202 protein-coding genes and 5 pseudogenes (2 of these 207 cut by a window edge) are annotated in these 226,311 nt (G+C 65.2%); 138 read left to right on the top strand and 69 right to left on the bottom strand.

The window, feature by feature from the left end:
* The 14 genes from hscA to LPB260_RS25425 all read left to right on the top strand — a co-directional run.
* A protein-coding gene (hscA, locus tag LPB260_RS25360; RefSeq protein WP_208708648.1) for a Fe-S protein assembly chaperone HscA crosses the window boundary here: on the top strand, positions 1-1,484 show its 3' portion. The gene continues 382 nt to the left of window position 1, outside the view; only the last 1,484 of its 1,866 coding nucleotides appear in the window; its start codon lies beyond the left edge, outside the window; it ends in the stop codon at positions 1,482-1,484.
* Positions 1,485-1,486: 2 nt separating this feature from the next.
* Positions 1,487-1,825: an ISC system 2Fe-2S type ferredoxin gene (gene fdx / locus LPB260_RS25365; RefSeq protein ID WP_208708649.1), complete on the top strand. Its 339-nt coding sequence runs from the start codon at positions 1,487-1,489 to the stop codon at positions 1,823-1,825.
* A 23-nt stretch (positions 1,826-1,848) separates the two neighbouring features.
* Positions 1,849-2,049, top strand: coding sequence for a Fe-S cluster assembly protein IscX (gene iscX / locus LPB260_RS25370; protein WP_208708650.1), 201 nt, complete (start codon positions 1,849-1,851; stop codon positions 2,047-2,049).
* Between the two features lie 100 nt (positions 2,050-2,149).
* Complete coding sequence (ndk, locus tag LPB260_RS25375; protein ID WP_208708651.1) at positions 2,150-2,581, top strand: nucleoside-diphosphate kinase; 432 nt, start codon at positions 2,150-2,152, stop codon at positions 2,579-2,581.
* A gap of 24 nt (positions 2,582-2,605) precedes the next feature.
* The gene (gene rlmN / locus LPB260_RS25380) at positions 2,606-3,754 is read left to right on the top strand and encodes a 23S rRNA (adenine(2503)-C(2))-methyltransferase RlmN (RefSeq protein WP_208708652.1); all 1,149 of its coding nucleotides are present in this window, start codon (positions 2,606-2,608) and stop codon (positions 3,752-3,754) included.
* 13 nt (positions 3,755-3,767) lie between these two features.
* Positions 3,768-4,529, top strand: coding sequence for a type IV pilus biogenesis/stability protein PilW (gene pilW, locus LPB260_RS25385; protein ID WP_208708653.1), 762 nt, complete (start codon positions 3,768-3,770; stop codon positions 4,527-4,529).
* Positions 4,526-5,533: a RodZ family helix-turn-helix domain-containing protein gene (locus LPB260_RS25390; RefSeq protein WP_208708654.1), complete on the top strand. Its 1,008-nt coding sequence runs from the start codon at positions 4,526-4,528 to the stop codon at positions 5,531-5,533. The genes pilW and LPB260_RS25390 overlap by 4 nt, the downstream gene beginning before the upstream one ends.
* Position 5,534: 1 nt before the next feature.
* Positions 5,535-6,647 (top strand): flavodoxin-dependent (E)-4-hydroxy-3-methylbut-2-enyl-diphosphate synthase, encoded by a 1,113-nt coding sequence (ispG, locus tag LPB260_RS25395; RefSeq protein WP_208708655.1) that lies wholly within the window; start codon positions 5,535-5,537, stop codon positions 6,645-6,647.
* Positions 6,648-6,681: 34 nt separating this feature from the next.
* Entirely contained in the window at positions 6,682-7,971 is a 1,290-nt protein-coding gene (gene hisS, locus LPB260_RS25400) for a histidine--tRNA ligase (protein ID WP_208708656.1), read from the top strand.
* 41 nt (positions 7,972-8,012) lie between these two features.
* Positions 8,013-8,657 (top strand): tetratricopeptide repeat protein, encoded by a 645-nt coding sequence (locus LPB260_RS25405; protein ID WP_208708657.1) that lies wholly within the window; start codon positions 8,013-8,015, stop codon positions 8,655-8,657.
* A complete protein-coding gene (gene bamB / locus LPB260_RS25410; protein ID WP_208708658.1) occupies positions 8,650-9,801 on the top strand; it encodes an outer membrane protein assembly factor BamB in 1,152 nt (383 codons plus the stop codon). Before LPB260_RS25405 ends, bamB begins: the two co-directional genes overlap by 8 nt.
* Positions 9,802-9,928: 127 nt before the next feature.
* Positions 9,929-11,404: a ribosome biogenesis GTPase Der gene (der, locus tag LPB260_RS25415; RefSeq protein ID WP_208708659.1), complete on the top strand. Its 1,476-nt coding sequence runs from the start codon at positions 9,929-9,931 to the stop codon at positions 11,402-11,404.
* Between the two features lie 118 nt (positions 11,405-11,522).
* The gene (locus LPB260_RS25420; RefSeq protein ID WP_208708660.1) at positions 11,523-12,671 is read left to right on the top strand and encodes a pyridoxal phosphate-dependent aminotransferase; all 1,149 of its coding nucleotides are present in this window, start codon (positions 11,523-11,525) and stop codon (positions 12,669-12,671) included.
* Positions 12,659-13,453 (top strand): amidohydrolase, encoded by a 795-nt coding sequence (locus tag LPB260_RS25425; protein ID WP_208708662.1) that lies wholly within the window; start codon positions 12,659-12,661, stop codon positions 13,451-13,453. The genes LPB260_RS25420 and LPB260_RS25425 overlap by 13 nt, the downstream gene beginning before the upstream one ends.
* A 163-nt stretch (positions 13,454-13,616) precedes the next feature.
* Here LPB260_RS25425 and leuA read toward each other — a convergent pair.
* From leuA to xseA, 4 genes and pseudogenes are all read right to left on the bottom strand, one after another.
* A pseudogene (gene leuA, locus LPB260_RS25430) lies at positions 13,617-15,286 on the bottom strand (2-isopropylmalate synthase).
* Positions 15,287-15,620: 334 nt separating this feature from the next.
* Positions 15,621-16,880, bottom strand: a complete 1,260-nt coding sequence (locus tag LPB260_RS25435) for a mechanosensitive ion channel family protein (protein ID WP_208708666.1) — start codon at positions 16,878-16,880, stop codon at positions 15,621-15,623.
* A 154-nt stretch (positions 16,881-17,034) separates the two neighbouring features.
* Entirely contained in the window at positions 17,035-17,856 is an 822-nt protein-coding gene (locus LPB260_RS25440; RefSeq protein ID WP_208708667.1) for a peptidoglycan DD-metalloendopeptidase family protein, read from the bottom strand.
* A 54-nt stretch (positions 17,857-17,910) separates the two neighbouring features.
* Positions 17,911-19,290: an exodeoxyribonuclease VII large subunit gene (gene xseA / locus LPB260_RS25445; protein WP_208710161.1), complete on the bottom strand. Its 1,380-nt coding sequence runs from the start codon at positions 19,288-19,290 to the stop codon at positions 17,911-17,913.
* A gap of 105 nt (positions 19,291-19,395) precedes the next feature.
* Between xseA and LPB260_RS25450 the strand changes: the two genes are divergently transcribed.
* From LPB260_RS25450 to tadA, 5 genes are all read left to right on the top strand, one after another.
* Positions 19,396-19,947, top strand: coding sequence for a sugar ABC transporter ATPase (locus LPB260_RS25450; RefSeq protein ID WP_208708668.1), 552 nt, complete (start codon positions 19,396-19,398; stop codon positions 19,945-19,947).
* Between the two features lie 133 nt (positions 19,948-20,080).
* Positions 20,081-21,550, top strand: coding sequence for an IMP dehydrogenase (gene guaB / locus LPB260_RS25455; RefSeq protein ID WP_208708670.1), 1,470 nt, complete (start codon positions 20,081-20,083; stop codon positions 21,548-21,550).
* An 80-nt stretch (positions 21,551-21,630) separates the two neighbouring features.
* Positions 21,631-23,211, top strand: coding sequence for a glutamine-hydrolyzing GMP synthase (gene guaA, locus LPB260_RS25460; protein WP_208708672.1), 1,581 nt, complete (start codon positions 21,631-21,633; stop codon positions 23,209-23,211).
* A 175-nt stretch (positions 23,212-23,386) separates the two neighbouring features.
* Positions 23,387-24,754, top strand: a complete 1,368-nt coding sequence (locus tag LPB260_RS25465) for a multicopper oxidase family protein (RefSeq protein ID WP_208708673.1) — start codon at positions 23,387-23,389, stop codon at positions 24,752-24,754.
* Positions 24,754-25,236, top strand: coding sequence for a tRNA adenosine(34) deaminase TadA (tadA, locus tag LPB260_RS25470; RefSeq protein WP_208708674.1), 483 nt, complete (start codon positions 24,754-24,756; stop codon positions 25,234-25,236). The genes LPB260_RS25465 and tadA overlap by 1 nt, the downstream gene beginning before the upstream one ends.
* 3 nt (positions 25,237-25,239) lie before the next feature.
* Here tadA and mltF read toward each other — a convergent pair whose 3' ends face one another.
* The gene (mltF, locus tag LPB260_RS25475; RefSeq protein ID WP_208708675.1) at positions 25,240-26,700 is read right to left on the bottom strand and encodes a membrane-bound lytic murein transglycosylase MltF; all 1,461 of its coding nucleotides are present in this window, start codon (positions 26,698-26,700) and stop codon (positions 25,240-25,242) included.
* A 166-nt stretch (positions 26,701-26,866) separates the two neighbouring features.
* Between mltF and purL the strand changes: the two genes are divergently transcribed.
* The gene (gene purL / locus LPB260_RS25480) at positions 26,867-30,763 is read left to right on the top strand and encodes a phosphoribosylformylglycinamidine synthase (protein ID WP_208708676.1); all 3,897 of its coding nucleotides are present in this window, start codon (positions 26,867-26,869) and stop codon (positions 30,761-30,763) included.
* Positions 30,764-31,009: 246 nt separating this feature from the next.
* Positions 31,010-31,327: a YqfO family protein gene (locus tag LPB260_RS25485; protein WP_208708677.1), complete on the top strand. Its 318-nt coding sequence runs from the start codon at positions 31,010-31,012 to the stop codon at positions 31,325-31,327.
* Between the two features lie 66 nt (positions 31,328-31,393).
* Here LPB260_RS25485 and LPB260_RS25490 read toward each other — a convergent pair whose 3' ends face one another.
* Together LPB260_RS25490 and LPB260_RS25495 are read right to left on the bottom strand one after the other, a co-directional pair.
* Positions 31,394-31,897, bottom strand: a complete 504-nt coding sequence (locus tag LPB260_RS25490; protein ID WP_208708678.1) for a murein L,D-transpeptidase family protein — start codon at positions 31,895-31,897, stop codon at positions 31,394-31,396.
* Positions 31,898-31,912: 15 nt separating this feature from the next.
* Positions 31,913-32,470, bottom strand: coding sequence for an NUDIX hydrolase (locus tag LPB260_RS25495; RefSeq protein WP_208708679.1), 558 nt, complete (start codon positions 32,468-32,470; stop codon positions 31,913-31,915).
* Positions 32,471-32,640: 170 nt separating this feature from the next.
* Here LPB260_RS25495 and LPB260_RS25500 point away from each other — a divergent pair, with 170 nt between their 5' ends.
* From LPB260_RS25500 to LPB260_RS25520, 5 genes are all read left to right on the top strand, one after another.
* Positions 32,641-33,243 carry a CoA pyrophosphatase gene (locus LPB260_RS25500; protein WP_208708680.1) on the top strand — a complete coding sequence of 201 codons (603 nt, stop codon included), beginning with the start codon at positions 32,641-32,643 and terminating at the stop codon, positions 33,241-33,243.
* 22 nt (positions 33,244-33,265) lie between these two features.
* Complete coding sequence (locus tag LPB260_RS25505; RefSeq protein ID WP_208708681.1) at positions 33,266-33,790, top strand: gamma carbonic anhydrase family protein; 525 nt, start codon at positions 33,266-33,268, stop codon at positions 33,788-33,790.
* On the top strand, positions 33,787-33,978 hold the full coding sequence (locus tag LPB260_RS25510) for a DUF1289 domain-containing protein (protein WP_208708682.1): 192 nt from the start codon (positions 33,787-33,789) through the stop codon (positions 33,976-33,978). Before LPB260_RS25505 ends, LPB260_RS25510 begins: the two co-directional genes overlap by 4 nt.
* A gap of 67 nt (positions 33,979-34,045) precedes the next feature.
* Positions 34,046-35,227 carry a formate-dependent phosphoribosylglycinamide formyltransferase gene (gene purT, locus LPB260_RS25515; RefSeq protein WP_208708683.1) on the top strand — a complete coding sequence of 394 codons (1,182 nt, stop codon included), beginning with the start codon at positions 34,046-34,048 and terminating at the stop codon, positions 35,225-35,227.
* On the top strand, positions 35,224-35,967 hold the full coding sequence (locus LPB260_RS25520) for an SGNH/GDSL hydrolase family protein (protein ID WP_256625599.1): 744 nt from the start codon (positions 35,224-35,226) through the stop codon (positions 35,965-35,967). Before purT ends, LPB260_RS25520 begins: the two co-directional genes overlap by 4 nt.
* On the opposite strand, the gene LPB260_RS25525 is transcribed toward LPB260_RS25520, so the two are convergent.
* Together LPB260_RS25525 and LPB260_RS25530 are read right to left on the bottom strand one after the other, a co-directional pair.
* Positions 35,936-37,222, bottom strand: a complete 1,287-nt coding sequence (locus LPB260_RS25525; RefSeq protein ID WP_208708684.1) for an HlyC/CorC family transporter — start codon at positions 37,220-37,222, stop codon at positions 35,936-35,938. The genes LPB260_RS25520 and LPB260_RS25525 overlap by 32 nt on opposite strands.
* A gap of 10 nt (positions 37,223-37,232) precedes the next feature.
* Positions 37,233-38,033 (bottom strand): inner membrane protein YpjD, encoded by an 801-nt coding sequence (locus LPB260_RS25530; protein ID WP_208708685.1) that lies wholly within the window; start codon positions 38,031-38,033, stop codon positions 37,233-37,235.
* Between the two features lie 157 nt (positions 38,034-38,190).
* Between LPB260_RS25530 and ffh the strand changes: the two genes are divergently transcribed.
* From ffh to rplS, 5 genes are all read left to right on the top strand, one after another.
* Positions 38,191-39,567, top strand: coding sequence for a signal recognition particle protein (gene ffh / locus LPB260_RS25535; RefSeq protein ID WP_208708686.1), 1,377 nt, complete (start codon positions 38,191-38,193; stop codon positions 39,565-39,567).
* A gap of 195 nt (positions 39,568-39,762) precedes the next feature.
* Positions 39,763-40,014 carry a 30S ribosomal protein S16 gene (gene rpsP / locus LPB260_RS25540; RefSeq protein WP_208708687.1) on the top strand — a complete coding sequence of 84 codons (252 nt, stop codon included), beginning with the start codon at positions 39,763-39,765 and terminating at the stop codon, positions 40,012-40,014.
* A gap of 18 nt (positions 40,015-40,032) precedes the next feature.
* Positions 40,033-40,560: a ribosome maturation factor RimM gene (gene rimM, locus LPB260_RS25545; protein WP_208710165.1), complete on the top strand. Its 528-nt coding sequence runs from the start codon at positions 40,033-40,035 to the stop codon at positions 40,558-40,560.
* 5 nt (positions 40,561-40,565) lie between these two features.
* The gene (gene trmD, locus LPB260_RS25550) at positions 40,566-41,318 is read left to right on the top strand and encodes a tRNA (guanosine(37)-N1)-methyltransferase TrmD (RefSeq protein WP_208708688.1); all 753 of its coding nucleotides are present in this window, start codon (positions 40,566-40,568) and stop codon (positions 41,316-41,318) included.
* Positions 41,319-41,360: 42 nt separating this feature from the next.
* Complete coding sequence (gene rplS, locus LPB260_RS25555) at positions 41,361-41,711, top strand: 50S ribosomal protein L19 (RefSeq protein WP_208708689.1); 351 nt, start codon at positions 41,361-41,363, stop codon at positions 41,709-41,711.
* A 382-nt stretch (positions 41,712-42,093) separates the two neighbouring features.
* Here the strand turns inward: rplS and LPB260_RS25560 are convergent, their stop codons facing one another.
* Complete coding sequence (locus LPB260_RS25560) at positions 42,094-43,935, bottom strand: sodium:proton antiporter (RefSeq protein WP_208708690.1); 1,842 nt, start codon at positions 43,933-43,935, stop codon at positions 42,094-42,096.
* Between the two features lie 86 nt (positions 43,936-44,021).
* Here LPB260_RS25560 and xerD point away from each other — a divergent pair, with 86 nt between their 5' ends.
* From xerD to LPB260_RS25585, 5 genes are all read left to right on the top strand, one after another.
* A complete protein-coding gene (gene xerD, locus LPB260_RS25565; protein WP_208708691.1) occupies positions 44,022-44,918 on the top strand; it encodes a site-specific tyrosine recombinase XerD in 897 nt (298 codons plus the stop codon).
* A gap of 91 nt (positions 44,919-45,009) precedes the next feature.
* Positions 45,010-45,735, top strand: a complete 726-nt coding sequence (locus tag LPB260_RS25570; protein ID WP_208708692.1) for a thioredoxin fold domain-containing protein — start codon at positions 45,010-45,012, stop codon at positions 45,733-45,735.
* A gap of 113 nt (positions 45,736-45,848) precedes the next feature.
* The gene (locus LPB260_RS25575; RefSeq protein WP_208708693.1) at positions 45,849-47,153 is read left to right on the top strand and encodes a homoserine dehydrogenase; all 1,305 of its coding nucleotides are present in this window, start codon (positions 45,849-45,851) and stop codon (positions 47,151-47,153) included.
* A gap of 11 nt (positions 47,154-47,164) precedes the next feature.
* Positions 47,165-48,574 (top strand): threonine synthase, encoded by a 1,410-nt coding sequence (gene thrC, locus LPB260_RS25580; RefSeq protein ID WP_208708694.1) that lies wholly within the window; start codon positions 47,165-47,167, stop codon positions 48,572-48,574.
* Between the two features lie 132 nt (positions 48,575-48,706).
* Positions 48,707-48,970 carry a 50S ribosomal protein L7/L12 gene (locus LPB260_RS25585; protein ID WP_208708695.1) on the top strand — a complete coding sequence of 88 codons (264 nt, stop codon included), beginning with the start codon at positions 48,707-48,709 and terminating at the stop codon, positions 48,968-48,970.
* A 17-nt stretch (positions 48,971-48,987) separates the two neighbouring features.
* On the opposite strand, the gene LPB260_RS25590 is transcribed toward LPB260_RS25585, so the two are convergent.
* Positions 48,988-49,251, bottom strand: coding sequence for a hypothetical protein (locus LPB260_RS25590; protein ID WP_208708696.1), 264 nt, complete (start codon positions 49,249-49,251; stop codon positions 48,988-48,990).
* A gap of 20 nt (positions 49,252-49,271) precedes the next feature.
* Positions 49,272-50,468, bottom strand: coding sequence for a CaiB/BaiF CoA-transferase family protein (locus tag LPB260_RS25595; RefSeq protein ID WP_208708697.1), 1,197 nt, complete (start codon positions 50,466-50,468; stop codon positions 49,272-49,274).
* Between the two features lie 351 nt (positions 50,469-50,819).
* On the opposite strand from LPB260_RS25595, the gene LPB260_RS25600 reads away from it, so the two are divergent.
* The 13 genes from LPB260_RS25600 (at position 50,820) to recJ (ending at position 68,736) form a co-directional block, all read left to right on the top strand.
* A complete protein-coding gene (locus tag LPB260_RS25600; protein ID WP_208708698.1) occupies positions 50,820-51,440 on the top strand; it encodes a YjfI family protein in 621 nt (206 codons plus the stop codon).
* 24 nt (positions 51,441-51,464) lie between these two features.
* A complete protein-coding gene (locus LPB260_RS25605) occupies positions 51,465-52,160 on the top strand; it encodes a PspA/IM30 family protein (protein ID WP_208708699.1) in 696 nt (231 codons plus the stop codon).
* Positions 52,161-52,225: 65 nt separating this feature from the next.
* Positions 52,226-52,864, top strand: coding sequence for an OB-fold-containig protein (locus LPB260_RS25610; protein WP_208708700.1), 639 nt, complete (start codon positions 52,226-52,228; stop codon positions 52,862-52,864).
* Between the two features lie 38 nt (positions 52,865-52,902).
* The gene (locus LPB260_RS25615) at positions 52,903-54,948 is read left to right on the top strand and encodes a flotillin family protein (RefSeq protein WP_208708701.1); all 2,046 of its coding nucleotides are present in this window, start codon (positions 52,903-52,905) and stop codon (positions 54,946-54,948) included.
* A gap of 157 nt (positions 54,949-55,105) precedes the next feature.
* On the top strand, positions 55,106-55,318 hold the full coding sequence (locus tag LPB260_RS25620) for a hypothetical protein (RefSeq protein WP_256625601.1): 213 nt from the start codon (positions 55,106-55,108) through the stop codon (positions 55,316-55,318).
* 118 nt (positions 55,319-55,436) lie between these two features.
* Positions 55,437-60,695: a DNA repair ATPase gene (locus LPB260_RS25625; protein WP_208708703.1), complete on the top strand. Its 5,259-nt coding sequence runs from the start codon at positions 55,437-55,439 to the stop codon at positions 60,693-60,695.
* Complete coding sequence (locus LPB260_RS25630) at positions 60,692-61,243, top strand: rhomboid family intramembrane serine protease (RefSeq protein WP_208708704.1); 552 nt, start codon at positions 60,692-60,694, stop codon at positions 61,241-61,243. The genes LPB260_RS25625 and LPB260_RS25630 overlap by 4 nt, the downstream gene beginning before the upstream one ends.
* 15 nt (positions 61,244-61,258) lie before the next feature.
* Positions 61,259-61,948, top strand: coding sequence for a phospholipase D-like domain-containing protein (locus LPB260_RS25635; protein WP_208708705.1), 690 nt, complete (start codon positions 61,259-61,261; stop codon positions 61,946-61,948).
* On the top strand, positions 61,948-63,774 hold the full coding sequence (locus tag LPB260_RS25640) for an AAA domain-containing protein (RefSeq protein ID WP_256625602.1): 1,827 nt from the start codon (positions 61,948-61,950) through the stop codon (positions 63,772-63,774). The genes LPB260_RS25635 and LPB260_RS25640 overlap by 1 nt, the downstream gene beginning before the upstream one ends.
* Entirely contained in the window at positions 63,747-64,673 is a 927-nt protein-coding gene (locus tag LPB260_RS29140; RefSeq protein ID WP_256625603.1) for a C-terminal helicase domain-containing protein, read from the top strand. The genes LPB260_RS25640 and LPB260_RS29140 overlap by 28 nt, the downstream gene beginning before the upstream one ends.
* Before the next feature lie 130 nt (positions 64,674-64,803).
* Positions 64,804-66,246 carry a sucrose phosphorylase gene (gene gtfA / locus LPB260_RS25645; protein ID WP_208708707.1) on the top strand — a complete coding sequence of 481 codons (1,443 nt, stop codon included), beginning with the start codon at positions 64,804-64,806 and terminating at the stop codon, positions 66,244-66,246.
* Positions 66,247-66,355: 109 nt separating this feature from the next.
* Positions 66,356-66,895: a YaeQ family protein gene (locus tag LPB260_RS25650; protein ID WP_208708708.1), complete on the top strand. Its 540-nt coding sequence runs from the start codon at positions 66,356-66,358 to the stop codon at positions 66,893-66,895.
* A gap of 110 nt (positions 66,896-67,005) precedes the next feature.
* The gene (recJ, locus tag LPB260_RS25655; protein WP_208708709.1) at positions 67,006-68,736 is read left to right on the top strand and encodes a single-stranded-DNA-specific exonuclease RecJ; all 1,731 of its coding nucleotides are present in this window, start codon (positions 67,006-67,008) and stop codon (positions 68,734-68,736) included.
* A 24-nt stretch (positions 68,737-68,760) separates the two neighbouring features.
* On the opposite strand, the gene LPB260_RS25660 is transcribed toward recJ, so the two are convergent.
* Positions 68,761-70,455: a diguanylate cyclase domain-containing protein gene (locus LPB260_RS25660; protein ID WP_208708710.1), complete on the bottom strand. Its 1,695-nt coding sequence runs from the start codon at positions 70,453-70,455 to the stop codon at positions 68,761-68,763.
* 186 nt (positions 70,456-70,641) lie between these two features.
* On the opposite strand from LPB260_RS25660, the gene prfB reads away from it, so the two are divergent.
* From prfB to LPB260_RS25700, 8 genes are all read left to right on the top strand, one after another.
* Positions 70,642-71,737, top strand: a protein-coding gene (prfB, locus tag LPB260_RS25665) for a peptide chain release factor 2 (RefSeq protein WP_208708711.1) whose coding sequence is annotated in 2 segments (ribosomal slippage) — positions 70,642-70,713 and positions 70,715-71,737 — 1,095 coding nt in all. Because the reading frame shifts where the segments join, the coding sequence is not laid out codon by codon here.
* A gap of 138 nt (positions 71,738-71,875) precedes the next feature.
* Positions 71,876-73,387 carry a lysine--tRNA ligase gene (gene lysS, locus LPB260_RS25670; RefSeq protein WP_208708712.1) on the top strand — a complete coding sequence of 504 codons (1,512 nt, stop codon included), beginning with the start codon at positions 71,876-71,878 and terminating at the stop codon, positions 73,385-73,387.
* 115 nt (positions 73,388-73,502) lie between these two features.
* Positions 73,503-74,213 carry a TetR/AcrR family transcriptional regulator gene (locus LPB260_RS25675; RefSeq protein ID WP_208710167.1) on the top strand — a complete coding sequence of 237 codons (711 nt, stop codon included), beginning with the start codon at positions 73,503-73,505 and terminating at the stop codon, positions 74,211-74,213.
* Positions 74,214-74,386: 173 nt separating this feature from the next.
* Positions 74,387-74,938: a hypothetical protein gene (locus tag LPB260_RS25680; protein ID WP_208708713.1), complete on the top strand. Its 552-nt coding sequence runs from the start codon at positions 74,387-74,389 to the stop codon at positions 74,936-74,938.
* Positions 74,939-74,979: 41 nt separating this feature from the next.
* Positions 74,980-76,275, top strand: coding sequence for a flavohemoglobin expression-modulating QEGLA motif protein (locus LPB260_RS25685; protein WP_208708714.1), 1,296 nt, complete (start codon positions 74,980-74,982; stop codon positions 76,273-76,275).
* Between the two features lie 195 nt (positions 76,276-76,470).
* Entirely contained in the window at positions 76,471-77,217 is a 747-nt protein-coding gene (locus tag LPB260_RS25690) for a TIGR00266 family protein (protein WP_208708715.1), read from the top strand.
* A complete protein-coding gene (locus LPB260_RS25695) occupies positions 77,214-78,098 on the top strand; it encodes an alpha/beta hydrolase (RefSeq protein ID WP_208708716.1) in 885 nt (294 codons plus the stop codon). Before LPB260_RS25690 ends, LPB260_RS25695 begins: the two co-directional genes overlap by 4 nt.
* Positions 78,095-78,418 carry a hypothetical protein gene (locus LPB260_RS25700; RefSeq protein WP_208708717.1) on the top strand — a complete coding sequence of 108 codons (324 nt, stop codon included), beginning with the start codon at positions 78,095-78,097 and terminating at the stop codon, positions 78,416-78,418. The genes LPB260_RS25695 and LPB260_RS25700 overlap by 4 nt, the downstream gene beginning before the upstream one ends.
* 12 nt (positions 78,419-78,430) lie before the next feature.
* Here the strand turns inward: LPB260_RS25700 and LPB260_RS25705 are convergent, their stop codons facing one another.
* Positions 78,431-78,775 carry a pilin assembly protein gene (locus tag LPB260_RS25705; RefSeq protein WP_208708718.1) on the bottom strand — a complete coding sequence of 115 codons (345 nt, stop codon included), beginning with the start codon at positions 78,773-78,775 and terminating at the stop codon, positions 78,431-78,433.
* Between the two features lie 184 nt (positions 78,776-78,959).
* Between LPB260_RS25705 and ppc the strand changes: the two genes are divergently transcribed.
* The 6 genes from ppc to LPB260_RS25735 all read left to right on the top strand — a co-directional run bounded on the left by ppc (position 78,960) and on the right by LPB260_RS25735 (position 85,606).
* Complete coding sequence (gene ppc / locus LPB260_RS25710) at positions 78,960-81,596, top strand: phosphoenolpyruvate carboxylase (RefSeq protein ID WP_208708719.1); 2,637 nt, start codon at positions 78,960-78,962, stop codon at positions 81,594-81,596.
* A gap of 248 nt (positions 81,597-81,844) precedes the next feature.
* Positions 81,845-82,492, top strand: coding sequence for an adenylate kinase (adk, locus tag LPB260_RS25715; RefSeq protein WP_208708720.1), 648 nt, complete (start codon positions 81,845-81,847; stop codon positions 82,490-82,492).
* Between the two features lie 192 nt (positions 82,493-82,684).
* A complete protein-coding gene (locus LPB260_RS25720) occupies positions 82,685-83,470 on the top strand; it encodes a 5'-nucleotidase, lipoprotein e(P4) family (protein ID WP_208708721.1) in 786 nt (261 codons plus the stop codon).
* 138 nt (positions 83,471-83,608) lie between these two features.
* Positions 83,609-84,289 carry a tRNA (adenosine(37)-N6)-threonylcarbamoyltransferase complex dimerization subunit type 1 TsaB gene (gene tsaB / locus LPB260_RS25725; protein WP_208708722.1) on the top strand — a complete coding sequence of 227 codons (681 nt, stop codon included), beginning with the start codon at positions 83,609-83,611 and terminating at the stop codon, positions 84,287-84,289.
* A gap of 115 nt (positions 84,290-84,404) precedes the next feature.
* Positions 84,405-84,746: a hypothetical protein gene (locus LPB260_RS25730; RefSeq protein ID WP_208708723.1), complete on the top strand. Its 342-nt coding sequence runs from the start codon at positions 84,405-84,407 to the stop codon at positions 84,744-84,746.
* Entirely contained in the window at positions 84,746-85,606 is an 861-nt protein-coding gene (locus LPB260_RS25735) for a DUF72 domain-containing protein (protein WP_208708724.1), read from the top strand. Before LPB260_RS25730 ends, LPB260_RS25735 begins: the two co-directional genes overlap by 1 nt.
* A gap of 12 nt (positions 85,607-85,618) precedes the next feature.
* On the opposite strand, the gene LPB260_RS25740 is transcribed toward LPB260_RS25735, so the two are convergent.
* The 5 genes from LPB260_RS25740 to LPB260_RS25760 all read right to left on the bottom strand — a co-directional run bounded on the left by LPB260_RS25740 (position 85,619) and on the right by LPB260_RS25760 (position 91,820).
* On the bottom strand, positions 85,619-86,722 hold the full coding sequence (locus tag LPB260_RS25740) for a hybrid-cluster NAD(P)-dependent oxidoreductase (RefSeq protein WP_208708725.1): 1,104 nt from the start codon (positions 86,720-86,722) through the stop codon (positions 85,619-85,621).
* Positions 86,723-86,828: 106 nt separating this feature from the next.
* The gene (locus tag LPB260_RS25745; protein WP_208708726.1) at positions 86,829-88,331 is read right to left on the bottom strand and encodes an aldehyde dehydrogenase; all 1,503 of its coding nucleotides are present in this window, start codon (positions 88,329-88,331) and stop codon (positions 86,829-86,831) included.
* A 28-nt stretch (positions 88,332-88,359) separates the two neighbouring features.
* Positions 88,360-89,688 carry an FAD-binding oxidoreductase gene (locus LPB260_RS25750; RefSeq protein WP_208708727.1) on the bottom strand — a complete coding sequence of 443 codons (1,329 nt, stop codon included), beginning with the start codon at positions 89,686-89,688 and terminating at the stop codon, positions 88,360-88,362.
* Positions 89,689-89,713: 25 nt separating this feature from the next.
* Positions 89,714-90,604: a dihydrodipicolinate synthase family protein gene (locus tag LPB260_RS25755; RefSeq protein WP_208708728.1), complete on the bottom strand. Its 891-nt coding sequence runs from the start codon at positions 90,602-90,604 to the stop codon at positions 89,714-89,716.
* Positions 90,605-90,869: 265 nt separating this feature from the next.
* Positions 90,870-91,820 (bottom strand): LysR substrate-binding domain-containing protein, encoded by a 951-nt coding sequence (locus LPB260_RS25760; protein WP_208708729.1) that lies wholly within the window; start codon positions 91,818-91,820, stop codon positions 90,870-90,872.
* A 166-nt stretch (positions 91,821-91,986) separates the two neighbouring features.
* On the opposite strand from LPB260_RS25760, the gene LPB260_RS25765 reads away from it, so the two are divergent.
* The 3 genes from LPB260_RS25765 (at position 91,987) to LPB260_RS25775 (ending at position 95,596) form a co-directional block, all read left to right on the top strand.
* On the top strand, positions 91,987-93,198 hold the full coding sequence (locus LPB260_RS25765) for an aromatic ring-hydroxylating dioxygenase subunit alpha (protein WP_208708730.1): 1,212 nt from the start codon (positions 91,987-91,989) through the stop codon (positions 93,196-93,198).
* A gap of 100 nt (positions 93,199-93,298) precedes the next feature.
* Entirely contained in the window at positions 93,299-94,243 is a 945-nt protein-coding gene (locus LPB260_RS25770; protein WP_208708731.1) for a DMT family transporter, read from the top strand.
* A 465-nt stretch (positions 94,244-94,708) separates the two neighbouring features.
* The gene (locus LPB260_RS25775; protein WP_208708732.1) at positions 94,709-95,596 is read left to right on the top strand and encodes a LysR substrate-binding domain-containing protein; all 888 of its coding nucleotides are present in this window, start codon (positions 94,709-94,711) and stop codon (positions 95,594-95,596) included.
* A gap of 151 nt (positions 95,597-95,747) precedes the next feature.
* Here the strand turns inward: LPB260_RS25775 and LPB260_RS25780 are convergent, their stop codons facing one another.
* The 3 genes from LPB260_RS25780 to LPB260_RS25790 form a co-directional block, all read right to left on the bottom strand.
* On the bottom strand, positions 95,748-96,935 hold the full coding sequence (locus tag LPB260_RS25780; protein WP_208708733.1) for an SRPBCC family protein: 1,188 nt from the start codon (positions 96,933-96,935) through the stop codon (positions 95,748-95,750).
* Positions 96,936-97,747: 812 nt separating this feature from the next.
* Positions 97,748-98,143, bottom strand: coding sequence for a lysozyme inhibitor LprI family protein (locus LPB260_RS29520; protein ID WP_208708734.1), 396 nt, complete (start codon positions 98,141-98,143; stop codon positions 97,748-97,750).
* A 483-nt stretch (positions 98,144-98,626) separates the two neighbouring features.
* On the bottom strand, positions 98,627-99,040 hold the full coding sequence (locus LPB260_RS25790) for an ankyrin repeat domain-containing protein (protein WP_208708735.1): 414 nt from the start codon (positions 99,038-99,040) through the stop codon (positions 98,627-98,629).
* Positions 99,041-99,179: 139 nt separating this feature from the next.
* Between LPB260_RS25790 and LPB260_RS25795 the strand changes: the two are divergent.
* Positions 99,180-100,223 (top strand): annotated as a pseudogene (locus tag LPB260_RS25795) (IS110 family transposase).
* A 341-nt stretch (positions 100,224-100,564) separates the two neighbouring features.
* Here the strand turns inward: LPB260_RS25795 and LPB260_RS25800 are convergent.
* Positions 100,565-100,891 (bottom strand): hypothetical protein, encoded by a 327-nt coding sequence (locus tag LPB260_RS25800; RefSeq protein ID WP_208708736.1) that lies wholly within the window; start codon positions 100,889-100,891, stop codon positions 100,565-100,567.
* 153 nt (positions 100,892-101,044) lie between these two features.
* Between LPB260_RS25800 and LPB260_RS25805 the strand changes: the two are divergent.
* Positions 101,045-102,088: pseudogene (locus tag LPB260_RS25805) on the top strand (IS110 family transposase).
* 270 nt (positions 102,089-102,358) lie between these two features.
* Here the strand turns inward: LPB260_RS25805 and LPB260_RS25810 are convergent.
* From LPB260_RS25810 to LPB260_RS25835, 6 genes are all read right to left on the bottom strand, one after another.
* The gene (locus LPB260_RS25810) at positions 102,359-102,682 is read right to left on the bottom strand and encodes a contact-dependent growth inhibition system immunity protein (RefSeq protein ID WP_208708737.1); all 324 of its coding nucleotides are present in this window, start codon (positions 102,680-102,682) and stop codon (positions 102,359-102,361) included.
* A 92-nt stretch (positions 102,683-102,774) separates the two neighbouring features.
* On the bottom strand, positions 102,775-103,182 hold the full coding sequence (locus LPB260_RS25815) for a GNAT family N-acetyltransferase (protein WP_208708738.1): 408 nt from the start codon (positions 103,180-103,182) through the stop codon (positions 102,775-102,777).
* Positions 103,183-103,273: 91 nt separating this feature from the next.
* Positions 103,274-103,642, bottom strand: a complete 369-nt coding sequence (locus LPB260_RS25820; RefSeq protein WP_208708739.1) for an Imm8 family immunity protein — start codon at positions 103,640-103,642, stop codon at positions 103,274-103,276.
* Positions 103,643-103,725: 83 nt separating this feature from the next.
* A complete protein-coding gene (locus tag LPB260_RS25825) occupies positions 103,726-104,367 on the bottom strand; it encodes a hypothetical protein (RefSeq protein ID WP_208708740.1) in 642 nt (213 codons plus the stop codon).
* 95 nt (positions 104,368-104,462) lie between these two features.
* Positions 104,463-104,906, bottom strand: a complete 444-nt coding sequence (locus tag LPB260_RS25830) for a hypothetical protein (protein WP_208708741.1) — start codon at positions 104,904-104,906, stop codon at positions 104,463-104,465.
* Between the two features lie 929 nt (positions 104,907-105,835).
* Positions 105,836-107,872: an NADH:flavin oxidoreductase gene (locus LPB260_RS25835; RefSeq protein ID WP_208708742.1), complete on the bottom strand. Its 2,037-nt coding sequence runs from the start codon at positions 107,870-107,872 to the stop codon at positions 105,836-105,838.
* A 300-nt stretch (positions 107,873-108,172) separates the two neighbouring features.
* On the opposite strand from LPB260_RS25835, the gene LPB260_RS25840 reads away from it, so the two are divergent.
* From LPB260_RS25840 to LPB260_RS25915, 16 genes are all read left to right on the top strand, one after another.
* Positions 108,173-108,853, top strand: coding sequence for a TetR/AcrR family transcriptional regulator (locus LPB260_RS25840; protein ID WP_208708743.1), 681 nt, complete (start codon positions 108,173-108,175; stop codon positions 108,851-108,853).
* Positions 108,854-109,153: 300 nt separating this feature from the next.
* Positions 109,154-109,972, top strand: coding sequence for a pyrroline-5-carboxylate reductase (locus tag LPB260_RS25845; protein WP_208708744.1), 819 nt, complete (start codon positions 109,154-109,156; stop codon positions 109,970-109,972).
* Positions 109,973-110,409: 437 nt separating this feature from the next.
* Positions 110,410-111,267 carry an N-acyl homoserine lactonase family protein gene (locus LPB260_RS25850; protein WP_208708745.1) on the top strand — a complete coding sequence of 286 codons (858 nt, stop codon included), beginning with the start codon at positions 110,410-110,412 and terminating at the stop codon, positions 111,265-111,267.
* 10 nt (positions 111,268-111,277) lie between these two features.
* Positions 111,278-111,640, top strand: a complete 363-nt coding sequence (locus tag LPB260_RS25855) for a hypothetical protein (protein WP_208708746.1) — start codon at positions 111,278-111,280, stop codon at positions 111,638-111,640.
* Between the two features lie 223 nt (positions 111,641-111,863).
* On the top strand, positions 111,864-112,946 hold the full coding sequence (locus LPB260_RS25860) for a zinc-binding dehydrogenase (RefSeq protein WP_208708747.1): 1,083 nt from the start codon (positions 111,864-111,866) through the stop codon (positions 112,944-112,946).
* Positions 112,947-113,142: 196 nt separating this feature from the next.
* On the top strand, positions 113,143-114,483 hold the full coding sequence (locus LPB260_RS25865) for an adenylosuccinate lyase family protein (RefSeq protein ID WP_208708748.1): 1,341 nt from the start codon (positions 113,143-113,145) through the stop codon (positions 114,481-114,483).
* 690 nt (positions 114,484-115,173) lie between these two features.
* Complete coding sequence (locus LPB260_RS25870; RefSeq protein ID WP_208708749.1) at positions 115,174-116,733, top strand: BCCT family transporter; 1,560 nt, start codon at positions 115,174-115,176, stop codon at positions 116,731-116,733.
* Between the two features lie 143 nt (positions 116,734-116,876).
* Positions 116,877-117,749, top strand: a complete 873-nt coding sequence (locus LPB260_RS25875) for a LysR family transcriptional regulator (RefSeq protein ID WP_208708750.1) — start codon at positions 116,877-116,879, stop codon at positions 117,747-117,749.
* A 125-nt stretch (positions 117,750-117,874) separates the two neighbouring features.
* Complete coding sequence (locus tag LPB260_RS25880) at positions 117,875-119,299, top strand: NAD-dependent succinate-semialdehyde dehydrogenase (protein WP_208708751.1); 1,425 nt, start codon at positions 117,875-117,877, stop codon at positions 119,297-119,299.
* Between the two features lie 532 nt (positions 119,300-119,831).
* Positions 119,832-121,004, top strand: coding sequence for a glycine betaine/L-proline ABC transporter ATP-binding protein (locus LPB260_RS25885; RefSeq protein ID WP_208708752.1), 1,173 nt, complete (start codon positions 119,832-119,834; stop codon positions 121,002-121,004).
* Positions 121,005-121,058: 54 nt separating this feature from the next.
* Entirely contained in the window at positions 121,059-122,006 is a 948-nt protein-coding gene (gene proW / locus LPB260_RS25890; RefSeq protein ID WP_208708753.1) for a glycine betaine/L-proline ABC transporter permease ProW, read from the top strand.
* A gap of 62 nt (positions 122,007-122,068) precedes the next feature.
* The gene (proX, locus tag LPB260_RS25895) at positions 122,069-123,094 is read left to right on the top strand and encodes a glycine betaine/L-proline ABC transporter substrate-binding protein ProX (protein ID WP_208708754.1); all 1,026 of its coding nucleotides are present in this window, start codon (positions 122,069-122,071) and stop codon (positions 123,092-123,094) included.
* Positions 123,095-123,186: 92 nt separating this feature from the next.
* A complete protein-coding gene (locus tag LPB260_RS25900) occupies positions 123,187-124,572 on the top strand; it encodes an MmgE/PrpD family protein (protein ID WP_208708755.1) in 1,386 nt (461 codons plus the stop codon).
* Entirely contained in the window at positions 124,569-125,336 is a 768-nt protein-coding gene (locus tag LPB260_RS25905) for an SDR family NAD(P)-dependent oxidoreductase (RefSeq protein ID WP_208708756.1), read from the top strand. The genes LPB260_RS25900 and LPB260_RS25905 overlap by 4 nt, the downstream gene beginning before the upstream one ends.
* Before the next feature lie 10 nt (positions 125,337-125,346).
* The gene (locus LPB260_RS25910; RefSeq protein ID WP_208708757.1) at positions 125,347-126,105 is read left to right on the top strand and encodes an SDR family NAD(P)-dependent oxidoreductase; all 759 of its coding nucleotides are present in this window, start codon (positions 125,347-125,349) and stop codon (positions 126,103-126,105) included.
* Positions 126,106-126,571: 466 nt separating this feature from the next.
* Complete coding sequence (locus LPB260_RS25915; RefSeq protein ID WP_208708758.1) at positions 126,572-127,288, top strand: response regulator transcription factor; 717 nt, start codon at positions 126,572-126,574, stop codon at positions 127,286-127,288.
* A gap of 191 nt (positions 127,289-127,479) precedes the next feature.
* Here LPB260_RS25915 and LPB260_RS25920 read toward each other — a convergent pair whose 3' ends face one another.
* Entirely contained in the window at positions 127,480-130,203 is a 2,724-nt protein-coding gene (locus tag LPB260_RS25920) for a hypothetical protein (RefSeq protein ID WP_208708759.1), read from the bottom strand.
* A gap of 538 nt (positions 130,204-130,741) precedes the next feature.
* Between LPB260_RS25920 and LPB260_RS25925 the strand changes: the two genes are divergently transcribed.
* Positions 130,742-131,779, top strand: coding sequence for a GlxA family transcriptional regulator (locus LPB260_RS25925; protein WP_208708760.1), 1,038 nt, complete (start codon positions 130,742-130,744; stop codon positions 131,777-131,779).
* A gap of 27 nt (positions 131,780-131,806) precedes the next feature.
* Here LPB260_RS25925 and LPB260_RS25930 read toward each other — a convergent pair whose 3' ends face one another.
* Positions 131,807-132,193: a hypothetical protein gene (locus tag LPB260_RS25930; RefSeq protein ID WP_208708761.1), complete on the bottom strand. Its 387-nt coding sequence runs from the start codon at positions 132,191-132,193 to the stop codon at positions 131,807-131,809.
* A gap of 110 nt (positions 132,194-132,303) precedes the next feature.
* On the opposite strand from LPB260_RS25930, the pseudogene LPB260_RS25935 reads away from it, so the two are divergent.
* Positions 132,304-133,082: pseudogene (locus LPB260_RS25935) on the top strand (class I SAM-dependent methyltransferase).
* Here LPB260_RS25935 and LPB260_RS25940 read toward each other — a convergent pair.
* Complete coding sequence (locus LPB260_RS25940) at positions 133,083-133,721, bottom strand: TetR/AcrR family transcriptional regulator (protein ID WP_208708763.1); 639 nt, start codon at positions 133,719-133,721, stop codon at positions 133,083-133,085. It abuts the pseudogene before it with no gap.
* Positions 133,722-133,812: 91 nt separating this feature from the next.
* Here LPB260_RS25940 and LPB260_RS25945 point away from each other — a divergent pair, with 91 nt between their 5' ends.
* A complete protein-coding gene (locus tag LPB260_RS25945; RefSeq protein WP_208708764.1) occupies positions 133,813-134,916 on the top strand; it encodes an efflux RND transporter periplasmic adaptor subunit in 1,104 nt (367 codons plus the stop codon).
* Between the two features lie 5 nt (positions 134,917-134,921).
* Entirely contained in the window at positions 134,922-137,993 is a 3,072-nt protein-coding gene (locus LPB260_RS25950) for an efflux RND transporter permease subunit (RefSeq protein ID WP_208708765.1), read from the top strand.
* Between the two features lie 72 nt (positions 137,994-138,065).
* Here LPB260_RS25950 and dsdA read toward each other — a convergent pair whose 3' ends face one another.
* The 3 genes from dsdA to LPB260_RS25965 all read right to left on the bottom strand — a co-directional run bounded on the left by dsdA (position 138,066) and on the right by LPB260_RS25965 (position 140,780).
* On the bottom strand, positions 138,066-139,424 hold the full coding sequence (gene dsdA / locus LPB260_RS25955; RefSeq protein WP_208708766.1) for a D-serine ammonia-lyase: 1,359 nt from the start codon (positions 139,422-139,424) through the stop codon (positions 138,066-138,068).
* 129 nt (positions 139,425-139,553) lie between these two features.
* Positions 139,554-139,907, bottom strand: coding sequence for a RidA family protein (locus LPB260_RS25960; RefSeq protein WP_208708767.1), 354 nt, complete (start codon positions 139,905-139,907; stop codon positions 139,554-139,556).
* 195 nt (positions 139,908-140,102) lie between these two features.
* Positions 140,103-140,780 carry a DUF4197 domain-containing protein gene (locus LPB260_RS25965; RefSeq protein WP_208708768.1) on the bottom strand — a complete coding sequence of 226 codons (678 nt, stop codon included), beginning with the start codon at positions 140,778-140,780 and terminating at the stop codon, positions 140,103-140,105.
* 194 nt (positions 140,781-140,974) lie between these two features.
* Here LPB260_RS25965 and LPB260_RS25970 point away from each other — a divergent pair, with 194 nt between their 5' ends.
* From LPB260_RS25970 to LPB260_RS25980, 3 genes are all read left to right on the top strand, one after another.
* Positions 140,975-141,964, top strand: coding sequence for an amidoligase family protein (locus tag LPB260_RS25970; protein ID WP_208708769.1), 990 nt, complete (start codon positions 140,975-140,977; stop codon positions 141,962-141,964).
* A complete protein-coding gene (locus LPB260_RS25975; protein ID WP_208708770.1) occupies positions 141,937-142,602 on the top strand; it encodes a gamma-glutamyl-gamma-aminobutyrate hydrolase family protein in 666 nt (221 codons plus the stop codon). Before LPB260_RS25970 ends, LPB260_RS25975 begins: the two co-directional genes overlap by 28 nt.
* A gap of 156 nt (positions 142,603-142,758) precedes the next feature.
* Positions 142,759-144,465 carry a phosphoethanolamine transferase gene (locus tag LPB260_RS25980; protein WP_256625605.1) on the top strand — a complete coding sequence of 569 codons (1,707 nt, stop codon included), beginning with the start codon at positions 142,759-142,761 and terminating at the stop codon, positions 144,463-144,465.
* A 30-nt stretch (positions 144,466-144,495) separates the two neighbouring features.
* Here the strand turns inward: LPB260_RS25980 and plsB are convergent, their stop codons facing one another.
* A complete protein-coding gene (gene plsB / locus LPB260_RS25985) occupies positions 144,496-146,979 on the bottom strand; it encodes a glycerol-3-phosphate 1-O-acyltransferase PlsB (RefSeq protein WP_208708772.1) in 2,484 nt (827 codons plus the stop codon).
* A 239-nt stretch (positions 146,980-147,218) separates the two neighbouring features.
* Here plsB and LPB260_RS25990 point away from each other — a divergent pair, with 239 nt between their 5' ends.
* The 4 genes from LPB260_RS25990 to LPB260_RS26005 all read left to right on the top strand — a co-directional run bounded on the left by LPB260_RS25990 (position 147,219) and on the right by LPB260_RS26005 (position 151,236).
* Positions 147,219-148,142 (top strand): ABC transporter ATP-binding protein, encoded by a 924-nt coding sequence (locus tag LPB260_RS25990; RefSeq protein WP_208708773.1) that lies wholly within the window; start codon positions 147,219-147,221, stop codon positions 148,140-148,142.
* On the top strand, positions 148,139-148,873 hold the full coding sequence (locus LPB260_RS25995) for an ABC transporter permease subunit (RefSeq protein ID WP_208708774.1): 735 nt from the start codon (positions 148,139-148,141) through the stop codon (positions 148,871-148,873). Before LPB260_RS25990 ends, LPB260_RS25995 begins: the two co-directional genes overlap by 4 nt.
* 10 nt (positions 148,874-148,883) lie before the next feature.
* Positions 148,884-150,719 carry a Gldg family protein gene (locus LPB260_RS26000; protein ID WP_208708775.1) on the top strand — a complete coding sequence of 612 codons (1,836 nt, stop codon included), beginning with the start codon at positions 148,884-148,886 and terminating at the stop codon, positions 150,717-150,719.
* A gap of 307 nt (positions 150,720-151,026) precedes the next feature.
* A complete protein-coding gene (locus LPB260_RS26005; RefSeq protein ID WP_208708776.1) occupies positions 151,027-151,236 on the top strand; it encodes a cold-shock protein in 210 nt (69 codons plus the stop codon).
* A gap of 70 nt (positions 151,237-151,306) precedes the next feature.
* Here LPB260_RS26005 and LPB260_RS26010 read toward each other — a convergent pair whose 3' ends face one another.
* Genes LPB260_RS26010 through dapE form a run of 3 tightly spaced genes read right to left on the bottom strand, consistent with a single transcriptional unit; the run spans position 151,307 to position 153,647 of the window.
* Positions 151,307-151,678 carry a hypothetical protein gene (locus LPB260_RS26010; RefSeq protein ID WP_208708777.1) on the bottom strand — a complete coding sequence of 124 codons (372 nt, stop codon included), beginning with the start codon at positions 151,676-151,678 and terminating at the stop codon, positions 151,307-151,309.
* An 11-nt stretch (positions 151,679-151,689) separates the two neighbouring features.
* Complete coding sequence (locus tag LPB260_RS26015) at positions 151,690-152,493, bottom strand: putative RNA methyltransferase (protein ID WP_208708778.1); 804 nt, start codon at positions 152,491-152,493, stop codon at positions 151,690-151,692.
* Complete coding sequence (gene dapE / locus LPB260_RS26020) at positions 152,493-153,647, bottom strand: succinyl-diaminopimelate desuccinylase (RefSeq protein ID WP_208708779.1); 1,155 nt, start codon at positions 153,645-153,647, stop codon at positions 152,493-152,495. The genes LPB260_RS26015 and dapE overlap by 1 nt, the downstream gene beginning before the upstream one ends.
* 186 nt (positions 153,648-153,833) lie before the next feature.
* Here dapE and tcdA point away from each other — a divergent pair, with 186 nt between their 5' ends.
* Positions 153,834-154,646, top strand: a complete 813-nt coding sequence (gene tcdA, locus LPB260_RS26025) for a tRNA cyclic N6-threonylcarbamoyladenosine(37) synthase TcdA (protein ID WP_208708780.1) — start codon at positions 153,834-153,836, stop codon at positions 154,644-154,646.
* Here the strand turns inward: tcdA and LPB260_RS26030 are convergent.
* The 8 genes from LPB260_RS26030 to map form a co-directional block, all read right to left on the bottom strand.
* Entirely contained in the window at positions 154,643-155,062 is a 420-nt protein-coding gene (locus tag LPB260_RS26030) for a SufE family protein (protein ID WP_208708781.1), read from the bottom strand. The two genes, tcdA and LPB260_RS26030, sit on opposite strands and share 4 nt — an antisense overlap.
* Positions 155,059-156,264 (bottom strand): aminotransferase class V-fold PLP-dependent enzyme, encoded by a 1,206-nt coding sequence (locus tag LPB260_RS26035; RefSeq protein ID WP_208708782.1) that lies wholly within the window; start codon positions 156,262-156,264, stop codon positions 155,059-155,061. Before LPB260_RS26035 ends, LPB260_RS26030 begins: the two co-directional genes overlap by 4 nt.
* Before the next feature lie 114 nt (positions 156,265-156,378).
* Positions 156,379-157,413 (bottom strand): 2,3,4,5-tetrahydropyridine-2,6-dicarboxylate N-succinyltransferase, encoded by a 1,035-nt coding sequence (gene dapD, locus LPB260_RS26040; RefSeq protein ID WP_208708783.1) that lies wholly within the window; start codon positions 157,411-157,413, stop codon positions 156,379-156,381.
* Positions 157,414-157,442: 29 nt separating this feature from the next.
* Positions 157,443-158,066 (bottom strand): LysE family translocator, encoded by a 624-nt coding sequence (locus LPB260_RS26045; RefSeq protein WP_208708784.1) that lies wholly within the window; start codon positions 158,064-158,066, stop codon positions 157,443-157,445.
* Between the two features lie 16 nt (positions 158,067-158,082).
* Positions 158,083-158,430, bottom strand: coding sequence for an ArsC family reductase (locus LPB260_RS26050; RefSeq protein WP_208708785.1), 348 nt, complete (start codon positions 158,428-158,430; stop codon positions 158,083-158,085).
* Complete coding sequence (dapC, locus tag LPB260_RS26055; RefSeq protein ID WP_208708786.1) at positions 158,427-159,629, bottom strand: succinyldiaminopimelate transaminase; 1,203 nt, start codon at positions 159,627-159,629, stop codon at positions 158,427-158,429. Before dapC ends, LPB260_RS26050 begins: the two co-directional genes overlap by 4 nt.
* A 71-nt stretch (positions 159,630-159,700) precedes the next feature.
* A complete protein-coding gene (locus LPB260_RS26060; protein WP_208708787.1) occupies positions 159,701-162,403 on the bottom strand; it encodes a [protein-PII] uridylyltransferase in 2,703 nt (900 codons plus the stop codon).
* Positions 162,404-162,431: 28 nt separating this feature from the next.
* Entirely contained in the window at positions 162,432-163,214 is a 783-nt protein-coding gene (map, locus tag LPB260_RS26065; RefSeq protein ID WP_208708788.1) for a type I methionyl aminopeptidase, read from the bottom strand.
* Positions 163,215-163,515: 301 nt separating this feature from the next.
* Here map and rpsB point away from each other — a divergent pair, with 301 nt between their 5' ends.
* From rpsB to ispD, 23 genes are all read left to right on the top strand, one after another.
* A complete protein-coding gene (rpsB, locus tag LPB260_RS26070) occupies positions 163,516-164,259 on the top strand; it encodes a 30S ribosomal protein S2 (protein ID WP_208708789.1) in 744 nt (247 codons plus the stop codon).
* Between the two features lie 125 nt (positions 164,260-164,384).
* Positions 164,385-165,248: a translation elongation factor Ts gene (gene tsf / locus LPB260_RS26075; protein WP_208708790.1), complete on the top strand. Its 864-nt coding sequence runs from the start codon at positions 164,385-164,387 to the stop codon at positions 165,246-165,248.
* A 205-nt stretch (positions 165,249-165,453) separates the two neighbouring features.
* Complete coding sequence (gene pyrH / locus LPB260_RS26080; protein WP_208708791.1) at positions 165,454-166,197, top strand: UMP kinase; 744 nt, start codon at positions 165,454-165,456, stop codon at positions 166,195-166,197.
* Complete coding sequence (gene frr, locus LPB260_RS26085; RefSeq protein WP_208708792.1) at positions 166,194-166,751, top strand: ribosome recycling factor; 558 nt, start codon at positions 166,194-166,196, stop codon at positions 166,749-166,751. The genes pyrH and frr overlap by 4 nt, the downstream gene beginning before the upstream one ends.
* A 16-nt stretch (positions 166,752-166,767) precedes the next feature.
* Complete coding sequence (uppS, locus tag LPB260_RS26090; RefSeq protein ID WP_208708793.1) at positions 166,768-167,523, top strand: polyprenyl diphosphate synthase; 756 nt, start codon at positions 166,768-166,770, stop codon at positions 167,521-167,523.
* Positions 167,523-168,338: a phosphatidate cytidylyltransferase gene (locus tag LPB260_RS26095; RefSeq protein ID WP_208708794.1), complete on the top strand. Its 816-nt coding sequence runs from the start codon at positions 167,523-167,525 to the stop codon at positions 168,336-168,338. The genes uppS and LPB260_RS26095 overlap by 1 nt, the downstream gene beginning before the upstream one ends.
* A complete protein-coding gene (gene ispC, locus LPB260_RS26100) occupies positions 168,335-169,522 on the top strand; it encodes a 1-deoxy-D-xylulose-5-phosphate reductoisomerase (RefSeq protein ID WP_208708795.1) in 1,188 nt (395 codons plus the stop codon). Before LPB260_RS26095 ends, ispC begins: the two co-directional genes overlap by 4 nt.
* Positions 169,523-169,540: 18 nt before the next feature.
* The gene (gene rseP, locus LPB260_RS26105; RefSeq protein WP_208708796.1) at positions 169,541-170,893 is read left to right on the top strand and encodes a sigma E protease regulator RseP; all 1,353 of its coding nucleotides are present in this window, start codon (positions 169,541-169,543) and stop codon (positions 170,891-170,893) included.
* Positions 170,894-170,966: 73 nt separating this feature from the next.
* The gene (gene bamA, locus LPB260_RS26110; RefSeq protein WP_208708797.1) at positions 170,967-173,318 is read left to right on the top strand and encodes an outer membrane protein assembly factor BamA; all 2,352 of its coding nucleotides are present in this window, start codon (positions 170,967-170,969) and stop codon (positions 173,316-173,318) included.
* Positions 173,319-173,363: 45 nt separating this feature from the next.
* A complete protein-coding gene (locus LPB260_RS26115; RefSeq protein ID WP_208708798.1) occupies positions 173,364-173,867 on the top strand; it encodes an OmpH family outer membrane protein in 504 nt (167 codons plus the stop codon).
* Between the two features lie 2 nt (positions 173,868-173,869).
* The gene (gene lpxD, locus LPB260_RS26120; protein ID WP_208708799.1) at positions 173,870-174,928 is read left to right on the top strand and encodes a UDP-3-O-(3-hydroxymyristoyl)glucosamine N-acyltransferase; all 1,059 of its coding nucleotides are present in this window, start codon (positions 173,870-173,872) and stop codon (positions 174,926-174,928) included.
* A gap of 48 nt (positions 174,929-174,976) precedes the next feature.
* On the top strand, positions 174,977-175,417 hold the full coding sequence (fabZ, locus tag LPB260_RS26125) for a 3-hydroxyacyl-ACP dehydratase FabZ (protein WP_208708800.1): 441 nt from the start codon (positions 174,977-174,979) through the stop codon (positions 175,415-175,417).
* Positions 175,414-176,190 carry an acyl-ACP--UDP-N-acetylglucosamine O-acyltransferase gene (lpxA, locus tag LPB260_RS26130; protein ID WP_208708801.1) on the top strand — a complete coding sequence of 259 codons (777 nt, stop codon included), beginning with the start codon at positions 175,414-175,416 and terminating at the stop codon, positions 176,188-176,190. Before fabZ ends, lpxA begins: the two co-directional genes overlap by 4 nt.
* A gap of 3 nt (positions 176,191-176,193) precedes the next feature.
* Positions 176,194-177,327: a lipid-A-disaccharide synthase gene (gene lpxB, locus LPB260_RS26135; protein WP_208708802.1), complete on the top strand. Its 1,134-nt coding sequence runs from the start codon at positions 176,194-176,196 to the stop codon at positions 177,325-177,327.
* Positions 177,327-177,923, top strand: a complete 597-nt coding sequence (gene rnhB / locus LPB260_RS26140) for a ribonuclease HII (protein WP_208708803.1) — start codon at positions 177,327-177,329, stop codon at positions 177,921-177,923. The genes lpxB and rnhB overlap by 1 nt, the downstream gene beginning before the upstream one ends.
* Before the next feature lie 129 nt (positions 177,924-178,052).
* Positions 178,053-181,571, top strand: a complete 3,519-nt coding sequence (gene dnaE / locus LPB260_RS26145; protein ID WP_208708804.1) for a DNA polymerase III subunit alpha — start codon at positions 178,053-178,055, stop codon at positions 181,569-181,571.
* Positions 181,572-181,706: 135 nt separating this feature from the next.
* Positions 181,707-182,657, top strand: coding sequence for an acetyl-CoA carboxylase carboxyl transferase subunit alpha (accA, locus tag LPB260_RS26150; protein WP_208708805.1), 951 nt, complete (start codon positions 181,707-181,709; stop codon positions 182,655-182,657).
* A complete protein-coding gene (gene tilS, locus LPB260_RS26155) occupies positions 182,658-183,974 on the top strand; it encodes a tRNA lysidine(34) synthetase TilS (protein WP_208708806.1) in 1,317 nt (438 codons plus the stop codon).
* 181 nt (positions 183,975-184,155) lie between these two features.
* A complete protein-coding gene (locus LPB260_RS26160; RefSeq protein WP_208708807.1) occupies positions 184,156-185,787 on the top strand; it encodes a CTP synthase in 1,632 nt (543 codons plus the stop codon).
* Positions 185,788-185,791: 4 nt separating this feature from the next.
* A complete protein-coding gene (kdsA, locus tag LPB260_RS26165; RefSeq protein WP_208708808.1) occupies positions 185,792-186,637 on the top strand; it encodes a 3-deoxy-8-phosphooctulonate synthase in 846 nt (281 codons plus the stop codon).
* 143 nt (positions 186,638-186,780) lie between these two features.
* Positions 186,781-188,070, top strand: a complete 1,290-nt coding sequence (eno, locus tag LPB260_RS26170; RefSeq protein ID WP_208708809.1) for a phosphopyruvate hydratase — start codon at positions 186,781-186,783, stop codon at positions 188,068-188,070.
* Between the two features lie 65 nt (positions 188,071-188,135).
* A complete protein-coding gene (gene ftsB, locus LPB260_RS26175; RefSeq protein ID WP_208708810.1) occupies positions 188,136-188,414 on the top strand; it encodes a cell division protein FtsB in 279 nt (92 codons plus the stop codon).
* Positions 188,411-189,118: a 2-C-methyl-D-erythritol 4-phosphate cytidylyltransferase gene (ispD, locus tag LPB260_RS26180; protein ID WP_208708811.1), complete on the top strand. Its 708-nt coding sequence runs from the start codon at positions 188,411-188,413 to the stop codon at positions 189,116-189,118. The genes ftsB and ispD overlap by 4 nt, the downstream gene beginning before the upstream one ends.
* A gap of 32 nt (positions 189,119-189,150) precedes the next feature.
* On the opposite strand, the gene LPB260_RS26185 is transcribed toward ispD, so the two are convergent.
* On the bottom strand, positions 189,151-190,047 hold the full coding sequence (locus LPB260_RS26185) for a LysR substrate-binding domain-containing protein (protein WP_208708812.1): 897 nt from the start codon (positions 190,045-190,047) through the stop codon (positions 189,151-189,153).
* Positions 190,048-190,204: 157 nt separating this feature from the next.
* Here LPB260_RS26185 and LPB260_RS26190 point away from each other — a divergent pair, with 157 nt between their 5' ends.
* The 9 genes from LPB260_RS26190 (at position 190,205) to rpoS (ending at position 198,277) form a co-directional block, all read left to right on the top strand.
* On the top strand, positions 190,205-191,317 hold the full coding sequence (locus LPB260_RS26190) for an S-(hydroxymethyl)glutathione dehydrogenase/class III alcohol dehydrogenase (protein ID WP_208708813.1): 1,113 nt from the start codon (positions 190,205-190,207) through the stop codon (positions 191,315-191,317).
* A gap of 108 nt (positions 191,318-191,425) precedes the next feature.
* Positions 191,426-192,271, top strand: coding sequence for an S-formylglutathione hydrolase (fghA, locus tag LPB260_RS26195; protein WP_371926138.1), 846 nt, complete (start codon positions 191,426-191,428; stop codon positions 192,269-192,271).
* A gap of 63 nt (positions 192,272-192,334) precedes the next feature.
* A complete protein-coding gene (ispF, locus tag LPB260_RS26200) occupies positions 192,335-192,808 on the top strand; it encodes a 2-C-methyl-D-erythritol 2,4-cyclodiphosphate synthase (RefSeq protein WP_208708814.1) in 474 nt (157 codons plus the stop codon).
* Positions 192,805-193,863 carry a tRNA pseudouridine(13) synthase TruD gene (gene truD / locus LPB260_RS26205; protein ID WP_208708815.1) on the top strand — a complete coding sequence of 353 codons (1,059 nt, stop codon included), beginning with the start codon at positions 192,805-192,807 and terminating at the stop codon, positions 193,861-193,863. Before ispF ends, truD begins: the two co-directional genes overlap by 4 nt.
* Positions 193,851-194,600 (top strand): 5'/3'-nucleotidase SurE, encoded by a 750-nt coding sequence (gene surE, locus LPB260_RS26210; RefSeq protein WP_208708816.1) that lies wholly within the window; start codon positions 193,851-193,853, stop codon positions 194,598-194,600. The genes truD and surE overlap by 13 nt, the downstream gene beginning before the upstream one ends.
* Positions 194,601-194,641: 41 nt before the next feature.
* The gene (locus tag LPB260_RS26215; protein WP_208710171.1) at positions 194,642-195,277 is read left to right on the top strand and encodes a protein-L-isoaspartate(D-aspartate) O-methyltransferase; all 636 of its coding nucleotides are present in this window, start codon (positions 194,642-194,644) and stop codon (positions 195,275-195,277) included.
* A gap of 24 nt (positions 195,278-195,301) precedes the next feature.
* Complete coding sequence (locus LPB260_RS26220; RefSeq protein WP_208708817.1) at positions 195,302-196,240, top strand: DUF368 domain-containing protein; 939 nt, start codon at positions 195,302-195,304, stop codon at positions 196,238-196,240.
* 57 nt (positions 196,241-196,297) lie between these two features.
* Positions 196,298-197,164, top strand: coding sequence for a peptidoglycan DD-metalloendopeptidase family protein (locus tag LPB260_RS26225; protein ID WP_208708818.1), 867 nt, complete (start codon positions 196,298-196,300; stop codon positions 197,162-197,164).
* A gap of 105 nt (positions 197,165-197,269) precedes the next feature.
* Positions 197,270-198,277: an RNA polymerase sigma factor RpoS gene (rpoS, locus tag LPB260_RS26230; protein ID WP_208708819.1), complete on the top strand. Its 1,008-nt coding sequence runs from the start codon at positions 197,270-197,272 to the stop codon at positions 198,275-198,277.
* Between the two features lie 439 nt (positions 198,278-198,716).
* Here rpoS and fdxA read toward each other — a convergent pair whose 3' ends face one another.
* On the bottom strand, positions 198,717-199,040 hold the full coding sequence (gene fdxA, locus LPB260_RS26235) for a ferredoxin FdxA (protein ID WP_208708820.1): 324 nt from the start codon (positions 199,038-199,040) through the stop codon (positions 198,717-198,719).
* A 138-nt stretch (positions 199,041-199,178) separates the two neighbouring features.
* On the bottom strand, positions 199,179-201,752 hold the full coding sequence (mutS, locus tag LPB260_RS26240) for a DNA mismatch repair protein MutS (RefSeq protein ID WP_208708821.1): 2,574 nt from the start codon (positions 201,750-201,752) through the stop codon (positions 199,179-199,181).
* Between the two features lie 84 nt (positions 201,753-201,836).
* On the opposite strand from mutS, the gene LPB260_RS26245 reads away from it, so the two are divergent.
* The 3 genes from LPB260_RS26245 (at position 201,837) to recX (ending at position 203,968) form a co-directional block, all read left to right on the top strand.
* Positions 201,837-202,343, top strand: coding sequence for a CinA family protein (locus tag LPB260_RS26245; protein ID WP_208708822.1), 507 nt, complete (start codon positions 201,837-201,839; stop codon positions 202,341-202,343).
* A gap of 83 nt (positions 202,344-202,426) precedes the next feature.
* Positions 202,427-203,470, top strand: a complete 1,044-nt coding sequence (gene recA, locus LPB260_RS26250; protein WP_208708823.1) for a recombinase RecA — start codon at positions 202,427-202,429, stop codon at positions 203,468-203,470.
* Positions 203,471-203,506: 36 nt separating this feature from the next.
* Positions 203,507-203,968, top strand: coding sequence for a recombination regulator RecX (gene recX / locus LPB260_RS26255; RefSeq protein WP_208708824.1), 462 nt, complete (start codon positions 203,507-203,509; stop codon positions 203,966-203,968).
* 167 nt (positions 203,969-204,135) lie between these two features.
* On the opposite strand, the pseudogene LPB260_RS26260 reads toward recX, so the two are convergent.
* The 3 genes and pseudogenes from LPB260_RS26260 to LPB260_RS26270 all read right to left on the bottom strand — a co-directional run bounded on the left by LPB260_RS26260 (position 204,136) and on the right by LPB260_RS26270 (position 207,430).
* A pseudogene (locus LPB260_RS26260) lies at positions 204,136-205,214 on the bottom strand (LOG family protein).
* A 144-nt stretch (positions 205,215-205,358) separates the two neighbouring features.
* Complete coding sequence (locus LPB260_RS26265) at positions 205,359-206,762, bottom strand: MBL fold metallo-hydrolase RNA specificity domain-containing protein (RefSeq protein ID WP_208708826.1); 1,404 nt, start codon at positions 206,760-206,762, stop codon at positions 205,359-205,361.
* A 266-nt stretch (positions 206,763-207,028) separates the two neighbouring features.
* Complete coding sequence (locus LPB260_RS26270; RefSeq protein ID WP_208708827.1) at positions 207,029-207,430, bottom strand: quorum-sensing-regulated virulence factor family protein; 402 nt, start codon at positions 207,428-207,430, stop codon at positions 207,029-207,031.
* A gap of 173 nt (positions 207,431-207,603) precedes the next feature.
* On the opposite strand from LPB260_RS26270, the gene LPB260_RS26275 reads away from it, so the two are divergent.
* A complete protein-coding gene (locus LPB260_RS26275) occupies positions 207,604-208,314 on the top strand; it encodes a tRNA-uridine aminocarboxypropyltransferase (protein ID WP_208708828.1) in 711 nt (236 codons plus the stop codon).
* On the opposite strand, the gene LPB260_RS26280 is transcribed toward LPB260_RS26275, so the two are convergent.
* Entirely contained in the window at positions 208,229-209,227 is a 999-nt protein-coding gene (locus tag LPB260_RS26280; protein ID WP_208708829.1) for a DMT family transporter, read from the bottom strand. The two genes, LPB260_RS26275 and LPB260_RS26280, sit on opposite strands and share 86 nt — an antisense overlap.
* 215 nt (positions 209,228-209,442) lie before the next feature.
* Here LPB260_RS26280 and erdR point away from each other — a divergent pair, with 215 nt between their 5' ends.
* Positions 209,443-210,093: a response regulator transcription factor ErdR gene (gene erdR / locus LPB260_RS26285; RefSeq protein ID WP_208708830.1), complete on the top strand. Its 651-nt coding sequence runs from the start codon at positions 209,443-209,445 to the stop codon at positions 210,091-210,093.
* Between the two features lie 8 nt (positions 210,094-210,101).
* Here the strand turns inward: erdR and LPB260_RS26290 are convergent, their stop codons facing one another.
* Positions 210,102-211,037: a LysR family transcriptional regulator gene (locus LPB260_RS26290; protein ID WP_208708831.1), complete on the bottom strand. Its 936-nt coding sequence runs from the start codon at positions 211,035-211,037 to the stop codon at positions 210,102-210,104.
* A 114-nt stretch (positions 211,038-211,151) separates the two neighbouring features.
* Between LPB260_RS26290 and fpr the strand changes: the two genes are divergently transcribed.
* Positions 211,152-211,931, top strand: coding sequence for a ferredoxin--NADP reductase (gene fpr / locus LPB260_RS26295; RefSeq protein ID WP_208708832.1), 780 nt, complete (start codon positions 211,152-211,154; stop codon positions 211,929-211,931).
* A gap of 28 nt (positions 211,932-211,959) precedes the next feature.
* Here the strand turns inward: fpr and tsaA are convergent, their stop codons facing one another.
* The 10 genes from tsaA to LPB260_RS26345 form a co-directional block, all read right to left on the bottom strand.
* Positions 211,960-212,670 carry a tRNA (N6-threonylcarbamoyladenosine(37)-N6)-methyltransferase TrmO gene (gene tsaA, locus LPB260_RS26300; protein WP_208708833.1) on the bottom strand — a complete coding sequence of 237 codons (711 nt, stop codon included), beginning with the start codon at positions 212,668-212,670 and terminating at the stop codon, positions 211,960-211,962.
* A 65-nt stretch (positions 212,671-212,735) separates the two neighbouring features.
* Positions 212,736-213,383 carry a DUF2182 domain-containing protein gene (locus LPB260_RS26305; RefSeq protein ID WP_256625608.1) on the bottom strand — a complete coding sequence of 216 codons (648 nt, stop codon included), beginning with the start codon at positions 213,381-213,383 and terminating at the stop codon, positions 212,736-212,738.
* 143 nt (positions 213,384-213,526) lie between these two features.
* Positions 213,527-214,162, bottom strand: coding sequence for a DUF1326 domain-containing protein (locus tag LPB260_RS26310; protein ID WP_208708834.1), 636 nt, complete (start codon positions 214,160-214,162; stop codon positions 213,527-213,529).
* Between the two features lie 165 nt (positions 214,163-214,327).
* Positions 214,328-214,789, bottom strand: coding sequence for a DUF1456 family protein (locus LPB260_RS26315; RefSeq protein ID WP_208708835.1), 462 nt, complete (start codon positions 214,787-214,789; stop codon positions 214,328-214,330).
* Between the two features lie 59 nt (positions 214,790-214,848).
* Positions 214,849-215,559 carry an rRNA pseudouridine synthase gene (locus LPB260_RS26320; protein ID WP_208708836.1) on the bottom strand — a complete coding sequence of 237 codons (711 nt, stop codon included), beginning with the start codon at positions 215,557-215,559 and terminating at the stop codon, positions 214,849-214,851.
* Positions 215,560-215,664: 105 nt separating this feature from the next.
* Positions 215,665-216,366 (bottom strand): ABC transporter ATP-binding protein, encoded by a 702-nt coding sequence (locus LPB260_RS26325; RefSeq protein ID WP_208708837.1) that lies wholly within the window; start codon positions 216,364-216,366, stop codon positions 215,665-215,667.
* Positions 216,367-216,369: 3 nt separating this feature from the next.
* The gene (gene livG, locus LPB260_RS26330) at positions 216,370-217,137 is read right to left on the bottom strand and encodes a high-affinity branched-chain amino acid ABC transporter ATP-binding protein LivG (RefSeq protein ID WP_208708838.1); all 768 of its coding nucleotides are present in this window, start codon (positions 217,135-217,137) and stop codon (positions 216,370-216,372) included.
* Entirely contained in the window at positions 217,134-218,402 is a 1,269-nt protein-coding gene (locus LPB260_RS26335; RefSeq protein ID WP_208708839.1) for a high-affinity branched-chain amino acid ABC transporter permease LivM, read from the bottom strand. The genes livG and LPB260_RS26335 overlap by 4 nt, the downstream gene beginning before the upstream one ends.
* Positions 218,399-219,322: a high-affinity branched-chain amino acid ABC transporter permease LivH gene (livH, locus tag LPB260_RS26340; protein WP_208708840.1), complete on the bottom strand. Its 924-nt coding sequence runs from the start codon at positions 219,320-219,322 to the stop codon at positions 218,399-218,401. Before livH ends, LPB260_RS26335 begins: the two co-directional genes overlap by 4 nt.
* Before the next feature lie 124 nt (positions 219,323-219,446).
* On the bottom strand, positions 219,447-220,574 hold the full coding sequence (locus LPB260_RS26345) for a branched-chain amino acid ABC transporter substrate-binding protein (protein WP_208708841.1): 1,128 nt from the start codon (positions 220,572-220,574) through the stop codon (positions 219,447-219,449).
* Positions 220,575-220,871: 297 nt separating this feature from the next.
* On the opposite strand from LPB260_RS26345, the gene LPB260_RS26350 reads away from it, so the two are divergent.
* Both LPB260_RS26350 and LPB260_RS26355 read left to right on the top strand, forming a co-directional pair.
* Entirely contained in the window at positions 220,872-221,183 is a 312-nt protein-coding gene (locus tag LPB260_RS26350; RefSeq protein ID WP_208708842.1) for a DUF2288 domain-containing protein, read from the top strand.
* An 81-nt stretch (positions 221,184-221,264) separates the two neighbouring features.
* Positions 221,265-221,633: a DUF5064 family protein gene (locus LPB260_RS26355; RefSeq protein ID WP_208708843.1), complete on the top strand. Its 369-nt coding sequence runs from the start codon at positions 221,265-221,267 to the stop codon at positions 221,631-221,633.
* A gap of 3 nt (positions 221,634-221,636) precedes the next feature.
* Here LPB260_RS26355 and phnE read toward each other — a convergent pair whose 3' ends face one another.
* From phnE to LPB260_RS26375, 4 genes are read right to left on the bottom strand one after another with little or no spacing between them, the layout of a single operon-like run.
* Positions 221,637-222,407 (bottom strand): phosphonate ABC transporter, permease protein PhnE, encoded by a 771-nt coding sequence (gene phnE, locus LPB260_RS26360; RefSeq protein ID WP_208708844.1) that lies wholly within the window; start codon positions 222,405-222,407, stop codon positions 221,637-221,639.
* On the bottom strand, positions 222,404-223,231 hold the full coding sequence (locus tag LPB260_RS26365; protein ID WP_208708845.1) for an ABC transporter permease: 828 nt from the start codon (positions 223,229-223,231) through the stop codon (positions 222,404-222,406). Before LPB260_RS26365 ends, phnE begins: the two co-directional genes overlap by 4 nt.
* Entirely contained in the window at positions 223,225-224,028 is an 804-nt protein-coding gene (locus LPB260_RS26370; RefSeq protein WP_208708846.1) for a phosphonate ABC transporter ATP-binding protein, read from the bottom strand. Before LPB260_RS26370 ends, LPB260_RS26365 begins: the two co-directional genes overlap by 7 nt.
* A complete protein-coding gene (locus tag LPB260_RS26375) occupies positions 224,025-224,879 on the bottom strand; it encodes a putative selenate ABC transporter substrate-binding protein (protein ID WP_208708847.1) in 855 nt (284 codons plus the stop codon). Before LPB260_RS26375 ends, LPB260_RS26370 begins: the two co-directional genes overlap by 4 nt.
* Positions 224,880-225,005: 126 nt before the next feature.
* Between LPB260_RS26375 and LPB260_RS26380 the strand changes: the two genes are divergently transcribed.
* Positions 225,006-225,896 carry an NAD(P)-dependent oxidoreductase gene (locus LPB260_RS26380; RefSeq protein ID WP_208708848.1) on the top strand — a complete coding sequence of 297 codons (891 nt, stop codon included), beginning with the start codon at positions 225,006-225,008 and terminating at the stop codon, positions 225,894-225,896.
* Positions 225,893-226,311, top strand: the 5' portion of a protein-coding gene (locus LPB260_RS26385) for a hydroxypyruvate isomerase family protein (RefSeq protein WP_208708849.1). 367 nt of this gene lie beyond the right edge of the window; only the first 419 of its 786 coding nucleotides appear in the window; the start codon lies at positions 225,893-225,895; its stop codon lies off the right edge, out of view. Before LPB260_RS26380 ends, LPB260_RS26385 begins: the two co-directional genes overlap by 4 nt.

A 226,311-nucleotide genomic window follows, 5' to 3' on the forward strand; every position in this document is an offset into this window, starting at 1 on the left:
AGGTGTCCGCCGATATTCTCAAGGTGTTGCGTCAGCGCGCCGAAGAGGCCTTGGGTGGCGAGCTGGTTGGCGCGGTGATCACGGTGCCGGCCTACTTCGACGAGGCCCAGCGCCAGGCGACCAAGGATGCCGCGCGCCTCGCCGGGTTGAATGTGCTGCGTCTGCTCAACGAGCCGACCGCGGCCGCCGTGGCCTATGGCCTGGACCAGCAGGCCGAGGGGGTCGTGGCGATCTACGATCTGGGTGGCGGTACCTTCGATATCTCCATCCTGCGCCTGACCCGCGGGGTGTTCGAGGTGCTGGCGACCGGCGGCGACAGCGCCCTGGGTGGCGACGACTTCGACCACGCCATCGCTGGCTGGATAGTCGAGCAGGCCGGCTTGTCCGCCGACCTCGACCCCGGTGCCCAGCGCAGCCTGCTCAGCACCGCCTGTACGGCGAAAGAGGCGCTGAGCGCCAACGCCGAGGTGGAGCTGAGTCATGGTGATTGGCGTGGCGTGCTCAGTCGTGAGCAGTTCGATGCGCTGATCGAGCCCATGGTGGCGCGCAGCCTCAAGGCCTGTCGGCGCGCCGTGCGCGATGCCGGCATCGAGCTGGAGCAGGTCGAGGCGGTGGTCATGGTCGGTGGCTCGACTCGAGTGCCACGGGTGCGTCAGGCCGTCAGCGAAATGTTCGGCCGCGAGCCCTTGACCGATATCGACCCGGACCAGGTGGTCGCCATCGGCGCGGCGATCCAGGCCGACACCCTGGCTGGCAATCAGCGCGGCGAGGGTGAAGAGCTGCTGCTGCTGGATGTGATTCCGCTGTCCCTTGGTCTGGAGACCATGGGCGGCCTGATGGAAAAGGTGATCCCGCGCAACACCACCATTCCAGTGGCGCGCGCCCAGGAATTCACCACCTACAAGGATGGCCAGACGGCCATGATGATCCATGTGCTGCAGGGCGAGCGCGAGCTGATCGGCGATTGCCGCTCCCTGGCGCGCTTCGAGCTGCGTGGTATTCCGCCCATGGTGGCCGGCGCGGCGAAGATCCGCGTGACCTTCCAGGTCGATGCCGACGGCCTGCTCGGGGTGTCGGCTCGCGAGCTGGCGTCCGGGGTGGAGGCGAGCATCCAGGTCAAGCCGTCCTATGGCCTGACCGATGGCGAGATCGCGCGCATGCTGCAGGACTCCTTCCAGCATGCCAGCGACGACAAGGTGGCCCGGGTTCTGCGTGAGCAGCAGGTCGATGCCCAGCGCCTGCTCGAGGCCGTGCAGGCGGCCCTGGAGGCCGATGGCGAGCGCCTGTTGAGCGCCGACGAGCGCCTGGCGATCGAGGCGCAGATGGACGAGTTGCGTGAGCTGATGGCGGGCAACGATGGCCTGGCCATCGAGCAGCAGACCAAGCGCCTGACCCAGTTGACCGACGCTTTCGCCGCGCGTCGCCTGGATGCCACGGTCAAGGCCGCGTTGGCCGGCCGTAGTCTTAACGAGATTGAGGAATAAGCATGCCGCAGTTGATTTTTCTGCCCCACGCCGAGCACTGCCCCGAGGGTGCGGTCATCGAGGTGGAATCGGGCGAGACGGTGCTCAATGCCGCCCTGGCCCATGGCATCGATATCGAGCATGCCTGCGAGAAGTCCTGTGCCTGCACCACCTGTCACGTGGTGATCCGCGAGGGCTTCAACTCCCTGGAACCGTCCGACGAGCTGGAGGACGACATGCTCGACAAGGCCTGGGGTCTGGAGCCCAATTCGCGGCTGTCTTGCCAGGCGGTGGTGGCGGATCAGGATCTGGTGGTGGAGATTCCCAAGTACACCATTAACCAGGTTTCCGAAGGTCACTGAACCCTTTAGTGAAGGAGCAGGTCATGAGTCTGAAATGGACCGATGTGCTGGAGATCGCCATCCAGCTGGCGGAAGCCAAGCCCGAAGTCGATCCGCGCTACGTGAACTTCGTCGATCTGCACCGCTGGGTGCTGGACTTGCCGGAGTTCTCCGACGATCCGCAGCGCGGCGGCGAGAAGGTCCTCGAGGCGATCCAGGCCGCCTGGCTCGAAGAGATCGACTGAGCCGGGCGCCGAGCCGGCGCCGCCCTACGCATTTAACCGGAACCCGCGTATAATTCGCGGGTTTAATTTTTCGCTTTAATCCCTGTTTCTGGAGTTTTTCATGGCTGTTCAACGTACCTTCTCCATCATCAAGCCCGACGCCGTTGCCAAGAACGTCATCGGTGAGATCACCACCCGTTTCGAGAAAGCCGGCCTGCGTGTCGTCGCTTCGAAGATGGTCCAGCTGTCCGAGCGCGAAGCCGCCGGCTTCTACGCCGAGCACAGCGAGCGCGGCTTCTTCAAGGACCTGGTTGCCTTCATGACCTCCGGTCCGGTCATCGTCCAGGTGCTGGAAGGTGAAGACGCCATCGCCAAGAACCGCGAGCTGATGGGCGCCACCAACCCGAAGGAAGCTGCCGCCGGTACCATCCGCGCCGACTTCGCCGTGTCCATCGACGAGAACGCCGTGCACGGCTCCGACTCCGAGGCTTCCGCCGCTCGCGAGATCGCCTACTTCTTCGCTTCCACCGAAGTGTGCGCACGCATTCGCTAAGGCGAACCATGCGAGGGTGAAGCCATGACTGAAGCTACCGGCAAGATCAACCTGCTGGGTCTGACCCAGCCAGAAATGGAGCAGTTCTTCGAGAACATCGGGGAGAAGCGCTTCCGTGCCGGCCAGGTGATGAAATGGATTCACCACTTTGGCGTCGATGACTTCGATGCCATGAGCAATGTGGGCAAGGCCTTGCGCGAGAAGCTCAAGGCCTGTGCCGAGATTCGCGGTCCGGAAGTGGTCAGCGAAGACATTTCCACCGACGGCACTCGCAAGTGGGTCGTGCGGGTGGCGTCCGGCAGTTGCGTCGAGACCGTGTACATTCCCCAGGGCGGGCGTGGCACCCTGTGCGTCTCCTCCCAGGCTGGCTGTGCCCTGGACTGCAGCTTCTGCTCCACCGGCAAACAAGGTTTCAACAGCGATCTGTCTGCCGCCGAAGTGATCGGCCAGGTGTGGATCGCCAACAAGTCTTTCGGCTCCGTGCCGGCGAAGATCGATCGCGCCATCACCAACGTGGTGATGATGGGCATGGGCGAGCCGTTGCTGAATTTCGACAACGTGGTCGCCGCCATGAAGATCATGATGGACGACCTCGGTTATGGCATCTCCAAGCGCAAGGTGACCCTGTCCACCTCCGGCGTGGTGCCGATGATCGACAAGCTGGGCGAGGTCATCGACGTGTCGCTGGCCCTGTCGCTGCACGCGCCGAACGATGAACTGCGCAACCAGCTGGTGCCGATCAACAAGAAGTACCCCCTGGACATGTTGCTGGCAGCCTGCAAGCGCTACGTGTCGCGTCTCGGCGAGAAGCGCGTGCTGACCATCGAGTACACCCTGCTCAAGGATGTCAACGATCAGCCGGCTCATGCTGAGGAAATGATCGCACTTCTCAAGGATGTGCCTTGCAAGATCAACCTGATTCCGTTTAATCCCTTTCCCCACTCTGGGTACGAACGGCCGAGCAATAATGCCATCCGCCGTTTCCAGGACCTGCTGCACAAGGCCGGGCACAACGTCACGGTGCGCACCACCCGTGGCGAGGATATCGACGCCGCCTGTGGTCAGCTGGTCGGTCAGGTCATGGATCGTACCCGCCGCAGTGCGCGTTATATCGCCGTGCGCGAATTGAGCAGCGAGGCGGATGCTTCGCCATCCGCCGCCGATCGAACCTGAAGAGAGGAAACCCATGACCCTGCGCCCAGCGCTGTTCTTGTTGTTCGCCGGCCTGCTGGCCGGATGCGTATCGACTGGCGATGTCGACCCGATGAGAACCGATAAGGGGCGCGACGAGGCGCGTGATGCCTATGTGCAGCTGGGTCTCGGCTATCTCCAGCAAGGCGCCAGCGGGCGTGCCAAGGTGCCGCTGAAGAAGGCCCTGGCCCTCGATCCTTCGAGTGCCGACGCCCACGCGGCCTTGGCCCTGGTGTTTCAGATCGAGATGGAACCCAAGCTGGCCGATGAGCACTATCGCAAGGCGCTGTCGCAGCGCGGCGATGACGCCCGTCTGCTGAACAACTACGGCAGCTTCCTGTTCGAGCAGAAACGCTACGAGGAAGCGCTGCAGCGCTACCAGGAGGCGGCTCGCGACAATCTCTATCCGGAGCGTTCGCGGGTGTTCGAGAACCTCGGTCTGACCGCCATGATGCTCAAACAGCGCGAGCAGGCGAAAACCTATTTCGAGCGTTCGCTGCGGCTCGACAGTCGCCAACCGCGGGCGCTGCTGGAGATGGCGCAGTTGCACTTCGAGGATCGGCAGTACGTGCCGGCGCGCCGCTACTACGAGAGCTACAGCGCACTGGCCGAGCAGAGTGCTCGCAGCCTGTTGCTGGGGGCCCGCCTGGCGGCGATCTTCGAGGACCGCGACCAGGCGGCCAGCCTCGGCCTGCAGTTGAAACGTCTTTATCCGGGGACCCCGGAATATCAGCAATACCTGTCGGAGCAAAGATGAAAGCGGCGCATTCCGAAGAAGCAGTGGCCCAGCAGGTCAATCCCGGCGAATCCTTACGCATCACCCGCGAAAGCAAGGGCTGGAGCATCGCCGAGGTGGCCGCGCAGCTCAACCTGACGCCCCAGCGCCTGGGGCAGATCGAAGACGGTGCCTTCGACAAGTTGCCGGGGCACACCTTCGCCCGCGGTTACATCCGCGCTTATGGCAAGTTGCTGGGCATGGACCAGGCGCGCCTGGTGCTGGAGTTCGATCAGTTCACCGGCAGCAACGCGGCGGGCAGCAGCGTGCACAGCCTCGGCCGCATCGAACAACCATTGAGCCACTCGCAGCACATCCTGCGTTTCGCCGTGCTGGCCGTGCTGGTGGTCCTGGCCGGGGCCGGCCTGTACTGGTGGCAGGAGCAGGCCCAGCGGGCGGCTGAGGAGCCGGCGAGCAGCTTCGAACATGTCGAAGTGGAAGGCGCCGACGGTACCACCCAGATCCATGTGCTGGACGAACCCGAAGACCAGGCGGTAGCCGAGGCCCAGCAGCCCAGCGAGCTCAATCTGTCCGCTACCGCGCTCGAGCCGGCACCGCAGACCGATGAGTCGGCGGCCGAGTCGAACGGCGATGCGGGCTTGGCCGAGCCGGTTGTGGCGGCGCCAGTCGCGCCGGCGCCGAGTCCAGCCGAACCTGCGCCGCAGGCGGCGGTGGCACCGACCCCCGGCGAGCCGGTCGCGCCGGCATCCGCCGCCGAGCAGCCGCCCGTGGCGGCGGCCGGCGAAGGCGTCGTCGAGCTGAGCTTTTCCGCCGATTGCTGGACCCAGCTGACCGATGCCAATGGCAAGATCCTGGTCAGCTCACTCAAGCGTGCCGGCGACAGCCTGCGGCTGGTTGGCAAGGCGCCGCTCGAACTGCGCCTGGGGTTTGCCCGTGGCGCCCAAGTCACCTACAACGGCCAGGCGGTCGATGTGGCGCCCTTCACAACCGGCGAAACCGCGCGCCTGAAACTGGGTGGGCAATAACATGCATTGCGAATCACCGATCAAGCGGCGTCAGTCGCGCAAGATCTGGGTCGGCTCGGTACCGGTGGGCGGCGATTCGCCCATCTCGGTGCAGAGCATGACCAACACCGATACCAATGATGTCGCCGCGACGGTCGCACAGATCCGCCGCCTGGAAGAGGCGGGTGCCGATATCGTGCGCGTCTCGGTGCCGGACATGGACGCCGCCGAGGCCTTCGGCAAGATCAAGCAGCAGGTCGCCCTGCCGCTGGTCGCCGACATCCACTTCGACTACCAGATCGCCCTGCGCGTGGCTGAGCTGGGGGTCGACTGCCTGCGCATCAACCCCGGCAATATCGGCCGCGAGGATCGCGTCCGTGCCGTGGTCGAGGCCGCGCGGGACAAGGGCATTCCGATCCGCATCGGGGTCAATGCCGGCTCCCTGGAAAAAGACCTGCAGAAGAAATACGGCGAGCCGACGCCCCAGGCCCTGGTCGAGTCGGCGCTGCGCCATGTCGAACACCTGGACCGCCTGAACTTCCCGGACTTCAAGGTCAGCGTCAAGGCCTCCGACGTGTTCATGGCGGTGGAGGCCTATCGCCTGCTGGCCAAGCAGATCGAGCAACCGCTGCACCTGGGCATCACCGAGGCCGGCGGCCTGCGCTCCGGCACGGTGAAGTCGGCGGTGGGCCTGGGCATGCTGCTGGCCGAGGGCATCGGCGATACCATCCGCATCTCCCTGGCCGCCGACCCGGTGGAGGAGATCAAGGTCGGCTTCGACATCCTCAAGTCGTTGCGGCTGCGTTCGCGCGGGATCAACTTCATCGCCTGCCCGAGTTGCTCGCGGCAGAACTTCGATGTGGTCAAGACCATGAACGAACTGGAATCGCGCGTCGAAGACCTGCTGGTGCCGCTGGACGTGGCGGTGATCGGTTGCGTGGTCAACGGCCCGGGCGAGGCCAAGGAAGCACATGTCGGCCTGACCGGCGGCACGCCGAACAACCTGGTGTATATCGACGGCAAACCGGCACAGAAACTGACCAACGACAATCTGGTGGATGAGCTGGAGCGGCTGATCCGCCAGAAGGCGGCCGAGAAGGTCGCCGCAGACGCCGCCTTGATCGTGCGCAGCTGAGCCTTCGCGCACCCGTAACAGCTAAGGAATAGAATTGAGCAAGTCCCTGCAAGCCATTCGTGGCATGAACGACATCCTGCCCGAGCAGACCCCCCTCTGGCGTTATTTCGAGGACAAGGTGGCGCGTCTGTTGGATGGCTACGGCTATCGGCAGATCCGCATGCCGATCGTCGAGTTCACCGAGCTGTTCAAGCGCTCCATCGGCGAGGTCACCGACATCGTCGAGAAGGAGATGTACACCTTCGATGATCGCAACGGCGACTCCCTGACCCTGCGTCCGGAAGGCACCGCGGCCTGCGTGCGGGCGGTGCTCGAGCACGGCCTGGCTGGTGGCGGGCAGACCCAGAAGCTCTGGTACATCGGCCCGATGTTCCGTCACGAGCGCCCGCAGAAGGGCCGCTATCGCCAGTTCCATCAGATCGGCGTGGAAGTGTTCAACATCGACGGTCCGGACATCGACGCCGAGCTGATCGTGCTGACCTGGCGCCTGTGGGGCCTGCTGGGGATCCGCGATGCGGTGACCCTGGAGCTGAACAGCCTGGGTACCAGCGAAGCCCGCGCGGTCTACCGCGAGGCGCTGGTCGACTACCTGTCGGCGCGCGCCGATCAGCTCGACGAAGACAGTCGCCGCCGCCTGACCAGCAATCCGCTGCGCGTACTCGACAGCAAGGTGCCGGAAACCCAGGCGCTGCTGGCCGATGCGCCCAAGCTGGCGGACTATCTGGACGAGGACTCGCGCACCCACTTCGAGGGCCTGAAGGCGCGCCTGGATGCTGCCGGCATTCCTTATGTGATCAATCCCAAGCTGGTGCGCGGCCTGGATTACTACAGCAAGACCGTGTTCGAGTGGGTCACCGCCAGCCTCGGTGCCCAGGGCACGGTCTGTGCCGGTGGCCGTTACGACGGCCTGGTCGAGCAGATGGGCGGCAAGCCGACGCCGGGCGTGGGCTTCGCCATGGGCATCGAGCGCCTGGTGCTGCTGATCGAGACGCTGGGCAAGGTACCAGCGGAGATCGCCCGTCAGGTCGATGTCTACCTGTGCGCCTTTGGCGAGCCGGCCGAGCTGGCCGGTCTGGCCCTGGCCGAGCGCCTGCGCGACCAGCTGCCGGGCTTGCGCCTGCAGGTCAACGCCGGCGGCGGCAGCTTCAAGAGCCAGCTGAAGAAGGCCGACAAGAGCGGCGCGCTCTATGCGTTGGTCCTGGGTGAAGACGAACTGGCCCAGCGAGTGGTAGGTTGCAAGCCGCTGCGCGACCAGGGCGAGCAGCAGACTATTGCCTGGGATGCTCTGGTCGAGCGCCTGGCACCCTGCCTCGAGCAGGCTTAAAGCATCAAGCACACGCCGATTTAGCGAACAGGAGTATTGGGGTGGAATCGCGTACCGAAGAAGAACAGCTGGCGTTGATCAAGGAATGGTGGCAGCGCAACGGCATGCCGTTGCTCACCGGCGCGCTATTGGCCCTGGTGGCGGTATTCGGCTGGCAGGGCTGGGAGCGATACCAGAGTAGCCAGGCGCAGAACGCCTCGATGCTTTACCAGCAGCTGCTGGAAACCGCACTCAATCCGAGTGGCGAGCCCGACGCGGCCAAGGTCGTCGAGCTGGGCAATCAGCTCAAGAGTGAATTCGGCGGCAGCCAGTACGCCCAGTACGGCAGCTTGTTCGTCGCCAAGGTCGCGGTCGAGTCCGGCAAGCTGGACGACGCGGCGAACGAGTTGCAGGCGATCGTCGATCAGCCGGCGGACAAGACCCTGGAAGAGCTGGCCCGTCAGCGTCTGGCCAGCGTGCTCGCCGCGCAGGACAAGACCGAAGATGCGCTGGCGCTGCTCGAGGGTGACGCCGCTGCGGCCTATCTGGCCAGCCGCGAGGAGCTCAAGGGCGACCTGCTGGCCAAGCTCGGGCGCGACGATGAGGCCCATGCCGCCTACCTGAAGGCCAAGGCCGCATTGGCGGAGGACGCCGCCGTGGGCGGTTTACAGATGAAGCTCGACGACCTGGCAAAAGGGGATGCGTGACGTGATGCGCTGGAAGAATGCCGCACTGCTGGCCCTGGCCGTTCTGGCCGTAGGTTGCAGCAGCAACAGTAAAAAGGAATTGCCGCCGGCCGAACTCACCGACTTCGAGGAAGAGGTGGTGCTGCAGGAGGAGTGGAGTCGCTCGATTGGCGAAGGCCAGGGTGACACCTTCAACATGCTGGTTCCGGCCGTCGACGGCGAGCGCATCTTTGCCGCCGACGTCGAAGGCCTGGTCATGGCGCTCGACCGCCTGAGCGGCAAGGTGCTCTGGAAGCAAGAACTCGACGCCCCGGTTTCCGGCGCGGTCGGCGCCGGCTATGGCCTGGTCCTGCTGGGTACGCTGAAGGGCGAGGTGATTGCCCTGGACGCGTCCAGCGGCGATGAGAAATGGCGCTCGCGGGTGACTAGCGAAGTGCTGGCGGCGCCGGCTGTCAACGGCGACGTGGTGCTGGTGCAGACCCAGGACGATCGCCTGATCGCCCTCGATGCCGACACCGGCAATCAGCGCTGGATCTTCGAGAACACCCCGGCGGTGCTGACCCTGCGCGGCACCGGTAGCCCGGTGCTGACCAACCGTCTGGCGATTGCCGGGCTGTCCAGTGGCAAGGTCATCGCCATCGACACCCAGCGCGGCCTGCCGGTCTGGGAGCAGCGCGTGGCGATTCCCCAGGGGCGCTCGGAGCTTGATCGGGTGGTAGACATCGACGGTGGCCTGCTGCTGTCCGGCGGCACGCTCTATGTCGTGAGCTACCAGGGCCGCGTGGCGGCGCTGGAGCTGGAGAGCGGCCGCGTGCTCTGGCAGCGCGAGGCGTCCAGCTCGGTCGGCGTGGCCCAGGGCTTCGGCAACGTCTACGTCAGCCTAGCCAACGGCAGCGTCGAAGGCATCGACGAGCGCAGCACCTCGGCGCTGTGGAACAACGATGCATTGGCCCGTCGCCAACTGTCGGCGCCGGAAGTGTTCTCCAGCTATGTCGCCTTCGGGGACCTGGAGGGTTACCTGCACCTGATCAGCCAGGTCGATGGTCGCTTCGTCGGCCGCAAGCGGATCGACAGCGACGGCCTGCGCGCTCGCCCGCTGGTGGTCGGCAACTGGCTGTACGCCTATGGCAACGGTGGCAAACTGGTCGCGCTGACCATCAAGTGACCGAGCGCTAGAGGGCTTGGCTATGCTGCATGGCGACGCCGTGCAGCGGGGCGGCCCCAGTTGTGAATTCGGCCGCTGCCCTGGCAGCGGCCTTTGTATTTTCTGAAATAACGTAGTGGAGAGCCTAATGGTTCCCGTAATTGCCCTGGTGGGTCGTCCGAACGTCGGCAAGTCCACCCTCTTCAACCGCTTGACCAGGACCCGCGACGCCATCGTCGGTGACCTCTCCGGCCTGACCCGCGATCGCCAGTACGGCGAAGCCAAGTGGCAGGGGCGCACCTATATCGTCATCGACACCGGGGGCATCTCCGGTGACGAGGAGGGGATCGACGCGAAGATGGCCGAGCAGTCGCTGCAGGCCATCGAAGAGGCCGATGCCGTGCTGTTCCTGGTCGACGCCCGGGCCGGGCTGTCGGCCTCCGACCAGATGATCGGCGAGCACCTGCGCAAGCGTAACAAGCACAGCTTCCTGGTGATCAACAAGGTCGACAACCTCGACCCCGACCTGGCTCGCGCCGAGTTCAGCCCCCTGGGCATGGGCGAGGCCCTGGCCATTGCCGGCGCCCACGGCCGCGGCATCAGCCAGATGCTCGAGGCGGTGCTCGGCGGTTTCCCCAAGGACGAGGGCGAGCCGCAGGAAGGCGAGGAACTCGAAGTGGTCGCCGAGGGCGAGGAAGCCAAGCGCATTCCCGGACCGAGCGAGAAGGACGGCATCAAGCTGGCGATCATCGGCCGGCCCAACGTCGGCAAGTCGACCCTGGTCAACCGCATGCTCGGCGAAGACCGGGTGATCGTCTATGACCAGGCCGGCACCACCCGCGACAGCATCTACATCCCCTTCGAGCGCGACGACGAGAAGTACACCCTGATCGACACCGCCGGCGTACGCCGTCGCGGCAAGATCTTCGAGGCGGTGGAAAAGTTCTCGGTGGTCAAGACCCTGCAGGCGATCCAGGACTCCAACGTGGTGGTGTTCGTCATGGACGCCCGCGAAGGGGTGGTCGACCACGACCTCAATCTGCTCGGTTTCGTGCTGGAAAGCGGCCGCGCCCTGGTCATCGCCCTGAACAAGTGGGACGGCATGGAGCCGAGCGAGCGCGACTACGTGAAGACCGAGCTGCAGCGCCGGTTGTTCTTCGTCGACTTCGCCGACATCCACTTCATCTCGGCGCTGCACGGCACCGGCGTCGGCCACCTGTACAAGTCGGTGCAGGCCTCGTTCCAGTCGGCCATCACCCGCTGGCCCACCAGCCGCCTGACCCAGATCCTCGAGGACGCGGTGCGCGAGCACCAGCCGCCGCTGGTCAATGGCCGGCGCATCAAGCTGCGCTACGCCCACCTCGGCGGCGCCAACCCGCCGCTGATCGTGATCCACGGCAACCAGGTCGAGTCGGTGCCGCGCGCCTACTCGCGTTACCTGGAGAACACCTACCGGCGCGTGCTCAAGCTGGTCGGCACGCCGATCCGCATCGAGTACAAGGGCGGCGAGAACCCCTACGAGGACAAGAAGAACACTCTGACCGACCGTCAGGTCAACAAGAAGCGCCGGCTGATGAGCCACCACAAGAAGGCCGAGAAGAAGCGCAAGGACAAGAAGCGCTGATTCTGCCCGTCCGGCTCGAACGGAAGGCGCCTGCGGGCGCCTTTTTCGTGTCCGGTCGATCGGCTATCCTGGCTCATCGGCACCGCCAGCCGTTCGCGGTGATCAGCAGGAAGACCTCATGTTCAACAGCAAGCTGCCGACTGTCGGCACCACCATCTTCACCCGCATGTCCCAGCTCGCCGCCGAGACCGGCGCCCTCAACCTGTCCCAGGGCTTCCCCGATTTCGACGGCCCCCAGGCGCTGCGCGACGCGGTCGGCCGGCACATTGCCGCCGGCCACAACCAGTATGCACCGCTGGCCGGGCTGCCGGCGCTGCGCGAGCAGGTGGCGGCGAAGATCGCCCGCAGCTATGGCCGCACGGTCGACATGGACAGCGAGGTGACCATCACCCCGGGCGCCACCCAGGCGATCTTCTGCGCCATCCAGACGCTGATCCACCCGGGCGACGAGGTCATCGTCTTCGACCCCTGCTACGACAGCTATGAGCCCTCGGTGGAGCTGGCCGGCGGCCGCTGCGTGCACGTGCCCCTGGCGCTACCGGATTTCGCCATCGACTGGCAGCGCCTGGCCGACGCGCTGAGCCCCAGGACCCGGCTGATCATCCTCAACAGCCCGCACAACCCCAGCGGCGCGCTGATTTCCCGCGCCGACCTGGACCGCCTGGCCGCGCTGATCCGCGACCGCGACATCTACCTGGTCAGCGACGAGGTCTACGAACACCTGGTGTTCGACGGCGCCCGGCACGCCAGCGTGCTGGCCCACGAGGAGCTGTACCAGCGCGCCTTCGTGGTCAGCTCGTTCGGCAAGACCTATCACGTCACCGGCTGGAAGACCGGCTACGTGGTATCGCCGCCGGCGCTCACCGCCGAGCTGCGCAAGGTGCACCAGTACGTGAGCTTCTGCGGAGTGACGCCGCTGCAGTGGGCGCTGGCCGACTTCATGGCCGAGCACCCCGAGCATGTCGAGGAGTTGCCGGCCTTCTACCAGGCCAAGCGCGACCTGTTCTGCGACCTGCTCAAGGACTCGCGCTTCAGCTTTCAGCGCGCCCCCGGCACCTATTTCCAGCTGGCCGACTATTCGGCGATCCGTGATGACCTGGACGATGTCGCCATGGCCGAGTGGCTGACCCGCGAGCATGGTGTGGCGACCATCCCGGTGTCGGTGTTCTACCAAGAGCCGCCCAAGGACCTGCGCCTGGTGCGCTTATGCTTCGCCAAGCGCGAGGACACCCTGCGCCAGGCCGCGGAGAAGCTATGCGCGATCTGACGGCGTTACCCGACCTGCAGTTGGCCCTGGTGCAGAGTGCACTGGCCTGGCACGATCCGGCCGCCAACCGGGCGCACTTCGAGGCGCTGCTGGAACAGGCCGCTGGCGCCGATCTGGTGGTGCTGCCGGAGATGTTCAGCACCGGCTTCACCATGGACTCGGCCAGCCTGGCCGAGCCCGAGGACGGTCCCAGCACTGTCTGGCTGCAGGAGCAGGCCCGCCGCCTGCAGGCGGTGGTCACCGGCAGCCTGATCATCCAGGCGGCCGACGGCAGCTACCGCAACCGCCTGCTCTGGGCGCGCCCGGACGGCTCGCTGGCGCACTACGACAAGCGCCACCTGTTCCGCATGGCCGGCGAGCACAAGCATTACGCCGCCGGCGAGCAGCAAGTGCTGCTGGAGCTCAAGGGCTGGCGGGTCCGTCCGCTGATCTGCTACGACCTGCGCTTCCCAGTGTGGAGCCGCGATCCGCGCGACACCGACTTGCTGCTCTATACCGCCAACTGGCCGGCCGCGCGGCGTCACCACTGGAACCGCCTGCTGCCGGCGCGGGCCATCGAGAATCTGTGCTACGTGGCGGCGGTCAACCGCGTCGGCGAGGACGGCAAGGGCCATGCCTACAGCGGCGACAGCCAGGTGCTGGATTTCCAGGGCGAGACCCTGCTCAACGCCGAAGCCGCTGCTGGCGTATACCGCTTGGCCCTGTCGGGTGCCGATCTGGCCGCGTACCGCGAACGTTTCCCCGCCTATCTGGATGCCGATGCCTTCGAGCTGCAGCCATAGCCTGGGTGTGGCGTAGCGATATCCCAAGCCAGTGGCAACGCTGCGCTCGAGTCATGCAGCAGATGCGACAGCGCCAGCCAGCATACGCAGCGCCCGTAATCCGGATTGCGTTATATAAGCAAACGCCGGGCAGAGCCCGGCGTTTTTGGTGCAGTCCGCGCTATCAGGCGGCCTGTTCGGCGGCCTGACCCATGGCCCGGTTAAGGGCGCTAAACAGGGCGCGGAAGCTGGCGGTGGTCAGGTTCTCGTCGATGCCCACGCCGTGCAGGGCTCGCCCGCCATTGACCCGCAGCTCGATATAGGCCGCGGCCTTGGCGTTGGTGCCGGCGCCTATGGCGTGCTCGCAGTAGTCCATGATCTCCACGTCCACCGGCAGGCCGGCCACCAGTGCCTCCAGGGGGCCCTTGCCGATGCCACGCCAGTGCTGGCTTTCGCCGTCGCTGACGATTTCCACGTCGACCGCGCTGGTGCCGTTCTCTTCCTGCAGGCGATGGCCCTTGAGGGTGTAGGGCGCACTGGCTTGCAGGTATTCGCGATCGAACAGCTGGTAGATCTGCGCGGCGCTCATCTCCAGGCCCAGGCGGTCGGTTTCCTTCTGCACCACCTGGCTGAACTCGATCTGCATGCGCCGCGGCAGGCTGATGCCGTATTCCTGCTCCAGCAGGTAGGTGATGCCGCCCTTGCCGGACTGGCTGTTGACGCGGATCACCGCCTCGTAGCTGCGGCCGATGTCGGCCGGGTCGATCGGCAGGTAGGGTACCTCCCAGACACCATCCGGGTCCTGCTGGGCGAAGCCCTTGCGAATGGCGTCCTGGTGCGAGCCGGAGAAGGCGGTGTGGACCAGGTCGCCGACATAGGGATGGCGCGGGTGCACCGGGATCTGGTTGCACTCCTCGACCACCTTGCGCACCGCGTCGATGTCGGAGAAATCCAGGCCCGGGTGGATGCCCTGGGTGTAGAGGTTGAGCGCCAGGTTGACCAGGTCGACGTTGCCGGTGCGCTCGCCGTTGCCGAACAGGCAGCCCTCGACGCGGTCGGCGCCGGCCATCAGGCCCAGTTCGCTGGCGGCCACGCCGGTGCCGCGGTCGTTGTGGGTGTGCAGGCTGATCAGCACGCTGTCGCGGCGGCTGATATGGCGGCAGAACCACTCGATCTGGTCGGCGTAGACGTTGGGTGTGGACACTTCCACGGTGGCCGGCAGGTTGAGGATGGCCTTGTTCTCAGGGGTTGGCTGCCAGACGTCGAGCACCGCGTCGCAGACCTCGACGGCGAACTCCAGCTCGGTGGAGGTGAAGATCTCCGGCGAGTACTGGAAGGTCCACTGGGTGCCCGGCTGCTGTTCGGCCAGGTCCTTGATGATCCGCGCGGCATTCACCGCGATGTTCACCACCCCGGCCTTGTCCTGGTTGAAGACGATGCGGCGGAACGAGGGCGCGGTGGCGTTGTAGACGTGGACGATGGCCTTCTTCGCGCCCTTGAGCGACTCGAAGGTGCGGGTGATCAGGTCTTCGCGGGCCTGGGTCAGCACCTGGATGGTGGTGTCCTCGGGATATGCCCGCCCTCGATCAGCTCGCGGACGAAATCGAAGTCGGTCTGCGAGGCGGAGGGGAAGCCCACTTCGATCTGCTTGATGCCGACCTGCACCAGGGTCTTGAAGAAGCGCATCTTCTTCTGCGCGTCCATCGGCTCGATCAGCGACTGGTTGCCGTCGCGCAGGTCAGAACTGCACCAGACCGGCACTGCGGTGATGGTCTTCGACGGCCAGGTGCGGTCTGGCAGGTCGATGGCGGGAAAGGCGCGGTACTTGCTGGACGGGTCTTTGAGCATGCTCATGGGGAAATCCTTGTGGGCGGCGGCCGCTGAAGGGCCAGGCAATATCGGCAAGATCAGGAAGGGGGGGCGTTAGTCACGCAGTCGCTGGCTGACCAGGCAGAGGTTGGCGTGTTGCCGCAGCAGGATGAGGGTATGGGTAGCGTTCATGGCTTCAACCCTACCTATTTGAGGTAAATGCTGGCAAGCATTGTTGAAAAATTGGCAGAAGTCGTCGTTTGAGTGTCTATGTTGGTTGCCAGTTGCGAGAAGGCGCGCTGGAATGCCGACCGATTGCGCGGCGCTTTTGTCCCGGGGCGGCCTGTGCCCGGGCCGGGGCCGGGGCTCAGGTGGGCGCTCAAGAGGAGGCGCTTGCCGGCGGCAGCGGGCGGCCCAGTTCGCGCATGTCCGAGCCGCTCGGATGCTGGAACACGCGCAGGCCGAATTCCGGCAGGATCGCCAGCATGTGGTCGAAGATATCCGCCTGGATGCCCTCGTAACGCGCCCAGGCGGTGGTGTTGGTGAAGCAATAGAGCTGCAGCGGCAGGCCGTCTGCGGTCGGGCTGAGCTGGCGCACCAGCTGGGTCATCTCCTGATGGACCCCGGGATGTTGGCGCAGGTACTGCTCCACGTAGGCGCGGAAGGTGCCGATATTGGTGACGCGGCGGGTGTTGACCGGCTCGCGGCCGGCGTCGGCCAGGGCGTCGTTCCATTCCTGCAGCTCGCGCTGCTTGTCTTGCAGGTAGTCGCTGAGCAGGCGGAAGCGCCCCAGGCGCTCGATCTGCTCCTGGTCGAGGAAGGCGATGCTGGTCTGGTCCAGGTACAGGTTGCGCATGATCCGCCTGCCGCCGCATTCCTGCATGCCGCGCCAGTTCTTGAACGGGTCGCTGATGAAACGCTTGGTCGGGATGCTGGTGATGGTCTTGTCCCAATTTTGCACCTTGACCATGTGCAGGGCGATGTCGATGACGTCGCCGTCGGCATTGAGCTGCGGCATCTCCACCCAGTCGCCGACCCGGATGATGTCGTTGGAAGAGATCTGCACGCTGGCCACCAGCGACAGCAGGGTGTCCTGGAAGATCAGCATCAGCACCGCGGCCATGGCGCCGAGGCCGGACAGCAGGATCAGCGGCGAGCGGTCGATCAGGCTGGCGACCATGAGGATCGCGGCGATGGCGAAGATCACGATCTTGAGCAACTGCAGGTAGCCCTTGATCGGCTTGAGATGGGCGTCCGGGCGGCGCTGGTAAAGGGTGTTGAGCAGGCTCAGGGTGCCGCTCATGGCCAGGGCCACGGTCAGCACGATAAAGGCGCTGCAGACGTTGTCGACCACGGTCACCGCGGCATCGGGCAGGTGCGGCACCAGGTGGATGCCACTGGAGAGAATCAGCGCCGGCACTATGTTGGCCAGGCGCGCGCTGATCTTCGACTCCGACAGCGCCTTGTCCTGCCCCAGGGGCGTGGCCTCGAGCGCGCGATAGAGGCCGCGCAGGAGGATGCGCTTGACCAGCCAGTTGGCGATCCAGGCGCCGAGCACCAGCAGACCCAGGCTGATCAGGCTGTGCAGGTGCGGGTAGCGCTCGAGCCATTCGAGGGTGGCGGCGTAGTGTTGCTTCATGACGATCCTCGTTTGCTGCGTGTGAAGGCCGCGCAGGGCGAGCGCCTCGAGTCTGGCTCAGTGCGCGGAGGTCGAGGGCAGGCGGGCGACGAGGGCGCACCTTAACAAAGCGGGCCGGCGTTTGCCGTTACCGCTGTCTTGCGAGGTATTGCAGCTAGGGCTTGAAGGCGCCGATAAAGATCGACGGGTCGATGCGCGCATCGTTCAGGCTCACATTCCAGTGCAGGTGCGGCCCGGTGGCGCGGCCAGTGGCGCCGACCTTGCCGAGCACGCCGCCACGCGGCAGCTCCTGCCACAGCTTCACGTCGATCGCCGAGAGGTGGCAGAACATGCTGATCAGGCCCTGGCCGTGGTCGACGAACACCGTCTTGCCGTTGAAGAAGTAGTCGCCGATCAGGATCACCTGGCCCGCCGCCGGCGCCTTGACCGGGGTGCCACGCGCGGCGGCGAAGTCCAGGCCCGAATGGGGGTTGCGCTCCTCGCCATTGAAGAAGCGGCGCAGGCCGAAGGGGCTGGACAGCGGCCCGTCGACCGGCCTGTCGAACAGCAGGTTGCTCGGCTGGCGCGGGCTGAACTGGCGATAGGCGCGGGTCTGTTCGTCCAGCTCGCGCTCGATGCGCTTGAGGTTGGTCGGGTTGGGATTGACCTGCTGCTGGTTCTTCAGGGTGATGCGCTGCTCGGCATAGGCGCGGCCGCCGACCTGGAAGCTGTGCCGCCGGCCGTCCACCTCGATCTGCTGGCTGCCGGGGCGGACGCTCAGGGGCAGGCCGACGATGGCGATCCAGCGCTGGCCGTCCTCGTGAATCACCAGCAGCGGTTTGCCTTGGTAGGTGGCGCGTGGCGCCGTGGCGGCCGGGCCGAGATCGACCACGGCGACCCCGCCCGGCACGGGCTTGTTCAGCAGGCGGCTGATGAAGCCCTCGGCCTGGGTGGGCAAGGCGAGCAGGAGGGTGATCAGCAGTGGGATGAGGCGCATGGTGTACTCCCGGGCAGGGTGGTTGACGCGCTGTTCATCCACCATCGGTAAGGGTCAATCCAGCAGCGACAGGGTCGCCGGCTGTACATGGTTGTCTTCGACCCGCACGTCCAGCTCGCCCTCGCCCAGGCGGGCCTTGAGGCGCTGGCCCGGCTGGGTGTCGCCTGCCCTGCGGATGGCCCGGCCGCGCTCGTCGAGGAGGATGCTGTAGCCGCGGCCCAGGGTCGCCAGGGGGCTGACCGCATTGAGCGTCTGCATCTGGCTGTGCAGTTGCAGGCGGCGCTCCTTGAGGCCTTCGCGCATGGCCCGCGGCAGGCGCTCGGCGAGGCTGGCCAGGCGCTGGCGCAGGAGCTGCAGGGCGCGTTCCGGGTGCTGGCCGGCCAGGCGGGTCTGCAGGCGCGCCAGGCGTTCCTGGCGGGCGGTCAGCTGGCGCGTGAAGGCTCGCTGCAGGCGCATCTCCAGGTCATCCAGGCGCTGCGCCTGCTGGCGCAGGCGTTCGCCGGGGTGACGCAGGCGCCGACGCAGGCCATCCAGTTGCATGTGTTCGCGCGCCAGGCGGCCCTTGATGTAGAGCAGCAGGCGACGCTGCAGGCCGTGCAGGCGCTGCACCAGCTCGCTGGAGTCGGGCGCCAGCAGCTCGGCGGCGGCCGAAGGCGTCGGTGCCCGCACGTCGGCGACGAAATCGCTGATCGAGACGTCGGTCTCGTGACCCACGGCGCTGACGATGGGGGTGGCGCAGGCGTCGATGGCGCGGGCCACCGCTTCTTCGTTGAAGCTCCAGAGGTCTTCCAGGGAGCCGCCACCGCGCGCCAGGATCAGCGCATCGAAGCCCCGGCGGTCGGCCAGTTGCAGGGCTCGAACGATCTGTCCAGTAGCCTCGCGGCCTTGCACAGCGGTGGGGATCAGGGTCAGTTCGACCTGCGGCGCGCGGCGGCGGAACACGCTGACGATGTCGCGAATCACCGCGCCGGTGGGCGAACTGACGATGCCGATGCGCCGCGGGTGGGCGGGCAGGGCAACCTTGCGCTCGGCGGCGAACAGGCCTTCACCGCTGAGCTTTTCCTTCAGTGCCTCGAAGGCCAGGCGCAGGGCGCCGTCGCCGGCCGGCTCCACCGCATCGAGGATCAGCTGGTAGTCGCCGCGCCCCTCGAACAGCGAGACCTTGCCGCGCACCTTCACCGCCAGGCCGTCGCGCAGTGCCTGGCGCACCCGCGCGGCGTTCTGCCGGAACAGCGCGCAGCGCACCTGGGCCTGGCTGTCCTTGAGGGTGAAATAGATGTGCCCGGAGGCTGGCTTGGCCAGGTTGGAAATCTCGCCCTCGACCCAGATACTGGCGAACACGTCCTCCAGCAGCAGGCGGGCGCGGTTGTTGAGCTGGCTGACGCTGAGCACCTCGCGGTCGAGGTTCAGGCGCTGGAAGGGGTCTTTGATCATGGCCGGCATGATAAAGGCTTTGCCGGGCCGGCCATAGGCCGCCGGCCTTGACCGCTGCGCCAGTGGCATTAAGCTGCGCGCCTTTCCTGCAGAGTGGGTCGCTCCATGGCTGAACAACAGACCATCCTCGTGCCGCGTATATCCAGCTTTCCCGGGCATGAGGCGCGGGCGCGGGCGATCGTCCGCTGGCTGGTGCAGCAGGGCATAGTCGATGAGCGGCTGAGCACCTGCGGCGGCCTGGGCAATCGCATGGCCCATGCCATCGGTCCCGGCGCGCGGCGGGTGGTCGAACGCCCGCAGCTGCTGCCCTTCGACCGCCCGGCCAATGGCCTGGAGATCGTCAGCAAACGTTGCATCTATACCCCGACCAGGGACTTTCTCGAGGAAGCCGGCTGCCCCGAGTGTCGCCAGGAAATCGGCGAGGCGCTGTTCGACAGCCTGGAGGAGTGGATGCCCGGGCGCACCGACAACTTCATCTGCCCGGAGTGCGGCCATGAGGACGACGTCAACGGCTTCCTGTTCCTGCAGCCTTGCGCCTTCTCCAACCTGGGCTTCGTCTTCAACGGCTGGGGCGCCGCCGGGTTCAGGCAGAGCTTTCTCGATGAGTTCGCCGAGCGCCTCGGTCATCCCGTCGCGCAGGTCCACGTCGACCTGTGAGTAGCCGGCAGGGGCTGCAGCTCGTCGCCCGGCCTGGCGCCCCTGAGCCTACGGTGCATTCTTTGCATTGAGTGGACGAGGTCGCCTGGGTATAATGGCGCGCTTCCAATTTTCCCGTCTGGGAGCCCCCGCCATGCTGCGTATCAGTCAAGAAGCCCTTACCTTCGACGACGTTCTACTTATTCCTGGTTATTCCGAAGTTCTGCCGAAGGATGTCAGCCTCAAGACTCGCCTGACCCGTGGCATCGAGCTGAATATCCCGCTGCTGTCCGCCGCCATGGACACCGTCACCGAGGCCCGTCTGGCGATCGCCATGGCCCAGGAAGGCGGCATCGGCATCATCCATAAGAACATGACCATCGAGCAGCAGGCTGCCGAAGTGCGCAAGGTCAAGAAGTTCGAGGCCGGCGTGGTCAAGGACCCGATCACCATCGAGGCCGACGCGACCATTCGCGACCTGTTCGAGCTGACCCGGCAGAACAACATCTCCGGCGTGCCGGTGCTGTCCAACGGCGACCTGGTGGGCATCGTCACCTCCCGCGACGTGCGCTTCGAGAACCGCCTGGACGCCACCGTGCGTGAAGTGATGACGCCGAAAGAGCGTCTGGTCACGGTCAAGGAGGGCGCCGACAAGGAGACCGTGCGCGAGCTGCTGCACAAGCACCGCATCGAGAAGGTGCTGATCGTCGACGACGGCTTCAACCTCAAGGGCATGATGACCGTCAAGGACATCGAGAAGGCCAAGGCCTACCCGCTGGCCAGCAAGGACGATCAGGCTCGCCTGCGCGTCGGCGCCGCGGTGGGCACCGGCGCCGATACCGGCGACCGGGTCGCCGCGCTGGCTGCCGCCGGGGTCGATGTGATCATCGTCGACACCGCCCACGGCCATTCCAAGGGCGTGATCGACCGGGTGCGCTGGGTCAAGCAGAACTTCCCCGAAGTCCAGGTGATCGGCGGCAACATCGCCACCGGCGACGCCGCCAGGGCCCTGGTCGAGGCCGGCGCCGACGGCGTCAAGGTCGGCATCGGTCCGGGTTCGATCTGCACCACGCGCATCGTCGCCGGTGTCGGCGTACCGCAGATCTCCGCGGTGGCCAACGTCGCCGCCGCCCTGGCCGGCAGCGGCGTACCGCTGATCGCCGACGGCGGCATCCGCTTCTCCGGCGACCTGTCCAAAGCCATCGTGGCCGGCGCCTCGGCGGTGATGATCGGCTCCATGCTGGCCGGCACCGAAGAGGCGCCGGGCGAGGTCGAGCTGTTCCAGGGCCGCTCCTACAAGGCCTACCGCGGCATGGGGTCGCTGGGGGCGATGTCCCAGGCCCAGGGCTCCTCGGATCGCTATTTCCAGGATTCCTCCGCCGGTGCCGAGAAGCTGGTGCCCGAGGGCATCGAGGGCCGGGTGCCCTACAAGGGCGCCATGGCGGCCATCGTCCACCAGCTGATGGGCGGCCTGCGCGCCTCCATGGGCTACACCGGCTGCGCGACCATCGAGGAGATGCGCACCAAGCCTGAGTTCGTGCGCATCACCGGTGCCGGCATGGCCGAGTCCCATGTGCATGACGTGCAGATCACCAAGGAAGCGCCCAACTACCGTGTTGGGTAACGCCACAGAGTTGCTATGAAGTCACGGGGCTGTTCGATTCAGCCCCGTGTCATTTGTGAATTCCGCTACGAGAGACGGCCATGGCCCATCCTGATATTCACGCCCACCGCATCCTGATCCTGGATTTCGGTTCCCAGTACACCCAGCTGATCGCCCGCCGCGTGCGCGAGATCGGCGTGTATTGCGAGTTGCACCCCTTCGACATGAGCGACGAGGACATCCGCGCCTTCGCCCCGCGCGGCATCATCCTCGCCGGCGGCCCCGAGTCGGTGCATGCGGCTGACAGCCCGCGCGCGCCGCATGCGGTGTTCGACCTCGGCGTGCCGCTGCTCGGTATCTGCTACGGCATGCAGACCATGGCCGAGCAGCTGGGCGGCAAGGTGCAGGGCTCGGACATCCGTGAGTTCGGCTACGCCCGCGTCGACGTCGTCGGCAAGGGTCGCCTGCTCGACGGCATCGAAGACCATGTCGACGACGATGGCGTGTTCGGTCTGGACGTGTGGATGAGCCACGGCGACAAGGTCACCGCCTTGCCGGAAGGCTTCCATATCCTCGCCAGCACCCCGAGCTGCCCGATCGCCGCGATGTCCGACGACGAGCGTCGTTACTACGGCGTGCAGTTCCACCCGGAAGTGACCCACACCAAGCAGGGCGGTCGCATCCTCTCGCGCTTCGCCCTGGATATCTGTGGCTGCGAGGCGCTGTGGACGCCGTCGAATATCGTTGAGGACGCCATCGCCCAGGTGCGCGCCCAGGTCGGCAGCTCCAACGTGCTGCTGGGGCTGTCCGGCGGTGTCGATTCCTCGGTGGTCGCGGCCCTGCTGCACCGCGCCATCGGTGATCAGCTGACCTGCGTGTTCGTCGACAACGGCCTGCTGCGCCTGCACGAGGGTGAGCAGGTGATGGCCATGTTCGCCGAGAACATGGGGGTCAAGGTGATCCGCGCCAACGCCGAGGAGCAGTTCCTCGGTAACCTGGCCGGCGAGGCCGACCCGGAGAAGAAGCGCAAGATCATCGGCCGTACCTTCATCGACGTGTTCGATGCCGAGGCCAGCAAGCTGCACGACATCAAGTTCCTCGCCCAGGGCACCATCTACCCGGACGTGATCGAGTCGGCTGGCGCCAAGACCGGCAAGGCCCACGTGATCAAATCGCACCACAACGTCGGCGGCCTGCCGGAGGAAATGAACCTCAAGCTGGTCGAGCCGCTGCGCGAACTGTTCAAGGACGAGGTGCGCAAGATCGGCCTGGAGCTGGGCCTGCCCTACGACATGGTCTACCGCCACCCGTTCCCGGGCCCGGGTCTGGGCGTGCGCATCCTCGGCGAGGTGAAGAAGGAATACGCCGACCTGCTGCGTCGCGCCGACCACATCTTTATCGAGGAGCTGCGCAACTTCGACTGGTACCACAAGACCAGCCAGGCATTCGTGGTGTTCCAGCCGGTCAAGTCGGTCGGTGTGGTCGGCGATGGCCGTCGCTACGCCTGGGTCGTGGCCCTGCGCGCGGTGGAAACCATCGACTTCATGACCGCACGCTGGGCGCACCTGCCCTACGAGCTGCTGGAGAAGGTCAGCAACCGCATCATCAACGAGATCGAAGGCATCTCCCGCGTCACCTACGACGTGTCGAGCAAGCCGCCTGCCACCATCGAGTGGGAGTGATCTGAACGACAAGGGCAGCCCAGGCTGCCCTTGTCGCATCTGCAGATTGCCGGGCCGCCGCTGGCGATCAGGCTCGCCAGCGGCGCCGCTTAAATGAGAAGATGTTGCAATTGAGTGTCCGGATACGGTCCGGTACGCGACTTTCCCAGATTTCATTCGGGCCACGGAACTGAACATGTCCTTTACCCGCAGACAGATGCTGGCCGGCCTGGCTGGGCTCGGTGTGGTCGGCCTCGGTGCCGGCGGCGTGCGCTATTGGTTGGGGCGGCCGCTGGTCGCCGCCGAGTACGATTACCAGCTGATCGCCGCGCCGCTGGACCTCGAGCTGGTGCCGGGACATCTCACCCCGGCCTGGGCCTTCGGGGGGCAGGCGTCGGGCATGGAGATCCGCGCCAGGCAGGGCGAGTGGCTGCGGGTGCGCTTCATCAATCGCCTGGAGGTGCCGACCACCATTCATTGGCACGGCATCCGTCTGCCGCTGGAGATGGACGGCGTGCCCTATGTCTCGCAGTTGCCGGTGCTGCCGGGCGAGTACTTCGACTACCAGTTCAAGACCCCGGATGCCGGCAGCTTCTGGTATCACCCCCATACCACCAGCAGCGAGCAGCTCGGCCGTGGCCTGGTCGGTCCGCTGATCGTCGAGGAGCGTGAGCCGACGGGCTTCGTGCACGAGCGCACGCTGTGCCTGAAGAACTGGCACCTGGACGAGCAGGGCGCCTTCAGCGCCTTCAGCGTGCCACGCCTAGCGGCGCGCGAGGGCACCCGCGGGCGCCTGAGTACGGTCAACGGCGCCCATGCGCCGACGCTGCGGTTGCCGGCCGGGCAGGTGGTGCGCCTGCGTCTTATCAATGTCGACAACACCGTGACCTACCGGCTCAACCTGCCGGACGCCGAGGCGCGCATCTACGCCCTGGATGGCAACCCGGTCGAGCCGCGGCCGCTGGGCGAGGAGTACTGGCTGGGCCCCGGCATGCGCCTGGATCTGGCGCTCAAGGTGCCGGCCGCCGGCAGCGAGCGGGCCCTGCGTAACGGTCCGCTGCGCCTGGCGACGATCCAGAGCACGGCCAGCGATGCGCCGCTCGGCGACTGGCCGCCGGCCTTGCCGGCCAACCCGGTGGCCGAACCGGACCTGGCCAGCGCGGAAACCCTGAGCTTCAACTTCGAGTGGGCGGCGATGCTCTCGCAGAATGCCGAGCAGGCCGGCTACCGCTATTGGCAGATCAATGGCCAGGCCTGGAACATCAATGACAAGACCTGCGCAGACCGGCCCATCGCCACCCTGAAGCGCGGCGGCCACTACATCTTCGTGTTGCGCAACATGGCCCAGTACCTGCACCCGATTCACCTGCACGGCATGACCTTCAAGGTGCTGGATTCGGATCGGCGCCAGATCACCCCGTACTTCACCGATACCTACCTGCTGGGCAAGAACGAGACGGCGCGCATCGCCCTGGTCGCCGACAATCCCGGGGTGTGGATGTTTCATTGCCATGTCGTCGATCATATGGAAACCGGCCTGATGGCCGCGATTCAGGTGGTGTGATGCGTCAGCCGAAAATCATCGACCGCAGCCAGGATCAGCATTTCATGCGCGAGGCCCTGGCGTTAGCCGCCGAGGGGGCGGCGCTCGGCGAGGTGCCGGTCGGCGCCGTGCTGGTGCTGGGCGGCGCCGTCATCGGTCGCGGCTTCAACTGCCCGATCTCCACCCACGACCCCAGTGCCCATGCCGAGATGGTGGCGATTCGCGCGGCGGCGCAGGCACTCGGCAATTACCGCCTGCCCGGCAGCACCCTGTATGTGACCCTGGAGCCGTGCAGCATGTGCGCGGGCCTGATCGTCCACTCGCGGGTCGAGCGGGTGGTGTACGGCGCCACCGAGCCCAAGGCCGGGGTGGCGATGAGTCGCGGCGAGTTCTTCAGTCAGGGCTTTCTCAACCATCGGGTGCTGATCGAGGGCGGGGTGCTGGCGCAGGAGTGCAGCGAGTTGCTCAGCGCCTTCTTCAAGGCCCGCCGCGGCGCGCGTTAGGGCTCAGAGCGGGGGCAGCTCGTCGCGCGGCGGGTTCTTGTTGACGCCCGGCACGTGCATGCCGGACTCGGCCACCTGGGTGCCTTCCAGTTGTGGCTGCGTGACCCAGGTGAGGATGTCGTAGTAGCGGCGGATGTTGCGCACGAAGTGCACAGGCTCGCCGCCGCGGGCGTAGCCGTAGCGCGTCTTGCTGTACCACTGCTTCTGCGCCAGGCGCGGGAGGATCTTCTGCACGTCCAGCCACTTGTCGGGGTTCAGGCCCGCGGCCTCGGTGAGCTTGCGCGCGTCCTCCAGGTGGCCGGCGCCGACGTTGTAGGCGGCCAGGGCGAACCAGGTTCGGTCCGGCTCGACGATGCTGTCGGGCAGTTGCTTCTTCACCTTGACGATGTACTTGGCGCCGCCGTCGATGCTCTGTTTGGGATCGAGGCGGTTGGATACGCCCATGGCCTGGGCGGTGCGCAGGGTCAGCATCATCAGGCCGCGCACCCCGGTCTTGGAGGTGGCGGTGGGTTGCCACAGCGATTCCTGATAGCCCATGGCGGCGAGCAGGCGCCAGTCCACGCCCTCGACGCGGGCGGCTTCGCGAAAGTACTTTTCGTAGCGCGGCAGGCGCTGCTGCAGGTGTTTGGCGAAGGTATAGGCACCGACATAGCCGAGTACGTCGACATGGCCGTAATAGCGTTCGGTCAGGCGTTTGAGGGTGCCGTTTTCCTGGGCGCGGGCGAGGAAGGCGTTGATCTCGTCCAGCAGGCTGCTGTCCTCGCCGGGGGCGACCGCCCAGCCCAGGCCCTGGGAGTCGCCGAAGTCGAAGGCGACGCGCACGTTGGGGAAGTACACCTGGTTCATCGCCAGCTCGTTGGAGTCGACCAGGGTCAGGTCGATCTGTCCTTCGTCGACCATGCGCAGCAGGTCGACCACCTCCACCTCGGCCGATTCCTCGTACTTCAGTTCCGGCAGTTCGGCCTTGAGCGCCGCCAGTTGCTCGGCGTGACTGCTGCCCTTGAGCACCAGGATGCGCTTGCCGAGCAGGTCCTGCGGGCGGGTCGGACGCTGCTGGGCGTTGCGATAGATGACTTGCGGGGTGATCTGCAGGTAGGGGCGGGAAAACCGAGCGATCTGCTGCCGTCCGTCGCTTGCCACCAGGCCGGCGGCGGCCAGTACCGGCCCCTTGGCCTCGCCGAGGCGGGCGAACAGCTGGTCGAGGTTGTCGGCGGTCTCGATCTGCAGCTCGACATCCAGGTCGCTGGCGAAGCGCTTGAGCAGTTCGTACTCGAAGCCGGTTTCGCCGTTGCGGTCCTGGAAATAGGTGGACGGGCTGTTGCGGGTGATCACGCGCAGCACGCCGTCCGCCTGGACGCGCTCGAGGGTGCTGGGTTCTTCAACACAGCCGCCGAGCAGCAGGAGGATCCCGATCGCTGACAGCCAGCTGGCGCAGCGGGAGCGGAACGCGGATTGGGCAAACATTACCGCAGTATACGCAAAGCACCCGGCGCGCCATATCTCGACAGCAGCAACCTTCTCTGCTAGCGCTCGAGGCGCCGCACAGGCTGCGCTACGGGTGCCGCGGCGCGCTGCTTTAGGCTAGAATGCACGGCCTCAAAGTACACCCCCTTCCCAGAGGCTGTCCCCGATGTTGATCCTGCGCGGCGCTCCCGCCCTTTCTGCTTTCCGCCACGGTAAATTGCTCGAGCAACTGACCGGCAAAGTACCTGCTGTGACCGGGCTGTACGCCGAGTTCGCGCATTTTGCCGACGTCACCGATGTGCTCGGCGCCGACGAAGAGCGGGTGTTGGCCCGTCTGCTGAAGTACGGCCCGAGTGTGCCGGTGCAGGAGCCCAACGGCCGCCTGTTCCTGACCATCCCGCGCTTCGGCACCATCTCGCCCTGGTCGAGCAAGGCCAGCGACATCGCCCGCAACTGCGGCCTGGCGAAGATCCAGCGCATCGAGCGCGGCATTGCCTACTACGTGGCCGGTGAGCTGAGCGCGGTCGAGGCCGAGCAGGTCGCCGCCCTGCTGCACGACCGCATGACCCAGCTGGTGCTGGACACCCTGGAAGGCGCCGCGGCGCTGTTCAGCCATGCAGCGCCCAAGCCGCTGACCGCAGTGGACGTGCTCGGCGGCGGCCGCGCCGCCCTCGAGCAGGCCAACGTCGAGCTGGGCCTGGCCCTGGCCGAAGACGAGATCGACTACCTGGTGCAGAGCTTCAATGACCTGGGGCGCAATCCCCATGACATCGAGCTGATGATGTTCGCCCAGGCCAACTCCGAGCACTGCCGCCACAAGATCTTCAACGCCAGCTGGGATATCGACGGTCAAGCCCAGGAAAAATCCCTGTTCGGCATGATCAAGAACACCTACCAGATGCACAGCGAAGGCGTGCTGTCGGCCTACAAGGACAACGCCGCGGTGATCGTCGGCCACAAGGCCGGGCGCTTCTTCCCGAACGGCGAGACCCGCCAGTACGGCGCGGTCGAAGAGCCGGTGCACATCCTGATGAAGGTGGAGACGCACAACCACCCGACCGCCATCGCACCCTTCCCGGGCGCCTCCACCGGCTCCGGTGGCGAGATCCGCGACGAAGGCGCCACCGGTCGCGGCGCCAAGCCCAAGGCCGGTCTGACCGGCTTCACCGTGTCCAACCTGCAGATCCCCGGTTTCGAGCAGCCCTGGGAAGTGCCCTACGGCAAGCCCGAACGCATCGTCACCGCGCTGGACATCATGATCGAGGGTCCGCTCGGCGGCGCCGCGTTCAACAACGAATTCGGCCGCCCGGCGCTGACCGGCTACTTCCGCACCTTCGAACAGGCGATCAGCACGCCGCGCGGCGAAGAGGTACGCGGCTACCACAAGCCGATCATGCTGGCCGGCGGCATGGGCAACATCCGCGGCGAGCACGTGCAGAAAGGCGAGATCACCGTCGGTGCCAAGCTGATCGTGCTCGGCGGCCCGGCCATGCTGATCGGCCTGGGCGGCGGCGCCGCCTCGTCGATGGCCACCGGCACCAGCTCGGCCGACCTGGACTTCGCCTCGGTGCAGCGCGAGAACCCGGAGATGGAGCGGCGCTGCCAGGAAGTCATCGACCGCTGCTGGCAGCTCGGTGACAAGAACCCGATCGCCTTCATCCACGACGTCGGCGCCGGCGGCTTGTCCAACGCCTTCCCCGAGCTGGTCAACGACGGCGGCCGCGGCGGACGATTCGAGCTGCGCAACGTGCCCAACGACGAGCCGGGCATGGCGCCGCTGGAAATCTGGTGCAACGAGTCCCAGGAGCGCTATGTGCTAGCGGTCGACGCCGCCGATTTCGAGCGTTTCAAGGCGATCTGCGAGCGCGAGCGCTGCCCGTTCGCGGTGGTCGGCGAGGCCACCGAAGAGCCGCACCTGACCGTCGCCGACAGCCATTTCGGCAACAACGCCGTGGACATGCCGCTCAACGTGCTGCTTGGCAAGGCGCCGCGCATGCACCGTTCGGCCTCCCGCGAGGCCGAGCTGGGCGATGACTTCGATGCCGGCAGCCTGGACCTCGAAGAGTCCGTCAGCCGCGTGCTGCGACACCCGGCCGTGGCCAGCAAGAGCTTCCTGATCACCATCGGCGACCGCACCATCACCGGCCTGGTCGCCCGCGACCAGATGGTCGGTCCCTGGCAGGTGCCGGTGGCCGATTGCGCGGTCACCGCCACCAGCTTCGACGTCTACACCGGTGAAGCCATGGCCATGGGCGAGCGCACGCCGCTGGCCCTGCTCGACGCCCCGGCGTCCGGGCGCATGGCGATCGGCGAGACCCTGACCAACCTGGCGGCCTCGCGCATCGAGAAGATTTCCGACATCAAGCTGTCGGCCAACTGGATGGCCGCCGCCGGTCATCCGGGCGAAGACGCGCGCCTGTACGACACGGTCAAGGCCGTCGGCATGGAGCTGTGCCCGGAGCTGGGCATCACCATTCCGGTGGGCAAGGACTCGATGTCGATGAAGACCCGCTGGCAGGACGCGGGCGCCGAGAAGAGCGTCACCGCGCCGCTGTCGCTGATCGTTACCGGCTTCGCCCCGGTCAGCGACATCCGCCAGACCCTGACCCCGCAGCTGCGCATGGACAAGGGCGAGACCGACCTGATCTTGATCGACCTGGGCCGCGGACAGAACCGCATGGGCGCCTCGATCCTCGCCCAGGTTTACGGGCAGATCGGCCGCCAGGCGCCGGATGTCGACGATGCCGAAGACCTCAAGGCGTTCTTCGCGGTGATCCAGGGCTTGAATGCCGACGGCCACCTGCTGGCCTATCACGACCGCTCCGACGGCGGCCTGCTGGTCACCGCGCTGGAGATGGCCTTCGCCGGCCACTGCGGCCTCAACCTGCAGCTCGACGCCCTGGCCGATGGCCGCGAGGAGCTGGCCGCGGTGCTGTTCAACGAGGAACTGGGCGCGGTGATCCAGGTGCGCCAGGATGCCACGCCGGACGTACTGGCGCAGTTCAGCGCCGCCGGCCTGGGTGACTGCGTGGCGGTGATCGGCCAGCCGCTCAACAACGCCGAGGTCAGGATCAGCTTCGACGGCCAGGCGGTGTTCGACGGCGAGCGTCGCCTGCTGCAGCGCCAGTGGTCCGAGACCAGCTACCAGATCCAGCGCCTGCGCGATAACGCCCAGTGTGCCGATCAGGAGTTCGATGCGCTGCTCGAAGAGGACAATCCGGGCCTGAGCGCCAAGCTGGGCTACGACGTCAACGAGGACATCGCCGCGCCCTATATCAAGAAGGGTGTGCGTCCGCAGATCGCCGTGCTGCGTGAGCAGGGCGTCAACGGTCAGGTGGAGATGGCCGCGGCCTTCGACCGCGCCGGCTTCAATGCCATCGACGTGCACATGAGCGATATCCTCGCCGGTCGCGTCGACCTTGAAGCCTTCAAGGGCCTGGTGGCTTGCGGCGGCTTCTCCTATGGCGACGTGCTCGGCGCCGGCGAGGGCTGGGCCAAGTCGATCCTGTTCAACAGCCGCGCGCGCGACGCCTTCCAGGGCTTCTTCGAGCGCAGCGACAGCTTCGCGCTGGGCGTGTGCAACGGCTGCCAGATGCTGTCGAACCTGCATGAACTGATTCCCGGCAGCGAGTTCTGGCCGCACTTCGTGCGTAACCGCTCCGAGCAGTTCGAGGCCCGGGTGGCCATGGTCCAGGTGCAGGAGTCGGCGTCGATCTTTCTGCAGGGCATGGCTGGTTCGCGCATGCCGATTGCCATCGCCCACGGTGAAGGCCATGCCGAGTTCGAGAGCGAAGAGGCGCTGCTGGAGGCCGATCTGTCGGGCTGCGTGGCCATGCGTTTCGTCGACAGCCACGGCAAGGTCACCGAGACCTATCCGGCCAACCCCAACGGTTCGCCGCGCGGGATCACCGGCCTGACCAGCCGTGACGGCCGGGTCACCATCATGATGCCGCACCCGGAGCGGGTGTTCCGCGCCGTGCAGAACTCCTGGTGCCCGGACGACTGGCAGGATGACGCCGGCTGGCTGCGCATGTTCCGCAACGCCCGGGTATGGGTGGACTGATGCCCATGGCGCGGAATCAGGTTCTCTGGTTCCGCGCCTCTCGAGCGCGTTCGTCCCGTCCGTCGGTACAGGGCGGCCGTCGCGCCATGACTGTCACGCCGCCCTGCCGGTTGCCGGGGAATGATTCCGCTGCTCGTCTACTCTTTAATCTGTGAGGGAGGTCCGGGCTCGCCGGCAACCTTTGGCGCCGCCAGGCGGCTGCGCTCGGTTCGGCGAGGCTTGTTGGGCCCAGCTGCGGAGATCGCGATGTACAAGCTGTGTTTCTACGTGCCGGAAAGCCACCTGGAGGCGGTAAAGCAGGCAGTCTTCGCTGCCGGCGGCGGGCGCATCGGCGGCTATGACAGCTGCAGCTGGCAGGCCCTCGGGCAAGGCCAGTTCCGCCCCTTGGCCGGCAGCCAGCCGTATCTTGGGCAGACCGGCCGGCTGGAGCAGCTGGCGGAGTGGAAGGTCGAGCTGGTGGTGGCCGATGAGTTGATCCATGACACGGTCAAGGCGCTCAAGCACAGCCATCCCTACGAGACACCGGCGTTCGAGGTGTGGCGCCTGTCCGATCTGCAGTTCTAGTTCGGCTAATGCCAAAGAAAGGCGCCGCAAGGCGCCTTTTTCATGCCCGCAGCTCAGGCCGTGGGCTCAGGGGCGGATCTCGATCAGGGTGCCGTCCTTGACCAGTTGCCACACCTCGCGCATGTCGTCGTTCTTCATGGCGATGCAGCCCTCGGTCCAGTCCAGGGTGTGGAAGAACCACTCCGGATACTCCTCGTCCAGGGGCGTGCCGTGGATCATGATCATGCCCCCGGCAGGCACGCCCTGTTCGCGAGCGCTGGCCAGGTCGCGGGCGTTGGGATAGGAGATGTGCAGGGACAGCTGGTACTTGTCGCTGGTCTTGCGCCAGTCGATCCAGTAGAGCCCCTCCGGCGTGCGCTTGTCGCCCTCGCGCTGCTTGGCGCCATTGGGTTGCTTGCCCAGGGAGATGCGATAGGACTTGAGTGGCTGGCCGCGGCTGATCAGCTGCAGCTTGCGCTCGGATTTGACCACCAGCACCTTGTCCACGCTGGGGCCGTCGAGGCTGGTGGTGGTGCTGGCCTGGGCGGGTAGGGCCAGGGACAGGCAGAGCAGGGCGAGCAACCGGCGCATGGGGGTATCCAGGGGTCAGAGTGGTTTCTTGTAATGCGCGCGCAACGCTTCCAGGGGCTCGTTGCGTACCGGATACACGTGCTCCCGGCGGTCGGCGAAGAAGCATTCTAAGGTACGGCCCACGGTCGGGAAAGCCAGCTCTGACCAAGGGATATCGCCTTCGTGAAACAGCTGTACCTCGAGGCTTTCCTCGCCCACGGCGAAATCCAGATCGACCAGCTCGGCACGGAAGAACAGGTACACCTGGTTGATGTGCGGCAGGTCGAACAGGGTGTAGAGGGACAGGTCGCGCACCCGGGCGCAGGCTTCTTCCTGGGTTTCCCGGGCCGCCGCCTGCTCCAGGGTCTCACCGTTCTCCATGAAACCGGCGGGCAGGGTCCAGTAGCCACGCCGCGGCTCGATGGCGCGACGGCACAGCAGCACCTGCTCGCCCCAGATCGGCAGGCAGCCGGCGACGATGCGCGGATTCTGATAGTGAATGGTATGGCAGTGTTCGCAGACGTAGCGCAGGCGATTGTCGCCGGCGGGAACGCGCTGGCTGACCGGGTTGCCGCAATGGCTGCAGAACTTCATGCCGATTCCTCCGGGCTCATGAGCTATCTTGGCGCGCCAGCAGGCCTGGCGGCAAGCGCCGTGGGCGATGCGCTCGAGCGGCCGGAGCAACCGGCCAGGTCGGCGGGACTTGGGTGGCGGTCGGCTTTCATGCGATTATCCGGGGCAGAAGAACAAGCTCGAGAGTGCCCATGCTGGACGAGTTACTCCACCGCGTGCGCGGACACCGACCGCGTCTACTGGAGGCCGACCGCGACTTTCCTGAGGCGGCGGTGCTGGTGCCGATAACCCGTAGCGACGAGCCGGAGGTGGTGCTGACCCTGCGCGCCAGCGGGCTGTCCACCCACGGCGGCGAGGTGGCCTTTCCCGGCGGTCGCCGTGATCCGGAAGACCCTGACCTGATCCACACCGCCCTGCGCGAGGCGGAGGAGGAGATCGGCCTGCCGCCTGGCCTGGTCGAAGTGATAGGGCCGCTCAGCTCCGTGGTGTCGCGCCACGGCATCCACGTCACGCCCTATGTCGGCCTGGTGCCGGACTACGTCGAGTACCAGGCCAACGACAGCGAGATCGCCTCGGTATTCTCGGTGCCGCTGGCGTTTTTTCGCGACGATCCGCGGGAGGTGACCCATCGCATCGACTACCTCGGCCAGAGCTGGTATGTGCCGAGCTACCGCTATGGCGAATACAAGATCTGGGGGCTGACGGCGATCATGCTGGTCGAGCTGGTCAACCTGTTGTACGACGCCGAGATTGCCCTGCACCAGCCGCCCGCGCATTTCATCGCGCTCAACTGAACCGCAAGACGAGGAGCAGCCCATGATGTACCGCCTGGGACAGGTGCAGGTCGAAGCCCACCCCGACAGTTGGGTGGCGCCAAATGCCACGCTGGTCGGCAAGGTCAGGCTCGAGGCGCAGGCCAGCGTCTGGTTCAACGCGGTGTTGCGCGGCGACAACGAGCTGATCCATATCGGCGAGCAGAGCAACGTGCAGGACGGCACCGTGATGCACACCGACATGGGCTTTCCGCTGTCCATCGGCAAGGGCGTGACCATCGGCCACAAGGCCATGCTGCACGGCTGCTCGGTGGGCGATTACAGCCTGATCGGCATCAATGCCGTGGTGCTCAATGGCGCCAAGATCGGCAAGTACTGCATCATCGGCGCCAACACCCTGATCGGCGAGGGCAAGGAGATTCCCGACGGTTCGCTGGTGGTCGGTTCCCCGGGCAATGTGATCCGTACCCTGAGCGCGGAACAAAAGAAGATGCTCGAGGCCAGCGCCGCCCACTATGTACGCAACGCTCAGCGCTATGCCCGCGAGCTGGCCGAGCAGGCGCCATGACCCGCGCGGATCGCCCGGTCGCCTCGCCCTGCGTGCAGATTTGCGCATTGGATGACGAGGACATCTGCATCGGTTGCCAGCGCAATGTCGCCGAAATTACCCGTTGGAGCCGCATGGACGACGGCGAGCGGCGACAGGTGCTGGCGCTCTGTCATGAGCGTGCCAGGGCCAAGGGCGTGCTGCTGTAGGAGTGCGGCCTGCCTGTCGCTACATGGTTGTTCCCCTCTTATATACGTAACCTCTCGAGGATGAGTTATGCCCCGTATCGGAACCCCGCTGTCGCCGAGTGCGACCCGCGTCCTGCTCTGTGGCGCTGGCGAATTGGGCAAGGAAGTGGTGATCGAGTTGCAGCGCCTGGGCGTCGAGGTGATCGCCGTGGATCGCTACGCCAACGCCCCGGCCATGCAGGTGGCCCATCGAAGCCATGTCCTGGATATGCTCGACGGTGCGGCGCTGCGTGCGGTTATCGAGCTGGAGCGGCCGCACTACATTGTCCCGGAGATCGAGGCGATCGCCACGGCGACCCTGGTCGAGCTGGAAGCCGAAGGCTATACGGTGATACCCAGCGCGCGGGCCGCGCAGTTGACCATGAATCGCGAGGGTATCCGCCGCCTGGCGGCCGAGGAACTGGGACTGCCGACTTCGCCCTACCAGTTCGCCGATTCCCTCGAGGAATGCCGTGAGGCCGTGCAGGCGTTGGGCTTTCCCTGCCTGATCAAACCGATCATGAGTTCCTCGGGCAAGGGCCAGTCGCTGCTCAGGAGCATCGACGATTTTCCGGCGGCCTGGGACTACGCCCAGGCGGGCGGACGGGCCGGCAAGGGCCGGGTGATAGTCGAGGGCTTCGTCGACTTCGACTACGAAATCGCCCTGCTTACCGTGCGTCACGCCGGCGGCACCACCTTCTGCGCGCCGGTCGGTCATCGCCAGGTCAGGGGTGATTACCAGGAATCCTGGCAGCCGCAGCCGATGAGCGCCAGGGCCCAGGCCGAAGCCGAGCGCATCGCCCTGGCGGTTACCGCCGCGCTGGGTGGGCGCGGGCTGTTCGGCGTCGAGCTGTTCGTCAAGGGCGACCAGGTGTGGTTCTGCGAGATTTCCCCGCGGCCCCACGACACGGGTCTGGTAACCCTGATCTCCCAGGACTTGTCCGAATTCGCCCTGCATGCGCGGGCCATCCTCGGCTTGCCGATTCCGGCGATCCGCCAACTGGGGCCCTCGGCTTCGGCGGTGGTGCTGGCCGAAGGCGAGTCGCAGCAGGTGCGTTTCGGCAATCTCGGCATGGCCCTGGCCGAGCCGGACACCGCCTTGCGCCTGTTCGGCAAGCCGGAGGTCAGGGGCCAGCGCCGCATGGGCGTGCTGCTGGCTCGCGACGAGTCGCTGCAGGCGGCCCGTGACAAGGCGGCCCGCGCGGCCCGGGCGGTCAGCATCGAGCTGTGACGGGCTGGCGCGAACTGGGTTGGTGGCTGCTGCTGGTGCCGGCGCTGCCGCTGCTCGTGCCGCTGGCCCTGCATACCCGTTGCCAGGCGCTGCGCTTGGCGCCGGCAGCGGGACCGACGCACGGGATGGCGGGTGCCGAATTGCCCGGGCAGCCCGTTCGCCTGCTGGTGCTCGGTGAGTCGACGGTGGCCGGGGTCGGCGTCAGTTGCCTGCAGCATGCCCTGGTCGGCTGCCTGGCGCAGGCCCTGTGCGAGCGCCATGGGCGGCCGGTCGTCTGGCGCGCCTGCGGCGAAAATGGCATTACCGCGGCACAGGCCCGCCAGCGCCTGCTGCCGCAGGGGCTGGCGGACGCGCCGGAGCTGGTGCTGCTGGTCTTCGGGGTCAACGACAGTACCGGGCTGACCTCGATGGGGCGTTGGCAGCTGGCGCTTGGGGGGATGGCCGAGGCGTTCCGCTCACATGGTGCGCGGGTGGCCTTCAGTGCGGTGCCGCCCTTGCAGCACTTTCGCGCCTTGCCCTGGCTGCTGCGGGCGTTGCTCGGTGCGCGGGCGGCGTTGCTGGATGCGCGCCTGCGCCGGGTGGCGCGGCTGGTGGAGGCTGACTACTGTTCGGTGAGCCTGCCGTTCTCCCCGCAATACCTCGCGCTGGATGGCTACCATCCGTCCGCGCTGGGCTATCGGCTGTGGGCGCAGGGGCTGGCCGAGCGCCTTACTCTTCCGGGGACTCCGGCTGCGGCGTAGCGCTGGCCTGCCAGACGCGCACGCTCTTCACGCGGTTCTCCGAGGATTGCAGGATTTCCAGGCGGTAGGGGCCGATTTTCAGGCATACCGTGCTTTCGGGAATGCTTTCCAGCGCCTCGGTGATCAGGCCGTTGAGGGTCTTGGGGCCGTCGCAGGGCAGGTGCCAGTCGAGGGCCTTGTTCACCTCGCGGATATAGGCGGCGCCGTCTATCACCTGGGTGCCGTCTTCCTGGGGGTGGATGTCTGGACTGCGCAGGCTGTCCTGGTTGTTGAAGTCGCCGACTATCTCTTCGAGGATGTCCTCCAGGGTGACGATGCCGATCACGTCGCCATACTCGTCGACCACTATACCGATGCGTCGCTTGTGCTTCTGGAAGTTGAACAGCTGGGTCGACAGTGGCGTGCTTTCCGGCACGAAGTAGGGCTCGTTGCAGGCGCCGAGCAGGGCCTCCTTGGTCAGCTGGTCGTGGCTGAGCAGGCGGGCGATCTGGCGCATGTGCACCACGCCCTCGATCTGGTTGATGTCCTCGCGGAACACCGGCAGGCGGGTGTGCGGGGTGGTGCGCAGCTGGGCGATGATGGTCTCGAGGTCGTCTTCCAGGTCGATGCCGACCACCTCGTGGCGCGGGATCATGATGTCGTTCACCGTGACCTTCTCCAGGTCGAGGATGCCCAGCAGCATGCTCTGGCGGTTCTTCGGCAGCTCGTGGCCGGACTCGCGCACCACGCTACGCAGTTCCTCGGTGGTCAGGCTGTCGCTGCTCTTGCTCGCGGGGTCGACGCCGAGCAGGCGCAGCAGGCCGTTGCTGATCCAGCTGAGCAGCACCACCAACGGATAGAGCAGCTTGAGCAGCAGCAGCAGCGGCAGGCTGAACGGATAAGCGACCCGCTCCGGGTGCAGGGCGGCCAGGGTCTTCGGGGTGATCTCGCCGAAAATCAGCAATGCGATGGTCAGGCCGATGGTGGCGATGGCGATTCCCGCTTCGCCCCACAGCTGGATGGCCAGCACGGTGGCGATGGCCGAGGCGAGGATGTTGACGAAGTTGTTGCCGATCAGGATGGTGCCGAGCAGCCGATCCGGGCGGCTCAGCAGGTCGCTGACCCGCTTGGCGCCGCGATGCCCTTCTTTCGCCAGGTGGCGCAGGCGGTAGCGATTGAGGCTGAGGATGCCGGTCTCCGAGCTGGAGAAGAAGGCCGAACAGGCCAGCAGGAAGATCAGCAGGCCGAGCAGGAAACCGGGGTGTACGTTGTCCACGGAGAAGGGCCTAGATATGCAGGATGAATTCGCGGACCAGTTTGCTGCCGAAATACGCCAGCATCAGCAGGCAAAAGCCCGCCAGGGTCCAACGGATGGCCTTGTGTCCGCGCCAGCCGAGCTGATGGCGCCCCCACAGCAGCACCGCGAAGACCACCCAGGCGAAGCTGGAGAGGATGGTCTTGTGCGCCAGGTGTTGGGCGAACAGGTCGTCGAGAAACAGCGCGCCAGACAGCAGTGACAGCGACAGCAGTGCCCAGCCGGCCCAGAGGAAGCCGAACAGCAGGCTTTCCATGGTCTGCAGCGGCGGGAAGCTCTTGATCAGCCCGGACGGGTGCTTGTGCTTTAGCTGGTAGTCCTGCAGCAGCAACAGCAGCGACTGGAAGGCAGCGATGGTGAGAATGCCGTAGGCGATGATCGACAGCAGGATGTGGGCGAGGATGCCGGGATTCTCGTTGATCGGCCGCAGGGTGCCGTTGGGCATGAGCTGGGCGAGTAGTACGGTCAGACAACCCAGGGGGTACAGCAGCAGCAGCAGGTTCTCCACCGGCATGCGCACGCAGGCCAGCAGGCTGAGCAGGATCACCGCGAAGGCGATCAGGCTGGCGGCGTTGAAGAAGTCCAGTGCCAGGCCGGCCGCATGGTTCATCTGCACGAACAGGCTGGCCCCATGAAACAGCAGGGCGAGGACGCCGAGCAGGGCCAGCAGGCGTTTGTCTGGCGTGCTGCGCCGACTGAGTCGAAGGCTTTGGTAGGCAGTGGCGCCGGCGTAAAGGCAGGCGGCTGCGAGGCTGGGCAGCAGAGGGTGCATAAATCCTTGTTAGGCAGGCCCGAAAGGCGCTGAGTGTGGCATACAACCGGCGCCCCACGAAAGACCGCTGGCGGTGTCGGTGCCCGGGAGTCTCCGCTATAATCCGCCGCCTGCCGCAAGCTCAGCCTCGGTTCCGCAGAACCTGAAAGGAACGCGCATGTTCGAAAATCTTACCGACCGCCTCTCGCAGACCCTGCGAAACGTCACTGGCAAAGCCAAGCTGACCGAGGACAACATCAAAGACACCCTGCGCGAAGTGCGCATGGCCCTGCTTGAGGCCGACGTCGCCCTGCCGGTGGTCAAGGACTTCGTCAATAAGGTCAAAGAGCGGGCGGTCGGCACCGAGGTGTCGAAGAGCCTGACGCCGGGCCAGGCGTTCGTGAAGATCGTCCGCGCCGAGCTGGAAAGCCTGATGGGCGCGGCCAACGAAGACCTGGCGTTGAATGTCGCGCCACCGGCGGTGGTGCTGATGGCCGGCCTGCAGGGCGCGGGTAAGACCACCACGGTGGGCAAGCTCGCGCGCTTTCTCAAGGAGCGTAAGAAGAAGAGCGTGCTGGTGGTCTCGGCGGACGTCTACCGGCCAGCGGCGATCAAGCAGCTGGAGACCCTGGCGGCCGATATCGGCGTGACCTTCTTTCCCTCGGACATCACCCAGAAGCCGGTGGCGATCGCCGAGGCGGCAATCCGGGAAGCCAAGCTCAAGTTCATCGATGTGGTGATAGTCGACACCGCTGGTCGCCTGGCCATCGATGCCGAGATGATGGCCGAGATCCAGGTGCTGCACGGGGCGATCAAGCCGGCCGAGACGCTGTTCGTGGTCGATGCCATGACCGGCCAGGACGCCGCTAATACCGCCAAGGCCTTTGCCGATGCGTTGCCGCTGACTGGCGTGGTGCTGACTAAGGTCGATGGCGATGCTCGCGGCGGTGCGGCCCTGTCGGTGCGCCACGTCACCGGCAAGCCGATCAAGTTCATCGGTATGGGGGAGAAGAGCGAGGCGCTCGAGCCCTTCCATCCGGAGCGGATCGCCTCGCGCATCCTCGGCATGGGCGACGTGCTCAGCCTGATCGAGCAGGCCGAACAGACCCTCGACCGCGAGAAAGCCGAGAAACTCACCAAGAAGCTGAAGAAGGGCAAGGGCTTCGACCTGGAAGACTTCCGCGACCAGCTCCAGCAGATGAAGAACATGGGCGGTCTCGGTGGCCTGATGGACAAGCTGCCGCAGATGGGCGGCGTCAATCTGGCGCAGATGGGCAATGCCCAGGGCGCGGCCGAGAAGCAGTTCAAACAGATGGAGGCGATCATCAATTCGATGACGCCTGCCGAGCGTCGCGATCCGGAGATCATCAGCGGTTCGCGCAAGCGCCGCATCGCCATGGGCTCCGGCACCCAGGTGCAGGACATCGGGCGGCTGATCAAGCAGCACAAGCAGATGCAGAAGATGATGAAGAAATTCACCGCCAAGGGCGGCATGGCCAAGATGATGCGCGGCATGGGTGGCATGTTCCCCGGCGGCGGCCTGCCGAAGATTTGATCCCGGCCTGGCCTCGGGCATAGTGGCGCGGCCGCTGCACGCCCCGCGCCCCGGGGCTTGGCGCCGGCACCGACCGGCGGCCGGAAAAAGAGATTTGCAAAAGGCCGGATAATCCTTAGAATATGCGGCCTTTCGGGCCTAGTGCCCTATGCGTGCATTTCAGTTTTGCAGCACCGACTACAGGAACGAAGTTCAATGGTAACCATCCGTCTTGCCCGTGGCGGCTCCAAAAAGCGCCCTTTCTACCACCTGACCGTGACCAACAGCCGCAATGCGCGCGATGGTCGCTTCGTTGAGCGCGTCGGTTTCTTCAACCCGGTTGCCTCGGGTGCCGAAGTGAAGCTGTCCGTGAATCAGGAGCGTGTCAGCTACTGGCTGAGCCAGGGCGCGCAGCCGTCTGAGCGTGTTGCTCAGCTGCTCAAGGAAGCTGCCAAGGCTGCTGCCTAAGCACTCCTTATGAGCACGATGCCGGCGCCCGCCGAGGATCTGGTTGTACTCGGCAAGATTGTTTCGGTGCATGGCGTGCGAGGTGAGGTGAAGGTGTACTCCTTTACTGATCCAGTGGACAACGTGCTCGAATACCACCGTTGGACGCTCAGGCGTGACAACGAGGTAAAGCAGGTCGAATTGGCCAGTGGACGCTTGCAAGGCAAGGTCCTGGTGGCAAAGCTCAAGGGGCTCGATGATCGGGAAGTGGCTCGTACCTTCGCCGGTTTCGATATTTGCGTGCCCCGCAGCGAGCTGCCGGAACTCAGCGATGGCGAGTTCTACTGGTATCAGTTGGAAGGTCTCAGGGTCATAGATCAGGTTGGGCAGCTGCTCGGCAAGATCGATCACCTGTTCGAGACTGGCGCCAACGATGTAATGGTGGTCAAACCCTGCATCGACAGTCTGGATGAGCGCGAGCGCCTGTTGCCCTATACCGAGCAATGCGTGCTGTCGATTGATCTGGCTGCCGGCGAAATGCGGGTCGACTGGGATGCGGACTTCTAAACGCCATGCCGAGCTTGCGCGTTGAAGTCATTACGCTGTTCCCGGAGATGTTTGCCGCCATCGGCGATTACGGCATTACCAGCCGTGCGGTGAAGCAGGGGCTGTTGCAGCTGTCCTGTTGGAATCCGCGCAGCTACACGACGGACCGTCATCACACCGTGGATGACCGGCCTTTCGGTGGCGGTCCCGGCATGGTGATGAAGATCAAGCCGCTTGAGGATGCTTTGCTCGATGCCAAGCAGGCCGCAGGTGGTCAGGCGAAGGTGATCTACCTGTCGCCGCAAGGTCGTCAGCTGACCCAGTCAGCGGTACGCGAGCTGGCGAGCGAGGAGGCATTGATCCTTATCGCCGGACGCTACGAAGGCATCGACGAGCGCTTTATCGAGGCGCATGTCGATGAGGAATGGTCGATCGGGGATTACGTCCTGTCCGGCGGTGAGCTGCCGGCCATGGTGCTGATCGATGCGGTAACGCGCCTATTGCCTGGTGCACTAGGTCATGCGGACTCGGCCGAGGAGGATTCCTTTACGGATGGCCTGCTCGACTGCCCGCACTACACCCGCCCGGAGGTGTATGCGGATAAACGTGTTCCCGAAGTGTTGCTTAGTGGCAACCACGAACACATCCGGCGCTGGCGTTTGCAGCAGTCCCTTGGTCGGACCTGGGAGCGCCGTGCCGATCTTCTGGATAGCCGCTCGCTTTCTGGAGAAGAGAAGAAGCTGCTGGAGGAATTCATCCGCCAGCGGGACGATAGTTAACGTATCGATGACCGGCCCGACGGCCTGTCTTAGGAGCGCAGCATGACCAACAAAATCATTCAGCAGATCGAAGCTGAGCAGATGACCAAAGAGATCCCGACCTTCGCCCCGGGCGACACCGTGGTCGTTCAGGTCAAGGTGAAGGAAGGCGACCGCCAGCGTCTGCAGGCCTTCGAAGGCGTTGTGATCGCCAAGCGTAACCGTGGTCTGAACAGCGCCTTCACCGTGCGCAAGATCTCCAACGGTGTCGGCGTCGAGCGTACCTTCCAGACCTACAGCCCGCTGGTCGACAGCCTGGCTGTCAAGCGTCGCGGCGACGTGCGCAAGGCCAAGCTGTACTACCTGCGTGACCTGTCCGGTAAGGCCGCACGCATCAAGGAGAAGCTCGCCTAAGGCGCGCTTCCCTGCAGAAAAAAGCAGCCCTCGGGCTGCTTTTTTGTTTCTGGGCTCGGCTCCTGTCCTGCCCGTACCTTGTTCCCCGTGCGCCTGGGCAAATCCCGGGGCAGTCGAGGCCATCGATTTAGCGCGTTCGATCATTCTCCTGCTGGCTGGCTGGCTGGCTGGCCGGGGATATCGGCCCCTGGGGGGCGTGGAGAGTCGCGCCGGCGCCGGCGCCGGCCGCCTGGGCGCCAGGGCGCCAGGGCCGGCGTGGTCTGGATTGCTGCTATCGCTGGTAGGGGTGGTCGACGCCGGTGTTGCCTAGTTTCTGCGCCGGAGGCGCCGAGCCGGGCGCCGCCTGGGCGGCGGCGCTCGGCAGTCCGGCGCGCGGGTTCGTTCAGGAGGCCTGCAGGCTTTCCTGCTTGGCCTTCGCGGTATCGGTGGTCTGGGGCTCTATCAGGGCCACCAGGGTCCAGCCGGCTTGCGGATGCATGGTGTCCTGAGGGGTGATCACGTGCACCCAGCCCTCGCGGTCGCGGGCGAACAGCAGTGTGGCTCGCGCGCCATGCAGGGCCTGGTAGTCCTCCCAGCTGAACGCGTCGGTCAGGGTCGTGCTGTACAGCTCGGCATCCTTGGCCAGCCGGCTGGCTGCCTGGGGGTAGGTCAGTGGCTGGCTGCCCAGGGGGCGGCCACGGTGCTCGTCACTGGCGCGGTGCTTGTCGCTGCGCCGGCTTTCCTGGCCGCTGGCCAGGCTGAACAGCCGGGTGTGCCCGAACTCGTGGCGAAAGCGCATGCTCGCCAGGGTGTTCAGCTCGCCGGCCGGGGACAGCGCCAGCAGGTGGCCAATGCCGACCAGGTCGAGGTGGGCCTCGGCGTGCTGGGAGGCCGGGTTGCCGAAATAGGTCGGCAGGTTGTCCATGCGGGCGGCGCGAATGTTCTCCCAGCTCGAGTCGGTCAGGAGTACGCGGCAACCGAGCTGCTGCAGGGCCTTGCCGATGGTCCGTGCGACCGGGTTGGCGCCGATGATCAGGAAGCCGCTGGGGGCGGGCTCCGCTACGTTCAGCAGGCTCGCCAGGGGACGAGCGGTGGCGCTCTGCAGTACCACGGTGCCGATGATCACGGCGAAGGTTAGCGGAACCAGTAGTTCGGCGCCGGCGTGGCCGGTTTCGCTCAGGCGGATGGCGAAGATCGCCGAAACCGCGGCGGCGACGATGCCACGTGGGGAGATCCAGGCGAGCAGGGCGCGCTCGCGCCAGTTCAGGCTGGAGCCGAAGGTCGACAGGGCGACGTTCAGTGGGCGGGCGATGAACTGGATGATCGCCAGCAGCAACAGCACCGCCGGGCCCAGTGCCAGCAGGGCGCTGAGGTCCAGGCGCGCGGCGAGCAGAATGAACAGGCCGGAAATCAGCAGCACGCTGAGGTTTTCCTTGAAGTGCAGGATGTGTCGGACGTCCACGCCCTTCATGTTGGCCAGCCACATGCCCATCAGGGTCACGGCGAGCAGGCCGGACTCGTGCATCACCTCGTTGGAGGCGATGAACACCCCGAGCACCGTGGCCAGCACGGCGAGGTTGTGCAGGTAGTCGGGCAGCCATTGGCGGCGCAGCACCTGGCCGAGGGCCCAGCCGCCCGCCACGCCGAACAGGGTGCCACAGAGGATGACCCCGGCGAAGGTGGTCAGGCTCTGGCTCCAGCCTTCGCCCTCGCCGCTGGCGATGATGAAGCTGAACACCACGACCGCCAGCAGGGCGCCGATCGGGTCGATGACGATGCCCTCCCAGCGCAGGATATTGGCCACCGAGGCCTTCGGGCGTACCACGCGCAGCATCGGCACTATCACCGTCGGGCCGGTGACCAGGGTCAGGGTGCCGAACAGCAGGGCCATCTCCCAGCTGAAGCCGAGCAGGTAATGAGTGGCGACGGCGATCACGCCCCAGGTGGCCAGGGCGCCGACGGTCACCATGCGCTTGACCACGCTGCCGATCTCCCGCCACTCGGACAGGTGCAGGGTCAGGCTGCCCTCGAAGAGGATCAGCGCGACGGCCATAGACACCATGGGGAACAGCAGCGAGCCGAACAGCGCCTGTGGGTCGAGCCAGCCGAGCACCGGCCCGGCGAGAATGCCGCAGATCAGCAGGAACAGGATCGCCGGCAGGCGCAGGCGCCAGGCCAGCCACTGGCAGGCGAGGGCGGAGGCGCCAATGGTGGCGAAGGCGAAGAGGATTTGCTGTTCGTTCATCGGGTGTCCTTGGAGTGCAGGGCGCTGGCCGTACTTGGCCAGGCTGTGAAAGACTAACCCGCTTTATGACGCCGCCATAGTCCCGCATGCCAGCCATAGACCATCCCCTGATCGACCGCTTCCTTGATGCCCTGTGGCTGGAAAAGGGCCTGTCAGCGCATACGCGTGCGGCCTATCGCAGTGATCTGGCGCACTTCAACGGCTGGCTCGATGAGCGCGGCCTGCTGCTCGAGCGCGCCGGGCGCGAGGCGATTCTCGACCACCTCGCCTGGCGCCTGAACGAAGGCTACAAGGCGCGCTCCACCGCGCGCTTCCTCTCCGCTGCCCGCGGCCTCTATCGCTTCCTGTTGCGCGAGGGGTTGATCGCGCTCGACCCGACCCTGCAGGTCGACCTGCCGCAACTCGGTCGTCCGCTGCCCAAGTCGCTTTCCGAGGCGGATGTCGAGGCGCTGTTGGCGGCCCCGGAGCTGGGCGAGCCACTCGGCCTACGTGATCGGGCCATGCTCGAGGTGCTCTATGCCTGTGGCCTGCGGGTCAGCGAGTTGGTCGGCCTGACGCTGGAGCAGGTCAACCTGCGCCAGGGCGTGCTGCGGGTCTTCGGCAAGGGCAGCAAGGAGCGTCTGGTGCCCCTGGGGGAAGAGGCGATCGCCTGGATCGAGCGCTACAGCAAGGAGGCGCGTCCGCTGCTGCTCGACGGCAGGCCCAGCGACGTGCTGTTTCCCAGCTTGCGCGGCGAGCAGATGACCCGCCAGACCTTCTGGCACCGCATCAAGCTGCAGGCCCGGGTCGCGGGTATTTCCTCATCGCTGTCGCCGCACACCCTGCGCCATGCCTTCGCCACCCACCTGCTCAACCATGGCGCGGACTTGCGCGTGGTGCAGATGCTGCTGGGCCACAGCGACCTGTCGACCACGCAGATTTATACCCATATCGCCCGTGCGCGCCTGCAGGAATTGCACGCCCAGCACCATCCACGGGGCTGAGATGGCCGTCCGGCTGCCGTGGTCTGTCATTGCCGGCTTCTATGGTAGGCTGTGCAAATCTTCGTTAGTCCCTCGCTCGACAGGAGTTTCCATGCGTTTGACCCGCATTTCTGCGGCCCTGGCTGTTGCCCTGGCCAGCACCTTTGTCCTGGCCGCAGATCCCGATCAGGCCATCCGCCAGAACCTGCTGTCGATCCAGCCCGACATGCCGATCGAGGCGATCGCCGAGAGCCCGATGCCGGGTCTCTATCAGGTCCAGCTCAAGGGCGGACGCCAGCTGTATGCCAGCGCCGACGGCCAGTTCGTCCTGCAGGGCTATCTCTACCAGTTCAAGGACGGCCAGGCGATCAACCTGACCGAGCAGGAAGAGAGTCGCGCCATCGCCAAGCAGATCAATGGCATTGCCGCCAAGGAAATGGTGGTGTTCCCGGCCAAGCAGGCCAAGACCCACATCACCGTGTTCACCGATACCGACTGTGGCTACTGCCAGAAGCTGCACAGCGAAGTGCCCGAGCTCAACCGTCTCGGCGTCGAGGTGCGCTACGTAGCATTCCCGCGCCAGGGCTTGCAGAGTCCGGCTTACCAGGAGATGGTCAGTATCTGGTGCGCCAAGGATCGTCTGGCGGCCATGGATCTGGCCAAGGCCCGCAAGGACGTGCCCGAGGCGCAGTGCGACAACCCGGTCGCCCAGCAGTACGCCCTCGGGCAGATGATCGGGGTCAACGGTACGCCGGCGATCGTCCTGGCCAACGGCAAGCTGATCCCCGGTTATCAACCGGCGCCACAGCTGGCCCAGCAGGCCCTGGAGGCCAAGTAGCCCCGGGCCTCGACTCGATTGACTAATAATCGGCCGCTTCGTAAGGTGCGGCTCATTTTCCACGGCCGGAGCTTGCTCCGGCCGTTTTACGCAGTGCAGATGGGGAGTTCAGTGTGAAACCGGTCAAAGTAGGCATCTGTGGGTTGGGCACCGTCGGTGGCGGTACCTTCAACGTGCTCACGCGCAACGCCGAGGAAATCGCGCGTCGTGCCGGGCGTGGCATCGAAGTGGCGCAGATTGCGCTGCGTTCGCAGAACCCGCAGTGCGACATTACCGGTATTGCGATTACCCAGGATGTCTTCGAGCTGGTCGACAATCCCGAGATCGAGATCGTCATCGAGCTGATCGGTGGCTATACCCTGGCTCGCGACCTGGTGCTCAAGGCCATCGACAACGGCAAGCACGTGGTCACTGCGAACAAGGCGCTGATCGCCGTGCACGGCAACGAAATCTTCGCCAAGGCCCGCGAGAAGGGCGTGATCGTCGCCTTCGAGGCGGCCGTGGCCGGCGGTATCCCGGTGATCAAAGCGATTCGCGAGGGCCTGGCCGGCAACCGCATCAACTGGCTGGCCGGGATCATCAACGGCACCGGCAACTTCATCCTCAGCGAGATGCGCGAGAAGGGCCGCGCCTTCGAGGACGTGCTCAAGGAAGCCCAGGCCCTCGGCTACGCCGAAGCCGATCCGACCTTCGACGTCGAAGGCATCGATGCGGCGCACAAGCTGACCATCCTCGCCTCCATCGCCTTCGGCATTCCGCTGCAGTTCGACAAGGCTTACACCGAGGGCATCACCAAGCTGACCACGGCCGACGTCAACTACGCCGAGGCCCTGGGCTACCGCATCAAGCACCTGGGCGTGGCGCGCAGCACCGACGCCGGCATCGAGCTGCGCGTGCACCCGACCCTGATCCCGGCCGACCGCCTGATCGCCAACGTCAACGGCGTGATGAACGCGGTCATGGTCAACGGCGATGCCGCCGGCAGCACCCTGTTCTACGGCGCCGGCGCCGGCATGGAGCCCACCGCTTCCTCGGTGGTGGCCGACCTGGTCGACGTGGTGCGCGCGCTGACCACCGACCCGACCAACCGCGTGCCGCACCTGGCGTTCCAGCCGGATTCGCTGTCCGATCACCCGATCCTGGCGATCGAGTCGTGCGAGAGCGCCTATTACCTGCGCATCCAGGCCAAGGACCATCCGGGCGTGCTGGCCCAGGTGGCGAGCATCCTGTCCGAGCGCGGCATCAACATCGAGTCGATCATGCAGAAGGAAGTCGAGGAGCATGACGGCCTGGTGCCGATGATCCTGGTCACCCACCGGGTGGTCGAGGCGCGCATCAATGGGGCCATCGCCGCCCTGGAGGCGCTGGACGACGTGGTCGGCAGCGTCGTGCGCATCCGTGTCGAGCAACTGGTCTGAGGAACAGAGTCATGCGTTATATCAGTACCCGCGGCCAGGCACCGGCCCTGAATTTCGAAGACGTGCTGCTGGCCGGCCTGGCCAGCGACGGCGGCCTCTACGTGCCGGAGAACCTGCCGCGCTTCACCCAGGAGGAGATCGCCTCCTGGGCCGGCCTGCCCTACCACGAGCTGGCCTTCCGGGTGATGCGCCCGTTCGTGACTGGCAGCATCAGTGACGGCGACTTCAAGAAGATCCTCGAGGAAACCTACGGCGTGTTCGCCCACAACGCCGTGGCGCCGCTGCGCCAGTTGAACGGCAACGAGTGGGTGCTCGAGCTGTTCCACGGCCCGACCCTGGCGTTCAAGGATTTCGCCCTGCAGCTGCTCGGTCGCCTGCTCGATCACGTGCTGGAAAAGCGCGGCGAGCGCGTGGTGATCATGGGCGCGACCTCCGGCGACACCGGCTCGGCGGCCATCGAAGGCTGCCGTCGCTGCGACAACGTCGACATCTTCATCCTCCATCCGCACCAGCGGGTGTCGGAGGTGCAGCGCCGGCAGATGACCACCATCCTCGGCGACAACATCCACAACATCGCCGTGGAAGGCAACTTCGACGACTGCCAGGAGATGGTCAAGGACAGCTTCGCCGACCAGGGCTTCCTCAAGGGTACGCGCCTGGTGGCGGTGAATTCGATCAACTGGGCGCGGATCATGGCCCAGATCGTCTACTACTTCCACGCGGCCCTGCAGCTCGGCGGTCCGGCCCGTTCGGTGGCGTTCTCGGTGCCGACCGGCAACTTCGGCGACATCTTCGCCGGCTACCTGGCGCGCAACATGGGCCTGCCGATCAGTCAGCTGATCGTCGCGACCAACCGCAATGACATCCTGCACCGCTTCATGAGTGGCAACCAGTACGTCAAGGACACCCTGCACCCGACCCTGTCGCCGTCGATGGACATCATGGTCTCGTCGAACTTCGAGCGGTTGCTGTTCGACCTGCATGGACGCAACGGCGCGGCGATCGCCGAGCTGATGGCCAACTTCAAGCAGGGGGGCGGTTTCAGCGTCGAGCAGGATCGCTGGACCGAGGCGCGCAAGCTGTTCGATTCCCTGGCCGTGGATGACCGGGCCACCTGCGAGACCATTGCCGAGGTGTTCAAGGAGTGCGGCGAGTTGCTCGATCCGCACACCGCCATCGGCGTGCGCGCGGCGCGCGAATGCCGGCGCAGCCTGGCCGTGCCGATGGTGATCCTGGGTACCGCCCACCCGGTGAAATTCCCGGAGGCGGTGGAAAAGGCCGGCATCGGCCAGTCGCCGCAGCTGCCGCCGCACCTGGCCGACCTGTTCGAGCGCGAGGAGCGTTGCACCGTGCTGGCCAATGATCTGAAGACCGTACAGGGCTTCGTCACGGCCCACGGCAATCGCGGCAAGCCGCTGTAAGCCCCGCGCCAGCGCCTGCAAAGCCCGTTGTCGCCCCAGGCGGCAGCGGGCTTTCGCGTTTCTGCGGGCGGCGCCGGCGGCCATGGCCGGCTAGGCTCAGAGTGTTACAGGCGTGGCGGCGCGAGGCAGGCCATGAACGAGCAGCGCGATGAATTGCCGCCCCAGGTGATGGCGGCGTTGCAGCAGGGGCACAAGGTCGAGGCGATCAAGGTGCTACGCGAAAGTCGTGGGCTGGAGCTGCGGCAGGCCAAGGCGGTGGTGGACGCTTACCTGCATGCCCATCCGGAGTTGCTTGCGGCTCGGCCCGCGAGCAGCCATCGGCATGGACTGCGCTTCTGGGTGCTGTTGAGCCTGCTGCTGGGCGTGCTTCTGCTGCTGTTCAGCAATCGCCTGTAGGGCGCGGACTCCGCCCCTCAGCTGGCCAGCAACAGGTACGCCAGGCCCATCAGTACGATCAGCGCGACCCACACCAAGGCATTGAGCCGGCTGGAGGCCACGATGCCGGGGCCGCGCAGGGGGATCGGCGGGTTGTCCTCCAGGTAGCGGTCGATGCGCGCTTCGGCCTCCTTGGCGCCGATGGCCGAGTGGGCGCGCAGCAATCCGATGGCCCTCACGCGGTGACCGGCGTGCAGGGCCCGGAGCACGTCAGGCGGCAGTTGCTCTTCGGCCTGCTGCATCGCATGCCTCCCGGTCGCCTTCAGATGACTCCGCTGCGCCGAAGCTCGGCGACCTGCTCTTGCTCATAGCCTAGTTCAGCGAGCAGGGCCTCGGTGTGCTCGCCGAGCCTGGGGCCTATCCACTCGGCAGAGCCCGGGGTGTCCGACAGCTTGGGCACGATGCCGGGCATCTTGAATGGCTTGCCGTCCGGCAGCTTGGCGCTGAGGAACATCTCGCGGGCGAGAAACTGCGGGTCGGTGAACATGTCCTCGGCGCTGAAGATGCGGCTGGCCGGCACCTCGGCCCGGCTCAGGATGGTCAGCACCTGCTCCAGCGGCAGTGCGCCGACCCAGCGGTCGATCACTCCGTAGAGTTCGTCGCGGCGCGCATCGCGGCCGTCGTTGCTGGCCAGCTGCGGGTCGTCGGCCAGGTCGTGGCGGCCGATGGCCTGCATGAAGCGCTTGAAGATGGCGTCGCCATTGGCGCCGATCTGCACGTGCCGGCCGTCGGCGCTGGTGTGGATGGAGGAGGGGGTGATGCCCGGCATGATGTTGCCGCTGCGCTCACGGATGAAGCCGAACACGTCGAACTCCGGGACCATCGACTCCATCATGGCGAACACCGCCTCGTACAGGGCCACGTCCACCACCTGGCCCTGGCCGCCGTTGACCTCGCGATGGCGTAGCGCCATGAGCGCACCGATCACGCCCCAGAGGGCGGCGATCGAGTCGCCGATGCTGATGCCCGTGCGCACCGGCGGGCGATCCTCGAAGCCGGTGATGTAGCGCAGCCCGCCCATGGACTCGCCCACCGCGCCGAAGCCCGGCTGGTCCTTCAGCGGGCCGCTCTGGCCGAAGCCGGACAGACGTACCATCACCAGCCTGGGGTTGAGCGCGTGCAGCACGTCCCAGCCCAGGCCGAGCTTCTCCAGGACCCCGGGGCGGAAGTTCTCGATCAGGATGTCGGCCTCGGCGAGCAGCTTCAGCAGTACCTCGCGGCCCTGCTCATGCTTGAGATTGAGGGTGATCGAGCGCTTGTTGCGTGCCTGCACGAACCACCACAGCGAGGTGCCCTCGTACAGCTTGCGCCACTTGCGCAGCGGGTCGCCGCCGTCCGGTGACTCGACCTTGATCACCTCGGCGCCGAACTCGGCGCAGATGCGCGCGGCGAAGGGGCCGGCGATCAGGCTGCCGAGTTCGATGACCTTGAGGCCGGCGAGGGGTTTGCTGGGATTCATGCATGACTCCGTGTGGATGGCGCTTCGCGCCTAGCCTATTCGATTGCGTGTCTGCAGGCTAAGGGTTGCCATGTCTTATGTGCGGGGCGGCGATCTTGCGTTTGTATGAGACGCAGTTGGCACTTTTGTCGGACGTGCGTGCGGGGTTCTGCGGTTAAATTCCCCGGGGCGTGACGCCCAGCGCTTACGAGTGGCAGGTCGGCTTGCTTCGGCGCTGTCCGGCCTCTTTTCCTGTCTCCAGGTCGACGTCCGTTGGTGGTTGCGGGGCCTTGTTGTTCATCGTCTGAGTCTGTTCAGGAAATTACATGTGATGCATTGATTCATTACATGTGATGGCCTAGTCTCTGCGTCATGGAAAGCAAATCGTCAGCCCATTATCAGCGTTTGTTTCGCCAGCGCCTGCGCGAGCAGGGATTGGTGAAGAAGGAAGTCTGGATATTGCCCGAGCACGCCCAGGTGCTCGCGGCCTTTGAACGGAAACTGCGCCAGCCGCAAACGAGGCTGGCCTCTATGGAGAAGGAGGGAGGTATGCATATGCCTCAGGTTTGGACTGCACAAGCACTGTTCGATGCGCTCTCGGCCGCCGAGCTGTGCAAGGAAGGCGGCGCTTCAATCGAGCTGATACAGGGCGCCGATGCGAGCCTGCATGTGACCATGCGTGAATATGGCGATCTACCGCTGTTTGTCGCCGTGTATGGCGAACAGATTATCGTCGAGGCGCTGCTCTGGCCCGCCAGCGATGTGCGCGACGTTCAGGCCTTCAATGAAGAAGTGCTGCGCAGCCACAAGCTGTTTCCGTTGTCGAGCATCGGTCTGGAAACCCTGCCGGATGGACAGGACTGTTACACCATGTTCGGCGCGTTGAGTGCGGCCTCGACTCTCTCTGATGTGGTACTGGAGATCGAGTTGTTGGCGGACAATGTGATCAAGGCAACCGAAGCCTACGAGGGCTTCCTCAAGGCTAGCGCTTAGAGCCACTGTGAAGGAGAGAGTCCGATGAACGTCTGGAGCAAGTTGCTGACGGCACTGCGTGGCGGTGCCAATGAAATGGGCGAGGCCATAGTCGATGGGCAGGCCTTGCGTATCCTCGACCAGGAAATTCGCGACGCCGATCTGGAGCTGCGCAAGTCCAAGGAGGCTCTGGCCGAGATCATGGCCAAGCAGAAGCTAGCCGCCGAGCGTGCCAGTAAGGGTGCAGCCAAGGTCGCCGAGTATGAGCAGTACGCCCTCAAGGCGCTGGAAGCGGGGGACGAGGGGTTGGCCAAGGAAGTCGCGATGAAGATCGCCAACCTGGAAAGCTCCCTGGCCAGTGATCGTGAGCAGGCCGAAGGCTACGCCGCCAGCGTTGCGCAATTGCGTCACGCGGTGAGCCAGGCCGAGGGCAATATCAAGCGCTTGAAGCAACAGGTGGACACTGTCAAGGCCACAGAAAGCGTGCAGAAAGCTCAGATGGCTGTGGCCCAGCGCTTTGGAGGCTCGCAAGCCAAACTGCACACCGCGGTGGAGTCGCTGGAGCGGATCAAGCAGCAGCAGGCCGAGCGTGCGGCCAAGATGGAGGCCACGGCCGAACTGGCCGCCGCGGAAGGTGGCGATGCAGCGCTGGACAGCAAGCTGCGCGCCGCCGGCATAGTGCCGGATGGCGCCAGCGCCGATAGCGTGTTAGCCCGCCTCAAGGGCAAGGCCAAGACTTGATTGCTCGCTAAAGCGGCGCCGGGGCAGCAAGGCCCCGGCGCGTCGTGCACCGGGATAGGAACCATATGGATATTTTCCTGCAGAGCGCCCTGGCGTTTCCCACACTGCTGTTCAGCTTCCTGCTGAGCCTGGCAATTCTCTACTGGTGTGTCGCCGCCCTGGGGATACTCGAGGTCGACCTGCTGGATATCGAGGCCGATTCGGCGCTCGATTCGCTGCAGCCGGAAGGCCTGGCCGGGCTGCTGCTCAAACTGGGGTTGAATGGCGTGCCGGTGACCCTGGTGCTGACCCTGCTGTGTTTCTTCGCCTGGCTGGTCAGTTACTTCGCCGAGTTGTTTGTGCTGCGTTACCTGCCGCTGGAGCTGTTGCGGTATCCGCTGGGGATCCTGGTGGCCGGTGTAGCACTGCTGTTGGCGGTACCGGTCAGCGCGGCGTTATGCCGCCCGCTGCGCCCGCTGTTTCGCAAGCTGGAGGCTACCAGTAGCAAGTCGGTACTGGGTCAGACTGCGGTGGTGCGCAGCGGGCGAGTCAGCCTGAGTCATGGTGAGGCGCTGTTGGAGGACGGTGGCGCGGGACTGATCCTGCGTGTGCGTGCCGAGGAGGCGAGAGGTTTCAAACGCGGCGACCGAGTCGTGTTGTTGGAATATCTGGAGGGCGAGCATGCCTACCGGGTTATTACCGAGGACGAGTTCAAGGGCCTCTAAGGCCCCACTCACCCCAGAATCAAAGGAGATTGATCGCAATGAGCCTCGAGTTACTGATGCCCTTCCTGACCGGTGTTGGCCTGTTCTTCTTGCTGATATTCGGCTTTTTCGTGCTGTTCAAGGCCTTCTATATCAAGGTCCCGCAGGGCACGGCACTGATCGTCAACGACATGTCGTCGACGCCCAAGGTGCATTTCACCGGCGCCCTGGTCTATCCGGTGATCTACCTCAAGGAGTTCATGAAGATCTCCCTGATCACCCTGGAAGTGGACCGCCGCGCCAAGGACGGTTTGATCTGCAAGGACAACATGCGCGCCGACATCACCGTGGCCTTCTACCTGCGCGTCAATGAGACCCAGGAAGACGTGCTCAAGGTGGCCAAGGCCATCGGCGTGGATCGCGCCTCCGATCGCGCCGCGGTCAACGAGCTGTTCAATGCCAAGTTCTCCGAGGCGCTGAAGACCGTCGGCAAGCAGTTCGACTTCGTCCAGTTGTTCGAGAACCGCCAGGACTTTCGTGACCGCATCGTCGAGGTGATCGGCAACGATCTCAACGGCTATGTCCTGGAAGACGTCGCCATCGACTACCTGGAGCAGACCTCCAAGGCCTCCCTGGACCCAAGCAACATCCTCGACGCCGAAGGCATTCGCAAGATCACCGAGCTGACCGCCGCGCAGAATGTGATCACCAACGATCTGGAGCGCAACGAAGAACTGGCGATCAAGAAGAAGAACGTCGAGACCCGCGAGGCGACCCTGGCCCTGGAGCGCCAGCAGGCCGACGCCGAAGCGCGGCAGAAGCGCGAGATCGAGACCATTCGCGCCCGCGAGGAGGCCGAGACGCTCAAGGTCAAGGAAGAAGAACGGCTTAAGGCGGAGCAGGCGCGTATCCAGACCCAGCAGGAGCTGGACATCCGCGCCGAGAACCATCAGCGCGAGGTCGAGGTGGCGCAGCAGAATCGCCAGCGCGCGGTGGTCATCGAAGTGGAGAAGGTGACCCGCGCCAAGGAGTTGGAAGTGGTGGCCCGCGAGCGCGAAGTCGAGCTGCAGCGTATCGAGAAGGAAAAGGCGCTTGAAGAAGAGCGCAAGAACATCGCCGGGGTGATCCGCGAGCGCGTGGCGGTGGAGAAGACCGTGGCTCAGGAAGAGGAGCGGATCAAGGAGGTGCGCGAGGTCTCCGAGGCCGACCGTGCCAAGCAGGTCATCGTCCTGCAGGCCCAGGCCGAAGCCGAGCAGGAGCTGGTACGCCAGGTCAAGCAGGCCGAGGCCGACGAGACCCGTTCCAAGCACAAGGCGGTGGAGATCAACACCCTGGCCCAGGCCGAACTCGAAGCGGCGGCCAAGCAGGCCGAGGCCAAGAAGAAGCTGGCCGAAGGCATCGAGGCCGAGCGTGCCGCGCCAGGCCTGGCCGACGCCCGAGTGCGCGAAGTCACCGCCGCGGCCAAGGAGAAGGAAGGTCTTGCCGAGGCGCGGGTGCAGGCCGAGCGACTGATCGCCGAAGCCAAGGGCGAGCAGGAGAAAGGCCTGGCCGAGGCGCGGGTTACCGAAGCTCAGGCGGCGGCCAAGGAGAAAGATGGCTTGGCCGAGGCCAGGGTGCTGGAGGAGAAGCTGGGCGCCCAGGCGCGTGGCGAAGAGCAGCTCGGCGTGGCCAAGGCCAAGGCGACCAAGGACCTGGGCATGGCCGAGGCGGACGTCCTGCTGGAGCGCTTGAACGCCGAGGCCGAGGGCCTGGGCAAGAAGTTCGGTGCCCTCGATGCGCTGAGTGACAGCGCCCGGGCTCATGAAGAGTTCCGCATGCAGCTGGAGAAGAGCTTCGAGGAAGCCATGGCGGCTATCGCGGCCAACAAGGACATCGCCAAGGACCAGGCCGAAGTGCTGGCCACCGCACTGGGCAAGGCGAAGATCGAGATCGTCGGCGGCGAAGGCGACTTCTTCAACTCCTTCGCCAAGTCGCTGTCGGTGGGCAAGGCCATCGAGGGCGTGGTAGGCAAGAGCCCGGTGGTTCAAGACGTGCTGGCGCGGCTGCTGAATGGTCGTTCGGCCGAGGCCAAGACGCCGGCAGTGGCGGATATCAAGGAGGCTTGAGGCGCCAGAGCCGCCAGCGCCGCTGAGGGCGCTGGAGGCTGGTCGATCAAGGAACGAGTCGCTCGCTGGGCACCTGCCATGCAGGTGAACGCCGAGCCTCATACCACCAGCAATGAACAGGGAAAGCTTGATGTCGGAACCAAGAGACTATTTGGAAATGTCCTTCCGTTCGATCCAGTGCTTCGCCAATGACGGTCGTCTGGATGTGCAGGAGTTGGGCGCGCTACTGGATATCGCCGAGCGCGACGGGGTGATTGATGACAACGAGATTCGCGTGCTGAAGAGGATCATCGGTCACATCAAAGCGGAGGAGATCGATCAGGCCATGCACGACAAGCTTGCCGAGATCGCGAGAAAAATCGGGGCATAAATAAGGGGCAAAGCCGTTCGTTTCGCCCTCGGGGCAAGCCAAGGCTTGCCCTCTGGCCTCTGCCCCCGCCTGGTGGGGCGTCTTTGCTTGCAGACAGCGCAGATTCAGGAAGACCACGATGTCGGATGCTCCAGCCGTAGCCCAGCCACAGGATGTATTGGACAAGGCCGTCGCCGAAGGCGGCGCCTACGAGGTGCTGCACAAGCGCCTGCAGGAGCAGGGGCAACGCCTGCGCCAGATTACCGAGACGCTCAATCAGCAGCGTCTTGACGAGTTCGGCAGCAGCCAGATGGCGGTGGTCGGGCGGGTGCGCATCCGCACCGAGAACAACTGCACGGCGCGCGATATCGTGCAGGTCGGCGACTGCCTGCTGTTCGGCTACAACGTGTTTCTCGGGCTGAAGAAGGAAACCCGCGTCGGCGACGTGTTTTCCCTCTATCGCCTGAGCGAGCAGGGCGAAGGCTACGAGGCCGAAGCGCTGCCGCTGGATGGCAGCTTTCTGGCCCAGAGCAGCTTCGTCAACGACTTCAACGAGCTCTACACCTATTACAAGAACACCCGCCTGCTGCAGCTGCTGGTGCGCGACGGCAAGCTGCTGGCCAGCTTCCAGATCGGCGAACGCATCAGCGATATCCGGGTGTTCCGCTGGTCGATCTCGGTCGACGGCACGGAGATCCGCTACATCGACAACCGCGGCGAGCGCGACATCGCCTTGCCGGAACCATTCGATTTCGAGTGGCAGAAAACCACTCGCGAGATGGTGGTCAGTGGCCGCCATCCGCACCTGAACATCCTCGATACGCTGTTCGTCGAGACCATCGGCGGCGACCTCACGGTCAAGGTCGAGAACAACACCGAAGATGGCCTGGGCATCTACCGCGAAGCGGTACTGGACAAGACCCAGTCGCTGGATGATGCACAGATCGAGTTCGCCCGGCTGGGCAGTCTGATCCTGCTCAAAGTGCTGCCGTACCGTGAAGAACAGTGGCGCTACCTGGTGTTCAACAGTCTGACGCGCAAGGTCGAGCGCATCGACGCCATAGGCCTAGCCTGTGTGCAGTTGCCGGAAGACCACGGCATCATCTTTCCCGGCGGCTACTACCTGCAGAACGGAGAAAGCAAGGCGTTCGAGCAGTCCATGGCGGGCATGCGCTTCAAGCGCGCAGTACGTTCGCCCAATGGCGAGGACGTGCAGTACATCTTCTATCACCCCGAGCAGGGCCGTTCGGTGCTGCTTACCTACAACATGATCACCCGCCAGTTGCAGAACCCGCTGTTCGGCCACGGCTACGCGCGCCTGGAAGACGGGCGCATGGTGATCTTCGCCGCCGAGGGCGAGGAGCCGACGCGCATTCACCCCATGCAGATCTGGCAGACGCCCTTCTTCACCGAGGAGTTCGCCGCCCGCCAACCGTCCCGCGGCGGTTTCTTCGGGCGCATAGGCAACGCCGAGCTGGTGCGCGGGGTGTCCGATCTCTTCAACCTCAGTCGCGAGATCGACAGCCCGGAGGTCTCGGTCGCCCGTTATACCCAACTGTGCCAGAACACCCGGCGCTTGTTCGATATCTACCACTGGCTCGACGACGCCCAGTGCCAGGGCCTGGCGCCGCTGTTGCGCGAGATAGCCGGCAGCGGCGAACTGGTGCTGGATGAGTTCGAGAAGGTCGAGAGCATCCGTCGTCAATCCAGTCGCGCCATGGGCGAGGCCGAGACCCGGCAGCAGGCATTGCTGGGCAGCTTGCGGACGGACAGCTGGGACCAGGTGCAGCATTTCGTCGATGCGCTCAATGGCCTCACCGCCCAGCGCGGCCAGTTGTTGACCATCCGCGACTACCGCTACATCGACGTGGCGCGCATCGACGCCATGGAAGCCGAGCTGCGCGTCGCCCAGGAGCGGGTGGCGCTGGCTACCTCGGCCTTCCTCGCCAGCGACGCGGCCTTGCAACCCTACGTCGAACAGCTGCAAGCACTGGATGGTCAGGCGCAGAAAGCCGAAAGCGTGGCGCAACTGAGCGAGCCGCTGGCCGAGTTGCGGGCCATGGCCGGCAACCTCGACATGCTCTCCGGGCTGATGGCCTCGTTGCAGATCGACGATGCGACTCAGCGCACCCGCATCGTCGAATCCATCTCGGAGATATACGCTCGTCTCAACCAGGCCAAGGCCCGTGCCGAGCAGCGGCGCAAGGGGCTCGGCTCGGCGGAAGCCGTGGCGCAGTTCGGCGCCCAGTTCAAGTTGTTCAGCCAGGGCATCACCAACGCCCTGGCCATGGCCCAGGACCCCGAGCGCTGCGACGAGGAGCTGTCGCGGCTGCTGGTTCAGCTCGAGGAGCTGGAAAGCCAGTTCGGCGATCATGAGCAGTTCCTCGGCGACATCATGGCCAAGCGCGAAGAGCTGCTGGAGACCTTCGAGGGCCACAAGCAGGCGCTGCTCGACGAGCGTCAGCGCAGGGCCCAGGGCCTGCAGGATGCCGCGCGGCGCATCCTCGACAGCCTCGGCCGGCGTACCGCACGGTTCACCCAGGCCGAGGAGCTGAATGCCTTCTTCGCCGCCGACCCGCTGATCCTCAAACTGCGCGAGTTGGCCGAGCGCCTGCGCGAGTTGAAGGACAGCGTCAAGGCCGACGATGTCGAGGCGCGCCTGAAGGGGGCCAAGGATCAAGCGGTGCGTGCCCTGCGCGACAAGAGCGAGCTGTTCGAGGAAGGCGGTAACGTCATCAAGCTCGGGCCGCGCCATCGCTTCAGCGTCAACACCCAGGAACTCGACCTGACCCTGATGCCACGCGGCGACCAGCTGTACCTGCACCTGACCGGCACCGACTTCCTCGAGCCGTTGCGCGACGCGGAGCTGGAGTCGCTGCGCGATTATTGGCAGGTGTCCCTGGAGTCGGAGTCGGCCAGCCTGTACCGCGCCGAGTACCTGGCCGGTGAGCTGCTGGCGGCAGCCGATGCCGGTCGTGACGGGCTCGATCTGGCGCACGTGAAGAGCCTGCTGATGCAGCCCGAGGGCCTGGTCAAATTGCTCCGCGACTTCGCCGCGCCGCGCTACAAGGAGGGCTACCAGAAAGGCATCCACGACCATGACGCGGCGGCCCTGCTCGGCCAGCTGCTGCCGCTGCGCGAGAGCGCCGGGCTGTTGCGCTACGCGGCACCGTCGCGGGCGCTGGCCAGCCTGTTCTGGAGTCTGCGCCGGGGGCAACCGGCAATCGGCCAGTGGCCGGAGCGGGCGCGTACCAGCCGGCATATCCTTCAGCTATTCGGGCGGCGCGACGGCCTGCTCGGCCTGCAGGCGGAAATCGCCACGGCCCTGCAGGCGTTTCTCGTCGAGCAACCCTTGGGCGTGCCACCAAACCAGGTCGAGGAGGCCGCCGAATATCTGGTGCAGGAGCTGGCGGCCGAGCGTATCGAGTTCACCTTCAGCAAGTACGCCAAGCAGCTGTTGGATGGCCTCAAGTCGCGCTTGCAGGAGGCGCGCATGTGGGACGATTTCCAGCAGGCATTGGCGCGCCTGCACGAGCGTCCGGCGGCGCAATGGGGGCTCGTCGAGAACTGGCTGCATGGCCTGTGCATGGACCCGGGGTTCGCCGCCTTGCGCGGCTATGTTGGCGAGGCGGTGGCCTTGTCGCTCCTGGCCGAGGAGGTACCGCGGCGCATAACCGAGGTCGACCTGCGTTTCACGGTGACCGGGTTGCTGGGCGACCACCCGCGTATTCAGGAGCGCAGCCTGGTGCTGGCGGTGGATGATTACTTCGCCCGCCTGCGCGCCCATCGCGCACAGTTCCTGCCTGGCTTGCAGCGTTATCAGGCGCTGCGCCAGGAGGTGGTCACCCGCGAGCGCGAGGCACTGCGCCTGGCCGAGTTCAAGCCGCGGCCGCTGAGCTCCTTCGTCCGTAACAAGCTGATCAACGATGTCTACCTGGGCGTGATCGGCGACAACCTGGCCAAGCAGATGGGCACCGCCGGGGAAAACAAGCGTAGCGACCTGATGGGCCTGTTGATGCTCATCTCGCCACCGGGCTACGGCAAGACCACGCTGATGGAGTACGTGGCACACCGCCTGGGGCTGATCTTCATGAAGATCAACGGCCCGGCCCTGGGCCATGAGGTGCGCTCCCTCGACCCGGCCCAGGCGCCGGACGCCACCTCGCGGCAGGAGCTGGAAAAGCTCAATTTGGCCCTGGAGATGGGCAACAACGTGATGCTTTATGTCGATGACATCCAGCACACCCATCCGGAGTTCCTGCAGAAGTTCATCTCGCTCTGTGATGGCACCAGGCGTATCGAAGGCGTGTGGAAGGGCAAGACCAAGACCTACGACATGCGCGGCAAGAAGTTCTGCGTGGTGATGTCCGGCAACCCCTATACCGAGTCCGGCGAGGTCTTCAAGATTCCCGACATGCTGGCCAACCGCGCCGATATCTATAACCTCGGCGACACCCTGGGCGGCATGCAGGAAGCTTTCGCGCTGTCCTATATCGAGAACGGCCTGACCTCCAATCCGGTGCTGGCACCGCTGGCCACCCGCGACATGGGCGATGTCTATCGCTTCGTCGCCAAGGCCGAAGGCAAGCCGTTCTCCAGCAATGAACTGAGCCACAGCTACAGCGGCGCAGAGATCAACGAGATCGTCAGCACCTTGCAGCGCCTGATGCAGGTGCGCGACGTGGTGCTCAAGGTCAATCAGCAGTACATCGCCAGCGCCGCCCAGGCCGATCACTACCGCAGTGAGCCGCCTTTCAAGTTGCAGGGCAGTTACCGCAACATGAACAAGATGGCTGAGAAGATCAGCGCGGTGATGAATGATGCCGAGCTGCTGCAGCTGGTCGCCGACCACTACCAGGGTGAGGCGCAGTTGCTGACCACCGGCGCCGAGGAAAACCTGCTGAAACTAGCCGAGCTGCGTGGCAATCAGACCCCCGAGCAGGCCGAGCGCTGGACCCAGATCAAGCGCGACTTCCTGCGCAACAAGGCCATGGGCGGCAGCGACAGCGACGTTGGCGGGCGAGTGGTGGCCCAGCTCAACGACCTGGTCGAAGGCGTTCGCGCCCTCGGCGCCAGCCTGCAGCGGCAGCCTGAGCAGGCCGCACAGTTGCCCTGGGAACAGTTGCTCGCCAGCCTGGAACGCTTCGGCCAGGCGCAGCCGCAGGTGGCGGTGGAGGTAGTGGCGCCAGCGCAACCGGGGGTGCAGGTATTGCTGGAAAAGCTGGCCGACACCCTGCAGAACAGCTTCATGCCGCTGATCAATGCAATGGACAAGAAGCTCGACATCGACCTGCGCACCCACAACCGCATGGGCGAGATGGCCGCGCGGTTGCGCGAGCTTGGCCACTTCGTCGGCCAGCGGCCCGATCAGGCGGAGCCGGAAGCCGGCGAACGATGAGCGCCTGGTGGGCGCCGCGCCTGCAGCTGCTGCTGGGGATTGCGGCGCTGATGCTGGTGCTGCAGCTGTTCAACAGTGTCAGCGGCAATGCGCTGAATGCCTGGGGGCTGTTGCCGCGCCATCCGGCTAGCCTGCCGGGCATCCTGTTCGCGCCTTGGCTACATGGTGGCTGGCTGCACCTGTTGGGCAACCTGCCGGGGGTGCTGGTCCTCGGCTGGCTGGCCATGCTCGATTCGCGCCGGCGCTTCGTCCTGGCCAGTCTGTTCATCATCCTCGGTAGCGGCCTGTTGGTATGGCTGTTCGCCCGCCCGGGCATGCATGTCGGTGCCAGCGGCTGGCTGTTTGGCCTGTGGGGGCTGTTGCTGGCCAACGCCTGGTTCCAGCACAGCCTGCGCAACCTGCTGGTGGCCCTGCTGGTGCTGTTCTATTACGGTGGCTGGTGGTTCGGCCTGTTGCCGCATCAGGGCATTTCGTTTGAATACCATCTTGCCGGTGCCTTGTGCGGGGTGCTCTATGCGGCAATCGCGCGCAGGCCGCGGCAGGGCTGACGACAAGGAGTCAACATGGATTTCCAGCAACTCGACCGGCAGTTGCGTGACAGCCTGGCCGACCTGCGCCTGAGCAACGAGGAGCGCGCCGAGCTGCGCCAGCTCGGCAGCGAACTGACCCCGGACCAGGTGCGTTTCATGCGCAATCGCGCCTTCGCCCTGGTGCGCGAACTGGTCGCCGACCCGGGTAATACCGAGGCGGCGTTGAAATGGCTTGAGCAGGTGGTCAAGACCCTGGATGTCAGTGTCACGCCAGCGCGCCTCGACAGCGCCAGCGCCCACTTCAGCCCCGGAGAAAGCTGTCGCCGGACGATCCGTGAGCTGTGCCGGCAGGCCCGCCGCAGCGTGGATATCTGCGTCTATACCATCTCCGACGACCAGCTCAGCGAGGAGGTCCTCGCCTGTCACCGGCGCGGCATTGCCGTACGAGTGATCAGCGACAACGAAAAGCAGTTCGATGCGGGCAGTGACATCGAGCGCCTGCGCAGTCAGGGCGTGCCCTTGCGCATCGATGCCGGCCCGCACCATATGCACCACAAGTTCGCCCTGTTCGACGGCCGCCTGCTGCTCAACGGCAGTTTCAACTGGACCCGCAGTGCCAGTACCAGTAACGCGGAAAACCTGCTGGTAATCGAGCACCCGCAGCTGGTGGCGGCTTACAGTCGCGAGTTCGACGACCTCTGGGGGCGCTACGCGGATAATTGATGGCAGCAGCTGAACAGGCCGCCGAGCGGGCCCGCCGACTGATTGGTTTCTACCGTAGCTGCTACCTGGCCGACAGCCGTGAGCTGGATCTGGATAACCTGGGCAAGTTACCGGGCGAGCGCTGGGCCTGGTTCTCCGGGGCGGAGGAGTTGGCCAGCGGCGCCTTGCCCAAGCTGCCGCTGCCGCCGGCCCTGGGGGCCGCCCTGGACAAGCAGCAGAGCCTCTATCAGCGCGAACTGCAGCTGGTCTATGGGGTCTTGCCGATCTGCGGGCGCCTGGTGGCCGAAGATGCACCGGTACGCTCGGTCTGCGGGCCGCTGATCTATTACGAGGCGCGGCTGGAGGCCGGCGCGGATGGCCAGAGCTACTTCCTCTCCATCGATTTGCAGCAGCCCCACGGCAACTGGCGCTTGCTGCGCAGCCTGATGACGGACGAGCAAGATGTGGAGCTGGACGGTTTGCCGCTGCCTCAGGAGCCGCTCGACGCGCTTGGTCTGGCCGATCTGCTCGGCTGGGTCAGCCGGCACACCCGGGTGCAGGATGTGACCGGTGCCGCGGCTTTTCCACGCCTGGAGCATGCCGTGGCACTGCAACAGGCGCAGCGGCGCAAGTTCCTGTCCCTTCAGGCGGCGGCCCTGGTGGCGTTGGTGCCGCGTGGCAGCGGCAGTCGTGGTATCGCCCATGAGCTGCAGGAGTTGCAGGGATGCGCGCAGCTATCGCCAGCCTTGCTGCAGCTGCTCGGCGCGACCGACAGGGCTGACCCCGCGGCACCTTCCAGCACGCCCGAGCGCTTGCCGGCGCAGCTCAGCGGGACCCAGGTCGAGGCGCTGGCCAATGCCGCGCGCTTTGCCCTGAGCCAGCTATCCGGGCCGCCGGGCACCGGCAAGACCTATACCTTGGCAGCGCTGGCCCTGGACCGCTACCTCAACGGCGAGACGGTGTTGCTGGTCAGCCGCAGCGAGCAGGCGGTACGCGTGATTGCCCAGAAGCTGCGCGATGATTTCGGACTCGAGGATCTGGTTCTCGCTGGTGATGGGCAGAGCATGCTCGCGAGCCTGCGCGACAGGCTTCAGCGGCTTTTGCAGGGCGACCTGCCGAAGGCATCGAGTCGCGCAGAAGAACGGTTGGCCGTCGAGCTGCAGCGCCTGGAGGCCCGCGAACGTCGCTTGCGCGAGGGCTTCCAGAAGCGCTGCGCGCAAGCCTTACGCTGGAGTGCGCTGTTGGCCCGCGGCGAACGTGGGGCGCTGGGTTTCTGGCAACGCCACCTGCAGCTGCCCTGGGCCCTGCGCCGGGCCCGCGGCAGCGCGCGCCCCTGGGACCTGCTCGATGAGTTGCGCGAGTGCCAGCGGCGCCGCCAGGCGTTGAGCCGCGAGCATATCAACTGCCGTCGCGCGACCAGGCTGGGACGCTTGCTGGGCACCGAGCGGAGTACCTTCGTGCGCTACCACCAGGCGCTGCGGGCCCGCAGTTCGCAGCGCCAGCTGGCCTTGTTCGAGGATATCGATCCAGCGCAGTTGCTGGCGGCCTTTCCTATCTGGGTGGTGACCCTGGACGAATTGCACCGCCTGTTGCCACTGCGCGCAGGCTTGTTCGATGCGATGGTCATGGATGAGGCCACACAATGCGACATCGCCTCGGCCCTGCCGGCTTTCCAGCGCTGCCGGCGAGCGGTGATCAGCGGTGATGCTCGGCAGCTGCGGCATATCTCCTTCCTTTCTCGCGCCCGCGAGCTGCGCCTCTTGCAACAGGCCGGTGTGGGGGGGAGGAGCGCGAGCAGTGGAGCTATCGCGACAACAGCGTGCTGGATTTGGTGGGGCTGCGGCTGAGCAGCCAGCAAGCGGTGACCTTCCTCGACGAGCACTTTCGCAGCCGCCCGGCGTTGATCCGGTTCAGCAACGACGAGTTCTACCAGCGTCGGCTCAAGGTGATGAAGGAGCGCCCCGGCCAGGAGCACTGCGACAGCCTGCAACTCGAACGGATGGCGGGTGAGCGGGGTGGCGATGGCGTCAATCCGCTCGAGGTCGAGCGGGTGCTGGACGTGCTGCGCGCGCATGTCGAGCGTTATCGCGACAGCCCGTTGAAACCCAGTGTCGGCGTGCTTTCGCCGTTCCGCGCTCAGGTCGAACAGATCCGCCAGCGCATCGCGGCCAGCCTGTCGTTGCAGGTGGTGCATGAGTTTCGCCTGTTGGTGGCGACGCCCTACGGCTTTCAGGGCGAGGAGCGCGATCTGATGATCATCAGCTTCGCCATCCATGGCGGGGCGAGCCAGGCGGCGGCTTACCTCAACCGTGCCGATATGTTCAACGTGGCCATCACCCGCGCCCGCGAGCGTCAACTGCTGTTGTTCAGTGGTGACGAACGCCAGTTGCCGCCGCAGCACCTGCTGCGGCGCTATCTGGAACGGCTCGGGCGATCCGGGCCGGTTGCGCCGCCCGGCGGCCTGGACGATTTCCAGCGGCGAGTCTGCCGGGCCCTGCAGGCCCATGGGGTGACAACCTGGGCAGGCTATCCGTTGGCCGGGCAGTTGCTGGATATCTTCTGCCAGCGTGGTGACAAGTGCCTGGCCATCGATCTGATCGGCTTCCCCGGTGAGGCCGAGGGTTTCCTTCAGCTCGAACGCTACTTGCTGTTGTCGCGCGCCGGGCTGGAGACGCTGCCGCTGAGCTACGCGCTATGGACGCTGCAGCCTGAGGCGACGCTGCAGGCCTTGCTGCAGCGGCTCTAGCGGCATGGCCTGGGCGCGGCAGCGAGGCGGCGATTGCCGTGCCTGGCTTGACGGGGGGCGCTAGGCTGACCTAGGGGTTAACCCGTGGTCTGGCGCTGCGTCAGTCATTCCCACCGTACCAGGAGGCCGTATGTCCTTGCGCAACGCTGTCCAACTGATCGCCTATCCCGACCGCCTTGGTCGCAATCTCGGTGAACTCTACCAGCTGCTCGATCAACACCTGGGCGATGCCCTGGGTGGGGTGCATCTGCTGCCGCTGTATCCGTCCAACGCCGATGGCGGTTTCTCGCCCCTGACCCACATGGAGGTCGATCCGCGCTATGGCGACTGGGCCGATGTCGAGCGCATTTCCGCGCGCTTCGATCTGTGTGTCGACCTGATCATCAGCCATATCGCCGATGAGTCGCCGCAGTTCCTCGACTTCCTCGCTCGCGGCCAGGATTCGCCCCATGCCGAGCTGTTCGTGCAGGTCGACAAGCTGGGCGAGATCAGCCTGGAGGACCTGGCGAAGATCCATATCCGCCGGGAGAAGGAGCCCTTTCGCCAGGTGCAACTGGCCGACGGCACGCAATGCCGGGTCTGGTGCACCTTCACCGAGCAGCAGATCGACCTGAACTACGAGTCGCCGCAGACCTACCGGCTGATGGAGGAGTACATGGCCTTCCTCGCCGCGCGCGGGGTCAAGCTGTTCCGCCTGGATGCCTTCGGCTACACCACCAAGCGCATCGGCAGCAGCTGCTTCCTGGTGGAGCCGGAGGTCTACGGGATTCTCGAGTGGTTCCGCGAAACCGGGGCGAAGTACGGTGCCGAGATGCTCCCCGAGGTGCACGATCACATCAGCTACCAGTACGCCATCTCGCGGCGCAACATGCGGCCCTATGCCTTCGCCCTGCCGCCGCTGGTGCTGCATGCCTTTCTCGCCGGCAACAGCCGCTACCTCAAGCAGTGGTTGCGCATGTGCCCGCGCAACCAGGTCACGGTGCTCGATACCCACGACGGCATCTGCATTCCCGATGTCGAGGGCGTGCTGCCCGAGGCGGAGATCCGCTACCTGGTCGACGAGGTCTCGACCCGCAGCGCCGATCCGATCATGCGCCGCTCGGCGGTCAACGTGCACAGCGTGGGGGCCATCTATCAGCTGACCTGCACCTTCTTCGAGGCGTTGATGCGCAACGAGGAGGCCTATATCGCCGCGCGGGCCATCCAGTTCTTCACCCCCGGCATCCCCCAGGTCTACTACGTCGGCCTGCTGGCCGGCTGCAACGATTTCGAGCTGGCCGAGGCCAGCGGCGAGGCACGCGACGTCAATCGCCACTTCTACAGCCTCGACGAAGCGCAGGCGGCCCTGCAGCAGCCTGTGGTGCAGCGCCTGCTGAGGTTGATGCGCCTGCGTTGCCAGCACCCGGCCTTCGCCGGCCGCTTCGAGCTGATCCAGTCCAGCGACAGCAGCCTGGCCATGGCCTGGCGTCACGGCGAGCATTACTGCCGGCTGCAGGTCGAGCTGAGCACCAGTCAGGCAATCATCCATTACCGCGACCCCGAGGACGGCAGCGAGCGGCAGATGCGCTGCTGACTCGACGGTTCGGCGTTCCGACGCTTCGACGGTCCGGCGATCCGGCAATCCGGCGGCGGCCGTTTCGGGTTAGACTTGCGGCCTTTTCGCCCAGCCAAGAAGCCCGCCCATGGCCCTGCCGTCCACCACCTACAAGATCGACCTGAACCTCACCGACATCGATCGCAGCGTCTACGAGAGCCTGCGTTTCACCGTCGCCCGCCACCCCTCGGAAACCGAGGAGCGCCTGGCCGCCCGGCTGATCGCCTACGTGCTGTTCTACCACGAGCAGCTGGCCTTCGGCCGCGGCCTGTCGGATGTCGACGAGCCGGCGCTGTGGGAGAAGAGCCTGGACGACCGCGTGCTGCACTGGATCGAGGTCGGCCAGCCGGACAGCGAGCGCATCACCTGGTGCTCGCGGCGTACCGAGAAGTTCAGCCTGGTGGCCTATGGCAACCTGCGGGTGTGGCAGACCAAGGAACTCGATCCGGTGCGCAGCCTGAAGAACATCAACGTGGTGGCGGTGGGGCAGGAAGCCCTGGCTAGCCTGGCCCTGGACATGCCGCGGGCGCTGAGCTGGAGTGTGATGATCAGCGATGGCGAGCTGTTCGTCACCGACGAGCGCGGCCAGCACGAGATTCCCCTGGAGTGGCTGGTCGGCGAACGCTGAGCGCCTGCGCCGAGTGGTGCTGCGATCTGCTTCCTCCGGCTTGAGGTGGCAAACGCTTCGCGGTTTTCCACCCTACAGCTGGCTTGTCTAAACCCGATTCAGGAACCCCGATGCGTATCGAACCCCGCCCGCTGCCTGAAACCCTGCCCGACCTGGGCGAACTGCCGCCGCTGCTGACCCGCCTGTATGCCGCCCGCGGCGTGCAATCGGCGGCCGAGCTGGACAAGGGCCTGGCGCGGTTGCTTCCGTATCAGCAGCTCAAGGGCATCGAGGCGGCGGTCGAGTTGCTGGTGCAGGCCCTGGAGCAACGCCAGCGCCTGTTGATCGTCGGTGACTTCGATGCCGACGGCGCCACGGCCAGCACGGTCGGGGTGCTGGGCCTGCGCCTGCTCGGCGCCGCCCATGTCGACTACCTGGTACCCAACCGCTTCGAGTACGGCTACGGCCTGACTCCGGAGATCGTCGCCGTGGCCCTGGAGCGCCGGCCGCAGCTGTTGATCACCGTGGACAACGGCATCTCCAGCGTCGAGGGCGTGGCGGCGGCCAAGGCCGCCGGGCTCAAGGTGCTGGTCACCGATCACCACCTGCCCGGGGCCGAGTTGCCGGCGGCCGACGCCATCGTCAATCCCAACCAGCCGGGCTGCGCCTTCCCCAGCAAGGCCATGGCCGGGGTCGGGGTAATGTTCTACGTGCTGCTGGCCCTGCGCGCGCGCCTGCGCGAGCTGGACTGGTTCGCCCGGGCCGGCGTGGCCGAGTCGCGTCCGGCCGAACCGAACCTGGCCGAGCTGCTCGACCTGGTGGCCCTGGGCAGCGTCGCCGACGTGGTGCCGCTGGACGCCAACAACCGCATCCTCGTCCATCAGGGCCTGGCGCGCATCCGTGCCGGCCGCGCCCGTCCGGGCCTGCGGGCGATTCTCGAGGTGGCCGGCCGCGACCATCGGCGCATCACCTCCACCGACCTGGGCTTCATCCTCGGCCCACGCCTGAATGCCGCCGGGCGCCTGGACGACATGAGCCTGGGCATCGAGTGCCTGCTCTGCGAGGACGAGGCGCTGGCCCGCGACATGGCCCAGCAGCTCGATCAGCTCAACCAGGACCGCAAGGCCATCGAGCAGGGCATGCAGCGCGAAGCCCTGGCCCAGCTCAAGGAGCTGCCGGTGGAAAGCTTGCCGTTCGGCCTGTGCCTGTTCGAGCCGGACTGGCACCAGGGGGTGATCGGCATCCTCGCCTCGCGTCTGAAGGAGCGTTACCACCGCCCGACCATCGCCTTCGCCGATGCCGGCGAGGGTGTGCTCAAGGGCTCGGCGCGTTCGGTGCCGGGCTTCCACATCCGCGATGCGCTGGACGCGGTGGCGGCCAAGCATCCGGGGCTGATCAGCAAGTTCGGCGGACACGCCATGGCCGCCGGCCTGTCCCTGCCGCAGGAGCATTTCGGCGCCTTCGCCGCGGCCTTCGATGCCGAGGTGCGGCGCCAACTGGTGGAGGACGACCTGACCGGGCGCCTGCTCTCCGATGGCAGCCTGGCGGTGGAGGAATTCCATCTGGAGCTGGCCCGGGCGCTGCGCAATGCCGGGCCCTGGGGCCAGCACTTTCCGGAGCCGCTGTTCCACGGCATCTTCCAGATCGTGCAGCAGCGGGTGGTCGGCGAGAAGCACCTCAAGCTGGTGCTCAAGACCGAGTGCGGCGGCCAGACCCTGGACGGCATCGCCTTCAACGTCGACCGCGAGGTCTGGCCCAATCCCACGGTGCGTTGGGTCGAGCTGGCCTACAAGCTGGACGTCAACGAGTACCGCGGCCAGGAAAGCGTGCAGCTGATGGTCGCGCATATCGCCCCGCGCTGAGGCGGGGCGTTCGTCGTTGTGGCTTCAGGACGGCGCGATCTGCGTCCCGTGCGGGGCCGCAGGCGGCGCTGAGGCATTAGCCTCCTGTGACGGCGGCACGTGGAACTCGGCGCAGTTCTTGCCCGCATGCTTGGCGCGGTACAGGGCCTTGTCGGCCAGCTCCAGTGCCTGTTCGATTGCCCTGTGGTCCTGCGGCCAGATGGCGCCGCCGATGCTGCAACTGACGCTGGCCTGGTGCTTGCCCAGGTCCAGGGGCGCGCTCAGTACGTTGAGTACGCGCTGCGCGATCAGGCGCGCCTGCGGCAGGGCTTCAGCGCCGGGCACCCGCAGGACCATGACGAATTCATCGCCGCCCAGGCGCGCCACCAGGTCGCCGTCGCGCAGGCATCCGCGCAGGCGCGCGGCGACCTCCTGAAGCAGCTGGTCGCCGGCGGCATGGCCGAATCGGTCGTTGACCGGTTTGAAGCCATCCAGGTCCAGATAGAGCAGGGCCAGGTGGTTGTTCTGCTCCGGGCAGTGCTGGGCCGCGCTGGCCAGAAACTTCTCCAGGGCGGCGCGGTTGGGCAGGCCGGTCAGGGGGTCGTGGTGGGCAAGGTTTTCCATCTTGCCGAGCGCCGCCTGCTGATGGCTCAGACTGTCCACCAGATGGCGAATCGACTGGCTCAGGCGGCTGATCTCGCGGGTGCTCCGGATATCCGGGATTTCCGTGATCACGCCGGCGCTCAGGCGGTCCGCGGCCTTGGCTATCTGCCGCAGGGGACGGGTGACATAGTCCGCCAGCAGCCAGCCGAGCAGGGCGAACAGCGCGGCCAGGGCGCTGCCCCAGAGCAGAATGCTGCGTTGCATTTCATGGGCCGGGGCGTAGGCCTCGTCCACCGGTTGACGGGCGATCACGGTCCAGCCGAGGCCCGGGTAGTCCTGGTAGCCGTGGCTGAGGCTCAGGCCGGTCAGGTAGCGCCCGCCGTCCGGCCAGCGCTCCAGGCTCCAGCGGCTCTGGCCTTTGCCGAGGCCATCCAGGGCGGCAAGGTCCAGGCGCTGGCCGACCATCTGCTTGTCCCCCAGTAGCACGGTGCGGTCCTGGCCGATGACGAAGAACTCGACATTGCGGCGCTGCTGGATGGGCTCGAGGATCGCCTGGCGGACCTCTTCGGCCCAGGCCCACGACAGGTGCGAGGCCAGTACGCCGACCAGGCTGCCGTCCTTGGCATGCACCGGCAGGCTGATGTCGACGAACTTCATGGCCTCGCCGCTCGGATTGGGCAGCAAGCCGGCCAGCAACACCGCTTCGTGCACGTCGCCGACGAACAAACCCGAGCGGCCCTGCAGGTAGACCGGGCGTTGGGCGATGCTGACGCCCTGCAGGATACCGTCGCTGGCCGCCAGGACCCGGCCGTGCGGATCGGTGAAGCCGATCCAGGCGAAGCTCGGGAACTTGTCCTGCAGGCGGTTGAGCAGGGCGTCGATCTCTTCCAGGTCCTGCGGGGAGGTGAGGGCGCGCAGCCGGCCGAGCACCGCCAGCATGCCGGCGCGGCTCTGCATGTCGCGATCCAGGCGATCGACCATCATGTAGGACACTTCGGCCAGGTCGCGGCCGACTTCCTCGGCAATGCGTCGGCTGGCGTCCTGGCTGATCAGGCTGCCGAACAGCCAGCTCAGGCCCGCGACCAGCAGGGCGATGAGCAGCGCGAAACGACTGCGCAGGCTTTGCGAGGAATGCATGGCGCTTCGGCTCCTTGGGCGGGCACTTATTCTTGGCGGCGGCGATTATGCTGCCGTGCACGGGATTTTGCAGCGCCGTCGGTCCGCATCGCGGCAAAACAGGGTGGTCGCCGTGCTGCCAGGCGCCGGCCGAGTCGGGTATACTCGCCGGCTTTTCCGAAGTTTTACCTGCGAGTGCCGCCAGCCATGGAAATCAACCCGATCCTTAACAGCATCAAGGACCTGTCCGAGCGCACCCAGACTATTCGGGGGTATCTTTGACTACGATCAAAAGCATGATCGTCTGATCGAAGTAAACCGCGAGCTGGAAGACCCGAACGTCTGGAACAATGCCGAGTACGCCCAGAACCTGGGGCGTGAGCGTGCCTCCCTGGCCCTGATCGTCGAGACCCTCGATGACCTGGGCGGCAGCCTGGCCGACTCCCGCGACCTGCTGGAAATGGCCGCCGAGGAAGGCGACCAGGGCGCCGTCGACGATGTCGCCGCCGAGGTCGAGCGCCTGCGCGGCATTCTCGAGAAACTCGAGTTCCGCCGCATGTTCAGCGGCGAGATGGACCCGAACAACGCCTACCTGGACATCCAGGCCGGCTCCGGCGGCACCGAGGCCCAGGACTGGGCCAACATGCTGCTGCGCATGTACCTGCGCTGGGCCGACAAGCGCGGCTTCGACGCCACCATCATGGAGCTGTCCGCCGGCGAAGTGGCGGGGATCAAGGGCGCCACCGTGCATATCAAGGGCGAGTACGCCTTCGGCTGGCTGCGTACCGAGATCGGTGTGCACCGCCTGGTGCGCAAGAGCCCCTTCGACTCCGGCAACCGTCGTCACACCTCGTTCACCGCGGTGTTCGTCTCCCCGGAGATCGACGACAACATCGAGATCGAGATCAACCCGGCCGACCTGCGCATCGACACCTACCGCTCCTCCGGCGCCGGTGGTCAGCACGTCAACACCACCGACTCGGCGGTGCGAATCACCCACGTGCCGACCAACACCGTGGTCAGCTGCCAGAACGAGCGCTCCCAGCACGCCAACAAGGACACCGCCATGAAGATGCTGCGGGCCAAGTTGTACGAGCAGGAAATGCAGAAACGCAACGCCGCCTCCCAGGCCCTGGAAGACTCCAAGTCGGATATCGGCTGGGGTCACCAGATCCGCTCCTATGTGCTCGACCAGTCGCGGATCAAGGATCTGCGCACCGGCATCGAGAACAGCAACTGCGACGCGGTGCTCGACGGCGACCTCGATGAGTTCATCGAGGCCAGCCTGAAACAGGGCCTGTAAGGCTTTTTTACGCCATCCCCCGTCGCCGGGGGAGGACGGGGGTGAGGGGCCGGAGCCTGGCGTTTCCTGCCCGCCCCCTCACCCCGACCCTCCTTCCGCTGGAAAGAGGGGCCGAACCAGTCACGGAACCAAGCGATCATGAGCGACCAACAACTCGACCAGCACGACCACCAAGAACTGCAGCAGGAAGAAAACAAGCTGATTGCCCAGCGCAAGGAAAAGCTTGCCGCCGCGCGTCAGCAGGGCAACCCCTTCCCCAACGATTTCCGCCGCGACTGCTATTGCGCGGACCTGCAGAAACAGTACGTCGACGCGAGCAAGGAAGAGCTGGCCGAGGCCGCCATCCCGGTCAAGGTCGCCGGGCGCATCATGCTCAACCGCGGCGCCTTCATGGTGATCCAGGACATGAGCGGGCGCATCCAGGTCTACGTCAACCGCAAGACCCTGCCGGCCGAGACCCTGGAAGCCATCAAGCACTGGGACCTGGGCGACATCATCGGCTGCGTGGGCACCCTGGCCCGTTCCGGCAAGGGCGACCTGTACGTCGAGATGACCGACGTGCGCCTGCTGACCAAGTCGCTGCGCCCGCTGCCGGACAAGCACCACGGCCTGACCGACACCGAGCTGCGCTACCGCCAGCGCTACGTCGACCTGATGGTCAACGAGGAAGTGCGTCACAGCTTCCGCGTGCGTTCCCAGGTGATCGCCCATATCCGCAACTTCCTCATGCAGCGCGACTTCCTCGAAGTGGAAACGCCGATGCTGCAGACCATTCCCGGCGGCGCCGCGGCCAAGCCGTTCGAGACCCACCACAATGCCCTGGACATGCAGATGTTCCTGCGCATCGCCCCGGAGCTGTACCTCAAGCGCCTGGTGGTCGGCGGCTTCGAGCGGGTCTTCGAGATCAACCGCAACTTCCGTAACGAAGGCGTCTCGACCCGGCACAACCCCGAGTTCACCATGCTCGAGTTCTACCAGGCCTACGCCGACTACGAAGACAACATGGACCTGACCGAGGAGCTGTTCCGCGAGCTGGCCCAGCTGGTGCTCGGCAGCACCGACGTGCCCTACCAGGGCAAGGTGTTCCATTTCGGCGAGCCCTTCGCCCGCCTGTCGGTGTTCGACTCGATCCTCAAGTTCAACCCGGAGATCAGCGCCGCCGACCTGATGGACATCGACAAGGCCCGCGCCATCGCCAAGCAGGCCGGCGCCAAGGTGCTGGGCTTCGAGGGCCTGGGCAAGCTGCAGGTGATGATTTTCGAGGAGCTGGTCGAGCACAAGCTGGAGCAGCCGACCTTCATCACCAAGTACCCCTTCGAGGTGTCGCCACTGGCCCGGCGCAACGACCAGGACCCGAGCGTCACCGACCGCTTCGAGCTGTTCATCGGCGGCCGCGAGATCGCCAACGCCTATTCCGAGTTGAACGATGCCGAGGACCAGGCCGAGCGCTTCATGGCCCAGGTGGCCGACAAGGATGCCGGTGACGACGAGGCCATGCACTACGACGCCGACTTCGTCCGCGCCCTGGAGTACGGCATGCCGCCCACCGCCGGCGAGGGCATCGGTATCGACCGCCTGGTCATGCTGCTCACCGACGCGCCGTCGATCCGCGACGTGATCCTCTTCCCGCACATGCGCCCACAGGCCTGACGGGAATGCAAGCCGCCTTAGGGCGGCTTTTTTGTGAGCGGACCATGGCCTATCCTGCGGTCTAGAGGCTGTACCTGAAGTCAGTTCGTTCGCGCCAGAGGATTGTTCCACCGTGATTCTTACGCCTGCTCAAGAAAACGCCACCCGCGTGGCCACCGCCGTCGCCGAGAGTGTCCAGTACCAGGGGCGCAAGGCCAGCCGGCGCGGCAGCGAACAGCGCCGCCAGGCGATTCTCGACGCGGCCATGCGCATCATCGTGCGCGAGGGAGTGCGGGCCGTGCGCCATCGCGCGGTGGCGGCCGAGGCCGGGGTGCCGCTGTCGGCCACCACCTACTATTTCAAAGACATCAACGACCTGATCACCGACACCTTCGCCCAGTTCGTCGAGCGCAGCGCCGCCTACATGGCCAAGTTCTGGAGCAGCACCGAGGGCGTATTGCAGGAGCTGGTCGGCCAGCTCGACGGCACGCGCGAGGCGCGGCGCCAGCTGGCCGATGAGATCGCCCGGCTGGCGGTGGAGTACGTGCGCTATCAGCTGGTCAATCGCCGCGATCACCTGCTGGCCGAGCAGGCGTTCCAGCAGGAGGCCTTGCTCAACCCGCGGCTGCACGGGCTGGTGCGTGCCCACGCGCAGATCCTCGCCCAGGGCGTCATCCAGTTCTTCGAGGTGCTCGGTTCGCAACAGCCGGAGCAGGATGCCCGGCTGCTGACCGCGATCATCCTGCGCATGGAGTACCAGGGCCTGCTCGACGGCGTCGAGCACCTGGACAACCAGGGCATGCTGGCCACCCTCAAGCGCTATATGCACCTGGTCCTGGGCCTCTGAGCGCCCGGCCCACGCCACGTCGAGGTGGGCCCGGGGCAGGCGGCTGTGTTATACGCTTAAGTTATATGTGAGCCTTGGGCTGGTGGCGAACCTCTCAACGGCGGGGTTTGTCATATATGACGAGCCGGCTGAGTCCGGCGGGCAATGCCGAATCGTTTCACAAGGAGATCGTAATGAGAGCCTGGCGCATGGTAGTCGCCGTGTCCTTCCTGTTGTTGAGTGGCTGTCTGGTCACCGTCAAGGACCCGATCCCGGCCAACGAGGCGGCGCCGATCCCGCTGCTCGGCGAGTGGGCGCGCACCAACGAGTGGGGTGAGGAACAGTTCCTGCAGATCAGTCGTTCCGGCGCCAATACCTACAAGGCCGAGACCTATGACGACGACCCGGACAACCTCGACAGTCGCAAGGAATATGGCTTCACCGTGGCCCACCACGGTCGGCGCTGGTACCTGTCGCTCGGCCTGCCCAAGCGCCTGGGGGCGAACTTCGCCATCGCCGGGTTCGAGCTGACCCCGCGCAGTGAGCTGGTGCTCTACAGCCTGGATGTCGATCGCATCCTGCAGGTGCTGGAGCAGGGCGTGCTGGAGGGTGAAGTGGTGGAGACATCCCAGGGCGACGGCGCGCTGATCACCAGCCCGCTGGACAAGGTCTTCGCCTACCTCGACGACCCGGCCAACTCGGACGTGTTCGTCGAGGTGGCGCGCTATCAGCGCGTCGGCCAGTAACCGGCCCTTCACCCATGAGCGTGCGCTGCACCGAGGATTCGATGAACAGTCTTAGTGAGCTGGACGAGTATCAGATGACCGTGCGGGGGCTGTCCGACCGCATCGTCGAGGCGCAGACGCCGATTCGCGTGCTGGATGCGGTGAAGTGGGATGAGAACGTCCGCGCTGACTTTCTCAAGCACAAGGGCAAGAAGCTGCCGGTGGTCGATCGCGACTACTACGCCGGGCGCCCGCTGGCCTTCGACACCGCGGCGAAGAAGCTGGAGTTCCAGAACATCGAGCGCGACATCACCCGCCAGCTCGGCCAGTTCAATCCGGTCGGGCAGATCATGCGGCGCATGTGCCGCGAATACCGCATGGTCATCCGCATGCTCGAGGCGCGTGGCACCGAGGACTTCGGCCTGATCTCCCAGGACCTCTATGGCGCGGCGTCCGATGCCTTCCATGCCGGCGACCCGACCCTGTCCGACCTGGGGCTGATGTTCTCCGAGTTCCTGAACAACATCGACGACCGCGGCGACCTCAAGGACGAACCGAAGGACCTCACGGCCAAGCAGGCGGTCGATATGCTGCAGCATCGCCTGAACAAGGTGTTCGGCGAGGCGGAGGAGACCATTCGGGTGTTCGAGTCCGACGGCATCCTCGCCGATGCGGCGGCCGGCGCCGACTACATCAAGATCCGCACCGACGCCATGTTCAACGAGCGCGACGTCAGGGCCCTGGAGGTGCACGAGGGCCTGGTGCACGTGGCCACCACGCTGAACGGACAGAACCAGCCGATCTGCACCTTCCTGGCCAAGGGGCCGCCGTCGTCCACCGTGACCCAGGAAGGCCTGGCGATTCTCATGGAGGTGATCGCCTTCGCCTCCTACCCGACCCGGCTGCGCAAGCTGACCAATCGCACCCGTGCCATTCACATGGCCGAGGAGGGCGCCGACTTCCTCCAGGTCTGCGGTTTCTACCGCGAGCAGGGTTTTAGCCTGGAAGACAGCTACAGCAATGCCAGCCGCGCCTTTCGCGGATCGTCGCCGACCGGGCTACCCTTCACCAAGGACCTGTCCTATCTGAAGGGCTTCATCATGGTCTACAACTACATTCAACTGGCCGTGCGCAAGGGCAAGCTGGAGCAGATCCCGCTGCTGTTCTGTGGCAAGACCACCCTGGAGGACATGCGCACCCTGCGCCAGCTGGTCGACGAGGGCCTGGTGGTGGCGCCGAAATACCTGCCGCCGCAGTTCAGCGACCTCAACTCGCTGTCGGCCTGGATGTGCTTCTCCAACTTCCTCAACCACCTGAGCCTGGATCGGATCGAGGCCGATTACGCCAATATCCTCTGAAAGCTGCCGCATGCGGCGCTGAGGGGGAGGCCGAAAACGCTTACTTACTCCGGTAAACGGCGCTTTTCGGCCCCACCTTCGCCCAGCCTGAACTGCGTTCATGATGCCTTCAGACGCAGTGCCTGGTCCTCCAGCGGGGGCCTGTTCCGGATGAAATCCGGGAGGCACTCAACCCTATAGCCGGAGCCTTGTGCAGTGCCCAGCCACCAGCTCGAATACGAAATCCTCGGAACCTCGGCGCAGAGCGTGGAGATCATCCTCGACCCGGGTGAGACGGTGATCGCCGAAGCCGGGGTGATGAACTACATGACCGAGGGCGTGCGTTTCGAGACGCGCATGGGCGACGGCTCGACCAGCGGGGTGTTGGGCAAGCTGTGGGGCGTCGGCAAGCGCCTGCTCACCGGCGAGTCGCTGTTCATGACCCACTTCAGCAATGCCGGCAAGCGCCCGGCGCGGGTGGCCTTCGCCGCGCCCTATCCGGGCACCGTGGTGCCGATCCAGCTGGCCGAGGTGGGCGGCCGGCTGATTTGCCAGAAGGACGCCTTTCTCTGCGCCGCCCACGGCACGGCGCTGGGCATCAGCTTCAACAAGCGCCTGGGCGCCGGTTTCTTCGGCGGCGAGGGCTTCATCCTGCAGAAGCTCGAAGGCGACGGCCTGGCCTTCGTGCATGCCGGCGGCACGGTGATTCGCAAGGAACTGAACAACGAGACCCTGCGCCTGGACACCGGTTGCCTGGTGGCGTTCAGCTCGGGTATCGACTACGACATCGCCCTGGCCGGCGGGCTCAAGAGCATGCTGTTCGGCGGCGAGGGCATCCTCCTGGCGACGCTCAAGGGCAGCGGCACGGTGTGGATCCAGAGCCTGCCGTTCTCGCGCCTGGCCGAGCGGGTCTACGAGGCCACCTTCAAGGCGCGTGAGGAAACTCGCGCCGGCGGCAAGTGAACCGCCGCGCCTGGCTCCTGGCCGCGCTGCTGTCGCTGCATGGCTGCAGCGAACTGCTGTTCTACCCCGAGCGGGGGCTGCCTTTCACCCCGGCCAATGCCCGCCTGGACTACCGCGACCAATACCTGCGGGCGGCAGACGGCACGCGCCTGCATGCCTGGTGGCTGCCGGCCAAGGCCGGCGTCGAGGTGCGCGGTACGGTGCTGCACCTGCACGGCAATGGCGGCAACCTGTCCAGCCACCTGGGCGGCACCTGGTGGCTGCCGGAGCAGGGCTACCAGGTGCTGATGCTGGATTACCGCGGCTATGGCCTGTCCCAGGGCGAGCCGAGTCTGCCGGCGGTGTATCAGGATATCGAGGCCGCCTTCGCCTGGCTGGAGCAGGCGCCGCAGGTGCAGGGCGCACCCCTGTTCGTTCTCGGCCAGAGCCTGGGGGGCGCCTTGGCCATTCGTTTTCTGGTCGAGCTGCCGCACCGACGAGGGCGCCTGAGCGCGCTGATCCTCGACGGCGTACCGGCCAGCTATCGCGAGGTCGCCCGCCATGCCCTGGACGCCAACTGGCTGACCTGGCCGCTGCAGGTGCCGCTGAGCTGGCTGGTGCCCGACGACGACAGCGCCATCCACGCCATGGAGCGACTGGAAGACCTGCCGCTGCTGATCTATCACAGCGTCGACGATGCGCTGGTGCCCCTTTCCAACGGCGAGCGCTTGTATCAAGCTGCGCCGCCGCCACGGGTGTTCCAGCCGACCCGCGGCGGCCATGTGCAAACCTTTGAGGACCCGGACTGGCGTCAGGTCATGCTGCAGTTCATGCGCGACCCGCGTGGCTTCGCCGGCCTGCGCCATCTGGCGGAACTCCCCGATTCTGAGAAACGACCATGAGTGAACGCGACCCCATTCCCCTGATTCTCACCGCCATCGGCAGCGTCTGCGCGACGGTCGCGGTGCTCTGGTACTACGGCTACCTGCATATCGCCAAGCCCGAGGACGCCCTGCTGCTGTCCGACTTCACCATGCTCAAGACCATCCCGGGCGAAGACTACAAGGTCTCGCTCAAACCGGCCGAACAGGTGGCGCAGTGCATCGATGGCGTGCTGGTGATGTTCGACTTGCAGCAGAAGGGGCTGACTGGCGTGCTGGTGGACAATCGCAAGCGCGCCGTGCGCTGCCTGGGCGAGCAAGTCCCGGCGGCAGCGCAATAAAGCGGTGCGGCGTCAGTGCTCGGCGCTGTTCTGTTGCTGCATCAGCTCGCGCAGGTACTTGCGTGACAGGGCGAGGAAGCGCGGGGTCGGGCCGATGTCCTCGTACAGCGGGTCGCCCTGTTCGTCGGTCGCCACGACCTGACTGCCCTTGACATAGGGCAGGCTGGCCTCCAATTCCTCCAGCGCCGCGCCGATCAGCTCGCCGAGCAGTTCTTCGGTGTGGTGCTTGGGGTACATCTCGGTCAGCGCCGCCAGGCGCGCGGCCGCTTCCAGATCGAGGTGGATCTGGTAGGTGTTGCGGGTCAGGCGGCCCTTGGAGTTCTGTTCCCAGTGATGGACAAGCTCGCGAATCTTCATAACTACCTCGTCCTGTGCCTGCTGCGGGTAAGCGGTTGGTAAGCCGCTGCTGAGGCAAGTCGTTGCGGGCTCGCCCTCTTCTTTAGACTAGACCGCTCCTGGCGTTCGCAGGTTCGACGTCGCACGCTTGTAAGAAGTCGCCGCGCTGGGCACTCTTGAGCCACGCACTGACGGAGGACTGACCGTGACGGAAATTGACGCGCGTTTGCGCGAGGACGTGCACCAGCTCGGCGAACTGCTGGGCAACACCATCAGTGCCCAGCTGGGCGAGGCCTTCCTGGGCAAGATCGAGCGCATCCGCAAGGGTGCCAAGGCGGCTCGCCGTGGCTCGGCCGCCGGCGCCGAGCAGCTCAGCGAATCCCTCGATGGCCTCGACGACGATGAGCTGCTGCCGGTGGCGCGGGCGTTCAACCAGTTCCTCAACCTGGCCAATATCGCCGAGCAGTACCACCGCGTCCGCCGCCGTGGCAGCGACGAGCCGGAGCCCTTCGAGTCGCGGGTGCTGCCGGAACTGCTGCAGCGCCTGCGTGCCAGCGGTCACGCCCCCGAAGAGCTGGCGCGCCAGCTCGGCAACCTGGATATCGAGCTGGTGCTGACCGCCCACCCGACCGAGGTGGCGCGGCGCACCCTGATCCAGAAGTACGACGCCATGTCCGCCCAGCTGGCCGCCCAGGACCACAGCGACCTGTCCGCCGCCGAGCGTGAGCTGGCCGCCCAGCGCCTGCAACGCTTGATCGCCGAGGCCTGGCACACCGAGGAGATCCGCCGCAGCCGGCCCAGCCCGGTGGACGAGGCCAAGTGGGGCTTCGCGGTGATCGAGCATTCGCTGTGGCAGGCGGTACCCAATTTCCTGCGCCAGGCCGACCGCGCGCTGCACGCCGCGACCGGCCAGCGCCTGGCACTGGAGGCCGCGCCGGTACGCTTCGCCTCCTGGATGGGCGGCGACCGCGACGGCAACCCCAATGTCACCGCCACGGTGACCCGCGAGGTGCTGTTACTGGCGCGCTGGATGGCCGCCGACCTGTACCTGCGCGATATCGACCAGCTGGCGGCCGAGCTGTCCATGCAGCAGGCCAGCCCCGAGCTGCGCGCCCGGGTCGGCGACAGCGCCGAACCCTACCGCAGCCTGCTCAAGCAGCTGCGCGAGCGCCTGCGGGCGACCCGCGCCTGGGCCCACGACGCCCTGCAGGGCGCCGTGACGCCGCCTGCGGCCGTGCTGCAGGACAACGACGAGCTGCTCGAGCCGCTGAACCTCTGCTACCAGTCCCTGCATGCCTGTGGCATGGCCGTGATCGCCGACGGTCCGCTGCTCGACTGCCTGCGCCGGGCGCGCACCTTCGGCCTGTTCCTGGTGCGCCTGGACGTGCGCCAGGATGCCAGCCGCCATGCCGCGGCGCTCGACGAGATCACCGACTACCTGGGCCTGGGCCGCTACGCCGAGTGGGACGAAGAGGCTCGCCAGCAGTTTCTCCTGACCGAGCTGGACAACCGTCGGCCGCTGCTGCCGGCACACTTCCAGCCGAGCGAGGAGACCGCCGAGGTGCTGGCCACCTGTCGCGAGGTGGCGGTCGCGCCGGCCGCTTCGCTGGGCTCGTATGTGATCTCCATGGCCGGCGCGCCCTCCGATGTGCTGGCCGTGCAGTTGCTGTTGAAGGAGGCTGGCCTGCAGCGCTCCATTCGCGTGGTGCCGCTGTTCGAGACCCTGGCCGACCTGGACAACGCCGGTCCGGCCATCGACCGCCTGCTGAGCCTGCCCGGCTACCGCTCGCGCCTGCAGGGGCCGCAGGAGGTGATGATCGGCTACTCCGACTCGGCCAAGGACGCCGGCACCACGGCGGCGGCCTGGGCCCAGTACCGTGCCCAGGAGCGCCTGGTGCAGGTCTGCGCCCACCATCGGGTCGAGCTGCTGCTGTTCCACGGTCGCGGTGGCACCGTGGGCCGCGGCGGCGGCCCGGCCCACGCGGCGATCCTGTCGCAGCCGCCGGGCTCGGTGGTGGGGCGTTTCCGCACCACCGAGCAGGGCGAGATGATCCGCTTCAAGTTCGGTTTGCCGGACGTTGCCGAGCAGAACCTCAACCTCTACCTGGCCGCCGTGCTGGAGGCCACCCTGCAGCCGCCGCCAACCCCCGAGCCGGCCTGGCGCGAGCTGATGGACCGGCTGGCCGCCGATGGTGTCAGCGCTTACCGCGGCGTGGTGCGCGAGCATCCGCAGTTCGTCGACTACTTCCGCCAGGCCACGCCGGAGCAGGAGCTCGGTCGCCTGCCACTCGGCAGCCGCCCGGCCAAGCGCCGCGAGGGCGGGGTGGAGAGCCTGCGGGCGATCCCCTGGATCTTCGCCTGGACCCAGACCCGCCTGATGCTGCCGGCCTGGCTCGGCTGGGAGTACGCCCTGGGCAACGCCCTGAAGCGCGGCGAGGGTGAGCTGCTCGGGCAGATGCGCGAGCACTGGCCGTTCTTCCGCACCCGCATCGACATGCTAGAGATGGTCCTGGCCAAGGCCGACGCGGCCATCGCCCGACTCTACGACGAACGCCTCGTGCAATCGGATTTGCGACCATTGGGCGAGCATCTGCGCGACCTATTGTCGCAGGCGGTGGCGACGGTGCTGGGACTGACCGGGCAGTCGCAACTGCTGGCGCACAGTCCCGAGACGCTCGAGTACATCACCGTGCGCAACACCTATCTGGACCCCTTGCACCTGCTGCAGGCCGAGCTGCTGGCCCGCTCCAGACAGCGCCAGAATGAGGCCGACAGCCCTTTGGAACAGGCCTTGCTGGTCAGCGTCGCGGGTATCGCCGCGGGGCTGCGCAACACCGGCTGAAGGGGCCGTGCCTGCGTCCCTCAGGGGCGCGGGGCGGTGGCTGCAAGTGGCTTGGCGGGCGTCTTTCAGGCGCCCGGGCTGCGACCCGGTGTGCGACTTTTGGCGGCTTGTGCGCCAGAGGTGCGCTGTGTATCTTGATCGGCCTTCTGGCAGTCAGGCACCCGTGCGCAGTGCTGCCGAAACTATTCTGAGATTGGCCCCATGAGGCGAGTCCGACGATTTCTACTTAAATCTTGAGGAGCACATCGATGCGCGTGATTCTGCTGGGGGCGCCCGGTGCCGGTAAAGGTACCCAGGCTGGCTTCATCACCAAGAAGTTCGGCATTCCGCAAATCTCCACCGGCGACATGCTGCGCGCGGCGGTCAAGGCTGGCACCGAGCTGGGCCTGAAGGCCAAGAGCGTCATGGACGCCGGTGGCCTGGTCTCCGACGACCTGATCATCAACCTGGTCAAGGAACGCATCGCCCAGGCGGATTGCGCCAATGGCTTCCTCTTCGATGGCTTCCCGCGCACCATTCCCCAGGCCGAAGCCCTGAAGGAAGCCGGCGTGACCATCGACTACGTGGTCGAGATCGCCGTCGACGACGAGGAAATCGTCAGCCGCATCGCCGGCCGTCGCGTGCACCCGGCCTCGGGCCGCGTCTACCACACCGAGCACAACCCGCCCAAGGTCGCCGGTATCGACGACGAGAGTGGCGAGGAGCTGATCCAGCGCGACGACGACAAGGAAGAGACCGTGCGTCACCGCCTGTCGGTCTACCACTCGCAGACCAAGCCGCTGGTGGACTTCTACCAGCAACTGGCCGCCCGTGAAGGCACGCCGAAGTACAGCGCCATCGCCGGTGTCGGTTCGGTGGACGAGATCACCGCCAAGGTACTGGCCGCGCTCAGCTGAGCCTGCGCCCTCCTTGAAACAACGGCCCGCTTGCGGGCCGTTGTCGTTTCTGGCGCTGGGTCGGCCAATTTGCTGTCGTTCTCAGAACAGTAACCTTGTTCGCCTAAGCTAGCATCGATATCTGGTCTAGACCATCGCGAGATGCTCCTAGACCTTAGGTCTTAACCCATACTTAGGAAGAGGGCGCGTTCAATGACTGAAAAAGCAGCAAAGAGAGCTATCTGGCTGGGCCTTGCAGTGTCGCTGTTGGCTATTCCCGTGGCCTTTGCCGATACATCTGCGAAGCCCAAGACGGAGTGCGCTGTCGCCGAGTTCGCCATGGGCCTGCGTTTCCAGCAGCAATCGGCGGAAGTTCAGGCGCTGCAGCTGCAGGCCTACAACATCGCGACGCTGAAGCTGGATGCGGCCGTGGCCGCCGCGAAAGATCCGTCGAAGTTGGCCATCGTGACTGACCTGGATGAAACCGTTATCGATAACAGCGCCCTGTTGGCGAGGGACCTGGCCAACTGTCACACCTATGACGCCTGGGACACCTGGTTGCCCTGGGAGCGTGATGGCACCCCGCAGCTGATCCCCGGTGCCAAGCAGTTCCTGCAGCACGCCGACAGCCTGGGCGTGACCATTCGCTATATCTCGGACCGTTCCGACGAGCAGAAGCAGCACACCCTGGCCACCCTGAGCAAGCTCGGCCTGCCGCAGATTTCGGCGCAGAGCGTGCTGCTGCTGGGGCCGCCCAAGGTCGAGCGACGCGCCATAGTCAGCGCCGATCATCAGATCGTATTGCTGCTGGGCGATACGCTGCACGACTTTGATGCGCGTTTCCGCAAGACGCCGCTGGCCGATCAGCGCGCCACCGTGGCCGCCGAAGGCGGCAAATGGGGCACCGAGTGGATCGTCTTCCCCAATGCGACCTACGGCACCTGGTCCAAGGCGCCCCTGCAAGCCTGGGAAGCGGAGACCGTTATCGAGGCCTGGTAAGCCGCTGTTGGCTGAGGCTGCGTCGGGTCGTACTGGCCCGGCGCGTGCTTGCTGTCCGGCAGGCCAGGGTGATTGCGCTGGAAAAAAAAGCCTCAAGCCGTTCTAATGCCGATCCATTTCGTCACCTTTCCGAATGCAATGACCACTCTGCTGGCCCTTGATACCGCCACCGAAGCCTGTTCCGTCGCCCTGCTGCATGACGACCGGGTGTACAGCCATTACGAAGTGATTCCGCGCCTGCATGCCCAGCGGCTGTTGCCGATGATCAAGGCCTTGCTGGAAGAGGCGGGCGTCGCCCTGTCGGCGCTGGATGCGATCGCCTTCGGTCGTGGCCCCGGCGCCTTCACCGGGGTGCGTATCGCTATCGGCGTGGTCCAGGGCCTGGCCTTCGGCCTGGACCGGCCGGTGCTGCCGGTCTCGGACCTGGCCGTACTGGCCCAGCGGGCCCTGCGTGAGCATGGTGTACAGCAGGTGGCCGCGGCCATCGACGCGCGCATGGACGAGGTCTACTGGGGCTGCTACCGGGCCGAGAAGGGTGAGATGCGCCTGCTCGGCGCCGAGGCGGTGCTGCCGCCGGAACTGGCGGGCCTGCCCCGCGATGCGGCCGGCGACTGGTTCGGTGCCGGTACCGGCTGGGGTACCCACGCCATTCGGCTGCCGGCGATGCTGGCGGGCCAGGATGGCGCCATGCTGCCCCATGCCGAAGACCTGCTCAGCCTGGCGCGCTTCGCCTGGGCCCGTGGCGAGGCGCTGCCGGCCGATGAGGCGCAGCCGGTGTACCTGCGCGACCAGGTCGCCACGCCCAAGGCGCCGCAGTAGCCCGCGCCGGCCATCCAGCCCTTACGCCTGCCCGGATGCTCGATTGCCAAGCCGGGTCGACGGCGGTAGATTGGTCGAATCCCACACAGTTGGCCAATCGGCCGAGCAGTAACTGATGCGTATCGACGGCTCAATCGCTCCCTTCTCGCCAGATCGCGGCCCCCGCTCGGGGACCGCGGTCACGCCCTATCGCGAGGCCCAGCGGGAAGTCGAGGCGCGTCGCGAGCAGCCGGCCGCGCCGGCCAGCAGCCAGGGTTTCGAGCAGCTGCCTCAGTTGCGCCGCGTGCAGGCCAGCAACGGCGGCAGCGACAACCTGGCGGCGCGTAGCCAGGAGCCCGACTACCGGCCGGCGCTGAGCAACCGCGCCGCCCAGGCCCTTGCCAGCTACAGCAGCACCGCCTCCTTCGCCGGCGAGTCCGACGCGCAGCAGGTGCTGGGTCTCGACCTCTACGCCTAGTGCTGCCTTATTTCCTCGGTTGCCCGTCCTGGAGCGAGCCGGCCTGGCGCGGCGCGCTGTACCCGGAAACCGCCCGGACCAGCGACTTCCTGCCGCTCTACACCCAGCTGTTCAATGCCGTGGAGGGCAACACCACCTTCTATGCCAGCCCCACGGCCGACACGGTGGCGCGCTGGGCCCAGGCGATGCCGGCGCAGTTCCGCTTCTGCGCCAAGCTGCCCCGGGACATCAGCCACGGCGGCGACCTGCGCGAGCAGCTGGCCGCCGCCGATAGCTTCCGCCGCCTGCTGGCGCCCCTGGGTGGTCGCGTGGCGCCGTTCTGGCTGCAGCTGCCGGCCAGCTTCGGCCCCTCGCGCCTGGTCGAGCTGGCCGCCTTTATCGAGCACTGGGCGGGGGACGAGCTGGCGGTGGAGCTGCGTCACCCGGCGTTCTTCGCCAAAGGCGAGGAGGAGCGCGCGCTCAACCGTCTGCTGCTGGGGCGCGGCATCGAGCGCATCTGCCTGGACTCGCGGGCGCTGTTCAGTTGCAGTTCCGACGATCCGGCCGTGCTGCATGCCCAGGCGAAGAAGCCGCGCCTGCCGGTGCGCCCGACCGCCTTCAGCCAGACGCCGCAGCTGCGCTTCATCGGCCACCCGGAGCTGGCGGCCAACGATGCATTCATGGCCCCCTGGCTGGACAAGCTCGCCGCCTGGATCGAGGCGGGGCGCACGCCCTACGCCTTCCTGCACACCCCGGACAACCGCCTGGCGGCGCAGCTGGCGCGGCGCTTCCATGCCCAGCTGATGCTGCGCCTGCCCGGTCTTCCCGACCTGCCCGAGCCTGCCGTTGCGACGCCCAGCCCGCAGCTGGGCCTGCTGTGACCGGCGCGGCGCCTAGTACTCGACCTCGACGGCGCCGCTGACCCGGGTGCAGCAGCTCAGCACATAGCCCTCGGCGATCTCCTCTTCGCTGATGCCGCCGTTGTGCTCCATGGCCGCCTCGCCGCTGACCACGCGCACCTTGCAGGTGCCGCAGATACCCATGCCGCAGGCCTTGGGGATGGTCAGGCCGGCGCTGGCGGCGGCCTCGTACAGGGTGCTGCCCAGGGCGGCCTGCACCGACTTGCCGGACTCGCTGAAGGTTACCCAGTGGCTGGCCTGGGGTTCCTCGGCCTGGGCTATCGCTGCCTGTTCCTCGGCCGTGGCGATATCCTCGCCCGGCGTCGCGCCGAAGGACTCCTCGTGGTAGCGCGCCATGTCGTAGCCGGCTTCGCCGAGCAGGCGTCGTACCGCGCGCATGTAGGGCGCCGGACCGCAGCAGAACACCTCGCGCTCGAGGAAGTCCGGGGCGATCAGCTGCAGCATCTCGCGGCTGAGAAAGCCGCGGTAGCCGCCCCAGATCTGCCCGGTCTCGTTGCGTTCGCAGATCAGGTGCAGCTTGAAGTTGTCGATGCGCGTGGACATGTAGTCCAGCTCGGCGCGGTAGATGATGTCGGCCGGGGTGCGCGCGCTGTGGGCGAACACCATGTCGACTTCGCTGTTGGTGTTGAAGAACCAGCGGGCCATGGACATCACCGGGGTGATGCCGACGCCGCCGGACAGCAGCAGTACCTTGTCGGCGGGAAAGTCGATGCAGTTGAACTGGCCGACCGGGCCGTGCACGGCGATCACCTCGCCTTCGCTGAGGTAATCGTGCAGCCAGTTCGACACCCGCCCGCCGGGCACGCGCTTGACCGTGATGGAGAAGCTGTAGGGGATCGAAGGGGCGCTGGAGAGGGTGTAGGAGCGCATCACCTGCTCGCCGTCGATCTCCAGCTCCAGGGTGACGAACTGCCCGGGTTTGAAGAAGAACAGCACCGGCTCCTGCATGCTGAAGCAGTAGGTGATGACGTCCGCGGTCTCGCGGATGACCTTGAGGCAGCGCACCAGATGGCGGCCGTTGGCCCAGGTCTGGGTGCTGACCGGATTGAGGTACTCACTGCTGGTGAGATGGTTCATGGGTGACTCTCGGCAATAGGCAACGCCCCCTCACCGTCGGTTGCCGGGAGGGGACTGTCGATTTTTTGGGGGGGGCGGCCGCGCGCGCGGCCGGGTGCGCCTGGCGCTAGGACAGCTGGATCCAGGTGGTCTTCAGTTCGCAGTACTGGTCGTGGGCGTAGATCGACTTGTCGCGACCGCCGAAGCCGGACTGCTTGTAGCCGCCGAACGGCGTGCAGATGTCGCCCTCGGAGAAACAGTTGACCGACACGGTGCCGGCGCGGATCGCCGCCGACATGCGGTGCGCGGTGTTGATGTTGGCGGTCCACAGCGAGGCGGCCAGGCCGTAGCAGGTGTCGTTGGCGATGGCGATGGCCTCTTCCTCGGTGTCGAAGGCGATCACCGCCAGCACCGGGCCGAAGATCTCCTCCTGGGCCACCGAAGCGGCGTTGGAGGGAGCTTCGAAGATGGTCGGGGCGACGAAATAGCCGCCGCTCTCGGCATGCAGGCGCACGCCGCCGGTGACCAGCTTGCAGCCCTCGGCCTTGGCCTGCTCGATATGCCCCAGGACTTTTTCCATGTGCGCCTCTTCGATCAGCGCACCGAGGCGCACGGCCGGGTCCAGCGGGTCGCCGGTGACCCAGTCCTGCAACTGGCCGAGCATCTCCTCGAGCAGGGCGTCCTTGAGCGAGCGGTGGACGATCAGCCGCGAGCCGGCCGAGCAGTTCTCGCCCATGTTCCAGAAGGCCGCGGCGAGCACGTTGCTGGCCACCGCCGCGAGGTCGCCGGCGTCGCCCATCACCACCTGGGGGTTCTTGCCGCCGCACTCGAGCACCACACGCTTGAGGTTGCTCTTGGCCGAGTACTCGAGAAACAGCCGGCCGACCTCGGTGGAGCCGGTGAAGGCCGCCAGGTCGATGTCCGGGTGCAGGCCGATGGCCTTGCCGGCGCTGTGGCCGAGGCCCGGCACCACGTTGAGCACGCCGGCCGGGATGCCGGCCTGATGGGCCAGCTCGGCCAGGCGCAGGGTGGCCAGGGAGGTCAGCTCGGCGGGCTTGAGGACCACGCTGTTGCCGGTGATCAGCGCCGGGCCGAGCTTCCAGCCGGCCATCATGCAGGGGAAGTTCCACGGCAGTACGGCGCCGACCACGCCGATCGGCTCGCGGCGGATCATGCCGACGTTGCCCGGGCTGGACGGCGAGATGGCGTCGTACAGCTTGTCGCCGGCCTCGGCGTGCCAGCGGATGGTGTTGGCGGTGTCGGGGATGTCGATGCCGTAGCACTCGCCCACCGGCTTGCCGGCCTCCAGGGATTCCAGCACTGCCAGCTCCAGGCGGTGGGCGTCGATCAGGTTGGCGAACTCCAGCATGATCGCCTTGCGCTCGGCCGGCGCCAGTTTCGACCAGACCCCGGCGTCGAACGCGGCGCGGGCGGCCTGTACGGCGGCGTCGACGTCTTCGGCGTCGCAGGCGGCCACCTCGGTGATGACCTGGCCGGTGGCCGGGTTCAGGGTGGCGAAGGTGGCGCCAGAGCGGGCGGCGACGAAGCGGCCGTCGATAAAGGCCTGGTTGCGGTATTCCAGGCGCTCGAGCTGTTGGTCGATGGCGCTGCGGGTGAGGGCGTCGGTCATTGTTTTTCTCCTGAAGGTTGGGGCAGTTTCAGAGCTCCACGCCGGCGGTCCACTCTTTCCAGGCGATGGAGGAGCGCACGCCGATCCCGAGCAGGGGTTCGGGTGGATTGCGGCTGGGTTTCGGTTGTTCGAGCATGATGCGCAGCAGGTCGCTGTCCATTCCCAGGGCGTACTCGGCGATCAACTTGCCGGAGATGGTCCCGCGGGTCAGGCCCAGGCCGTTGCAGCACACCGCGCTGAACACCCCGGGGGCGATTTCGCCGAACACCGAGCCGGCGTTGCGCGCCAGGCACAGGGCGCCGCCCCAGGTGTATTCGAAATCGACCTCCGGCAGCATCGGGAAGCGCCGCTCGAAGGACTTGCGATGGGCCTTGAGCACCCGCTGCAGGGTGCCGGCCGAGGCATGCACGTCCGGGTTGTAGGTGAAGGAGTTGCGCACGCAGATGCGCCCGTTGGCCAGGCGGCGCACCGTGGAGCCCAGCGGGTCGGCCGGGATCAGCCCCCAGCTGTCCTCGCCGCCGAGGCGTGCCAGTTCCTCCTGGGTCAGCTGGCGGGTCATGCTGCCGTAGGTGTAGACCGGCAGCAGCCGGCCCTTGAGCCCGAGTTCGCCGAAGTTCGAGGCGTAGGCGTTGTTCGCCAGCACCATGCGCGGCGCCTTGATGCAGCCCTGGGCGGTGGTCAGGGTGTGAGGCGTGCCCACCTGGATGTCCAGCACCGGGCTTTCCTCAAACAGCCGCACGTTGGCCGGCAGGCTCTGGCCCAGGCCACGCGACAGCGCCGCCGGCTGCACCAGCACCGCGCCCGGCGCATGCAGGCCGGCCTGGTAGAAGTCGCTGCCGGTGACGGCCTTCATCTGCTTGGCATCGAGCAGGCGATAGGGCTCGCCGAGCACCGACAGGCCCTTGGCGAATGCCTCCAGGGCCTGGCCGCCACGCTCGTTGGCGGCGCCATGCAGCTTGCCCTGTTCGCGCCAGTCGCAATCGATGCCGTGGCGCTGGACGATCTCGCGGGTGTAGTCGATGGCGCCGCGGCTCAGGCGGATGATCTTGTGGTCGGCCTCGTGACTGCTGGTGTAGCTGTGCGAGGTCAGGTCGTGGGGCAGGTCGACCATGAAGCCGGAGTTGCGTCCGGCCGCGCCGAAGCCGACGCGCTTGGCGTCGATCAGCACCACCGAGGCCTCGGGCTGCAACTCGGCCAGGCGGCGGGCGGCGGCCAGGCCGGCATAGCCGGCGCCGAGCACCACCCAGTCGGCCTGCACGGTGCCACGCAGCGGGGTGCATGGCGGCGGTGGCGGCAGGGTTTCGTACCATCCGCAGCGCCCGTCGGCCTGGGGCAGGAAGTTGCAGTGCAGTTGCATGGGGAGTGCCTCCAGGCCGAGGGGGTTAGCCGCGATGGGCGATCAGCTGCTCGTAGGTCTGCTTGAACGCGCTCTTCTCGGCGTCGTTCAGCGGCAGCAGCGGACGACGGGTAACGCCCACCGGCAGGCCGGCCAGCTCGCAGCCGTGCTTGATGTACTGGCAGAACTTGCCGCCGCCTTCGAGCAGGTTGAGCATCGGCAGCAGGCGCTGGGCCAGCTGGCGGCCCTTGAGCATGTCCTGCTCGACCACGCAGGCCTGGTACAGCGCCACGTGCTCGCGGGCGAGGAAGTTGGAGGCGCCGCAGACCCAGCTGCGCGCGCCCCAGGTGAAGAACTCGAGGATCTGGTCGTCCATGCCGCAGCTGGTCTGCAGCTGGTCGGCGTACTCCTGGGTCAGTGTGTGCATGCGCTCGATCGAGCCGGTGCTTTCCTTGATCGCCTGGAAGTTCGGCCGGCCCTTGAGGGCGTCGATGAACTCGAAGCTCATCGGCGTGCCGGTACGGGCCGGGAAGTTGTAGAGCATGATCGGCATGTCCAGGGCATCGTCCACGCACAGGGCATGGGCCAGCAGCTCCTCCTGGGTCGGCTGGCAATAGTAGGGCGCGGCCAGGAGGATGCAGTCGAAGCCGGCGGCCTTGGCGTAGCGGCCCAGGTCGAGGCTTTCCTCGGTGCTGGTGGCGTTGATGCCGGCCATCAGGGTGATGCGGCCCTTGGCCTGCTCGGCGACCGCGTCGAACAGCTGCTTGCGCTCGGCGTTGCTCAGGGCGTAGTACTCGCCGGTGGTGCCGCCGATGATCAGGCCGTGCACGCCGTCGCCGATCAGGCTGTCGATGACCTCGCGCAGGGCGGCGAAGTTGATCGCGCCGTCCTGGTTGAAGGGCGTTACCACGGGAGTCCAAATGCCATCGAAGTTCATGCGTTCACCTGAGTGGAAGAGGTTGAATTTGTTGTCGATTTCGAGAAAAAGGTTACGGCCGTTCGGCGCCGGGCAATAAGCAACATTTAGGGCCGTTAATTAATAATCAAAGGTTATGGATGGGCCGTAAGCGCGGACTGCAGGCATAAAAAAACCTGCACTCGGCAGGTTTTCTTATAGTTCGGGCGCGGGGCCGGAAAGTTGTTCTTGCCTCTGGCGGTTTTTTGAATAACCGGAAGTGCGATCTAACAATAACGCCCGGTTATCAGAGTTGCGCCATCAGCCAGTCGCGCAGCCGGCCGCAGGCCTCGTCGTCTTCCTTGTCTTCGTTGAAGGTCAGGTAGTGCTGGCTCTCCTTGTGCACCACCTGCTCGGGCACCGGGCGCACCAGCAGGCCCTGCTCGACCAGGTGGCCGACCAGGTGGTGCCAGCCGAGCGCCACGCCCTGATGGTTGAGGACCATCTGCACCAGCATGTTGTAGTCGTTGGCGTTGAAGAAATGCGGGCTGTCGCTGCCGCGCGCCTCGATATCGACATCGTGGAAGGCCAGCCAGACGCCCCAGTCGACGTGCTCGGCCACCTGCGAGCGGCCGTAGGGACTGAGGTTGAGCAGCACGCTGTCGCGCAGCCCCTCCAGGCTGTTCAGCTCCGGGTGCTGCTCGAGGTAGCGCGGGGTGCACACCGGGTAGATGACGTCGTGGAACATCGGCAGGCTGCGGTAGCCGGCGCGGATCTTGGCCATCTTGGTGATGAAGATGTCCGGGCGCACCCCGGGCTCCATGGACAGGAAGTTCTGCGTGGTGATCAGGTTGAGGTCCACATCCGGGTTGGCGCTGAAGAAGCTCGGCAGGCGGTGCGCCAACCACATCGCCGAGAACGCCGGCGAGCAGCACAGGGTCAGCACCCGCTTGCCGACGTTGCGGCTGCGGATGCGCTCGGCCGCCTGGGCGATGTTGACGAAGGACAGCTGCGCGGCATCGAAGAAGATCGCCCCGGCGGCGGTCAGCTCCACCGCGCGGCCAGCGCGCTTGAACAGCTCGGCGCCCAGGTAGGTCTCCAGTTCGCGAATCTGCCGGCTGATGGCCGCCTGGGTCACGCACAGGGCTTCGGCGGCGCGGGTGAAGTTCTGGTACTTGGCCGCCGCCACGAAGGATTTGACCGCGCGCAGCGACGGCATCTTGATCAGCGTCTGATCGGGTTCTGTGTGTTTAACCATAACGGCAGGTATTCAATTTCCTGAATAAAAAGTCGGTTCTGCCGACTATAGCCCCGCTCTAGACTTTCGACAGTGCCAAAAGCGGCGCTGGTGGCTGCATAGGGGCGCGTAAGTTATCGGAAAGCGCCCGCTGGATCATCCGGATTAGTGTTGGAGTGCCTAGAAAGTGAATAACAAAGCGAAGGTTGCAGAACTCATTCAACAGCGTAAGCCGCGTCATGCGCTGCCGACCGCTTTGTACAGCGACCTCGAGGTATACCGCCAGGACCTCGAGCAGATCTGGCACAAGGAATGGATCTTCGCCGGGCACACCTTCGAGCTGGAAAAGCCCGGCCAGTACCTGACCCTGCAGATCGGCGACTACCCGGTGGTGGTGGTGCGCGGCGGCGACGGGCAGATCCGCGCCCTGCACAACGCCTGCCGCCATCGCGGCTCCAAGGTCTGCAGCGAGGCCAGCGGCAAGGTGGCCAAGCTGGTTTGCCCCTATCACAAGTGGACCTTCGACCTGGACGGCAAGCTGCTGTTCGCCGGCAACATGGGCGTGGACTTCAACAACGCCGAGTACGGCCTCAAAGCCGCCCACTGCGAGGTGGTCAACAGCTACATCTATGTCTGCGTCGCCGAGCAGGCGCCGGACTTTCAGAAGTTCCGCGCCGCCCTGTCGCCCTTTATCGCCCCGCACAACCTCGACGACTGCAAGGTGGCCTTCGAGTCCAACCTGGTGGAGAAGGGCAACTGGAAGCTGGTGTTCGAGAACAACCGCGAGTGCTTCCACTGCGACGGCACCCACCCCGAGCTGATGAACTCCTTCGTCGAGAACCTCTCGGTGGCCGGGGTCGGCGGCGACGACGATCCGGAGTTGGTCGAGCACTGGAACCGCTGCGAGGCCGGCGGCCTGCCCAGCCGTTTGGTGATGGACGATAACGGCCAGTTCCGCATGACCCGCATTCCGCTGTCGTCCGGCGCCGTCAGCTACACCATGAACGGCAAGCCGGCGGTGGCCCGGCGCCTGGACAGCAGCGGCGTGGAGAACATCGGCGCGCTGCTGTACTTCAACTACCCCTCGACCTGGAACCACTTCCTCGGCGACCACGCCCTGAGCTTCCGCGTGCTGCCCCAGGGGCCGAACGAGACCCTGGTGACGACCAAGTGGCTGGTGCCCAAGGATGCCCAGGAAGGCCTCGACTACGACCTGGAGACCCTGACCCGGGTATGGCTGGCCACCAACGACCAGGATCGCCGCCTGGTCGAAGGCACCCAGGCCGGGGTCAACTCGCCGGCCTACGAGCCGGGGCCTTACTCCTCAATCGCCGAGAACGGCGTGTGCCAGTTCGACGACTGGTACTGCGCCACCATGGCGCGCAAGCTGGCCGACTAGCCGCGCGGCGGTAGCTCACCACGCAAGTGCCCCGCATGGCCCTCTCGTCATGCGGGGCCTTTCTGCAGCAGCAAGGTTCTGAGAACAGGAGCATCCAGCGATGCAGCGCTCGCCATTTCCGATGCCTGGCAGTGACTACGCCAGGGGCTTCCTCCTCGTGCTGCTGGCGGCCTTCTGCTACGGCCTGCAGCCGCTGTTCGCCCAGTACGCCTATGCCGGCGGCGCGGACCCGGTGGGCGTGCTGCTGGTGCGCTTTCTGATCGCCGCCGCGGTGCTGCTGCTGTTTCTGCGCCTGCGTGGCATTCGCCTGCCGGCCGGGCGACTGGCCCGCCAGAACCTGCTGGTGGGCATCGGCTATGCCATGGCGGCGCTGGGCTATTACAGCGCCAGCCGCAGCACCTCGGTGAGCCTGGCGGTGATCCTGATGTTTTCCTTCCCGGCGTTCGTCACCGTCCTGTCGATCGCCTACCTGGGTGAGCGCACCAGTGCGCTCAAGCTGCTCAGCCTGGTGCTGGCGCTGGGCGGTGTGCTGCTGGCCGCGGGCATGAGCTTCTCCGGGGAGCTGACCGGCGTGCTCTGGGCGCTGTTTGCCGCCTGCAGCTATGGCGCCGCACTGGTCTACGGCACCCACAGCATTCGCCATGAGCAGCCGCTGGCCTCGGCGGCCATGGTGTTGCTGGGCGGCACCCTGACCTTCGCGCTGGCCGCGTTCACCTGGGGGGCGGCCACGCCGTCGGGGGCGCCGGCCTGGTGGTCGATGCTGGGGCTGGCCCTGTTCGCCACCATCCTGCCGATCGCCGCCTTTCTTGCCGGCTCACCGCATATCGGGCCGTCGTCGGCCTCCACCCTCTCGACCCTGGAGCCGGTGGTGGCGGTGACCATCGCCGTCTTGCTGATCGGTGAACATATCAGCGCCGGTATGCTCGGCGGCGGCTTGCTGGTGGTGACGGCGGCGATCATCCTGGCTCGCCAGGGCGGCGCGCTGGAGCAACTGGCCGTGCCGGAAGCGGTGGTGGCGAGGCAAGGGGTGAACGAGGGGGACTAGCACCACTCCGCCGCCGCACGAAAGGCCGGGCCCGGCAGTAGCACACCACGAGGGGCGTTCCTGTGGGCACGCCCCTTTGTCGTTGCGATGCATTGCACGTCGAATGTGCGTGCATCCTCGCCCTGTCGCCGCGCGTCAGCACCCTAGGCTCAGGCTGTCAAAGAGAGGCGGTGACGGGTATCGGACCGCGCAGGTCGCATTCGGCCAGCCCATACAGGCGCGATGGATATACAAGCCTAGGTGTTTGGCAGCGGTGCTGCGCCGCCTCAGGCTTTGCATGTTCGGGTGAGCAGTGCGAGCGCCGAGATCGGCGCGGACGCGCCGCGACCTCGAAGCCTGTGCACGCTTGTCCAGGCGCGGAGCGCAGCATGGCGATAATGCCGGCACCGATCGGGCCTGCGAGGGGAATAGCGGGTGGCCGCTACGCTGAATGATCCAGCCCATCTACTTGGACGAAATTGACCAATGGCCAGATTGCCTTCCCTGTCCGCGCTGCGAGCCTTCGAAGCGGCGGCGCGCCACTTGAGCTTCACCAAAGCCGCGCAGGAACTGCATATCACCCAGGCCGCCGTCAGCTACCAGATCCGCATGCTGGAGGACGAGCTCGGCGCCCAGCTGTTTGTGCGTGAGAAACGCAGCGTGGTGCTGACCGAGGGCGCACAGCAGCTACTGCCGGTTCTACAGCGGGCGTTCTCGGAAATTGCCGAAGGCATTGAGGCTTTTTCCGCCGTGAGCCGCGAAGAGAAACTCACCGTCGCACTCAGCACGTACTTTGCCATTCATTGGCTGTCCAGGCGCCTGGGACACTTCTCTCACCTGCACCCGGATATTCAGCTTCGCTTGCAGCACCCGGAAACCAATGCGCGTCCAGGTGTCGACGGCGTCGATATGGCGATCGTCTGGAAGGAGCGTCACTGGTCGCCGGAACCGGGTCTTAACAGCCGGCTATTGTTCACCTCGGCCGTCAGCCCCGTCTGCAGTCCGGCCCTGCTGGAAAATCCAGGTTCACCGGCGTCCTCCCAGGGACTGCGCAAGCAGGCCCTGTTGCGCGATGACGTGCACTACGAGGCCTGGTCGAAATGGTTGGAGTTGGCGGGGATAGACGATGCCGGCCCTGCGTACGACATGAAAATCAACGATCCGAATGTCTACCTGCAGGCGGCCATCGATGGGCGTGGCTGGGCACTGGCCGATGAGCTGATTGCCGACGAGATATCCCTGAAGCGTCTGGTGCGGCCTTTCGATCTTTCACTCGAGGGCTATGGGTACTTTATCGTCTACCGCGACGACGCCCTGGAGCGACCCGGGGTGCGTGCGTTCCACCAGTGGATAACCCAGGAGTCGCAGGCCTGAGCTGGCCCTGTCCTGCTACCGAGCAAGGCGGGGCCGAGCCCTGCAGTCGCTGTACGACGCGGGTAGAGCTTGAGCGCACGTTTTGTTCCCGTGCTGCTCGAACCCCACCGCGCGGATATCGGCAAGCGCTCGTCTAGGACGCGACCTGTTTTCAGCTACCGGAATGCTCCATGTACCAATCGCTTAGCTGAACACAAAACTTCTCGTCTTTCGCGAAGGGGCCCGGTCGATAGAACGCCGACTTGGCGCCTGCGGTCATCGATTGGCACAGGGCGACATCTTCCGCGTTGGTTACCTGCCAGACTTCCTTCATGTGTTCGGGGTGATAATCAACGCCTTCGACGGCATCCTCATGAACGATCCAGCTGGTATAGAGCGCACATTTGTCACTGCCAAGCGGCAACACCCAGTTGGTCGCAATGTGGTCCGAGGTGAAGTGAATCCACGCGTTGGGGTTGAACCACATCGACAGCGTGCTTTGATCGTAGTCCTTGAATGGGCCGATCAGTTTCTTGCTGGCCGGCTTGCCATCGAAGGTGATGGATTGGAAATTTTCTTGCATGGGGTAGCGCGCCACGCGGCAGCAATCATTCGGCGTGAAGGCTTGCTCTTTCCACTCCAATCCAAGCGCCTCCCAGCGTTGCACCGCCCGGGCAAACATTTGTTCATAGGCTGGCGATTGCGCGCCATTGAAGCTGGAGGGGTCGAATAGCTTGACCAGGCCCTGGTGGTTCAGGTTGCAATGGCAGCACTCGCGGTTGTTGATCATCACCAGGAACCAGTTGGCGTCGACAATTTCGCATTCGTGATAGGCCAGTTTGTAGCCGCCGTTCTGCAAGCCAAACGGCGCCGCGTAAGGTGCGATGATCTTCTCGATCTCTTCGAGATCGCTGCGATCACACTCAGGGTCCAGGCTGGCGAACAGCAGGCCGTGTACCTCGACCACCGGCAGGCTGTCGAGATGCATCGATTGTCCCAGTTCCGAGCCGGGGAAGTCGGGGGCGAATCCAGGGGCGTTGACCAGGCGGCCGCCGTTGAGCTCATAGACCCACTGATGGTTGGGGCACATGATCATCGGCGGGCATTTCCCATGGGGCTCGCGCAGCAGGCGGGCGCTCTGGTGCGAGCAGCGGTTCGCCATGCAACGGATCACGCCATCGGTACCATGGAGCAGGAAATATTCGTCGTCGAACAGGGAGAACTTGAGGAAGTCCCTTGGCTTCGGGACGTCACCGCGGGTGCCCGCGAAGAACCATTTCTTTGAATAAAGACGCTTGGCACGATCAAGGTCGAATATGGCTTCTTGGGGAAGCCCCATTCCAGAAACATAGTTGTTCAAGTGTGTTCCCCTAAGGAAGATCTGAAATTTCCGCCGCTATTCGGGCTGCAAAGAGCGCTGCCCCAACTGAAAGTCAGCGTGCTGCTTCGCTCAATTCACGTGTTTCTCGACGTGCCTACGCCTACCAAAGAAATGGCGCCTTCAGCGGTGCGCCTCTTGCGCATTCAATAAGCGTTTTTCGCATCCCCAGGTGCGACAGCGCGAAGGCCATGGCGCGGCGGCGGGCGTACTACCAAGCTGCGAACCTGATAGAACGAGCTTGCAGGACGCCTCCGGTGCGAAAAAACGAATGAATCAGCGGCTCCCCAGTGATGTGTCACGTACAGGAAAACTGTCGCGGGCAGGCGGAATGTAGGCTGGGGCGACTTTAAGGACAAACGAGTTCGCCAAATGCTATCCATAAGCGGATTTAATCCATTCGGCAATGTATTGCTTGAGCAGGACAGGGCGATGACGTGCTGCGGGCTGCGTCATGCCCGGGGCGGCGGATGCCGGCACGCTGTCCGTTTTTCCTCCCTGGCGGCGAGGGCGGGGTAATCAGGAAGGTGTGATGGCTTTCTTGTGGTTGTGGTTGTGGTTGTGGTGAGACGCGAGACTGTCGCAACAAGCGAGTCCTGCAGCGGAACAAGGCCGATAACAATCATGATCCATGTGATCGATTGAACGCTGGGCCCCCGTTGCGCGAACTACAGAGTGGCCAGGGCGATGCTGCCCATGACAGGCCGGATATACGAATGCAACCGCACTGACGACAGGCTTGAAAAGCGATTCCTCATCTACTTGTGGGGAGCGTCCATATACATTTGTTAGGGCTAGTACGGAGCATAGTTTTGAAGCTCCTTTATTCGCTGTTTGGCGCGCTCTTCTTTGCAGGCTAGATAGATGCTATTGCGAATAGTCCCTGATCTGTGCATTTCATATTGAGCAGCGCAATCCGCTTCCCTGAATGTAATCCATGCTCTTTGCGCGGTTAAAAGCTTGTTCCTGTATTCAGTGTAATTTTCGTATTCAGTGTCTTGCTGGGAAAGACTTGTCACCAATTTTTTATACGTTAAATTCAGCTCTTTCTCTGTGCTTTCGAAAGAGATAGATGCGCACTGTTCAATGTCAGGCGTTGAGAATGCATTGGCGCAGTCAATATTATTCTCAGGTTCTGCGTATGCCTCAATAGATAAGGCTAGTAGGCAGGCAGCAAGTGAGCGATGCATTGGATGCCCTAACGTTTGGTTAAGGGGCGGGCTTTAGCCCGTCCCAGTGAGCGCAGCGAGCGATTTGAACCACTAGTTAGGTGTCATATACTGATGAATAATGTTGGGGCGTACGCAGACCAATACAAAGCGATTGTGCCTAGTATGCTTGTAGAGATGGCGAATAGCGATATTGGTTTTGATGAGAGTTTAATTGCAAGTGCACCAAGCGCTAAACATATGACTGGCAACGCTGCCCACCACTGAATAGTTTCGAAAACAAATTATGAGTAAGGCGTTTGCTGAACACCAAAGCCTGACCAGAGATTAGTAAAATAATTGGCTGTCTCGGGCTGGAAAAAAAGCATAGATGAAGAATGATTGAGCAATTACAAATATGACTATGGTTACTGCGAGTACGAATTTCTTCACAATGATACCTAACGTTTGGTTAAGGGGTCGGCTTTAGCCGGTCCCAGTGAGCGTAGCGAACGATTTGAACCACTAGTTAGAAGCCAGAAATACCATTATCTCTGGTTTCAGATATTTTTTTGCAATGTCGTATGCGGTATTGCCTTGGGCATCCTTGGCGTCGCGATCTGCGCCGGCTTTAAGCAATACCTTTACTGTTTTGAGGTTTGCCCTGGCTGCCCATAGCAATGGAGTCATATTATTTGTATTTAATGCCGCTATGTCGTGGCGAGCGCCGACTGATAGTAAGAAACGAACCATGCTTGCTCGCCCCCAAGCAGCGGCTCCATGCAGCGGAGTTTCGCCAGCCGAATCAATATGATTCACATCGGCGCCTCTTCGAACTAAGCGACGAGCTCGGCGCAAATTTCCTGCCCAAGCAATGGCATGGAGCTCTGTTTCTGCTCCTCCATCGATAGCAATACCTGGTGCGAAATTTTTATTCATGGGTTCTAACGTTTGGTTAAGGGGCCGGCTTTAGCCGGTCCCAGTGAGCGCAGCGAACGGTTTGAATGCTGTAATGGACACTCCCCGCGCCACGGTTCTATACCCACAACGGTGGTGACTGTGCATTGGGAGAGGTGTGATGAAACGCATAGCAGTTGATCTGGCCAAGTCCGTTTACCAAGTTGCCGAGAGTGTCCGTGCCGGCGTGGTGAGTCAGCGCAGGCGGCTGAGTCGTGAGGCGTTCGGGCGATATATACAGGAGCAGGCTGAGGCGGTCGAGTGGCTGATGGAGGCCTGTGGCACGGCGCACTACTGGGGGCGGTTGATGCAGGCCCGTGGGCACCGGGTGATGCTGCTGCATCCACGCTATGTGCGATCGTACCGGCGGCGTAACAAGACCGACCGCAACGACTGTGAGGCGATGCTCGAAGCGGCGCGCTGTGCCGGCCTGCATCCGGTGCCGGTGAAGAGCCACGAGCAGCAGCAACTGCAGCAGTTGCACGGCCTGCGCGAGACCTGAAAGAAGAGCCGCACCCAGCGTATCAACCTGCTGCGTGGCATCCTGCGCGAAGCGGGTATCGAGGCGCCAGCCAGCACCGCGGCCTTCCTGCGCCGGGCCAACGAACTGATCGAGCGCCCGGAGCTGGCGCGCCTGCGCGGCCTGCTGCAGATCGTCCTGGGTGAGATCAATCTCTATCAGCAGTGCATGGCGGACTGCGAGCGGCAGCTGCAGCAATGGCATGCCGAGGATGAAATCGTGCGCAGGCTGGACGAGGTCAGCGGCATCGGCCTGCTCACCGCCAGCGCCCTGAAGACCGCGGTCGGCAATCCGCAGCGCTTCGCCAGCGGCCGCCAACTCAGTGCCTGGCTGGGCCTGACCCCACGCGAGTTCAGCAGCGGCAACCGGCGCAAGCTGGGCCATATCAGCTGCCAGGGCAACGTCTATGTGCGTACCTTGCTGGTCCACGGCTCCCGCGCCGCCTTGTTGGCGGCCCAGCGCTGCCTGGCCAACACGCCGGAACGACTGACCGCATTACAGCGCTGGGCCACGCAAACGGCGGCGCGCATCGGCCACAACAAAGCGGCGGTGGCGTTGGCCAACAAACTGGTACGAATCTGCTGGGCGGTGTGGTGCCACGAACGACGTTTCAGCGGCAACTGGCAGAGCGTAAGGCCCGCCTGACGGCGGGAGTAACCAGGAGGGAATGAGGGTTTTCGGGTGGTTGTGGTGAGACGCGAGACTGTCGGAACAGGCGAGTCCTGCAGCGGAACAAGGCCGATAACAATCATGATCCACGTGATCGATTGAACGCTGGGCCCCCGCTGTGCGAACTACAGAGTGGCCAGGGCGATGCTGCCCGCGAAAGGCCGGATATACGAATGCAACCGCACTGACGACAGGCTTGAAAAGCGATTCCTCATCTACTTGTGGGGAGCGTCCATATACCAATTGTTAGGCTGTTCAATGCCATGCATATAAAAGAAATATCTGTGTAGAGTGTTGTGGTGTGATTTTGTAGCAAGTCATAACAAGTTTTCCTCGCGATGTTGGTAGATGTAATTTGTCTTTACTTGTTCGCCAGGGGCATATGTAATTATAAGAACCTTCCAGTCATCGCCTTGTTGAAGTGACTGCTTGTGAAGTTTCTTAATGAGATCGCTTAGTAATGAGTGATTATAAGTTGTTTCTACGTCGGCTTTGTCTTTGCCATCTATTGTTAATACTAGCGCCATGACCATATAGCTTTCAAATACGTCAGACTCAAATTCTAATTTTTCATATGGCTGATTTATTCCGGCGGATATCAGTGAAAATAGTTCCTGTAATGTTTCAAATTGCTCTGATATCAAGGGCGTGCTCCATCAGGGCCTAACGTTTGGTTAAGGGGCGGGCTTTAGCCCGTCCCAGTGAGCGCAGCGAACGGTTTGAATGCTGTAATGGACACTCCCCGCGCCACGGTTCTATACCCACAACGGTGGTGACTGTGCATTGGGAGAGGTGTGATGAAACGCATAGCAGTTGATCTGGCCAAGTCCGTTTACCAAGTTGCCGAGAGTGTCCGTGCCGGCGTGGTGAGTCAGCGCAGGCGGCTGAGTCGTGAGGCGTTCGGGCGATATATACAGGAGCAGGCCGAGGCGGTCGAGTGGCTGATGGAGGCCTGTGGCACGGCGCACTACTGGGGGCGGTTGATGCAGGCCCGTGGGCACCGGGTGATGCTGCTGCATCCACGCTATGTGCGATCGTACCGGCGGCGTAACAAGACCGACCGCAACGACTGTGAGGCGATGCTCGAAGCGGCGCGCTGTGCCGGCCTGCATCCGGTGCCGGTGAAGAGCCACGAGCAGCAGCAACTGCAGCAGTTGCACGGCCTGCGCGAGACCTGGAAGAAGAGCCGCACCCAGCGCATCAACCTGCTGCGTGGCATCCTGCGCGAAGCGGGTATCGAGGCGCCAGCCAGCGCCGCGGCCTTCCTGCGCCGGGCCAACGAACTGATCGAGCGCCCGGAGCTGGAGCGCCTGCGCGGCCTGCTGCAGATCGTTCTGGGCGAGATCAATCTCTATCAGCAGTGCATGGCGGACTGCGAGCGGCAGCTTCAGCAATGGCATGCCGAGGATGAAATCGTGCGCAGGCTGGACGAGGTCAGCGGCATCGGCCTGCTCACCGCCAGCGCGCTGAAGACCGCGGTCGGCAATCCGCAGCGCTTCGCCAGCGGCCGCCAACTCAGTGCCTGGCTGGGCCTGACCCCACGCGAGTTCAGCAGCGGCAACCGGCGCAAGCTGGGCCATATCAGCTGCCAGGGCAACGTCTATGTGCGTACCTTGCTGGTCCACGGCTCCCGCGCCGCCTTGTTGGCGGCCCAGCGCTGCTAGGCCAATACGCCCGAGCGAATGACCGCGCTGCAGCGCTGGGCCACGCAAACGGCGGCGCGCATCGGCCACAACAAGGCGGCGGTGGCCTTGGCCAACAAACTGGTACGGATCTGCTGGGCGGTGTGGTGCCACGAACGACGTTTCAGTGGCGACTGGCAGAGCGCCAAGCCCGCCTGACGGCGGGGGTAATCAGGAGGGAATGAAGGGTTTCGGGTGGTTGTGGTGAGACGCGAGACTGTCGGAATAGGCGAGTCCTGCAGCGGAACAAGGCCGATAACAATCATGATCCACGTGATCGATTGAACGCTGGGCCCCCGCTGTGCGAACTACAGAGTGGCCAGGGCGATGCTGCCCATGACAGGCCGGATATACGAATGCAACCGCACTGACGACAGGCTTGAAAAGCGATTCCTCATCTACTTGTGGGGAGCGTCCATATACCACTTGTTAGGCTGTTGGGTTAGTAGCTCTGAAAAAAGACAACATAGCTTTAAGGAAAGAACGAGCTTCAGCGCCATTGATGAAATTATGCGAATGGGCCTCTGAATTCCAAAAGAGAAGAATATTTTCATCTGATCTTTCAAGGAGCTCGGATAGCTGAGTCTGGATGCGTGACATGGCTTCTTTGTCATGGCCGGTGAAAATATCTGACCAGATTTCCTCATCCGTACCGAAATCCAGATATGCATCTTGGTGATACCAGGACCCAATAGCATTTTTGAGAGTCGCGAACTCTCCAAGATGTGCGAGGTAACTGGGTTCTTTGTTCATAATGCCTAACGATTAAGCTAACCGGCAGGCAAAAGCGCAGCTTTTGACTGTCCAGCGAACGAAGTGAGCGAGGTTGAGCGCATTGTTGTGCATCAATGCTCCGTCCCGGCATATACCCACATTGGCTCCGTTTTACCTGCCCGGCTAAACCCAAGAGCTTTGTAAAAATCAATGGCGTCCCCGTCCGCGGTTAGCATTAGCTGATGAAAGCCTTTGTACTTGCTAAGCATGGCCTGCATCATTTTCTTACCGATACCCTGGCCTTGAAGATTGGGTTTCACCAGCATGTGTGGGAAGTAGACGACAAGATGGCCGTCTGAAATTGCGTTGCCAATACCGACTAGCTGGCCATTTAGTCGGGCTGTGACGAGGGCGTGTGAATTACGCAGCGCCGGCAGTAGCTGATCTGGTTTTTGGGCGGATGACCATTCGTTAGCGGAGTACAATGAAACTACTTCATCTTCCGCAATTGCGTCTTGCATTGATATGACGACTTCCATCGGGCTTCCTTGCTCTTGGTGCACAACGATTAAGCTAACGGGCGGCCAAAAGCGCAGCTTTTGGACGTCCAGCGAGTGAAACGAGCGGCGTTCAGCGCATTGTTAGCGGTTGCTCGGTGTATGGTAGGTAGTTTTCAAACTCCCACTCCATGTACTTGCATAATTGGTTGGCGGCATTTTCCCAACTATCAGCCGAAATTGCTGAGACAAGACCGCTGACCATTCTCTCGACTTCTGGCCATGAGAATTCTGGCATTAGCAAATAACTACGCCCCCATCGTGTTTCTGGCCATTTTTCCAAAAACTTAGGTGTGATAACTGTGAAAGTAAAGTAGTCAGCCCCTTCATGGCCCATGGTTCCTATGTCTGCGTGCATAAGTATCGCGCAGCAGTCTGGCTCTTCAGGGATGTTAGGTTTGCCGTACTCAAGGCTATATATTTTCTTTAGCTCGATGCGCATACATAACCGCTAACGATTAAGCTAAGGGGCGGGCTTTAGCCCGTCCCAGCGAACGAAGTGAGCGATTTGAGCGCATAGTTGTGCTACCACACCAGAGTAAGAAGTTCATTTGGTGCTGTGCTCATCGTAACGCCAAGTAGAAGCCATAATGCTCCTGTTGCTGATATGTGGAGGCCGCCTGTGCTTGAAGCTTCTAATTTTTTATGTGTTTCGCTGTCGGCTAGCTCTCTTAATAATGTTTCCTGACTAATTGCTTCAATCATGGATTTTTCTTGTTTATCTAAGCTGATTTCAGTCTCGTGGATACGCTTATATATATGATTGATATTTGTTTCAATTGCCGCTAAGCGATCTTCGATACTAGAGTTTTCGTCAATTGGTAAGGAGGTGCAGCCACGAGAGTTTCCTGTCATAGCCCTAAAAGTGGCATGACCGCTCCCAGAGTTGACTCTTCCTCCGTATGGCGGGAAGTTTTTGAGCCATTGGAGGCCTTTTGTTATAAGGCTTGGCTGGCCAAATAGTTCCCTCGTTTCTTTGATACCCCACGCGACAGTGAAGATTCCTAGTACTTGTAATATTAGCCCGGTGATCCGGATGGATTGCTCGTCGGGGTTAAGGTTTATGTACGCGACGGATAAAATGGCGACTGACAAGGCGCGCCAAAGATGGTTGGCTTGTTTTATCCATTTCCAAATAGCTTTGAGCCACGATAGTAATTTTTTCATACGTACGCATCTTTTCGATTGGGGGCACAACGTTTGGTTAAGGGGCGGGCTTTAGCCCGTCCCGAGTGAGCGAAGCGAACGACTTGAACCACTAGTTAGGTGATTGCAGACCATTCTGCCCAAGGGTAATGATAACTGTGGCTTTCGTGGACAAAGTATTTTTTGCCGCAGCTCAAACATTTGCAGTGAAATTCAGGTTCCCATGGAATGTCATTTTTCTTTTCAATTAGTATGTAGCCGCGAACCTGTTCTTCTTCTGGCAAGAACCTTTGAGCAGATTTGTATAGATTACATCTGCAGGTATTTGATTCTTTATGCTCTAATATTTTCAGTGCCAGTTTAGGTATTTCACGACTATCAGCGACTGATGGGCATTCTGGTGCTGGTAATTTTTCGACGGCAGTTCGTATAACGGCTATAGAGTCTAGTGGAATTTCATTAAGATCAATTGCATTTGCTTTAATTATGCACCACCCAGCAGACCATGCGAGGTGATTATCTCCTGAAGAGATATCTTTGAGGGTTTTCTCGATATCCATTCAATTACCTAACGATTAAGCTAAGGGGCGGGCTTTAGCCCGTCCCAGCGAACGAAGTGAGCGATTTAAGCGACTTGTTAGGCGCATGCACGGACGATCTGTAGTTGTATTGATGAGACACCCGAAATGGCCGAGTCGTTTGACCAAGCATCTAGTTCTTCATCGATATTCCCTGTTATTACCCATGCTCTGCCTACATTTTGGGCTATAGATAGTGTTTCAAATATTACTTCTGACCAATTATGGGCAGATATAGGTATAGCCCCAGCAATCAAAAAACCGCCCTTGTGATAGGGGGCGATAGTAAGTGTGCTTGGTTCTGACCCAATGCTAGAAAAATAGCGCTTAGCCACTTTTGCCGCAGCTTCTTTTGACGAACAGTCAGTAAATATTTTGTATGCTGCGTTCATTTTTCTTGTGTGCCTAACTAAAATTAGACGTCAAATGATGCGTTTAAACGCATCGTTTGACGGATAACGTTCTGGGGGGCGGGCCTGGAAGGCTCTGGCGTGCGCCTTGGGCGGCGGGCGCTTGGGCGCGGGGGTGTTATGCACCATCGGGACAATTCCATTTGCGAGGGGCCGAAGAGGCGTCGAGATTAGCGCGAGCCGGGGACGGGAAACAATAAGGGGCGGGTGTCGGCCGAGTCTTCTGGATGTCGGCTGCGCTGGCGATGGCCCTTGCGCGTCGCTGGGGATTGCCAGTGGGGCGTTCGCGTTCCTCCGGTGGAAAACGCTGCACGGTTTTCCACCCTACGCAATCGCGGGGGCTGGGTAGGGTGGACAAGCTTGGCTTGTCCACCGGCTGGTGCGCACGGCCGTGCAGGTCCGCTAGCCGTGGCCTGTCAGTTGGGTGGGCTAACCGCGTAGCGGCGTAACCCACCAGTGCGGCGGTCAGGCCGCCGGATGGCCGGCCTAAAGGCCAGGCGCCTAGAGGTCCTTAACCAGGCGCAGGGCGTCGTAGATGGCGGCGTGGGTGTTGCGCGCGGCCACCGCGTCGCCGATGCGGAACAGCTGGAACTCGCCGTCCGGGTTGTCGTCGCGGGTCTGCGGTTGGCCGACGATCAGGTCGGCGTACTCGACCGCGCCGAGGTTGCGCGAGAAGGGCTTGAGCTCGAAATACAGCTCGTCCATCGGCCGGGTGCCGTGGTTGACCACCACCTGGTCGACCCGGCGCTGCTTGCGCACACCGCCGTAGTCGCTGTCGATCTCGGCCAGCAGGCCTTCGCCGTCGCGCGCCACCGAAGCCAGGCGGTAGGTGACGGTGAAGGTGGTGTCGAGCTTCTGCAGCGAGCGCATGTAGGGCACCAGGTTCATCGCCATGACTTCCGGGGCGAAGGCGCGGTCGGGGGTCATGATCTCCAGCTTGGCGCCGCTCTGGGCGATGAACTCGGCGGCCTGCAGGGCGGCGTGGTCGCCGGCGTCGTCGAACAGCAGCACATTGCTGCCGGGTTTGACGTCGCCGGAGATGATGTCCCAGGCCGACACCACATGCTCGTTGCCCGCGCCGAGGATCTCGGTGTGGGGAAAGCCGCCGGTGGCGACGATGACCACGTCGGCGCGCTCGGCGCGGACGGTTTCGGCGTCGGCCCAGGTGTTGAAGCGGAACTCCACACCCAGCGCCTCGCACTGGCTCATGCGCCATTCGACGATGCTGAGCATCTCGCGCCGGCGCGGGCTTTGCGCGGTCAGGCGGATCTGCCCGCCGGGCTGGTTGGCGGCCTCCAGCACCAGCACCTGGTGGCCGCGCTCGCTGGCGACCCGCGCGGCTTCCAGGCCGGCCGGGCCGGCGCCGATGATCACCACCTTGCGCCGCGTCGCGGCCTTGGGGATGTCGTGGGGCATGCTGGTCTCGCGGCCGGTGGCGGCGTTGTGGATGCAGTAGGCCGCGCCGCCCTGGTAGATGCGGTCGAGGCAGTAGTTGGCGCCGACGCAGGGGCGGATGTCCTGCTCGCGACCCTCGATCAGCTTGCGCACCAGGTGCGGGTCGGTCATGTGCGCGCGGGTCATGCCGACCATGTCGACCTTGCCCGAGGCGATGGCGTGGCGCGCGGTGGCGATATCCGGAATCTTCGCCGCGTGGAAGGTGGGGAAGTCGGTGGCGGCGCGAATCTGCCCGGCGAAGTCCAGGTGCGGCGAGTTGGCCATGCCCTGGATCGGGATCACATCGGTCAGGCCCGGGTCGGTGTCGATGTGGCCGCGGATGATGTTGAGGAAATCGACCATGCCGCTTTCCTTCAGGCGGCGCGAGATGTCCAGGCCTTCCTCGGCGGCCAGGCCGCCGGGCAGCGCCTCGTCGGCGGTGTAGCGCACGCCGACGATGAACTCGTTGCCGACGCGCTGGCGCACGGCCTTGAGCACGTCGAAGGTGAAGCGCAGGCGGTTGTCCAGGGAGCCGCCGTAGGGGGCGTCCAGCTCGTTGGTCAGCGGCGACCAGAACTGGTCCATCAGGTGGCCGTAGGCCTGCAGCTCGATGCCGTCGAGGCCGGCGGCCTTCATCCGCTCCGCCGCATCGGCGTAGTCCTTGATGATGCGCTCGATGTCCCAGTCTTCCAGCTTCTTGGGAAAGGCGCGGTGCGCCGCCTCGCGGTTGTGCGAGGGCGAGACCACCGGCAGCCAGTCGCCCTTGTCCCAGCGGGTGCGGCGACCCAGGTGGGTCAGCTGGATCATCACCGCGGCGCCATGTTCGTGGCACTCGTCGGCCAGGTCCTTCATCCAGCCGACCACCTCGTCCTTGTAGGCGAGGATGTTGTTGAACACCGGCGGGCTGTCGCGCGACACCGCCGCCGAGCCGGCGGTCATGGTCAGGGCGACGCCGGCCTTGGCCCGTTCCACGTGGTAGGCGCGGTACAGCGCCTTGGGCATGCCGTCCTCGGGGTAGGCCGGCTCGTGGGAGGTGGTGATGATGCGGTTGCGCAGGGTCAGGTGCTTGAGCTGGTAGGGCTGGAGAAGCGGGTCGTTGGACATGGTCTGGGCTCCACGCAGAGAAGAAACTCGGGTCGGCGTTCGGGGTTAATGTACATGAGTGTCTATTTAATGATCCTCTGTGTACATTTGCGCGGGCCGCCGATGTCGCTCTCGACTATCTGGTGTCGCTCGCGGTGGTGCTGATGATCGGTAAAAGGCAGGTTTCAGCCTTCTGACTGCCCATTGTTGGAATATCCAGGCAGTGGCAGGAGGCGGCTTAAATGTACATGGATGTCTCTTTTATCAACGTTAGTGGACATTGCGCTTGTGCCGCGGGGGAGCGGCCGCTAGCATCGGCCCATGAGCACACCGACGAAATCCCCCGAAAGCGGCTGGCGCGGTTCGGCCGAGGGCTGGCTGCAGGCGGCCTATGACAGCCTGGTCGAGTCCGGCGTCGAGGCCGTGCGCATCCAGCCGCTGGCGAAGAAACTGAACCTGTCGCGCACCAGCTTCTACTGGTTCTTCAAGGACCGCGATGAGCTGCTGGCCGCGCTGATCGAGCGCTGGCGGGCGAAGAACACCGGCAACCTGGTCGGCCAGGCGGAGGCCTATGCCGAAAGCATCGCCGAGGCCATCCTCAACGTCTTCGACTGCTGGCTGACCCCGGCCCTGTTCGATTCCCAGTTCGAGTTCGCCGTGCGCAGCTGGGCGTTGCAGGAGCCCAGGGTGGCCGAGGAGGTCGATGTCGCCGACAAGGCGCGCCTGGCCGCCCTGAGCGGGATGTTCGAGCGCTTCGGCTTCGACGGCATGAGCGCCGACGTGCGGGCCCGTTCGACCTACCTGACGCAGATCGGCTACATCAGCATGAACACCCACGAGGATGCCCTGACGCGCATGCAGCGCATTCCCGAGTACGTGAAGATCTTCACCGGCCAGCCGCCGCAGCCCCGCGAGCTGGAGCGCTTCTATGCCCGCCACGGCTATGCGGTGCAGGCACCGACCCTGGTGGCCCTGGCGGCGAAGGGCCCGCTGCACACCTAAGCGCCATGGTGGGCAAGCCTTCGGCGTTGCCCACCCTACGGGGGCGCAGAAACCTAGGGTGGATGGTCGTAGCCAGCCATCATGGTGGGCAAGCCTTCGGCGTTGCCCACCCTACGGGAACGCAGAAACCTAGGGTGGATGGCTGTAGCCATTCACCACGTCGGGCAAGCCTCCGGCGTTGCCCACCCTACGGGGGCGCAGATACGTAGGGTGGATGGCCGTAGCCATCCACCTGGGAGGGGCAGGCCCCTGGCGTTGCCCTTGCTTGAATGAACGGCCTTGCGCCGTAGGGGAGGAGAAATGGCACAGGCAATCACGCTCGGCATCATCGGTGGCGGCGGCTGGCTGGGACGCGCCATCGGCGGCGCCCTGCTCGAAAAGGGCGTGCTGGCGCCGGCCGGGCTGATCCTCTCCAGTCGCAGCGGGCGGGTCGAGGGCTTCGCGGCCTGGCCCGACGTTCGGCTGACCCAGGACAACCGCCAGCTGGCGCAACTGGCCGAGATCATCGTGCTGTCGGTGCGGCCCGAGCAGTTCGCCGATGTGCAAGTCGAGGCCGCCGACAAGCTGGTCATCTCCTTCATGGCCGGGGTCTCGGTCGACACCCTGATCGCCCGCACCGGCAGCCGGCGCATCATCCGCGCCATGCCCAATGCCGCCGCGGAGATTGGCCAGTGCTACACCCCCTGGTTCGCCACGGCGCAGGTCACGGCGGCCGACAAGGCCTTCACCCAGGCGATGTTCGAGGCTTGCGGTAGCGCCGACGAAGTGGCCAGCGAAGCCGATCTCGATTACCTGACCGGGCTGGTCGGCTCGGGCGCGGCCTATCCGGCGCTGCTGGCCGAGGCCATGCTCGCCCACGCCCTGGCCAGGGGCTTGCCGCGCCAGGTGGCCGAGAACGCGGTGCGTGGCGTGGTGGTCGGCGCAAGCCAGTTGCTCGGCCGCGCTGGCATGTCGCCGGCGCAGATGGTCCAGGCCATGCTCGACTACCGCGGCACCACCGCCGCCGGCCTGCAGGCCATGGGTGACGCCGGCTTCCGGCAGGCCGTCGGGGCCGGTCTGGAGGCGGCCGAAGCGGCTGCCCAACGGATGAAGAACCGCTATGCGCAAGACTCGCGCTGAGTAGCCGGATCGGCGCGGCGGCGCCTTAGTTCGCGAGCATCCTGCTACCGGCCTCCTGCCCCTGGCCTGTTTGCTGGGCGACACTCCTCACTGCTGTGACAACTCCAAAAAGGCCGCACCGCGGCCGGCTCCATCGCGAACCTTTGCGCTGCCCGGCCCTCTTGCCGAAAAGGTCGGACTGAGTTCGTGCGGCAATCTCCCTCGCCGGGTTGTTCAGGGCGAATCCGCCTAGCAGCGGGGCCGGGCGCATAGAGCCGCAGATATGGCGTGGGCGCATTATTTGCTCCGTATTAGAACGACGCCTTCAGCATAAGTTTTCCTACTGCTTAGCAGAAAAAATTTGAATTTTCTTCTGGCCCAATGTTGAACAGTATGCAGTCAGCGCTAAGCAGGAAATCAACCAGACGACAGACCAAGAACAATACGAGGGTGCATTCATGTCCAATTTCATCAAGCAACTGCCAAAAGTTTACGTGCTGGATAATGGTCGCATGAAGATGGATAAGAACTTCATGATCAGCATGCATAATCCGGCCACTATCGACGAGCCGAACAAGCCTGCCGAGATGATCGAATTTCCCATCTATACCGTGTTCATCGACCATCCCGACGGCAAGGTATTGTTTGATACCGCCTGCAACCCCAATAGCATGGGTGAGAACGGCCGGTGGCCGAAAGAAATCCAGAACATGTTTCACTACACCGCGATGGTCAACGGTCAGGACTGTCACTTGCACAGTCGTCTGGAAGAAATTGGCGTAGACCCTCGCGAGGTTGACTATGTCGTGGTTTCCCACTTGCATCTCGATCACTCTGGTTGTTTGGAGTTGTTCACCAACGCGAAGATCATCGTTCATCAGAATGAATTCAACGCTGCCCTTTCCAACTACGCCCAGAACAGAAGTGCCGAAGGGTTCATCTGGGATGATGTCGATGCGTGGATCAAGAATGATCTGACCTGGAAAGTGGTCAAGGAGGCAGACGGCGACCTGGACTTGCTCGATGGCGTTCGGGTGTTGAACTTCGGCGGTGGACACTCGTATGGCATGCTCGGCCTGCATATCGACCTGCCCGGTCATGGTCGGCTGATACTTGCATCAGATGCCGTCTACTCCGCAGAAAACTACAGCAACCCAAGTCGACTGCCCGCGACCATCTACGACTCGCTGGGTTACATGAGAACCGTGGAGAAGATCCAAAAGCTCTCCAAGCAGACAAATTCAGACGTCTGGTTCGGGCATGACAGCGAGCAGTTCAACTCCCTGAGAAAATCAACTGACGGCTATTACGAGTAAGGGGCAGGTCGTGAGCAATATCATGTTTGTCGAGACATTTCGAATCAAGGTGTACGTGATCGAAGAGTACCTGGAAAAAGTATTGGGCGGGATTGCCAGTACAACCAGCCTGAAATACGGGAACTATGATGGGGTGTCCTGGTGCTCTCAGCCCGGTATAGAAAGGTGCACGCCACGTTCGGGCTCCAATACCTATGGCGGCGAGATTGACCAACCCTTCTCCATTGCCTCGACCAAGATCGAGTTTTCGATCCCTCGAGACAAGACGCTCCTGTCGAAAGTGGTCGAAAGTATTTTCGAGCATCACCCATGGGACGAGCCGGTCATCTGCATCACCGAGTCTATAGATACGCGTAAAAACGGCGTTGTTTGACCTCTACCCGGTCCCCGCTAGATCTCAAACTCTCCGGGCCAGAGAGCCGGTAACGTGGCTCTCTGGGCACCTGTCCGCCGACTCGGCAGACGCCTTGTGGCGCTGTTAACGCGCGTCGATGAGCCGCTTAAACCTGATGCGAACTGCAATATCTGCAGTCGGACTGGCCGCCCCGGAACTAATTATTCGAAGAATAAGTTCGACATTCTTCAGCGAGGTCATCATGAAAGGCAAGATTGCAGTAATGAAACAGCCTGGACAGATCGAGTTCCAGGAATATGAAATCCCAGCCCCCAAGCCCGGATCTATTATCACCAAGGTTCTATGCAGTAATGTCTGCGGTTCGGAGCTGCATATATGGTGCGGCCATCACCCCAAGAAGAGTGGCGGACTGGGCCACGAAACGGTGGGCCTGGTGCAGCAGATCGGCGAGGGCGTGCTGACCGATAATGCCGGGGCACCTATCAAAGTAGGCGACCGTATTGCCGCCACCTACTTCATCGCTTGCCAGCGCTGCCCTTCCTGTTTGTCGGGCAAACTCAACCTTTGCGAAAACGCCTACAGCTTCTGGGCCAAGCAACCTGAAGAAGCGCCGCATTTCCATACGACCTTCTCGACCCACTATTACATCCATCCCGGGCAGTTCTTCTACAAGGTGCCGGACAACGTGCCGGACAAGTTGGCCGCAGGGGCGAATTGTGCGCTGTCGCAAGTCTATTACGGCATCGAGCTGTCGGAAATCACGGTTCAGGACAGCCTGGTGATTCAGGGCGCCGGTGGCCTGGGGATTTATGCAATAGCTTTGGCCAAGAGCAAGGGGGTGACCGTCATCGTCATTGATGCTGACAAGAATCGCCTCGAATTGGCCAGGGAGTTCGGCGCTGACCATGTTCTGAACATGCGCGAGTATCCGACGAAAGAGGAGCGCGTGCATGCGGTGAAGGCGCTCACCAATGGCCGTGGTGCCAATGTATGCCTCGAGGTGGCGGGTGTTCCAGAGGCTTTTGCCGAAGGCCTGGAACTGGTCCGGGCCGGCGGGAAGTTCGTCACCATGGGCAACGTCACTCCGGGGAAGACCATTGCCATCGACCCCGGCTACATCACCCGGAATCAAATCACGGTCATTCCGGTCATGCGTTACCAGCCTGTGTACCTGTACAAGGCGCTGAAGTTCCTGAGTGAGAACATCGACAGGCTGCCCTTCCACAAAATACTGGACACCGAGTACGCGCTGGAGGACGTCGAGCTGGCGCTTTCCGATTCCATGTCGCGCAAAGTCACCCGGGCATCGATCGTCATGAAATAACCCACGGAACACATTCGCCTGCCCCGGGCGCCAGTTGCCTGCCGACATGGGCGAAGTAGGACGCCTGTATCCAGGCGTCCCTGCCGTTCGACCGGACTCGCGGCGATCTGGCCTGCGCAACTGCCCCATGCGGTGATCGATATGCCGGGGCGGCCCCCATACAACCTTTACCTCGCCTTCCCAGAGGAAGTTCAGCATGACGTCTTCGATCCTCGATTCGAAAATATTCGCCCCCTTGTTCCACTCGCAGGAAATGCAGTCCGTCTTCAATGACGAGGCTCGCGTAGAGGCCTTCCTGCAGACCGAGGCCGCGCTGGCCCGTGCCCAGGCCAAGCTCGGCCTTATCCCGGCAAAGGCCGCCGAGCAGATCGACGAGGCGGCCCGCAGCATCCAGATCGATATGGCGCGCCTAGCCCATGACACCGGCACCGTGGGCTACCCCATTCTCGGCCTGGTGCGCCAGTTGGTCGAAGCCTGTGGCAGCGAGTCGGGCGGCTACGTCCACTGGGGGGCGACCACGCAAGACATCATGGATACCGCATCGGTTCTCCAGATTCGCAATGGATTGGCCTTGATCGACAGGGACCTCGAGCGGGTCAAGAAGGCGCTGATCGTTCTTGCCCAGGAGCACCGCAATACCGTGATGGCCGGGCGCACTCACCTGCAGCATGCCTTGCCGATCACCTTCGGCTACAAGGCGGCGATCTGGCTGGACAGCATCCGTCGCGCCGAGGCCCGCCTCCAGCAAATGCGTCCGCGCGTACTGATGGCTCAACTCTGGGGTGCAGCTGGCACCCTGGCATCCATTGGCGACAAGGCCGAGCTGTTGACCGGCGTCGTGGCTGAAGAGCTGCAGTTGGCGACCCCGCTCGCACCCTGGCATGCGGCTCGGGACGGACTGGCGGAGGTCGGCTGCGGCCTGGCCCTGATGACCGGTTCGCTGAGCAAGATCGCGTTCGACATCATGATCATGTGCATGGACGAGATCTCCGAGGTCGCCGAACCCTTCGTCAAGGATCGCGGCGCTTCCTCGACCATGCCGCAGAAGCGTAACCCTATCTCGTGCGAGGTCATTCGTGGCTGCAATCTGGGGGTTGCCAAGGCAGCCGGGCTGCTGATGAATGCTCAGGAGGCCGACTTTGAGCGGGCGACCGGCCCCTGGCATGCCGAATGGATAGGCCTGCCCCAGGCTTTTGTCCTGGCCCATTGCGCACTCTCTCAGGCCGTGTTCCTGCTGGAAGGTCTGGAGGTGTTCCCCGACAAGATGGCCAGGAATCTCGACATCAGCAAGGGGCTGATAGTCGCGGAGGCCGCCATGATGGCCCTGGCACCGCATATCGGACGGCAGGCTGCTCACGACGTGGTCTACGAGGCCTGTCTCGAAGCGCAGAAGCATGACTGTTCGCTGTACGAGGTTCTGGCGCAAAACCCCGGAGTCACTCGCCACCTCGATGAGGATGCGCTGCAACAGGTCCTGTCGCCGTCGTCCTATTTGGGCCTGTCGCCGACGATAGTCGACAGGGTGATTGCTGGCTGAGGGCTGGTCGAGCCGGCCGTGTCAGGCGCTACCGGCTTGCCGCAGGCTCGTCGAGTCCGCTCGCAGCGGCTGTGTCCGGCGCAAGCCAGGGTCTGCCCCTGGCTTCTGCGCCGCCTGACCTGCCCTCCTGCCCCAGGACTGGCCAGTGCTAAGGACGCTGGGGGGCGCAGGGCTGCCTGCAGTTGCTCGATGCCGGCTTTCTTCAGGTATCGCAGAGACGCTTTCGGACCGCTGGCCTGGGCCAAGTACCTGCGGATTTGCTCTTTGGGCAAAGCGTCAGGGGTAGTTCAGGCGTCGCCTGAGGAGAGGCGGAACAGCAGCATAAGATTTTCTACTGCGTAGCAGAAAGTATTTGAATTTCCTTCTGCATCCACATTGATCACTATGCTCCATAGCAAGAAGTAAGAGTGAGGCAGCGATCAACATAATAAGTTGAGGTGATGGCTGTATCGAGGAGTAATAGCGGCCAAGGTTTGCCGGCCTTGTATCTTGTGTCCAACCGTCAGATACCCCGGGAGGGATGCTGAAACGCAGTACCGCTCATACTCAGGTCAATAGCCTTGCTCTTTAAATAGGGCACGCGCAGCCGAGGCCTGACAGCGAAGTAAAGTGCATACCTGAACCTGCCGCGCCGGATGGATACAGGCATTCGACGCCGCGCACTATAAAAATAAGCTTAAAGGTAAGATCATGAATACCGAATACTCAGAATGCCTAGATGCACCCATAGATGTCGCTCGTACTCAAAGCAATCGAAGAATGCAGATTTTGAGTGTTCTGATTGTTATTGCGGTTGCTTTGCCGCTTGTCCTTCTGCCTGAAGACGGTAAAGGCTTCATTGACACCCTGTTCAAGTCAATGACACACAGTTTCGACTTCGCCTTCCTGTCCCTGCCCATTATCGCGATGGGCTTCCTGGTTTATCTTGCCTGCTCGCGCTATGGCGACATCAAATTGAGTGCTGACCAGGCGGCACCTGCCGAGTTCTCCAGGAGTTCCTGGATAATGATGGTATTTCTGGCGGGTATCGCCACTGGCCTGATGCTCTGGGCGGGCACTGAATGGGCCTATCACTATGCGTGGACGCCGTTTGGCATAGAACCCAAGACTAATGAAATGTACGTGGTCGCTCAGGCCTATGGCCTGTTCCACTGGGGACCTTCAGCCTGGGCGATCTATTGCGTCCCGGCCATCGCCATGTCCTACATTTATTATGTGCGGAAAAAGCACATCTATAACCTGAGTGAATCGTGCCGCGGTGCACTCGGCAATCTCGTCGACGGCCCCGTGGGCACGGTCATCAACTACATGTTCCTGTTCGGCATCCTCGGGGCTGCCGCTACCTCTCTGGGCCTGGGCACGCCCATGATTGGCATGGCCGTCGCCAGTATTCTGGGCATAGAGCCTGGCCTCACGCTGGACATCTCCATCATTCTGGTTTGTACGGCAGTCTTCACGATCAGCAGCGGCCTGGGGCTGGCGAAGGGCATCAAGCGCCTGAGCATCTTCTCGACCGTCGTGACGGTGGCGATCGTGCTGTACATCCTGATGGTCGGGCCGACCAAGTTCATCATTGGCCTGGGTTTCGACTCCGTGGGTTATGCCGTCGAAAACTTCATCAAAATGAGCACCTGGACCGACAGCGTCAATCAAAGTGGCTTCCCGCAAGCCTGGACAGTGTTCTATTGGGCCTGGTGGATTGCTTATGCCCCCTTCATGGGCATGTTTGTAACCCGCATTTCCCAGGGCAGGACCATTCGCGAAGTGATTCTAGGCATGCTGGTCTTCGGCACTGCCGGCACCGCCATGTTCTATATCGTGGTGGGGGGCTATGGCATCGATCTGCAGATTACCGAGGCACTCGCCGTTTCGGACATCGTCAACAGCCAGGGTGGCGCTGCCGCCATCATCGAGATCTTCAAGACCCTGCCAGGCGCCACTCTTCTGCTGATCGGGCTGGCCGTGTCCGGCATCGTCCTCCTGGCCACTACCTTCGACTCCGCCGCCTATGTGCTGGCTTGCGCCACGTCCAGCGAACTCGGCGAGGGACAAGAGCCCGAGAAATCCAACCGCCTGTTCTGGTGTTTCGTGATCACCATCCTGCCGCTGGCCCTGCTGTTCGTGGGGGGGTTGAAGAGTATGCAGACGGCATCGGTGATTGTCGCCTTGCCTCTGCTGCTGATCCTGTTCTGCATGATGATTACCACCATGAAATACCTGCTGGAGGATGGCCGGGCACATCGGATCTAGCGCGCATCCGGGCTGGGTGGCAGGGCTATGATAGTTCTCGAACCGAGCCCGCCAGCCCGCGGGGATTGCTGAGCGAAGAAAACGGAGCTGTTCAAGGCTTCTGCAATCCCCGATGGCCCAAGTCAGACAGTGAGGATGCGACGATGAAGAGACCCCCACCCCATAATTGGTTGTTCGTTTTCAAGATCATCGTCGAGTCGGGCTCCATCACCGAAGCGTCCGAAAGGCTCAATGTGTCGCAGTCTGCCGTCAGCCAGCAGATCAAGTCGCTGGAGGACTACCTGGATACCCGCCTGATAGTCAGGGGGAAAAAGGGGATTTCACTGACTGATGTGGGCAAGCATTACTACAACGTTATCAAGATCGCCCTGGACAAGATATCCGATACTACGGATCAACTATTCGGCTCTGGGCGTGCCGATACGGTCACCATAAAGTCGAACTACTCGTTTGCAGACACTTGGATATCCGGAAAGCTTCATGAGTTTCACAAGTTATATCCGGGGACTCGTGTCGAGCTGTATTCCGGGTTGTGGCTGACGGATTTTGGCGAAATCGGACGAGGCATTGAAATCAGGTACGGCGATGGTGCTTGGGGTGACTCCAGTTGCCATCAACTGACCCGGGATAATGTTTTTCCGGTCTGCTCGCCGGCGACCCGCAATAGCATCACTAAGCGTGCAGACATGTTTGAGCACCCGCTCATCTCGGTGATGGGCAACAAGATTGGCTGGCAGGAGTGGTGCGACGCACAGCAACTGAGTCTGGATGTAAAACCCAGCAGCCTGTATGTCGAAAGCAACTTGCTGGCCTATAAGGCTGCCCGGTCGGGGAACTACATATGCCTGGGAATCAATTCGCTGGTCGACGCTTTCATCCAGGACGGCAGCCTGGTCAAGCTCGAGTTTGGTGAGATTAAAAGTCGCGAGAACTTCTTTATCGTGGAGCCGGACTATTACAGCATTTCCCCCAAGGAGATGCTGTTTGCCGAGTGGATTAAGTCTGCGTTCAAGTAGCGCGAGTCGAATTTAGCGGCCGAGCGCTCGCGGGCATGCCGCGCTCGCGCCTTCAGCATATTAATCACAGCAACCGAATGTTTTCGGTTCGAGTAACTTTTTGTCTTTTTCATACAGGAGGCAACATGAATACATACCAACTTTTCATTGGCGGTGAGTGGACCGATGGTGCCGACGGTGTCACAGAGCCCGTTATCAATCCGGCGACTGAAGAGGTCATTGGCCACTTCTGCCATGCCACCCCGGCGGACATCGATCGTGCTGTCGCATCGGCCAATCAGGGGCTCAAGGACTGGCAGGCGGTACCCCAGTGGCAGAGGGGGGCGATTCTCAAGCGCGCCGCCGACCTCTTGCGCCAACGCAAGCAGGAGATCGCGGAGATTCTGACCCAGGAGCAAGGCAAGCCTTTGGCCGAGTCGGTTGGCGAGATCGAGCGCGCTGCCGACTTCATCGAGTGGGGCGGCGAGGAAGCCCGGCGCATGGCTGGGCGCCTGATGAATGGTCGCGACAGTGGCAATAGCATCGAAATTCGCAAGGTGCCGGTCGGTGTAGTGGCGGCTTTTTCCCCGTGGAATTTTCCTGTGGTGCTGACCGCCAAGAAACTTGCCGGGCTGCTGGGGGCCGGCTGTTCCTGCGTCGTGAAGCCGGCCGAGGAGACGCCCGGTTCGGCGATCGAGCTGATTAAGGCACTGCTTGACGCCGGTGTTCCGGGCAAGACCCTCAACGTGGTGTTGGGCAACCCGGCACAGATTTCCAGCCAGCTGATTGCGGCCCCGTCCGTTCGCAAGATTACCTTTACCGGCTCATCGCCCGTCGGCAAGTTGCTGGCTGCCAAGGCCGGCGAAGTCATGAAACCTGTCACCATGGAGCTGGGCGGGCACTCTCCGGTCATCGTGTTCGACGATGTCGACATTGAGCCCCTCGCGAAAATGCTGGTCGCCAAGAAGTTCTTCAATGCCGGCCAGGTGTGCGTGTCGCCGACGCGATTCTTCGTCCATGAGAGCAAGTATGAACAGTTCGTCAGCCAGTTCTGCGAGCTTGCCAGCCGCTTGACCGTAGGCAATGGCAAGTACAGCAATACGCAGATGGGGCCTCTGGCCAACCAGCGGCGCCTGCAGGCAATGGAGCAACTGATTGCGGACGCGGTGTCGAAGGGCGCCAAGGTGGCTACAGGCGGCCAGCGCCTCGGCGAGCGGGGCTTCTATTTCGCGCCGACGGTATTGACGGATGTGAGCCTGGATGCGGACCTCATGAGCAACGAGATTTTTGGCCCGGTCGTCCCAATTCTGCCGTTCAATGACGAAGACGAGGTGCTTCGTATTGCTAACGACGTCGACTACGGCCTGGCAGCCTATGTGTTCACCAATGACCCCAAGCGTCAACAGCGTTTCAGCGAGCAGCTGACAGCAGGGACCATAGGGGTGAACGATGTTCCCGCCCATATCGCCGAAGTTCCGTTGGGGGGATGGGGCGACAGCGGCTATGGTGTCGAGGGTGGCATCGAAGCCCTGGACGCCTACATGAAGAGCAAGTTCGTCAGTCTTCGTTGACGTCAGTAAGCAGGGTGGCGGCTATACGCGGCCACCCTGTTCACCGGGGGAGAGCTGACGTGTCGCCCCGCACCGATATCAGCGTCGGCCATGCTCTCCTGCCATACCGCTACTGAGCGGATGCCGTTCCAGCGCACTGGGCCCAGCACTACCCAGGTCTCGCCCTCTGGGAGTGCGTGCGCCGGTGTTGCGTGATCGGTACTCAGTATTTCCAGATCGCCGGGGTCGTCCTGACCTGGGCTGCCAGTCTCGCTTCCGTACCAGGCGTAATCCGGTCAATCAATAACATCAGGTTATTGTTTTGACCGAACAAATGTCGTTGGACGCTCAGCCCCCGAACTCTAACTTTGACTCACCCCGACGGCACGCCCAGCAGGCGGCCGCCAAGGGCCTATTCGCGGTGATCCAGACCATTTGAAGGGTCGGCAGAAGCTTGTCCAAGAGTTCGTGCTGGCGGGATTTCTTCGCCCTGGATAAAGCGCCGAGCGGCGTCACCAAGGTCACGTTTATATATCGATAAGAAGAGGGCGCAATGACCCAAGCCGACGAGATACTTTCGGTCAAGAACATATTCAAGGTATTCGGCGCGCAGCCGGAAGTGGCCATGGATATGTTGCGCAAGGGCGCCGACAAGAACGAGATATTTCAGAAGACCGGGCAAGTGGTCGGCGTGTTCGACGCCAGTTTCTCGGTCAAGCGCGGCGAGATCTTCGTCATCATGGGCCTGTCCGGCTCGGGCAAGTCGACCATGGTGCGCCTGTTCAACCGCCTGATCGAACCGACCTCCGGCAGCATCCACCTCAACGGCCGGGAGATCACCGGCCTGTCCGACAAGGAGCTGACCAACGTGCGGCGCAAGGAAATGGGCATGGTGTTCCAGTCCTTCGCCCTGATGCCGCACATGAGCGTGCTGGACAACGCCGCCTTCGGCCTGGAGATCTCCGGGATCAGCGAGCAGGAGCGCCGCGCCCGGGCCATCGAAGCCCTGGCCCAGGTCGGCCTGGCCGGCCACGAGAACAGCTACCCGCACCAGCTGTCCGGCGGCATGCAGCAGCGCGTCGGCCTGGCCCGCGCGCTGACCAACGACCCGACCATCCTGCTGATGGACGAGGCCTTCTCCGCCCTCGACCCGCTGATCCGCAGCGAGATGCAGGGCGAGCTGATCCGCCTGCAGGCCGAGCAGCAGCGCACCATCATCTTCATCTCCCACGACATCGAAGAGGCCATCCGCATCGGCCACCGCATCGCCATCATGGAGGGCGGTCGAGTGGTGCAGATCGGCACCCCGCAGGAACTGCTGTGCAACCCGGCCAACGAGTATGTCGAGGCCTTCTTCAAGGGCTTCGACAGCTCGCGGGTGCTCAAGGCCGGCGACGTCGCCGCGCTGGACCCGGCCACGGTGTGCCGGGTCAACGGCCATGTGCCGGCCTTCGCCGCCGGCGTGCCGTTCGGCTACCTGGTCAACGAACAGGACCAGCTGCTCGCTGTGGTCGACGCCGCGCAGCTGCGCGACGGCGCCGACTCCGCGCGGATCGAGCAGCTCAAGCTGGATTGCCACCAGCCCATCTACATCGACACGCCCCTGCACGACGTGCTGGATATCGTCGCCGAGGTGCCGTACCCGGTGCCGGTCATCGACCACGCCGGCGCGCTCAAGGGGACGATTTCGAAGAGCTTGCTGCTGCACACCATGAGTCGCCACTGAGCGGCAGACCGTCGAGCCGGCACGCGCCGCAGAACCCCAGAATAGGTAACCACGATGTCAGAGTTCAGCATTCTCGATCCCTTCCAGACCTTGACCATCCCCCTGGGCGACTGGGTGGAGAGCACCCTCAATTACCTGGTGCACAACTTCCGCGAGTTCTTCCGCGCGATCCGCTGGCCGATCGACCAGGTGCTCAACGGCTTCGAATTCACCCTGCAGAGCATCCCGCCGACCATCGGCATCCTCCTCGCCTCGCTGTTCGGCTGGCAGATGGCCGGGCCGCGCATGGGCCTGCTGTGCGCCGTTACCCTGACCCTGCTGGGCCTGATCGGGGTCTGGTCGGAGTCCATGACCACCCTGGCCCTGGTGCTGACCTCGGTGTTCTTCTGCGCCCTGATCGGCGTGCCCCTGGGCATCCTCTCGGCCCGCAGCGACCGCCTGGAGAAGGTGGTGCGGCCGGTGCTCGACGCCATGCAGACCCTGCCGGCCTTCGTCTACCTGGTGCCGGTGGTGATGCTGTTCGGCATCGGCAACGTGCCGGGCGTGCTGGTGACCATCGTGTTCGCCGTGCCGCCGCTGGTGCGCCTGACCAACCTGGGCATCCGCCAGGTGCCGGACGACAAGATCGAGGCGGCCCGCGCCTTCGGCTGCACGCCGTGGCAGATGCTCCGCCGCGTGCAGCTGCCCTTGGCCGCGCCGACCATCATGGCCGGCGTCAACCAGACCCTGATGCTCTCGCTGTCGATGGTGGTGATCGCCTCGATGATCTCGGTCGGCGGCCTGGGGCAGATGGTGCTGCGCGGCATCGGCCGCCTGGACATGGGCCTGGCCACGGTCGGCGGTGTCGGCCTGGTGCTGCTGGCGATCTTCCTCGACCGCCTGACCCAGGCGATGGGCGAGCGCAGCAGCGACCCCAGCCGGCGCTGGTACCACAGCGGCCCCGTCGGCCTGCTGCTGGGCCTGCTGGGCAGCCGCCCGGCAACCGCCAAAGCTCAGGCCTGAGGCCTGGTTCCTGAACCCAATCGAAATACCCGACGAACAACAAAACCCAGAGGTAGATGACGATGAGTTTCGAAAAGCGTGGCTTCACCCAGAAGGTCCTGCACTGCGCCGCCGTGGCGTCCCTGAGCCTGCTGCCGCTGTATGGCCAGGCGGCGAGCGCCGAGAAACCCGGCGAGGGCGTGGAAGTGACGCCGATCTTCCCGAGCATCGCCGAGGAGCGCTTCCGCGGTGAGGTGGCCATGGCCGGCCTGCGCGAGCTGGGTTACGAGGTACAGGAACCCAAGGAAACCGAATACGCGGCGATGATGCTGGCGCTGTCCTACGGCGATGCCGACTTTTCCGTGCACCTGTGGGACAAGCTGCACGACACCTTCTACCAGAAGGTCGGCGGCGACGACACGCTGGTCAAGGCCGGCGACGTGATCCCCGGGGTGCTGCAGGGCTACCTGATCGACAAGAAGACCGCCGAGGCGCACAACATCAAGTACCTCACCGACCTGAAGAAGCCGGAGATCGCCAAGCTGTTCGACAGCAATGGCGATGGCAAGGCCGACCTTACCGGCTGCAACCCGGGCTGGGGCTGCGAGCTGGTGATCGACCACCACCTCAAGGCCTACGACCTGGAGCAGAGCGTCAGCCACAACCGCGGCTCCTACTTCGCCCTGATGGCCGACACCATCGCCCGCTACAAGGAAGGGCAGCCGATCCTCTACTTCACCTGGGTGCCGCAGTGGATCGCCGGCGTGCTGGTCGAGGGCAAGGATGTGGTCTGGCTGGAAGTGCCGCACACCGATCTGCCGGACGGCAACAACGACGTCAACACCAGCTTCGCCGGCAAGAACCTCGGCTTCGCCGTGGACGAGGTCAAGGCCGTGCTGAACAAGGACTTCGCCAAGGAGAATCCGGCCGCCCTGAAGTTCCTCTCGCTGGTGCAGATCACCACCGATGACGAGAGCGCACAGAACCTGAAGATGCAGAACGGTGAAAGCAGCGCCGCCGACATCAAGCGTCACGCCGCCGACTGGGTCGCCGCCCACCGCGAGACGTTCGACGGCTGGCTGGCCGCTTCCCGCGCCGCGGCCAACTGAGTTCCGCGCTCAGACTCGTGAACCTTATTTGGGCGCCCCGATGGGCGCCTTTTTTTGCCCTTCGAGTCGCGACCCATTCATGGAGTAAGCCCATGTCGCTCTATTCGTTCGTCCGTGATTTCACCTTCAGCCAGGCACCGCAGCACACCCGCACGCTGCTGCAGACCTGCCTGCTGGACATCCTCGGGGTCGCCGCCGGCGCCCGCGACAACCAGACCAGCCAGGCCCTCAAGGGCTACGCGGTCGCGCATTACCCGGCCGGCGCCATGGCCAGCCGCCTGCTGTTCGACGGCCGTGCCGTGCACCCGCTGGGCGCGGCCTGGGCCGGCGGCTTCAGCGTTGACAGCCTGGATGCCCACGAGGGCCACTTCACCTCCAAGGGCCATGCCGGCGCCACCGTGGTGCCGGCGTTGCTGGCGCTGGTCGACGCCTGCCGCGAGCAGGGCCGCGCCATCAGTGGCGAGGAGCTGCTCAGCGCCCTGTGCATCGGCTACGAGACGGCGCTGCGCGCCGGTGCCGCGCTGATGGCCACCGCGCCGGAATACCACGCCTCCGGCGCCTTCTCCGGGCTCGGCGTGGTCTGCGGCGGCGCGCGCCTGCTCGGCCTCGACGAGCAGACCTTCCGTCATGCCCTGGGCATCGCCGAGTACTTCGGCCCGCGCTGCCCGATGATGCGCCTGGTCGATCATCCCTCGATGCTGCGGGACGCCCACGGCGCCGGCGCCCATGCCGGGCTCAACGCCCTGCTGCTGGCCCAGGCCGGGGTCACCGGCGCGCCGGCCGAGACGGTCGAGACCACGGCGGTCGCCGCCCAGTGGCACGACCTCGGCCAGCGCTGGGAGATCGATGCCCAGTACTTCAAGCCCTGGCCGGTGTGCCGCTGGGCCCAGCCGGCCCTGACCGCGATGACCGCGCTGCTGGCCGCGCATCCGCAGATCAGCGGCGAGGCCATCGAGAAGATCCAGGTCGAGACCTTCCACGAATCCATGCGCCTGCAGGGCCACACCCCGGCCAATGCCGACGAGGCCCAGTATGCCCTGGCCTTCCCGCTGGCGGCGCTGGTCGCCCGTGGCCAGGTCGGCCCGCTGGAGGTGACCGGGGAGGCAATCCATGCTGCCGACATCCTCGCCGTCAGCCAACGAATCGAGATCGTCGAGGCCGACGACCTGTCCGCGCGCTTCCCCAATGAGATCCTCTCGCGGGTCTCGGTGTCGCTCAAGGATGGCCAGCGCTTCGCCAGCCCGATCACTGCGGCCAAGGGCGACCCGGCCACGGCCATGAGCCAGGCCGAGTTCAGCGCCAAGTTCCACCTGCTCGCCGGCGTCAGCCTGGATCAGGTGCGCCGGGAGGCCATCGAACAGGCCGTCGCCGCGCTGCCGGCCAGCGCCGACTGCAGCGAGCTGTTCGAGTTGCTGTTCCACACCGACGTCGCCCGGGCAATGCCCGAGGCCGCTCAGCTCATGGAGATCGCCCTATGAAGTTCGCCGAGAAAGTCACCCTGATCACCGGCGCCGCCGGCGGCGTCGGCCAGGCCCTGGCCCTGCTGTTCGCCCGCGAGGGTGCGCGCCTGATGCTGTCCGACCGCGACGAGGTGGGTTGTGCGGCCATCGCCGAGCGGGCCCGCGCCCTCGGTGCCGAGGTCAGTTACCTGGCCGGCGACCTCAAGCAGAAGAGCTATTGCGAGGCGCTGGTCAGCGCCGCGGTGGAGGCCTTCGGCGGCCTCGACATCGTGCTCAACAATGCCGGCATCATCCCCCGCGGCACCATCGAGGAAACCACCGACGAGATGTGGTTCGACGCCATGGGCGTGAACCTCAACGCGGTGTTCTACATCTGCCGCGCCGCCATTCCACACATGAAGGGCCGCAAGGGCGCGGCCATCGTCAACACCTCCTCGGTGTGGGGCGTCTACCCGGGGCCGGGGCATGTCGCCTACTGCACCAGCAAGGGCGCGGTGGCGGCGCTGAGCAAGAACCTCGGCCGCGACTGTGCGCCGCTGGGCATCCGGGTCAACGCCGTGTGCCCGCATGAAATCAACACGCCGATGATCCGCAGCGGTTTCGAGCGCCGCGGCCTGGACCCGGACAAGGCGGTCGAGGAGCTGAACAAGAGCGTGCCCCTGGGGCGCATCGCCGAACCGGAGGACATCGCCGATGTGATCGCCTTCCTGGCCTCGGACGAGGCGCGTTACATCGCCGGCGAGACCCTCGAGGTCACCGGTGCCAAGCCGGTTTCGGGCTGAGGAGATGACCATGCTTTTGACAGGAAAAAATGCCCTGGTGACCGGCGGCGGCCGTGGCATCGGCCGCGGCATCACCGAGAAACTGCTGGCCGCCGGTGCGCGGGTGCTGGTGGCCCAGCGCCAGGCACTGGACGCCGAGCTGGCGAATAACCCGGATGTGTTCTTCGTCGAGGCCGACCTGGCCGAGTCCGGCGCGCCGCTGCGCATCGCCCAGGCCGCGGCCGAACTGCTCGGCGGCATCGACGTGCTGGTGAACAACGCCGGCTTCATGTTCGAGCAGCCGATCGAGGCCATGAGCGAGCAGGACTGGGACCGGATGCTGGTGGTCAACCTGCGCGCGCCGGTGTTCCTCGCCCGCGAACTGCTGGCGCAGATGCGCCAGCGCGGCGGCGGCAGCATCATCAACATCGGCTCGATCGAGGGCCTCGGCGCCAACCCCCAGCACGCCGCCTACTGCGCCTCCAAGGCCGGCATCCACGGCCTGACCCGGGCCCTGGCGGTGGACCTCGGCCGCGACGGCGTGCGCTGCAACGCCATCGCCCCGGGCTGGATCGACTCGGACCTGAGCAACGCCTACATCGACGTCCAGGCCGACCCGGTCGGCGCCCGCCAGGGCCTGCTGGCCATGCACCCGGTCGGCCGCACCGGCACCCCGCAGGACGTCGGCGGCGCGGTGGTATTCCTCGCCTCCGACGAAGCGGCCTTTGTCACCGGCCAGATTCTGGTGGTCGACGGCGGCCGCACCGCCAAGCTGCCCCTGCCGTTCTGAGGCGCTGTACGCGGCATGCCCCAGGTGTCGGAAATAGACACCTGGGGGCGCGCCTGTACATAGAGCGCGCGCCCGGCCGGCGCTGCTGTGCGGTATCCGCCGAGCCCACGGCGCCCAGAACTCGCTCATCCGCCTCGTTTAGGCGGCTCGAATGGAGGGCTGGCTTGCCCGCTTAATCCCTTCGCTCCAATTGAAAAATTTGCTGGCCACATGCCCACGCCTTTCCTATACATAGGAAAGCCCCTCACCGTTGACGTGCTGTTGAAAAACGACCTGCGTGGCCAATGAGTTATTTAAAACAGATTCGAGCGCGAGTTCGCTCGGCATGCCGAGCGACTGCATGTGAACTCCGTCGGTGCATCTGTTTGATTTGCCAGAGATTGCCTTCCTGGCCTGCCTGGGATGGCCTTGCCGACGCTCTTCGGCCAACTGGCAAACATTCACTCTCCAGAGGGCGAGGATCATCATGCCTGCCCGCAGAAATCCGATACGCGTGATGCTGATCGATTGCCGTCCTCTGGTCCTCATGGGCCTGCACGATCTGATCAACGCGAGGAAGCCACGGATGGAGGTGATCGGCCAAGCCTCGGCCTATGCCAGCGCACTGGATCTTGCCGACCGGTTGCGTCCCGATGTCATTTTTTTCAGTTTCTTTCCGGATGCACTCGACCCGCTGGATGTCATCGCCGGGCTCGCCTCCAATGCCGAGATGAAAGTGCTGGTGCTCAAGGGGTTGTACGAATCCATTCCAGTGGGCCAGGCGATAGGTGCGGGTGCCCGTGGCATAGTGCTGGCCGAAGACCCGACGGAAGCGATCATCCAGGCCATCATCAGGGTCCACCATCGTGACGTCGGGCTGGACAGAGCCTGGGCCGGGGGGCTGTCCAGCTATGCCGTGGCCGGGCACGTGCCCTTTAAGTGCAGTCTGGAGAGGACGAGGCAGGCGCAGTTGACGCATCGCGAAAAGGAGCTGATTCGCGTCATAGTGGGCGACCCGTCCGCCAAGTACCTGAGCATCGCCGCGCACTTGGGTATCAGTGAGCACACCGTGCATAACCACCTCAGCAACATCTATCACAAACTCAAACTCATCAACCGCGTCGACCTGCTGATATACGCGCTGAAGCACGGGATTACCGACAGCGATGAGCCGCCTGCGTCCAGTTGGGTGGAGTTGGATTGAATCGAGGCCCTGGCACCCTGTGCAGTGCCCGGGCAGTCGGGCCGTTGCCCTCCTGAGCGGTGGCCAGGTGCGAGAGGCTGGCTGATGGCGGTGCCGGCCTGCATGCCCGCCGCCCCTGCAAGAGTTGCCGGCAGCAGTGCGGGGGGTAGGCTCTTGCGCTACCGCCCGCAGCTGCACCTTCCCGCGATGCCTCAGATGCCGCCGAGCACGATGTCGCTGGCCAGCAGGTCGACCCCGACCACGGTGATGGTGGTGATCTGTCCGCCGGACTCGGTGATCGTCACCAGGCTGTCTGCGCCGCTGTTGTCGATCGACGTGACGGCACCCGGGTCGCCAAGCAGCACCAGCCTGTCGCGCAGGCCCGAGCTCGCATCGAAGCCGGTGACCTGGTATAGGGTCTCGGTGAAAGACAGGTCGACGTTGAAGGCGTCCTGCTTGCCGAGCGTGCCGAGCAGCGAGTAGTCGAACAGCGTGTTGGCCAGTTCGTTGGCGAACAGGTCGGCGGCGAAAATGCTGGTCGCCGTATCGCCGTCGCCGTCGGTCAGGGTGGCGCTGAAGGTCAGCCGGATATCGCTGGCCAGGCTCTCGGTCTCCTGGATGAACTGGATCACCGGGATCTTGATCACGCCCTTGCCCATGGTCAGCTGCACCGCATCGATCAGCTTGCTGCCTTCGCGCTCGATGAGGAAGGACTTCTGCCCGCCCGCTTCCGACTTCAGGTCAGCGGCTCCCACCAGGATATGGTTCGAAACCGTCTCGTCCGAGTAGAAGATCCGGTAGTAGAGCTGTTCCGTCGCTGGGTTGTAGCCCTGCACCGAGTTGTCGATGAAGACTCGCATGGCCGTCAACAGGGACTCGGGGTTGACGACGAAGCTCTCGTCGCCGGGATTGATGCCGGCCGTGCCGTTGCCATCCAGGTTGTTGTTGCCGATGCCGATGCCCGAGGTGCTGACGTTCATGTTCGCCGTGCCGAGGAAGCTGAATCCTCCGGCTTCTATCTGCGCTTCGGTCAGGTCCGACGCGCCCGGCCCGATGGCGAGGAGAATGTTGGCGGCGCTGGTGGTCGCGTTGACGCCGAAGAAGACGATCTCCTCGGAGGGCGACGGAATGGTCGGCGTATTCTGCGGCGGGATCAGCAGGGTGCGCACCGGGTCCGGGCCGCCGGCAGCGAGCGCGCCATCGGCACTGCTGCGCACTATCATCGAACTGAAACCCTGCACCAGGTCCAGCGCATAGGTGCCATTGGCGAAAGCGGTCAGCGTGTAGTCGATGGTGGTATTCGCCGTTGCGGAATTGTTGTCGAAATCGCCGGTCAACTGGCCGGCGAAACGGAAGGCGCCGCTGGCATCCGGCGAGGGCGACAGCTCGGTGAGTGTGCCGCTTCCGGTGGCGGTAGTGCCGTCGGGCCTGACCAGGGTGAACTGGCCGTTCACCAGGCTGATGTCCAGACCGCTCGCGCCCAGTCCGTCGGCGCCGGCCGCCATGTTCCAGTAGCCGAACTGCGCGAGGGTGGTGCCGGTGCCTATCAGGTTGCCGAAGGCCAGGGTAGGGCCGTCGTCCTCGAAGATCATCTGGGAGCCGACCTCGGTGACCGAGGTCGAGACCTGCCGCAGCATGAAGCCACCAATGTCGAAGTCGGCGTGGTTGTTGCCCTTGGCGTTGAGGGCCGCGCCGTTCTCGACGAGTACGCGGTTGTGATCCGTGGTGGTGGTGTATTCGATCCTGTGGCCGGCCTTGATGCCGGTCAGCGTCGCGACCCCGCCGACGATGGCGATGGTGATGCCGGGGTCGTTCACCGAACCATCCGAGTTCTCGATCACCAGCCCGCTGGCGATGTTGATGACGCGGACGTTGCTGATCGCCACCGCGGTATCGTTTGTATAGCCGTCGACGAAATTCACCCCGGGTTCCGCGTCGGTGCTGAAGGCGCTGATCTTCACCTGAGCCGTCTTGCCGCTCTGCAGTTGCACGACGTCGAAGCGCGCCGAGCGCGCGTTGAACATGGCGGTGAAGTCGATGTTGGCTTCGACATCCGCTTCGTTCTGATCCAGATTGGGAATGGTCACGTCCAGACGGGCGCCGGTGACGAAGGTGAAGCGGATGCCCTCCTGTTCGGTGATCATCTGATTGTTGGTGCCGAAGGTGGTCGGGCCGCCCGCCTGGCTGGTGTTGATGGTGTCGCCGGTGTTGATGTTGACGCCGGTGGACTGGTTAGCGGGGTCCTTGCCGGTGGCGATGATGCTCGGATTCGAGATCCGCGTGACACCGTTGTCGTTAAAGGTTAGCGGGTTGGTCTGGGTGAACATGAGGAACAGGTTCTGCCCGGAGGGCGCGTTGGCCAGGACGAACTCCACGTCCTGGCTGGTGCCGATGAATACCTTGTTGAGCAAGTTGAGCGCATCGTCGGGGTCGTTGGGGTTCAGGTGCTTGAGCGGCTGGTATTGCACCATCCACAGCTTGCCGCCCGAGACCGGCGAGCCGGTTTCCTCGATATAGGCGGCGAACACGATGGTCCCGTGCGGCCCCCCGGCCCGGGCCAGCAGGATGTTGTTGTTGAGGCTATCGGTGTAGAGCAGGATGCTCGTGCCGTCGAGGGTGTCCAGGCCGCTGTCCAGGCCATTGAGCGGCGCGCCCGTGCTGTCGGTGAAGCTGACATCGATGACGTTCGCGCCGGGGGGCGGGGTGATGCTGAAGGCGTTGCTGCCCGTGTCGCCCACGGCCCCGCTATAGCCGCTCAAGGCCGCGCCCAATGCGGTGGAGGTGTTGGCCCCCAGTACGCTCAGGCGCGTGGAGAAGGTCAGCGGCAGGGTTGTCACCAGAATGTCGTTGTCGTCCGCGTCTCCCGCGATGCCTGGAGTGGCAGTGTTGTTCTGCAATCCGGCCGTTTCGTCCAGCGTAACGTACACAATAGCCATGGCGTGCTCCTGGGTGTTGCCGGTCATCGAGGCCTGACCGTTGGCCGTGACTTCAGCTCTGTCCTCCACTATCGGGAGAGACCGGCGCAGTGCCCATCGCCCGATGCTCCCAGACGGCATGGGAGTTTCGGACTAGTGGCGTATTGCTGGCGCCGAGCGCTGATGCAAGGAGCTATCGGAGGAGCGCGGGCTGCAGCGGGGGGGCGGCGCGACAGGTCGCCCTGGCGTTGCTCGGCAGTCGAGTGGCGTGGTTTTCTGCCGGGTCCCGGCTCGTAGATGGGGGCGGTAGCACCGCCGCCCGTCGGATCAGCCGGCTCGCTGGTGCAAGGCGATTTGAGCCGCCTTTCCGCGTGCCGTATCGAGTCGTAATAGGGCTGCTACAGCGTGTTCACATGGATATTATTTCGCGGACTGGCTCCAGGAGCAGGGTATGCTTGTGCCCTGCACGCCAGGGGAAATGCCCCTCCCGCCTGGCGGGGGGCGTGGCCCCGCATAACTAGAATAATCACATGGCATTTTTGTCTGACCGAGTTGCTAGATGAGATCGTCCTTCGAGAGCGTGCTGAAAAACAAGAACATGGCTCACCTGGACAAGATGGTGAGCGCAGGGCCGTCGCTGCCGCCGCGGCGGGTGGCCTTCGTGCTGCAGGAAAACTTCTCGATGATGGCCTTCACCGGCGCGGTGGATGCCCTGGTCACCGCCAACCTGATGAGTTCGTCGCCGCTGTTCGAGGTGCTGGTGGTCGGGGGGGCCGAGGAGCTGGTGGTCAGCGACCTGGGCATCGCCATTTCCGCCGGCTGCCGCCTGGCCGAGCTGGAGGAAAAGAAGCTGGACATCCTGGTGGTGTGCGGCGGTTTCCGCGTGCGCCTGCAGGGCGAACCCTTGCTGCGCAGCAAGCTGCGTTCGGCCGAGGCCGCCGGCGCCATCCTCGGCGGCCTGTGGAACGGCGCCTATTTCATCGCCGAGGCCGGGCTGCTGAACGGCTACGAGTGCGCCTTCCATCCCGATGGCCGGGCGATGATGGCCGAGCTGTTTCCCAGCGTGAAACTGTCCAGCCACGCCCATGTGGTCGACCGCGAGCGGATCAGCTGCGCCGGGGCCAACAGTTCCCTGGGCATGATGCTTGAGGTGGTGCGCTGCAGCGGTGGTGAGCAGCTGGTCAGCGCGGTGGAGGAGGTGCTCAGCTGCGACAAGATGCGCGAGGTCATGGACGTGTCGGTGGTCTCGGTGGACTACGATCCGACCCTGCCGCAGGCGCTGAAGCTGGCCCTGGAGCTGATGCACAACAACATCGACGAACCGCTGGTGGTCGATGAGATCGCCGACTGCGTGGGCATCTCCCGGCGTCACCTGGAGCGCCTGTTCTGCCGTCACGTCAACGCCACCCCCTCGCGCTACTACCTGGAATTGCGCCTGACCCGCGCGCGCCAGTTGCTGCAGCAGACCAACAAGTCCATGGCCGAGATCGCGGTGGCCAGCGGCTTCGTCAGCATTTCCCATTTCCGCCGCTGCTTCCGCGAGTTCTTCGACGTCGCCCCGGGGCGTTTCCGCGCGACCTCGCAGCAGGGCCGCTGAGCCGCGCCGCCGTCCGGCCGCTGACTGTCAGCGGGGTGGCGGCGGCAGCCCCAGCGCCGCTCCAGGCGAGCTGAGGCGGGCGCAGGCGTTGCTGGCATCGGCCAGCAGCACCAGGCTCAGGTGGTCGACGGGCTGCGGGCGGGCGCGCAGATATTCGCCGTGCTCGAGGGTCAGCCGCGCCAGGTAGTCCGCATAGTCCGCATCGACGGTTTCCTGCGCTGGTGCCGGGAGCGGAGCCGGCTCTGGCGCGGCCTCGCTGGCGCCGTCCGCTGTTGCCACCGGCTGCTGGGGCAGCAGCTTGCTCAGCAGCAGCTGAAAGTCGACATAGCCGCGGACTTGCGCCTCGCTGCTCACCGCGGGCAGGTTGCGGCCGGCGGCGGAGGAGGGCTGGAGCGTGGCGAGGCCGTTGATCATGGACAACTCGTTGCGGCTGGACGGGACCGGGTCTGGCAGAATGCCGACCCAAACTGGTTATCGGCCGACGCGCGGCCGAATTGAACGATCTCGAGTGTGATTGCCCATGAGTGACCAACAGCCCAGCGCCAGCATTCGCATGGACGCCCTGGCCGCCCATCTGCACGAGGCCGCCGACGCCTGGGCCGCGCGCCTGGGTCTGCCGCGTGAGGGCGAGGCGCAGTACGCCTTGCAGCTGGGCGAGGCGGGCCTGCAACTGGTCGAGCTGGGGCCCCAGGCGCCCGGGCCGGTACGGGTGGACTTCGTCGAGGGCGCCATGGCCCATCGCCGCCAGTTCGGCGGCGGCAGCGGGCAGATGATCGCCAAGGCAGTGGGCGTGCAACCGGGCGTGCGCCCGCGGGTGCTGGATGCCACCGCCGGCCTGGGGCGCGACGGGTTCGTCCTGGCCAGCCTGGGCTGCGAGGTGACCCTGATCGAGCGCCAGCCGCTGATCGCCGCTCTGCTCGAGGATGGCCTGGGGCGCGCCGTCGGCGATGCCGAGGTGGGGCCGATCGTCGCTCGCATGCGTCTGCTGGCCGGCAACGCCATCGAGTTGATGGGCGCCTGGGAGGACGAGCCGCCCCAGGTGATCTACCTCGACCCGATGTTTCCCCACCGCGACAAGAGTGCCCTGGTGAAGAAGGAAATGCGTCTGTTCCGTCCCTTCGTCGGTGACGATCTGGATGCCCCGGCGCTGCTCGCCGCGGCCCTCGAACTGGCCAGCCATCGGGTGGTGGTCAAGCGTCCGCGCAAGGCGCCGCTGATCGATGGGGCCAAGCCCGGCTATGCCCTGGAAGGCAAATCCAGCCGCTACGACATCTATCCGAAGAAGTCCCTGGGCAAGGCCTGACTAGTCAGGCCGGTAGGCGCGCATGAACATCGCCACCACGTTGCGCACATGCTGCTCGGCCACCGCCCCCTGCTGCGCCTCGCCGCAGCCGATCAGCAGGCGGAAGTTGGCGCCGCCCTTGACCAGGCAGAAGAACTGGTCGGCCGCTTCCAGCGGGTCGTCGATGCGCAGCTTGCCGGCGCGTTGGGCCTGGCGCAGCAGATGCTCCATTTCCTGCAGCACGCGCTGCGGCCCGGCCTCGTAGAAGACCCGCGACAGCTTGGGGTCCTGGGCGCCCAGGCTGACCATCACCCGGTGCAGCTCGATCGATTCGCGGCTGTTGATCAGCGCGTGGAAGCCACGGGCGATGTTCAGCAGCACGCTCTCGAGCGGCGCGTCATCCGCCAGCTCGAACAGCAGCTCGGGCAGCTGTTCCTGGCACTTGGCCTTAACCGCCTCGGAAAACAGCGTCTCCTTGTCGGTGAAGTGGCTGTACACCGTCAGCTTGGACACCCCGGCCTCCGCGGCGATGGCATCCATGCTGCTGCCGTCGTAGCCGTGGCGCAGGAACAGGTTCTTCGCCGCGTCCAGAATGGCCTGGCGCTTGGCGAGGTCTTTCGGGCGACCCGGGCCGCTGGGGGGTAACAATTTGTTGGGCATGGGCAGCTTTTAATACTGGACTGGTGAGTTTGCTATTTTTACTATACCCGTCGGTTCAAATATTCCAAACCTCCGCGAAAGGTCGTTCATCATGTTGCGCCATGTCCTGTCCGTCGCTCTGCCCGCCAGTCTAATCGCGCTGCTCGCCGCCTGTGGCAATGGCGAGCAGGTTGAGCAGTCCATCCGTCCGGCCCTGGTGGTGCAGCCGCAACCGGCCGCCGAGCTGATGGACAGCTACCCCGGCGAGGTGCGCGCGCGCTTCGAGCCGGAGCTGGCGTTCCGCATCGCCGGCAAGGTGACCAAGCGCCTGGTCGAGGTCGGCGACCAGGTGAAGAAGGACCAGCCCCTGGCCGAACTGGACCCCCAGGACGTGCGCCTGCAGCTGGAGGCGATCCGCGCCCAGGTGGCCGCCGCCGAAGCCAATCTGCGCCTGGTGCGCGCCGAGCGCGACCGCTACAAGACGCTGCTGGAGCGCCAGCTGGTCAGCCGCTCGCAGTACGACAACGCGGAGAACCTCTATCGCTCCGGCGAGGCGCGGCTCAAGCAGGTCAAGGCCGAGTTCGACGTGGCCAGCAACCAGGCCGGCTACGCCGTGCTGCGCGCGTCTCAGGACGGCATCATCGCCAAACGCATGGTCGAGGTCGGCCAGGTGGTGGCGGCCGGGCAGAGCGTGTTCACCCTGGCCGCCAATGGCGAGCGGGAGGTGTTGATCAGCCTGCCCGAGCAGGCCTTCGAGCGCTTCAAGGTCGGCCAGTCGGTGGCGGTCGAGCTGTGGTCGCAGCCCGACCAGCGCTTTTCCGGGCAGATCCGCGAGATGTCGCCGGCCGCCGACCCGCAGTCGCGCACCTTCGCCGCCCGGGTTTCCTTCGTCGAAGGCAAGGTGCCGGCCGAACTGGGGCAGAGCGCCCGGGTGTTCATCGCCCACGACGGCGAGGTGCCGCTGGCGGTGCCGTTATCGGCACTGAGCGCCGAGCAGGGCCGGCCCTTCGTCTGGGTGGTCGACCCGGCAGACTCCAGCCTCAAGCGCACCCCGGTGCGTATCGGCGCCTATGGCGAGAAGACCGTGCCGGTGCTCGAAGGCCTGAAGGCCGACGACTGGGTGGTGGCCGCCGGCGTGCAGGTGCTGCGCGAGGGCCAGCAGGTGCGCCCGGTCGACCGTGACAACCGAGCAGTCAAGCTGGTGGCCAAGGAGTAGTCCCGATGGCTTTCAACCTATCCGCCTGGGCGCTGAACAACCGCCAGATCGTCCTCTACATCATGCTGCTGCTGGGTATTGTCGGGGCGATTTCCTACACCAAGCTGGGGCAGAGCGAGGACCCGCCGTTCACCTTCAAGGCCATGGTGATACGCACCAACTGGCCGGGGGCGACGGCCGAGGAAGTGTCCCGCCAGGTCACCGAACGCATCGAGAAGAAGCTGCTGGAGACTGGCGAGTACGACAAGATCGTCTCCTTCTCCCGCCCGGGCGAGTCCTCGGTCACCTTCATCGCCCGCGACTCCATGCATTCCAAGGAGATTCCCGATCTCTGGTACCAGGTGCGCAAGAAGGTCAGCGACATTCGCCACACCCTGCCCCAGGGCATCCAGGGGCCGTTCTTCAATGACGAGTTCGGCACCACCTTCGGCAATATCTACGCGCTGACCGGCGAAGGCTTCGACTACGCCGTGCTCAAGGACTACGCCGACCGCGTCCAGCTGCAATTGCAGCGGGTCAAGGATGTCGGCAAGGTCGACCTGCTCGGCCTGCAGGACGAGAAGATCTGGATCGAGCTGTCCAACACCAAGCTGGCCACCCTCGGCCTGCCCCTGGCGGCAGTGCAACAGGCGCTGGATGAGCAGAACGCGGTGTCCTCGGCGGGGTTCTTCGAGACCGCCTCCGACCGCGTGCAGCTGCGGGTGACCGGCAGCTTCCAGTCGGTCGAGCAGATCCGCGATTTCCCCATTCGCGTGGCCGAGCGCACCTTCCGCATCGGCGACGTGGCCGAGGTCAAGCGCGGCTTCAACGATCCACCGGCGCCGCGCATGCGCTTCATGGGCGAGGACGCCATCGGCCTGGCCGTGTCGATGAAGAGCGGTGGCGACATCCTGGTGCTGGGCAAGGCCCTGGAGGGCGAGTTCGCCCGCCTGCAGGAGACCCTGCCGGTCGGCATGCAGCTGCGCAAGGTGTCGGACCAGCCGGCTGCGGTGAAGACCGGGGTCGGCGAGTTCGTCCGCGTGCTCACCGAGGCGGTGATCATCGTCCTGTTGGTGAGCTTCTTCTCCCTCGGCCTGCGCACCGGCCTGGTGGTGGCGCTGTCGATCCCGCTGGTGCTGGCGATGACCTTCGCCGCCATGTACTACCTGGACATCGGCCTGCACAAGATTTCCCTCGGCGCCCTGGTGCTGGCCCTCGGCCTGCTGGTCGACGACGCGATCATCGCGGTGGAGATGATGGCGATCAAGATGGAGCAGGGCTACGACCGCCTCAAGGCGGCCAGCTACGCCTGGAGCAGCACCGCCTTCCCGATGCTCACCGGCACCCTGATCACCGCCGCCGGCTTCCTGCCGATCGCCACCGCGCAGTCCGGTACCGGCGAGTACACCCGCTCGATCTTCCAGGTGGTGACCATCGCCCTGCTGGTGTCGTGGATCGCCGCGGTGGTCTTCGTGCCCTACCTGGGGGCCAAGCTGCTACCGGACCTGGCCAAGCTGCATGCGGCCAAGCACGGCGGCAGCGACCAGGGCCACGACCCCTATGGCACGCCCTTCTATCAGCGCGTGAGGCGCATGGTGGAGTGGTGCGTGCGCCGGCGCAAGACGGTGATCCTGCTGACCCTGGCCCTGTTCGTGGCGTCCATCGCGCTGTTCCGTTTCGTGCCTCAGCAGTTCTTCCCGGCTTCCGGGCGCCTGGAGCTGATGGTCGACCTCAAGCTCGGCGAGGGCGCCTCGCTGGCGGCCACCGAGGCCGAGGTCCAGCGCCTCGAAGCCCTGCTCGAAGGCCATGAGGGCATCGACAATTTCGTCGCCTATGTCGGCAGCGGCTCGCCGCGCTTCTACCTGCCGCTGGACCAGCAGTTGCCGGCCGCCAGCTTCGCCCAGTTCGTCATCCTGGCGAAAAGCATCGAGGAGCGGGAGAAGATCCGCACCTGGCTGATCGACACCCTGGGTCAGGAGTTCCCCAGCCTACGCACGCGCATCTCGCGCCTGGAAAACGGCCCGCCGGTGGGCTATCCGGTGCAGTTCCGCGTGTCCGGCGAGCACATCGACGAGGTGCGCGCCCTGGCCCGCGAGGTGGCGAACAAGGTGCGCGCCAACCCCCACGTGGTCAACGTGCACCTGGACTGGGAGGAGCCGAGCAAGGTGGTGCGCCTGAACATCGACCAGGAACGCGCCCGCGCCCTGGGGGTGAGCACCGCCGACCTGTCGCGCTTCCTGCAGAGCTCGCTGACCGGCGCGCCGGTCAGCCACTACCGCGAAGGCAACGAACTGATCGAGATCCTCCTGCGCGGCACCCAGGGCGAGCGTCAGCAACTGGGCCTGCTGCCGAGCCTGGCGGTGCCCACCGAGAGCGGCAAGCGCGTGCCCCTGGCGCAGATCGCCGTGCTCGAGTACGGCTTCGAGGAAGGGGTGATCTGGCACCGCAACCGCCTGCCGACCGTCACCGTGCGCGCTGACATCTACGGCCAGCAGCAGCCGGTCACCCTGGTCAAGCAGATCCTGCCGACCCTGGAGCCGATCCGCGCCGCGCTGCCGGACGGCTACCTGCTGGACGTCGGTGGCACGGTGGAGGACTCGACGCGCGGACAGCAGTCGGTGAACGCCGGCGTGCCGCTGTTCATCGTGGTGGTGCTGACCCTGCTGATGCTGCAACTCAAGAGCTTCTCGCGCTCGGCCATGGTGTTCCTCACCGCGCCGTTGGGGCTGATCGGCGTGACCCTGTTCCTGCTGATCTTCCGCCAGCCGTTCGGCTTCGTCGCCATGCTCGGCACCATCGCCCTGTCCGGGATGATCATGCGCAACTCGGTGATCCTGGTCGATCAGATCGAGCAGGACATCGCCGCCGGCCTGGACCGCTGGCAGGCGATCATCGAGGCCACGGTGCGGCGCTTCCGGCCGATCGTGCTGACCGCCCTGGCGGCGGTGCTGGCGATGATCCCGCTGTCGCGCAGCATCTTCTTCGGGCCGATGGCGGTGGCCATCATGGGCGGCCTGATCGTCGCCACGGCGCTGACCCTGCTGTTCCTGCCGGCGCTCTATGCGGCCTGGTTCAGGGTCAAGCCGGCGGCGCACTGAGGTCCGGCGCGGCAATGAAAAAGCCCGGTCGCGCGACCGGGCTTTTTTCTGCGCGGCAGTCTGCCGGCAGGGCTACTGTCGCTCGGCCTGCAGCAGCGCCTGGCCGCGGGCCAGGTAGGCGGACATCTCCGTCTCGGGCACCATGCTGCCGCCGGTGGCCCAGACCAGGTGGGTGGCGCGGGCCAGGCGCTCGGGCGTCAGTCCCAGGCGCTGGCGATAGCCCTGTTGTTCGCCCAGCACCTGCAGCATGCCCGGCACCCCGGCCAGCGCCGAGGGCTCAAGACGCAGGCCCTCGCTGCTCTGCAGCAGCGCCAACAGGCGGAACAACTCCTCGTCGCTGACCGTGTAGTAGCCGTCGATCAGGCGCTGCATGGCGCGGCCGACGAAGCCGGACGGGCGGCCGACCGCCAGGCCGTCGGCGGCGGTGAGGTTGTCGATGCCGAAGTCCTGCACCGCCACCTCGTCGTGCAGGCCGCTGTAGACCCCCAGCAGCATGCAGGGCGAGTGGGTCGGCTCGGCGAACAGGCAGTGCACCGCGTCGCCGAACGCCAGCTTGAGGCCGAAGGCCACCCCGCCCGGGCCGCCGCCGACGCCGCAGGGCAGGTAGACGAACAGCGGATGCTCGGCGTCGACGCGGATGCCGGCGGCCGCCAGCTGCGCCTTGAGGCGCTCGGCGGCCACCGCGTAGCCGAGGAACAGGTCCGGCGAGTTTTCGTCGTCGATGAAGTGGCAGAACGGATCGGCGCTGGCCTGTTTGCGCCCCTCGGCCACGGCGACGCTGTAGTCGCAGGCGTACTCGACCACCTCGACGCCGTGGGCGCGCAGCTTGTCCTTCTTCCACTGACGGGCGTCGGCCGACATGTGCACCGTGGCCTGGAAGCCCAGGCGGGCGCTGATGATGCCGATCGACAGGCCGAGGTTGCCGGTGGAGCCGACGGCGATCTTGTGGCGGCCAAAGAAGGCCCGCGCCGCGTCGCTGTCGAGGGTCGCGTAGTCGTCGTCGAGCCGCAGCAGGCCTTCGGCCAATGCCAGGTCCTCGGCGTGCTTGAGCACCTCGTAGATGCCGCCGCGGGCCTTGATCGAGCCGGAGATCGGCAGGTGGCTGTCCTGCTTGAGCCACAGTGCGCCGTCGAGGCTCAGGTCATGGCGCTCGGTCAGCAGCGCCTGCAGGTGCGGCAGCGCGACCAGCGACGATTCGATGATGCCGCCGCTGCCCGCCGTCTCCGGGAAGGCCCGGGCGATATAGGGCGCGAAGCGGGCCAGGCGCGCGCTGGCGGCGTCGACGTCGGCCTGGCTCAGGCCGACATCGCCCAGGGCCTCGGCCGCGGGGGCGATCCCCGGGTTGAACCAGCTGAGCGGACGCAGGGCGACCAGCTCCTCGATCAATGGATATTCCTGGCACCAGGTGGCCAGCGACTTGCCGAGCGGCATGGGGTGGATTCCTTGCAACGGAGTGCTCCGCAGCGTGTATTGCGCCGTCTGGAGCGGGTGGGTTGTGGCGATATTAGACAGCGATGTGGCAGCGCTGACAAAGGGCGCTGCCTGGCCGCAGGGTGGTCTTCAGGGGGAAACGGCGGCGATCACCGAGATCTCCACCAGCAGCTCGGGGCTGGCCATCGCGGCCTCCACGCAGGCGCGCGCGGGGGCATGGCCGGCCGGCACCCAGCTGTCCCACACGGCGTTCATCTCGGCGAACAGGCTCATGTCCTTCAGGTACAGGGTGGCGGAGAGGATCTGCTCGCGGCTGCTGCCGACCGATTCCAGCAAGGTGTCGACCTTCGCCAGCATGGTGCGGGTCTGATCGGTTATGCCGGCGCTGCGGTCCTCGGCCACCTGCCCACACAGGTAGACGGTGTGGTTGTGCACCACGATGCGGCTCATGCGCGCGCTGGTTTCGTAACGGGAAATATTCATGACGACTCCTGTGTCGAGTGTGGGATGGGGAATGCTTCGCAGTGGTCGTGCCGAACGCTGCGCTCGGTGCGAGGCAACCGACCGGTCCACGCCCTCGAGTGGCTTGGCGGGGCGTTGCGTTCGCTCGGCTGGCGCCGATGGCGCGCAACAGGCGGGGCTGAGCCCACCAGGGGCTCAGCGAGGGTGCGGGGGCGTTTACAGGGCGCCGAAGACCTTCTTCGCCAGGCTAGTGGCCGCACCGGCGGGATTCTTGCGGATGCTCGCTTCCTGCTCGGCGATCATGGCGAACAGGCCGTCCAGCGCCTGTTCGGTGACATAGCTTTCGATATTGGCGTTCTTGGCGTCGAGCATGCCGAAGTTGGCCGCCTGGCCGGCGAAGGCGTTGTACTGCTGGGCCAGGCCGACCCGGTCGGTGGCCTGCTTGACGATGGGCAGGAAGCGCGCGCGGATCTGTTCGCGGCTGCTGCTGTCCAGGTACTGGGTGGCGGAGTCCTGCGGCCCGGTGAGGATGCCCTTGGCGTCCTGCACGGTCATCTTCTTCACCGCCTCGACCAGCAGCGCCTGGGCCTCGGGCACCGCCGCCTCGGCGGCGCGGTTCATGCTCAGCTCCAACTGCTCGACCTGGTTGCCCATGCCCATCAGCTTCATGGTCTGCGCCGCCTTGCCGAGGTTGCCCGGCAACTCGATGCGAACCTGCGGGTTGTCGTTGAAGCCGCCGGGGGCGCCGAGTTGCTTGACCGCCACCTGGGCACCCTGGATTAGCGCGTCCTTGAGGCCGCCGCTGGCGTCCTGCTGGGTCAGGTCGGCGAGCGACAGGGCGAAGGCGTTGGCAGACAGGGCCAGGCCGGCGAGCAGTGTGGAAAGGCGCAACATGGGGCAATCCTTTTACGGAGGGTATGGGTCGAGCTTAGCGGAGCGGCGGGGCGGCGCAAACCCTGACTTGGCGCCGCCCGGGCCGGTTGCAGGGCCGGCGCCCGCCATCTGCCGGCGCCGTGCCGCGGTTTGCGCTGACGCGTCACAGGCGTTATTACTGAAAGGCCTTTCCCGCTGCAAAGGCTATTGACGCAATGCCCCAAGACCACGAATTCAAGCTGCCCCCTGTGACCAGCAAGGAGGACGGCCAACCGCGCCGGGTCGGCATCGAGCTGGAGTTCACCGGCCTTACCCTGGAGCAGACCGCCGCCGCGGTGCAGGAAGCGCTGGGCGGTGAGCTGTCGCGCACCTCGGCCAGCGAGCGGGTGCTGCGGGTGGATGGCCTGGGCACCTTCAACATCGAGCTGGACTGGGACTTCCTCAAGCGCCAGGCGCTCAAGGCCGAGGAGGAGGACGAGGGCGGCGCGCAGTGGATGGACCTGCTCAGCCAGGCGGCGAGCCTGGTGGTGCCCCTGGAGGTGGTCTGTCCGCCCATCGCCATCGGCGAGCTGGAGCGCCTGCACAGCATGGTCGACGGCCTGCGCCGGGCCGGGGCAGTGGGCACCGAGAACTCGCCAATGGCGGCCTTTGGCGTGCACCTCAACCCCGAGATACCGCGGCTCGACGCGCCTACCATCGGCGCCTACCTGCGTGCCTTCGGCCTGCTGCAGTGGTGGCTGGTGGACGCCCACCAGGTGGACATCTCGCGCAAGATCAGCCCCTACATCGACCTGTATCCGGAGGCCTACGTGAAGCGGTTGGTCGAGCAGGCGCCGCCCGCCATGGGGCAGCTGTTCGACGACTACCTGGAGCACAACGCCACGCGCAACCGCGCCCTGGACCTGCTGCCGCTGCTGGCGCAGATCGATGCCGAGCGGGTGCGCCAGGCCGTGCCGGACCCCAAGATCAAGGCCCGCCCGACCTTCCACTATCGCCTGCCCAACTGTCAGATCGAGAAGGCCGACTGGTCCCTGGCCGGGTCGTGGAACCTGTGGTGGCTGGTCGAGCAGCTGGCTTCCCGGGACGACGAGCTGCAGGCGCTCGGCGCGGCCTTCGTCGAGCATTGGCGGCCGCTGCTGGGGCTCAATCGTGGGGCATGGCTGGAGTACGTCGGGCGATGGCTGAACGACCGCGGGTGGGGGTAACCGGCAACTCGCGCCGCTGGTCGCCGTCCTGGTGGTCGACCCGCCTGGCGCTGCGCCTGGCCGGCGCACAGGCCGAGCGCATCAGTGTGCGCCATGCCGCCAGCGGCCGGCCGCTGAGCGCGCTGATCATCGGCGGTGGCGACGACATAGGGCCGGAGCACTACGGCGGCGAGATCACCGCCAAGGTGCGCAGCGATCCAGAGCGCGATGAGCTGGAGATGCGCTGGATCGAGCGTGCCCTGGAGCAGGGCATCCCGCTGCTCGGCATCTGCCGCGGCGCCCAGCTGATCAACGTGGTGCTCGGCGGCAACCTGCACCAGGACATCCGCGCGATGCGCGTGCACACCTACAACCGCCCGGGCCTGCTGCCGACCAAGCAGGTGCGCGTCGATGCCGAGTCGAGGCTGGCCGGGCTCTGCGGCAAGGCCCGCCTGCGGGTCAACAGCCTGCATCATCAGGCCGTGCGCCAACCGGGCGAGGGGCTGCGGGTCGTGGCCTGGGACCTGGACAATATCGTCCAGGCGGTGGAGGCAGCGGACGGCCGGCCGATCATCGGCGTGCAGTGGCACCCGGAGTACCTGTGCTACCTGCCGGCGCAGCTGGCGCTGTTTCGCTGGCTGATACGCAGCGCCGCATAAGGGACGCGGACCGCCTCGCCGACCTGGCCGAGCATGGCCGCCGGGCATTGTTGCCTTGCCGTGCGCCATGACGAGTTTTTCACATCGCCCCGACATTCCGCCGACAGCCGCCTGCCTAGCCTGCGCATCTACCTTGGTTCTGGCGTAGGAATGACCGTGCTGCCCACTTCGCAAACCCGCAATCTCGCGACCGCTCCGGCGGCCTGGACGCTCAGCGTCAGCCGCCCGTTGATGACCCTGCTGACCGCGCTCTGGCTGCTGCTGTTCAGCAACCTGCCGTTCTGGCGCGATGTCTGGCAGGGGGTGGATGGCCTGGACAACGGCAACTGGCTGTTCCTGCTCAGCCTGCCGCTGTTCGCCTGGCTGTGGCTCTACCTGCTGCTCAGCCTGCTGGCCTGGGGGCGGATGACCAAGGCGGTGCTGGGCGCCATGCTGCTGGTCTCGGCCGCGGCCAGCTACTTCATGGGCCGCTACGGAATCGTCATCGACTCCAGCATGCTGACCAATGTGCTGCAGACCGACGGCGCCGAGGCCGCCGAGCTGCTCAGCTGGCGCCTGCTGGTCTGGCTGGCGCTGGTCGGTGGCTTGCCGCTGCTGGCGCTCAGCCGCCTGCGCAGCCGGCCGCGCGGCTGGCGCCGGGAGCTGGGCATCAAGCTGGGCAGCATGGTCCTGGCCCTGGTCTGCCTGCTGGGCATCGCCCTGAGCCAGTACCAGTCCTATGCCTCGCTGCTGCGCAACCACCATGAGCTGCGCCTGCTGCTGACGCCTTCCAATGTGCTGGCGGCGCTGCACGGCTACCTGCGCCGGGAGTTGCAGGCGCCGCCACGCCTGCAGGTGATCGGCGCGGACGCCCATCGCCTGGCCAGCGTCGGCGCCGCGCGCAAGCCGAGGCTCACCGTGCTGCTGGTCGGCGAGACCGCGCGGGCGGCGAACTTCTCGCTCAATGGCTATGCCCGCGAGACCAGCCCGGAGCTGGCCAAGGCCGGGGTGATCAGCTTCAGCCACGTCAGCTCCTGTGGCACCGCCACGGCGGTGTCGGTGCCCTGCATGTTCCTCGAGGTCGGCCGCGACCAGTACCAGGAGTCGATGTCGCGCAACCGCGAGGGCCTGCTCGACGTGCTGCAGCGAGCCGGGGTCAGGGTGTTGTGGCGCGACAACAATTCCGGCTGCAAAGGCGCCTGCGACCGGGTGCCGAGCGAGGACGTCTCGCACCTCGAGCTGGCCGATCTGTGCGCGGACGGCGAGTGCCACGACGAGGTGTTGCTCAGCGGTCTGCAGGGCTATCTGGACAAGCTGGACGACGACGCCGTGGTGGTGCTGCACATGAAGGGCAGCCATGGCCCGGCCTACTACAAGCGCTACCCGGCGGCCTTCGAGAAGTTCGTACCGGTCTGTCGCAGCAACGAGCTGGACCAGTGTTCCAGCCAGAGCATCGTCAACGCCTACGACAACAGCCTGGCCTATACCGACCACGTACTGGCGCAGACCGTCGCGCTGCTCGAGCGCAACGCCGCGCGCCTCGACACGGCGATGCTCTACGTCTCCGATCATGGCGAGTCCCTGGGCGAGGGCGGTCTCTACCTGCACGGTCTGCCCTACGCCATGGCGCCCGACGAGCAGACCCATGTGCCAATGATTCTCTGGGTCTCCGAGGGCCTGCTGCGCCAGGAGGGCCTGCAGGCCCATTGCCTGACGGGCCTGAAGGACCAGCGCCTGTCCCACGACAACCTGTTCCACTCGGTGCTGGGCCTGATGGCCGTGCAGACCTCGACCTACCGCCCCGAGCGCGACCTGTTCCGCCAGTGCCTGGCGCCGCAGCAGGCCGCCGCGCAGATGGACAGCGCGGCGAGTAGGGTCAACTAGCGCCGGGCGCGTGTCTTGCCGGGCGGCGGGTCAGAGACTGTCCTGGGCGTCCTCGCCGCGATCCATCGCCACCTGGCGGATCGACAGGCGCAGCTCGGCCGGCAGCACGCGCTTGGCGGCGCCCTCGACCAGCTCGCCCAGTTTCTCGTGGTGACCGAGCTTGCCGGCCTCGTCCTGGCGCAGCACGCCCTGCTCCTGCAGGGTCTGGATGAAGTGGCGGAACAGGCTCTTGTCGAAGAACTCCGGGGCATTGAGGCCATGCAGGATCGACAGGCGCTGGGCCATCACCGTGCACAGGTCCTCCAGCTGCTCGGCGCTGATGACGTTCTGCCCAGCATTGAGCAGCAGGGCGATGGCCATGTAGAAGCGCTGCAGGGTCTGGGCGATGGCCCGCGACAGCAGGGTCAGCAGGACGAACTGGCGCGAGCTCGGCGCCGGACGCACGTAGACGTCGCCCTCGAGCTTGAGCAGGCCCTGCTCGACGAAGGCCGCCAGCCACTCATCGACGACGCTCTCCAGTTCCTCCACGTCCCAGCGGATGAACAGCTCGGCCTGCAGGTAGGGGTAGAGCGCCTCGGTGAAGCGCAGGATCTGCTCGCGGCTGATCCGCGCGCTGCTCTGGAAGAAACTCGCCAGCAGCGCCGGCAGGGCGAAGATATGCAGCACGTTGTTGCGGTAGTAGGTCATCAGCACCGCATTGTGCTCGTCCAGGTAGAGGATCTTGCCCAGGGCGTCGCGCTGTTCGGCGAGCAGGTCCATGCCCTTGACGTAACCGATCAGCGCCTGGCCGTCACCGTCCGGCAGGGTGGTGTGGGGCGAGTAGGGCACCCGGCGCAGCAGCGCCAGGTAGAGGTCGAGGACCCGCGCCAGGGCGCTGTCGTCCAGGGCCAGCTTGCTGGTGGACAGCAGCGCCAGGGCCACCAGGTTGACCGGGTTGATCGCCGCCGCTTCGTTGAGGCGTTGCGCCACCCGCGCGCCGAGGCGGCTGGTGGTGTCGTTCAGCCAGGCCGGGCGGAACTGCCCGGCGTAATCCTGCTCGCGCCAGCCCGGTTGCTGCTGGTCGAGGAACTCGGCCAGCTTGATCGGCTCGCCGAAATTCACCCAGACCTGGCCGAAGCGCTGCTTGAGCGCGCCGATGACCTTGAAGATGTCGAAGATCGACTCCTTCTTCTTGCTCGCCCCACGCAACTCGCCCAGGTAGGTGCGGCCTTCGAGGACTCTTTCATAGCCGATATACACCGGCACGAACACCACCGGCAGGCGGTGGCTGCGCAGGAAGCTGCGCAGGGTGATGGCCAGCATGCCGGTCTTGGGCTGCAGCATGCGCCCGGTGCGCGAGCGCCCGCCCTCGACGAAGTACTCGACCGGGAAGCCCTTGCTGAACAGGCTGTGCAGGTATTCGTTGAACACCGCGGTGTACAGCGGGTTGCCCTTGAAGGTGCGGCGCATGAAGAAGGCGCCACCGCGGCGCAGCAGGCCGCCGATCAGCGGCATGTTGAGGTTGATGCCGGCGGCGATGTGCGGCGGGGTCAGGCCGTTGCGAAACAGCAGGTAGGACAGCAGCAGGTAGTCGATATGGCTGCGGTGGCAGGGCACGTAGATCACCTCGTGGCCCTGGGCGACGTCCTGCACGCCCTCGATGTGGTTGACCCGGATGCCGTCGTAGATCTTGTTCCAGAACCAGCTGAGCACCAGTTCGAGGAAGCGGATGGCGGTGTAGGCGTAGTCCGAGGCGATCTCGTTGCCGTAGCGCAGCGCCTGGGCTTCGGCCTTTTCCAGGCTGATGCCGGTGCGCGCGCTTTCCTCGCTGATCGCCTGGCGTACCAGCGGGCCGTGCACCAGGCCCTTGACCAGGTTGCGCCGGTGCGACAGGTCCGGGCCGATGACCGCGGTCTTCTGGTTGCGGAAATGCACACGGAGCATGCGCTGGACCATGCGCAGGGTGCGCTCGTGGCCCTTGTCCTGCTCGACCAGCTCGCGCAGGTGGATGGGCGTGGAGAACTGCACGCGGGTCTTGCGCCCGAGGATCAGGATGCTGACCAGCCGGCGCAGGCGCCCGGTGACCGCCCAGCTGTCGGCGAACAGCAGCTTCCAGGGGCTGGTTTCGCGGTCCGGCGACTGCCCCCAGAACACGCTGACCGGCACGATCTGCGCATCGTCCACGGCGTTCTGCCGTAGCGCGCTCACCAGCCGCGCCAGGGTCGGCGAGCTGCCGCGCTTGTCCTGGCGGCCGAGCCAGTCCGGCTCCGGGGTCAGGTAGAAGAAAGCCGCCGGCTCCTCCAGGTCGCCGACCCGCACCGCCACTACCGGGCGCGGCAGGCCGGCCTTGCGGCATTCGCTGTCGACCACCGCCAGGTCGCTCAGCGACGGCTGCTGCAGCACGAAGAACACCGGCTTGCTGCGGTCGAGCTTGAGGGTGAAACCCGACTGGTTGATGGTTTCCGAGCGTACCCAGAGGTACAGCAGGCGGCGCAGGGTGCCGAACACGAGGCGATGGAGCGGGGAGCGGGTCATACGGAATCTGCTGATGGCGTAAAACGAGCGATTGCTCGGGCTGGCTAGTGTGCCGTATCGCCGACGCGCCGGCAAAAGTCTTGTCGGCCGCCGCGCTTTGCGCGGCGGCGCAACATTTGCGCAAATTCCCGGTCTTGCACTGGCGAAGGCGGACTCCTTATAGTCCTGCGCGCATTCGAAGGGCCCGTCTCGCTGCTGTACGGGTAGCGGACAGGGTTTGACCGCGATGGTGAGAGACCATGATCGAGATAAGAAATCTTACGAAGCGTTTTGCACAGCACACGGCGGTGGACAACCTGTCCTTCCGCGTCCAGCCCGGTGAAGTGCTGGGCTTCCTCGGCCCCAACGGCGCCGGCAAGTCCACCACCATGAAGATGCTCACCGGCTTTCTCGCGCCGACCTCCGGTAGCGCCAGCATCCTCGGCTTCGATATCCAGAAGGACACCCGCCAGGCGCAGCGGCAGATCGGCTACCTGCCCGAAGGCGCGCCCTGCTACGGCGACATGACGGTCCGCGGCTTCCTGCAGTTCATCGCCGAGGTTCGCGGTTATCGCGGTCAGGAGAAGCAGCAGCGGGTGCAGCAGGCGGTGGCCCAGGTCGAGCTGGAGAAGGTCCTGGAGCAGTCCATCGAGACCCTGTCCAAGGGCTTCAAGCGCCGGGTCGGCCTGGCCCAGGCGATTCTCCACGATCCCAAGGTGCTGATCCTCGACGAGCCCACCGACGGCCTGGATCCGAACCAGAAGCACCAGGTGCGCAAGCTGATCCAGAGCCTGGCCCGGGACAAGATCGTGATCATCTCCACCCACATCCTCGAGGAAGTCTCGGCGGTCTGCACCCGCGCGGTGGTGATCGGCCAGGGCCGGCTGCTGGCCGATGGCACGCCGCTGGAGCTGGAGAGCCGCTCGCGCTACCACCAGGCGGTGACCCTGGTCGCCGAGGAACCCCTGGACCATGAGGCCCTGGCGGCGCTGCCCGGCGTGCTCGGCGTGGAGGCCAATGCCCCGGAGCACAGCCTCAGCGTGCTGGCCCGGCCGGGGGCGGTGATCTACCCCCAGGTCAGTGGCTTGATCGCCGAGCGCGGCTGGAAGGTCAAGGAGTTGAATGTCGAGCGCGGCCGCCTGGATGAGGTGTTCCGCAGCCTGACCCGTGGGGAGGTGGTATGAAGCAGTTGTCGGTGATCTTCAAGCGCGAGCTGGCGAGCTACTTCGCCACGCCGCTGGCCTATGTGTTCATCGTGATCTTCCTGGTGCTGTCCGGGGTGTTCACCTTCTACCTGGGCGGCTTCTTCGAGAGCGGCCAAGCCAACCTGGCGCCGTTCTTCAACTTCCACCCCTGGCTGTACCTGTTCCTGGTCCCGGCCATCGCCATGCGCCTGTGGGCCGAGGAGCGCAAGTCCGGCTCCATCGAGCTGCTGATGACCCTGCCGATCAGCCGCTTCGAGGCGGTCACCGGCAAGTTCCTCGCCGCCTGGGTGTTCGCCGGTCTGGCGCTGCTGCTGACCTTCCCGATGATCATCACCGTCAACTACCTGGGCCAGCCGGACAACGGCGCCATCGTCACCGGCTACCTCGGCAGCTGGCTGCTGGCCGGCGCCTACCTGGCGATCGGCTCATGCATGTCGGCCCTGGCGAAGAACCAGGTGATCGCCTTCATCCTCGCGGTGGGGCTGTGCTTCCTGTTCATCGTCAGCGGCTTCCCCATGGTCCTCGACGCCTTCAGCGGCTGGGCGCCGCAATGGCTGGTCGATGCCGTCGCCTCGTTGAGCTTCCTGACCCGTTTCGATGCCATCAGCAAGGGCGTGATCGACCTGCGCGACCTGCTGTATTTCCTCACCCTGATCGCCGCCTGGCTGGCCGCGACCGCGGTGGTCATCGACCTGAAGAAAGCCGACTGAGGACGCGCCCATGAAAAAGCTGATGGTATCCAGCGCCGGGCTCGTGCTCATCGCCCTGGCGTTTCTCGCCTTCAACCTGGTCTCCGGGCTCAGCCTGAGCGGCGCCCGCCTGGACCTGACCGAGCAGAAGCTCTACACCATTTCCGCCGGCACCGAGCAGATCCTCGGCAGCCTGGAAGAGCCGATCGAACTGAGCTTCTTCTACTCCGACAACACCGCCAAGGACCTGCCGGCGCTGCGCACCTACGCCAGGCGCGTGGAGGAGATGCTCAAGGCCTACCAGCGCGAGGCCGGCGACAAGCTCAAGCTGCAGATCATCGACCCGGCGCCGTTCTCCGAGGACGAGGACAAGGCCGCCGAGTTCGGCCTGCAGGCCATCCCGCTACAGCAGGGCGGCGACTCGCTGTACTTCGGCCTGGCCGGCAAGAACGCCCGGGGCGACACCCAGGTCATCCCGTTCTTCGCCCTGGATCAGGAGGAGTTCCTCGAGTACGAGCTCAGTCGCCTGGTGCAGAGCCTGGCCGAGCCCGAGCGGCCGGTGGTCGGCGTGCTCTCGGGGCTGCAGATCAACGGCGGCTTCGACATGATGGCGCGCCAGCCGACACCGCCGTGGATGGTCATGGAGGAGATCCGCCAGCTGTTCAAGATCGAGAGCCTGAAGGGCGACATCGACGCAATCCCCGAGCAGGTCTCGGTGCTGCTGCTGGTGCACCCGAAGCAGCTGCCGCAGCAGACGCTCTACGCCATCGACCAGTTCGTCCTGCGCGGCGGCAAGCTGCTGGCCTTCGTCGACCCGTTCAGCGAGGCCGACACCCAGGCCGAGATGCCCGGGGAGATGGCTGTCGACAAGTCCTCCGACCTGGCGCCGCTGTTCAAGGCCTGGGGCCTGCGCATGCTGCCCGATCAGGTGCTCGGCGACGGCGCCTACGCCATGTCCGTGAGCATGGGCCAGGGCGCGCGCCCGGTGCGCCACGCCGCCTGGCTGAGCCTGCCGAAGAATGCCCTGGATCAGGACGACATCAGCACCGCGGCGTTGGAGAACCTGACCGTGGCCAGCGCCGGCATGCTCGAGCCGCTGGAGGAGGCGAAGACCACCTTCATCCCGCTGGTGCAGAGCTCGCAGTACGCCATGCCATTCGATGTGAAGCGTTTCGGCCTGCTGCACAACCCGGAGGAACTGATCCGCGACCTGCAACCGACCGGCGAGCGCTACACCCTCGCCGCGCGCATCAGCGGCCCGGTGCAGTCGGCCTATCCGGACGGTATCGAGGGGCGCAAGGACGGCCTCAAGCAGGCGGACAACATCAACGTCATCGTGGTCGCCGACACCGACCTGCTGACCGATCGCATGTGGGTGCGGGTGCAGGACTTCTTCGGCCAGCGCATTCCCCAGCCCTGGGCCGACAACGCCGGTTTCGCGATCAACGCCCTGGACAACCTGGCCGGCTCCGAGGCGCTGATCAGCGTGCGTTCGCGCGGCCGCTTCAGCCGTCCATTCGAGGTGGTCGAGGCGCTGCAGCGTGAGGCCGAGGCGCGCTTCCGCGAGAAGGAGCAGGCCCTGCAGGCACGCCTGGCCGATACCGAGCAGAAGCTCGCGGCGCTGCAGCGCAACGACGACCCGAGCACGAGCCTGGAGCTGACCCCGGAAGAGCAGGCCACGGTGCAACAGTTCCTCCAGGAGAAGCTGAAGATCCGCAAGGAACTGCGCGAGGTGCGTTATCAGCTCAACGCCGATATCGAGGCGCTGGGGCGGACCCTGAAGTTCGTCAATATCGCCCTGATGCCGTTGGCGTTGACGCTCGGGGTGCTGGCCCTGTGGCTGTGGCGTCGCCGCCGCCACGGCTGACGGCCATCTCGCGGGTCGGGCGGCTCCGCGCCCGCCCCGTCGGCAGGGTACCGGGCGAGCACCTGGCATGTCTTGTAAATAACGCTGCAGGCCTTGTCCTGTATGGCCTGCAGCCCATCCCAAAAAGTGCTTTTCAGGCCCCGGGCTTGCTTTATACTCCGGCAGCGGTCGTTGTTATAACGCCATCGTCAATACCCGCTCCTCGCTTACTTCGGCCAGGGTCGGATACGACTGGAGCAACGTTTGCGCCGGACCGTCGAAGCGCCTTTACGGGACAATAAAAAACTGCGAGTTGGAGAGTGTAGTAATGGCTGATCGTGAGACTGGAACCGTCAAATGGTTCAATGATTCCAAGGGATATGGCTTCATTCAGCGCGAGAGCGGCGCCGATGTGTTCGTGCACTATCGGGCTATCCGCGGTGAGGGCCACCGCTCCCTGGTCGAAGGGCAGAAGGTCGAGTTCGCCGTGACCCAGGGTCAGAAGGGCCTGCAGGCCGAAGACGTGTCCGCGCTCTGAGCGCCGGCGCCACAGTAAAAGCCCGTCATCGACGGGCTTTTTTGTGCGCGGCTGAGAATGGCGGCCGGGATCAGCCGGTGCGCCAGGTGATCTCCTCGACGCCATCGGCGCTGATGCGCATCCAGCGGTCGGCCTGCTCGTCGCTTTCCTCCTCCTGCCAGCCGCCGGGGGCGCAGCGCACCTCGACCTGCAGCGCGGCGAAGGCCGCCTGGGCACAGGCCAGGTCGTCCGCCCAGGGCGTGGCGTCGCTCTCCAGGTAGAGGCTGTGCCATTTGCCGACGGCCTTCGGCAGCCAGGTCACCGGCACTTCGCCGGCGCGGCATTTGAAGGTCTGGCCCTTCTGCTGCCAGGGGGTGCAGGGGCCGAGTGCCTGACCCAGCCATTCGGCGACGGCCTGGTGCTCGGCGTCCTTCAGGTAAATCTCGATATCCGGTTGGCGCATGGGGCAGGTCCCTAGAGTTTCTCGATCCAATCGTAGCGTATGGCGACGGTCACCTCGAACGGCGCGGCAATCACCGCGTTGCGCCGCTCGGCGCTGGCGCGCCAGCCGTGGGGGGTCATGGCCAGCAGGTCGGCGCGGGCTTCGGCGCTGTCCAGCTGCAGGGCGAAGCGCAGGGTTTCGCTGTGGGCCAGGCGCATGCCGTCGGGGATCAGCTCCAGGTGCTTCTGATCGTCATAGTCGCGCACCTGGTCATAGAGTTTCTGGCGCAGCTCCAGCAGGTGCTCGCGGCTCGGGCCCATGCGCAGCAGGCCGCCGCCGGGGGCGAGCAGGCGCCGGGCCTCCTGCCAGTCCAGCGGGCTGAACACGCTGGCCAGCAGCTGGCAGCTGGAATCGCTCAGGGGCACCCGGGCCATGCTCGCCACCAGCCACTCGAGCTGGGTTGCGCGCTTGCAGGCGCGCTTGACCGCCTCGCGGGAGATGTCCAGGGCATAGCCCTGGGCCTGGGGCAGGGCCTCGGCGATCTGCGCGGTGTAATAGCCCTCGCCGCAGCCGATATCCAGCCAGCGGGCCGGGTTTCGCGCGGCGGCCAGTTCGGCCAGGCGCGTGGCCAGGGGCGCGTAGTGGCCGCCGTCGAGAAAGCGCCGCCGGGCCTCGACCATGGCGGCGTTGTCGCCGGGATCGCGGCTGTTCTTGTGCTGCACCGGCAGCAGGTTCAGGTAGCCCTGGCGGGCGCGGTCGAAGCGATGGCCGGCCGCGCAGGCCACGCCGTTGTCGACCGCGCCCAGGGCGCCCTGGCAGATCGGGCAGGTGAGCATCAGGCGAGCAGCTTGACGAGGGTCTGGTAGTAGATCTCGGTCAGCACATCCAGGTCGCTGGCCAGCACCCGCTCGTTGATCTGGTGGATGGTTGCGTTGACCGGGCCGAGCTCGACCACCTGGGTGCCGAGGGTAGCGATAAAGCGCCCATCGGAAGTACCACCGGAGGTCGAGGGCGTGGTCTCGCGCCCGGTCACCGCCTTGATGCTGGCGGCCACCGCATCGAGCAGGGCGCCGGGTTCGGTAAGGAACGGCAGGCCGGACAGCGCCCACTCCACGTGGTAGTCCAGGCCGTGCTTGTCGAGGATGGCTTCGACGCGCTTCTGCAGGCCCTCGACCGTGGATTCGGTGGAGAAACGGAAGTTGAAGATCGCCTGCAGCTCGCCGGGAATCACGTTGGTCGCGCCGGTGCCCGAATTCAGGTTGGAGACCTGGAAGCTGGTCGGCGGGAAGAAGGCGTTGCCGTCGTCCCAGTGCTCGGCGGCGAGTTCGGCCAGGGCCGGGGCGGCCAGGTGGATGGGGTTCTTGGCCAGGTGCGGGTAGGCCACGTGGCCCTGCACGCCGCGCACCGTGAGCTTGGCGCCGAGGGAGCCGCGGCGACCGTTCTTGACCACGTCGCCGACCAGCGAGGTGCTCGAGGGCTCGCCGACGATGCACCAGTCCAGGCGCTCCTGGCGCGCCGCCAGGCGCTCGATCACCGCCTTGGTGCCATGCTGGGCCGGGCCTTCCTCGTCGCTGGTGATGAGAAAGGCGATGCGCCCCTTGTGCTTGGGGTGGTCGGCGACGAAACGTTCCACCGCGATGATCATCGACGCCAGGCTGCCCTTCATGTCGGCGGCGCCGCGGCCGCAGAGCATGCCGTGTTCGTCGATCAGGGCGTCGAACGGCTGGTGCTGCCAAGCCTGCAGCGGGCCGGTCGGGACCACGTCGGTGTGGCCGGCGAAGCACAGCACCGGACCTTCCTGCTCGCCGTGGCTGGCCCAGAAGTTGTCCACCTCCTCGATGCGCATCGGCTCGACCGCGAAGCCGACGGCTTGCAGGCGGCGCATCATCAGCTCCTGGCAGCCTTCGTCGACCGGCGTGACGGACGGGCGGCGAATCAGGTCGCAGGCGAGTTCCAGGGTGGCGGAAAGGGTCGGCGAGGGGGCGGTCATTGCGGCTCCAGGGCGGGGTCTAGCGGAAAGGCCGCCATCTTAAAGCAAAATGTCGTTCGATGGCCGCCGTCAGGCGCCGCAGTTCGTCCAGCTGAGTGGGTCAGAGCGCAGGCCCGGGTGGCCGCAGCCGCTGTGCGCACCGGTATAATGCGGGCCCGCTCGATTTCTGGCTGTTGAGGTGAGTAGATGCCGTTCGACGATCAACGCTTTGCTGGAATTGCCCGTCTGTACGGCCGCGAAGGTGCGGAGCGGCTGTTGGCCGCCCATGTCGCGGTGGTCGGCATCGGCGGCGTGGGTTCCTGGGCGGCGGAGGCGCTGGCGCGTTCGGGGGTCGGCGAAATCTCGCTGTTCGACCTGGACGATGTGTGCATCAGCAACACCAACCGCCAGGTGCACGCGCTGGACGGCGCGGTCGGCCAGGCCAAGGTCGAGGCCATGGCGGCGCGCATCCGCGCCATCAACCCGGCCTGCGTGGTGCACGCGGTGGCCGACTTCGTCACCCGCGAAACCATGGCCGAGTACATCACCGAGCAGTTCGACGCGGTGATCGACTGCATCGACAGCGTGGCCGCCAAGGCCGCGCTGATCGCCTGGTGCAAGCGGCGCAAGATCCAGATCGTCACCACCGGTGGCGCCGGCGGCCAGGTCGACCCGACGCAGATCCAGATCGCCGACCTCAACAAGACCTACAACGACCCCCTGGCGGCCAAGGTGCGCTCGATGCTGCGCCGCGACTACAACTTCTCGCGCACCCCGGGGCGCACCTACAGCGTGCCCTGTGTGTTCTCCACCGAGCAGCTGCGCTACCCCAAGCCGGACGGCACGGTGTGTCAGGCCAAGGGCTTCGTCGGCGAAGGGGTCAAGCTCGACTGCGCCGGTGGTTTCGGCGCGGTGATGATGGTCACCGCCAGCTTCGGCATGGCGGCGGTGGCCAAGACGGTGGACAAGCTGGTGGCCGGCGCGCGGCGACCGGCCGAGCGCGCGGCGAAAACCTCCTAGTCCTCCGAGTGCTCCGCCGCCAGTTGGCGCATGCGCAGCAGCACGGCATTCAGGCCGTTGCTGCGTGAAGGCGAGAGCTGGCGCGACAGGCCGAGCTGGGCGAACCAGTCCGCCAGGTCGACTTCGCCCAGTTGCGCGCCGCTGAGGCCGTCGACCCGCGCCAGCAGCACCGCCAGCAGGCCGCGCAGCAGGCGGGCATCGCTGGCGGCGCGAAAGTGCCAGTGACCCTCCTGCTCCTCGCCCACCAGCCAGACCTGGCTTTCGCAGCCGTGCACCCGGTTGGCCTCGTTGCGCTCGTCCTCAGTCAGCGGCGTGAGGCGTTCGCCCCACTGCATCAGCAGGCGGGCGCGTTGCTCCCAGCCCGGGCATTGGGCGAAGGCGTCGAGCGCTACCTGGGCACCGCTGGGGATACTCATCGCAACAGCTCCAGGGCCCGGTCCAGCGCGGTGAAGAAGCGCTGCAGGTCCGTACCATCGTTGTACAGCCCCAGGGACACCCGCACCGCCCCGGCCAGGCCCAGGCTGCTGAGCAGCGGCATGGCGCAATGATGGCCGGCGCGCACGGCGATGCTTTGGTCGGTCAGCAGGTGGGCGAGGTCGGCGTTGTGCACGCCGTCGACGACGAAGCTGGCCAGGGCCACCCGCGGGGCGCCGAGCAGCTGGATGCCGTCGCGGACGGCCAGGCCGGCCAGCAGCTTGGCGTGCAGCGCCGCCTCGTGGCCGCTGACCGCGGCGGCGTCCAGCGCGCCCAGGTAGTCGAGGGCGGCGCCGAGGGCGATCACCCCGGCGATCGGCGGCGTGCCGGCCTCGAAGCCCAGGGGGGCGTCGCGAAACTCGGCGTATTGATAGTCGGCCAGGCGCACCATCTCGCCGCCGTACTGCCAGTGCGCGAGGCGGCGCAGGGCTTCGCGGCTGCCGTAGAGCACGCCGACCCCGTCCGGGCCGTAGAGCTTGTGACTGGAGAACACGTAGTAGTCGCAGCCCAGGGCCTGCACGTCATGGCGGCCGTGGACCACGCCCTGGGCGCCATCGATCACGGACAAGGCCCCGTGGGCCCTGCCCAGGTCGATCAGCTCGGCCAATGGCTGCCAGCAGCCGAGCACATTGGACAGCTGGCTGAGCGCCAGCAGGCGGGTGCGCGGGCCGATCAGCTCGGCGGCCCGCTGCAGGTCGACTTGGCCCGCGTCGTCCAGGGGCAGCACCACCAGCTTGAGCCCGCGCCGCAGCGCTAGTTGTTGCCAGGGCAGCAGGTTGGCGTGGTGCTCCGCGGCGCTGACGACAATCTCGTCGCCGGCGCGGAACTCGGCCTCCAGGCCATAGGCCAGCAGGTTGAAGGCCTCGGTGGCGCCGCGGGTGAAGACGATCTGGCTCGCTTCGGCGGCGTTCAGCCAGTTGGCGACCTTGTCGCGGGTCGACTCGAAGGCGCGGGTGGCACGCTCGCCGGGCAAGTGCTGGGCACGGTGCACGTTGGCCGCGCCGCCGGCGTAGTAGCCGAGCAGGGCATCGAGTACGGCCTGGGGCTTCTGTGCGGTGGCGGCGCTGTCCAGGTAGGTCTGGCCCTCGGCTTCTAGCGCCAGGATGCCGGGGAAATCGGTGCGCCAGGGGGAAATCAGGGACATGGGGTTCAGGCCTGAAAAAGTCCCGAGAGTGCGGGGATGATCATGTAGGGTGCGCCGTGCGCACCCAGTGCTGAACCGCGCGCGAAGGGTGCGCGCGGCACAGCCTGCTCGGGGTCAATTATGCGCGTGCAGGGCTTCGTTCAGCTCGATCGCCGACTTGTGGGTCTTGCACTCCACGGCGCCGGTCTGCGAGTTGCGGCGGAACAGCAGGTCCGGCTGGCCGGCCAGTTCGCGGGCCTTGACCAGCTTGACCAGCTGGCCCTGGTCGTCGAGCAGCGCCACCTTGGTGCCGGCGGTGACGTACAGGCCGGATTCCACGGTGTTGCGATCGCCCAGGGGGATGCCGATGCCGGCGTTGGCGCCGATCAGGCAGCCTTCGCCCACGGAGATCACGATGTTGCCGCCGCCGGACAGGGTGCCCATGGTCGAGCAGCCGCCGCCCAGGTCCGAGCCCTTGCCGACGAATACCCCGGCCGACACGCGACCTTCGATCATGCCCGGGCCGGCGGTGCCGGCGTTGAAATTGACGAAGCCCTCGTGCATCACCGTGGTGCCCTCGCCGATGTAGGCACCCAGGCGCACGCGGGCGGTGTCGGCGATGCGCACGCCGGCCGGCACCACGTAATCGGTCATCTTCGGGAACTTGTCCACCGAGAACACCTCCAGCAGCTTGCCCTTCAGGCGCGCTTCCAGCTGGCGTTCGGCCAGTTCGGCGAGGTCCACCGCACCCTGGCTGGTCCAGGCGACGTTGGGCAGCAGCGGGAAGATGCCGGTCAGGTTGACGCCGTGGGGCTTGACCAGGCGGTGCGAGAGCAGGTGCAGCTTGAGGTAGGCCTCGGGGGTGCTGGCCGGCGCGGCGTCTTCGGCGAGGAAGGTGGCGACCAGGGGGTTGTGGCTTTCGGCCAGGCGGGTCAGCAGCTTGGCCTGCACGGGGTCGATGCCCTTCAGGGCCTCGGCCAGTTCGCCGGCCTGGGTGGTGGTGAAGGCGAGCGCCTGGTTGCCGCCGCTGTAGCCGAGCTTTTCGGCGGCCTTGGCGACCAGCTCGCTGGCCGGGTTGAGCAAAGGCTGCGCGTAGAACACTTCCAGCCAGGTGCCCTGGCGGTTCTGGGTGCCGACACCGAAGGCGACGCTGAAGAGTTGGGTGGACATGGGTTTTCCTCTTGCTGAATTAGGTTGGATCAGGCAGGCCGGCGGCTGAGCAGCAGGCCCAGGCCTGCGCCGCCCAATAGGGCGGCGCAGCCACGGTTGAACAGCTGCCGGGCCTTGGGCGCGGCGAGCAGGCGGCCGAGATGCAGCCCGGCCAGTGAATAGAGCAGCACGGCCAGCCATTCCAGGAGCAGGAAGGCCAGGCCGAGGACCGCGAACTGCAGCGCCACCGGCTGCTGCGGGTTGACGAACTGCGGCAGGAACGCGGTGAAGATCAGGATGGCCTTGGGGTTGCCGGCGGCGACCCAGAACTCCTGGCGGCTCAGCGTCCACAGCGAACGGCTCGCTGCGCCGGCCCGGCCGTCGAGTTGCGCCGATGGCGCGCGCCACAATTGCAGCGCCAGCCAGAACAGGTAGGCCGCGCCGAGCAGCTTGATGGCCAGGAACAGGCTGGCCGAGGCCTGCAGCACCAGGGCCAGGCCGGATGCCGCCAGGGCGATCATGGCGCTGAACGCCAGCAGCCGGCCACTGGCGGCCAGGCAGGCGACGCGCAGGCCCTGGCGGGCCGCGTTGTTCAGCGACAGCAGGTTGTTCGGTCCCGGCGCCAGGTTCAGGGCGAAGCAGGCGGGGATGAACAGCAACCAGGCGATCTCCATGGCGATGCTCCTTGGTTCAGGACAGCGCGGCAGCGTAGCGCTCGGGCTTGAAGCCGACCAGGGTCCTGTCACCCAGATCCAGCACCGGACGCTTGATCATCGACGGCTGGGCCAGCATCAGTTCGATGGCCTTGGCCTGGTCGAGGTCGGTCTTCTGCGCCTCGTCGAGCTTGCGGAAGGTGGTGCCGGCGCGGTTGAGAATGGTCTCCCAGCCGTGCTCCTCGCACCACTGCTGCAGGCGCTCGCGGTCGATGCCGAGCGCCTTGTAGTCGTGAAAGGCATAGTCCACGCCGTGCTCGTCGAGCCAGGTGCGGGCTTTCTTCATGGTGTCGCACGCTTTGATGCCAAACAGGGTCTTGCTCATGCTTGCAGGCTCTTCACGAATTCACGGATGCGCTCGGCGGCCTCGACGCACTCGGCCAGCGGCGCGACCAGGGCCATGCGCACGCGCCCGGCGCCGGGGTTGACCCCGTCGACATTGCGCGACAGGTAGGAGCCCGGCACCACGGTGACGTGCTCGCGGGCGAACAGTTCGCGGGTGAAGCTCTCGTCGTCCACCGGGGTCTTGGCCCACAGGTAGAAGCCGCCGTCGGGCCGCTGCACCTCGAGCACGCCGTCGAGGATCGCCAGCACCGCGTCGAACTTCTCGCGGTACAGGGCGCGATTGGCCCGCACATGCACCTCGTCGCTCCAGGCGGCGACGCTGGCCAGCTGGGTCTGCACCGGCATGGCGCAGCCATGGTAGGTACGATACAGCAGGAAGGCCTTGAGGATGTCGGCATCGCCGGCGACGAAGCCGGAGCGCAGGCCCGGCAGGTTCGAGCGCTTGGACAGGCTGTGGAACACCACGCAGCGGGCGAAATCGCTGCGGCCCAGTTCGGCGCAGGCGCTCAGCAGGCCGGCGGGCGGCTGCTGCTCGTCGAAGTACAGCTCGCTGTAGCACTCGTCGGCGGCGATGACGAAGTCGTACTGGTCGGCCAGGGCGATCAGCTTCTTCAGGGTGTCCAGGGGAATCAGCGCGCCGGTGGGGTTTCCCGGCGAGCACAGGAAGAGGATCTGGCAGCGCTGCCAGATGTCCGCCGGCACCGCGTCGAAGTCCGGGTTGAAGCCCTGTTCCTCCAGGCACGGCAGGTAGTGGGGCCGCGCGCCGGCGAGCAGCGCCGCGCCCTCGTAGATCTGGTAGAAGGGGTTGGGGCTGACTACCAGGGCCTGCTCGTCGCGCTGGACCACGGCCTGGGTGAAGGCGAACAGCGCCTCGCGGGTGCCATTGACCGGCAGCACGTGGCGTGCCGGGTCGAGCCAGCCGCTCGGCAGGTTGAAACGCTGGCCGCACCAGTTGGCGATCGCCTCGCGCAGCGCCGGCACGCCCAGGGTGGTCGGGTAGACCGCCAGCTGGTCGAGGTTGGCGCTCAGGGCCTCGGCGACGAAGGCTGGCGAGCGATGCTTGGGCTCGCCAATCGACAGGGCGATGGCCTTCTTCTCGCTGGAAGGCTGGGCGCCGGCCAGCAGGGCGCGGAGCTTCTCGAAGGGGTAGGGCTGCAACTGGTTCAACGCATCATTCATGGCAATTTCCTGGTACTGCTACGGCGTGCCGACGGGCCTGGCTAGGCACCGCGGCGGTGCAAGGCTGTCGGTCAGATACTGATTCGGTTCGGCTCGCTCAGCAGCTCGCTGGCCTCGGTGAGCTGGGCGACGATGGTTTCCTGCAGGCGCACGCACAGCGCCGGGTCGGACAGCGGCTGGTTGTCCGCGTCGGTAACGAAGAACACGTCCTCCACCCGTTCGCCGAGGGTGGCGATCTTGGCATTCTGCACCGACAGGTCGAAATCGAGGAATATCCGCCCGACCCGGGCCAGCAGGCCGGGGCGGTCCGGGGCGGTCAGCTCGAGGACGGTCACCGGCCGCTGGGCGTCGTTGTAGATGGTCACCCGTGGCGGGAAGTCGAAATGCTTGAGCTGGCGCGGCACCCGGCGCTGGATGATGCTCGGGTACTCGTCCGGATTCTTCAGCGCATCGATCAGGCCCTGGCGGATCTGGCGGATCCGCGCCGGGTTGTCGCCGATCGAGCCGCCTTCGCCCTCCAGCACTATATAGGTATCGAGGGTGAACTGGCTGGTGGAGGTGAGAATCCGCGCGTCGTGGATGTTCAGGTTGAGCTGGGCCATCGCCGCCACGGTCACGGCGAAGAAGTCGTGCTGATCCTGGGCGTAGATGAAGATCTGGGTGCCGCCCTCGAACTCGCGCTGGGTGGTTTCCTTGATCAGCACCAGGGGGTTGCTGTTGTTGCCGTGCTGGAGGATCGCCTCGGTATGCCAGGCCACGTCGCCCGCCGTGTGGCGCAGGAAATAGTCGTCGCCGAGCTGCGCCCAGAGCTGTTCGGCATCGTCCTGGTCGGTGCCGCCGCGCACCAGGATGTCCAGGGCCGCGCCCTGGGTCAGGCGGATCTGCTCCTCGCGCTCCAGGCGATTCTCCAGGCCGCGGCGCAGGGCGCGCTTGGTCTCGGTGTAGAGCTGGCGCAGCAGGCTGGCGCGCCAGGAGTTCCACAGGCTCGGGTTGGTGGCGTTGATGTCAGCCACGGTGAGCACGTAGAGGTAGTCCAGGTGGGTCTGGTCGCCGACGAACAGGGCGAAGTCATGGATCACCTGGGGGTCGGAGAGGTCCTTGCGCTGCGCGGTGGTGGACATCGTCAGGTGCTGCTGCACCAGCCAGACCACCAGTTTCGAGTCCCATTCGGGCAGTTGGTGGCGGGCACAGAAGACCTCAGCGTCCAGCGCGCCGAGCTCCGAGTGGTCGCCGCCGCGGCCCTTGCCGATGTCGTGGTAGAGCCCGGCCAGGTAGATCAGTTCGGGCTTGGGCAGCCTGTCGATCAGCTTGCTGGCCAGGGGGAACTTCTCCGCCAGCTCCGGCCACCTGAACTTGCGCAGGTGCTTGATCAGGTTGAGGGTGTGGGCGTCGACCGTGTAGATGTGGAACAGGTCGTGCTGCATCTGCCCGACGATGTGGCCGAACTCCGGCAGGTAGCGGCCGAGGATGCCGTAGCGGTTCATCCGCCGCAGGTTGCGGTGGATGCCCTGGCCGCTCTTGAACAGCTCGATGAACAGGCTGGTGTTGCGGATGTCGTTGCGGAATTCGTCGTCGATCAGGTGGCGATGGTCGCGCAGCAGGCGGATGGTGTCGGCGCACACGCCGCGGATCTCGGTGTGCTGGGCCATCAGCACGAAAACCTCCATGATGGCGAACGGCGTGCGCTTGAAGACGTTCGGGTGGGTCACCTCGATATAACCGTCGCGCACCTGGAAGCGACTGTTCAGCGGGCTCGCCGGCGCCTTCTCGCCGGCGCGCAGGATGACCTCCTCGAAGTGCTGTTTGATCAGGTCGCTGAGCTCGGCGATGCTCATCACCACCCGGTAGTACTTCTGCATGAAGCGCTCGATGGCCCGTTGGTTGCCGCTGCCTTCGAAGCCGAGCAGGGCCGCGACCTGGGCCTGGTGATCGAACAGCAGGCGGTCTTCGGCGCGGCCGGCGAGCATGTGCAGGGCGTAGCGCACACGCCAGAGGAACTCCTGGCTGGAGGCGAGCAGGGCCTGTTCACTCTCGAGGAGGAAGCCCTGGCCGACCATCGCGTGCAGGTTCAGCGTGCCGAAGTGGCGGCGGGCGACCCAGAGGATGTTCTGGATGTCGCGCAGGCCTCCGGGCGAGCCCTTGACGTTGGGTTCGAGGTTGTACTCGGTGTCGTTGTATTTGCGATGGCGAGCCCGCTGCTCCTCGCGCTTGGCCAGGAAGAACTGCTTGCTCGGCCACATCCGCTCGCTGCTGGTGACCTCCAGCATGCGCTGGCGCAGGCGCTCCGGGCCGGCGATGGTGCGGCTTTCCATCAGGTTGGTGATCACCGTCAGGTCGGCGCGGGCCTCCTCGGCGCACTCATCGACCGAGCGCACGCTCTGACCGACCTCCAGGCCGATGTCCCAGAGCAGGGTAAGGAAGTGCTCGATCGGCTCACGGAAGGTCTCGTGGTCGGCACTGTCGAGCAGGATCAGCAGGTCGATGTCGGAAAACGGGTGCAACTCGCCGCGCCCGTAGCCGCCGACCGCCAGCAGGGCGATGTCGGCGTCCTCGCTCCAGTCCAGGCGACTCCAGGCCTCGCGCAGGATCTGATCGGCGAACCAGGCGCGATCCTCGACCAGACGGCGCACTTCGCGGCCCGCCCGAAAACGTGCGTCGAGCACGTCCTTGGCGAGGCGAATGGCCTTCTTGAAGGCAGCGATGGGGCTGGACTTCAGGGCCAGTTCCGCCTGGAACTGGCCGCGGTCGAACAATTCCGGGTCTACCTGCGGCATGCAACGGCTTTCCTATATGGGCGGCGGATCAGGCCGAGGTGCGGGCGATGGTGTCGTCGCTGCGCAGCGTGAAGATCTCGTAGCCGTCGGCGGTGACCAGAATGGTGTGCTCCCACTGGGCCGAGAGCTTGCGGTCCTTGGTGATGGCGGTCCAGCCGTCGCCGAGCAGGCGGGTCTCCGCGCGGCCCTGGTTGATCATCGGCTCGATGGTGAAGGTCATGCCTTCCTTCAGTTCCATGCCGGTGCCGGCGCGGCCGTAGTGCAGGACCTGCGGCTCCTCGTGGAACACCTTGCCGATGCCGTGTCCGCAATATTCGCGCACCACCGAGAAGCCGTTCTTCTCGGCGTGCTTCTGGATTACTTCACCGATGTCGCCGAGGCGGATGCCCGGGCGGACCAGTTCGATGCCCTTGTACATGCACTCCTGGGTGACCTTGGCCAGGCGCTCGGCCCACTCGGGCACCTTGCCGACCATGAACATCTTGCTGGTGTCGCCGTGGTAGCCGTCCTTGATCACGGTGACGTCGATATTGACGACGTCTCCGTCCTTGAGCGGCTTTTCATTGGGGATGCCGTGGCAGACCACATGGTTGACCGAGGTGCAGATCGACTTGGGGAAGCCCTTGTAGTTGAGCGGCGCGGGGATGGCCTGCTGCACGTTGACGATATAGTCATGGCAGATGCGGTCCAGCTCATCGGTGGTCACGCCGGGCTTGACGTGCTCGCCGATCATTTCCAGCACCTCGGCGGCCAGGCGGCCGGCCACGCGCATTTTCTCGATTTCTTCGGGCGTCTTGATGGTGACGGTCATGCGGTCTCTCTCGGCGCTCGGCGGCGCAAGGCAAAAAAAGGAAAGCCGGGATTCTATCAGAGAAGGCGACGACCGGCGGCATGGGCGAGGGCGCGGGGCTGGATGGTGGTGGACCGCGTCCGGGCTTATCTGTCGTTGTGGGTAGCTTATGGGGCGCTGCTATGGTATAAAACGCGCCGCTTTCAGGGCTGCCAGCCCGAAGGCACAAACCCACACACGTATCGACACGGTTTCCTGGGTGCCCGCAAGGGTTGGAAATTGGGATGCGTGGAGGCCTAACCCGACTTATCAAGGAACTATCATGTCCCAAGTCAATATGCGCGATATGCTGAAGGCCGGTGTGCACTTCGGCCACCAGACCCGTTACTGGAACCCGAAAATGGGCAAGTACATTTTCGGCGCGCGCAACAAGATCCACATCATCAACCTGGAAAAAACCCTGCCGATGTTCAACGAGGCGCTGTCCTTCGTTGAGAAGCTGGCTGCGGGCAAGAACAAGATTCTGTTCGTCGGCACCAAGCGTTCCGCTGGCAAGATCGTTCGCGAAGAAGCCGCTCGTTGTGGCTCGCCGTTCGTCGATCACCGCTGGTTGGGCGGCATGCTGACCAACTACAAGACCATCCGCGCTTCGATCAAGCGTCTGCGCGACCTGGAAACCCAGGCTCAGGACGGCACCTTCACCAAGCTGACCAAGAAAGAAGCCCTGATGCGCACCCGCGACCTGGAAAAGCTGGATCGCAGCCTGGGTGGTATCAAGGACATGGGCGGCCTGCCGGACGCACTGTTCGTGATCGACGTCGACCACGAGCGCATCGCCATCACCGAAGCCAACAAGCTGGGCATCCCGGTCATCGGCGTAGTCGATACCAACAGCAGCCCGGAAGGTGTGGACTACATCATCCCGGGTAACGACGACGCCATTCGTGCCATCCAGCTGTACATGGGTGCCATGGCCGACGCCGTAGTGCGTGGTCGCAGCAACGCTGGCGGCGGCACCGACGAGTTCGTCGAAGAAGCCCCGGCCTCCGAAGCGGCTGAAGGCTAAGCGGTAAGCTTCTAGCGTTACTCGCTGCGCAAAAAGGGGGCTAGGCCCCCTTTTTGCCACTCACAGAATTAATCGCCCGGCCTGACGGGTGAAGTGGTTGAAGACCTATCCAAGAGGATTCGAACATGGCAGAGATTACTGCAGCCCTGGTTAAAGAACTGCGCGAGCGTACCGGCCAAGGCATGATGGAATGCAAGAAGGCCCTGGTTGCCGCCGGTGGCGACATCGAGAAGGCCATCGACGACATGCGCGCTTCCGGCGCCATCAAGGCCGCCAAGAAGGCTGGCAACATCGCCGCCGAAGGTTCGATCGCCGTACGCGTCGAAGGCGGCCGTGGCCTGATCATCGAAGTCAACTCGCAGACCGACTTCCTGGCCCTGCAGGATGACTTCAAGGCGTTCGTCAAGGACAGCCTGAACGAAGCCTTCGAGCAGAACCTCACCGATGCCGCGCCGCTGATCGCTTCCCGCGAATCCGCTCGCGAGGCGCTGGTTGCCAAGTGCGGCGAGAACGTCAACATCCGTCGCCTGACTGCCGTTTCCGGCGATACCGTCGGTGCCTACCTGCACGGCCACCGCATCGGTGTTCTGGTGGTTCTGAAGGGCGGCAACGACGAGCTGGCCAAGCACGTTGCCATGCACGTTGCTGCGTCCAACCCGGCCGTTGTCAGCCCGGATCAGGTTTCCGAAGAGCTGGTTGCCAAGGAGAAGGAAATCTTCCTGCAGCTCAACGCCGAGAAGATCGCCGGCAAGCCGGAAAACATCGTCGAGAACATGGTCAAGGGCCGTATCAACAAGTTCCTGGCCGAAGCCAGCCTGGTTGAGCAGGCGTTCATCATGGATCCGGAAGTCAAGGTCGGTGACCTGGTGAAGAAGGCCGGTGCCGAGATCGTTTCCTTCGTACGTTACGAAGTCGGCGAAGGCATCGAGAAGGCCGAGACCGACTTCGCTGCCGAAGTCGCTGCTCAGGTTGCTGCCAGCAAGCAGTAAACTGGTCTAGCAGTCTACTCAGGCTGTCGCCCCGAAGAGGCTGCCCGCTCGCGCGTGCGGCCTCTTTTTCGAAGTGGGTTGGCAAATTGGCCTGGGGAGCGAGTCGCGGTGCTGGGCACCAAAGGCTCTGGGTGCGGTCTAAGCGCCCGATTACTGCGGGTATATTCGCCCGCGCAGAATTCAAACGCCGCAGGAGAGACTGGTAATGGCTCAGCAGGTGAGTGGTCGTCAACCGCGCTACAAGCGCATTCTGCTCAAACTTAGCGGCGAAGCGCTGATGGGCTCGGAAGATTTCGGCATCGATCCCAAGGTGCTCGACCGCATGGCCCTGGAAGTCGGCCAGCTGGTCGGCATCGGCGTGCAGGTCGGTCTGGTGATCGGCGGCGGCAATCTGTTCCGTGGCGCGGCCTTGAGCGCGGCGGGCATGGATCGGGTAACCGGCGACCACATGGGCATGCTGGCCACCGTGATGAACGCGCTGGCCATGCGCGACGCGCTGGAGCGCTCGAACATCCCGGCCATCGTCATGTCGGCGATCTCCATGGTCGGGGTGACCGATCACTACGATCGGCGCAAGGCGATGCGTCACCTGAAGACCGGCGAGGTGGTGATTTTCGCTGCCGGTACCGGCAATCCCTTCTTCACCACCGACTCGGCGGCGTGCCTGCGGGCCATCGAGGTCGACGCCGACGTCGTGTTGAAGGCGACCAAGGTCGATGGCGTATACACTGCCGATCCGTTCAAGGACCCGCATGCCGAGAAGTTCGAGCGCCTGACCTACGATGAGGTGCTCGACCGCAAGCTGGGGGTCATGGACCTGACGGCCATCTGCCTGTGTCGCGACCACCAGATGCCGCTGCGCGTTTTCAATATGAACAAGCCTGGTGCCCTGCTCAATGTGGTAGTCGGTGGCACCGAAGGCACTCTGATTGAGGAAGACAAGCAATGATCAACGAGATCAAGAAAGACGCCCAAGTGCGCATGCAGAAGAGCCTGGAATCCCTGGCTCATGCGTTCAGCCGTATCCGTACCGGCCAGGCTCATCCGAGCATCCTCGCCGGTGTCATGGTGCCCTATTACGGTACCGACACGCCGATCAATCAGGTCGCCAACGTGACCGTGAAGGACTCCCGCACCCTGCAGGTGGTGGCCTTCGAGCGCAACATGCTGGCGGCCGTGGACAAGGCGATCCAGAGCTCCGGCCTGGGCTTCAACCCGACCAACCTGGGTGAGCTGCTGCTGGTGAGCATGCCGGCATTGACCGAGGAAACCCGCAAGGGCTTCACCAAGCAGGCACGTGATGCCGCCGAAGACGCCCGGGTGGCGGTGCGCAACATTCGCCGTGACGCCCTGAGTCAGCTCAAGGATCTGGTCAAGGAGAAGGAAATCAGCGAGGACGAAGAGCGTCGCGCCGCCGATGAGGTGCAGAAGCTGACCGACAAGTTCGTTGCCGAAATCGACGCCGCGATGAAGCAGAAAGAAGCGGATCTGATGGCCGTCTGACGGTCAGGATATCGTCATGGAAAAGACCAGCCGCGGCGGCCAGTTAGCCGTGCCACGACACGTGGCGATCATCATGGACGGCAACAATCGCTGGGCGAGGAAGCGCTTGCTGCCCGGCGTCGCCGGGCACAAGGCGGGCGTCGACGCGGTGCGCGCGGTGATCGAGGTGTGCGCCGAGGCCGGGGTCGAGGTGCTGACCCTGTTTGCCTTCTCCAGTGAGAACTGGCAGCGCCCCGCCGATGAGGTGGGGGCGCTGATGGAGCTGTTTCTCGGTGCATTGCGCCGCGAGGCCCGGAAGCTCGATGACAACGGCATCAGCCTGCGCATCATCGGTGATCGCTCGCGCTTTCATCCGGAACTGCAGGCGGCCATGCGCGAAGCCGAGGCACAGACAGCCGGAGAGAAGCGCTTCATTCTGCAGATCGCCGCCAATTATGGCGGTCAGTGGGATATCGCCCAGGCCGTGCAGCGCCTGGCTCGCGAGGTGCAGGGCGGGCATCTGCGGCCGGAGGACATCACCCCGCAGCTGCTGCAGGGTTGTCTGGCGACCGGCGATCTGCCGCTGCCCGACCTGTGCATCCGCACGGGCGGCGAGCACCGCATCAGCAATTTCCTGCTATGGCAGCTGGCCTACAGCGAGCTGTATTTCTCCGAGCTGTTCTGGCCGGACTTCAAGCACGAAGCCATGCGCAAGGCGCTGGCCGACTTCGCCAGGCGCCAGCGGCGCTTTGGTAGAACCAGTGAGCAGGTCGAAGCCGAGGCGCGCAGTTAATGCTTAAACAACGAGTGATTACCGCGCTGGTGCTGTTGCCCATCGCGCTGGGTGGCTTTTTTCTGCTCGAGGGCGCGGCCTTTGCCTTGTTCATCGGTGCGGTGATTGGCTTGGGCGCCTGGGAGTGGGCGCGTCTCGCCGGATTCGACGGGCAGCCCCAGCGTGTCGGCTATGCGGCGCTGGTGGCGCTGCTGCTGTTCGGGCTCTATCACTTGCCCGCGCTGGCGCCCGGGGTTGTGGCGCTGGGCGTGATCTGGTGGGGGCTGGCGACCCTGCTGGTTTTGGGTTACCCCGCCAGCAGTCGCTACTGGCAGGGCGCTGGGCGCAAGTTGCTGATCGGTCTGTTGATTCTGCTGCCGGCCTGGCAGGGCCTGGTGCTGTTCAAACAGTGGCCCATGGCCAATGGCCTGATCCTGGCCGTGATGGTGCTGGTGTGGGCGGCGGATATCGGCGCCTATTTCTCCGGCAAGGCTTTTGGCAGGCGCAAGCTGGCCCCCCAGGTCAGTCCGGGCAAGAGCTGGGAGGGGCTGCTCGGCGGGTTGCTCACCAGTCTGCTGTTGACCCTGGTGGTCGGCCTGTACCGGGGCTGGGGCGGCGCTGCGCTGTTGCTGGCCCTGGCGGGCGCCGCCGTGGTGGTGCTGATTTCTGTGGTCGGTGACCTGACCGAGAGCATGTTCAAGCGTCAATCCGGGGTCAAGGACAGCAGCAACCTGCTGCCCGGACATGGCGGTGTGCTCGACCGAATCGACAGTCTGACTGCGGCGGTGCCGGTGTTTGCCGCGTTGCTGTGGCTGGCGGGCTGGGGGGCGCTGTGAGCGGCCCGCAGCAGGTCACCGTGCTGGGCGCCACCGGCTCCATTGGCCTCAGCACCCTCGACGTGATTGCCCGTCATCCCGAGCGCTATCGGGTCTTCGCCCTGTCAGGACATAGCCGCATCGCCGAGCTGGAGGCTTTGTGCCTGCAGCATCGACCACGTTTCGCGGTGGTCGCCGATGAACACTCGGCCCGCCAGTTGCAGGGTGGCTTGCATGCCGCGGGATTGAGCACGCGGGTGCTCAGTGGCGAGGCGGGGCTGTGCCAGGTGGCCGCGCATCCGCAGGTGGATGCCGTGATGGCCGCCATCGTCGGTGCGGCCGGGCTCAAGCCGACCCTGGCGGCGGTCGAGGCCGGCAAGAAGGTGCTGCTGGCCAACAAGGAGGCGCTGGTGATGTCCGGCGCCTTGTTTATCGAGGCCGTACGCCGCAGTGGTGCGACCCTGTTGCCGATCGACAGCGAGCACAACGCGATTTTTCAGTGCCTGCCCGGCGATTATGGGCGTGGCCTGGAGCAGGTCGGGGTGCGGCGCATCATGCTGACGGCTTCGGGTGGGCCGTTCCGCGAGACGCCGCTGGCTGAGCTGGCGGCAGTTTCACCGGAACAGGCTTGCGCTCACCCCAACTGGTCGATGGGGCGCAAGATCTCCGTGGATTCGGCGAGCATGATGAACAAGGGGCTCGAGCTGATCGAGGCCTGCTGGTTGTTCGATGCCCGCCCCGAGCAGGTCGAGGTGGTGATTCATCCGCAGAGCGTGATCCATTCCCTGGTCGACTATGTCGACGGCTCGGTGCTGGCGCAGTTGGGCAATCCCGATATGCGCACGCCGATCAGTCACGCCCTGGCCTGGCCGCAGCGGATCGACTCGGGCGTGGCGCCGCTGGACTTGTTCGCCGTGGCGCGCCTGGACTTCCAGGCGCCCGATGAGCAGCGTTTTCCCTGTCTGCGCCTGGCCCGGGCGGCGGCCGAGGCCGGTGGTACTGCGCCGGCCATGCTCAATGCCGCCAATGAAGTGGCGGTGGCCGCCTTTCTCGATCGGCGCATTCGCTTCCCCGAGATCGCGAGTATCATCGACCAGGTGCTGAACACCGAGGCGGTGGTTGCGGTCGAAAGCCTGGAAACGGTGTTGGCGGCCGACCAGCAGGCGCGTCAACTGGCCAGCCAATGGCTGAGTCGCCGTGGATAAGCGGCGCGGAGAAGCCCTATGAGTACGCTGTATATGATTCTCGGCACCCTGGTTGCGCTCGGGGTGCTGGTGACTTTCCATGAGTTCGGTCACTTCTGGGTGGCGCGGCGTTGCGGGGTCAAGGTCCTGCGCTTTTCGGTCGGCTTCGGCACGCCGCTGCTGCGCTGGCATGATCGCCAGGGCACCGAGTTCGTCATCGCCGCCATTCCCCTGGGCGGCTACGTCAAGATGCTTGATGAGCGCGAGGGCGAGGTGCCGCCCGCGCAGCTCTCGCAGTCGTTCAATCGCAAGAACGTGCGCCAGCGGATCGCCATAGTCTCCGCCGGCCCCATCGCCAACTTCCTTCTCGCGTTGCTGTTCTTCTGGCTGGTGGCCATGCTCGGCAGCCTGCAGGTGCGCCCGGTGATCGGTGCGGTCGAGAGCGGTAGCCTGGCCGCGCAGGCCGGCTTGCAGGCGGGCCAGGAGATCGTCGCGGTCAACGACGAACCGACCGCTGGCTGGGCTGCGGTCAATCTGCAGTTGGTGCGGCGGTTGGGGGAGAGCGGCAGCCTGCCGGTCACCGTGCGTGAGCCGGGCTCGACCCTGGAGAGTCCGCGGCAGATCGTCCTGGCCGACTGGCTCCAGGGCGTCGATCAGCCGGACCCCATCGCCTCCCTGGGTATTCGGCCGTGGCGGCCGACCCTGGAGCCGGTGTTGGCACAGCTGGACGACAAGGGCCCGGCCAAGGCTGCCGGGCTGCAAGTCGGCGACCGCATCTTGGCGCTGGATGGCGAGGTGCTCGAGGACTGGCAGCAGCTGGTCGAGCGCGTGCGCGCCATGCCGGGCCAGGCCGTGCGCCTGCTGGTCGAGCGCCAGGGGCGTGAGCGTGAGATCGCCCTGAAGCTCGCCGTGCGCGGCGAGGGCGAAGCGCGCAGTGGCTACCTCGGCGCAGGCGTGGCGGGGGGCGAATGGCCGCCCGAGATGCTCCGCGAGGTCAGCTTCGGACCGCTAGAGGCGGTTGGCGAGGCGCTCTCGCGTACCTGGACCATGAGCCTGCTGACCCTTGATTCGTTGAGGAAAATGCTGTTCGGCGAGCTCTCGGTAAAAAACTTGAGCGGGCCGATAACCATTGCTAAAGTGGCGGGCGCTTCGGCTGAGTCGGGCCTGGGGGATTTCCTGAACTTCCTCGCCTACCTGAGCATAAGCCTGGGGGTTCTCAATCTGTTGCCAATCCCCGTGCTGGATGGGGGGCATCTGCTTTTTTATCTGGTCGAGTGGGCACGCGGTCGTCCGCTGTCGGAACGGGTGCAGGGTTGGGGGATGCAGATCGGCATCAGCTTGGTGATAGGGGTGATGCTGCTGGCCCTGGTCAATGATCTCAGTCGGCTGTAATTGCTACTGAATTACAAATCTGTCGCCCCGAGCGACAGATTTTTTATTGTCAGTTGAAATAAGAAAGGACTTCATGAAACGTCTGCTGCTACCTGCGGTGCTTGCCGCATTGATGATCGCCGAAGTTCACGCCGAGTCCTTCACCATCTCCGATATTCGCGTCAACGGCCTCCAGCGGGTCTCCGCCGGCAGCGTGTTCGGTGCCTTGCCGCTGAATGTCGGCGAGCAGGTCGATGACCGCAGCCTGGTGGAAGCCACTCGCGAACTGTTCAAGACCGGTTTCTTCCAAGATATCCAGTTGGGTCGCGATGGCGACGTGCTGGTCATCACCCTGGTGGAGCGCCCGTCTATCTCCAGCATCGAGATCGACGGCAACAAGGCGATCACCAGCGAAGACCTGCTCAAGGGCCTCAATCAGTCCGGCCTGGCGGAAGGCGAGATCTTCCAGCGGGCGACCCTCGAAGGCGTGCGCAACGAGTTGCAGCGTCAGTACGTGGCCCAGGGCCGCTACTCCGCCGAAATCGAGACCGAAGTGATTCCCCAGCCGCGCAACCGCGTGGCGTTGAAGATCAATATCAATGAAGGCTCAGTCGCGGCCATTCAGCATATCAACGTGGTGGGCAACAGCGTCTTCGCCGACGAAGACCTGATCGACCTGTTCGAGCTGAAAACCAGCAACTGGCTGTCGTTCTTCAAGAATGACGACAAGTACGCCCGGGAAAAGCTTTCCGGCGACTTGGAGCGCCTGCGTTCCTATTACCTGGATCGCGGCTACATCAACATGGATATCTCCTCCACCCAGGTGTCCATCACCCCGGACAAGAAGCACGTCTACATCACGGTCAACGTCGATGAGGGGCAGAAGTACAGCGTGCGTGAAGTCAAGCTGGCCGGCGATCTGAAGGTGCCGGAAGAGGACATTCGCAGCCTGCTGCTGGTCAAGGAAGGTCAGGTGTTCTCGCGCAAGGTGATGACCACTACCTCCGAGCTGATCACCCGTCGCCTGGGTAACGAAGGCTATACCTTTGCCAACGTCAACGGCGTGCCAGAGGCCCATGACGAAGATGGCACGGTCTCCATCACCTTCGTCGTCGACCCGGGCAAGCGCGCCTACGTCAATCGCATCAACTTCCGCGGCAACACCAAGACCGAAGACGAAGTGCTGCGTCGGGAAATGCGCCAGATGGAAGGCGGTTGGGCCTCGACCTACCTGATCGATCAGTCCAAGACCCGCCTGGAGCGCCTTGGCTACTTCAAGGAAGTCAACGTTGAAACCCCGCCGGTACCGGGCAGCGATGACCAGATCGACGTCAACTACAGCGTCGAGGAACAGGCCTCCGGCTCGATCACCGCGAGCGTCGGCTTCGCCCAGAACGCCGGTCTGATCCTCGGCGGCTCGATCAGCCAGAGCAACTTCCTCGGAACCGGTAACAAGGTCAGCGTCGGCCTGAACCGCAGCGAGTACCAGACCAGCTACAACTTCGGCTTTGTCGATCCCTACTGGACGGCTGATGGTGTCAGCCTGGGCTACAACGCCTTCTACCGCACCACCGACTATGACGAGCTCGATACTCAGGTCTCCAGCTTTGCAGTCGACAGCCTCGGCGCGGGTGTGAGCATCGGTTACCCGATCAGCGAGACCTCGCGCCTGACCTATGGTCTGACCGTCCAGCAGGACACGCTCAATACCGGTGTCTTTACCGTCGACGAGATCTTCAAGTTCATCGAGCAGGAAGGCGACAATTACCTGAACCTCAAGGCCTCGGTCGGCTGGTCGGAGTCGACCCTGAACCGTGGCGTGCTGGCCACGCGTGGCCATTCCCAGAGCCTGGTATTCGAAACCACTGTGCCGGGTAGTGACCTGTCGTTCTACAAGGTCGATTACCGTGGGCAGATCTTCAAGCCGCTGAGCAACACCTACACCCTGCGCCTGCACACCGAACTGGGCTATGGCGACAGCTACGGTTCCACCGCCAGGCTGCCGTTCTACGAGAACTACTACGCCGGCGGCTTCAATTCGGTGCGCGGTTTCGACGACAACAGCCTGGGGCCGCGCAGCACGCCGAGCAAGGGTACCAATCCAGGAACCCAGTTCGATCCGGATCAGGATCCGCTGCCCTTCGGTGGCAACGTGCTGGTCCAGGGTGGTGTGGAGCTGCTGTTCCCGATGCCCTTCGTCAAGGATCAACGTTCGCTGCGCACCGCTCTGTTCTGGGATGTGGGTAACGTTTTCGACACCAACTGCGGCAGCACCCAGACCAGTTGCCAAGGCATCGATGCCGGCGAACTGGCCAGCTCCGTGGGTGTCGGCCTGACCTGGATCACCGCGCTCGGGCCCTTGAGCTTCAGTCTGGCGATGCCGGTGGTCAAGCCTGACGACGCCGACACCCAGGTATTCCAGTTCTCCCTCGGCCAGACCTTCTAAGCGGCTGGCCTCTGAACAACAACGGTTTTTTGCAGGAGTTGCATCGTGCGTAAGTTGACTCAACTGGTTCTGTTAAGTGCGGCCCTGCTGGCAATGCCGGCCTTCGCCGAAATGAAGGTGGCGGTGCTCAACTATCAAATGGCTCTGCTCGAGTCCGACGCGGCCAAGCGTTACGCCGTGGATGCGGAGAAGAAGTTCGGCCCGCAGCTGAACAAGCTCAAGACCCTGGAAGGCGACGCCAAGCGCATCCAGGATCGCCTGGTCAAGGACGGCGAGAAGATGCAGACCGCCGAACGCGAGCGCCTGGAGCTGGAATTCAAGCAGAAGGCCCGTGACTTCCAGTTCCAGTCCAAGGAGCTGAACGAAGCCAAGGCCATCGCCGATCGCGACATGCTGAAGAAGCTCAAGCCGAACCTGGACAAGGCAGTCGAGGAAGTGATCAAGAAGGGCAACTACGACCTGGTGCTCGAGCGTGGCGCAGTGATCGATGTCAAACCCCAGTTCGACATCACGCTGCAGGTCATCGAGCGCATGAATCAGATGCGTTGAGCATGAAGGCGCCGCTCTTTACCCTCGGTCAGTTGGCCGAGCGCCTGGGCGCTACCCTGCGTGGCGCCGAAGGCAAGCCGATCAGTGGCCTGGCGACCTTGCAGGAAGCCGGCCCGGATCAGCTGAGCTTTCTGGCCAATCCGCAATACCGCAAGTACCTGGCTGACTGCCAGGCCGGCGCCGTGCTGCTGACCGCAGCCGACGCCGAGGGGTTCGCCGGCGACGCCCTGATCGTCGCCAATCCCTACCTGGCCTACGCCGAGATCTCCCATCTGTTCGACCGCAAGCCGCAGCGGCTCGCCGGCGTGCATCCGACCGCATCGATTGCCGCGGACGCGCAGATCGACGCCAGCGCCAGCATCGGCGCCTACGTGGTGGTCGAAAGCGGTGCGCAGATCGGCGCCGGCGTGACCCTGGGCGCGCACTGCGTGGTCGGCGCGCGTTCGGTCATCGGTGAGGGCGGTTGGCTGGCGCCACGGGTGACCCTGTATCACGACGTGCGCATCGGCAAGCGGGTGGTGATCCAGTCGGGCGCGGTGATCGGCGGCGAGGGCTTCGGCTTCGCCAACGAGAAGGGTGTCTGGCAGAAGATCGCGCAGATCGGCGGGGTGCTGATCGGCGATGATGTCGAGATCGGCGCCAATACCACCATCGACCGCGGCGCGCTGGCCGACACCCTGATCGGCAACGGCGTCAAGCTGGATAACCAGATCATGATCGCGCACAACGTGCAGATCGGCGACAACACGGCCATGGCCGGCTGTGCGGGCATTTCCGGCAGCACCAAGATCGGCAAGAACTGCATGATCGCCGGCGGCGTGGGCATGGTGGGGCATATCGAGGTCTGCGACGGGGTGTTTGTCACCGGCATGACCATGGTCACCCGCTCTATCACCGAACCTGGCTCCTATTCCTCCGGTACGGCCATGCAGCCGGCCGGGGAATGGAGGAAGAGTGCGGCACGCATTCGTCAGTTGGACGAGATGGCACGGCGTCTGAAAGAACTGGAAAAACAGTTGGCGGCCGTGACCTCGGGCGGCAATGCCTCATCTGATGCCTGAGCCCGGCGGACGCCGGCTCCCCTCTTTTTACTACAGGCTTCTCTGGACATGATGGACATCAACGAAATTCGCGAATACCTGCCGCATCGCTATCCCTTCCTGCTGGTGGACCGGGTCGCCGAGCTGGATGTTGAAGGCAAGTGCATTCGTGCCTATAAGAATGTCAGCATCAATGAGCCGTTCTTCAACGGGCATTTTCCCGAGCATCCGATCATGCCTGGTGTGTTGATCATCGAAGCCATGGCCCAGGCCGCCGGTATCCTGGGTTTCAAGATGATGGGGGCCAGGCCTTCCGATGGTACGCTGTACTACTTCGTCGGCTCGGACAAGCTGCGCTTCCGCCAGCCCGTGGTGCCCGGTGACCAGCTGATGCTCGAGGCCAAGTTCCTCAGCACCAAGCGCGGCATCTGGAAGTTCGAGTGCCAGGCCACCGTCGATGGCAAGGAAGTCTGCTCGGCCGAGATCATCTGTGCGGAACGCAAACTATGAGTTTGATTGACCCTCGCGCCATCATCGACCCCAGCGCCAAGCTGGCGGACGACGTGGTCGTCGGTCCCTGGTCGATTGTCGGCGCCGATGTGGAAATCGGCGCGGGCACGGTGATCGGCCCGCATGTGGTGCTCAAGGGGCCGACCCGGATCGGCGAGCACAATCGCATCTTCCAGTTTTCCTCGATCGGTGAAGACACGCCCGACCTCAAGTACAAGGGCGAACCCACGCGCCTGGTGATTGGCGACCACAACGTGATTCGCGAAGGGGTCAGCATCCACCGTGGCACGGTGCAGGATCGCAGCGAAACCACCATCGGCGATCACAACCTGATCATGGCCTACGCGCATATCGGCCACGACAGTGTCATTGCCAACCATTGCATTCTGGTGAACAACACCGCCCTGGCCGGGCACGTCCATGTCGGCGACTGGGCGATTCTCTCCGGCTACACCCTGGTGCATCAGTATTGCCATATCGGCGCGCACAGCTTCTCCGGTATGGGCACGGCCATCGGCAAGGATGTGCCGGCCTATGTCACGGTCTTCGGCAACCCCGCCGAGGCACGCAGCATGAACTTCGAAGGCATGCGCCGTCGCGGTTTCAGCACCGAGGCCATCGCCGCGCTGCGCCGCGCCTACAAGACCGTGTATCGCCAGGGGTTGACGGTCGAGCAGGCGCTGGCCGAGCTGGCCGAGCCTTCGGCGCAGTTCCCCGAGGTCGCGCTGTTTCGCGACTCGATCCAGGCCTCGAAACGCGGCATCACCCGTTAATCCATGGCTCAGGTATTGCGCGTCGCACTGGTGGCTGGCGAAGCCTCGGGTGACATTCTCGGTGCCGGCCTGATGCAGGCGCTCAAGGCGCGGCATCCTCGGGTCGAGTTCATCGGCATCGGTGGGCCACGGATGGAAGCCGAGGGGCTGAAGTCCTACTTCCCCATGGAGCGCCTGGCGGTGATGGGGCTGGTCGAGGTGCTCGGCCGCCTGCCGGAGTTGCTGGCGCGCCGCCGACGCCTGCTGCGTGATCTGATTGCCGCCAGGCCGGACGTGTTCATCGGCATCGATGCCCCGGACTTCAACCTCGATCTCGAGCTCAAGCTGCGTCGCGCCGGGATCAAGACCGTGCACTATGTCAGCCCCTCGGTCTGGGCCTGGCGGCAGAAGCGGGTATTGAAGATCCGTCAGGGCTGCGACCTGATGCTGACCCTGTTCCCCTTCGAGGCGCAGTTCTACGACGCTCAGCAGGTGCCGGTGCGTTTCGTCGGTCACCCCCTGGCCGATGCCATCCCCCTGGACGCCGATCGTGCAGCGGCGCGCCTGGCCCTCGACCTTCCCGTCGATGGTCCGGTGGTGGCCCTGCTGCCGGGCAGCCGGGGCGGCGAGGTGGCGCGCCTGGGCGCTCTGTTCCTCGATGCCGCCTCGCGCCTGCGGGCTCTGCGTCCCGGTATCCGCTTCGTGCTGCCCAGCGCCAGTCCCGAGCGGCGTGCCCAGCTCGAGCAGATGCTGGTAGGCAGGGACCTGCCTCTGACCCTGCTCGACGGCCGTTCCCACGAGGCGTTGGCCGCCTGCGACGCGGTGCTGATCGCCTCCGGTACCGCGACCCTGGAGGCGCTGCTGTACAAGCGGCCGATGGTGGTGGCCTACCGGGTCGCGCCGTTGACCTACCGGATACTCAAGCGCCTGGTGAAGAGCCCCTATATCTCATTGCCCAATCTGCTCGCCGAGCGCCTCTTGGTGCCCGAGCTGATCCAGGACGCAGCCACCCCCGAGGCCCTGGCCCAGCACGTGGCGCCGCTGCTGGAAGACGGCGAGGTGCAGACCGAAAGCTTCGACCTGATCCATCGCGCGCTGCGCCGTGACGCCTCGGCCCAGGCCGCCGATGCCGTGCTCAAGCTGGTCGGACGCGCCTGATGCAGCTGGGGCTGGATTTCACCCAGGTGCAGGAGCTGGTCGCCGGCGTCGACGAGGTCGGCCGTGGCCCGTTGTGCGGCGCGGTGGTCACCGCGGCGGTGATTCTCGACCCGCTGCGGCCGATAGTCGGCCTGAACGATTCGAAGAAGCTCACTGAGGCGCGCCGCGAACGGCTGTTCGAGGAGATTCAGGAAAAAGCCTTGGCCTGGTGCATCGCCCGTGCCGAGGTCGAGGAGATCGATCGGCTGAACATCCTGCAGGCCACCATGCTGGCCATGCAGCGCGCGGTCGAGGGGTTGAGCGTCACGCCCAGGCTGGCGCTGATCGACGGCAACCGCTGCCCGCACCTGCAGGTGCCCAGCGCCGCCGTGGTCAAGGGCGACAGCCAGGTGCCGGCGATCGCCGCCGCGTCGATCCTGGCCAAGGTCAGTCGTGATCGCGAGATGCAGCAACTCGACCTGCAGTACCCCGGCTACGGCATCGCCGGGCACAAGGGCTACCCCACCCCGACCCACCTGGAGGCCCTGCGCCGTCTGGGGCCGACGCCGATACATCGGTGCTCCTTCGCCCCGGTTCGCGCGCTGCTGGAGCCCTGAGGGCGTCCACGTGCCAGTCGTGGGCCCGGCGCCTGCGGTCAGCTGAGCCGGGTTGCGCGTCTCTGGTCTTTATCCCCGAGCCCGGTACAATCCGGGCCTTGTCGTTTTCGTGTTCTGCATAGGCTTGCCATGACCGTTTCCTTCGTCCACCTGCGTCTGCATTCCGAGTACTCCCTGGTCGACGGCCTGGTGCGGGTCAAGCCGCTGATCAAGGCCACCGCGGGCGCCGGAATGCCGGCGGTGGCGATTACCGACATGAGCAACATGTGCGCCCTGGTTAAGTTCTACAAGGCGGCCATGGGCGCCGGGATCAAGCCGATCTGCGGCGCCGACATCTGGCTGGCCAGTCCCGACGAGGACGGCCCCCTGAGCCGCATGACCCTGCTGGCGATGAACGCCAAGGGGTATCGCAACCTCACCGAGCTGATCTCGCGCGGCTGGATGGAGGGGCAGAGCAACGACCTGGTGATCATCCAGCGCGACTGGGTCAAGGCCGCCTCCGAGGGCCTTATCGCCCTGTCCGGGGCGAAGGAGGGCGAGGTCGGGCATGCCCTGCTCGAGGGCGATCAGGCTGAGGCCGAGGCGCGGCTGCGCGAGTGGCTGGAGGTCTTTCCCGGGCGCTTCTACCTGGAGGTGCAGCGCACCAACCGGGTCAACGACGAGGAACACCTGCACGCCGCCGTCGCCCTGGGCGAGCGGCTCGGTGCGCCCCTGGTGGCGACCAACGACGTGCGCTTCATCAAGCAGGAAGACTTCGCCGCCCACGAGACCCGCGTGTGCATCGGCGAAGGCCGCTCCCTGGACGATCCGCGGCGCCTGCGTACCTATTCGGACCAGCAGTACCTGAAGACCCCGGAAGAGATGTGGGAGCTGTTCAGCGACCTGCCCGAAGCGTTGGAAAACTCGGTGGAGATCGCCAAGCGCTGCAACATCGAGGTCCAGCTCGGCACCTACTTCCTGCCGAACTTCCCGATCCCCGATGGCATGACCATGGACGAGTACTTCCGCAAGGTCTCCTTCGATGGCCTGGAAGAGCGTTTGGCCGTGCTGCTGCCGCCGGACACGCCGGACTACGAGGCGAAGAAGCAGGTCTATGTCGATCGCCTGAACTTCGAGCTGGACATCATCATCCAGATGGGTTTCCCCGGTTACTTCCTCATCGTTATGGACTTCATCCAGTGGGCGAAGAACAACGGCGTGCCGGTAGGTCCTGGGCGGGGGTCGGGCGCTGGCTCGCTGGTGGCCTACGTGCAGAAGATCACCGACCTCGATCCGCTGGCCTACGACCTGCTGTTCGAGCGCTTCCTCAACCCCGAGCGGGTGTCGATGCCCGACTTCGACGTCGACTTCTGCATGGACGGCCGCGACCGGGTGATCGACTACGTCGCCGAGAAATACGGGCGCAACGCGGTGAGCCAGATCATCACCTTCGGCTCCATGGCGGCCAAGGCGGTGGTCCGCGACGTGGCCCGGGCCCAGGGCAAGTCCTACGGCCTGGCCGATCGCCTGTCGAAGATGATTCCCTTCGAGGTCGGCATGACCCTGGAGAAGGCCTACGAGCAGGAGGAGGCGCTGCGTGACTTCCTCAAGGTCGATGAGGAAGCCGCGGAAATCTGGGAGATGTCGCTCAAGCTCGAGGGCATCACCCGCGGTACCGGCAAGCACGCCGGTGGTGTGGTGATCGCGCCGACCAAGCTCACCGACTTCTCGCCGATCGCCTGTGATGAAGAGGGCGGCGGCCTGGTGACCCAGTTCGACAAGGACGACGTCGAGGCCGCCGGCCTGGTCAAGTTCGACTTCCTCGGCCTGCGTACCCTGACCATCATCAAGTGGGCGATGGAGACCATCAACCGCGAGCAGGCCAAGAAGGGCCTGGAGCCGCTGAACATCGACTTCATCCCGCTGGATGACAAGCCGACCTTCCAGATGCTGCAGAAGGCCGAGACCACCGCGGTGTTCCAGCTCGAATCGCGCGGCATGAAGGAGCTGATCAAGAAGCTCAAGCCCGACTGCCTGGAAGACCTCATCGCCCTGGTGGCGCTGTTCCGCCCCGGCCCGCTGCAGTCGGGCATGGTGGACGACTTCATCAACCGCAAGCACGGCCGCGCCGAGCTGGCCTACCCGCACCCGGACTACCAGTACGAAGGCCTCAAGCCGGTGCTGGCACCGACCTACGGCATCATCCTGTACCAGGAACAGGTGATGCAGATCGCCCAGGTCATGGCCGGCTACACCCTCGGCGGCGCCGACATGCTGCGCCGTGCCATGGGCAAGAAGAAGCCCGAGGAGATGGCCAAGCAGCGCGGCGGCTTCATCGAGGGCTGCGCCAACAACGGCATCGACGCCGACCTGGCGGGCAACATCTTCGACCTGGTGGAAAAGTTCGCCGGCTACGGCTTCAACAAATCGCACTCGGCCGCCTACGGCCTGGTCTCCTACCAGACCGCCTGGCTCAAGGCCCATCACCCGGCGCCGTTCATGGCCGCGGTGCTCTCGGCGGATATGCACAACACCGACAAGGTGGTGACCCTGATCGAGGAGTGCCGCAGCATGAAGCTGCGCCTCGACGCGCCGGACGTGAACACCTCGGACTTCAAGTTTACGGTCAATGAGGACGGCCGTATCGTCTACGGCCTGGGCGCCATCAAGGGCGTCGGCGAGGGACCGGTGGAGGCCATCGTCGAGTCGCGTCGCGACGGCCCGTTCAAGGATCTGTTCGATTTCTGTTCGCGGGTCGACCTCAAGCGCATCAACAAGCGCACCCTCGAGGCGCTGATCCGCAGCGGCGCGCTGGATCGCCTGGGTCCGCATTTCCATGACGAGATCAAGGCCTACCACGCCAACATCGATCGCAACCGCGCGGTGCTGCTGGCGGCCATGGAGGAGGCGGTGCAGGCCGCCGAGCAGACCGCGCGCAGCCACGACAGCGGCCACATGGACCTGTTCGGCGGGGTCTTCGCCGATGCCGAGACCGATGTCTACGCCAACCATCTCAAGGCCCGCGAGCTGACCCTCAAGGAGCGCCTGAAGGGCGAGAAGGAAACCCTCGGCCTGTACCTGACCGGTCACCCGATCGACGAGTACGAAGGCGAGGTGCGCCGATTCGCCCGCCAGCGCATCGTCGACCTCAAGCCGGCCCGTGACAGTCAGACGGTGGCCGGGCTGATCGTCGCCCTGCGGGTGATGAAGAACAAGAAGGGCGACAAGATGGGCTTCATCACCCTCGACGACCGCTCCGGACGGATCGAGGCCTCGCTGTTCGCCGACGCCTTCGCCGGCGCCCAGGCGCTGCTGCAGACCGACGCCCTGGTGGTGGTCGAGGGCGAGGTGAGCAACGACGACTTCTCCGGCGGCCTGCGCCTGCGTGCCAAGCGGGTGATGAGCCTGGAGGAGGCGCGCACCGGCCTGGCCGAAAGCCTGCGCCTGAAGGTCGCCAGCGCGACCCTCAAGGGCGATCGCCTGCGCTGGCTGGCCGAGCTGTGCAGCCGTCATCGCGGCGCCTGCCCGATCACCCTCGATTACACTGGCGAGGAGGCCAAGGCGCTGCTGCAGTTCGGCGAAAGCTGGCGAATCGACCCGGCCGACAGCCTGATTCAGGCATTGCGTGACCAGTTCGGGCGAGACAACGTCTTCCTGCACTACCGCTGATAGACGAGGCCGCGCCTCGCCAGTTGGCCCGACACACTATTGGGTGTCGACCTCGATGCGCCTGATCCCTTAAGGTAGGGCGCGAAACGGATACAGCTCCCCGGCCGCTTGGCCGTCGACGCAAGACGGATGACTATGAACCCGAACTTTCTCGATTTCGAACAGCCGATCGCCGACCTGCAAGCCAAGATCGAAGAGCTTCGCTTGGTGGGTAACGACAACGCGTTGAACATCAACGAAGAGATCGCCCGCCTGCAGGACAAGAGCAGCGCCCTGACCGAAAGCATTTTCGGCAACCTGACCAGCTGGCAGATCGCCCAGCTCGCCCGTCATCCGCGCCGCCCCTATACCCTCGACTATCTGCAGCACATCTTCACCGAGTTCGATGAACTGCACGGCGATCGGCACTTCTCCGATGATGCCGCGATCGTCGGTGGCGTGGCGCGTCTGGACGGCGAGCCGGTGATGGTCATCGGTCACCAGAAGGGCCGCGACGTACGCGAGAAGGTGCGGCGCAACTTCGGCATGCCGCGTCCGGAAGGCTACCGCAAGGCCTGCCGCCTGATGGAGATGGCCGAGCGCTTCAAGATGCCTATCCTCACCTTCATCGACACCCCGGGCGCCTATCCGGGTATCGACGCCGAAGAGCGCGGGCAGAGCGAGGCCATCGCCTGGAACCTGCGCGTGATGGCGCGGCTGAAGACCCCGATCATCGCCACCGTGATCGGTGAAGGCGGTTCCGGCGGCGCCCTGGCGATCGGCGTGTGCGACCGCCTGAACATGCTGCAGTACTCGACCTACTCGGTGATTTCCCCGGAAGGTTGCGCCTCGATCCTGTGGAAAACCGCGGAGAAAGCGCCGGATGCCGCCGAGGCCATGGGCATCACCGCCGAGCGCCTTAAGGGCCTGGGCATCGTCGACAAGGTCATCGCCGAGCCCCTGGGCGGCGCCCACAGCGATCCGGTCGCAGCGGCCGAATCGATCCGCCAGGAGCTGAAGGCCCAGCTGGCGACCCTGAAGAAGCTCGATACCGCCGAGCTGCTGGCCCGTCGCTATGAGCGCCTGATGAGCTACGGCGTCGCCTAAATGAGTCTGCACGCCAAGGTGCTGGGGAATCTGGCTCCTTGGCGTGCTGCGCCGGCTTGGCGCGTGGCCTTTTCCGGTGGCCTGGACTCCACCGTGCTGCTCCATCTGCTGGCCGAGCTCGCGCAAAGCGAGGCCCTTCCGCCACTTTCCGCCATCCATATCCATCACGGCCTGCAGACTGCGGCCGAGTCCTGGCCGGCACATTGTCGGCGGGTGTGCGATCGGCTGGGGATTGCCTTGCAGGTCCACTCGGTCGAGGTGAAGCCAGGCGCCAGCCTCGAGCGCGCGGCGCGCGAGGCGCGTTATGCCGCCTTTGCCGCGGCGCTGGGGGGCGGCGAGGTGTTGCTGAGCGCCCAGCATCGCGATGATCAGGCCGAAACCTTGCTCTTTCGCCTGCTGCGCGGTGCCGGCACACGCGGTCTGGGAGGCATGCCACAAAGCCGCCCGCTGGGGAGGGGGCAGTTGCTGCGCCCGCTGCTGCACTGTTCGCGCGCCGAGCTGGAGGCCTACGCCGCCGAGCAGAGCCTGTCCTGGGTCGAGGACCCGTCCAACGCCGATGGACGCTTTTCGCGCAACTACCTGCGACATCGGGTGATGCCGGTGCTGGCGGCGCGCTGGCCCCAGGCGGCCGCCAACATGGCGCGCAGTGCCGCGCTGCTGGGGGAGTCGGCGCAGCTGCTCGACGAGCTGGCGCAACTGGACCTGGCGCCGGCGTTGGCGCCCAGTCCATTGACCTGGCTGCCATTGCCGAGCCTGGCCCTGGCCCCGTTGCGCACCCTGAGCCCGGCGCGCCAGCGCAACGTGCTGCGCTACTGGCTGCGCGAGCGGACGCCGATGCCGGATTTCGAGCACTGGGCCGGCTGGGACGCGCTGCTCTCGGCGGCCGGCGACGCGGCGCCGATCTGGCGCCTGGCGAGCGGCGAGCTGCGTCGTGCCGACGAGCGGCTGTGGTGGCTTTCCGCTGACTGGCTGAGAGCGCCAGCACCGCCTCCTGTCGTGCCGCAGATCAATCAAGCGCTGGCGCTGCCGGGTAATGGCTGTGTGCGTATCGATGGCAGCCTGGGCGGCGCAGGCCAGTGGCGCCTGGCCTATCGCCAGGGGGGCGAGGTGATGAATCTGCCTGGTCGCGGCCATCGAGATCTCAAGCGCCTGCTCAATGAGCGCCAGGTGCCGGCCTTCGTCCGTTCGCGCCTGCCGCTGCTGCTGTGCGACGGCGAGGTGCGGGCGGTGGCCAATCTGCCCGGACTGGACGGACCGCTCGACGGCCAGTGGCGGCTCAGTTGGCAGCCGCCATCCTGCGATCCGGGTTTGAGCTGATAAGGCCTTTCCGGTAGACTACGCTCCCGTCTTATCAGAGCTTTTGCTGACTCCCTTTCCTCGCGAAAACCGGAGTTGGTGATGGCTTGCCAATTGCGGCAATTCCGTGATTGGAGCTTCGGCTTTCCTTCGCTTTCCCCGGCGGCGCTGACCGCTTAAACGCAGACTTCTAGGGTTTTTCATGACGCGCTACATCTTCGTCACGGGTGGTGTTGTTTCTTCTTTGGGGAAAGGCATTGCCTCGGCTTCATTGGCGGCCATCCTGGAGGCGCGGGGCCTGAAGGTCACGATGCTCAAGCTGGACCCCTATATCAACGTCGATCCGGGCACCATGAGCCCGTTCCAGCACGGCGAGGTGTTCGTCACCCACGACGGCGCCGAGACCGACCTCGACCTGGGCCACTACGAGCGGTTCATCCGCACCACCATGACCCAGAACAACAACTTCACCACCGGCCGCGTCTACGAAGACGTGCTGCGCAAGGAGCGCCGTGGTGATTACCTGGGCGCCACCATTCAGGTCATTCCGCACATCACCGACGAGATCAAGCGCCGCATCATCAAGGGCGCCGGCGATGCCGACGTGGCCATGGTCGAGATCGGCGGTACGGTCGGCGACATCGAGTCGCAGCCGTTCCTCGAGGCCATCCGCCAGCTGCGCGTGGAGGTGGGCGCCAAGCGCGCCATGCTGATGCACCTGACCCTGGTGCCGTACATCGCCACTGCCGGCGAGACCAAGACCAAGCCGACCCAGCATTCGGTGAAGGAGCTGCGCTCCATCGGCCTGCAGCCGGACGTGCTGGTGTGCCGCTCCGATCATCCGGTCGATGTTTCTTCGCGGCGCAAGATCGCCCTGTTCACCAACGTCGAAGAGCGTGCGGTGATCAGCCTGGAAGACGTCGACACCATCTACAAGATCCCGTCGGTGCTGCATGCCCAGGGCCTGGATGACTTCGTCGTCGAGCGTTTCGGTCTGGACTGCGGCGGTGCCGACCTGTCCGAGTGGGACCGCGTGGTCGACGCCAAGCTCAACCCCGAGCGTGAAGTGAACATCGCCATGGTCGGCAAGTACATGGAGCTGCTGGATGCCTACAAGTCGCTGATCGAGGCGATGAGCCATGCCGGCATCCAGAACCGCACCAAGGTCAACCTGCGCTATATCGACTCCGAAGACATCGAGAACCAGGGCACCTCGCTGCTGGAAGGCGCCGATGCCATCCTGGTCCCGGGTGGCTTCGGCCTGCGTGGCGTGGAAGGCAAGATCAAGACCGTGCAGTTTGCCCGTGAGAACAAGATTCCCTACCTCGGCATCTGCCTCGGCATGCAGGTCGCGGTGATCGAGTTCGCCCGCAACGTGCTGGGCTGGCAGGACGCCAACTCCACTGAGTTCGACAGCGGCAGCGGTCATCCGGTGGTCGGCCTGATCACCGAGTGGCAGGACGCCACCGGCGCCACCGAGCAGCGCACCGAAGCCTCCGACCTCGGCGGCACCATGCGCCTGGGCGCCCAGGATTGCCAGCTGGAAAGCGGCTCCCAGGTGCGTGAGTGCTACGGCCAGGATGTGATCGTCGAGCGCCATCGTCATCGCTATGAGGTCAACAACAACCTGCTGCCGCAGCTGATCGAGGCGGGCCTCAAGGTCACCGGGCGCTCCGGCGACGGCGCGCTGGTGGAAGTGGTCGAGGCGCCGGATCACCCGTGGTTCGTCGCCTGCCAGTTCCACCCCGAGTTCACCTCGACGCCGCGTGACGGCCACCCGCTGTTCAGTGGCTTCGTCAATGCCGCGCTGGCGCAGCAAGCAAAGAAGGCCTGAGGATATGACGCAGAAGACTATTCGCGTCGGCGCGATCGAGATCGCCAACGACAAGCCCATGGTGCTGTTCGGCGGCATCAACGTCCTCGAGTCGCGTGATCTGGCCATGCAGGCCTGCGAGGAATACGTGCGGGTCACCGAGAAACTCGGTATTCCCTACGTGTTCAAGGCCAGCTTCGACAAGGCCAACCGTTCTTCGGTGGCCTCGTTCCGTGGCCCGGGCCTGGACGAGGGGCTGAAGATCTTCGAAGAAGTGAAGAAGACCTTCGGCGTGCCGGTGATCACCGACGTGCACGAGCCCCATCAGGCGCAGCCGGTCGCCGAGATCTGCGACATCATCCAGCTGCCGGCCTTCCTCTCGCGGCAGACCGACCTGGTGGTGGCCATGGCCAAGACCGGCGCGGTGGTCAACATAAAGAAAGCCCAGTTCCTCGCGCCCCAGGAGATGAAGCACATCCTGGCCAAGTGCGTGGAAGCCGGCAACGACCAGCTGATCCTCTGCGAGCGCGGCACCTCGTTCGGCTACAACAACCTAGTGGTGGACATGCTCGGCTTCGGCATCATGAAGCAGTTCGACTATCCGGTGTTCTTCGATGTCACCCATGCCTTGCAGATGCCCGGCGGCCGCGCCGACTCCGCCGCAGGGCGGCGTGGCCAGGTCACCGACCTGGCCAAGGCGGGCATGAGCCAGGGCCTGGCCGGCCTGTTCCTCGAGGCCCATCCGGATCCGGACAACGCCAAGTGCGACGGCCCCTGCGCGTTGCGCCTGGACAAGCTGGAGCCGTTCCTCACCCAGCTCAAGCAGCTGGATGATCTGGTCAAGAGCTTCGCGCCGATCGAGACTGCCTGACGCGGTGGTTTCCCGCTAAGTCGCTAGTTGTATACAGTTTTGTTTGTTAGCCGGTACAATTTTCTCGTCTGTCCATTTGGCAACGGGCAATGGCTGTCCAGTCCGGCGCTACCCTTTCGTCAACTTTTGGAGTGCTCAACGCAATGGCAAAGATCGTCGACATCAAAGGCCGTGAGGTTCTCGACTCCCGTGGCAACCCGACCGTGGAAGCCGATGTGATCCTCGAGGGCGGCATCATCGGCAGCGCCTGTGCGCCGTCCGGTGCCTCCACCGGTTCGCGCGAAGCGCTGGAGCTGCGTGATGGCGACAAGAGCCGTTACCTGGGCAAGGGCGTGCTCAAGGCCGTGGCCAATATCAACGGTCCGATCCGTGACCTGCTGCTTGGCAAAGATGCTGTTGACCAGCAGGCCCTGGACCGCGCGATGATCGAGCTCGACGGTACCGAGAACAAGGCCAGCCTGGGCGCCAACGCCATCCTCGCCGTGTCCCTGGCCGCTGCCAAGGCTGCCGCCCAGGCCAAGGGCGTGCCGCTGTACGCGCACATCGCCGACCTCAACGGTACGCCGGGCCAGTACTCCATGCCGGTGCCGATGATGAACATCATCAACGGCGGTGAGCACGCCGATAACAACGTCGATATCCAGGAGTTCATGGTTCAGCCGGTCGGCGCCAAGACCTTCTCCGACGCCCTGCGCATGGGCACCGAGATCTTCCATCACCTCAAGGCCGTGCTCAAGGCGCGTGGCCTGAGCACCTCGGTGGGCGACGAGGGCGGCTTCGCGCCGAACCTGGCCTCCAACGAGGACGCCCTGGCGGCCATCGCCGAAGCCGTGGCCAATGCCGGCTACAAGCTGGGCGACGACGTCACCCTGGCCCTGGACTGCGCTTCCAGCGAGTTCTACAAGAACGGCCAGTATGACCTGGCCGGCGAAGGCAAGGTGTTCGACGCCGCCGGTTTCGCCGACTACCTGGCCGGCCTGTCCCAGCGTTACCCGATCATCTCCATCGAAGACGGCATGGACGAGTCCGACTGGGCCGGCTGGAAGGTGCTGACCGACAAGATCGGCGCCAAGGTGCAGCTGGTCGGCGACGACCTGTTTGTCACCAACACCAAGATCCTCAAGCGCGGTATCGACGAGTCCATCGCCAACTCGATCCTGATCAAGTTCAACCAGATCGGCTCGCTGACCGAGACCCTCGAAGCCATCCAGATGGCCAAGGCCGCTGGCTACACCGCGGTGATCTCGCACCGCTCCGGTGAGACCGAAGACAGCACCATCGCGGATCTCGCCGTGGGCACCGCCGCCGGGCAGATCAAGACCGGCTCGCTGTGCCGCTCCGATCGCGTGTCCAAGTACAACCAGCTGCTGCGCATCGAAGAGCAGCTGGCGGGCAAGGCGGTCTATCGTGGTCGCGCCGAGTTCCGTGGTTGAACTCAGTCGTGGTAAAAGAGGGGCGGCGCGAGTCGCCCCTTTTTCGTTCGGATACCTTTTCCTCTATGCGTAGCCCCTATTGGTTGTGGCTGGTACTGGTCCTGCTGCTCGCCGGCTTGCAGTACCGCCTGTGGGTCGGTGATGGCAGCCTGGCCCAGGTCGCCGACCTGAAGCAGCAGATCGCCGATCAGCAAGGCGAGAACCAGCGCCTGCTGGAGCGCAACCGCATCCTCGAGGCCGAGGTGCTGGAGCTGAAGAAAGGCATGGAAACCGTCGAGGAGCGCGCCCGCCACGAGTTGGGCATGGTCAAAGAGGGTGAGACCCTCTTTCAGCTGACCGAATGACTGCTTTCAGCCCGCCGCCCTTCTGGGCGCTGATTCCGGCTGCCGGGGTTGGCAGCCGGATGCGCGCCGACCGCCCCAAGCAGTATCTGGAGCTGGCCGGTCGGACCATTCTCGAACACACCCTGGCCTGCTTTCTCGATCATCCGCAGCTGCGTGGGCTGGTGGTCAGCCTGGCCAGTGACGATCCCTACTGGCCGACCCTGGCGTGCGCCGCCGATGCGCGCATTCAGCGCGCCGACGGTGGCCGCGAGCGTGCCGACTCGGTGCTGGGCGGCCTGCGCCGTCTGGCCGAGCTGGGTGCCCAGGAGCAGGATTGGGTGCTGGTGCACGACGCCGCGCGGCCCAACCTGTCGCGCGGCGATCTCGATCGCCTGCTCGGCGAACTGGCCGATGATCCGGTCGGCGGCCTGCTGGCGGTGCCGGCGCGCGACACCCTCAAGCGCGCCGGTGCCGATGGCCGGGTGCAGGAAACCGTCGATCGTGCGCCGATCTGGCAGGCCTACACCCCGCAGATGTTCCGTCTCGGCCAGTTGCACCGGGCCCTGGCCGACGCCCTGGTGTCCGGCGTGGCGATCACCGACGAGGCGTCGGCCATCGAGTGGGCCGGTTGCGCACCGCGGCTGATCGAGGGGCGGGCCGACAATCTCAAGGTCACTCGTCCGGAAGACCTGCAGAGCCTGGCGCTGCTCTGGCGTAAAGCCTAAGCGCCGCTCCCTCCGCTCCTTCCGCTCGCCGATCAGGCGTTCGCGCGGTATTCGTGGCGTTGCGCCAGGCCTTCCTTGAGGTAGTCCACCAGTTGCCGCACCTTGGGCGACAGGTGGCGCTGTTGCGGATAGAGCGCCCAGACCGCGGTGTTCGGCGGCTGCTGGTTGCCCAGCAAGGACACCAGGGCGCCGCTGCGCAGGTGCTCCAGCACGTAGTAGTCCGGCAGCTGGCACAGCCCCAGTCCACGCAGGGCCGCCTCCAGCACCGCCTGACCGCTGTTGCAGCGCCAGTTGCCCTGGACCCGCTGGGCCGACTCGCGGCCGTTGAGCTGGAAGGTCCAGGTATCCGAGCTGCCGATCAGGCAGTTGTGCCGACTCAGCTCGGACAGGCTGTGCGGGCGGCCGTAGCGCTGCAGGTAGGCCGGCGCCGCGCACAGGTACATCTGCCGCGGCGCCAGGCGCGTGGCCACCAGGCGCGAGTCCTGCAGGCGGCCGAGGCGAATGGCCAGATCGAGTCCTTCCTGGACCATGTCCAGGGTGCGGTTGCTCAGCTCGATCTCGACCCGCAACTGGGGGTGCCTGCTCATGAAGTCGGTCACCAGTGGCACGATGAAGCGCTCGCCGTAGGCCACCGCGCAGGTCATGCGCAACAAGCCCTTGGGTTCGCTGCCGAGATCGCCGACCGCGCGCAGCGCCTCTTCGCGGGCGTCCTGCAGGCGCTGGCAGTGCTGCAGGAAGGTCTGGCCGGCCTCGGTCAGTGCCACCCGGCGGGTACTGCGGTAGAACAGGCGGGTCTGCAGCCGGTCTTCCAGGCGAGCGATCTGCCGGCTGACCTGTGAAGAAGACAGGCCCAGGCGTTCGGCGGCAGCGGTGAACTGGCCGCATTCGGCCACGGCGACGAACTCATCCAGGCCTTCCCAGCGGCTCATCGTGGCGCTCCTAGGGTGGTGGGGTGGCCACAGATTCTAAGCTGGCAGGCCTGCGATTGTCCCTGGCTGGCAATAATGTTTTGCATGTTGGCTGATTATTGATGATTGGTGGCTGATCTATACTTTCCGCCACTTTTGCACCCATCGGAGAGCGAACATGATCAAGTCCCGTGCTGCCGTGGCCTTTGCCGCCAACCAACCCCTGCAGATCGTCGAAGTGGACGTCGCGCCGCCCCAGGCCGGCGAAGTGCTGGTGCGCATCGTCGCCACCGGCGTGTGCCACACCGACGCCTACACCCTGTCTGGTCAGGATTCCGAAGGCGTATTCCCCTGCATCCTCGGTCACGAGGGCGGTGGCGTGGTCGAGGCAGTCGGCGAAGGGGTGACCTCAGTCAAGGTGGGCGATCACGTGATCCCGCTGTACACCGCCGAGTGCGGCCAGTGCAAGTTCTGCAAGTCCAACAAGACCAATCTGTGCAGCTCGGTCCGGGCCACCCAGGGCAAGGGCCTGATGCCGGACGGCACCACGCGCTTCTCCTACCAGGGCCAGCCGGTCTACCACTACATGGGCTGCTCGACCTTCTCCGAGTACACCGTGCTGCCGGAAGTCTCCGTTGCCGTGATCCCGAAGGAAGCGCCGCTGGACAAGGTCTGCCTGCTGGGCTGCGGCGTCACCACCGGCATCGGTGCGGTGCTCAACACCGCCAAGGTGGAAGAGGGCGCTACCGTGGCGATCTTCGGTCTGGGCGGTATCGGCCTGGCGGCGATCATCGGTGCGAAGATGGCCAAGGCTTCGCGCATCATCGGTATCGACATCAACCCGGCCAAGGAAGCCGTGGCCCGTGAGCTGGGTATAACCGACTTCGTCAATCCCAAGGACCATGCCAAGCCGATCCAGGAAGTCATCGTCGAAATGACCGACGGTGGTGTCGACTACAGCTTCGAGTGCATCGGCAATGTGCAGCTGATGCGTGCGGCGCTGGAGTGCTGCCACAAGGGCTGGGGCGAGTCGACCATCATCGGCGTGGCGCCGGCGGGTGCCGAGATCAGCACCCGTCCGTTCCAGCTGGTCACCGGTCGCGTCTGGCGCGGTAGCGCCTTCGGTGGCGTCAAGGGCCGCACCGAGCTGCCGGGTTATGTCGAGAAGTCGCAGAAGGGCGAAATCCCGCTGGACACCTTCATCACCCACAATATGCCGCTGGACGACATCAATCAGGCCTTCGAACTGATGCACGAAGGCAAGAGCATCCGCACCGTCATTCATTTCTGACGTGAAGTCGCGCGGCCGTCTGGCCGCTTGGATTACTCGTAGGGTGCGCCGTGCGCACCGCAACCCATAGGTGCGCACGGCGCACCCTAAGGATCTGAGGGGATTGTCATGACCTTGGAAAATATTTCCTGTCAGAAGAGTTTTGGCGGCTGGCACAAGCGTTACCGTCACCGCTCCAGCACCTTGAATTGCGACATGGTGTTCGCCGTCTACCTGCCGCCGCAGGCCGAGCAGGGCGCCAGGCTGCCGGTGCTGTACTGGTTGAGCGGCCTGACCTGCACCGACGAGAACTTCATGCAGAAAGCCGGCGCCCAGCGCTTGGCCGCGGAGCTGGGGTTGATCATCGTGGCGCCGGACACCAGTCCGCGTGGCGACGACGTGCCCGGCGACCCGGATGGCGCCTGGGACTTCGGCAAGGGCGCCGGCTTCTACCTCAACGCCACCCAGGAGCCCTGGGCCCGTCACTACCGCATGCACGACTACGTGGTGCAGGAGTTGCCGGCGTTGATCGAGGCCAACTTCCCTGTCTCGGACAAGCGTGGCATCAGCGGTCATTCCATGGGCGGCCATGGCGCGCTGGTCTGCGCTCTGCGCAACCCCGGGCGCTACCAGTCGCTGTCGGCCTTCTCGCCGATCACCAATCCGATGAACTGCCCCTGGGGCGAGAAGGCGTTCACCCGCTTCCTCGGTGAAGATCGCTCGCGCTGGCGCGAGTGGGATGCCTGCGCGCTGATCGCCGAGGCCTCGGAGCGCTTGCCGATCCTGGTCGACCAGGGCGACCGCGACGACTTCCTCGCCAATCAGCTCAAGCCCGAGGCCCTGCAAGGCGCCGCCCAGGCAGTCGGGCATCCGCTGACTCTGCGCCTGCAGCCGGGCTACGACCACAGCTATTACTTCATCGCCAGTTTCATCGATGACCATCTGCGTCATCATGCGCAGGCGCTGCAGAGCTGAAAGACTCCCAGTCGTCGAGAGTCCTGTAGAATCACGCCCTGAATTTTCAGGGCGTTGTTCTTTATGCGTATTGGTCACGGCTACGATGTGCACCGCTTCGGCGAGGGCGATCACGTCACCCTCGGTGGCGTGCGGATTCCCCACGGGTTCGGGTTGATCGCCCACTCCGACGGCGACGTGCTGCTGCATGCGCTCAGCGATGCGTTGCTCGGCGCGGCGGCCCTCGGCGATATCGGCCGGCATTTCCCTGACACCGACCCGCGCTTCAAGGGCGCCGACAGCCGGGCGCTGCTGCGCCACGTGCTCGGCCTGATCCAGGCCAAGGGCTGGCGGGTCGGCAATGTCGACGCCACCATCGTCGCCCAGGCGCCGAAGATGGCCCCGCATATTCCGGCCATGCGCGAGCGGATCGCCGCAGACCTGCAGGTCGATCTGGACCAGGTAAACGTCAAGGCCACCACCACCGAGAAGCTCGGCTTCACCGGTCGCGAGGAAGGCATCGCGGTGCATGCCGTGGCGCTGTTGGTCGGCCTATGACCGAGCTCGAACTGCTGGGCCCGCGCGCCCATGGCCCGGCCTGCGGCAGCGCAGTGCTCAAGGCCAGCGCGGAAGACTTCCAGGTCGACGAGGTACTGGATATCCCGCTGGCCGGCGAGGGCGAGCACCTCTGGCTATGGGTGGAGAAGCGCGGGCTGAATACCGAGGAGGCGGCCAAGCGCATCGCCCGCGCCGCCGGGGTGCCGCTGCGGATGATCAGCTATGCCGGGCTCAAGGATCGCCAGGCCCTGACCCGGCAGTGGTTCAGCCTGCACCTGCCGGGCAAGCTCGATCCTGATCTGAGCGCGGCGCAAGACGCCAGCCTGAGTGTCCTCAAGCAGGTGCGGCATAGCCGCAAGCTGCAGCGCGGTGCGCATGCCGCCAATGGTTTTACCCTGCGCCTGACCCAGCTCGAGGCTGACATCGCAGCCCTGGATGGACGCCTGCAGCAGATCGCGGCCCAGGGCATCCCGAACTACTACGGCTTGCAGCGTTTCGGCCATGAGGGCGGGAATCTGGCCCATGCCCGGCACTTTGCCGCAGGCAGCAGCTTGCCCGAGAAGCGCAATGTACGCTCGCGGGTGCTCTCGGCGGCGCGCAGCTATTTGTTCAATCGTGCCCTTGCCGAGCGTGTCGCCGCCGGCACCTGGAACCGAGCGCAGGTCGGCGATCTGCTGGCCTTCACCGACAGTCGCAGCTTCTTCATGGCCGGCGCGGCCGAGTGCGACGACCCGCGTCTGGCGCTGCTCGACCTGCACCCGACCGGGCCGCTGTGGGGCGCCGGTCAGTCCTCCGCCGAGGGCGCCACCCAGGAACTGGAGCAGCGCCTGGCACAAAGCGACAGCGAGCTGGTCGACTGGCTGGCAGAAGCGGGCCTGCAGCACGAACGGCGCATCCTGCGCCTCCCCATCGGCGGTTTGACGTGGCATTATCCGGAGCCTGACATTCTGCAACTGGAATTCGTCCTGCCGGCTGGATGCTTCGCCACTGTCTTGGTGCGCGAACTCGTCGATCTACTGCCGGCAGGGCAGACGGATAACCCATGCGTATTCTGATTTCTAACGACGACGGCGTGGCGGCGCCGGGCCTCGCCGCGCTGCATGCTGCGCTGCTCGACTATGCCGATTGCACGGTGATCGCGCCCGACCAGGACCGCAGTGGCGCCAGCAGCTCGCTGACCCTGGACCGGCCGCTGCACCCGCAAACCCTGGCCAACGGCTTCATCAGCCTCAACGGCACGCCCACCGACTGCGTGCACCTGGGGCTCAACGGCCTGCTCCCGGAGCTGGCCGATCTGGTGGTCTCGGGCATCAACCTCGGCGCCAACCTGGGCGACGACGTGCTCTATTCGGGTACCGTGGCCGCCGCCCTGGAGGGGCGTTTCCTGGTGCGTCCGGCGTTCGCCTTCTCCCTGCTGTCGCGGGCGCCGGACAACCTGCCGACCGCGGCCTATTTCGCCCGCAAGCTGGTGGCCGCCCATGAGCGCCTCGACCTGCCGCCGCGCACCGTGCTCAACGTCAATGTTCCCAACTTGCCACTGGATCAGGTGCGCGGGATCCAGTTGACGCGCCTTGGCCATCGGGCCCGTGCCGCGGCGCCGGTCAAGGTGGTCAATCCGCGTGGCAAGGAGGGCTACTGGATTTCCGCGGCCGGCGCCGCCGAGGACGGTGGCCCGGGAACGGATTTCCATGCGGTGGCCCAGGGCTACGTGTCGGTGACACCGCTGCAGCTGGACCGCACCTTTAGGGAAGGCTTCAACGGCCTGCAACCTTGGCTGGAGAGCTTGCTCTGATGAATCGGGACCAGGACGAACTGCAGCGCCGGGGCATCGGCATGACCTCGCAGCGCACCCGCGAGCGACTGATCCAGCGTCTGTACGAAGAGGGCTTGTCCAACGCCCATGTGCTCGAGGCCATCCGCCGTACGCCGCGCCATCTGTTCGTCGATGAGGCCCTGGCGCACCGTGCCTACGAGGACACCGCGCTGCCGATCGGCAGCAATCAGACCATCTCCCAGCCCTATATGGTCGCGCGGATGAGCGAGCTGCTGCTGGCGGCCGGGCCGTTGGACAAGGTGCTGGAGATCGGCACCGGCTCCGGTTACCAGACCGCGATCCTGGCCCAGCTGGTCGAGCGGGTGTTCACCGTCGAGCGCATTCAGGGTTTGCAGGACCGGGCCAAGGAACGTCTTAGCGAGCTGAACCTGCGCAATGTGGTGTTCCGCTGGGGCGATGGTTGGGAGGGCTGGTCGGCGCTGGCGCCGTACAACGGCATCATCGTCACTGCGGCTGCCACCGAGGTGCCCCAGGCCCTGCTCGACCAGCTGGCTCCGGGCGGGCGCCTGGTGATCCCGGTTGGCGCCGGCGATGTGCAACAACTGCTGCTGATCGTTCGCGAGGAACACGGCTTTGCCAGGCATGTGCTGGATGCCGTGCGCTTCGTGCCTCTGCTCAATGGGCCGCTGGCCTGACCTCACGCTTAACCGGATGGATCCATGAAGAAACAATTCCTGCTCTATGCCAAGGGCATCGCCATGGGCGCGGCCGATGTGGTGCCCGGCGTGTCCGGCGGCACCGTGGCCTTTATCAGTGGCATCTATGACGAGTTGCTGCGCTCGCTCGCCAGCGTGCCGGCGGCCTTGGGCATGCTCCTGCGCGGGCGTATCGTGGCGGCCTGGCAGGCGGCCAACGCGACCTTCCTGCTGGTACTGCTGGCCGGCATCCTCACCAGCGTGCTCAGCCTGGCGCGGTTGATCAGCTACCTGCTGGTGGCTCAGCCCATCGCGGTCTGGTCGTTCTTCTTCGGCCTGATCCTGGTTTCCGCGCACATAGTGGCGCGGGAGATCCAACGCTGGAATTGGTCTCGCGGGCTTAGCTTCGTCCTGGGGATGGGCTTTGCCTACTGGATCACCGTGGCCGCGCCGGTGCAGTGGGGGCATGATCCGCTGAGCCTGTTCCTCGCCGGTGCCATCGCCATCTGCGCGATGATCCTGCCGGGGATATCCGGTAGCTTCATTCTGGTCCTGCTGGGGCTCTACCCCTTCGTCCTCGGCGCGGTCAAAAGCCTGGATGTCGGTGTGTTGGCCTTGTTCGCCAGCGGTTGCCTGGTGGGCATCGTCAGCTTCGCCAGCCTTCTGCGTTGGCTGCTGGTGCGCTGGCGCGACCTGAGCCTGGCCTTCCTCACCGGCTTGATGCTCGGCTCGCTGAACAAGATCTGGCCCTGGAAGGAGACCCTGACCTGGCGGACCGACCGTCACGGCGAGCAGGTGCCGCTGCTGCAGGCCAACCTGTTGCCCGGGCGGTTTGCCGAGATCAGCGGCCAGGATCCGCAGCTGCTGCTGGCCATCCTCCTGGCCCTGTCCGGGGTGCTGCTGGTGCTCGGCCTGGAATGGCTGGCCGGCCGCTTGCAGCAAAACACTGGTTGCCGCAATTAATTGCGGCACAATACGCGCCTACCAACCCATGCCGTTTGCCAAATAGGGGAGACACGGGTGAGCTTCACTGCCATTCAATCGCCAGCTCGCTGCAGCCGCCTCCGTTGCCTGCTGGGTGGCCTGGTCCTGGGCGTGTTGCTGAGCGGTTGCGCCAGCCCTCCATCCGGTGGGGTGCAGGTGGTTGACCGTAATCACCGTGCGGCGGCGGCCCAGCAGCGCCCGACCGTAACCAGTGGGCAATACGTGGTGCGTCGTGGCGATACGCTCTATTCGATCGCCTTTCGCTTCGGCTGGGACTGGAAGGCGCTGGCCGCACGAAACGGCATCACGGCCCCCTATCTGATCCGGGTGGGGCAGATCATTCGCTTCGATGGTCAACCCGTCGCGCGTCCCGCCCCCGCAGCGACGGCGGCACCGGTGGTCAGCCGGCCGGCGCCTGTCGCGCCGTCGGTGGCCGCTGCTCCAGCGCCCGTCACGCCAGTGCGCAGCGCCCCGGCCACGCCGGTTCAGAGCACGCCAGCCACCACGCCGGTGCAGCCGGTTCAGCGCTCCGCGAGCGGCTGGGCCTGGCCGTCGAACGGCGCCGTGATCGGGCGTTTTTCGTCAAACGGTAGTTTGAATAAAGGCATTGATATCGCGGGGGAATTAGGCCAGCCTGTTTTGGCTGCGTCTGATGGATCAGTGGTGTACGCCGGGAGTGGTTTACGGGGCTACGGCGAGTTGTTGATCATCAAACACAGCGATACCTACGTCAGTGCCTACGGACATAACCGCAGGCTGTTGGTACGGGAGGGGCAGCGGGTCAAGGCCGGGCAGACAATTGCCGAGATGGGTTCCACGGGAACCGACCGGGTGAAGCTTCACTTCGAAATTCGCCGTCAGGGTAAACCTGTAGATCCATTGCAATACTTGCCTCGCCGTTGATCAGTCGCCGGCCTGTTCCATTTCGTGGGAGGAACGGGCTCAGGTGTAGCCAGGGATCCAGGCGACGCTCGGGCTTGCTGTCGAACTCAGCAAGGAGCAACCACAATGGCTCTCAAAAAAAAAGAAACGCCGGAGTTTGACGTCGACGATGAAGTGCTCCTGATGGAGCCTGGCATTGTTTTGGACGGCGGCTTGAAAGAGGAGAAGCCAGCACCGGCTTCTCGTTCCAAGGCCAAGAATTCGGCAAGCAGCAAGCAGCACAAGTACATCGACTACACCCGGGCGCTCGACGCCACTCAGCTGTACCTCAACGAAATCGGTTTTTCTCCCCTGCTTACTCCCGAAGAGGAGGTGTTCTTCGCGCGTCTGGCGCAGAAGGGCGACCCCGCCGGGCGCAAGCGCATGATCGAAAGCAACCTGCGCTTGGTGGTGAAGATCGCCCGCCGCTATGTCAATCGCGGCCTGTCGCTGCTCGACCTGATCGAGGAAGGCAATCTCGGGCTGATTCGCGCGGTGGAGAAATTCGACCCCGAACGCGGCTTCCGCTTCTCGACCTATGCCACCTGGTGGATTCGCCAGACCATCGAGCGGGCGATCATGAATCAGACCCGCACCATTCGCTTGCCGATCCATGTGGTCAAGGAGCTGAACGTTTACCTGCGCGCCGCTCGTGAGTTGACCCAGAAGCTCGACCATGAGCCCTCGGCCGAAGAGATCGCCAATCTGCTGGAGAAGCCGGTGGGTGAGGTCAAGCGCATGCTGGGCCTGAACGAGCGGGTGTCTTCGGTGGATGTGTCCCTCGGCCCGGATTCGGACAAGACCCTGCTCGATACCCTGACCGATGATCGGCCGACCGATCCCTGTGAGCTGTTGCAGGACGATGATCTGTCGCAGAGCATCGACCAATGGCTGTCGGAACTGACCGACAAGCAGCGTGAAGTCGTGGTACGTCGATTCGGCTTGCGGGGCCATGAGACCTGCACCCTGGAGGAGGTCGGCCAGGAAATCGGTCTGACTCGCGAGCGAGTCCGGCAGATCCAGGTTGAGGCGCTCAAGCGCCTGCGCGAAATCCTCGAGAGCAATGGCCTGTCGAGTGATTCGTTGTTTCAGTGAGCGATACAGGCAGCAAGAGGCCCGGCTGATGCCGGGTTTTTTGTGGCTGTTCATGTAAGTCATTGCTTACAAGGGATGTAAGCAATTGCAGGAAAGTGCCGCGGGCTAGTGGCTCTTCGGGGTCGTATAAATATCGTAACGTTTTGATATTGTTGATTATTATTTTTATCGAGTGCGCGTTCGAGTGCTTTTGATGAGCTGCCGCTGGCTTGTAGGCGTTCCAGAAATCGCTAATATCACACCTGTGTCGAGGGACAGACACAGGTCGCTAAGGAAGGTGACCAGGACAACCGCCGGATGCGGTTTCATCAGGATGATGAGCTGGGAAATAAAGGGAGTAGGGACAAAAGAGTGGGCGGGTAAAACCGCCCCTTTTTTTGTCCGCAGAAAAGTAAAAGGCCCGCGTATGGCGGGCCTTTCCTTGAGCTGTTGCTGAGACTCAGCGTTCCAGGTGCTGCAGCTTGTCCTTTACCCCGTCCCATTCCTCGGCATCCGGCAGGGCGTCCTTCTTCTCGGTGATGTTCGGCCAGACTTCCGCCAGGTCGGCGTTCAGTTCGATGTATTCCTGCATGTCCTCCGGGACCTCGTCTTCGGAGAAGATCGCCTGTGCCGGGCATTCGGGCTCGCACAGCGCGCAGTCGATGCACTCGTCCGGGTGAATCACCAGGAAGTTCGGGCCTTCGTAAAAGCAGTCGACAGGGCAGACTTCCACGCAGTCGGTGTATTTGCACTTGATGCAGTTGTCGGTAACGACGAAGGTCATGGCTTGATTCTCTCCTCGGGCGGCGGCCTGGCCCCATCTATGCGGGGCGTGCAGGCGTTCGTTATTGGCCGCGGCTCAGGCTTTAAACCGGGCAGTCATAAAAATGCGCGCGATTCTATCAGCTTGCGCGAGTCAGCGTTAGATGCGTGTCTTCCATGTATATAACAGCTCCAATGCCTTGCGTGGCGTTAGATCATCCGGATTGATCCTCGACAATTCTTCCAGCACCGGGTGCGGCAGGCTGGCGAACAGGTCGCTCTGCAGAGGGACACCGGCTTGTCCCGGTTCCTGCGGGGGCAATTCGTGGGGCAGGCTGGTGGTTTCCAGGCGCGCCAGGTGCTCGCGGGCGCGGGTGATGACCTCGCTGGGAACCCCGGCCAGCTGCGCCACTGCCAGACCATAGCTCTGGCTGGCCGGGCCGGGGAGCACGTGGTGCAGGAAGACGATGCGCTCGTTGTGCTCGGTGGCGTTGAGGTGCACGTTGGCGACGATCGGCTGGCTCTCCGGCAGCACCGTCAGCTCGAAATAATGGGTGGCGAACAGGGTGTAGGCGCGCAGCTTGGCCAGCTGCTCGGCGGCGGCCCAGGCCAGCGACAGGCCGTCGAAGGTGCTGGTGCCGCGGCCCACCTCGTCCATCAGCACCAGGCTGCGTTCGCTGGCGTTGTGCAGGATGTTGGCCGTTTCGCTCATCTCGACCATGAAGGTCGAGCGGCCGCCGGCCAGGTCGTCGCTGGAGCCGATGCGGGTGAAGATGCGGTCGACCGGCGACAGCTCGCAGCTGGCTGCCGGGACGAAGCTGCCGATATGGGCCAGCAGCACGATCAGTGCGGTCTGGCGCATGTAGGTGGACTTACCGCCCATGTTCGGGCCGGTGATGATCAGCATGCGCGTGGCGTCGTCCAGGCGCAGGTCGTTGGCCACGAAGGGCGTGGTCAATACCTGCTCCACCACCGGATGGCGGCCCTGCTCGATGCGCATGCAGGGCTCGTCGACGAAGCGCGGGCGGTTGAGGTCGAGCGTCAGCGCGCGCTCGGCCAGGTTGCTCAGCACGTCCAGCTCGGCCAGGGCGGCGGCGCTGTCCTGCAGCGGCGCCAGGTGTTCGATCAGCAGCTCGAGCAGGGCCTCGTAGAGCATCTTCTCGCGCGCCAGGGCGCGGCTCTTGGCCGACAGCGCCTTGTCCTCGAACTCCTTCAGCTCGGGGGTGATGAAGCGCTCGGCGCCCTTGAGGGTCTGCCGGCGGATGTAGTCGGCGGGCGCCTGCTCGGCCTGCTTGCTCGGCAGCTCGATGAAATAACCATGCACGCGGTTGTAGCCGACCTTGAGGTTGGCCAGGCCGGTACGGGCCTTCTCCCGGGTTTCCAGGTCCATCAGGTACTGGCCGGCGTTCTCGCTCATCGCCTGCAACTCGTCCAGCTCGGCGTCGTAGCCGGTCTTCAGCACGCCGCCTTCGCGGATCACCGCCGGCGGATTGTCGATGATCGCCCGTGCCAGCAGATCCGCCAGTTCCGGATAGGTGCTCACGCTGGCAGCCAGCGCCTTGAGGTGCGGCGCCTCCAGCACGCTCATCGCCTGTTGCAGCTGTGGCAGCGCCGCCAGGGCATCGCGCAGGCGGGCCAGGTCGCGGGGCCGGGCGTTGCGCAGGCCGATACGGGCGAGGATGCGCTCCAGATCGCCGATTTCCTTGAGTTGCGGCTGCAAAGTCTCGAAGCGATAGCGCTCCAGGAAACAGTCGATCGACTCCTGGCGCGCCTCCAGCACCGCGCGGTCACGCAGCGGGCGATTCAGCCAGCGACTTAGCAGGCGGCTGCCCATGGCTGTCTGGCAGCGATCGACCACCGACTGCAGGGTGTTGTCCCGTCCGCCGGCGAGGTTGATGTCCAGCTCCAGATTTCGCCGGCTGGCGCCGTCGAGGATCACCGTGTCGTCGAGGCGCTCATGGCGCAGGCTGCGCAGGTGCGGCAGGGCGGTGCGCTGGGTTTCCTTGGCGTAGCCGAGCAGGCAGCCGGCAGCGCCTATGGCCAGGGTCAGGTTCTCGCAGCCGAAGCCCTTGAGGTCCTGGGTGCCGAATTGCTGGCACAGGCTCTTGTGTGCGGAATCGCGCTCGAAATCCCAAGGGGCCCGGCGTCGAGCGCCGCGGCGCTTCTCTGCCGGCAGGCCCTGGGGCCAGTCATCGGGAATCAGCAGTTCGACCGGGTTGAGTCGTTCCAGCTCGGCCAGCAGGTTCTCCCAGCCCTTGATCTCGAGCACGCTGAAGCGGCCGCTGGTGATGTCCAGCACCGCCAGGCCGAACAGGCGCTCGTCGCCGAGCACGGCGGCCAGCAGGTTGTCGCGGCGTTCGTCGAGCAGGGCTTCGTCGCTGACCGTGCCGGGGGTGATGATGCGCACCACCTGACGCTCCACCGGGCCCTTGCTGGTGGCCGGATCACCGACCTGCTCGCAGATCACCACCGACTCGCCGAGCTTGACCAGCTTGGCCAGGTAGCCCTCGACGGAATGGAAGGGGATGCCGCACATCGGAATGGCCTGCCCGGCGGACTGGCCGCGGGCGGTGAGGGTGATGTCGAGCAGCTTGGCGGCCTTCTTGGCGTCCTCGTAGAAGATCTCGTAGAAGTCGCCCATGCGGTAGAACATCAGCTGGTCCGGGTGCTGGTTCTTCAGTTTCCAGTACTGCTGCATCATCGGGGTGTGGGCGCTGAGATCGCTTTGGCTCATCGTGATTAACTGTCCGGCTGAATCGCAAAAGCGCCTAGTGTAGGGTATCGCCCTTACCCGTTTCACCCCGGAGCGCGAAAGACTGTGGATGATCGAGAGCTGACTCGTCTGGCCACCGAACTGGGTGCGCGGCTGCTGGCCGCCAAGGCCCAGGTGAGCACGGCCGAATCCTGCACCGGCGGCGGTATCGCCGAGGCCATCACCCGGGTTCCCGGCAGCTCGGTCTGGTTCGAGGCCGGCTACGTCACCTATTCCAATGCCCAGAAGAGCAAGCAGCTGGATGTGCCCGAGGCGCTGTTCGCAACAGTTGGGGCCGTCAGTCGCGAGGTGGTCGAGGCCATGGTGCGCGGCGCCCAGGGCGCCAGTGGCGCGCGCTACGCCGTGGCGGTCAGTGGCGTGGCCGGCCCGGATGGCGGTTCGCCGGACAAACCGGTGGGCACCGTATGGCTGGCCTGGAGCGACGGCGCACAGCTGTTCAGCCAGCGCCGGCAGTTCACCGGCGACCGTGGCGAAGTTCGCCGACAAACGGTCGAGGCCGCCCTAGAGGGGTTGCTGCGCCTGTTGGCGAAAGAAAATCCGGAGGCGGGGTAGGCGGGCGACTTGCCCTGTGGAATAATACTGGCTACTTATACAGTTGTTGGCCGTCAGGCCCTCTTGATCACGTGAGGACTTCAATGGACGAGAATAAGAAGCGCGCCTTGGCGGCTGCCCTGGGCCAGATCGAAAAGCAATTCGGCAAGGGCGCGGTGATGCGCATGGGCGACCACGAGCGCCAGGCGATTCCGGCCATCTCCACCGGCTCGCTCGGCCTGGACATCGCCCTGGGCATCGGCGGTTTGCCCAAGGGGCGTATCGTCGAGATCTATGGCCCTGAGTCCTCGGGCAAGACCACCCTGACCCTGTCGGTGATCGCCGAAGCGCAGAAGCTCGGTGCCACTTGCGCCTTCGTCGATGCCGAGCACGCGCTGGACCCGGACTACGCCGGCAAGCTGGGAGTCAACGTCGACGACCTGCTGGTCTCGCAACCGGACACCGGTGAGCAGGCCCTGGAGATCACCGACATGCTGGTGCGTTCCAACGCCATCGACGTGATCATCGTCGACTCAGTGGCGGCCCTGGTGCCCAAGGCGGAGATCGAGGGCGAGATGGGTGACATGCATGTCGGCCTGCAGGCCCGCCTGATGTCCCAGGCGCTGCGCAAGATCACCGGCAACATCAAGAACGCCAACTGCCTGGTGATCTTCATCAACCAGATCCGCATGAAGATCGGTGTGATGTTCGGCAGCCCGGAGACCACCACCGGCGGTAACGCCCTGAAGTTCTACGCATCGGTGCGCCTGGACATCCGTCGCACCGGCGCGGTGAAGGAAGGCGACGAGGTGGTCGGCAGCGAGACCCGGGTCAAGGTCGTCAAGAACAAGGTAGCGCCGCCTTTCCGTCAGGCCGAGTTCCAGATCCTTTACGGCAAGGGTATCTACCGTAACGGCGAGATCATCGACCTGGGCGTGCAGCTGGGCCTGCTGGAGAAGTCCGGTGCCTGGTACAGCTACCAGGGCAGCAAGATCGGTCAGGGCAAGGCCAACTCGGCCAAGTACCTGGAAGACAACCCGGAAGTGGCGCGCACCATCGAGGGCATGATCCGCGAGAAGCTGCTGGTGTCCAGCGTGCCGGCCAAGGCCACCGCCGACGACCTGGCTGGCGCCGAAGTCGACGCCTGAGTCCGGGGTCACTGAGAGTACGGCAGGGCTTAGCGCATGCCCGTGGTCCTCGATAATCCGCTGGCGGTGCGCCGCACGGCCATGGATCTGCTGGCGCGCCGCGAGCATGGCCGGGTCGAGCTGACGCGCAAGCTGCGTCAGCGCGGCGCCAGCGCCGAGCTGATCGAGGCGGCCCTGGATCGCCTGGCGGAGGAGGGCTTGCTGTCCGAGGCGCGATATCTGGAGAGCTTCATCAGCCATCGCGCGCGCTCCGGCTACGGACCGCAGCGCATTCGCGAAGAGCTCACCCAGCGTGGCTTGGCCCGGGCCGAGGTCGAGCAGGCGCTGCGCGACAGCGGTATCGACTGGGTCGAGCAGCTACGCGCGGCCTGGCAACGCAAGTACGCCGGCAAATTGCCCGAGGACGCCCGCGAGCGCGCTCAGCAAGGGCGCTTTCTCAGCTACCGCGGTTTTTCCCATGAGTTGATCGGCCGCCTGCTGCGCGGCATCGACGATTGAACCGGCAGGCGCCCGGCAGCCTATCCTCGTCCTGATTCCCCACTACTGCTCTGGCGACGGGCTGGATCGGCATTCATATCCCTGGTGCTTCTGGCTCATTGCGATCAAAAGCCAAGGGCCGGCCGCTCCCCAGCGGCCGGTCGGGTGAGGATCGACCTGGAACGACGTCAGGCTTTCTTCGCCCAATTCTGTGGCAGGTTGATGAAGTTCAGCAGCTCGCGCAGGCGTCCGTGGTCGCGGCCGTTGAAGGCGAAGGCCAGGCGCGTGAGGTGAGACAGTTCCGGCTCGTCCTGCTCCAGTTCGGAAGGCTGCTGCTGCTGGAATTCGCCCTTCTTGCAAAGGTCCCTGAAATCGTGGTTGAGCTGCTGCATGGCCGCCTCGCCGAGTGGGTGGTTGAGGCGAATGACGTACAGGCCCTTCAGCCAGCGACTGGAATGGAAGTTGCCGTAGAACCGGGCAATCTCTTCGGCCGCCTCGTCGGCGCTGTGCACCAGGCGGATCAGTTGCAGGTCGCTGGGCAGGATGTAGCCGTGGCCGAGCACCTGCTTCTCGATAAAGGCCAGGTGCTCCTCCCAGTAGCTACCGCCCGGCTGGTCCAGCAGTACCACCGGCACGATCGGACTCTTGCCGGTCTGGATCAGGGTCAGCACTTCCAGGGCCTCGTCCAGGGTGCCGAACCCCCCGGGCAAAGCACCAGGGCGTCGGCCTCCTTGACGAAGAACAGCTTGCGCAGGAAGAAGAAGTGGAACGACAGCAAGTGCCCGCTGCCTTCAACGGTGGCGTTGGCGCCTTGTTCGAAGGGCAGGGTGATGTTGAAGCCCAGGCTGTTCTCCAGGCCGGCGCCTTCATGGGCGGCGGCCATGATCCCGCCACCGGCGCCGGTCACCACCATGAGGTCGTAGCGCGCCAGGGTGGCGCCCAGTTCCCGGGCCAACTGGTAGACCGGATGATCGACCGGGGTACGTGCCGAGCCGAATACCGTGACCTTGCGCCGCCGCTTGAACTGCTCCAGGGTACTGAAGGCGTGCTCCATTTCCCGCAGGGTCTGCAGCATGATCTTGGCGTCCCAGCGATTGCGGTCGGCCTGGGCCATGCGCACCACGGTGATGAACATTTCCCGATACAGCGACAGGTTGGGGCTGTCCGGGGGGACGGCCAGAGAGGTGAGTTCCTCCACCTTGCCGGTCAGGTCGATGCCGCTGATCTGGAAGTGCCGAGACAGGTAGTCGTCCGATTCATCAGGCATAGAACTTCTCCTTTTTCTAATGCGGACCGGATCGTTTCGACTCCCTGAAGTGCCCAGCCCTTTACAAGAGTATGGCTGGGTCGCGGCGTTTCTGCGGCTGGGGACTGAGCAATGGGCGCGACCAGAAGGTCGTCTCAGGAGAGGCTACAGGGCGATCTGTTCGCCGGGTTCGGGGATGTTGGCGATCCATTGCAGGCGCTCGCGCAGCACCTGTTGCAGGACTTTCATCTTCTCCAGTTCACCGTGCACCAGATACAGCTCCGGGTGATGCTCGAAGTGGCTGACCCAGTCGAGCAGTTGCGATTGCCCGGCATGGGCGGAGAAGCCGCCGAGGGTGTGCACCTTGGCCTTCACCGCGATGCGCTGGTGCAGCACCTTCACCGTTTCCGCGCCGTCGACGATCGCCCGGCCGGTTGTGCCCCGCGCCTGGAAACCCGGAAACACCAGGTGGCAATCGCTGCGCCAGAGGTTGTGCTTGAAGTGGTGGACGATGCGTCCGCCGTTGCACATGCCGCTGCCGGCGATGATGATCGCGCCGCTCTTGATCCGGTTGATCGCCATGGACTCTTCCGGTGACGGCGTGCAGCGCAGGATCGGCAGCCAGTCCTCGACGCGCCTGACCCCCTTGGCCTTGATCTCCGCCTGGTTGGTCAGGTCGAACTGCTCGTGATAGCGGGCATAGATGGCGTTGGCACGAATGGCCATGGGGCTGTCGAGGAACACCGCCTGCTGCGGCAGGCGGCCCTCCTGGTAGAAGCGCCCGAGGTAGTAGATCAGGTCCTGGGTGCGGCCGACGGCGAAGGACGGAATCAGCACGTTGCCGCCGTCGCGATGGGCCTGCTGGAGGATCTGCGCCAGTTCGTCGAGGGTTTCCCGGTTGTTGCGGTGGTCACGATCGCCATAGGTGGATTCCAGCAGCACCACATCGGCGCGCTCCAGCGTGGCCGGATCGCACATCAGCGGCGAGCAGGTATTGCCCAGGTCGCCAGAGAACACCAGGCGGCGGGTCAGGTGATGGTCCTGCACTTCGAACTCGACGATCGCCGAGCCGAGGATGTGACCGGCATCGTGATAGGTGACCTGCACGCCCTTGGCCACTTCATGGGGCCTGCCGTAGGGCAGTGGCTGGCGCAGCGCCAGGGTCTTCTCGGTGTCCTTGGTGGTGTACAGCGGTTTGACCGGCGGCTTGCCCTGGCGCACCCGCCACTTGCTCTCCCATTCGGCGTCCTTCTCCTGAATATGCGCCGAGTCCAGCAGCATCAGTTCCATCAGCTCGCAGCAGGCCTCGGTGGCGAAGATCGGCCCGCGGTAGCCGGAGGCGACCAGGCGCGGCAGCAGGCCGGTGTGATCGAGGTGGGCATGGGAGATCACCACCGCGTCCAGGCTGCCGGGATCGAAGGGGAAGGGCGCGTGGTTGCGATCTTCCTCCTGGCGGCGGCCCTGGTGCATGCCGCATTCGAGGAGGACCCGCGCGCCATCGCGGCTTTCGACCAGGTAGCAGGAGCCGGTGACCTGCTGAATGGCCCCGTAGAAGTTGAGTAGCGCCATGGGTGAGCTCCTTGGCAGTGCGGGATGGGCATGGCCACAGGCTGCACCAAGGCGAGTCGGGTGGACTTGACCCTGGTCAGCACGGCCCTGCATCGGCCTCGTGGCGAGCCTGAATGGGCCGCTGCCGGCTGGCAGTCGGTAGGCGGTTCGCGACGAGCCCCTCTCGCCTTTAGCCTAGTCGGATAGCCGTTGCAGCCGGCGCCGCAGCAATGCCGCTCATCCGTTGATACGGCTTATCTGCCTTGGCGGTTGCTGCTATAGCGCGCTCAAGGCATCCCGCAGTCGGCCTTGGCGAAGCGCTCGCTGGTCACCGGGCGGTTGCTCTGGTATTCGCTGAACTGGTAGCGCAGCACCGCGCCATCGGCCAGCAAGCGGCGGAAGCCGTCATTGCGGCATACGCTGTCGGCCAGCTGCGCCCGCACCGTGTCGGGATTGCCGCGCATCTCGGCGGCATGGCGGGCGCGTACGCTGAGGTGGTTGATCAGTTCGTTGCCCTCGACCGTGTAACCACGATCGAGGATGTCGGCGTTGATGGCCCGTGGCGTGCCCTGGCTGCTCTGGCGGGCGACCTGTTCCAGCATCTTGGTCAGCTCATGGTCCTTGAGCGAGGCGGCTTGGGCGCCGAGCGGCAGGCTCAGGGCGATGATCAGGGCGGTGGCGCGCAGCATGGGGGGCTCCGGTAGGGGTGAGGACGTTGGACCTGCAGGCGGCGCAGGAGGTTCAGCAGCCGCGCCTTCAGTCGTATCGGCACGCCGTAGCACGGCGGCTTTGTTAGACTGCCGCGCCTGTCGACCCAGGATCAAGCATGCCGTCTTCATCTTGCCCCCCAGGCGCGGCCCAAATGAGCCACGCCGTTGCCCGTCTACGCGCCGCACGCCTGGCGCGCAGCGTCAAACCCTTCGTCGCGCGGGGTTCCAAAACCATCCGCTGCCCGAGCTGCCGGCTGGCCGCGAGCCATTGCCTGTGCCCCTGGCGGCCGCGGGTCGAGGCGGAGTCGGCGGTGTGCCTCCTGATGCACGACGTCGAGGCGCTGAAGCCGAGCAACACCGGCTGGCTGATCGCCGATGTGGTGGCCGATACCTCGGCCTTCGGCTGGCTGCGCACCGAGGTCGATCCGAGCCTGCCGGCTTTGCTCAGCGATCCGCAATGGCAACCCTACCTGGTGTTTCCCGGCGAGTATGCCGCGCCCGAGCGGGAGGTCAGCGAGGTCGAGGTGGCACCGGGCAAGCGTCCGCTGTTCGTGCTGCTCGATGCGACCTGGACCGAGGCGCGCAAGATGTTCCGCAAGAGCCCCTATCTGGATCATCTGCCGGTGCTCAGCTTCAAGCCGGAGCAGCTGTCGCGCTATCGCCTGCGCCGCTCCACCCGCGGCGATCACCTGTGCACCGCCGAGGTCGCCGCGCTCTGCCTGGAGCTGGCCGGCGACCAGCGCGCCGGCGATGCGCTGGGGGCCTATCTGGATGTGTTCAGCCAGCACTACCTGGCGGCGAAAGGGCAGCGCGCGATCGATCCGGATGATCCGCTGCACCAGCGCTTGCGGGCGTTTCTGTGATCGCCGCCGGCGCCACTGGAACCACCAGCGGCGGCAGTTTGCGCGGCCACAGCTGGGCCAGCAGCATGCCGCTGAACATCAGCGCACAGCCGAAGTAGCCGCGCATTTCCAGTGACTCGCCGAGCAGCAGCGCGCCGGCGATGGCGGCGAACACCGCCTCCAACGAGAGGATGATCGCCGCATGGGAGGCGATTGCATGCTTCTGCGCCACCACCTGCAGAGTGAAGCCGATCGCCACACCGAACACACCGCCGTAGAGAATCGCCGGACCGGCGGCGAGGATTGCCTCCAGGCGGATCTCCTCCAGCAGCACGGCCAGCAGCAGGCTGATCAGCGCACAGGTGATGAACTGCACGACGGCCAGGCGCAACGGGTCGTGGCGCCCGGCGAAATAGCCCACCAGCAGCACATGCACGCCCCAGACGAAGGCACCGGCCAGCTGCAGCCAGTCGCCGGAGGCCACCTGGAAACCTTCGCCGACGCTCAGCAGGAACATGCCGAACACCGCCAGGCAGGCGCCCAGCCAGATGCCGAGGCCGGTCTTGTGGCCGATCAGCAGGCCGAGCAGCGGCACGATGATCACATACAGGCCGGTGATGAAGCCGGAGTTGGTCACGCTGGTGAACAGCAGGCCGACCTGCTGCAGGTTGATCCCCAGGGCCAGGGCCAGGCCCATCAGCACGCCGCCGAGCAGCAGCGGGCGATTCACCGGCGGTGTCGGCGCGTCAGGCGAGAGGCGCTGCAGAATGGGCAGCAATGGCAGCAGGATCAGCGCCGCCAGGGCGAAGCGCAGGCCGCTGTAGAGAAACGGGCCGATGCTGTCCATGCCCAGGCGTTGGGCCACGAAGGCCGACCCCCAGATCATGGCCGTCAGGAGCATTAACAGGTCGGCGCGCAGGGCTTCCTTTCGCATGGAGCAATCCTAGTTGGGCAAAGACGCAGACTGTGCCGCAAAGCATGGCGCTTGACCACCCCCGCCGCGCTCGGCATGCTGGGCGCCGCCTCAGGCGCGCAGTAGGGCCTGACCGCGCGGCCCGACGAGCTGACCTAGGCTTGTCTGGGGGCTACCTGGAACGCCCGGGACCGGCCCGTCGTGGCCGCTTACATAACAAGAAACAGGATCTGCCGATGGCTGCCTATGAAATCCTGATTGCCGACGATCATCCGCTGTTCCGCAGCGCCTTGCAGCAGGCTTTGACCCTGGGGCTGGGGCCGGACGTGCGCCTGGTGGAGGCCGCCAGCATTGCCGAGCTGGAAGCCGCGCTGGCGAGCAAGGCGGACTGGGACCTGGTGCTGCTCGATCTCAATATGCCGGGGGCCTATGGCTTCTCCGGCCTGGTGCTGCTGCGCGGGCAGTACCCGCAAGTTCCCGTGGTGATGATCTCTGCCCAGGAGGACGCGGCCGTGGTGGCCCGTTCCCGTGAATTCGGCGCCAGTGGCTTCATTCCCAAATCCAGTGCCCTGGAGACCATCCAGCAGGCGGTGCGCCAGGTGCTCGACGGCGACGCCTGGTGGCCGCCGCAAACCGAGGAGGCGGCGGCGCTGTCGGCCGAGGCCAAGGCCGCCAGCGCCGGCCTGGCCAGCCTGACTCCGCAGCAGTTCCGCGTGCTGACCATGGTCTGCGACGGGCTGCTGAACAAGCAGATCGCCTATGAGCTGAGTGTCTCGGAGGCGACCGTCAAGGCCCACGTCACGGCGATCTTCCGCAAGCTCGGGGTACGCACCCGCACCCAGGCGGCGCTGCTGCTGCAGCAACTGGAATCCATTCCCGGCGCCTGAGCCCCGCCTCAACCCGACTCGACCAGATTCGGCAGGACGATCTCGTGGCTGCGCCTGACCCCGACGGTCAGCGCCCGGCACTGGACGAGGAACTCGCGCATGGCGGCGGTCTGGTACTTCTGTTTGTGCCAGATGAAGTAGAACTGCCGGCGCAGGTCCAGGGTCGGGGTTTCCACCGCCACCAGGCTGCCGCGGCGGAAGGCGTCGCGCAGGGCCAGGCGCGAGATGCAGCCGATGCCCAGGCCCGACTCCACGGCGCGCTTGATCGCCTCGGTATGCTCCAGCTCCAGGCGGATATTCAGCGAGGCCGGATGGTGACGCATGGCCTGGTCGAAGGTCAGGCGCGTGCCGGAGCCCTGCTCGCGGAGAATCCAGGCCTCCCGGGTCAACTCCTCCAGGCTCGCCTCGCGGCGTTGCGCCAGGGGATGCTGGGGCGCGCAGAACACCACCAGCTCGTCCTCCACCCAGGGCTGCACCTCGATATCCGGATGCTGGCAGTCGCCCTCGATCAGCCCCAGGTCCAGTTCGTAATGGGCGATCTGCTGGACCACGTGGGCGGTGTTGTGCACCTGCAGCCTCACCCGGCATTCCGGGTGGCGCTGCATGAAGGTGCCGATCAGCAGGGTCGCCAGGTAATTGCCCACGGTCAGGGTGGCGCCGACATCCAGCGAGCCGAAGCCACTCTTGCCGGCCAGCAGGCGTTCGATCTCCTTGGCCTGGTCGAGCAGGGCCACGGCCTCGGGGAGTAGCTGGCGACCCAGTGCATTGAGGCGCAGGCGCTTGCCGGAACGGTCGAACAGCTGGCAACCGGACTGCCGTTCCAGCTCGCTCAGCGAGGTGCTGGTGGCCGATTGCGACAGGGCCAGGGCCTCGGCCGCGCGTGACACGCTTTCCTGTTGGGCGGCGATGACGAACACATGAAGCTGTCTAAGCGTAAATCGCATATCTATATAACCGATAAGCCATATCAGAATTATCCACTTAACAGATATTCTGCGCCCGCCTAGAATGCCGCGCAATCACCCGCATCGGGTATCTGAGCCTTCGAGGAAGCCAGCATGAGCAATCTGAACGTCGAGCGTGTGCTCAGCGTCCACCACTGGAACGACACCCTGTTCAGTTTCAAGACCACCCGCAGTGCGGGCCTGCGATTCGAGAACGGTCAGTTCGTGATGATCGGCCTGCAGCAGGACAACGGTCGCCCGCTGATGCGCGCCTACTCGATCGCCAGCCCCAACTACGAGGACCATCTGGAGTTCTTCAGCATCAAGGTGCCGGACGGCCCGCTGACCTCCAAGCTGCAGCACCTCAAGCCGGGCGACGAGCTGATGGTCAGCCGCAAGCCCACCGGCACGCTGCTGCTCGACGACCTGCTGCCGGGCAAGCACCTCTACCTGCTCAGCACCGGCACCGGCCTGGCCCCCTTCATGAGCGTGATCCAGGACCCGGAAACCTATGAGCGCTACGAGAAGGTGGTGCTGGTGCACGGCGTGCGCTACGTCAACGAGGTCGCCTACCGCGAGTTCATCACCGAGCACCTGCCGCAGAACGAGTACTTCGGCGAGTCGCTCAAGAGCAAGCTGATCTACTACCCGACCGTGACCCGCGAAGAATTCGAGAACCAGGGCCGGCTCACCGACCTGATGCGCAGCGGCAAGCTGTTCCGCGATATCGGCCTGCCCCCGATCAACCCGCAGGACGACCGCGCGATGATCTGCGGCAGCCCGAGCATGCTCGACGAGACCAGCGCGGTGCTGGATGGCTTCGGCCTGAAGATCTCGCCGCGCCTGGGCGAGCCGGGTGACTACCTGATCGAGCGCGCTTTCGTCGAGAAGTGATGCGCACGGTCTGCGCCGGAGCCCGCCTTCAGGCGGGCTTTTTCGTGGCGCTCGGCACCACCTCGAGCACGCGAATCTGTCCGGGTTGCGGGTAGTGCCAGCGCACGTCCACATCCCAGAAACCGGCGCCGTAGCGGCGCTCCGGTTGTGGCTGCTGATAGGCCGGGCGCGGGTCCTGGGCCAGGCATTGCTCGATCAGTTCGACCAGGGGCTCGTCCAGACGCAGGGCGTGCTGGCGGGCCTGGGCCAGGGCCTGCTCCTGCCAATCCACCGCAATCGGCTGTGGCGCGCTGTCGGCGATGGCGTTTGTCGCGTCCGTCACGCAATCGGCATAGGGCACGTAGGGCTTGATATCCAGCACCGGCGTGCCGTCGAGCAGGTCGATGCCGGAAAGCCACAGGCGCCCCGGCTCGACCCTGTCCAGCCTGACCACCGACTGGCCGATGCCGTTGGGCCTGTGGGTGGCGCGGCTGGCGAACACGCCGAGCGACTGGTTGCCGCCCAGGCGCGGCGGCCGCACCTTCAGGCGCGGCTTGTCCTCCAGGGTCTGGTGGAAGAGAAACAGCAGCCAGACATGGCTGACCTGCTCCAGTCCCTGCACGGCCTCGCCCTGGTCGAAGGGCGCAAGCAGCTCCAGAACACCGCGGGCCGCCGGCGCCAACTGCGGCTGGCGCGGGATGGCGAACTTCTCCTTGAAGCAGGAACGCAGGAAACCTATGGGCGATACGGCGTAGGACATGGGCGGGCGATCGGCGGCGGGGGAGGCCCATCTTACCTGCTGCAGACTCCAGTCTTAAGCCCGGGCTAGGCGTACAGCACCAGCAGGCCCCAGGCCAGCAGCAGGAGCCCGGCCAGGCGCGCGAGCCACAGGCCTTGCGGCAGCACTTTCTCCAGCAGCACATAGGCGCCGATCAGGGCCGCCCACAGCAGGTTCATCACCCCGCCAAGAAACAGCAGGCCCATCAGTGCCCAGCAGCAACCCAGGCAATACAGGCCGTGGGCCAGGCCCATACGCCAGCCGCCGGCGATACCGGGACGCCAATGCCCGAGGAGAAACAGCACCGGTCCGCGGCAATGGGCCAGGCAGGCGGCTTTGCCCGGCAGCCACTGGTAGGCGCCGGCGCCGATCAGCAGGCTGGCGCCCAGCCACTGGCTGTCACTGCGCATCTGCGGGTTGAGCAGGGCGAGGCGGTCCAGGCCCCATTGCGCGGCGGTGGCGAGCAGGCTGAAGCCGCCCCACACCAACAGGTAGGCCAGGCAGAACGCCAGCAGGGCCAGCTGTCTGCGCGGCGAGTGCAGCTGCCGGCGCAGCATCTGCTGGTACAGCAGGATCATCGGCACGGCGCTGGGTAACATCATGCCGACCATCATCACCGCCCACATCGCCAGCATCAGCAGAGCATCGGCGGCGCTCCAGGGCATCGGCATGGCGGCCATGGCCATCTCGGGCATGCTGCCGGCCATCCGCAACAGGGCCCACCAGGCCAGCCCCAGCAGTACCAGCAGGCACAGCGCAGTGCTCCACTGGTCGCGCTGCAGCGGCCAGTGGGGCAGCCGCCGAGCAGGCTCGGCGGCGCCAGGAAGTGCGGGCGATTTCAGCGCACCACCCCCTGGCCGGTGAAGTGCAGGCGGGCGAAGTGGCCGTGGCCCTGCTGCGACTGGATCTTGATCGCGCCGTGGGTCTGGTAGCTGCCGCTGGCCATCTGCGCCTCGGTGAACTCGAAGCCGTTGGGCAGTACCAGGCGCGCTTCCTGGGCCTGGCCGCTGACCGGGTTGCGGATCGGTTCACCTGTTACTTCCAGCACCCCAGGGATGCGGGTGTGGGCTTCGCGGCGATCGACATCGACGCTGAACTCGATGGGGACGAACTGCGGCTCGTACAGCTCGCCGAGGGTGCTGGCGAACACAGAGAACACCGTGGCGCCGGGCTCGGTGTCCTCGCCGGCGAGAATCCGCAGCAATGCCTCGCGTTGTTCGGCAGAGGCGCGTTCGTCGATGAACAGCTGGCAGCGGCCATCGCCCTCGTGGATGGCCTTGGGCCAGGCGAAGGTGCCGACCCAGCACAGACCGTCGAGTTGGATGTCTTTGTAGTGCCCCCGGTCGATACGCATCGACACCACGGCCTCGCAGTTGCCGTGGCTGGGCAGGGCGCTGAATTGACAGGGACAGCCCCAGTTGCAGTTGCAGGTAGCGAACTCGACGCCCTGCATGCGCCAGTCAGCCATGCTCATGGCCTTCCTCCCTGCCGCGCTGGCGGCCTGAAGTGGTGACCCCCAATTAGAAGGTTAGCAATGGCGGGACGCCCGGCGGGCGCGGCGGACTAGCGGTTGCCGCGGGGAGCGGGGCCGAATCCGGTTCGGCCTAGGCGCTCAGTGGCGAAGGTCCGAGCCTGCGGTTCAGCCGCGCAGGCGCAGGGTCAGGCCCCGGAGGAAGTTGCGCAGGAACTGGTCGCCGCAGGGACGGTAGTTGCTATGGCCGGACTTGCGGAACAGCGCGCTCATCTCCGGCTTGGACACCGGGCAGTCGACGCTCTGCATGATCGCGTGCATGTCGTCTTCCTTCAGCTCGAAGGCCACGCGCAGCTTCTTCAGCACCATGTTGTTGGTCACCGGCAGCTCGAAGGGCTGCGCCGGATGGCTGTCGTCCTTGCCGCGCTTGAAGTACACCAGGCCGTCGAGAAAATGCGCCATCAGCTCGTCTTCGCAGGCCTGGAAGCCGTCCTCGTCGTCCTTCTTCAGCACCGCGCTGACCTGCTCTGCGGCGACCTGCAGGCCGCTGAGCTGGATGATATCGGCCATCTGCGCGTCGCTGAGGTCGAGGGAGTAGCGCAGGCTGCGCAGCACATCGTTATTGAGCATGGCTTGATTCCTGGAAATAAGGGGAGCCGCACCGGGGCGGGACGGCGGGGGAGGCGGACCTAGAAGCGTTCCTTGGCGGCCAGATAGCGCCACTGGCCGGCTGGAACCTTGGCCATCGGCACGCCGCCGATGCGGATGCGCTTGAGCCCCAGTACCTTGAGGTCGACGCTGTTGCACATGAACACGATCTGACCGGGCTGGGGGTTCTTCAGGGCGAAGCGCAGGCGGGTTTCGTTCTGCCAGCTGACCTTGCAGGGTGGCAGCGGCGTGCCGTTGAAACTCAGGCCGTGGTTCAGGCGCTTGAGCTGGGCCGGACTGAGCTGGCCGCTGACTTCGACCACGTACTCCTGCTCCAGCTTGCCAAGGTCTTCCCGCAGTTTGCGTTCGACGCGCCAGTCCTGGGTCAGCACGTGCAGGCCGTCGGCGCCAGCCTGCAGCGGAGCGCAGGGAGTCAGGCGGGCGAAATGGCCCTTCAGTGGGCGGATGCCGGAGGGGTCATCCGGCCAGTGGCTGGCCGGCCCGAGGGTGGTGGTGGCGCTCGCCGGGGCGTGGCCGCTGGGCACGTGGAGCAGCAGGGTCGCCGGCTCCAGCGGTGCGGCGACGGCGTCCGGGAGCAGCTCGACTTGCTGGTCCAGCACCTTGAACTGCGGTTCGTCCACCACTTCGCCATCGACCAGCACCCAGCCGCCCTGGATATACAGCTCGGCCTCGCGGCGCGAGCAGCCGACCAGTTCGATCAGGCGCTTGGAAAGGCGGACGGGGTCGGTCATGGCAAAGGTCATCGGCAAGGGGAGGGCGGCCATTGTAACTGGCACGGGCCGTGGCACAGGGATAAAAAAACCGCTCCGAGGAGCGGTTTTCTGATCGCCGGCGTTTCAGCCGCCGAGATAGGCGTCGCGCACCTTGGGGTTGGTCAGCAGTTCATGGCCGCTGCCCTGCATGACGATCCGTCCGTTCTCCAGCACATAGCCGCGATCGGCCAGCTTGAGCGCCTGGTTGGCGTTCTGTTCGACCAGGAAGATGGTCACGCCGTCCTTGCGCAGCTGTTCGATGATGTCGAAGATCTGCTGGATGATGATCGGCGCCAGGCCGAGGGAGGGTTCGTCGAGCAGCAGCATCTTGGGCATGCTCATCAGCGCGCGGCCGATGGCGAGCATCTGCTGCTCGCCGCCGGACATGGTGCCGGCGCGCTGGTTGAGGCGTTCCTTGAGGCGCGGGAACAGGTGCAGGACCTTGTCCATCTGCTCGCGGAACTCGCCCTTGGCGGTGAAGAAGCCGCCCATCACCAGGTTCTCCTCGACGGTCAGGCGGGCGAACACCCGGCGCCCCTCGGGGACGATGGCGATGCTCTTGCGCATGATCTCCGGGGTGTCCTTGCCGACCAGTTCCTCGCCCTGGTAGCGGATGCTGCCGCTGGAGGCGTGCGGGTTGCCGCAGAGGGTCATCAGCAGGGTCGACTTGCCGGCGCCGTTGGCCCCGATCAGGGTGACGATCTCGCCCTGGCGAACCTCGACGCTGACGTCGTGGAGTGCCTGGATCTTGCCGTAGAAGGTGGAAACCTTGTCGAAAGTCAGCATGGCTCAGGCCTCCCCCAGATAGGCTTTGATCACGTCCGGGTTGTCGCGGACCTGCTCCGGCGTGCCGTCGGCCAGGGGGGTGCCCTGGTTGATCACGTAGATATAGTCGGAAATGCTCATGACCAGCTTCATGTCGTGTTCGATCAGCAGCACGGTGACGTTGTGCTGGTCGCGCAGCATGCGGATCAGCGCCTTGAGGTCGTCGGTCTCGCGCGGGTTGAGGCCGGCGGCCGGCTCGTCGAGCATGAGGATGCTCGGGCGCGTCATCATGCAGCGGGCGATCTCCAGGCGCCGTTGCTGGCCGTAGGCCAGGGTGCCGGCCGGGCGGTTGGCGAATTCGGTCAGGTCGACCTGCTCCAGCCAATGCGCGGCGTATTCCATGGCCTGGCGCTCGCTCTTGCGGAACGCCGGGGTCTTCAGCAGGCCGGCGATGAAGTTGGTGTTGAGGTGTCGATGCTGGGCCACCAGCAGGTTCTCCACCGCGGTCATTTCCTTGAACAGGCGAACGTTCTGGAAGGTGCGCACCACGCCCCTGTGGGCGATCTTGTGGCCCGGCAGGCCCTCGATCTGCTCACCGTTGAGGCGGATGCTGCCGCTGGTCGGCTGGTAGAAACCGGTCAGGCAGTTGAACACCGTGGTCTTGCCGGCACCGTTCGGGCCGATCATCGACACCACTTGCTTCTCGTTGACGGACAGGCCCACCCCGTTGACGGCCAGCAGGCCGCCGAAGCGCATGGACAGGCCGCTTACTTCTAGAATCGGGCGGCTCATGGTTTCAGCTCCAGGTGCGGGCGCTGCATGGGCAGCAGGCCCTGCGGACGCCAGATCATCATCAGTACCATCAAGGCACCGAACATCAGCATGCGGTACTCGTTGAACTCGCGGGCCAGTTCCGGCAGCAGGATCATCACCACTGCGGCGAGGATGATCCCCAGTTGCGAGCCCATGCCGCCCAGCACGACGATGGCGAGGATGATCGCCGATTCGATGAAGGTGAAGGATTCCGGGGTCACCAGACCCTGGCGGGCGGCGAAGAAGCTGCCGGCGAAACCGGCAAAGGTCGCGCCTAGGGTAAAGGCCGACAGCTTGATCACGGTGGGGTTCATACCCAGCGCCCGGCAGGCGATCTCATCTTCGCGCAGGGCTTCCCAGGCGCGGCCGATCGGCATGCGCAGCAGGCGGTTGATCACGAACAGGGTCAGCAGCACCAGCAGCAGGGCGATCAGGTAGAGGAAGATCACCTTGTTGATCGAGTTGTAGGCAACCCCGAAGTACTCGTGGAAGGTCTGCATGCCTTCGGCGGCCTTGCGCTCGAACGACAGGCCGAACAGGGTTGGCTTGTCGATGTTGCTGATGCCGTTGGGGCCGCCGGTCAGCTCGGTCATGTTGCGCAGCAGGATGCGGATGATTTCGCCGAAGCCCAGGGTGACGATGGCCAGGTAGTCGCCGCGCAGGCGCAGCACCGGGAAACCGAGGATGAAGCCGAAGAACGCCGCCATCAGGCCGGCGATCGGCAGGCACACCCAGAAGCCCAGGCCGTAGTAGTGCGACAGCAGTGCGTAGCTGTAGGCACCCACCGCGTAGAAGCCGACATAGCCCAGGTCGAGCAGGCCGGCCAGGCCCACGACGATGTTCAGGCCGAGGCCGAGCATCACGTAGATCAGGATCAGCGTGGCGATGTCCACCGCGCCGCGGCTGCCGAAGAATGGCCAGGCCAGGGCGATCAGGATCAGCACGAGGACGACCCAGCGCTGGGTGCTCGGCAGGGTGAGGAAGTCACTGGCCTGGCCGGGCACCTTGGGCATGCTGGGCACGCTGGCCCAGGCGGCGCCGATCTGGTCGCGCAGCAGCTGCCAGAAGAACATGGCGATGGCGCAGGCGGCGATGGTCCAGAGCACGGCGGGGCTGGCGCCCTGCACCTGCAGGCTGATGCCCACGGTGGTCAGCTTCAGGCCGATGACCGGATAGGCCACGGCGATCACCAGCAGGGCGCTGAAGAAGGCGGTCTTGAGGTTGCCGCGATTGATCGAAGTCATACCTTTTCAACCTCCGGACGGCCGAGAATACCGGTCGGGCGGAACAGCAGGACCAGTACCAGCAGGCTGAAGGCCACCACGTCCTTGTACTGGTCACCGAAGATGTCGGCGCCGAAGGCTTCGGCCACGCCCAGTACCAGGCCACCGAGCATGGCGCCGGGGATGCTGCCGATGCCGCCGAGGACCGCGGCGGTGAACGCCTTGATGCCGGCGAGGAAGCCCAGGTGTGGGTTGATCACGCCGTACTGCATGCCCAGCAGAACCGCGGCGACAGCGGCCAGGGCGGCGCCGATGACGAAGGTCAGGGCGATGATGTTGTTGGTGTTGATGCCCAGCAGGTTGGCCATCTTCAGGTCTTCGGCACTGGCGCGGCAGGCGCGGCCGAGGCGCGAACGGGAGATGAACAGGGTCAGGCCGACCATCGCCAGGAAGGTGACGACGAAGATCAGCACCTGGGTGTAGGAGATCACCACGCCGTTCATGGTGCTTTCGCCGAACACGAAGTTGCCCGGCAGCGGGTTGGGGATCGCCTTGTCCTTGGAGTCCTGGGCCAGCAATACCAGGTTCTGCAGGAAGATCGACATGCCGATCGCGGAGATCAGCGGGATCAGGCGGTTGCCGCCGCGCAGCGGGCGATAGGCGACTCGCTCGATACTGTAGCCATAGGCGCTGCAGACGATGATGCTGGCGGCGAAGCCGGCAATCATGATCAGCGGCAGGCTGTCCAGGCCCATCATGGCGAGCAGAGTAATGGCGATGAAGGCTACGTACGAGCCAATCATGTACACCTCGCCATGGGCGAAGTTGATCATGCCGATGATGCCGTAGACCATGGTGTAGCCGATGGCGATCAGGGCATAGGTGCTGCCAACGGTGAGGCCGTTAACCAGCTGTTGCAGGTAGTGATAAAGATCAGGCATTGCCTAACTCCTGGGTCAGCACGCACGGCGGCGCTTGTGGCGCAGCATGAGACCAGAATTCTTCTAATAAACAAAACCCACTGCGGCTGCAGTGGGCTTTGGGTTCAGGCGGGACGCCCCCGGATTAGTGGGTGGCGGCTTCGGACTTGGTGCCGTCCTGGTGCCATTCGTAGACGACGAAGCTGAAGTCTTTCAGATCGCCCTTCTCGTCGAAGGCCAGGGTGCCGGTCGGGGTGTCGAAGCTGTTGGCGCGCAGGGCAGCGGCCACCTTGGCGGTGTCGGTGTCACCGGCCTTGGCGATGCCTTCGGCGATCACCTGTACGGCGGCATAAGCCGGGAACACGAACGGACCAGTCGGGTCCTGGTTCTTGGCCTTGAAGGCCTCGACCAGTGCCTGGTTCTTCGGATCCTGGTCGAAGGACTTCGGCAGGGTCACCAGCAGGCCTTCGGAAGCCTCGCCGGCGATGGCGGAGATTTCCTTGTTACCCACGCCTTCCGGACCCATGAACTTGGCTTTCAGGCCCTTCTCCGACGACTGGCGCAGCAGCAGGCCCAGTTCCGGGTGGTAGCCGCCGTAGTAGACGAAGTCGACGTTGGCCTGCTTGAGCTTGGAGATCATCGCCGAGAAGTCCTTGTCGCCGGCGTTGATGCCTTCGAACAGGGCGACGTTGACACCCTTGCCTTCCAGGGTCTGCTTGACCGCGGTGGCGATGCCTTCACCGTACTGCTGCTTGTCGTGGATGACCGCGACGCTCTTCGGCTTGACGTGGTCGGCAATGAAGTTGCCGGCGGTCGGGCCCTGCAGGCTGTCCAGGCCGATTGTGCGGAACAGCAGCTCGTAGCCACGGGCGGTGATGTCCGGGCTGGTGGAGGCCGGGGTGATCATCAGGATGCCTTCGTCTTCGTAGATGTCGGACGCCGGCTGAGTGGAGCTGGAGCAGAGGTGGCCAACCACGAACTTCACTTCGTCGTTGACGATCTTGTTGGCTACGGCAACGGCCTGCTTCGGATCACAGGCGTCGTCGTACTTCACGCCTTCGAGCTTGGCGCCGTTGATGCCGCCGGCCTTGTTGATCTGCTCGATGGCCATTTCGGCACCGATGAATTGCATCTCGCCGTACTGCGCAACGGCGCCGGTTACCGGACCGGCCATGCCGATCTTGATGGTGTCAGCCGCTACCGAGTAGCTGGCAACGCCGGCCATGGCCATGGCGGCAAACAGTTTGGAAATCTGCTTAGTAGCCTTGTTCATAGTGCTCCACTCTTATTGGTCTTTCATTGTTGTAGTTCTGGCGGCCAAAGCTGCAGAACCGGGTTGTTTCCCCGGCTGTACCCCCGGCAACTGTACCGGTGCAGTGTAGAGCGGCGGTTCTCGCCTTGAAAAGCCGGCTGCTGGGGGCAAAACATCGGGGTGTCGCCTTAATGTAAGGAACGTATAGAAAAACGGCGTGCTTCGACAGCCCTGACAACGCCCTGAATACTTGCCTGGGCGGCGCCCGAAGTTATCATGGCCGCCGACTGAAACCCGGCTTCCACCATAGGGCACACCATGACTGAACAACCTAGCACCCTCTATGCCAAGTTGCTTGGAGAAACTGCTCCCATTCGCTGGCAAGAGCTGCAGCCTTTCTTCGCCCGCGGCGCGTTGTTGTGGGTCGAGGGCGCTCAGGATCTGGTCGCGGTGGCCGAGGCGGTGGCGGAAAACCATCAGGGCAAGGTGGTCGGCTGGTTGCAGGATGGCCTGCTGCGCAAGGTCGACGACAGCCTGGCCGAGGACCTGCTGACGCGTGATCCGCAGCTCTGGGCCGTGGTGGTGGCGCCCTGGGTGCTGGTCCAGGAGCGTGCCGAGCAGCCGCTCTGAACTGTCCCGGTCGGCAGCGATGAGGGCAAAGCGGGCGGCGAGCTACTATGCTCGGGGCTGATCCGCAGAAGGAGCGCCGCCATGTTCCAGCCCGGCCACTTGCACCGCGCCAATCCGGTTGCCACCAGCGATCAACCGGCGTACAGCATCGATCTGTTCTATGAGGTGCGCCAGGATTCGGTCGAGGGCCCGATGTTGCACATGCGCCTGTGCGGAGAGATAGCGGGCAAGCAGTTCGAGGAACAGTTCGAGCTGCACCGAGACACCGCCTTCAACTTCGCCAGCGTCGCCAGCCGTATCGCCCGCAAGCACGGCCTGCCGGCCTCTACCAGCCTGCTGCTGCGTGATCATCAGGAGTACGACCATATGTTCGCCGATATCCGGGCCAAGCTCGGCAGTCATACCGGCGATCCGGTCGATCTCGACCATCTGGAGAAGGATGGCCTGTAAGCGCTAGCCGCTGATCCAGCGCTGGCGCGCCCAGCCGCTGAGGGCGTCGACCCCCAGCACCAGAATCAACATGGCCAGAATTACCGCTGCCGCCTGGGCTTGCTGGAACAGGCTGAGGTGGACGTAGAGCATCTGCCCCAGGCCGCCGGCGCCGACGAAGCCGAGCACGCTGGCCATGCGGATATTGTTTTCCCAGCGGTACAGCGAGTAGGCCAGCAGCTGCGGCCAGACGCCGGGTAGGGTGCCGTAGCAGAATGCCGCGACGGCGCTGCCACCGCCCAGGCGGATAGCCTCGGCTGGCGCGTCCGGGGTGTTTTCCAGGGCCTCGGCGAACAGCCGGCCGAGCACGCCGCAGGTGTGCAGCGCCAGGGCCAGGGTGCCGGCATTCGGCCCCAGGCCTGCGGCCAACACCACCAGGGCCGCCCAGACCAGCTCCGGCACCGCGCGCAGGGCGTTGAGCAGCAGGCGTGCGCCATTGCGCGGCAGCCAGCCGAGGCGTCCGGCGGCCGGCAAGGCCAGGGCCAGTCCCACGACTGCCGCCAGCAGCGTGCCGATGGCGGACATGGCCAGGGTCTCCAGCGCCGCGTCGCCGATCGAACGCAGGTGCCCGGCGGACAGGTCCGGGCGCAGAAAGCTCGCGGCATAGCCGGCCATCTGCTTGGGGTTGTCGCCGCCGAACAGCCCGCCGAGGTCGATGCCCAGGTAGAGGAAGGAAGCGACCACCGCCGCCAGCAGCGCCAGCAGCAGGGCGCCATTGCCCAGATGGCGCTTCACAGCAGTCGCGCCCGCAGCAGGCGGCTGAGCTGGTCGGCCAGCAGCACCAGGGCCAGGAAGGTCAGCAGCATGCTGGCCACCTCGGCGCCGGCGAACATGCGCATCGACAGTTCGATCTGCTGGCCCAGGCCGCCGGCGCCGACGAAGCCCATCACCACCGAGGCGCGGATCGCGCATTCCCAACGGTACACCGTGTAGGAGAGCATTTCCGCCGCGGCGTGGGGCAGCACGCCGTAGGCGAATGCCGCCAGGCGCGGACTGCCGGCCAGCAGCAGGGCGCGGCTGGGGCGCGGGTCGACCGACTCGAAAATCTCCGCATAGACCTTGCCGAGCATGCCGCTGTAGGTGATGGCGATGGCCAGCACGCCGGCGGTGGGGCCGAGGCCGACGGCGCGCACGAACAGCAGCGCCCAGACGATCTCCGGCACGCTGCGCAGCACGATCAGCAGGGCGCGCACCGGCCAGCGCAGCGTCTGCGCCCACCAGGCCGGACGACCGCCGCGGTGCAGTGCAGAGAGGGACAGCGCACGACTGGCCAGCAGCGCGCCGGGCACGGCAATCAGCAGCGCCAGGGCCATGCCGGCGGTGGCGATGGCCAGGGTTTCCAGGGTCGCGCGGCCCAGCAACTGGAGGAACCCGGGATCATGAGCCGGCGGCCAGAAGTCGTGGAGAAAACGCCCCATGTTCGCGGCGTTGTCGCTGTCGAACAGCACGCCCAGGTCCAGCTCGCTGAGACGCAGGCCCGGCCACAACAGCGACAGGGCGAGCAGGGTCAGGGCCAGGCGCGGCAGGGCGGCCGGGTCGCGTGGGGACGGCGTCAGCATCGCGGGATATGGGGGATCGGCTGAGGCGCTGGGGTCGCGGCCGGCGTGGCCTGCAGCTGGTCGTTGGCGTACAGGGCGGCCAGTTGCGCCGGCTGGATCGCCTTGGGCGGCAGGTCGAAGGCGATGCGTCCGTCGCGCAGGCCGATAATCCGTGGAAAGTGGGCCAGGGCCAGGTCCACCGCATGCAGGCTGGCCAGCAGGGTCAGGCCGCGGCTGTCGGCCTCGCGGTTGAGCACCCCCAGGGTGTGCCCGGCGAGCAGCGGGTCCATGGCCGATACCGGCTCATCGGCGAGGATGATTTCCGGCGCCTGGTACAGCGCGCGGGCAATGCCGACGCGCTGCAGCTGGCCACCGGACAGCTGGTCGCAGCGCTCGAACAGCTTCTCCGCCAGGTCCAGGCGGCCGAGGGCCGCGGCCGCGCCGGCGCTGTCGAGCGGATGCAGCAGGCTGAGCAGGCTGCGGGCCAGCGTCCACTGGCCGAGCTTGCCGGCCAGCACGGCGGTGACCACGCGCTGGCGTGGCGGCAGCGGCGGGCTCTGGTGGATCAGGCCGATGCGCGCGCGCAGGCGTTGGCGCTGGCGGGCGCTGAGCTGCCAGGGCTGCTGGTCGAGCACGCTGACCTGCCCGCTGCTGGGCCGCTGGCCGGTGGCGAGCAGGCGCAGCAGGCTGGTCTTGCCCGCGCCGGAGGGGCCGATGATCGCCACCCGTTCGCCGGGCTGGACGCGCAGGTCGATGTTGCTGAGCGCGACCCGGCCGTTGGCGTGGGCCAGGCCCACGCCCTCCAGGCTCAGGCTCACTGCAACAGGCCGGCCGCGCGGGCTGCTTCCTCGATGCCTTGGTAGTTATCCGCCTTGGTTTCGATGAAGCGGCTGGCGCCTTGCAGGTCGAGGATCGCCTTGTGCGCGGGATTGGCCGGGTCGAGGGCGAGGAATGCGCCCTGGAGCTTGTCGCGCAGGGCCGGCTCGAGGCTGCCGCGCACGGTCCAGTTGTAGTCGAAGTAGGGCGGGGTGGTGGCGATCACCCGGACCTTGTCGCTGTCGACCTTGCCGGCGGCGACCAGCTTGTCCCACACCGAGGCATTGAGCACGCCGCCATCGGCCTTGCCGGCCTGGACCCAGGCGGCGGTGGCGTCGTGGGCGCCGGAGTAGGCGATGCGGCTGAAAAACTGCTCGGGCTCGATGCCGTCCTGCAGCATGAAGTAGCGCGGCATCAGGCTGCCGGAGGTGGAGGATACCGAGCCGAAGGCGAAGGTCTTGCCCTTGAGGTCCTGCAGCGACTGCACGGCGGGATCGGCGCTGATGAACTTGCTGGTGAACTTCTCGTCCTCGGCGCGTTGCACCAGGGGAATCGCGTCACCGGTCTTCAGGCGCGCCTGGACGAAGGTGAAACCGCCCAGCCAGGCCAGGTCGATACGCTCGGCGGCGAGGGCTTCGACCACTGCGGCGTAGTCGGTGACCGGGACGAACTCGACCGGCATGCCGAGCTGCTGCTCGAGGTAGGCCCCCAGCGGTTCGAACTTGCGCAGCAGTTCGGTGGGTGCCTCATCGGGGATGGCCGAGACTCGCAGTGCTTCGGCGGCTTGGCTGATGACGCAGGAAAGGGACAGGGCGAGGCCGGCGACGAGCGCCAGGGATTTCTTGAGCTTCATGGGTTCTCCGGTTCAATAGCGGGGAAAGCGGGGGCGGATTATAGGGACATGGGCGCATTTGCGCAGCTTTCATTGGCGGCGCCGACCGTTAAGATGGGCCTTCCGTTGATTTGGGGAATTTGCCACATGACCGCTGCGTTGCCTTCGATCGCCTTCGCCGGCATCGGCCTGATGGGCCTGCCGATGACCCGCCGGCTGCTCGCCGCCGGCTATCCGCTGAGCGTCTGGAACCGTTCGCCGGACAAGTGCGCGCCGCTGCTGCAGCAGGGCGCACGCCGCGCCGCGAAGCCGGCCGATCTGTGTGCCGATGCCGAGGTGGTGCTGCTCTGCCTGGCCAATACCGAGGTGGTGCGCGAGGTGGTGTTCGGCCCCGGCGGCATCGTCGAGGGCGGCAAGCCCGGGCAGGTGCTGCTGGACATGTCCAGCCTGGAGCCGGCGGCGACCCGCGAGATGGCGGCCGAACTGCTGCAGCGCTGCGGCATGCATTGGGTGGACGCGCCGGTGTCGGGCGGTACCGCCGGCGCCGAAGCCGGCAGCCTGGCGATCATGGCCGGCGGGCGCGCGGAGGATGTCGAGCGGGTGCGGCCGATCCTCGCCCACCTGGGCCAGCGTCTCACCCACATGGGCGCGGTCGGCGCCGGCCAGGTGAGCAAGGTGTGCAACCAGATGATCGTCGCCTGCAATGCCCTGGTGATCGCCGAGGTGGTGGCCCTGGCCGAGCGCGCCGGGGTCGACGCCGGGCTGATCGCCCCGGCCCTGGCCGGCGGGTTCGCCGACTCCAAGCCGCTGCAGATTCTCGCCCCGCAGATGGCCAGCAGCCAGTTCGCGCCGGTCAAGTGGCATGTGCGCACCCTGCTCAAGGACCTGGATACCGCGGTCAAGCTGTCCCGCGAGATCGGCTCGGCGACCCCGCTCAGCGGCCTGGCGGCGCAGCTGATGCGCCTGCATGGCAGCCAGGGCAACCTGGAGAACGATCCGGCGACCCTGGTCGAGCTGTACCGCGAGGGCCAGGCATGAAGATCGCCGCCAACCTGTCGCTGCTGTTCGCCGAGGTGCCGCTGATCGAGCGCGTCGTCGCCGCCGCGGCGGCCGGTTTCGATGGCGTGGAGATCCAGTTTCCCTACGAGGTTCCGGCGATTCGCCTGAAGGAGGCCCTGGCGGCGGCGGGCCTGCCGCTGGTGCTGATCAACCTGCCGGCCGGCGACCTGTTGAGCGGTGGCGCCGGCCTGGCGGGCGTGCCGTCGCGCCGCGTGGCGTTCGCCGCGGCGCTGCAGGAGGCCCTGAGCTACGCGGCGATGGTGCGCCCGGCCTGCGTCAATGTGCTGCCGGGACGGCTGGCCGAGGGCGTCAGCCGGGAGCAGGCGCTGGCCACCCTGAGCGATAACCTGCGCCTGGCGGCCGAGGCCTTCGAGCTGCTGCGTATCCGGGTGCT

This window comes from Pseudomonas sp. LPB0260 (assembly GCF_013388395.1).

Bases quoted from the DNA above. Each gene is read 5' to 3' on its own strand.
- fdx (WP_208708649.1), top strand. From the start codon at position 1,487: ATGCCGCAGTTGATTTTTCTGCCCCACGCCGAGCACTGCCCCGAGGGT.
- iscX (WP_208708650.1), top strand. From the start codon at position 1,849: ATGAGTCTGAAATGGACCGATGTGCTGGAGATCGCCATCCAGCTGGCG.
- ndk (WP_208708651.1), top strand. From the start codon at position 2,150: ATGGCTGTTCAACGTACCTTCTCCATCATCAAGCCCGACGCCGTTGCC.
- rlmN (WP_208708652.1), top strand. From the start codon at position 2,606: ATGACTGAAGCTACCGGCAAGATCAACCTGCTGGGTCTGACCCAGCCA.
- pilW (WP_208708653.1), top strand. From the start codon at position 3,768: ATGACCCTGCGCCCAGCGCTGTTCTTGTTGTTCGCCGGCCTGCTGGCC.
- LPB260_RS25390 (WP_208708654.1), top strand. From the start codon at position 4,526: ATGAAAGCGGCGCATTCCGAAGAAGCAGTGGCCCAGCAGGTCAATCCC.
- ispG (WP_208708655.1), top strand. From the start codon at position 5,535: ATGCATTGCGAATCACCGATCAAGCGGCGTCAGTCGCGCAAGATCTGG.
- bamB (WP_208708658.1), top strand. From the start codon at position 8,650: ATGCGTGACGTGATGCGCTGGAAGAATGCCGCACTGCTGGCCCTGGCC.
- der (WP_208708659.1), top strand. From the start codon at position 9,929: ATGGTTCCCGTAATTGCCCTGGTGGGTCGTCCGAACGTCGGCAAGTCC.
- LPB260_RS25420 (WP_208708660.1), top strand. From the start codon at position 11,523: ATGTTCAACAGCAAGCTGCCGACTGTCGGCACCACCATCTTCACCCGC.
- LPB260_RS25425 (WP_208708662.1), top strand. From the start codon at position 12,659: ATGCGCGATCTGACGGCGTTACCCGACCTGCAGTTGGCCCTGGTGCAG.
- LPB260_RS25435 (WP_208708666.1), bottom strand. From the start codon at position 16,880: ATGAAGCAACACTACGCCGCCACCCTCGAATGGCTCGAGCGCTACCCG.
- LPB260_RS25440 (WP_208708667.1), bottom strand. From the start codon at position 17,856: ATGCGCCTCATCCCACTGCTGATCACCCTCCTGCTCGCCTTGCCCACC.
- xseA (WP_208710161.1), bottom strand. From the start codon at position 19,290: ATGATCAAAGACCCCTTCCAGCGCCTGAACCTCGACCGCGAGGTGCTC.
- LPB260_RS25450 (WP_208708668.1), top strand. From the start codon at position 19,396: ATGGCTGAACAACAGACCATCCTCGTGCCGCGTATATCCAGCTTTCCC.
- guaB (WP_208708670.1), top strand. From the start codon at position 20,081: ATGCTGCGTATCAGTCAAGAAGCCCTTACCTTCGACGACGTTCTACTT.
- guaA (WP_208708672.1), top strand. From the start codon at position 21,631: ATGGCCCATCCTGATATTCACGCCCACCGCATCCTGATCCTGGATTTC.
- LPB260_RS25465 (WP_208708673.1), top strand. From the start codon at position 23,387: ATGTCCTTTACCCGCAGACAGATGCTGGCCGGCCTGGCTGGGCTCGGT.
- tadA (WP_208708674.1), top strand. From the start codon at position 24,754: ATGCGTCAGCCGAAAATCATCGACCGCAGCCAGGATCAGCATTTCATG.
- mltF (WP_208708675.1), bottom strand. From the start codon at position 26,700: ATGTTTGCCCAATCCGCGTTCCGCTCCCGCTGCGCCAGCTGGCTGTCA.
- purL (WP_208708676.1), top strand. From the start codon at position 26,867: ATGTTGATCCTGCGCGGCGCTCCCGCCCTTTCTGCTTTCCGCCACGGT.
- LPB260_RS25485 (WP_208708677.1), top strand. From the start codon at position 31,010: ATGTACAAGCTGTGTTTCTACGTGCCGGAAAGCCACCTGGAGGCGGTA.
- LPB260_RS25490 (WP_208708678.1), bottom strand. From the start codon at position 31,897: ATGCGCCGGTTGCTCGCCCTGCTCTGCCTGTCCCTGGCCCTACCCGCC.
- LPB260_RS25495 (WP_208708679.1), bottom strand. From the start codon at position 32,470: ATGAAGTTCTGCAGCCATTGCGGCAACCCGGTCAGCCAGCGCGTTCCC.
- LPB260_RS25500 (WP_208708680.1), top strand. From the start codon at position 32,641: ATGCTGGACGAGTTACTCCACCGCGTGCGCGGACACCGACCGCGTCTA.
- LPB260_RS25505 (WP_208708681.1), top strand. From the start codon at position 33,266: ATGATGTACCGCCTGGGACAGGTGCAGGTCGAAGCCCACCCCGACAGT.
- LPB260_RS25510 (WP_208708682.1), top strand. From the start codon at position 33,787: ATGACCCGCGCGGATCGCCCGGTCGCCTCGCCCTGCGTGCAGATTTGC.
- purT (WP_208708683.1), top strand. From the start codon at position 34,046: ATGCCCCGTATCGGAACCCCGCTGTCGCCGAGTGCGACCCGCGTCCTG.
- LPB260_RS25530 (WP_208708685.1), bottom strand. From the start codon at position 38,033: ATGCACCCTCTGCTGCCCAGCCTCGCAGCCGCCTGCCTTTACGCCGGC.
- ffh (WP_208708686.1), top strand. From the start codon at position 38,191: ATGTTCGAAAATCTTACCGACCGCCTCTCGCAGACCCTGCGAAACGTC.
- rpsP (WP_208708687.1), top strand. From the start codon at position 39,763: ATGGTAACCATCCGTCTTGCCCGTGGCGGCTCCAAAAAGCGCCCTTTC.
- rimM (WP_208710165.1), top strand. From the start codon at position 40,033: ATGCCGGCGCCCGCCGAGGATCTGGTTGTACTCGGCAAGATTGTTTCG.
- trmD (WP_208708688.1), top strand. From the start codon at position 40,566: ATGCCGAGCTTGCGCGTTGAAGTCATTACGCTGTTCCCGGAGATGTTT.
- rplS (WP_208708689.1), top strand. From the start codon at position 41,361: ATGACCAACAAAATCATTCAGCAGATCGAAGCTGAGCAGATGACCAAA.
- LPB260_RS25560 (WP_208708690.1), bottom strand. From the start codon at position 43,935: ATGAACGAACAGCAAATCCTCTTCGCCTTCGCCACCATTGGCGCCTCC.
- xerD (WP_208708691.1), top strand. From the start codon at position 44,022: ATGCCAGCCATAGACCATCCCCTGATCGACCGCTTCCTTGATGCCCTG.
- LPB260_RS25570 (WP_208708692.1), top strand. From the start codon at position 45,010: ATGCGTTTGACCCGCATTTCTGCGGCCCTGGCTGTTGCCCTGGCCAGC.
- thrC (WP_208708694.1), top strand. From the start codon at position 47,165: ATGCGTTATATCAGTACCCGCGGCCAGGCACCGGCCCTGAATTTCGAA.
- LPB260_RS25585 (WP_208708695.1), top strand. From the start codon at position 48,707: ATGAACGAGCAGCGCGATGAATTGCCGCCCCAGGTGATGGCGGCGTTG.
- LPB260_RS25590 (WP_208708696.1), bottom strand. From the start codon at position 49,251: ATGCAGCAGGCCGAAGAGCAACTGCCGCCTGACGTGCTCCGGGCCCTG.
- LPB260_RS25595 (WP_208708697.1), bottom strand. From the start codon at position 50,468: ATGAATCCCAGCAAACCCCTCGCCGGCCTCAAGGTCATCGAACTCGGC.
- LPB260_RS25600 (WP_208708698.1), top strand. From the start codon at position 50,820: ATGGAAAGCAAATCGTCAGCCCATTATCAGCGTTTGTTTCGCCAGCGC.
- LPB260_RS25605 (WP_208708699.1), top strand. From the start codon at position 51,465: ATGAACGTCTGGAGCAAGTTGCTGACGGCACTGCGTGGCGGTGCCAAT.
- LPB260_RS25610 (WP_208708700.1), top strand. From the start codon at position 52,226: ATGGATATTTTCCTGCAGAGCGCCCTGGCGTTTCCCACACTGCTGTTC.
- LPB260_RS25615 (WP_208708701.1), top strand. From the start codon at position 52,903: ATGAGCCTCGAGTTACTGATGCCCTTCCTGACCGGTGTTGGCCTGTTC.
- LPB260_RS25620 (WP_256625601.1), top strand. From the start codon at position 55,106: ATGTCCTTCCGTTCGATCCAGTGCTTCGCCAATGACGGTCGTCTGGAT.
- LPB260_RS25625 (WP_208708703.1), top strand. From the start codon at position 55,437: ATGTCGGATGCTCCAGCCGTAGCCCAGCCACAGGATGTATTGGACAAG.
- LPB260_RS25630 (WP_208708704.1), top strand. From the start codon at position 60,692: ATGAGCGCCTGGTGGGCGCCGCGCCTGCAGCTGCTGCTGGGGATTGCG.
- LPB260_RS25635 (WP_208708705.1), top strand. From the start codon at position 61,259: ATGGATTTCCAGCAACTCGACCGGCAGTTGCGTGACAGCCTGGCCGAC.
- LPB260_RS25640 (WP_256625602.1), top strand. From the start codon at position 61,948: ATGGCAGCAGCTGAACAGGCCGCCGAGCGGGCCCGCCGACTGATTGGT.
- gtfA (WP_208708707.1), top strand. From the start codon at position 64,804: ATGTCCTTGCGCAACGCTGTCCAACTGATCGCCTATCCCGACCGCCTT.
- LPB260_RS25650 (WP_208708708.1), top strand. From the start codon at position 66,356: ATGGCCCTGCCGTCCACCACCTACAAGATCGACCTGAACCTCACCGAC.
- recJ (WP_208708709.1), top strand. From the start codon at position 67,006: ATGCGTATCGAACCCCGCCCGCTGCCTGAAACCCTGCCCGACCTGGGC.
- LPB260_RS25660 (WP_208708710.1), bottom strand. From the start codon at position 70,455: ATGCATTCCTCGCAAAGCCTGCGCAGTCGTTTCGCGCTGCTCATCGCC.
- lysS (WP_208708712.1), top strand. From the start codon at position 71,876: ATGAGCGACCAACAACTCGACCAGCACGACCACCAAGAACTGCAGCAG.
- LPB260_RS25680 (WP_208708713.1), top strand. From the start codon at position 74,387: ATGAGAGCCTGGCGCATGGTAGTCGCCGTGTCCTTCCTGTTGTTGAGT.
- LPB260_RS25685 (WP_208708714.1), top strand. From the start codon at position 74,980: ATGAACAGTCTTAGTGAGCTGGACGAGTATCAGATGACCGTGCGGGGG.
- LPB260_RS25700 (WP_208708717.1), top strand. From the start codon at position 78,095: ATGAGTGAACGCGACCCCATTCCCCTGATTCTCACCGCCATCGGCAGC.
- LPB260_RS25705 (WP_208708718.1), bottom strand. From the start codon at position 78,775: ATGAAGATTCGCGAGCTTGTCCATCACTGGGAACAGAACTCCAAGGGC.
- adk (WP_208708720.1), top strand. From the start codon at position 81,845: ATGCGCGTGATTCTGCTGGGGGCGCCCGGTGCCGGTAAAGGTACCCAG.
- LPB260_RS25720 (WP_208708721.1), top strand. From the start codon at position 82,685: ATGACTGAAAAAGCAGCAAAGAGAGCTATCTGGCTGGGCCTTGCAGTG.
- tsaB (WP_208708722.1), top strand. From the start codon at position 83,609: ATGACCACTCTGCTGGCCCTTGATACCGCCACCGAAGCCTGTTCCGTC.
- LPB260_RS25730 (WP_208708723.1), top strand. From the start codon at position 84,405: ATGCGTATCGACGGCTCAATCGCTCCCTTCTCGCCAGATCGCGGCCCC.
- LPB260_RS25740 (WP_208708725.1), bottom strand. From the start codon at position 86,722: ATGAACCATCTCACCAGCAGTGAGTACCTCAATCCGGTCAGCACCCAG.
- LPB260_RS25745 (WP_208708726.1), bottom strand. From the start codon at position 88,331: ATGACCGACGCCCTCACCCGCAGCGCCATCGACCAACAGCTCGAGCGC.
- LPB260_RS25750 (WP_208708727.1), bottom strand. From the start codon at position 89,688: ATGCAACTGCACTGCAACTTCCTGCCCCAGGCCGACGGGCGCTGCGGA.
- LPB260_RS25755 (WP_208708728.1), bottom strand. From the start codon at position 90,604: ATGAACTTCGATGGCATTTGGACTCCCGTGGTAACGCCCTTCAACCAG.
- LPB260_RS25760 (WP_208708729.1), bottom strand. From the start codon at position 91,820: ATGGTTAAACACACAGAACCCGATCAGACGCTGATCAAGATGCCGTCG.
- LPB260_RS25770 (WP_208708731.1), top strand. From the start codon at position 93,299: ATGCAGCGCTCGCCATTTCCGATGCCTGGCAGTGACTACGCCAGGGGC.
- LPB260_RS25775 (WP_208708732.1), top strand. From the start codon at position 94,709: ATGGCCAGATTGCCTTCCCTGTCCGCGCTGCGAGCCTTCGAAGCGGCG.
- LPB260_RS29520 (WP_208708734.1), bottom strand. From the start codon at position 98,143: ATGCATCGCTCACTTGCTGCCTGCCTACTAGCCTTATCTATTGAGGCA.
- LPB260_RS25790 (WP_208708735.1), bottom strand. From the start codon at position 99,040: ATGAATAAAAATTTCGCACCAGGTATTGCTATCGATGGAGGAGCAGAA.
- LPB260_RS25810 (WP_208708737.1), bottom strand. From the start codon at position 102,682: ATGAACAAAGAACCCAGTTACCTCGCACATCTTGGAGAGTTCGCGACT.
- LPB260_RS25815 (WP_208708738.1), bottom strand. From the start codon at position 103,182: ATGGAAGTCGTCATATCAATGCAAGACGCAATTGCGGAAGATGAAGTA.
- LPB260_RS25820 (WP_208708739.1), bottom strand. From the start codon at position 103,642: ATGCGCATCGAGCTAAAGAAAATATATAGCCTTGAGTACGGCAAACCT.
- LPB260_RS25825 (WP_208708740.1), bottom strand. From the start codon at position 104,367: ATGAAAAAATTACTATCGTGGCTCAAAGCTATTTGGAAATGGATAAAA.
- LPB260_RS25830 (WP_208708741.1), bottom strand. From the start codon at position 104,906: ATGGATATCGAGAAAACCCTCAAAGATATCTCTTCAGGAGATAATCAC.
- LPB260_RS25835 (WP_208708742.1), bottom strand. From the start codon at position 107,872: ATGTCCAACGACCCGCTTCTCCAGCCCTACCAGCTCAAGCACCTGACC.
- LPB260_RS25840 (WP_208708743.1), top strand. From the start codon at position 108,173: ATGAGCACACCGACGAAATCCCCCGAAAGCGGCTGGCGCGGTTCGGCC.
- LPB260_RS25845 (WP_208708744.1), top strand. From the start codon at position 109,154: ATGGCACAGGCAATCACGCTCGGCATCATCGGTGGCGGCGGCTGGCTG.
- LPB260_RS25850 (WP_208708745.1), top strand. From the start codon at position 110,410: ATGTCCAATTTCATCAAGCAACTGCCAAAAGTTTACGTGCTGGATAAT.
- LPB260_RS25860 (WP_208708747.1), top strand. From the start codon at position 111,864: ATGAAAGGCAAGATTGCAGTAATGAAACAGCCTGGACAGATCGAGTTC.
- LPB260_RS25865 (WP_208708748.1), top strand. From the start codon at position 113,143: ATGACGTCTTCGATCCTCGATTCGAAAATATTCGCCCCCTTGTTCCAC.
- LPB260_RS25870 (WP_208708749.1), top strand. From the start codon at position 115,174: ATGAATACCGAATACTCAGAATGCCTAGATGCACCCATAGATGTCGCT.
- LPB260_RS25875 (WP_208708750.1), top strand. From the start codon at position 116,877: ATGAAGAGACCCCCACCCCATAATTGGTTGTTCGTTTTCAAGATCATC.
- LPB260_RS25880 (WP_208708751.1), top strand. From the start codon at position 117,875: ATGAATACATACCAACTTTTCATTGGCGGTGAGTGGACCGATGGTGCC.
- LPB260_RS25885 (WP_208708752.1), top strand. From the start codon at position 119,832: ATGACCCAAGCCGACGAGATACTTTCGGTCAAGAACATATTCAAGGTA.
- proW (WP_208708753.1), top strand. From the start codon at position 121,059: ATGTCAGAGTTCAGCATTCTCGATCCCTTCCAGACCTTGACCATCCCC.
- proX (WP_208708754.1), top strand. From the start codon at position 122,069: ATGAGTTTCGAAAAGCGTGGCTTCACCCAGAAGGTCCTGCACTGCGCC.
- LPB260_RS25900 (WP_208708755.1), top strand. From the start codon at position 123,187: ATGTCGCTCTATTCGTTCGTCCGTGATTTCACCTTCAGCCAGGCACCG.
- LPB260_RS25905 (WP_208708756.1), top strand. From the start codon at position 124,569: ATGAAGTTCGCCGAGAAAGTCACCCTGATCACCGGCGCCGCCGGCGGC.
- LPB260_RS25910 (WP_208708757.1), top strand. From the start codon at position 125,347: ATGCTTTTGACAGGAAAAAATGCCCTGGTGACCGGCGGCGGCCGTGGC.
- LPB260_RS25915 (WP_208708758.1), top strand. From the start codon at position 126,572: ATGCCTGCCCGCAGAAATCCGATACGCGTGATGCTGATCGATTGCCGT.
- LPB260_RS25920 (WP_208708759.1), bottom strand. From the start codon at position 130,203: ATGGCTATTGTGTACGTTACGCTGGACGAAACGGCCGGATTGCAGAAC.
- LPB260_RS25925 (WP_208708760.1), top strand. From the start codon at position 130,742: ATGAGATCGTCCTTCGAGAGCGTGCTGAAAAACAAGAACATGGCTCAC.
- LPB260_RS25930 (WP_208708761.1), bottom strand. From the start codon at position 132,193: ATGATCAACGGCCTCGCCACGCTCCAGCCCTCCTCCGCCGCCGGCCGC.
- LPB260_RS25940 (WP_208708763.1), bottom strand. From the start codon at position 133,721: ATGCCCAACAAATTGTTACCCCCCAGCGGCCCGGGTCGCCCGAAAGAC.
- LPB260_RS25945 (WP_208708764.1), top strand. From the start codon at position 133,813: ATGTTGCGCCATGTCCTGTCCGTCGCTCTGCCCGCCAGTCTAATCGCG.
- LPB260_RS25950 (WP_208708765.1), top strand. From the start codon at position 134,922: ATGGCTTTCAACCTATCCGCCTGGGCGCTGAACAACCGCCAGATCGTC.
- dsdA (WP_208708766.1), bottom strand. From the start codon at position 139,424: ATGCCGCTCGGCAAGTCGCTGGCCACCTGGTGCCAGGAATATCCATTG.
- LPB260_RS25960 (WP_208708767.1), bottom strand. From the start codon at position 139,907: ATGAATATTTCCCGTTACGAAACCAGCGCGCGCATGAGCCGCATCGTG.
- LPB260_RS25965 (WP_208708768.1), bottom strand. From the start codon at position 140,780: ATGTTGCGCCTTTCCACACTGCTCGCCGGCCTGGCCCTGTCTGCCAAC.
- LPB260_RS25970 (WP_208708769.1), top strand. From the start codon at position 140,975: ATGCCCCAAGACCACGAATTCAAGCTGCCCCCTGTGACCAGCAAGGAG.
- LPB260_RS25975 (WP_208708770.1), top strand. From the start codon at position 141,937: ATGGCTGAACGACCGCGGGTGGGGGTAACCGGCAACTCGCGCCGCTGG.
- plsB (WP_208708772.1), bottom strand. From the start codon at position 146,979: ATGACCCGCTCCCCGCTCCATCGCCTCGTGTTCGGCACCCTGCGCCGC.
- LPB260_RS25990 (WP_208708773.1), top strand. From the start codon at position 147,219: ATGATCGAGATAAGAAATCTTACGAAGCGTTTTGCACAGCACACGGCG.
- LPB260_RS25995 (WP_208708774.1), top strand. From the start codon at position 148,139: ATGAAGCAGTTGTCGGTGATCTTCAAGCGCGAGCTGGCGAGCTACTTC.
- LPB260_RS26000 (WP_208708775.1), top strand. From the start codon at position 148,884: ATGAAAAAGCTGATGGTATCCAGCGCCGGGCTCGTGCTCATCGCCCTG.
- LPB260_RS26005 (WP_208708776.1), top strand. From the start codon at position 151,027: ATGGCTGATCGTGAGACTGGAACCGTCAAATGGTTCAATGATTCCAAG.
- LPB260_RS26010 (WP_208708777.1), bottom strand. From the start codon at position 151,678: ATGCGCCAACCGGATATCGAGATTTACCTGAAGGACGCCGAGCACCAG.
- LPB260_RS26015 (WP_208708778.1), bottom strand. From the start codon at position 152,493: ATGCTCACCTGCCCGATCTGCCAGGGCGCCCTGGGCGCGGTCGACAAC.
- dapE (WP_208708779.1), bottom strand. From the start codon at position 153,647: ATGACCGCCCCCTCGCCGACCCTTTCCGCCACCCTGGAACTCGCCTGC.
- tcdA (WP_208708780.1), top strand. From the start codon at position 153,834: ATGCCGTTCGACGATCAACGCTTTGCTGGAATTGCCCGTCTGTACGGC.
- LPB260_RS26030 (WP_208708781.1), bottom strand. From the start codon at position 155,062: ATGAGTATCCCCAGCGGTGCCCAGGTAGCGCTCGACGCCTTCGCCCAA.
- LPB260_RS26035 (WP_208708782.1), bottom strand. From the start codon at position 156,264: ATGTCCCTGATTTCCCCCTGGCGCACCGATTTCCCCGGCATCCTGGCG.
- dapD (WP_208708783.1), bottom strand. From the start codon at position 157,413: ATGTCCACCCAACTCTTCAGCGTCGCCTTCGGTGTCGGCACCCAGAAC.
- LPB260_RS26045 (WP_208708784.1), bottom strand. From the start codon at position 158,066: ATGGAGATCGCCTGGTTGCTGTTCATCCCCGCCTGCTTCGCCCTGAAC.
- LPB260_RS26050 (WP_208708785.1), bottom strand. From the start codon at position 158,430: ATGAGCAAGACCCTGTTTGGCATCAAAGCGTGCGACACCATGAAGAAA.
- dapC (WP_208708786.1), bottom strand. From the start codon at position 159,629: ATGAATGATGCGTTGAACCAGTTGCAGCCCTACCCCTTCGAGAAGCTC.
- LPB260_RS26060 (WP_208708787.1), bottom strand. From the start codon at position 162,403: ATGCCGCAGGTAGACCCGGAATTGTTCGACCGCGGCCAGTTCCAGGCG.
- map (WP_208708788.1), bottom strand. From the start codon at position 163,214: ATGACCGTCACCATCAAGACGCCCGAAGAAATCGAGAAAATGCGCGTG.
- rpsB (WP_208708789.1), top strand. From the start codon at position 163,516: ATGTCCCAAGTCAATATGCGCGATATGCTGAAGGCCGGTGTGCACTTC.
- tsf (WP_208708790.1), top strand. From the start codon at position 164,385: ATGGCAGAGATTACTGCAGCCCTGGTTAAAGAACTGCGCGAGCGTACC.
- pyrH (WP_208708791.1), top strand. From the start codon at position 165,454: ATGGCTCAGCAGGTGAGTGGTCGTCAACCGCGCTACAAGCGCATTCTG.
- frr (WP_208708792.1), top strand. From the start codon at position 166,194: ATGATCAACGAGATCAAGAAAGACGCCCAAGTGCGCATGCAGAAGAGC.
- uppS (WP_208708793.1), top strand. From the start codon at position 166,768: ATGGAAAAGACCAGCCGCGGCGGCCAGTTAGCCGTGCCACGACACGTG.
- LPB260_RS26095 (WP_208708794.1), top strand. From the start codon at position 167,523: ATGCTTAAACAACGAGTGATTACCGCGCTGGTGCTGTTGCCCATCGCG.
- rseP (WP_208708796.1), top strand. From the start codon at position 169,541: ATGAGTACGCTGTATATGATTCTCGGCACCCTGGTTGCGCTCGGGGTG.
- bamA (WP_208708797.1), top strand. From the start codon at position 170,967: ATGAAACGTCTGCTGCTACCTGCGGTGCTTGCCGCATTGATGATCGCC.
- lpxD (WP_208708799.1), top strand. From the start codon at position 173,870: ATGAAGGCGCCGCTCTTTACCCTCGGTCAGTTGGCCGAGCGCCTGGGC.
- fabZ (WP_208708800.1), top strand. From the start codon at position 174,977: ATGATGGACATCAACGAAATTCGCGAATACCTGCCGCATCGCTATCCC.
- lpxA (WP_208708801.1), top strand. From the start codon at position 175,414: ATGAGTTTGATTGACCCTCGCGCCATCATCGACCCCAGCGCCAAGCTG.
- lpxB (WP_208708802.1), top strand. From the start codon at position 176,194: ATGGCTCAGGTATTGCGCGTCGCACTGGTGGCTGGCGAAGCCTCGGGT.
- rnhB (WP_208708803.1), top strand. From the start codon at position 177,327: ATGCAGCTGGGGCTGGATTTCACCCAGGTGCAGGAGCTGGTCGCCGGC.
- dnaE (WP_208708804.1), top strand. From the start codon at position 178,053: ATGACCGTTTCCTTCGTCCACCTGCGTCTGCATTCCGAGTACTCCCTG.
- accA (WP_208708805.1), top strand. From the start codon at position 181,707: ATGAACCCGAACTTTCTCGATTTCGAACAGCCGATCGCCGACCTGCAA.
- tilS (WP_208708806.1), top strand. From the start codon at position 182,658: ATGAGTCTGCACGCCAAGGTGCTGGGGAATCTGGCTCCTTGGCGTGCT.
- LPB260_RS26160 (WP_208708807.1), top strand. From the start codon at position 184,156: ATGACGCGCTACATCTTCGTCACGGGTGGTGTTGTTTCTTCTTTGGGG.
- kdsA (WP_208708808.1), top strand. From the start codon at position 185,792: ATGACGCAGAAGACTATTCGCGTCGGCGCGATCGAGATCGCCAACGAC.
- eno (WP_208708809.1), top strand. From the start codon at position 186,781: ATGGCAAAGATCGTCGACATCAAAGGCCGTGAGGTTCTCGACTCCCGT.
- ftsB (WP_208708810.1), top strand. From the start codon at position 188,136: ATGCGTAGCCCCTATTGGTTGTGGCTGGTACTGGTCCTGCTGCTCGCC.
- ispD (WP_208708811.1), top strand. From the start codon at position 188,411: ATGACTGCTTTCAGCCCGCCGCCCTTCTGGGCGCTGATTCCGGCTGCC.
- LPB260_RS26185 (WP_208708812.1), bottom strand. From the start codon at position 190,047: ATGAGCCGCTGGGAAGGCCTGGATGAGTTCGTCGCCGTGGCCGAATGC.
- LPB260_RS26190 (WP_208708813.1), top strand. From the start codon at position 190,205: ATGATCAAGTCCCGTGCTGCCGTGGCCTTTGCCGCCAACCAACCCCTG.
- fghA (WP_371926138.1), top strand. From the start codon at position 191,426: ATGACCTTGGAAAATATTTCCTGTCAGAAGAGTTTTGGCGGCTGGCAC.
- ispF (WP_208708814.1), top strand. From the start codon at position 192,335: ATGCGTATTGGTCACGGCTACGATGTGCACCGCTTCGGCGAGGGCGAT.
- truD (WP_208708815.1), top strand. From the start codon at position 192,805: ATGACCGAGCTCGAACTGCTGGGCCCGCGCGCCCATGGCCCGGCCTGC.
- surE (WP_208708816.1), top strand. From the start codon at position 193,851: ATGCGTATTCTGATTTCTAACGACGACGGCGTGGCGGCGCCGGGCCTC.
- LPB260_RS26215 (WP_208710171.1), top strand. From the start codon at position 194,642: ATGACCTCGCAGCGCACCCGCGAGCGACTGATCCAGCGTCTGTACGAA.
- LPB260_RS26220 (WP_208708817.1), top strand. From the start codon at position 195,302: ATGAAGAAACAATTCCTGCTCTATGCCAAGGGCATCGCCATGGGCGCG.
- rpoS (WP_208708819.1), top strand. From the start codon at position 197,270: ATGGCTCTCAAAAAAAAAGAAACGCCGGAGTTTGACGTCGACGATGAA.
- fdxA (WP_208708820.1), bottom strand. From the start codon at position 199,040: ATGACCTTCGTCGTTACCGACAACTGCATCAAGTGCAAATACACCGAC.
- mutS (WP_208708821.1), bottom strand. From the start codon at position 201,752: ATGAGCCAAAGCGATCTCAGCGCCCACACCCCGATGATGCAGCAGTAC.
- recA (WP_208708823.1), top strand. From the start codon at position 202,427: ATGGACGAGAATAAGAAGCGCGCCTTGGCGGCTGCCCTGGGCCAGATC.
- recX (WP_208708824.1), top strand. From the start codon at position 203,507: ATGCCCGTGGTCCTCGATAATCCGCTGGCGGTGCGCCGCACGGCCATG.
- LPB260_RS26265 (WP_208708826.1), bottom strand. From the start codon at position 206,762: ATGGCGCTACTCAACTTCTACGGGGCCATTCAGCAGGTCACCGGCTCC.
- LPB260_RS26270 (WP_208708827.1), bottom strand. From the start codon at position 207,430: ATGCTGCGCGCCACCGCCCTGATCATCGCCCTGAGCCTGCCGCTCGGC.
- LPB260_RS26275 (WP_208708828.1), top strand. From the start codon at position 207,604: ATGAGCCACGCCGTTGCCCGTCTACGCGCCGCACGCCTGGCGCGCAGC.
- LPB260_RS26280 (WP_208708829.1), bottom strand. From the start codon at position 209,227: ATGCGAAAGGAAGCCCTGCGCGCCGACCTGTTAATGCTCCTGACGGCC.
- erdR (WP_208708830.1), top strand. From the start codon at position 209,443: ATGGCTGCCTATGAAATCCTGATTGCCGACGATCATCCGCTGTTCCGC.
- LPB260_RS26290 (WP_208708831.1), bottom strand. From the start codon at position 211,037: ATGCGATTTACGCTTAGACAGCTTCATGTGTTCGTCATCGCCGCCCAA.
- fpr (WP_208708832.1), top strand. From the start codon at position 211,152: ATGAGCAATCTGAACGTCGAGCGTGTGCTCAGCGTCCACCACTGGAAC.
- tsaA (WP_208708833.1), bottom strand. From the start codon at position 212,670: ATGTCCTACGCCGTATCGCCCATAGGTTTCCTGCGTTCCTGCTTCAAG.
- LPB260_RS26305 (WP_256625608.1), bottom strand. From the start codon at position 213,383: ATGCCCGAGATGGCCATGGCCGCCATGCCGATGCCCTGGAGCGCCGCC.
- LPB260_RS26310 (WP_208708834.1), bottom strand. From the start codon at position 214,162: ATGAGCATGGCTGACTGGCGCATGCAGGGCGTCGAGTTCGCTACCTGC.
- LPB260_RS26315 (WP_208708835.1), bottom strand. From the start codon at position 214,789: ATGCTCAATAACGATGTGCTGCGCAGCCTGCGCTACTCCCTCGACCTC.
- LPB260_RS26320 (WP_208708836.1), bottom strand. From the start codon at position 215,559: ATGACCGACCCCGTCCGCCTTTCCAAGCGCCTGATCGAACTGGTCGGC.
- LPB260_RS26325 (WP_208708837.1), bottom strand. From the start codon at position 216,366: ATGCTGACTTTCGACAAGGTTTCCACCTTCTACGGCAAGATCCAGGCA.
- livG (WP_208708838.1), bottom strand. From the start codon at position 217,137: ATGAGCCGCCCGATTCTAGAAGTAAGCGGCCTGTCCATGCGCTTCGGC.
- LPB260_RS26335 (WP_208708839.1), bottom strand. From the start codon at position 218,402: ATGACTTCGATCAATCGCGGCAACCTCAAGACCGCCTTCTTCAGCGCC.
- livH (WP_208708840.1), bottom strand. From the start codon at position 219,322: ATGCCTGATCTTTATCACTACCTGCAACAGCTGGTTAACGGCCTCACC.
- LPB260_RS26345 (WP_208708841.1), bottom strand. From the start codon at position 220,574: ATGAACAAGGCTACTAAGCAGATTTCCAAACTGTTTGCCGCCATGGCC.
- LPB260_RS26350 (WP_208708842.1), top strand. From the start codon at position 220,872: ATGACTGAACAACCTAGCACCCTCTATGCCAAGTTGCTTGGAGAAACT.
- LPB260_RS26355 (WP_208708843.1), top strand. From the start codon at position 221,265: ATGTTCCAGCCCGGCCACTTGCACCGCGCCAATCCGGTTGCCACCAGC.
- LPB260_RS26365 (WP_208708845.1), bottom strand. From the start codon at position 223,231: ATGCTGACGCCGTCCCCACGCGACCCGGCCGCCCTGCCGCGCCTGGCC.
- LPB260_RS26375 (WP_208708847.1), bottom strand. From the start codon at position 224,879: ATGAAGCTCAAGAAATCCCTGGCGCTCGTCGCCGGCCTCGCCCTGTCC.
- LPB260_RS26380 (WP_208708848.1), top strand. From the start codon at position 225,006: ATGACCGCTGCGTTGCCTTCGATCGCCTTCGCCGGCATCGGCCTGATG.